186 protein-coding genes, 1 pseudogene, 3 riboswitches and 2 other annotated features (2 of these 192 only partly in view) are annotated in these 230,686 nt (G+C 31.8%); of the genes and pseudogenes, 173 read left to right on the forward strand and 14 right to left on the reverse strand.

Annotated features, from left to right (window positions below):
* From HSACCH_RS03390 to glnA, 4 genes are all read right to left on the reverse strand, one after another.
* Window positions 1-266, reverse strand: the 5' portion of a protein-coding gene (locus HSACCH_RS03390) for a P-II family nitrogen regulator (RefSeq protein ID WP_005487846.1). The gene continues 73 nt to the left of window position 1, outside the view; only the first 266 of its 339 coding nucleotides appear in the window; it begins with the start codon at window positions 264-266; its stop codon lies off the left edge, out of view.
* Between the two features lie 14 nt (window positions 267-280).
* Complete coding sequence (locus HSACCH_RS03395) at window positions 281-1,621, reverse strand: ammonium transporter (protein WP_005487847.1); 1,341 nt, start codon at window positions 1,619-1,621, stop codon at window positions 281-283.
* A 110-nt stretch (window positions 1,622-1,731) separates the two neighbouring features.
* Complete coding sequence (gene nadE, locus HSACCH_RS03400) at window positions 1,732-2,514, reverse strand: NAD(+) synthase (protein ID WP_005487849.1); 783 nt, start codon at window positions 2,512-2,514, stop codon at window positions 1,732-1,734.
* A gap of 184 nt (window positions 2,515-2,698) precedes the next feature.
* Complete coding sequence (glnA, locus tag HSACCH_RS03405; RefSeq protein WP_040477038.1) at window positions 2,699-4,033, reverse strand: type I glutamate--ammonia ligase; 1,335 nt, start codon at window positions 4,031-4,033, stop codon at window positions 2,699-2,701.
* 359 nt (window positions 4,034-4,392) lie between these two features.
* Between glnA and gltB the strand changes: the two genes are divergently transcribed.
* From gltB to HSACCH_RS03470, 13 genes are all read left to right on the forward strand, one after another.
* Window positions 4,393-9,018, forward strand: coding sequence for a glutamate synthase large subunit (gene gltB / locus HSACCH_RS03410; protein WP_005487853.1), 4,626 nt, complete (start codon window positions 4,393-4,395; stop codon window positions 9,016-9,018).
* Window positions 9,019-9,036: 18 nt separating this feature from the next.
* Window positions 9,037-10,509, forward strand: coding sequence for a glutamate synthase subunit beta (locus HSACCH_RS03415; protein WP_005487854.1), 1,473 nt, complete (start codon window positions 9,037-9,039; stop codon window positions 10,507-10,509).
* A 135-nt stretch (window positions 10,510-10,644) separates the two neighbouring features.
* Window positions 10,645-10,971, forward strand: coding sequence for a hypothetical protein (locus HSACCH_RS03420; RefSeq protein ID WP_005487856.1), 327 nt, complete (start codon window positions 10,645-10,647; stop codon window positions 10,969-10,971).
* Between the two features lie 73 nt (window positions 10,972-11,044).
* Window positions 11,045-11,295, forward strand: a binding site (T-box leader).
* Window positions 11,296-11,387: 92 nt separating this feature from the next.
* Window positions 11,388-13,142, forward strand: a complete 1,755-nt coding sequence (gene ilvB / locus HSACCH_RS03425; protein ID WP_005487857.1) for a biosynthetic-type acetolactate synthase large subunit — start codon at window positions 11,388-11,390, stop codon at window positions 13,140-13,142.
* 442 nt (window positions 13,143-13,584) lie between these two features.
* Window positions 13,585-15,159, forward strand: coding sequence for an LTA synthase family protein (locus HSACCH_RS03430; protein WP_235043984.1), 1,575 nt, complete (start codon window positions 13,585-13,587; stop codon window positions 15,157-15,159).
* A 19-nt stretch (window positions 15,160-15,178) separates the two neighbouring features.
* Complete coding sequence (locus HSACCH_RS03435; protein WP_005487861.1) at window positions 15,179-16,465, forward strand: hypothetical protein; 1,287 nt, start codon at window positions 15,179-15,181, stop codon at window positions 16,463-16,465.
* Between the two features lie 107 nt (window positions 16,466-16,572).
* A riboswitch (FMN riboswitch) is annotated at window positions 16,573-16,688 on the forward strand.
* Between the two features lie 179 nt (window positions 16,689-16,867).
* Window positions 16,868-17,995, forward strand: coding sequence for a bifunctional diaminohydroxyphosphoribosylaminopyrimidine deaminase/5-amino-6-(5-phosphoribosylamino)uracil reductase RibD (gene ribD / locus HSACCH_RS03440; protein WP_005487862.1), 1,128 nt, complete (start codon window positions 16,868-16,870; stop codon window positions 17,993-17,995).
* 34 nt (window positions 17,996-18,029) lie between these two features.
* Entirely contained in the window at window positions 18,030-18,692 is a 663-nt protein-coding gene (ribE, locus tag HSACCH_RS03445; RefSeq protein ID WP_235043985.1) for a riboflavin synthase, read from the forward strand.
* A gap of 91 nt (window positions 18,693-18,783) precedes the next feature.
* Window positions 18,784-19,980: a bifunctional 3,4-dihydroxy-2-butanone-4-phosphate synthase/GTP cyclohydrolase II gene (locus HSACCH_RS03450; RefSeq protein ID WP_005487866.1), complete on the forward strand. Its 1,197-nt coding sequence runs from the start codon at window positions 18,784-18,786 to the stop codon at window positions 19,978-19,980.
* 137 nt (window positions 19,981-20,117) lie between these two features.
* The gene (ribH, locus tag HSACCH_RS03455; RefSeq protein WP_005487867.1) at window positions 20,118-20,582 is read left to right on the forward strand and encodes a 6,7-dimethyl-8-ribityllumazine synthase; all 465 of its coding nucleotides are present in this window, start codon (window positions 20,118-20,120) and stop codon (window positions 20,580-20,582) included.
* Window positions 20,583-20,716: 134 nt separating this feature from the next.
* A complete protein-coding gene (locus HSACCH_RS03460; protein ID WP_005487869.1) occupies window positions 20,717-22,444 on the forward strand; it encodes a putative bifunctional diguanylate cyclase/phosphodiesterase in 1,728 nt (575 codons plus the stop codon).
* Window positions 22,445-22,513: 69 nt separating this feature from the next.
* A complete protein-coding gene (locus HSACCH_RS03465; RefSeq protein WP_005487870.1) occupies window positions 22,514-24,040 on the forward strand; it encodes a phosphohexomutase domain-containing protein in 1,527 nt (508 codons plus the stop codon).
* Window positions 24,041-24,124: 84 nt separating this feature from the next.
* On the forward strand, window positions 24,125-25,081 hold the full coding sequence (locus HSACCH_RS03470) for an aldo/keto reductase (protein ID WP_005487871.1): 957 nt from the start codon (window positions 24,125-24,127) through the stop codon (window positions 25,079-25,081).
* A 66-nt stretch (window positions 25,082-25,147) separates the two neighbouring features.
* Here the strand turns inward: HSACCH_RS03470 and HSACCH_RS03475 are convergent, their stop codons facing one another.
* Window positions 25,148-25,534, reverse strand: coding sequence for a GerW family sporulation protein (locus HSACCH_RS03475; RefSeq protein ID WP_005487872.1), 387 nt, complete (start codon window positions 25,532-25,534; stop codon window positions 25,148-25,150).
* Window positions 25,535-25,539: 5 nt separating this feature from the next.
* The gene (locus tag HSACCH_RS03480; RefSeq protein ID WP_005487874.1) at window positions 25,540-26,232 is read right to left on the reverse strand and encodes a hypothetical protein; all 693 of its coding nucleotides are present in this window, start codon (window positions 26,230-26,232) and stop codon (window positions 25,540-25,542) included.
* Between the two features lie 146 nt (window positions 26,233-26,378).
* Between HSACCH_RS03480 and thrC the strand changes: the two genes are divergently transcribed.
* The 15 genes from thrC to HSACCH_RS03555 all read left to right on the forward strand — a co-directional run bounded on the left by thrC (window position 26,379) and on the right by HSACCH_RS03555 (window position 45,592).
* Window positions 26,379-27,875: a threonine synthase gene (thrC, locus tag HSACCH_RS03485; protein ID WP_005487875.1), complete on the forward strand. Its 1,497-nt coding sequence runs from the start codon at window positions 26,379-26,381 to the stop codon at window positions 27,873-27,875.
* 72 nt (window positions 27,876-27,947) lie between these two features.
* The gene (locus tag HSACCH_RS03490; RefSeq protein WP_005487876.1) at window positions 27,948-29,336 is read left to right on the forward strand and encodes an MATE family efflux transporter; all 1,389 of its coding nucleotides are present in this window, start codon (window positions 27,948-27,950) and stop codon (window positions 29,334-29,336) included.
* Window positions 29,337-29,384: 48 nt separating this feature from the next.
* Window positions 29,385-29,888, forward strand: a complete 504-nt coding sequence (locus HSACCH_RS03495; protein WP_005487877.1) for a GNAT family N-acetyltransferase — start codon at window positions 29,385-29,387, stop codon at window positions 29,886-29,888.
* A 54-nt stretch (window positions 29,889-29,942) separates the two neighbouring features.
* Window positions 29,943-31,895, forward strand: a complete 1,953-nt coding sequence (locus HSACCH_RS03500; protein ID WP_005487878.1) for a fructose-bisphosphatase class III — start codon at window positions 29,943-29,945, stop codon at window positions 31,893-31,895.
* Window positions 31,896-32,359: 464 nt separating this feature from the next.
* Window positions 32,360-34,456: a BglG family transcription antiterminator gene (locus tag HSACCH_RS03505; RefSeq protein WP_005487879.1), complete on the forward strand. Its 2,097-nt coding sequence runs from the start codon at window positions 32,360-32,362 to the stop codon at window positions 34,454-34,456.
* 18 nt (window positions 34,457-34,474) lie between these two features.
* Window positions 34,475-36,388, forward strand: a complete 1,914-nt coding sequence (locus tag HSACCH_RS03510) for a PTS mannitol transporter subunit IICBA (protein ID WP_005487880.1) — start codon at window positions 34,475-34,477, stop codon at window positions 36,386-36,388.
* 147 nt (window positions 36,389-36,535) lie between these two features.
* Entirely contained in the window at window positions 36,536-37,468 is a 933-nt protein-coding gene (gene pfkB / locus HSACCH_RS03515) for a 1-phosphofructokinase (RefSeq protein ID WP_235043986.1), read from the forward strand.
* 39 nt (window positions 37,469-37,507) lie between these two features.
* Entirely contained in the window at window positions 37,508-38,767 is a 1,260-nt protein-coding gene (locus HSACCH_RS03520; protein WP_005487883.1) for a zinc-binding dehydrogenase, read from the forward strand.
* 37 nt (window positions 38,768-38,804) lie between these two features.
* Window positions 38,805-39,092 (forward strand): HPr family phosphocarrier protein, encoded by a 288-nt coding sequence (locus HSACCH_RS03525; protein ID WP_407635721.1) that lies wholly within the window; start codon window positions 38,805-38,807, stop codon window positions 39,090-39,092.
* 223 nt (window positions 39,093-39,315) lie between these two features.
* Window positions 39,316-40,146: an ABC transporter permease gene (locus HSACCH_RS03530; RefSeq protein WP_005487888.1), complete on the forward strand. Its 831-nt coding sequence runs from the start codon at window positions 39,316-39,318 to the stop codon at window positions 40,144-40,146.
* Window positions 40,146-40,934: an ABC transporter permease gene (locus tag HSACCH_RS03535; protein WP_005487890.1), complete on the forward strand. Its 789-nt coding sequence runs from the start codon at window positions 40,146-40,148 to the stop codon at window positions 40,932-40,934. Before HSACCH_RS03530 ends, HSACCH_RS03535 begins: the two co-directional genes overlap by 1 nt.
* Window positions 40,935-40,947: 13 nt before the next feature.
* Window positions 40,948-42,000: an ABC transporter ATP-binding protein gene (locus HSACCH_RS03540; protein WP_005487891.1), complete on the forward strand. Its 1,053-nt coding sequence runs from the start codon at window positions 40,948-40,950 to the stop codon at window positions 41,998-42,000.
* A gap of 1 nt (window position 42,001) precedes the next feature.
* Window positions 42,002-43,042 carry an ABC transporter substrate-binding protein gene (locus HSACCH_RS03545; RefSeq protein ID WP_005487893.1) on the forward strand — a complete coding sequence of 347 codons (1,041 nt, stop codon included), beginning with the start codon at window positions 42,002-42,004 and terminating at the stop codon, window positions 43,040-43,042.
* 75 nt (window positions 43,043-43,117) lie between these two features.
* Window positions 43,118-44,845 carry an adenine deaminase gene (locus tag HSACCH_RS03550; protein WP_005487895.1) on the forward strand — a complete coding sequence of 576 codons (1,728 nt, stop codon included), beginning with the start codon at window positions 43,118-43,120 and terminating at the stop codon, window positions 44,843-44,845.
* Between the two features lie 6 nt (window positions 44,846-44,851).
* A complete protein-coding gene (locus HSACCH_RS03555; protein WP_005487896.1) occupies window positions 44,852-45,592 on the forward strand; it encodes a nucleoside phosphorylase in 741 nt (246 codons plus the stop codon).
* A gap of 120 nt (window positions 45,593-45,712) precedes the next feature.
* Here the strand turns inward: HSACCH_RS03555 and HSACCH_RS03560 are convergent, their stop codons facing one another.
* Window positions 45,713-46,384: a DUF3159 domain-containing protein gene (locus tag HSACCH_RS03560; RefSeq protein ID WP_005487897.1), complete on the reverse strand. Its 672-nt coding sequence runs from the start codon at window positions 46,382-46,384 to the stop codon at window positions 45,713-45,715.
* Window positions 46,385-46,577: 193 nt separating this feature from the next.
* Here HSACCH_RS03560 and HSACCH_RS03565 point away from each other — a divergent pair, with 193 nt between their 5' ends.
* The 13 genes and pseudogenes from HSACCH_RS03565 (at window position 46,578) to HSACCH_RS03620 (ending at window position 61,015) form a co-directional block, all read left to right on the forward strand.
* A complete protein-coding gene (locus HSACCH_RS03565) occupies window positions 46,578-47,441 on the forward strand; it encodes a GGDEF domain-containing protein (RefSeq protein WP_005487899.1) in 864 nt (287 codons plus the stop codon).
* Between the two features lie 261 nt (window positions 47,442-47,702).
* Entirely contained in the window at window positions 47,703-48,611 is a 909-nt protein-coding gene (locus HSACCH_RS03570) for an AEC family transporter (protein WP_005487901.1), read from the forward strand.
* 326 nt (window positions 48,612-48,937) lie between these two features.
* Window positions 48,938-49,801, forward strand: a complete 864-nt coding sequence (locus tag HSACCH_RS03575; protein ID WP_005487903.1) for an NAD(P)-dependent oxidoreductase — start codon at window positions 48,938-48,940, stop codon at window positions 49,799-49,801.
* Window positions 49,802-49,878: 77 nt separating this feature from the next.
* A complete protein-coding gene (locus HSACCH_RS03580; protein WP_005487904.1) occupies window positions 49,879-51,195 on the forward strand; it encodes an L-fucose/L-arabinose isomerase family protein in 1,317 nt (438 codons plus the stop codon).
* 181 nt (window positions 51,196-51,376) lie between these two features.
* Window positions 51,377-53,179 (forward strand): solute:sodium symporter family transporter, encoded by a 1,803-nt coding sequence (locus tag HSACCH_RS03585; protein WP_005487905.1) that lies wholly within the window; start codon window positions 51,377-51,379, stop codon window positions 53,177-53,179.
* Window positions 53,179-55,188: an alpha-glucosidase gene (locus HSACCH_RS03590; protein WP_005487906.1), complete on the forward strand. Its 2,010-nt coding sequence runs from the start codon at window positions 53,179-53,181 to the stop codon at window positions 55,186-55,188. Before HSACCH_RS03585 ends, HSACCH_RS03590 begins: the two co-directional genes overlap by 1 nt.
* Window positions 55,188-55,901: a DUF4867 family protein gene (locus HSACCH_RS03595; protein ID WP_005487907.1), complete on the forward strand. Its 714-nt coding sequence runs from the start codon at window positions 55,188-55,190 to the stop codon at window positions 55,899-55,901. The genes HSACCH_RS03590 and HSACCH_RS03595 overlap by 1 nt, the downstream gene beginning before the upstream one ends.
* A 40-nt stretch (window positions 55,902-55,941) precedes the next feature.
* Complete coding sequence (locus HSACCH_RS03600) at window positions 55,942-57,075, forward strand: PfkB family carbohydrate kinase (RefSeq protein ID WP_005487908.1); 1,134 nt, start codon at window positions 55,942-55,944, stop codon at window positions 57,073-57,075.
* 60 nt (window positions 57,076-57,135) lie between these two features.
* A complete protein-coding gene (locus HSACCH_RS03605) occupies window positions 57,136-57,969 on the forward strand; it encodes a class II fructose-bisphosphate aldolase (protein ID WP_005487910.1) in 834 nt (277 codons plus the stop codon).
* A gap of 278 nt (window positions 57,970-58,247) precedes the next feature.
* Window positions 58,248-59,444, forward strand: coding sequence for an ROK family transcriptional regulator (locus HSACCH_RS03610; RefSeq protein ID WP_005487912.1), 1,197 nt, complete (start codon window positions 58,248-58,250; stop codon window positions 59,442-59,444).
* A 33-nt stretch (window positions 59,445-59,477) separates the two neighbouring features.
* Window positions 59,478-59,705 (forward strand): annotated as a pseudogene (locus tag HSACCH_RS14255) (Mut7-C RNAse domain-containing protein); the annotation flags it as partial.
* A gap of 24 nt (window positions 59,706-59,729) precedes the next feature.
* Window positions 59,730-60,227 (forward strand): Mut7-C RNAse domain-containing protein, encoded by a 498-nt coding sequence (locus tag HSACCH_RS03615; protein ID WP_005487913.1) that lies wholly within the window; start codon window positions 59,730-59,732, stop codon window positions 60,225-60,227.
* 137 nt (window positions 60,228-60,364) lie between these two features.
* The gene (locus HSACCH_RS03620; RefSeq protein WP_005487914.1) at window positions 60,365-61,015 is read left to right on the forward strand and encodes a metallophosphoesterase family protein; all 651 of its coding nucleotides are present in this window, start codon (window positions 60,365-60,367) and stop codon (window positions 61,013-61,015) included.
* Between the two features lie 89 nt (window positions 61,016-61,104).
* Here HSACCH_RS03620 and nhaC (HSACCH_RS03625) read toward each other — a convergent pair whose 3' ends face one another.
* Window positions 61,105-62,481: a Na+/H+ antiporter NhaC gene (nhaC, locus tag HSACCH_RS03625; RefSeq protein ID WP_005487915.1), complete on the reverse strand. Its 1,377-nt coding sequence runs from the start codon at window positions 62,479-62,481 to the stop codon at window positions 61,105-61,107.
* Between the two features lie 241 nt (window positions 62,482-62,722).
* On the opposite strand from nhaC (HSACCH_RS03625), the gene HSACCH_RS03630 reads away from it, so the two are divergent.
* From HSACCH_RS03630 to HSACCH_RS03700, 15 genes are all read left to right on the forward strand, one after another.
* Window positions 62,723-62,947, forward strand: a complete 225-nt coding sequence (locus tag HSACCH_RS03630) for a ferredoxin (protein ID WP_005487916.1) — start codon at window positions 62,723-62,725, stop codon at window positions 62,945-62,947.
* 279 nt (window positions 62,948-63,226) lie between these two features.
* The gene (locus HSACCH_RS03635) at window positions 63,227-64,120 is read left to right on the forward strand and encodes an ABC transporter substrate-binding protein (protein WP_084815728.1); all 894 of its coding nucleotides are present in this window, start codon (window positions 63,227-63,229) and stop codon (window positions 64,118-64,120) included.
* Window positions 64,121-64,125: 5 nt separating this feature from the next.
* Window positions 64,126-65,142 (forward strand): FecCD family ABC transporter permease, encoded by a 1,017-nt coding sequence (locus tag HSACCH_RS03640; protein ID WP_005487918.1) that lies wholly within the window; start codon window positions 64,126-64,128, stop codon window positions 65,140-65,142.
* Entirely contained in the window at window positions 65,135-66,142 is a 1,008-nt protein-coding gene (locus tag HSACCH_RS03645; protein WP_051056318.1) for a FecCD family ABC transporter permease, read from the forward strand. Before HSACCH_RS03640 ends, HSACCH_RS03645 begins: the two co-directional genes overlap by 8 nt.
* A gap of 64 nt (window positions 66,143-66,206) precedes the next feature.
* Window positions 66,207-66,965 carry an ABC transporter ATP-binding protein gene (locus HSACCH_RS03650; protein ID WP_407635725.1) on the forward strand — a complete coding sequence of 253 codons (759 nt, stop codon included), beginning with the start codon at window positions 66,207-66,209 and terminating at the stop codon, window positions 66,963-66,965.
* Window positions 66,966-67,082: 117 nt separating this feature from the next.
* Window positions 67,083-67,934: a damage-control phosphatase ARMT1 family protein gene (locus HSACCH_RS03655; RefSeq protein ID WP_005487923.1), complete on the forward strand. Its 852-nt coding sequence runs from the start codon at window positions 67,083-67,085 to the stop codon at window positions 67,932-67,934.
* A 131-nt stretch (window positions 67,935-68,065) separates the two neighbouring features.
* On the forward strand, window positions 68,066-69,268 hold the full coding sequence (msrB, locus tag HSACCH_RS03660; protein WP_005487925.1) for a peptide-methionine (R)-S-oxide reductase MsrB: 1,203 nt from the start codon (window positions 68,066-68,068) through the stop codon (window positions 69,266-69,268).
* A gap of 245 nt (window positions 69,269-69,513) precedes the next feature.
* Window positions 69,514-70,050 carry a macro domain-containing protein gene (locus tag HSACCH_RS03665; RefSeq protein ID WP_005487926.1) on the forward strand — a complete coding sequence of 179 codons (537 nt, stop codon included), beginning with the start codon at window positions 69,514-69,516 and terminating at the stop codon, window positions 70,048-70,050.
* Window positions 70,051-70,071: 21 nt separating this feature from the next.
* The gene (locus HSACCH_RS03670) at window positions 70,072-70,539 is read left to right on the forward strand and encodes an HAD family hydrolase (protein ID WP_005487928.1); all 468 of its coding nucleotides are present in this window, start codon (window positions 70,072-70,074) and stop codon (window positions 70,537-70,539) included.
* Window positions 70,540-70,572: 33 nt separating this feature from the next.
* Window positions 70,573-71,190: a cyclase family protein gene (locus tag HSACCH_RS03675; protein WP_005487930.1), complete on the forward strand. Its 618-nt coding sequence runs from the start codon at window positions 70,573-70,575 to the stop codon at window positions 71,188-71,190.
* Between the two features lie 96 nt (window positions 71,191-71,286).
* A riboswitch (ZMP/ZTP riboswitch) is annotated at window positions 71,287-71,371 on the forward strand.
* 256 nt (window positions 71,372-71,627) lie between these two features.
* Complete coding sequence (gene pflB, locus HSACCH_RS03680; RefSeq protein WP_005487931.1) at window positions 71,628-73,856, forward strand: formate C-acetyltransferase; 2,229 nt, start codon at window positions 71,628-71,630, stop codon at window positions 73,854-73,856.
* Window positions 73,857-73,941: 85 nt separating this feature from the next.
* Window positions 73,942-74,670, forward strand: coding sequence for a pyruvate formate-lyase-activating protein (pflA, locus tag HSACCH_RS03685; RefSeq protein ID WP_005487932.1), 729 nt, complete (start codon window positions 73,942-73,944; stop codon window positions 74,668-74,670).
* Between the two features lie 156 nt (window positions 74,671-74,826).
* Window positions 74,827-75,924 (forward strand): alpha-amylase family glycosyl hydrolase, encoded by a 1,098-nt coding sequence (locus HSACCH_RS03690; RefSeq protein ID WP_005487933.1) that lies wholly within the window; start codon window positions 74,827-74,829, stop codon window positions 75,922-75,924.
* 73 nt (window positions 75,925-75,997) lie between these two features.
* On the forward strand, window positions 75,998-77,773 hold the full coding sequence (gene recQ, locus HSACCH_RS03695; RefSeq protein WP_005487934.1) for a DNA helicase RecQ: 1,776 nt from the start codon (window positions 75,998-76,000) through the stop codon (window positions 77,771-77,773).
* Window positions 77,774-77,867: 94 nt separating this feature from the next.
* Complete coding sequence (locus HSACCH_RS03700; protein WP_040476942.1) at window positions 77,868-78,938, forward strand: SAM-dependent methyltransferase; 1,071 nt, start codon at window positions 77,868-77,870, stop codon at window positions 78,936-78,938.
* A gap of 81 nt (window positions 78,939-79,019) precedes the next feature.
* Here HSACCH_RS03700 and HSACCH_RS03705 read toward each other — a convergent pair whose 3' ends face one another.
* Window positions 79,020-80,036, reverse strand: a complete 1,017-nt coding sequence (locus HSACCH_RS03705; RefSeq protein ID WP_005487936.1) for a mechanosensitive ion channel family protein — start codon at window positions 80,034-80,036, stop codon at window positions 79,020-79,022.
* 198 nt (window positions 80,037-80,234) lie between these two features.
* Here HSACCH_RS03705 and HSACCH_RS03710 point away from each other — a divergent pair, with 198 nt between their 5' ends.
* Window positions 80,235-80,840, forward strand: a complete 606-nt coding sequence (locus HSACCH_RS03710) for a hypothetical protein (RefSeq protein ID WP_005487938.1) — start codon at window positions 80,235-80,237, stop codon at window positions 80,838-80,840.
* Window positions 80,841-80,915: 75 nt separating this feature from the next.
* Here the strand turns inward: HSACCH_RS03710 and glgD are convergent, their stop codons facing one another.
* A complete protein-coding gene (glgD, locus tag HSACCH_RS03715; protein WP_005487939.1) occupies window positions 80,916-82,157 on the reverse strand; it encodes a glucose-1-phosphate adenylyltransferase subunit GlgD in 1,242 nt (413 codons plus the stop codon).
* Window positions 82,158-82,353: 196 nt separating this feature from the next.
* Between glgD and sdaAB the strand changes: the two genes are divergently transcribed.
* The 41 genes from sdaAB (at window position 82,354) to HSACCH_RS03915 (ending at window position 132,830) form a co-directional block, all read left to right on the forward strand.
* Window positions 82,354-83,025, forward strand: coding sequence for an L-serine ammonia-lyase, iron-sulfur-dependent subunit beta (gene sdaAB, locus HSACCH_RS03720; RefSeq protein WP_005487940.1), 672 nt, complete (start codon window positions 82,354-82,356; stop codon window positions 83,023-83,025).
* A gap of 12 nt (window positions 83,026-83,037) precedes the next feature.
* The gene (sdaAA, locus tag HSACCH_RS03725; protein ID WP_005487941.1) at window positions 83,038-83,922 is read left to right on the forward strand and encodes an L-serine ammonia-lyase, iron-sulfur-dependent, subunit alpha; all 885 of its coding nucleotides are present in this window, start codon (window positions 83,038-83,040) and stop codon (window positions 83,920-83,922) included.
* A 232-nt stretch (window positions 83,923-84,154) separates the two neighbouring features.
* Window positions 84,155-85,603 (forward strand): putative bifunctional diguanylate cyclase/phosphodiesterase, encoded by a 1,449-nt coding sequence (locus HSACCH_RS03730; protein ID WP_005487944.1) that lies wholly within the window; start codon window positions 84,155-84,157, stop codon window positions 85,601-85,603.
* A gap of 87 nt (window positions 85,604-85,690) precedes the next feature.
* Window positions 85,691-86,761, forward strand: a complete 1,071-nt coding sequence (locus tag HSACCH_RS03735; RefSeq protein WP_005487946.1) for a glycerol dehydrogenase — start codon at window positions 85,691-85,693, stop codon at window positions 86,759-86,761.
* A gap of 200 nt (window positions 86,762-86,961) precedes the next feature.
* Window positions 86,962-87,489: a hypothetical protein gene (locus tag HSACCH_RS14000; protein ID WP_005487948.1), complete on the forward strand. Its 528-nt coding sequence runs from the start codon at window positions 86,962-86,964 to the stop codon at window positions 87,487-87,489.
* 265 nt (window positions 87,490-87,754) lie between these two features.
* Window positions 87,755-88,255: a hypothetical protein gene (locus tag HSACCH_RS03745; RefSeq protein WP_005487950.1), complete on the forward strand. Its 501-nt coding sequence runs from the start codon at window positions 87,755-87,757 to the stop codon at window positions 88,253-88,255.
* A gap of 90 nt (window positions 88,256-88,345) precedes the next feature.
* Complete coding sequence (locus tag HSACCH_RS03750) at window positions 88,346-89,557, forward strand: Tm-1-like ATP-binding domain-containing protein (protein ID WP_005487951.1); 1,212 nt, start codon at window positions 88,346-88,348, stop codon at window positions 89,555-89,557.
* Window positions 89,558-89,637: 80 nt separating this feature from the next.
* Window positions 89,638-90,471: a phosphoenolpyruvate hydrolase family protein gene (locus tag HSACCH_RS03755; protein WP_005487953.1), complete on the forward strand. Its 834-nt coding sequence runs from the start codon at window positions 89,638-89,640 to the stop codon at window positions 90,469-90,471.
* A 175-nt stretch (window positions 90,472-90,646) separates the two neighbouring features.
* On the forward strand, window positions 90,647-93,850 hold the full coding sequence (gene carB / locus HSACCH_RS03760) for a carbamoyl-phosphate synthase large subunit (protein WP_005487955.1): 3,204 nt from the start codon (window positions 90,647-90,649) through the stop codon (window positions 93,848-93,850).
* A gap of 326 nt (window positions 93,851-94,176) precedes the next feature.
* On the forward strand, window positions 94,177-95,202 hold the full coding sequence (locus tag HSACCH_RS03765) for a branched-chain amino acid aminotransferase (RefSeq protein WP_005487957.1): 1,026 nt from the start codon (window positions 94,177-94,179) through the stop codon (window positions 95,200-95,202).
* Window positions 95,203-95,309: 107 nt separating this feature from the next.
* Window positions 95,310-95,495, forward strand: a binding site (T-box leader).
* 51 nt (window positions 95,496-95,546) lie between these two features.
* Window positions 95,547-96,977 (forward strand): Na+/H+ antiporter NhaC, encoded by a 1,431-nt coding sequence (gene nhaC / locus HSACCH_RS03770; protein ID WP_005487959.1) that lies wholly within the window; start codon window positions 95,547-95,549, stop codon window positions 96,975-96,977.
* Complete coding sequence (locus tag HSACCH_RS03775) at window positions 96,970-97,854, forward strand: MBL fold metallo-hydrolase (RefSeq protein ID WP_005487960.1); 885 nt, start codon at window positions 96,970-96,972, stop codon at window positions 97,852-97,854. The genes nhaC (HSACCH_RS03770) and HSACCH_RS03775 overlap by 8 nt, the downstream gene beginning before the upstream one ends.
* Window positions 97,855-97,978: 124 nt before the next feature.
* Window positions 97,979-98,149 (forward strand): helix-turn-helix domain-containing protein, encoded by a 171-nt coding sequence (locus tag HSACCH_RS13715; protein ID WP_005487961.1) that lies wholly within the window; start codon window positions 97,979-97,981, stop codon window positions 98,147-98,149.
* Window positions 98,150-98,197: 48 nt separating this feature from the next.
* Window positions 98,198-98,704, forward strand: coding sequence for a hypothetical protein (locus tag HSACCH_RS03780; RefSeq protein ID WP_005487963.1), 507 nt, complete (start codon window positions 98,198-98,200; stop codon window positions 98,702-98,704).
* A gap of 103 nt (window positions 98,705-98,807) precedes the next feature.
* Complete coding sequence (locus tag HSACCH_RS03785) at window positions 98,808-99,248, forward strand: deoxycytidylate deaminase (RefSeq protein ID WP_005487964.1); 441 nt, start codon at window positions 98,808-98,810, stop codon at window positions 99,246-99,248.
* Between the two features lie 33 nt (window positions 99,249-99,281).
* Window positions 99,282-100,229: a 1-phosphofructokinase family hexose kinase gene (locus tag HSACCH_RS03790; RefSeq protein WP_005487965.1), complete on the forward strand. Its 948-nt coding sequence runs from the start codon at window positions 99,282-99,284 to the stop codon at window positions 100,227-100,229.
* 194 nt (window positions 100,230-100,423) lie between these two features.
* Entirely contained in the window at window positions 100,424-101,455 is a 1,032-nt protein-coding gene (hflK, locus tag HSACCH_RS03795) for an FtsH protease activity modulator HflK (protein WP_005487966.1), read from the forward strand.
* The gene (gene hflC / locus HSACCH_RS03800) at window positions 101,452-102,315 is read left to right on the forward strand and encodes a protease modulator HflC (protein WP_005487967.1); all 864 of its coding nucleotides are present in this window, start codon (window positions 101,452-101,454) and stop codon (window positions 102,313-102,315) included. Before hflK ends, hflC begins: the two co-directional genes overlap by 4 nt.
* Window positions 102,316-102,758: 443 nt before the next feature.
* Window positions 102,759-103,847, forward strand: coding sequence for an RNA-guided endonuclease InsQ/TnpB family protein (locus HSACCH_RS03805; RefSeq protein ID WP_005487968.1), 1,089 nt, complete (start codon window positions 102,759-102,761; stop codon window positions 103,845-103,847).
* A gap of 279 nt (window positions 103,848-104,126) precedes the next feature.
* Window positions 104,127-104,525, forward strand: coding sequence for a phosphatidylglycerophosphatase A family protein (locus HSACCH_RS03810; protein WP_235043987.1), 399 nt, complete (start codon window positions 104,127-104,129; stop codon window positions 104,523-104,525).
* A gap of 113 nt (window positions 104,526-104,638) precedes the next feature.
* On the forward strand, window positions 104,639-106,111 hold the full coding sequence (locus tag HSACCH_RS13545; protein ID WP_005487970.1) for a diguanylate cyclase: 1,473 nt from the start codon (window positions 104,639-104,641) through the stop codon (window positions 106,109-106,111).
* 111 nt (window positions 106,112-106,222) lie between these two features.
* Window positions 106,223-108,001, forward strand: coding sequence for a hypothetical protein (locus tag HSACCH_RS03820; RefSeq protein ID WP_005487971.1), 1,779 nt, complete (start codon window positions 106,223-106,225; stop codon window positions 107,999-108,001).
* A gap of 27 nt (window positions 108,002-108,028) precedes the next feature.
* Window positions 108,029-108,508 carry a nickel pincer cofactor biosynthesis protein LarC2 gene (gene larC2 / locus HSACCH_RS03825; protein ID WP_005487973.1) on the forward strand — a complete coding sequence of 160 codons (480 nt, stop codon included), beginning with the start codon at window positions 108,029-108,031 and terminating at the stop codon, window positions 108,506-108,508.
* A 232-nt stretch (window positions 108,509-108,740) separates the two neighbouring features.
* Window positions 108,741-110,696, forward strand: a complete 1,956-nt coding sequence (locus HSACCH_RS03830; RefSeq protein ID WP_407635722.1) for a thioredoxin domain-containing protein — start codon at window positions 108,741-108,743, stop codon at window positions 110,694-110,696.
* Between the two features lie 140 nt (window positions 110,697-110,836).
* Entirely contained in the window at window positions 110,837-112,432 is a 1,596-nt protein-coding gene (locus tag HSACCH_RS03835) for an ABC transporter substrate binding protein (protein WP_160162750.1), read from the forward strand.
* 11 nt (window positions 112,433-112,443) lie between these two features.
* Window positions 112,444-113,259 carry an alpha/beta hydrolase gene (locus HSACCH_RS03840; protein ID WP_005487976.1) on the forward strand — a complete coding sequence of 272 codons (816 nt, stop codon included), beginning with the start codon at window positions 112,444-112,446 and terminating at the stop codon, window positions 113,257-113,259.
* 192 nt (window positions 113,260-113,451) lie between these two features.
* Window positions 113,452-113,913 carry an RDD family protein gene (locus tag HSACCH_RS03845; RefSeq protein WP_005487977.1) on the forward strand — a complete coding sequence of 154 codons (462 nt, stop codon included), beginning with the start codon at window positions 113,452-113,454 and terminating at the stop codon, window positions 113,911-113,913.
* Between the two features lie 160 nt (window positions 113,914-114,073).
* The gene (locus tag HSACCH_RS03850) at window positions 114,074-115,033 is read left to right on the forward strand and encodes a carbon-nitrogen hydrolase family protein (RefSeq protein ID WP_005487979.1); all 960 of its coding nucleotides are present in this window, start codon (window positions 114,074-114,076) and stop codon (window positions 115,031-115,033) included.
* Window positions 115,034-115,177: 144 nt separating this feature from the next.
* Complete coding sequence (locus HSACCH_RS03855) at window positions 115,178-117,505, forward strand: ABC transporter permease (RefSeq protein ID WP_005487981.1); 2,328 nt, start codon at window positions 115,178-115,180, stop codon at window positions 117,503-117,505.
* A gap of 42 nt (window positions 117,506-117,547) precedes the next feature.
* A complete protein-coding gene (locus tag HSACCH_RS03860) occupies window positions 117,548-118,309 on the forward strand; it encodes an ABC transporter ATP-binding protein (protein ID WP_005487982.1) in 762 nt (253 codons plus the stop codon).
* Between the two features lie 49 nt (window positions 118,310-118,358).
* Window positions 118,359-119,048, forward strand: coding sequence for a response regulator transcription factor (locus tag HSACCH_RS03865; RefSeq protein WP_005487984.1), 690 nt, complete (start codon window positions 118,359-118,361; stop codon window positions 119,046-119,048).
* Window positions 119,045-120,337, forward strand: a complete 1,293-nt coding sequence (locus tag HSACCH_RS03870) for a sensor histidine kinase (RefSeq protein WP_005487991.1) — start codon at window positions 119,045-119,047, stop codon at window positions 120,335-120,337. The genes HSACCH_RS03865 and HSACCH_RS03870 overlap by 4 nt, the downstream gene beginning before the upstream one ends.
* 80 nt (window positions 120,338-120,417) lie before the next feature.
* Window positions 120,418-121,680 (forward strand): MFS transporter, encoded by a 1,263-nt coding sequence (locus HSACCH_RS03875; protein ID WP_005487992.1) that lies wholly within the window; start codon window positions 120,418-120,420, stop codon window positions 121,678-121,680.
* A gap of 666 nt (window positions 121,681-122,346) precedes the next feature.
* On the forward strand, window positions 122,347-124,767 hold the full coding sequence (locus HSACCH_RS03880) for a glycyl radical protein (protein WP_005487993.1): 2,421 nt from the start codon (window positions 122,347-122,349) through the stop codon (window positions 124,765-124,767).
* A 29-nt stretch (window positions 124,768-124,796) separates the two neighbouring features.
* Window positions 124,797-125,780, forward strand: a complete 984-nt coding sequence (locus tag HSACCH_RS03885; protein ID WP_005487994.1) for a glycyl-radical enzyme activating protein — start codon at window positions 124,797-124,799, stop codon at window positions 125,778-125,780.
* An 88-nt stretch (window positions 125,781-125,868) separates the two neighbouring features.
* On the forward strand, window positions 125,869-126,876 hold the full coding sequence (locus tag HSACCH_RS03890; protein ID WP_005487995.1) for a LacI family DNA-binding transcriptional regulator: 1,008 nt from the start codon (window positions 125,869-125,871) through the stop codon (window positions 126,874-126,876).
* Window positions 126,877-126,879: 3 nt separating this feature from the next.
* On the forward strand, window positions 126,880-128,379 hold the full coding sequence (locus tag HSACCH_RS03895; protein WP_005487997.1) for a sugar ABC transporter ATP-binding protein: 1,500 nt from the start codon (window positions 126,880-126,882) through the stop codon (window positions 128,377-128,379).
* Window positions 128,379-129,362, forward strand: a complete 984-nt coding sequence (locus HSACCH_RS03900) for an ABC transporter permease (RefSeq protein ID WP_005487999.1) — start codon at window positions 128,379-128,381, stop codon at window positions 129,360-129,362. The genes HSACCH_RS03895 and HSACCH_RS03900 overlap by 1 nt, the downstream gene beginning before the upstream one ends.
* Window positions 129,363-129,503: 141 nt before the next feature.
* Window positions 129,504-130,475, forward strand: coding sequence for a sugar ABC transporter substrate-binding protein (locus HSACCH_RS03905; RefSeq protein ID WP_005488001.1), 972 nt, complete (start codon window positions 129,504-129,506; stop codon window positions 130,473-130,475).
* Between the two features lie 178 nt (window positions 130,476-130,653).
* The gene (gene xylB / locus HSACCH_RS03910; protein WP_005488002.1) at window positions 130,654-132,141 is read left to right on the forward strand and encodes a xylulokinase; all 1,488 of its coding nucleotides are present in this window, start codon (window positions 130,654-130,656) and stop codon (window positions 132,139-132,141) included.
* 44 nt (window positions 132,142-132,185) lie between these two features.
* A complete protein-coding gene (locus tag HSACCH_RS03915) occupies window positions 132,186-132,830 on the forward strand; it encodes an L-fuculose-phosphate aldolase (RefSeq protein ID WP_005488004.1) in 645 nt (214 codons plus the stop codon).
* Between the two features lie 72 nt (window positions 132,831-132,902).
* On the opposite strand, the gene HSACCH_RS03920 is transcribed toward HSACCH_RS03915, so the two are convergent.
* A complete protein-coding gene (locus tag HSACCH_RS03920) occupies window positions 132,903-134,696 on the reverse strand; it encodes an alpha-amylase family glycosyl hydrolase (protein WP_005488006.1) in 1,794 nt (597 codons plus the stop codon).
* 244 nt (window positions 134,697-134,940) lie between these two features.
* On the opposite strand from HSACCH_RS03920, the gene HSACCH_RS03925 reads away from it, so the two are divergent.
* The 6 genes from HSACCH_RS03925 to HSACCH_RS03950 all read left to right on the forward strand — a co-directional run bounded on the left by HSACCH_RS03925 (window position 134,941) and on the right by HSACCH_RS03950 (window position 142,302).
* The gene (locus HSACCH_RS03925; protein WP_005488007.1) at window positions 134,941-136,557 is read left to right on the forward strand and encodes a PAS domain S-box protein; all 1,617 of its coding nucleotides are present in this window, start codon (window positions 134,941-134,943) and stop codon (window positions 136,555-136,557) included.
* 11 nt (window positions 136,558-136,568) lie between these two features.
* The gene (locus HSACCH_RS03930) at window positions 136,569-136,946 is read left to right on the forward strand and encodes a hypothetical protein (RefSeq protein WP_005488009.1); all 378 of its coding nucleotides are present in this window, start codon (window positions 136,569-136,571) and stop codon (window positions 136,944-136,946) included.
* A 99-nt stretch (window positions 136,947-137,045) separates the two neighbouring features.
* Complete coding sequence (pepT, locus tag HSACCH_RS03935; protein WP_005488010.1) at window positions 137,046-138,260, forward strand: peptidase T; 1,215 nt, start codon at window positions 137,046-137,048, stop codon at window positions 138,258-138,260.
* 114 nt (window positions 138,261-138,374) lie between these two features.
* Window positions 138,375-139,538 (forward strand): M20 metallopeptidase family protein, encoded by a 1,164-nt coding sequence (locus tag HSACCH_RS03940; protein ID WP_005488012.1) that lies wholly within the window; start codon window positions 138,375-138,377, stop codon window positions 139,536-139,538.
* Window positions 139,539-140,122: 584 nt separating this feature from the next.
* On the forward strand, window positions 140,123-141,445 hold the full coding sequence (locus tag HSACCH_RS03945; RefSeq protein ID WP_005488015.1) for an NAD(P)/FAD-dependent oxidoreductase: 1,323 nt from the start codon (window positions 140,123-140,125) through the stop codon (window positions 141,443-141,445).
* A 149-nt stretch (window positions 141,446-141,594) separates the two neighbouring features.
* Complete coding sequence (locus HSACCH_RS03950; protein ID WP_005488017.1) at window positions 141,595-142,302, forward strand: CBS domain-containing protein; 708 nt, start codon at window positions 141,595-141,597, stop codon at window positions 142,300-142,302.
* 54 nt (window positions 142,303-142,356) lie between these two features.
* On the opposite strand, the gene HSACCH_RS03955 is transcribed toward HSACCH_RS03950, so the two are convergent.
* Window positions 142,357-143,061 carry a hypothetical protein gene (locus HSACCH_RS03955; protein WP_005488019.1) on the reverse strand — a complete coding sequence of 235 codons (705 nt, stop codon included), beginning with the start codon at window positions 143,059-143,061 and terminating at the stop codon, window positions 142,357-142,359.
* Between the two features lie 138 nt (window positions 143,062-143,199).
* Here HSACCH_RS03955 and HSACCH_RS03960 point away from each other — a divergent pair, with 138 nt between their 5' ends.
* The 23 genes from HSACCH_RS03960 (at window position 143,200) to HSACCH_RS04070 (ending at window position 176,345) form a co-directional block, all read left to right on the forward strand.
* Window positions 143,200-143,592, forward strand: coding sequence for a DUF6438 domain-containing protein (locus tag HSACCH_RS03960; RefSeq protein WP_005488021.1), 393 nt, complete (start codon window positions 143,200-143,202; stop codon window positions 143,590-143,592).
* 141 nt (window positions 143,593-143,733) lie between these two features.
* On the forward strand, window positions 143,734-144,111 hold the full coding sequence (locus tag HSACCH_RS03965; RefSeq protein ID WP_040476949.1) for an HIT family protein: 378 nt from the start codon (window positions 143,734-143,736) through the stop codon (window positions 144,109-144,111).
* Between the two features lie 125 nt (window positions 144,112-144,236).
* Complete coding sequence (locus HSACCH_RS03970; protein ID WP_005488025.1) at window positions 144,237-144,560, forward strand: helix-turn-helix domain-containing protein; 324 nt, start codon at window positions 144,237-144,239, stop codon at window positions 144,558-144,560.
* Window positions 144,561-144,619: 59 nt separating this feature from the next.
* A riboswitch (SAM riboswitch) is annotated at window positions 144,620-144,719 on the forward strand.
* An 81-nt stretch (window positions 144,720-144,800) separates the two neighbouring features.
* On the forward strand, window positions 144,801-145,109 hold the full coding sequence (locus HSACCH_RS03975) for a hypothetical protein (protein WP_005488028.1): 309 nt from the start codon (window positions 144,801-144,803) through the stop codon (window positions 145,107-145,109).
* A 56-nt stretch (window positions 145,110-145,165) separates the two neighbouring features.
* Window positions 145,166-145,531 carry a hypothetical protein gene (locus tag HSACCH_RS03980; protein WP_005488030.1) on the forward strand — a complete coding sequence of 122 codons (366 nt, stop codon included), beginning with the start codon at window positions 145,166-145,168 and terminating at the stop codon, window positions 145,529-145,531.
* 110 nt (window positions 145,532-145,641) lie between these two features.
* A complete protein-coding gene (locus tag HSACCH_RS03985) occupies window positions 145,642-146,274 on the forward strand; it encodes an Rpn family recombination-promoting nuclease/putative transposase (protein ID WP_040476950.1) in 633 nt (210 codons plus the stop codon).
* A gap of 95 nt (window positions 146,275-146,369) precedes the next feature.
* Entirely contained in the window at window positions 146,370-146,606 is a 237-nt protein-coding gene (locus HSACCH_RS03990) for a DUF4351 domain-containing protein (protein ID WP_005488033.1), read from the forward strand.
* Between the two features lie 260 nt (window positions 146,607-146,866).
* The gene (locus HSACCH_RS03995) at window positions 146,867-147,766 is read left to right on the forward strand and encodes a hypothetical protein (protein WP_005488034.1); all 900 of its coding nucleotides are present in this window, start codon (window positions 146,867-146,869) and stop codon (window positions 147,764-147,766) included.
* A 5-nt stretch (window positions 147,767-147,771) separates the two neighbouring features.
* A complete protein-coding gene (locus HSACCH_RS04000; protein WP_005488036.1) occupies window positions 147,772-148,566 on the forward strand; it encodes a hypothetical protein in 795 nt (264 codons plus the stop codon).
* 3 nt (window positions 148,567-148,569) lie between these two features.
* Window positions 148,570-152,490, forward strand: a complete 3,921-nt coding sequence (locus tag HSACCH_RS04005) for a DUF6079 family protein (RefSeq protein WP_005488038.1) — start codon at window positions 148,570-148,572, stop codon at window positions 152,488-152,490.
* Window positions 152,491-152,565: 75 nt separating this feature from the next.
* The gene (locus HSACCH_RS04010; RefSeq protein WP_005488039.1) at window positions 152,566-153,510 is read left to right on the forward strand and encodes an omptin family outer membrane protease; all 945 of its coding nucleotides are present in this window, start codon (window positions 152,566-152,568) and stop codon (window positions 153,508-153,510) included.
* 398 nt (window positions 153,511-153,908) lie between these two features.
* Window positions 153,909-155,705 (forward strand): hypothetical protein, encoded by a 1,797-nt coding sequence (locus tag HSACCH_RS04015; RefSeq protein WP_160162751.1) that lies wholly within the window; start codon window positions 153,909-153,911, stop codon window positions 155,703-155,705.
* Window positions 155,705-156,493, forward strand: a complete 789-nt coding sequence (locus tag HSACCH_RS04020; RefSeq protein ID WP_005488043.1) for an OmpA family protein — start codon at window positions 155,705-155,707, stop codon at window positions 156,491-156,493. Before HSACCH_RS04015 ends, HSACCH_RS04020 begins: the two co-directional genes overlap by 1 nt.
* Before the next feature lie 4 nt (window positions 156,494-156,497).
* Window positions 156,498-157,694 (forward strand): EH signature domain-containing protein, encoded by a 1,197-nt coding sequence (locus HSACCH_RS04025; RefSeq protein WP_005488045.1) that lies wholly within the window; start codon window positions 156,498-156,500, stop codon window positions 157,692-157,694.
* Between the two features lie 2 nt (window positions 157,695-157,696).
* Window positions 157,697-160,516, forward strand: a complete 2,820-nt coding sequence (locus HSACCH_RS04030; RefSeq protein WP_005488046.1) for a DEAD/DEAH box helicase — start codon at window positions 157,697-157,699, stop codon at window positions 160,514-160,516.
* A 75-nt stretch (window positions 160,517-160,591) separates the two neighbouring features.
* Window positions 160,592-162,388: an ATP-dependent nuclease gene (locus tag HSACCH_RS04035; protein WP_005488048.1), complete on the forward strand. Its 1,797-nt coding sequence runs from the start codon at window positions 160,592-160,594 to the stop codon at window positions 162,386-162,388.
* On the forward strand, window positions 162,372-164,333 hold the full coding sequence (locus tag HSACCH_RS04040; RefSeq protein ID WP_005488049.1) for a UvrD-helicase domain-containing protein: 1,962 nt from the start codon (window positions 162,372-162,374) through the stop codon (window positions 164,331-164,333). The genes HSACCH_RS04035 and HSACCH_RS04040 overlap by 17 nt, the downstream gene beginning before the upstream one ends.
* A gap of 95 nt (window positions 164,334-164,428) precedes the next feature.
* Window positions 164,429-167,527, forward strand: coding sequence for a DUF499 domain-containing protein (locus HSACCH_RS04045; RefSeq protein ID WP_005488051.1), 3,099 nt, complete (start codon window positions 164,429-164,431; stop codon window positions 167,525-167,527).
* A gap of 12 nt (window positions 167,528-167,539) precedes the next feature.
* Window positions 167,540-168,076: a DUF3780 domain-containing protein gene (locus tag HSACCH_RS04050; protein WP_005488053.1), complete on the forward strand. Its 537-nt coding sequence runs from the start codon at window positions 167,540-167,542 to the stop codon at window positions 168,074-168,076.
* Window positions 168,077-168,109: 33 nt separating this feature from the next.
* Window positions 168,110-171,034 carry an anti-phage-associated DUF1156 domain-containing protein gene (locus HSACCH_RS04055; RefSeq protein WP_005488055.1) on the forward strand — a complete coding sequence of 975 codons (2,925 nt, stop codon included), beginning with the start codon at window positions 168,110-168,112 and terminating at the stop codon, window positions 171,032-171,034.
* A 10-nt stretch (window positions 171,035-171,044) separates the two neighbouring features.
* Entirely contained in the window at window positions 171,045-173,726 is a 2,682-nt protein-coding gene (locus HSACCH_RS04060; protein WP_005488056.1) for a phospholipase D-like domain-containing anti-phage protein, read from the forward strand.
* Between the two features lie 25 nt (window positions 173,727-173,751).
* Window positions 173,752-175,458 carry an ATP-binding protein gene (locus HSACCH_RS04065; RefSeq protein ID WP_005488058.1) on the forward strand — a complete coding sequence of 569 codons (1,707 nt, stop codon included), beginning with the start codon at window positions 173,752-173,754 and terminating at the stop codon, window positions 175,456-175,458.
* 23 nt (window positions 175,459-175,481) lie between these two features.
* Window positions 175,482-176,345: a GIY-YIG nuclease family protein gene (locus tag HSACCH_RS04070; protein ID WP_005488060.1), complete on the forward strand. Its 864-nt coding sequence runs from the start codon at window positions 175,482-175,484 to the stop codon at window positions 176,343-176,345.
* Window positions 176,346-176,474: 129 nt separating this feature from the next.
* On the opposite strand, the gene HSACCH_RS04075 is transcribed toward HSACCH_RS04070, so the two are convergent.
* On the reverse strand, window positions 176,475-177,002 hold the full coding sequence (locus tag HSACCH_RS04075; protein ID WP_005488061.1) for a hypothetical protein: 528 nt from the start codon (window positions 177,000-177,002) through the stop codon (window positions 176,475-176,477).
* Window positions 177,003-177,113: 111 nt separating this feature from the next.
* Here HSACCH_RS04075 and HSACCH_RS04080 point away from each other — a divergent pair, with 111 nt between their 5' ends.
* The 19 genes from HSACCH_RS04080 (at window position 177,114) to HSACCH_RS04160 (ending at window position 199,688) form a co-directional block, all read left to right on the forward strand.
* On the forward strand, window positions 177,114-178,901 hold the full coding sequence (locus HSACCH_RS04080) for an MrcB family domain-containing protein (protein ID WP_005488063.1): 1,788 nt from the start codon (window positions 177,114-177,116) through the stop codon (window positions 178,899-178,901).
* 45 nt (window positions 178,902-178,946) lie between these two features.
* Window positions 178,947-180,545, forward strand: a complete 1,599-nt coding sequence (locus HSACCH_RS04085) for a PucR family transcriptional regulator (RefSeq protein WP_005488065.1) — start codon at window positions 178,947-178,949, stop codon at window positions 180,543-180,545.
* 175 nt (window positions 180,546-180,720) lie between these two features.
* On the forward strand, window positions 180,721-182,070 hold the full coding sequence (locus HSACCH_RS04090) for an amidohydrolase family protein (RefSeq protein ID WP_005488066.1): 1,350 nt from the start codon (window positions 180,721-180,723) through the stop codon (window positions 182,068-182,070).
* Window positions 182,071-182,116: 46 nt separating this feature from the next.
* Window positions 182,117-183,262, forward strand: a complete 1,146-nt coding sequence (locus HSACCH_RS04095; RefSeq protein ID WP_040476952.1) for a M20 family metallopeptidase — start codon at window positions 182,117-182,119, stop codon at window positions 183,260-183,262.
* A 16-nt stretch (window positions 183,263-183,278) separates the two neighbouring features.
* On the forward strand, window positions 183,279-184,460 hold the full coding sequence (locus HSACCH_RS04100) for a hypothetical protein (RefSeq protein WP_005488070.1): 1,182 nt from the start codon (window positions 183,279-183,281) through the stop codon (window positions 184,458-184,460).
* Between the two features lie 284 nt (window positions 184,461-184,744).
* The gene (locus HSACCH_RS04105; protein ID WP_040476954.1) at window positions 184,745-185,344 is read left to right on the forward strand and encodes a hypothetical protein; all 600 of its coding nucleotides are present in this window, start codon (window positions 184,745-184,747) and stop codon (window positions 185,342-185,344) included.
* A gap of 31 nt (window positions 185,345-185,375) precedes the next feature.
* On the forward strand, window positions 185,376-185,834 hold the full coding sequence (locus tag HSACCH_RS04110; RefSeq protein WP_005488073.1) for a hypothetical protein: 459 nt from the start codon (window positions 185,376-185,378) through the stop codon (window positions 185,832-185,834).
* Window positions 185,835-185,844: 10 nt separating this feature from the next.
* The gene (locus HSACCH_RS13910) at window positions 185,845-185,985 is read left to right on the forward strand and encodes a hypothetical protein (RefSeq protein WP_005488074.1); all 141 of its coding nucleotides are present in this window, start codon (window positions 185,845-185,847) and stop codon (window positions 185,983-185,985) included.
* Between the two features lie 28 nt (window positions 185,986-186,013).
* Window positions 186,014-188,653 (forward strand): PD-(D/E)XK nuclease family protein, encoded by a 2,640-nt coding sequence (locus tag HSACCH_RS04115; protein WP_005488079.1) that lies wholly within the window; start codon window positions 186,014-186,016, stop codon window positions 188,651-188,653.
* Window positions 188,646-191,846, forward strand: coding sequence for a UvrD-helicase domain-containing protein (locus HSACCH_RS04120; protein ID WP_005488081.1), 3,201 nt, complete (start codon window positions 188,646-188,648; stop codon window positions 191,844-191,846). The genes HSACCH_RS04115 and HSACCH_RS04120 overlap by 8 nt, the downstream gene beginning before the upstream one ends.
* A 14-nt stretch (window positions 191,847-191,860) precedes the next feature.
* Window positions 191,861-192,193, forward strand: coding sequence for a hypothetical protein (locus HSACCH_RS04125; protein ID WP_005488083.1), 333 nt, complete (start codon window positions 191,861-191,863; stop codon window positions 192,191-192,193).
* Between the two features lie 29 nt (window positions 192,194-192,222).
* On the forward strand, window positions 192,223-193,155 hold the full coding sequence (locus HSACCH_RS04130) for a PD-(D/E)XK nuclease family protein (RefSeq protein WP_005488085.1): 933 nt from the start codon (window positions 192,223-192,225) through the stop codon (window positions 193,153-193,155).
* A gap of 6 nt (window positions 193,156-193,161) precedes the next feature.
* Entirely contained in the window at window positions 193,162-193,689 is a 528-nt protein-coding gene (locus HSACCH_RS04135) for a hypothetical protein (RefSeq protein ID WP_005488086.1), read from the forward strand.
* Window positions 193,690-193,944: 255 nt separating this feature from the next.
* Complete coding sequence (locus HSACCH_RS13550; RefSeq protein ID WP_005488087.1) at window positions 193,945-195,354, forward strand: AAA family ATPase; 1,410 nt, start codon at window positions 193,945-193,947, stop codon at window positions 195,352-195,354.
* The gene (locus HSACCH_RS04145) at window positions 195,347-196,687 is read left to right on the forward strand and encodes a hypothetical protein (protein WP_005488089.1); all 1,341 of its coding nucleotides are present in this window, start codon (window positions 195,347-195,349) and stop codon (window positions 196,685-196,687) included. The genes HSACCH_RS13550 and HSACCH_RS04145 overlap by 8 nt, the downstream gene beginning before the upstream one ends.
* 55 nt (window positions 196,688-196,742) lie before the next feature.
* Entirely contained in the window at window positions 196,743-196,886 is a 144-nt protein-coding gene (locus HSACCH_RS14005; RefSeq protein WP_005488090.1) for a hypothetical protein, read from the forward strand.
* A 126-nt stretch (window positions 196,887-197,012) separates the two neighbouring features.
* Window positions 197,013-197,780, forward strand: coding sequence for a hypothetical protein (locus HSACCH_RS04150; protein WP_005488091.1), 768 nt, complete (start codon window positions 197,013-197,015; stop codon window positions 197,778-197,780).
* Between the two features lie 143 nt (window positions 197,781-197,923).
* On the forward strand, window positions 197,924-198,919 hold the full coding sequence (locus HSACCH_RS04155) for a hypothetical protein (RefSeq protein ID WP_005488092.1): 996 nt from the start codon (window positions 197,924-197,926) through the stop codon (window positions 198,917-198,919).
* A gap of 169 nt (window positions 198,920-199,088) precedes the next feature.
* Window positions 199,089-199,688, forward strand: coding sequence for a hypothetical protein (locus HSACCH_RS04160; protein WP_005488093.1), 600 nt, complete (start codon window positions 199,089-199,091; stop codon window positions 199,686-199,688).
* 60 nt (window positions 199,689-199,748) lie between these two features.
* On the opposite strand, the gene HSACCH_RS04165 is transcribed toward HSACCH_RS04160, so the two are convergent.
* On the reverse strand, window positions 199,749-200,216 hold the full coding sequence (locus HSACCH_RS04165; protein ID WP_005488094.1) for a YbhB/YbcL family Raf kinase inhibitor-like protein: 468 nt from the start codon (window positions 200,214-200,216) through the stop codon (window positions 199,749-199,751).
* Between the two features lie 282 nt (window positions 200,217-200,498).
* On the opposite strand from HSACCH_RS04165, the gene HSACCH_RS04170 reads away from it, so the two are divergent.
* The 27 genes from HSACCH_RS04170 to HSACCH_RS04300 all read left to right on the forward strand — a co-directional run.
* Window positions 200,499-201,230 carry a GntR family transcriptional regulator gene (locus HSACCH_RS04170; protein ID WP_005488095.1) on the forward strand — a complete coding sequence of 244 codons (732 nt, stop codon included), beginning with the start codon at window positions 200,499-200,501 and terminating at the stop codon, window positions 201,228-201,230.
* 38 nt (window positions 201,231-201,268) lie between these two features.
* Window positions 201,269-202,675, forward strand: a complete 1,407-nt coding sequence (locus tag HSACCH_RS04175; protein WP_005488096.1) for an FAD-binding oxidoreductase — start codon at window positions 201,269-201,271, stop codon at window positions 202,673-202,675.
* Window positions 202,672-203,805 carry an HAD family hydrolase gene (locus tag HSACCH_RS04180; protein WP_005488097.1) on the forward strand — a complete coding sequence of 378 codons (1,134 nt, stop codon included), beginning with the start codon at window positions 202,672-202,674 and terminating at the stop codon, window positions 203,803-203,805. Before HSACCH_RS04175 ends, HSACCH_RS04180 begins: the two co-directional genes overlap by 4 nt.
* A gap of 4 nt (window positions 203,806-203,809) precedes the next feature.
* A complete protein-coding gene (locus HSACCH_RS04185; protein ID WP_005488098.1) occupies window positions 203,810-204,613 on the forward strand; it encodes a class I fructose-bisphosphate aldolase in 804 nt (267 codons plus the stop codon).
* A 56-nt stretch (window positions 204,614-204,669) separates the two neighbouring features.
* Window positions 204,670-206,175 (forward strand): FGGY family carbohydrate kinase, encoded by a 1,506-nt coding sequence (locus HSACCH_RS04190; protein WP_005488099.1) that lies wholly within the window; start codon window positions 204,670-204,672, stop codon window positions 206,173-206,175.
* 22 nt (window positions 206,176-206,197) lie between these two features.
* The gene (locus HSACCH_RS04195; protein ID WP_005488100.1) at window positions 206,198-207,928 is read left to right on the forward strand and encodes an NAD(P)/FAD-dependent oxidoreductase; all 1,731 of its coding nucleotides are present in this window, start codon (window positions 206,198-206,200) and stop codon (window positions 207,926-207,928) included.
* 831 nt (window positions 207,929-208,759) lie between these two features.
* Window positions 208,760-209,422, forward strand: a complete 663-nt coding sequence (locus HSACCH_RS04200) for a cyclase family protein (RefSeq protein WP_005488101.1) — start codon at window positions 208,760-208,762, stop codon at window positions 209,420-209,422.
* 43 nt (window positions 209,423-209,465) lie between these two features.
* Complete coding sequence (locus HSACCH_RS04205; protein ID WP_005488102.1) at window positions 209,466-210,245, forward strand: IclR family transcriptional regulator; 780 nt, start codon at window positions 209,466-209,468, stop codon at window positions 210,243-210,245.
* Between the two features lie 98 nt (window positions 210,246-210,343).
* Entirely contained in the window at window positions 210,344-211,330 is a 987-nt protein-coding gene (locus HSACCH_RS04210; RefSeq protein ID WP_005488103.1) for a 2-dehydro-3-deoxygalactonokinase, read from the forward strand.
* 119 nt (window positions 211,331-211,449) lie between these two features.
* Entirely contained in the window at window positions 211,450-212,541 is a 1,092-nt protein-coding gene (locus HSACCH_RS04215) for a sugar ABC transporter substrate-binding protein (RefSeq protein ID WP_005488105.1), read from the forward strand.
* A 57-nt stretch (window positions 212,542-212,598) separates the two neighbouring features.
* Window positions 212,599-214,101 carry a sugar ABC transporter ATP-binding protein gene (locus tag HSACCH_RS04220; RefSeq protein ID WP_005488107.1) on the forward strand — a complete coding sequence of 501 codons (1,503 nt, stop codon included), beginning with the start codon at window positions 212,599-212,601 and terminating at the stop codon, window positions 214,099-214,101.
* Window positions 214,101-215,066 carry an ABC transporter permease gene (locus tag HSACCH_RS04225; protein WP_005488108.1) on the forward strand — a complete coding sequence of 322 codons (966 nt, stop codon included), beginning with the start codon at window positions 214,101-214,103 and terminating at the stop codon, window positions 215,064-215,066. Before HSACCH_RS04220 ends, HSACCH_RS04225 begins: the two co-directional genes overlap by 1 nt.
* A gap of 26 nt (window positions 215,067-215,092) precedes the next feature.
* Entirely contained in the window at window positions 215,093-216,238 is a 1,146-nt protein-coding gene (gene dgoD / locus HSACCH_RS04230) for a galactonate dehydratase (RefSeq protein ID WP_005488109.1), read from the forward strand.
* Between the two features lie 23 nt (window positions 216,239-216,261).
* Window positions 216,262-216,897: a bifunctional 4-hydroxy-2-oxoglutarate aldolase/2-dehydro-3-deoxy-phosphogluconate aldolase gene (locus HSACCH_RS04235; RefSeq protein WP_005488110.1), complete on the forward strand. Its 636-nt coding sequence runs from the start codon at window positions 216,262-216,264 to the stop codon at window positions 216,895-216,897.
* A gap of 555 nt (window positions 216,898-217,452) precedes the next feature.
* Window positions 217,453-217,650, forward strand: coding sequence for a hypothetical protein (locus HSACCH_RS04240; protein WP_005488111.1), 198 nt, complete (start codon window positions 217,453-217,455; stop codon window positions 217,648-217,650).
* Between the two features lie 25 nt (window positions 217,651-217,675).
* Window positions 217,676-218,830, forward strand: coding sequence for a plasmid pRiA4b ORF-3 family protein (locus HSACCH_RS04245; RefSeq protein WP_005488112.1), 1,155 nt, complete (start codon window positions 217,676-217,678; stop codon window positions 218,828-218,830).
* Window positions 218,831-218,901: 71 nt separating this feature from the next.
* Window positions 218,902-219,594: a hypothetical protein gene (locus HSACCH_RS04250; protein ID WP_005488113.1), complete on the forward strand. Its 693-nt coding sequence runs from the start codon at window positions 218,902-218,904 to the stop codon at window positions 219,592-219,594.
* 92 nt (window positions 219,595-219,686) lie between these two features.
* A complete protein-coding gene (locus tag HSACCH_RS04255; protein ID WP_005488114.1) occupies window positions 219,687-219,905 on the forward strand; it encodes a hypothetical protein in 219 nt (72 codons plus the stop codon).
* A gap of 14 nt (window positions 219,906-219,919) precedes the next feature.
* Window positions 219,920-220,201 (forward strand): hypothetical protein, encoded by a 282-nt coding sequence (locus HSACCH_RS04260; protein WP_005488115.1) that lies wholly within the window; start codon window positions 219,920-219,922, stop codon window positions 220,199-220,201.
* 198 nt (window positions 220,202-220,399) lie between these two features.
* Window positions 220,400-222,844 carry a restriction endonuclease-like protein gene (locus tag HSACCH_RS04265; protein ID WP_005488116.1) on the forward strand — a complete coding sequence of 815 codons (2,445 nt, stop codon included), beginning with the start codon at window positions 220,400-220,402 and terminating at the stop codon, window positions 222,842-222,844.
* A 113-nt stretch (window positions 222,845-222,957) separates the two neighbouring features.
* Entirely contained in the window at window positions 222,958-223,854 is an 897-nt protein-coding gene (locus HSACCH_RS04270) for a GGDEF domain-containing protein (protein WP_005488118.1), read from the forward strand.
* Between the two features lie 54 nt (window positions 223,855-223,908).
* Window positions 223,909-224,145, forward strand: coding sequence for a hypothetical protein (locus HSACCH_RS04275; protein WP_005488119.1), 237 nt, complete (start codon window positions 223,909-223,911; stop codon window positions 224,143-224,145).
* Window positions 224,146-224,230: 85 nt separating this feature from the next.
* Complete coding sequence (locus HSACCH_RS04280; RefSeq protein ID WP_005488121.1) at window positions 224,231-224,785, forward strand: RNA 2'-phosphotransferase; 555 nt, start codon at window positions 224,231-224,233, stop codon at window positions 224,783-224,785.
* A 44-nt stretch (window positions 224,786-224,829) separates the two neighbouring features.
* Window positions 224,830-225,744 carry an SMR family transporter gene (locus HSACCH_RS04285; RefSeq protein ID WP_005488122.1) on the forward strand — a complete coding sequence of 305 codons (915 nt, stop codon included), beginning with the start codon at window positions 224,830-224,832 and terminating at the stop codon, window positions 225,742-225,744.
* Between the two features lie 89 nt (window positions 225,745-225,833).
* On the forward strand, window positions 225,834-226,334 hold the full coding sequence (locus tag HSACCH_RS04290; RefSeq protein ID WP_005488124.1) for a nitroreductase family protein: 501 nt from the start codon (window positions 225,834-225,836) through the stop codon (window positions 226,332-226,334).
* 38 nt (window positions 226,335-226,372) lie between these two features.
* Complete coding sequence (locus tag HSACCH_RS04295; RefSeq protein WP_005488125.1) at window positions 226,373-227,209, forward strand: MBL fold metallo-hydrolase; 837 nt, start codon at window positions 226,373-226,375, stop codon at window positions 227,207-227,209.
* 76 nt (window positions 227,210-227,285) lie between these two features.
* Window positions 227,286-230,686 carry the 5' portion of an acyl-CoA dehydratase activase gene (locus HSACCH_RS04300; protein ID WP_005488126.1) on the forward strand. 880 nt of this gene lie beyond the right edge of the window, so only the first 3,401 of its 4,281 coding nucleotides appear in the window; the start codon lies at window positions 227,286-227,288; the stop codon falls past the right edge of the window.

Genomic DNA, 230,686 nt, shown 5'->3' on the forward strand with positions numbered 1-230,686 from the left:
CCATCTCCAACTTCACCAGTTTGAACCGCCTCTTTAATTGCTTCAACAATTTTATCAACTTCAGTATATTCAACAATAATTTCAACTTTTATTTTCTTTCTAAGTCTGATTCTATAAGTTACACCTCTATAAGTTTCTGAATGGCCTTTTTGAGAACCATAACCCTTAATCTCTGTGATATTTAAACCACTAATTCCAATTGACTCGAGTCGGTCGATTAATTTATCAGTTTTTTCAGGTCTGATAATCGCTTCAATTCTTTTCATATGAGTTTCCTCCTTTAATTTTTAGCTTTAATATTTACCATAAAATCAGGATAAGATTCCGCACCGTGTTCTGAGTAATCGAGACCTTCAATTTCATCTTCTTCGGTTACTCTGAGTCCTATTAAAGCATCGATAGCTTTAAAGAGTACAAAACCAAGTCCAAACGCCCAGAAGAAAACAGTTACCACTCCAATTAATTGAGTAATAAACAGACTGATTCCACCACCAAATAAAAGACCTCCATCTGTGGCAAAAATTCCAACCGCTAGAGTTCCAAAAGCTCCACAAACTCCATGGACAGAGACTGCACCAACAGGATCATCAATTTGTAATCTATCAAAAAATTCAACAGAATAAATAACTATCATACCTGCAATTGCACCGATAATTACAGCTGAAAGATTTCCAACATTGGCTGTACCTGCTGTAATACCAACTAAGCCTGCTAGAGCACCATTTAAAGTCATGCTTACATCTGCTTTTCCATATTTAATCCAGCTAACAATCATAGCCATAACTGCACCAGCTGCAGCAGCCAGGTTAGTTGTTACCGCAATAGAAGCAATAGATAAATCTGTACCAGCTACAGTAGAACCAGGGTTAAACCCAAACCAGCCAAACCAAAGAATAAATACACCAAGAGCTGCCATCAATAAATTGTGGCCTGGGAGAGCATTAGCACTGCCATCTTCATTATATTTACCAATTCTAGGTCCTAAAACAATTGCCCCAGCTAAGGCAGCCCAGCCTCCAACAGAGTGGACAACAGTTGATCCAGCAAAGTCTATAATACCCATTTCAGCTAACCAGCCACCACCCCAGATCCAGTGTCCTACAACAGGATAGATAAATGCAGTAATCACAACACTGTAAGCTAAATAACCAGAGAAATTTGTTCTTTCAGCCATTGCACCTGAAACTATAGTAGCTGCTGTTGCCGCGAAAACAGTTTGGAAGATAAAAAATGCTGCTATAGGAATATCAAGGCCTAAATTTGCAAATGAATCCTGCAGAAAATAACCTGTAGTTCCTATAAAGCTGTTACCGGAACCAAACATGAAAGCAAAACCAACAGCCCAGAAAACTAAAGAACCTGAAGCAAAATCCATCATGTTTTTCATAATAATGTTACCTGCATTTTTAGCTCTGGTAAAACCAGCCTCAACCATTGCAAAGCCTGCCTGCATAAAGAAAACCAGAAAAGCTGCAATTAAAGTCCAAACTGTATCAATTGCAACTGCATTAGCTGCAGCCTGATCTTGCTGAGCAAAAGCCATTCCACTAAATAAAATTACCAATAATAAAGTCATAAAAATTACTTTCGAAAATTCACTACTCATTACTCTAATACTCATAATAATTTCCTCCTTGTGTTAGGTATATGTTAACTATGGCTAAATTATATATATAGCTAACATAAAAAGCAAGGATTTTGTAGTTTATATAACTGTATACAGTAATTCAATTAAAAATTAGGAATTGCTGGAAGTTCTAATTTGTGTTGGTTGCTGGCAGCTATTTTCTCTATTTTGGCTGCAGTTTCAGCATCAGCTTTTCCGTCTACAATGTAGTAGTCAATTTCTCTATAACTTAATCCGATTTCATCCTGATCATTTTGTCCATTCCAGAGACCTGCCGAGGGTTTTTTAGTTATAATTTTTTGATCAATTTTCATTTCTCTGGCCAAACCTCTAACTTCAAGTTTAACTAAGTTACCAAGAGGAGCAATGTCTATGCCCCCATCTCCATATTTAGTAAAGTAACCTAATTTCAATTCACTACGATTATCAGTTCCAACTACCAGATAATTATTTAAATTTGCATAATAATAAAGTAGAGTCATTCTCAATCGAGGCTTCATGTTGGCAAGAGCAAGTTTAATCTTATCTTCAGCAGCAGCTAAATTTTTATTATTTATCACCTCTTCTAAATTAATTTCTGGATCACTGCTATCAATTGTCTGCATAAATTTTTGATAAAGATCACTTAAATCAATTTCTTTGTAGTTAATTCCAAATTTCTCTGCGTGTTTAATCGCATCAACTTTATCTTCGGGATTACTTAAACAGGGCATAATAATTCCTAAAGTGTTTTCCGGAAAAGCTTTTTGGCAGAGGAGAGAGGTAACAGAAGAATCAATACCTCCCGATAACCCAATAACTGCTCCCTTGCAGCCGGCATCATTAACTTTTTTTCTTATCCAAGCAATTAAATCTTTTTCTATTTTCTTATAATTTCTATCTAACATTTTTAGCACCTCATCTTATAAGATATCTAAATTATAAAATATCTAAATTATTATCTTAAATTAATTTTACAAATCCAAACTATTATAAAAACATTAACCTCCCAGAGAATATTCAACTGGGAGGCCTTTATTATAGGGGAGGTTTATGCATTTAAGTTCTCAATTATTAATAAGTTCTTAATTATTAAAATGTAGAGAGATATTTGTCTAATTCCCACTGGCTGACTTGGGTTCTGTATTCATCCCATTCTACTTTCTTTGCAGCCACAAAATGTTCTAAAACATGTTCACCTAATACACTTGTAATTACATCATCTTCTAAGAGAAGATTAACAGCTTCATTGATATTTGCTGGTAAACTTTCAATACTTTTTTCGGCTTTTTTAGCTGCTGTCATTTCATAAATATTTTCTAAAACTTCTTCAGGTGGTTCGATTTTATTTTTAATTCCATCCAAACCAGCTTTTAACATTACAGCAATTGCCAGATAAGGGTTAGCAGTAGGATCAGGGTTTCTTAATTCTAATCTTGTACCTGCACCACGAGCAGCTGGAATTCTGATTAAAGCACTTCTATTAGCACTTGACCAGGCCACATAAACCGGTGCTTCATAACCAGGAACCAGACGTTTATATGAGTTAATAGAGGGGTTAGTAATTGCAGTTATTGCTCTAGCATGTTTTAATAAGCCACCAATATAGTAATAACCAGTTTGACTTAAGCCCAAGCGATCATTTTCATCATAAAAAACATTTTTTCCATCTTTAAATAATGACTGATGGACATGCATTCCAGAACCATTTTCACCAAAAATAGGTTTAGGCATAAAGGTTGCATGAAGACCGTGCTCATGAGCAATAGATTTTGTTACAAACTTAAAAGTAGCAATGTTATCTGCAGTTTCTAAGGCAGGAGCATATTTAAAATCAATTTCATGCTGGCCAGGTGCTACCTCATGGTGAGAAGCTTCAACTTCAAATCCCATTTCTTCTAATGCTAAAACAATACTCCGGCGGGCATTAATACCTTTATCAAGTGGTCCTAAATCAAAATAACCACCATTGTCATGAGTTATTGTAGTAGCATCACCTTTTTCATCCAATTGGAAAAGGAAAAATTCTGGCTCAGGTCCAACATTCATTTCATATCCCATTTCTTCAGCTTCTTTTAAAGCTTTCTTTAATACATTACGAGGTCCACCAGAAAAAGGTTCTCCATCTGGCTTATACACATCACAGATCAAACGCGCTACTACTCCACCTTCTTCTGGGCGCCATGGGAAAATAGTAAAAGTATCATAATCTGGTCTTAAATACATATCAGATTCCTGAATCCGGGTGAAACCATCAATGGAAGAACCATCAAACATAATTTTGTTATCCAGTGCATCCTCAAGCTGTTTAACTGTGATTGCAACATTTTTAACTATTCCCAGGATATCAGTAAATTGCATTCTGATAAACCTAACATTCTTTTCTTCGGCCATCTTTAAAATATCTTCTTTACTGTACTTTGACATCATAATCACTCTCCTAATAATTTTTCAATTTCAATTTCTGACTTAAGTATAATCCTTTTTCAAATTAAGGTCAACTACTAAGAAATCTCTTTAAAAACAGCTTTAATCCCTGTCATATCAACATTCAGACTTCAAAATCCAAGATAATCTCTATTTTTTAATCCATGTATACAGATATTATGAATGTCTATTAAGCAGTTTCAATATATCCAAATTAAATATAATATAATCCCTGTATACAAGTATAGAAATTCTTAAAACTATTTACAGCTTGACTTTTTGACTTTATACTAAGTAATACACCTTTAAAACATAGGTACCGGTCACTTTCAAATCTAAAAAAGAAGGAATGATAAATTATGACTTTTACAAAAATGCCTAAAAAGCAGGGATTATACAGTCCAGAATTTGAACATGATGCCTGTGGTATGGGATTTGTAAGCCATATTAAAGGAAAGAAATCTCATCAGATAGTTGAACAAGCTTTAGAAGTACTTGTTAATTTAAGACACAGAGGAGCAAGTGGTAGTGAAGAGAATACTGGTGATGGTGCTGGAATTCTAATTCAGCTTCCTGATAGTTTTTTAAGACATAAAATGGAAACAACGGATATAGTTTTGCCGAATGAAGGTAATTATGGGGTTGGAATGGTTTTTTTGCCCCCCCAAAAAGATAAAAGAGAAAAAGTTAAAAAAATTGTAGAATCTGTTATAGAAAGTGAAGGTCAGCAGCTTTTAGGCTGGCGGGAAGTACCTGTTAATTCAACTGAAATTGGAAAATCAGCTTTAGAGGTTATGCCTCATTTTTCGCAAATTTTTATTGAGAAGTCAAAAGAAGTTGAGCAGGGAATAGATTTTGAACGCAAATTATATTTAATTCGTAAGAAAATAGAAAATAAGATGCGTAATTCTGAGCATCAGGGAGAATTATATTTTGCATCACTTTCCAGTCGCACTTTAGTTTATAAAGGGATGCTTACTCCGGGACAGCTTGAAGGATTTTTTCCTGATTTAACTGAGCCAGATTTAAAGACAGCAATTGCTTTAGTCCATTCTCGATTTAGTACCAACACGTTTCCAAGCTGGGAAAGAGCACATCCAAACCGTTATCTGATTCATAATGGTGAGATTAATACCATGCTGGGTAATCAAAACTGGATGCGGGCTAGAGAAGGGATTTTCGAAAGTGATCTTTTCAGTGATGATTTAAAAGAACTGCTGCCAGTTATAGCTCCTGAAGGCAGTGATTCAGCTCGTTTTGATAATGTGCTTGAATTTTTAGCTTTAACTGGACGCTCATTGGCTCATTCAATAATGATGATGATTCCAGAACCCTGGGAACATAATCAACAGATGGAAAAGAAAAAACGTGATTTTTATCATTATCACAGTACCTTAATGGAAGCCTGGGATGGGCCAGCTGCAATGGCTTTTACTGATGGATCTCAGGTTGGAGCAGTGCTTGACCGGAATGGTTTAAGACCATCAAGATATTATATAACTAAAGATGATTTGCTAATTCTTTCTTCTGAAGTTGGTGTTTTAGAGCTGCCAGAAGCTGAGGTTATTAGCAAACAGCGTTTGGAGCCGGGAAAAATGCTGCTTTTAGATACCGAAAAAGGAAGAATTATTAATGATAAAGAAATAAAAACTGATATTGCAGCAGCAGAGCCCTATGGTGATTGGCTTGATCAGAATCTGATAGAATTAAAAGATTTAAAATCTGATCTGAGTAATAAGCAAGCTGAAGGGGAAAAAGAAAATTTGAAGATAAAGGATTTACAGTCCCCTAAACTTGTTACAATGCAGAAAAGTTTTGGTTACAGTTATGAAAATTTACAGAAAATTTTAATTCCAATGGCCCGAGATGGTGTTGATCCGATTGGTTCAATGGGTAATGATGCCGCATTGGCAGTTTTATCTGACCAACCCCAGCTGTTATATAATTATTTTAAGCAGCGTTTTGCTCAGGTAACCAACCCTCCAATTGATTCTATTAGAGAAAAGTTAATTACAGCAACAAATACTTTTATCGGTTCAGAAGGTAATTTGCTGCAGCCTAATTCAAAAAGCTGCAGACAGTTGGAATTAGAACATCCTCTTTTAAAAAATAAAGAACTGGATCATATTAAAAATATGGATCAACCTGGTTTTAAAACAGCAGTCCTCGATATTGTCTTTAATAAGACTGAAGAAACTGGAACTCTATCTGCAAGAATGGAAGAATTATTTGCTGAAGCAGAAAAATTGATTGCTAATGGAGTCAATATTATTATTCTCTCTGATCGGAGTGTAAACAGCAGCAAAATTGCTATCCCTGCTCTCCTGGCAGTAAGTGGTCTTCATCATTATTTGATTAAAAAGAGTTTAAGAACAAAAGTTAGTTTGATTTTAGAATCAGGTGAGCCAAGAGAAGTTCATCATTTTTCAGCTTTAATTGGTTATGGTCTGGATGCAGTTAATCCTTATCTGGCTTATGCAACTGTTGAGCAGTTAGTAGAAGCAGGCCATTTAAAATCTACTAAAGAGCAGGCAGTTCAAAAATATATTAAGGCAGCAGTCAAAGGTGTTGTCAAAGTTATGGCTAAAATGGGAATTTCTACAGTTCAAAGTTATAGAGGTGCCCAAATTTTTGAGGCTATTGGAATTTCTGAATCAGTAATTGATAAATATTTTTGCCGAACAGCCTCTCGAATTGGTGGGATTGGAATAGATGAAATTGAAAAAGAAAGTATTATGAGACATGACAGTGCTTATAAGGGAATTAAAGTTGAAAAAGAAACACTTGATGCCGGTGGTAATTTTAGTTGGCGCAAAGATGAAGAAGAACATCTTTATGATCCAGAAACTATTTATCTACTGCAGCGGGCAGTAAGAGAAAATAATTATGAGCTATTTAAAGAATATAGTTCAAAACTGAATGATCAGAGTTCTAAAATGCTGACTTTGCGTGGTCTTTTAGAACCAAAATACCAGCAGGAAGCTATTCCATTAGAGGAAGTTGAGCCAGCTGAAAATATTATGAAACGTTTTAAAACAGGAGCTATGTCTTATGGTTCTATCAGTCAGGAAGCCCATGAGGCACTGGCAATTGCTATGAATAGAATAGGTGGTAAAAGTAATACTGGAGAAGGGGGAGAAAATCCAGATCGTTTTACTCCTGATGCAAATGGAGATCTACGCAGCAGCGCAATTAAACAGGTTGCTTCTGGTCGTTTTGGAGTGAATTCTCATTATTTGGTTAATGCAAAAGAAATACAAATTAAAATGGCCCAGGGAGCAAAACCTGGAGAAGGAGGACAACTTCCTGGTAAAAAGGTATATCCCTGGATCGCAGAAACTCGAGGCACAACCCCTGGGGTAGGACTTATTTCACCACCCCCACATCATGATATTTATTCTATTGAAGATTTGGCTCAGCTGATTCATGATTTAAAAAATGCAAATCGTGAGGCCCGAATTAATGTTAAACTTGTATCTGAAGTTGGAGTTGGTACAGTTGCTGCTGGTGTAGCTAAAGGTAAGGCAGATGTTATTTTGATCAGCGGTTATGATGGTGGTACCGGTGCTTCTCCTAGAACAAGTATCCGGCATGCCGGTCTCCCCTGGGAACTTGGACTTTCAGAGACTCATCAGACACTCGTTTTAAATGATTTAAGAGACCGGGTAACATTAGAGACTGACGGTAAGATAATGACCGGAAAAGACTTAGCAGTTGCAGCAATGCTGGGAGCAGAAGAATTTGGTTTTGCAACAACACCCTTAGTTGCTTTAGGCTGTGTGATGATGAGAGTCTGCAGTAAAAATACCTGTCCAGTTGGGGTTGCAACTCAGGACCCTGAACTGCGTAAAAAATTTCAGGGTAAGCCAGAACATGTGGTTAATTTTATGCGTTTTATTGCTGAAGATTTCCGCCGTGAATTAGCAGCTTTAGGATTTAGCTCAGTCAATGAATTAGTTGGTAGGATTGATAAATTGAGACAGGATAAGAGTCGAGAACACTGGAAAGCAAAGGGTCTTGATTATTCTTCTATCTTATATCAGCCAAAAATTGCTCGTAATAAAGCTGTTTACTGTCAGCAAAAACAGGAACACGGACTGGAGAAGAGCCTTGATTTTAGAGAACTCCTTGAACTGACAAAAGAAGCAGTAGAAAATGGAGCTCAGCTGCAAAAAGATCTAAAAATAAAGAATACAGATCGGGTTGTCGGAACTATTTTAGGTAGTGAGATAACTAAACGTTATGGAGCAGAAGGGCTGCCTGAAGATACAATTCAGCTCAATTTTGAAGGATCAGCGGGTCAAAGTTTTGCCGCTTATCTGCCCCAAGGAGTTAGCTTTAGACTTAAAGGGGACAGCAATGATTATCTGGGCAAAGGACTTTCAGGTGCAAAAATTATTGTTGAAAAAGCAGTTGAATCTAAATTTAGGGCTGAAGAAAATATCATTATTGGTAATGTAGCCTTTTTTGGTGCTACAGCTGGAAAAGCATATATAGAAGGAAAAGCAGGTGAGCGCTTTTGTGTTCGTAACAGTGGTGTTGAGGCTGTTGTTGAAGGTTTAGGAGATCACGGCTGCGAATATATGACAGGTGGAAAAGTTGTTGTGCTGGGCCAGGTTGGGCGCAATTTTGCGGCCGGGATGACAGGTGGAACTGCCTATGTATTTGATTTAGAATCTGATTTTAAAGATAGAGTAAATGGCGAGATGGTTGAACTAAATTATTTAACAGAAACAGAAGATGAGATAATGGTTAAAAAAATGATACAAGAACATTTAAAATATACCGGTAGTGATCGAGCTGCAGAAATTTTAAATAACTGGCAGAGCTATAAATCTAAATTTATTCGAGTTATGCCTTGTGATTATCAGCGGATGATTAAAGCTATCAATAATTTTAAAGCTCAAGGATTAAGTAAAAATGATGCTTTAATGAAAGCCTTTGAAGAAAATGCTCAAAATAAAGCTAGAGTTAGCGGTAACTAGGACAGAGGAGGAGACAAAATGGGTAAAGCAACTGGATTTATGGAGTATCAGCGGGAAGTTCCTAAAGAACGTCCGCCTAAAGATAGAATAAATGATTGGAAAGAATTTAAAAATATATTTACGGATAAAGCAGCTAAAATTCAGGGCGCTCGGTGTATGGAATGTGGAATTCCTTTCTGTCACAGTGGTTTGGAGATTGGTGGTATGGTGTCCGGCTGTCCTGTTAATAATCTGATTCCGGAGTGGAATGATTTAATTTATAAAGGAAAGTGGGAAGAAGCAGTTAGAAGACTTTTAAAAACTAATAATTTTCCTGAGTTTACCGGCAGAGTTTGTCCTGCTCCCTGTGAGGGCTCCTGCACTGTAGGCTTAAATGACCCAGCAGTGACAATTAAAGCAAATGAATATCAAATAATTGAGAAAGCCTTTGCAGAAGGCTGGATTCAGCCAGAACCACCAGAGTTTAGAACTGGAAAATCAGCAGCAGTAGTTGGCTCTGGACCGGCTGGATTGGCAGCAGCTGATCAGTTAAATAAACTAGGGCATCAGGTTAAAGTTTATGAGCGTCAGGATAGAATTGGAGGTCTTTTAGTTTATGGAATTCCAAATATGAAGTTAGATAAAGAAAAAGTGCTGCAGCGGCGCTTAGATATTATGGAAGCCGAAGGAGTAGAATTTATAACAGGGACTGAAATAGGAAGTGAGATTAGTTTAGACAATCTAAAAAATGATTTTGATGCAGTTGTAATTGCAGGTGGGGCAACTAAGCCTAGAGATTTAGAGGTTCCAGGCCGAGAAGCAGAGGGTGTTCATTTTGCAGTTGATTATCTTAAAGCTAATACAGAGTATATACTAAGTAATAATAATAAGGACTACATTTCTGCTGAGGATAAAAATGTAATTGTAATCGGTGGTGGAGATACAGGAACTGACTGTGTAGCAACTGCTATCAGACAAGGTGCTAAATCAGTTAATCAGTTTGAGATTATGCCCAAAGCACCGGATGCAAGACAGGCTAATAATCCATGGCCGGAGTGGCCTAAAACACTTAAAGTTGATTATGGTCAGGAAGAAGCAATAGAAGTTTTTGGATCTGATCCAAGAGAGTTTCTAATAATGACCGAAGAAATAATTACTGAAGAAGTTGCGGGTCAAGAAACTGTCTCGGGAGTAAAAACTATTAAAATCAACTGGGAGAAAAATGAAAACAATAGATTTGTACCTATTAAGCAGGCAGATACTCAAAAAATTTGGCCTGCCGACCTAATTTTAATTGCAATGGGATTTTTAGGACCTGAAAATAATCTGATAAAATCTGCAGGGCTTGAACTGGATGGACGCTCAAATGTTAAGGCAGATTATGATGATTTTAAAACAAACATTGAAGGAGTTTTTGCTGCTGGTGACATGAGGCGTGGCCAGAGTTTGGTAGTTAACGCTATTGATGAAGGACGCAAAGCAGCAATTAAAGTTGATGAATATTTAAGTTAAATATCTTTATCTGTTCCATTTACTGTGATATACTAAATATAGTTAATACAATTATAAATATTAATTAAACAAAATAATAACTATAGTATATAAATGCCGCTAGTGGAAATTATTAAGAGATAGGTGGTGTTAAACTTGGATCAGGAGCTTTTAGATGGCATCAGGCAGATAATAAGGGAAGAAATATCTGGGGTTGAAAGTGATGTTTCAACTTTAAAAACTGACGTTTCATCACTAAAAAATGATGTTGCCGAAATGAAGCCACAGCTTAAGGAAAATACAGATATGCTTAGAGTTTTGCTTGCTAATTCTGAGACACACGGAGCGGAAATTAAACAGTTAAATCACCGTGTTGCTAAAATAGAAGGAATTAACAAACGACAGGATAAATTAGAAAGTGGTCTTCTAAATCATCGACATGAAGTAGTTTTCAAAATAGGAGAAGCAGTATTTGAGGATTAGTCAGATTTCAATTCTGATTCTTGACAATTTTCAAAAAATAATATATAATTAAGCAAATTAGAAAACTAAATAATTAAAAGTTATGAGAGGGAGGAAAATAAGATATATTGATTACAGAGAATCGGAATTGCTGAGAACCGATATCTAAAAATTATTTTTGTAGCCCTTGAACTGCAGTGTTGAAAGTAGTAAATGCTGTCGGAATCTTTTTAATGCATCCGTTATCAAATGCAGAAGTATAAATGATTATTCATCAGGCGTACTTAAGAGACTGTATACCAGTAAATTTGGGTGGTACCACGTGAGATAACTCTCGTCCCTATTGATAGTTTAACTATTAGTAGAGATGAGAGTTTTATTTTTTTAAACAGTTTTAAGTTTAGATCATTATTTTATCTTAAAAAGGAGTGAGCAGTATGAGTAATAATGATAAAGAAATGATGAGTGGAGCAGAAATTTTTGTAAAGTCATTAGAAGCAGAAGGTGTAGAGACTATATTCGGCTATATTGGGGCAAAGGTTATAGATATTTATGATAAGTTATACGATTCAAAAATAAGACATATTATGCCTCATCACGAACAGGGTGGAGTACATGCAGCAGATGGATATGCACGTTCTAGTGGTAAAACTGGAGTTTGTATAGCAACCTCTGGCCCTGGTGCAGCAAATATGGTAACAGCTTTAGCAACTGCAAATATGGATTCAGTTCCTTTAGTTGCTTTTACAGGCCAGGTACCCAATAATATGATTGGTACTGATGGTTTTCAGGAAGCAGATATCAAAGGTGTTACTATGCCTATTACTAAAAATAATTATATTGTTAATGATGTTAAAGATTTATCAAGAATAATTAAAGAGGCTTTTCATATTGCTGCTACAGGTCGGCCTGGTCCAGTAGTAGTTGATATTCCATCAAATATTTTAAAAGATAAAGCTAAATTTTGTTATCCCAAAGAAGTTGACCTGCCAGGATATAATCCAACATATGAGGCAAATAAATTACAGTTAAATAGAGCAGCAGAGTTAATAAATAATTCTAATAAACCAATTATATATGCTGGTGGGGGTTCAATAATTTCTGGAGCAGATAAGGAAATAAATGAACTTGCAGCAAAAGCAGAGATACCTGTAACAACAACTTTAAATGGAATAGGTGTTTTTGATGAAAATAATTATCTAGCTTTAGGTATGCTGGGAATGCATGGAACAACAGAGGCTAATCTGGCAATTACAAATTCTGATTTAATTATTGCCCTTGGAGCTCGATTTGATGATCGTGTAACAGGTAAATTAGAGGAGTTTGCAGTTGATGCAGATGTGATTCATATAGACATTGATCCAGCCGAAATAGCAAAAATTGTAGAGACCAAGGTTCCAATTACAGCAGATGTTAAACTGGCTCTGGATAAGTTAATACCTAAAATTAAAGAGGTAAAAAGACCAGCCTGGTTAAAAGAAATAAAAGAATGGAAAAAAATTGACCAAAAAGCAGATCCAGAAAAAAATCAGAAATTACTACCATCAGAAATAATAGAAACTCTTTATGATTTAACTGCTGGTAAAGCAATTATTACAGCTGGTGTAGGACAGCATCAAATGTGGGCTGCTCAGTACTATAAATACTCAAAGCCGAGAACATTTATTAGTTCAGGCGGTTTAGGAACAATGGGTTATGGTTTTCCAGCTGCTATTGGAGCCAAAATTGCTAATCCAGAAAAAGATATTTTCGCTCTTGTAGGAGATGGGAGTTTTCAGATGAATATTCAAGAGTTGGCAACTGCAGCTAAAAATCATATTGCAGTTAAAATAATAATTTTCAACAATCAATATCTAGGGATGGTTCGCCAATGGCAGGAACTATTTTATGATAAAAGATATGCTGCAACATGTCTAAGAAAACAGAGCGGTTGTCCTTCCCAATGTTCTGGCCCCAATAAAAATTGTCCCGAAATAATTCCGGATTTTATTCAGGTGGCAAAAGGTTATGGTATCAAAGGAGAAACTATTACTGAGCGCAAAGATATTAAATCAGCACTTAAAAATGCAATCAAAGCTGATGAACCATATATTCTTAATTTTATGATTGAAGAAGAAGAAAATGTATTTCCAATGGTTTCTGCGGGAGGAAGTTTAAAAGATATGATTTTACGAAAAGATAGAAAAAATTAATAATAAACAGTTTATCTTCAATTTTAGCTTTATCTTATCATTAAAGATCCTAAAATTATTTTAATTTAGCATTGCATCTGAGCTAAAAAAAACATAACATTAAGTTAAGGAGTAAATATTATTTTAGGAGAGTTATAAATTGAGATATTTTAATAGATTGAGTTTTAAAAAGAAAACTATATACTTCTTTTTGATGCTTGGATTTTTAATAAAATATAATTATTTTAACTGGCAGATATTTCAATTAAATTCAATTTATATATTAATAACAAAAAATTTAGTAATAATCTTAATCTCGATAATCAGTATAAATTTCTTTTTAAAAAATACAAAAAGAATATATCTTACATTTTTTATCTATTTGCTGTTTACATTATTTTTCTTTGGGAATCTGTGGTATAATAAATATTTTGCTAATTATTTAAGTTTAGCAGATATCACAATGGGCCAGGGAATAAGACCTTTTAAAGTCATATTCAGACAATTAATTGGTTGGTTAGACCTGCTTTTTGTTTTTGAAATACCAATCTTAAGTTTTTTGATATTTTTTAAATCAGATTTTAAAGTAGAAAAGATATCTATGTCAAAAAACAAAAAATATAGAGAAAACATTTTGATAATTTTGTTGTTAATTTTAGTGATTTTAGGGATTCATATACATCATATAAATAATCTTTATGCAATAAACGGGTTTTTTGAATTATATGAACACAGTACTTCTGCTTTTGTCAGTGTTTATGGAATTGTACCCTTATATATAGCAGAATATTTTAGCATGCAGAATCTGGAGCAAGGAAATGTCGACCAGTTAAGTAATGAAAAAATAGTAGGAGATAAAAATTTAACTCATAAACACAAATTAAAATCTGTTAAAAACATTATAGTTGTGCAGCTTGAATCATTTGATGAAAAAATAATAGATTATCGCTATAAAGGACAGGAAGTTACTCCATTTTTAAATAAAATTAAGCAAAAATCATTGTATTTCGAAAACATTTATGCCCAGCATATTAATGGAAGTTTTGATGCTGAATTTTCTTTTTTGACTTCTCTTTATCCTAAAAATAAAAATTATGCTTTTAAAACTAATGATATGTCAGAGTTTAATTCTATTATTAAAGCCCTAAAAGCTAAAGATTATCAATTTTTAGCTTTTCACGGAAATAAGGGGGATTTCTTTTATCGAGATCAAGCTTATCCGGAAATAGGATTTGATAAATTCTATCATAAAGATTACTTTACAACCCAAGATGCTAAAATAGGCACAGAAAGTTATTTAGGCATTAATGACTATGATTTTTTTGACCAATCTATTGATTATCTGCAAAAAGCTAAAGAACCATTTTTTGCTTTTTATATCACTGTGACCAGCCATACTCCTTTTGATTTTTATCCAAAAGAATACAGTCAAAAAATATTTGATGATTTAAAACCAACTATTGTAAAAGATTATTTTAATTCAGTTTATTTTACTGATCAGGCAATTGAACACTTTTTTGAACGTTTAAAAGCAAAAGGCTTATATCAAGATACTCTCTTTGTTTTTTATTCTGATCACAGTTCTGATATAAAAAAAGAAAGCTATCATTCAGCTGATAATTTTGTAATGGAAGCTAATGTTAAGGAACCAGAAAATATTCCTCTAATGATTTTTCATCCGAAACTTGACTCTGAAAAAATAACTAAAACTGGAACTCATACTGATATTGCACCAACTGTTTTGGATATTTTAGGTTATAAAGAAAAACCAAAAGGCTTTTTAGGGGTTTCATTATTAAAAGAAAAAGAAAATCCAGTTCTTTTTTTACATGAAACCCCCCAAATTTTATATAATAACAATTTATTTTTAAGAATGCCAATGAGTCCAGAAGAAAAAAATGAATTTAAAAGAATAGCATATAAAAATGAAAAAAGCAAAGAAATTTCTTTACCAGAAACGGAAAAAGAGAGGATGTTAAAGATAATAGATTATATGCAAAATATTATGAAAAAAAATATTATAAAAAAAGATTCATAATAAATTAGGGGGAGAAAAAATGAAAAAATTCTTTAAAAAGATATCAACTTATCTTTTGTTGATGTTATTTGTGGCTGCAATTATTTTTGCAATTAATTACTATTATGGACAAAAAATAGCTGAAGATGTAAAATTAGAAATTACAGAAATAGCGGAGACAAATAATTATCAGCTTCGTTTTTTAGAAGTAGAGAGTAATCCATTATTACAAAAAATTAATATCAGAGATTTAAATTTAACTAAAGCTGACGAATTTAATCTAATTATTAATCAGGCAGAAGTTAATTTTAGCTGGCAGCAAATACTAAATTATATTCGCAGTCAAGATCTTGAACTTGATAAAAATTTAGATAGTGATATTGCTCAAATTAATTATTCAAATTTAAATGATAATTATCAAATAAATATTAAAGAAGCTAAGCTTAAATACCAGGGTAATTTACCAGAAGAAAAGCTTTCGGAGATAATAAATGAAGAAAATTTGCAGCTTTTATTAGAAAATGACCATCAATTAGATTTTACTGCAGCTGAATTGAAATATGATTTTCCCTATTATAGACGTTATGGTTTAAATGATGAGGAATGGAATAAATTATCAACTTTTAATAACTTTGTACTGCGGACAAATTATGATCAAGAGACTAGAGCCTATAATGTTGAAGAATTTAATTTGAGTAGTGAAGTTTTAAAAATGATTTATAATTTTGATTCAGTAATTAATTATGAAGATGAGTCTCAACAAATTGTTTTTGAAGAGATAAGTGGAAAATATGATTTTCTTTTAACAGCAGAAGATTTAGATTTTAATGCTAATACACTTTATCAAGATTTAGAATTTAAACAAATTAACTTTAATGGAAATTTTGATCTTTTAAATGAAGAAGAAAGATTGAAGGCTAATCAGCTTGATTTTAATTTAAACTTAAAAGAATTCAAACTGGTATTGACAGAAATTTTAGCTAAAGAGTTAAACAAAAATAGTTTCGGTATCTTGGCTGAAAATAATCAATTTGAGATCTTAATTAACGAGTTTAATTATCAGCAGGAATATAGTTATCCGAATGGAAGCAGTAGTTCGGAATTGGACTCATCTATGCTTAAAGCTGAGTTTAAAGCAGAATATAATTACAGTCAGGAAATACCTTATATTAGTACTGCCGAATTAAGATATAAACCTCAAACTGCTAAGGCAGAACAGCTTAATTCTTTTCTGCAGCTTGCTTTAGGCGAAAAAATAACTAAAGATGAAGCTGGCTATTATCAATTGAAATTCTGGGGCCAAATAGATGATTTGAACTTTGAATAAGCTAAATTAGATATTTTTTGTTGTTTTAAAAAATGAATTATATAATATTTTGTGAAAACACTTTACAAGTTCTATTTAAAATGCTAAAATATAACTAGAAAATTTAATATAACTAACGAGGATGGGTGAGATTCCCTACCGGTGGTAAAAGTCCACAAATCCATTTGGATTGATCTGATGCAATGCAGAACCGACAGTAAAGTCTGGAAGGGAGTTAGGTTATAGGTTTATTAATCTAATTTGTTTATTTACTATTTTATTTATTTAAAATGTTAAATAAACTTAGATAATATACTTATATTATAATATTTGACTATTAAAGTCCTTCCAGTTTTGGAGGGGCTTTTTTTTAATTGTAAAATTAACTTCAAATTTTTAGATTTATTTATAGGGAGGTATATGATGCAGAAATTTTCTGATGCTGATCAAAGATATATGGCAAGAGCTTTAGAATTAGCAAAATTGGGTGAGGGCAGCACATCTCCTAACCCGATGGTTGGAGCAGTAGTTGTCAAAGATGGAAAGATAGTGGGTGAAGGTTATCACCAGAAATATGGTGGCCCTCATGCCGAAGTTTTTGCAATAGAAGAAGCGGGAGAAAAAGCTATAGGAGCAGATATTTATGTAAGTCTTGAACCATGCAGTCATTACGGCAAAACTCCTCCCTGTGCTCAAAAGCTGATTGATACTGGAATAAAAAGAGCAATTATTGCGATGGTTGATCCCAATCCAGATGTTGCCGGCAGAGGGATTGAAATGCTTAGAGAAGCAGGAATTGAAGTAGAGCTTGGACTATTAAAAAAGGAAGCTCAAAATTTAAATGAAATTTTCTTAAAATATATTCAAAGTGATTATCCTTTTGTTTATTTAAAAAAAGCTCAGACTTTGGATGGCTATATTGCAAGTTCAAGTGGGGATTCAAAATGGATTACAAATTCAGCTGCCCGACTGGAAGGGCATAAGTTAAGGCACCGATCAGATGCAATTATGGTAGGGATTGGAACAGTACTAGCAGATGATCCTTCTTTAACAGCAAGATTAGAATCAAAAAAAGGGATTGATCCTATCCGAATAATTCTAGATCCATTATTAGAAATACCACTTACTGCAAAAATTATAAATCAAAAATCAACGGCTAAAACTCTAATTATTACAGCAGATAATTTAAATAACTCAGCTGCTCAAATAAAAAAAGAAAAATTATTAAAAAAGAAAAAGGTAGAAATTCTAGATTTTGAAACAGATAATACAAACTATTTTAATTTAAAAAAACTGTTAATGCAGTTAAGGGAAAGAAAAATCAGCAGTATTTTGGTTGAAGGTGGAGCAAAGTTGAGTCATACGTTTTTAAAAGAAAATCTGGTTGATAAATTTTACTATTTTATTGCACCTAAGATCTATGGTGGCAGTGATGGTATAGCTTCTTTCTGTGGAGAAGGGCCAAAAATGATGTCAGATGCAGTGGAATTAGAAATTTTAGAGCAAAAAAATATTGATAATAATATTTTATTAATAGCCAAAAAAAAATAATATAATTTAAAAATGGAATAGAATCTACAAGGAGGTGGGCCAATTGTTTAGCGGCATCATTCAAGAAAAAGGGAAATTTATCCGCAAATTTAAGGGTAATAATAAATATCAACTTGAAATAAAGGCAAAAAAAGTTTTAGAAAATATAAAAAAAGGAGACAGCATAGCTGTCAATGGAGTCTGTCTGACAGCTGTTGATTATGGCAGCGATTATTTTAGAGCTGATGTAATGCCTGAAACACTTAAAGCAACTAATTTAGGTGATCTACAGCGGGATTCAATTTTAAATTTAGAACAGTCATTAAAAGCTAATGATTTTATCGGCGGTCATTTTGTTACAGGACATGTAGATTCAACAGCAGTAGTAAGATCAATTAAGAGAGAAAACAATGCTCAAATAATAAAAATGGAAGTGGACCAGCAAACAGAAAAATTTATAGTTCATAAGGGTTCAGTTGCTCTCAATGGAGTCAGCCTGACAGTAATGGGGATCAAAAATGGGATTTTAACAATATCCTTGATTCCAGAGAGCTGGTCAGAAACCAATTTATCACTTTTAAGTGCTGGAGATATAGTTAATATCGAGACAGATATGCTGGGGAAATATGTTTATAAGATGCTAAATAATTCAAGTGAACAGGATCAGAAAAAAAGCAAAATATCCGAAAGTTTTTTAGCTGAAAATGGATTTATCTAATCTAGAAAAAATTGAATTTTTTAAAATATTATTATGTAAAAATTATAAAATAATTTCATAAATATATAAATAATCTGAAAGGAGAGTTGAAATGGATAAAATTGAAGCTGCAATAGAAGATATAAAAGCTGGAAAAATGATAGTAGTTGTTGACGATGAAGATCGGGAAAATGAGGGTGATTTATTAATGGCAGCTGAAAAGGTAGATAGAGAGGCCATTAATTTTATGATCACAGAGGCTAGAGGTCTTGTCTGCACCCCCGTAGAAAAAGAGGTAAGTAAAAGACTTGATTTAGAAATGATGGTAGAAAAAAATACAGAATCTCATGGAACAGCTTTTACTGTCTCAGTTGATCATAAAGATGTTACGACTGGAATTTCGGCGCAGGAAAGAGCATTAACTATTCAAAAACTTGTTGATTCTGATTCAAAGGCGGAAGATTTTATGAGACCTGGTCACATCTTTCCTTTAGTTGCAAAAAAAGGGGGAGTTTTGAGAAGAGCAGGTCATACTGAGGCAGCTGTTGATTTAGCTAGATTGGCAGGTCTAAAACCAGCAGGAGTAATTTGTGAAATAATCAAGGAAGATGGAGAAATGGGGAGGCTGCCTTATTTAAAAAAATTCGCTCAAAAATATGATTTAAAGTTAATCTCAATTGAGGATTTAATTAACTACAGAAAGCAAAAAGATAAACTTATAAGTCTAGAGGCAGAGGCAGAACTGCCAACTGATTATGGTGATTTTAAAATTAAAGTATTTACAACAAATATTGATGATAAAGAGCATATAGCTATTATTAAAGGAGATATAAAGGATCAAGAAGATGTTTTAGTTAGAGTTCATTCTCAATGTATTACAGGAGATATTTTTGCTTCCAAAAGATGTGATTGTGGTGAACAGCTGGCAGCTGCTTTACAACTTATTGAAGATGAAGGTAGTGGAGTAGTTTTATATATGCGTCAGGAAGGAAGAGGGATTGGCTTAGCAAATAAAATCAAAGCATATAAGCTTCAAGATCAAGGAATGGATACTGTAGAGGCGAACGTGGCTCTAGGTTTTGATCCAGATTTAAGAGATTATGGTATAGGAGCTCAGATATTGACTGAACTTGGCTTATCAACAATTCGTCTACTGACAAATAATCCCACTAAAATTGTCGGTCTGGAAGGCTATGGTTTAAAAGTAACTGAAAGAATTCCTTTAGAAATAGACCCTAATCAGGAAAATGAATTTTATTTAAAAGTTAAGAAAGATAAAATGGGTCACCTCCTGGATTTTGATCATTAAAGCAGAGTTGATTTAGAAGATAAAAATCAATTTTTTTAAACTTGTTTTGATCTGATAAAAATAAATAATTAAAAATTTAAGCAGCTAAAATATTAACAAACAAAATATTAAAATAATTTAAAAGGAGAATGATAATAATGAGAACTATTGAAGGAAAATTAAATGCAGCGGGAATGAAAACTGCAATTATAGTAGGTCGTTTTAATGAATTTATATCAGGGAAACTACTTGAAGGGGCAGTAGACGCTTTAAAAAGACATGGGATGGATGAGCAGGATATTGATGTAGTCTGGGTTCCTGGAGCTTTTGAAATACCCTTAACAGCCAAGAAATTAGCTGTTAAAGAAGAATATGATGGAGTTATTGCTTTAGGTGCAGTCATTAGAGGTGAAACTCCTCATTTTGATTATGTATCTGCAGAAGTTTCAAAAGGAGTTGCTGGTGTGGGACTTGATACTGAAAAACCAGTTATATTTGGAGTTCTAACAACCGACACGATTGAGCAGGCAATTTCAAGAGCAGGTACTAAATCTGGTAATAAAGGTTATGATGCAGCAGTTTCCATGATTGAAATGGTAAATCTTTTTAAAGAAATTGAATAAATTTAAACTATCCTCTTTAGTGAAGAAATTTTGATTGATCTAAAGAGGATTTTCTGATTTATCTTTATTGAATTAAAGTTGGAAATTATGTATACTAATATACAAATAGAGATAAAATGAAGGTAGGTTAGATAATGCAGAGGAAAAAACATTTTTCATTTTTAAAAAATGAAATTAAAAATATAAATATCAAAGATTTTAAAGACAATAAGTTTTTTATTTTACTAAACAGTTTTTATTTACTAACTGCAGTTCTTTTAATTTTGAGTAATTCGATAAATATTAAGAGCTTTAACTTGTCATTTGATACAATACGAGGATTAATATCTCAAATACAGATTTTAATACTTTTGTATTTAAGTTTAAAATTTAATAAAATTGGTATCGTATCTGCTTTAATTTTAAATGTTTTTTCACAATCTTCAATGATTGCAATTATGATTATGGAAAACACATTTGTATATATGCCTGGTATTATTGCTTATTCAACATTTTTAATTGTTATCTTTTTGATTTATAATTACCAGCAAGAAATAAATCTAAAGGTTGAGGAGTTAGAAAAAGAAAAAGAAAAACTTAAACATTTAGCATATTATGATAGTTTAACTGAGATTGCTAATAGAGAAATGTTGATCAAAGAACTTGACCAGCTATCAGTAATAGCCAAAAATAATTCAGCAAGTTATAAATTAATCATTATTGATTTTAAAAATTTCAAAAGAATAAATGAATCCTGGGGCTTTGAAATCGGAGATTATATTTTAAAAGAAAGTGCCAATCGATTAAAAAATATAGTTACCGGATCTGATTTAATTGGACGCCTGGGTGGAGATGAATTTGCAGTTATAGTTCACAGAGAATTAACTGAAAAAGAGTTAAATAGATATATTAGAAGTATAAAAAGAGAACTTGAAAAACCATATAGATATGATAATCAAGAAGTAGTTTTAAATAGTAATTTTGGTATTTCAAGTTTTCCGCAAGATGGTAAAAACAGTAAGGAAATAATTAGAAGTGCTGATATTGCTATGTATAAGGCAAAAAATAGTATAGAAAAAGAAATAGAGTTCTTTTCCAAGCACATGGAAAAAGAAGTAGTAATGAATGTGCAAATGGAAGATGCTTTAAAAAAAGCTCTCAAAAATCAAGAGTTTTTTCTTATGTTTCAGCCTCAGTATAAAACTGATGGCAAACATTTAAGAGGTTTTGAAGTGCTTTTAAGATGGCATTCATCAGAACTGGGAACTGTTAGCCCGGCAAAGTTTATTCCTGAAGCCGAAAAAACTGGATTGATCAAAGAAATAGGTGAGTGGGTAATCAGAAAAGCTATTAAGAGATTTAATGATTTAGAAAAATATTTTGATAAAAAATTAGTTTTATCTATCAATATTTCAGTAGTTCAGCTGACAGAGCCAGGATTTTTAGAACAAGTAAAGGATATAATAGATTCAGAAGGTTTGAATGGTTTCAGACTTGAATTTGAAATAACAGAATCCCATTTCATTTCAGATCAGGAGCATGTAATAGATGTCTTATATAAGCTTAAAGATTTGGGGATTAATATTGCCTTAGATGATTTTGGCACAGGTTATGCTTCCTTGAGTCATTTACAGCATATACCACTTGATATTTTAAAAATTGATAAATCTTTTATTGATTTAATAGCTAATAATTCAAATAAAGAAAAAATGATGGTGGTGCCTTTAATAGAAATGTCCCATCAATGGGGGATAGAAGTTGTTGCAGAAGGAGTAGAAACAATAGATCAACTTCATTATCTGGAGGATCATAATTGTGATTATTTACAGGGCTTTCTTTTTAATAAACCTTTAACTGAAGCTCAAATCATTGAATCTTTTTAGTGTGGATTTTCAGCATGTTGATAAATAAGATATAAAGTTAAAAATGAAAAAAAGAAGTGGAGTGATTTTATGTCAGGGATCAAATGGAAAAAATTATTAAGTGGTACAGATGTTAGAGGTAAGGCAATTTCAGATCAGAAAAAAAAGGCTAATTTAACAGAAGATGCTGCTGCTGGTATTGGTTTTTCTTTTGTAAAGTGGCTTGCAGTTGAATTAGATAAAGAGGCCAAAGAACTTAAGATAGCAGTTGGGCATGATTCTAGATTAAGTGCTGATAAATTAAAAAAAGCTCTTGCCAAAGGTATGGAAATTGCAGGTGCAGAGTGTTTAAGTGCAGATCTAGCTTCAACTCCTGCCATGTTTATGTCAACAGTTTTAGCAGGACATCAGTATGATGGAGCAATTATGATTACAGCAAGTCATTTACCTTCTGATAAAAATGGATTTAAGTTTTTTACTAAAAAAGGTGGATTGGAAAAGGAAAATGTAATAGAAATTCTTGATATTGCTGCTGCTAATGAAAGTGAATTTTTAAATAAAAGTGACTCAAAAATTGATGATCTTAAAAGTATTAATTTAATTTCTGATTATGCTGAACACATTAAAAGTATCATTCGCCAGAATTTAAATCCTGAGGTTAATCAGCAAAAACCTCTGGCTGGATTCAAAATTATAGTTGATGCAGGAAACGGATCAGGTGGTTTTTTTGCAGATAAAATACTAAAAGATCTGGGAGCAGACACTGAAGGTAGTCAATTTTTAGAACCAGATGGTAACTTCCCAAATCATGCACCAAATCCGGAAAATAAGGAAGCCATGCATTCAACTCAAAAAGCTGTTTTAAATAATAATGCTGATTTAGGAATCATATTTGATACAGATGTTGATCGGGCTGCAGTAGTAGACAGCAGTGGTCAGGAAATTAATAGAAACAAATTGATTGCTCTGGCATCTACAATTGTTTTAGAAAATAATCCAGGAGCAACTATTGTTACTGATTCAGTTACTTCTGTTGGTTTAAAAGATTTTATTGAAAACAAATTAAAAGGAGTACACCATCGTTTTAAAAGAGGCTATAAAAATGTAATCAATGAAGCAAAAAGACTGGAAGCAGAAGGAACTAAGGCTCCACTTGCAATAGAAACTTCTGGTCATGCAGCCTTTAAAGAAAATTATTTTCTTGATGATGGGGCCTATTTAGTTGCAAAAATATTAATTAAAATGGCAAATTTAAATGCAGAATCAGAGAAAAAAATTGGTGAGCTAATTTCAGATTTAGAAGAAGCTGAAATTAAAGAGGAATATAGAATGAATATTGACTTAGATGATTTCAAAGATTATGGCCAAAGTATATTAGATGATTTAAAAGGGTTTGTTGCGCAAAAAGAAGGCTGGCAAATTGCACCAAAAAATTACCAGGGAGTACGAGTAAATTGTGGTGGTAATGATTGGTTTTTACTCAGAATGTCTTTGCATGATCCAGTATTAGTTTTAAATATAGAATGTGATCAACAGCAAAGCTTAAAAAATATTTTGAAAAATATTAGAGGATTTTTAAATAACTATGATAAACTGCAAATTGATATTATAGATTAATTGATATTATAGTTCAAATTTCATATAATTGTTAATGGAAAACTTCTAGAATATAATAAAAATTTATTTTATGGGGGTTTCAAAATGAAGTATAATTATCTAGGAAATTCGAACCTTAAGGTTTCTGCAGTTGGTTTAGGAACTTGGGCTTATGGTAATGATACATTCGGTAAGGTTGAAGACCAGCAGTCAATTAAAGCAATTAGAGCTGCAGTTGATTCTGGTATAAATCTAATTGACACTGCTCCTGCCTATGGTGATGGTCATGCAGAAGAAGTGGTCGGCAGGGCAATTGAAGGAATAAGAGATCAAGTTATTATTGCTTCTAAATGTGGTACTCACCGAGAAGGCGAAAAATATGTTATGGATTTAAGTCCTCAAAGAATTAGAAAAGAAATGGAAAACTCTTTAAGACGATTAAATGTAGAACAGATAGATATTTATCAAATTCATTGGCCAGATCCAGATACTCCTTTAAAAGAAAGTGTAGAAGAATTATTAAAGTTGAAACAAGAAGGTAAATTCAAATATCTTGCAGTGTGTAATTTTGGGGAAGAATTACTGAAGGAAATTTCAGAGATGACTGATATAATTTCATTACAGCCTCAATATTCATTACTCAAAAGAGATATTGAAAATAAAACAATTCCTTATATTTTAGATAACAATTTAGGAATTTTAAGTTATGGAACTCTTGGTGGCGGTATTTTGAGCGGAAAATATGAAGAAAGACCTCAATTTGATGATGAAAAAGACAATAGAGCTGGGTTTTATCCATTCTTTAGAAAAGAAAATTGGGATCAGACACAAAGCTTAATTAAACTAATAAAAGAAATTGCTGATAAGCATAATCAAAGTCCTGCTCAAGTAGCAATCAATTGGGCAATTAATCGTTCTGGTGTTACAACTGCTTTAGTTGGTGCAAAAAGCGAAAAACAGGCGCGCGAAAATGCAGCAGCAGCAGATTTTAAATTAAGTGGAGAAGAAATGATTGCTTTAACTAAAAAATCAGATGAAGTTATTAAAAATTTAAAGGTTTAAACTAGATATTAAAAATAAACCCCCGAGTTAATTTACTCGGGGTTTTTAATTGGTTTGCTCCGTAAATTATTCTGATTTATCTGTTTCAGAGTTTTCCTTCTTTTCAGCTGCTTTATCTTTTTTTTCTTTATTAGCTTCTATTTTATCGATTAATTCAGGTACTTTTTCTATCAATTTATCCAGAGAGCTTTTATTTTTAACGGGCATCATTTCTACATCGCTGCCCCTAATTACTAAAATAGCATCAGAGGAAATTTTGCAGCCGACTCCTCCACCGCCTCCTCCAGAATTATCTTCTTCTCCAATTCCACCGCCGAGGCCAAAAGATGCTGTAATAATAGGAATTAATTTTACATCTCCCACCTCAATTATTTCCCCAATCACTGTTTCAGTTTTTAAAAAATTATCAAGCTTATCATACATAGACTCCAGAACTTTTTCAGTGCTTTGCATTAGAATCATCCTTTCTTATATTTTAATTGATAGAGGCTCCAAAAAAATTTCAAACTTTTAAGTGATAGAATGAATTTAAAAACCTGCCAGATAATTTTAATTGGTATTATTTTGCCACCTGCATAAGCTTCAGCTTCAAAAATCACCTCCTGCCAGTTGATTCTGGCTTTAATATCTGGATAATCAAATAACTCTTTAAAGGTGTAATAATAGGCTAGAAAAAGACCATTGAAATAAGGGTCAGCAAAGGAAAAAACAAAGTTTAATTTTAAATAATCCATTTTTAGATTTTTTATAATTTCTACAATAAATTTAAAAATATGATTTAAAAATTCTTTATTAATGAGTTTAAAATAAAATTTAAATCCAGCCTTTTCTCTTTTTTCTTTTTTATCTACAGTAGTTTTATTTATTATTTTTTCTTTAATTATTTTTTTTGATTTATTTTCAATAAATCCAGCTATTTTATTATTATCATCTAAATTAAATTCTTTTTTTAAGTTAAAGATTTCTAAGTCTATATATTTTTTGTTAGTATCACCTTTAAAAATAACTTTTAAAAAAATTACCGAAACGGAAAAGCTATAAATCAAATTTTCTTTAAATTTGAAGCTTAAAGCATAGTGATAGGGAAAAGTTATCAACAAAACAATTAAGAAAATTAAGAAAATTATAAATAAAAACAAAAACTGCAGCAATTTAATTTCCCCCTTTCCCCATTTATATTATATCTAAAAAAAGAATGTTTGTATAGTTAAATAATTAATAGACATCAACAGTTACTTTCGATATAATAAACTATAGTTACCAGTTTAGAAGTAAAATTTTAGTGGAGGTAGAGAGTATGGAGTATATTAGTACAAGAAATAATTATAAAAAAGTTAATTCAGCTGCAGCAATTAGTTTAGGGATGGTTCCAGAAGGTGGATTATTTGTACCTAAGCAAATTACTGAATTTACTACAGAAAAAATAATGGCAATGAAAAATAAGGATTATCAAGAGCTTGCAGTTTGGATTTTTAAAGAGTTTTTAAGTGATTTTACTGAAGCAGAAATAAAGGAATCAGTTGCTGAAGCTTATAATAGCGATAATTTTCCTGTTGAAGAAAAAACTCCTTTAGTTAAATTGAACGATAATACTTATATTTTAGAATTATGGCATGGTCCAACTGCAGCTTTTAAAGATATGGCACTACAGATTTTACCACAGCTGCTGTTGAAATCAGTTGAAAAATTAGAAATTAAAAATGAAATTGTAATTTTAGTTGCTACTTCTGGTGATACAGGCAAAGCTGCTCTAGAAGGTTTTAAAGATTTAGAGGGAGTTAAAATTATTGTTTTTTATCCCGAAGATGGTGTCAGCAGAGTTCAGGAAGATCAGATGAAAACAACAACTGGTAATAATACAGCAGTGGTTTCTTTAAAAGGAAATTTTGATGATTGCCAAACAGCTGTGAAAGAGATTTTTGCAGATAAAGATTTTAAAGCAAAAATGGAAAATAATAATTATCAATTTTCCTCAGCAAATTCTATCAATTGGGGGCGACTACTGCCGCAGATTGTATATTATTTTAAAGCATATTTTGATACAATTAAGCAAAATGGAATTAAGGCAGGAGAAAAGATTAATATAACTGTTCCAACAGGTAACTTTGGTAATATCCTGGCTGGGTATTATGCTTATAAAATGGGTTTACCTGTTAACAAATTTATCTGTGCTTCAAATGATAATAAAGTGTTAACCGACTTTTTTGAAACTGGAGTTTACGATATTGAAAGAGATTTTATAAAAACAATCAGTCCTTCAATGGATATTTTGATTTCTTCAAATTTGGAACGATTTTTATTTGAAATGACTGATCATGACAGCCAAAAAATATGTAACTGGTATCAAGAGCTTAAGCAAAATAATAAATTTGAAATTGATCAGCAGACAAAAGAAAAAATGCAAAATCTTTTCAGCGGTCATTATTGTACTGAAGCTGAGGCAAAAACTCAAATAAAATCAACTTATGATAAATTTAATTATTTGCTTGATCCACATACAGCTGTAGCTGTGAATTCTACAAAAAAATATCGAAAACAAAATCATGATTTAAAAACAGCTGTAATTACTTCAACTGCAAATCCATATAAATTTAGTCGGGCTGTTTTAGAATCCTTAAAAGAAGAAAAATTATCTAAAGATGAATATAGGATTATCGAGGAGTTAGAAGAATTAACTGCTGTTGAAATTCATAGAGGAATCAAAGATTTAGAAAATAAGCAGAGCCGACATGATCATAGTTCAAATAAAGATTCTCTCAAAGAAAAGATAACTGAGATTCTTGAACTTAACTAATGAAACAGGGGAAATATTTTGCTTTTTTTGATCTAATCTATAACTTAAGAATATGATAATAGGAGACTAAAAATGGTACTGTTCATGTCTTATCTACCACTTTGGAAAGAAGCTTTAACTCTTGCCTGGCCGGTAATGCTAAATCACATATTTACTACAGCAATGAGAACAACAGATATGATATTAATGGGGTATTTTGGTCCGGCTGCAGTTACCGCTGTTGGACTGGGAGATGTCTGGGAAAGTATCATTTTAAGAATTGCACTTGGTTTGGGAACCGGGAGTATTTCCTTAATTTCTCAAGAAAGCGGAACAAATACGGCTGCTGCAGAGGCCAATAAAGATACAATATTGTCTCAGGTAATTTTAATTTCATTTATTATCGGAATTCCTTTTGTTTTTATCGCTTTCTTTTTTGCAGAAAAAATGATTTCGATACTGGGGGCTGCGCCTAGAGTTATAGAGCTTGGAGCTCAGTATCTTTTAATAATTTTTGCAGCCGCTCCTTTTAGAATCATTGCAATTGTTGCTGCTAGGGCCCTGCAGGGAAGTGGAGATACCAGAACGCCAATGGTTGTCGAGATTTTTTCAAACTTGATTAACATTATTTTGTCAGTTGGATTATCTCTGGGAATTGGGATTTTTCCTCAAATTGGTGTGCCTGGGGTAGGTATCGGAACCTTTACTGCTAAAACAATGTCAGCGATTATATATATTTTAATTTTTTTAAGTCCTAAAAGTGAATTTAATTTAAAAAACCCTATCAAAAATTTTAATTTTATTTTAATTAAACAATTATTTAAAGTAAGTTCACCTAAAATTGCTCAAGGGCTTTATCAAAGTTTTATTACTTTTCCTTTTAATTCTATTGTACTTCTTTTTGGAACAGAAGCTGCAGCCGCCTACCACATCGCTCGTAGAGTTTTCCAACAGTTGATAGCGCCAATGCACCGCTCATATTATACGGTAACTGCTATTTTGAGCGGACAAAAAATTGGGGCAGCTAAAATAGAAGAAAGCAAAAAAACAGTTGAGGCGATGTTAATTTTGACAATTGTATCTATTGGAAGTTTTTCACTTTTAATCTATTTTGGATCACCTGATTTAGTTAGATTATTTGGTGATAATCCAGAAACCTTAAAAATTGCTGTTCGATTTTTAAAAGCCTTAAGCCTTGGAGGGCCAGTTATTACTATTTATGGAGTTTTAGCCGGTCATTTAAATGGGGCTGGAAATACTAATTCAGCTTTTTTTGCAAATGTGATCTCCCAAACTTTATTAAAACTTGCTTTGGCTTATTTACTTGCTGTATATTTTGAGCTTGGATTACTTGGTATTTTAATAGCTCTTCCAGCTGATTTTTTTGGTCGAGCAATCTGGGTAGGAAGAAAATATTTAAGTAATGACTGGATAGCCGAAGCTGATATTCTAATTTCTGAAAGAAGAAAATATAGTAATTAATGCAGGTTAAAATGGTTTTAGATAGAATTATATAACGAGGTGAAAATAGTGGATTTTAAGCAGACTGAAATAAAAGATATTCCTCAGATAATGGAGATTATAAAAGCTGCTCAAAATTATTTAAAGAGTAAAGGCATTGATCAGTGGCAGAATAATTATCCAAACTCTGAAACACTAAAAGAAGATATAAAAAATAATAATTCCTATATTATTACAGATGGAGATAAAATTATTGCAGTCGCAGCAATAATTTTTGGTGATGATCCTACTTACGATTATATAGAAGGTGGCAAATGGTTGAGTTCAGGCAATTATGGAGTTATTCATCGAGCAGCAGTTATAAAAGAATATAAGGGGCGAGGTATTGCCTCAGAAATATTTTCACAAACTTTTGAGTTTGCAAAAAAGAGAGGGATTACAAGTATTCGAATTGATACACATCCAGATAATGAAGCGATGAAGCGGGCAATAAAAAAAGAAAAATTTAATTATTGTGGTATTATTTATACAGAATCTGGTGGTAAAAGATTAGCTTATGAAAAAATATTATAATTTTTAAAGAAAAATAAAATATAGTTATTTTATCGTCTTAGAAAGGAGAATTTAATGAAAGATTTAAAGTACCTAAAACTTTTATCAGAACAGTTTCCAAACATTCCTGAAGTTAGTACTGAAATTATTAACTTGAAGGCTATTTTAAACCTACCAAAAAGCACTGAACACTTTTTAACTGACTTACATGGAGAAGCTGAGGCTTTTAAATATATGTTAAAAACAGCTTCTGGTGTTATTGAATATAAGATAGATCAAATTTTTGGCGATGAATTAAAAGATACTGAAAAAAGAGAGCTGGCAACTTTAATTTTTTATCCTAAATCAAAGATGAAAGAACTAGATGAAAGAGGTGGGATACCACCGGAATGGTATAAAGAAGCCTTAGATTATATGGTGCGTATTTCTCAAGAAGTTTCTTCGATCTATACCAGATCAAAGGTTAGAAAAGCTTTACCAGAAAAATTTGCTTATATTATCGAGGAGCTGCTGCATATTAAAGTATGTGATCCCAATAAAAAAGATTATAAAAATCAAATTTTGACAACTATAATTGAGGTTGGACAGGCTAAAGATTTTATTATAGCATTATCAGAGTTAATTCAGAGTTTTGCAGTTGATAAACTCCATATTATCGGTGATATTTATGATCGAGGACCTTCTCCAGATATTATTATGGATGTTTTAAAATCACATCATAATGTTGATATTCAGTGGGGAAATCATGATATTTTATGGATGGGAGCTGCTCTGGGACAAAAATCTTTAGTTGCTACAGCTTTAAGGATTGCTCTACGTTATGGCAATTTAGAATTTTTAGAAGAAAGATATGGAGTTAATATGAGGCCTCTGGCAAGATTTGCGATGAACTATTATCCTGATCCAGATCCAGAATTATTCAATCCTCATCTGATTGATAGAGAATTAGATGAAAATGAAATTAAAATAATGTCTCAAATGCAGAAAGCTATTGCAATAATTCAATTTAAACTGGAAGGACAGCTAATTAAAAAACATCCTGAATTTAAAATGAATGAAGCCCTATATTTAGAAAAAATTGATTATGATAACTATATTTTAAAGTTAAACGGAAAAGAATATGAATTAACTGATCAAGACCTACCAACAATTGTTGCCGAGGATCCTTATTGCTTAAGTGGCTGGGAAGAAGAAGTTATAAATCAGTTAAGTTATTCTTTTAGAAATAATGATAAACTACAGGAAGACATTAGATATTTATTTAATAATGGCAGTATGTATAAAGAATACAATGGTAATCTTTTATATCACGGCTGTATTCCAATGACAGAAGAGGGAGAGTTTTCTACAATTAAGGTTGATGGTGAAACCTATAGTGGCAAAAAATTAATGGACTTTTTTGATGATATTGTGCGGCGCAGCTATTCAAGTCAAAAAGAAGATGCTGACTTTAAAGATTGGCTTTGGTATCTCTGGCGCGGAGAGTATTCACCTTTATTTGGTAAGGATCGGATGACAACGTTTTTAAGATACTTTACAGATGAAGATGAGCCAGCACTTTATCAGGAAAATAAAAATCCATATTATCAGGCTCGCGAAAACGAAGATATTTGCAAAAAAATACTTTCAGAATTTGAACTAGATACTGAACACGGTCATATTATTAACGGCCATACACCTGTAGCTCAGAAAAAAGGCGAAAGTCCTATTAAAGGTAATGGAAGACTGCTTGTTATTGATGGAGGTATATCTGCTGCTTATCACGAAAAAACCGGGATAGCAGGTTACACTTTAACCTACAGTAATACCAAAATGCGTTTAATTTCGCATGAGCCATTTATCAGTAAAAAAGAAGCTCTGCATAAAGACAGCAGAGATACTATTTCTGCAGTAGAAGTATTAAAGTTTGATAAGCCGCAAAAGATAGCTGATACAGATATTGGAGAAAAATTAAGTGAAGATGTTAAATATTTAATGCAGCTGCTGGAAGCCTATCAAGATGGTATTATTAAAGAAAAATATAATTAGAATTTTATTAAATTATTTACAGTAAAAATAAATTTTAGCTGAAGACCAGAGGATACTGCTTTAAAATAGCAGGTAGGAGATTATTTAAAAACTCCTGCAAATCCTCTGGTCTTTTTTATGTATATTCCAGATCAAAGTAAAAAAAATATCAACTTTTAATAATTTAAAGGATTAAAAAATTGGAATGAAATAAATAAAAGCAACATTGATATAAAAGACAAAATTGAAGATTATAAATTCTGTCATTTATTATAGATGACAGAACTATTTTTCTTTTCCTTGTTATTTAAGCAGTTAAGGAATAAAATTAACTTAGAAATTAAGAAGTCGAATAAAATAATTCTGCACATAAGTGACATAATTTAATAAGAGCAGTATAACTTGATAATTTAAACTTTCTTAATTTTGAAAATTAGTAATTATCAGTTTTTAATTAAAACTTTTGGCCAAAAGGAGTATTTACTATGAAAATTAGTTCTAGAACTAAAAAGATTATCAAAATTCTAATTGAAAATGATGATTATATTGTGACTGATCAAATTGCAGAACAACTGGAAGTAAGTACCAGAACAATATTAAGAGAACTGAAAAAAGTAGAAAAATGGCTGCAAAAAAATAATGTTTTACTGGATAAAAAGAAGGGTACAGGTATTAGATTAAACTGCAGTTCAAAAGAAAAAAGAAGAATTAATGAGATTCTAGAATTTCAAAGTGTGGATAAACATTATTCACCAGATGAAAGAAAAATGATTATTTTAGCAGAACTTCTTAAAGATCAAAGGCCAAATAAATTATATGCCTTTACCAGAATCTGCAATGTTTCGGAAGCCACAATCAGCAATGATTTAGATGAGATTGAAAATTGGGTTGAAGATTATCAGTTAAAACTGATCAGAAAACCAGGTTTGGGTGTTTATCTTAAAGGTAGAGAAAGAGATATTCGAAAGGCCAGCATCAATCTTCTCTATCAAAATTTTAATTTAGAAGAAATATTACTGCTGTTACAGGATAAATATTCTGAAAAAGAGCAGTCATTAAGAAAAACTCTTTCTAAAAATAGACTATTAAACTTAATTGGACTTGATACAATAAACCTTTTAGATGATTATATTAAGGAACTAGAAAAAAATATGAACTACAGGCTGGCTGATGACTCATATGCGGCTTTAATGGTTCATCTTGCAATTGCTTTAAAAAGAATTAAAGATGGAGATCAGATTATAATAGATCAAAAACTTTTAGAAAATATTAGATCAAATGATGAATTTTTAATAGCTAGAAATTTAGTCAACTCTATTGCGGCTGCATTTAATGTAGAAATTCCAGAAGCAGAAGTTGCTTATGTGACAATGCATTTAATGGGCAGCAAAGGTAGAGGTGGAATTTATAATGACGAAATTTCAATGACAGAAGATTATCATTTAGTCTATATTACCAGAAAAATGATTGAAGAAGCTGAAATTGAATTAGGAATCTATTTAGAAGATGATGAAGAACTTTTAATTGGATTGGTTCGTCATTTAGAGCCTACAATTAATAGAATAAAATTAAATTTAGATATTCGCAATCCACTTTTAGAAGAAATAAAAGAAAAATACAGCAAATTATTTGAAGTATCAAAAAAATGTGCTGCTATTTTGGCAAAAGAGGAAGGGATTGAAGTGCCAGAATCTGAAGCAGCATATATTGCAATGCATCTTGGATCAGCAGTTGAAAGAAAGAGTAAACCTCAGCAAAAATTTAGGGCCGCTGTTGCCTGTACCAGTGGAATTGGGGCTTCAAGGCTTCTGGCTTCAAGGCTTAACAAGGAATTTAAAAATATTGAAGTGACTTTCTTGATTTCAACTCTGGATTTCAACAATCAAGAAATAGAAGAATTAAATTTAGATTTAATAATATCTACAGTAGCAATTCCCGAAAGTAAGATTCCTGTAATTGTGGTAAATCCACTGCTAAATGAAAAACAACAGCAGGAAATCAATGATTTTCTCTTAAATCACCCGGCAAAAAAAAGAAATAGAAGTGAAAAAATAACTTTAAAAGAAAAACTAGAAATGATTAATAACTATAATCAAGGAATTTTAGAAGTTTTAAATAATTTCCAGCTTAAAAATGATTATCACTATGTAGATAATAATAAATTAATTAAAGATGCTGGTCAAATGCTGGCAGCTTCGGAGCTCAGAAGAAAGGAAATTGAAAAAGACTTAAGTTTAAGAGAAGAAAAAGGAAGTACAATATTAAAACACAATCAGATTATGCTTTTACACTGTCAGAGTAGAGCAGTAAAGGAGTTATACTTTTCGGTAATTAGACCAAAGAATAGTTTTCAAGTTTCGGCTGAAAATGGTGAAATGACAAAAATCAAAATTGTGATTCTAATGGCAGCTCCACTTAAAGGTAGTACCCAAGGAAGAGAAGTTTTGAGTGAAATTAGTCATTTGCTAATTGAAAATCGAAATTTTATTGATGCTGTAAATAGGGGTAGTAGAGAAGATATTTATTATGATCTTGCAGAGCATTTTGATTATTTTTTACAGCAAAAAAGTACTGTTAAATAGCACAAGGAGGAAAATTAAATGCAAAAAAGTAGTTTTCAAAATAAAGTTCAGAGTTTTGGAAGGTTTTTAAGTGGAATGGTAATGCCTAATATTGGTGCTTTTATCGCCTGGGGTTTAATTACAGCTTTCTTTATTCCAACAGGGTGGATACCAAATGAAGGTCTGGCAGGTCTTGTTGGACCAATGATCACCTATTTATTACCTCTTTTAATAGCTTTTTCTGGTGGGCGTCTGGTTGCCGGAATTAGGGGTGGAGTAATTGGTGCAGTAGCTACTATGGGTGTTATTGTTGGTTCTGACATTCCAATGTTTATTGGAGCAATGGTTATGGGGCCATTTGGTGGTTGGACTATTAAAAAAGTTGATCAAATATTTGAAGGTAAAATTAAGTCCGGTTTTGAAATGCTGGTTAATAACTTTTCAGCTGGTATAGTTGGTGGCCTACTGGCAATATTAGCCTATCAGATTATTGGCCCGGTTGTTGGAGGGTTAAATGAAGCTTTAAGATTAGGAGTAAATGCATTTGTAAGTCGCGGTTTGTTACCCTTAGCTTCAATCTTTATTGAACCTGCCAAAATTTTATTTTTAAATAATGCCATAAATCATGGTGTTTTGGGACCTTTAGGAATTCAGGAAGCAGCAGAGACAGGAAAATCAATATTTTTTATGCTGGAAACAAACCCCGGACCTGGACTTGGAATTTTACTAGCATATTGGATTTTTGCTAAAGGAATGGTCAAACAATCTGCACCTGGTGCAATTATAATTCATTTCTTTGGCGGAATTCACGAAATTTATTTCCCTTATGTTTTAATGAAACCTTCTCTTTTATTAGCAGTTATTGGTGGAGGCGCAAGTGGTATCTTTACATTTAGATTATTTAATACAGGTTTAGTCGCAACACCTTCTCCTGGTAGTATTTTTGCTTATCTGGCAATGACACCAAGAGGAAATTATTTGGGAGTATTTGCCGGTATTTTAGTTGCAACAGCAGTATCTTTTTTAATTGCTTCGGCTTTAATTAAAAGATCAGTCGCCAGAGGAGATACCATGGAATTTGAATCTGCTCAGTCTAAGGTGAGAGAACAAAAAGGTAAAGATCTGCACATGGAAAAAGGAGCAAAAAAAGTAACTGCCTCAGAAGTAAATAAAATTGTTTTTGCCTGTGATGCAGGTATGGGTTCCAGTGCTATGGGAGCAGGTAAATTGCGCAAGAAAATTGAAGCAGCGGGCTTAGATATTGAAGTTGTTAATAAAGCAATTAATGAAATACCTGAAGATGCTCAAATTGTGATTACTCATCAGAATTTAACAAGCAGAGCAAAGGAAAAAGCACCTCAGGCCGAGCATATTTCAATTCAGGATTTTCTACAGACACCAGCCTATGATCAATTAGTTGAAAGATTGACTAGAGAAGGAGCCGATTCAAAAAAGGAAAGCAAAAATGAAAGTAAAACATTAGAAGAAAAAGAAACTGAGTCCAGTTCATCTAAGTCGGTTTCCTCTAATCAAGAAATTTTAAAGAAAGAAAATATAAAACTAGGTTTAGATAGTGTTGAAAGAAATGAAGCAATTAAAATGGCAGGAGAACTGCTGGTAGAAAGTGGATATGTTGATCAAGATTATATTGAAGCAATGCTAGATCGCGAACAAGAAATGACCACCTATATCGGCCAGGGAGTAGCAATTCCTCATGGTGTAGGTAGTGCTAAAAAGAAAATTAATAAAACAGGAATTTCAATACTTCAATTTCCGGATGGAGTTGATTTTGAAGGAGAAAAGGCTTATCTTGTAATTGCAATTGCTGGTGTTGGCAATGAACATCTTAAAGTTCTGGCAAATCTTTCTGAATTAATTGAAGAAAATTCCACAGCGGAAAAGCTAAGAACTACAGATGACCTTGATTATTTTTATGAAAAATTTACACTATAATTTATGAAAAATTAACACAATAAAGATAAGCTTAAATTATTATAAAGTAAAAATAAATAATATAGCTTCCCTATTTAAGTCCAGGTCTCAGAAATTAATTTAACCGGGCTATTAAATAGGGGAGCAAAACTTAAATAAGGGTTGATAATGATGATTAAAACAGTGACCTTAAATCCAGCAGTTGATAAGACAATAATAGTTGAGAGCTTTAAAATCAATCATCTCAATAGAATAAAAAAGGTGCATAAGGATGCTGGAGGTAAGGGGATTAATGTTTCTAAAATGTTAAAAAATTTAGGTCAGCAGAGTACAGCAGCAGGATTTTTAGGTGGAGCAGCAGGTAATTATATTCAAAAAGAAGTTGAAAAGCTTGGAATTAAAACTGAATTTATAGAAACTGAAGATGAAACCAGAACAAATACAAAAATGGTGGATCAAATCAATAACACTTTTACTGATTTAAATGAAGCCGGGGCTGATATTTCTGAGAAAAATATTTCAGAGTTAAAGAAAAAAATATTTACTGATTTAAAAACTGGAGACATTTTAATTTTGGCAGGTAGTGTACCAGCTGGAATTAAAAATAATATTTATTCAAAATTGATAACAACTGCTAAAAAAAGAGGTATTAAAACAATATTGGATGCTGATGGAGTTCTTTTTAGAGAAGGAATTAAAGCAGCTCCAACACTAATTAAACCAAATGAACACGAACTGGCTCTGCATTTTAAAGAGGAATTTAAAGATTTGAAGACAATGATCAGAAAAGCTGAGAGTCTTTTGGATACGGGAATAGAGATGATTATGTTGTCTTTGGGAAAAGAAGGAGCCATTTTTATTACAGCAGATGATAAATATAAAATCAAGCCATTAAAATTAAATGTTAAAAGTACAGTTGGAGCTGGTGATGCAATGGTTGCTGGTCTGGCATATGGCTTAGAAAATGAACTAAAATTAGAAAAAATGCTTAAAACTGCAGCTGCCTGCAGCAGTGCTACTCTAATTAAAGTGGGTACAGAGATGGGAAGCAGAGAAGATGTAGAAAAACTTAGAAAAGAGATAAAAGTAATGAAATTTTAATTTTCTCGAAAATTTAAAACTTAAAAAGGATGATTAATAATGAAAACAAGAGCAGTAAGAATATATGGTGAAAATGATCTTAGATTAGAAGAATTTGAATTACCAGAAATTAAAGATGATGAAATTTTAGCTAGAATAGTTTCTAACAGTATCTGTATGTCAACTTATAAAGCAGTTATTCAGGGTGGCCGCCATAAAAGAGTACCAGATGATGTAGCTGAAAAACCAACTATTACCGGCCACGAATTTGCCGGAGAAATTATTAAGGTAGGTAAAAAGTGGCAGGATCAGTTTGAGCCAGGAGAAAAATTTGCAGTTCAGCCGGCTTTAAATTATAAAGGAAGTCCTTATGCACCAGGTTATTCCTATCAATATTTTGGTGGAAATACTGAATATACAATAATTCCACAGGAAGTTATGGAATTGGGATATCTCTTAAAATATGAGGGAGATGGTTTTTATGAGGCTTCACTTTCAGAACCAATGTCCTGTATTGTAGGGGGTTATCATGCAGTTTACCACACAGAAAGCAATAACTATATTCACAAAATGGGTATTGTTGAAGGTGGAAAAGTTGCGCTCTTGGGTGCAGCTGGACCAATGGGCCTGGGTGCAATCGACTATGCTCTGCATGCAGATCGCAAACCTGCAGTAGTTGTAGTAACTGATATTAACCAGGATCGTTTGGATCGAGCAGCTGCCTTATTTACTCCAGAAGAAGCCAAAAAGCAGGGAGTAGAACTTCATTATATAAACACAGCTGAGATGGAAGATGTACCTGCCGAATTGAAAAGCTTAGTTGAGGGAGAGGGCTATGATGATGTATTTGTCTACGCTCCAGTTAGAGCACTGGCTGAACAGGGTGATCAAATTTTAGGAAAAGATGGCTGTATGAACTTTTTTGCAGGTCCAACTGATAAAGAACTTTCCGCAGAATTTAATTTATACAATATTCATTATTCGCCAACTCATATTATGGGTTCTACAGGTGGTAATGATGATGATATGCGCGAATCATTAAAACTCTCTGCGGCAGGAAGATTAAATCCGGCAACAATGATTACTCATGTTGGAGGACTGGACAGTGCAGCAGATACTATTCAAAATTTACCAAAGATTCCAGGTGGTAAAAAACTAATTTATAACGCTGTTGATCTGGAATTAACTGCTTTAGAAGACTTTGCTAAAAAAGGAGAACAAGATCCTAAATATGCTGAGTTGGCAGAAATTATTGCAGATAATAAGGGACTTTGGTCAGCAAAAGCAGAAAAATATTTACTTGACAATTTTTCTAAATAAAATAAGACTTCAAGTTAAAATTATAGCTCTAGAAGGAGTGAATAAATTGAAAAAAGCAGAATTCATATTAGAACATGAAGAAGGATTTCATGCCAGACCAGCCGGAATATTTTCCAAGTTAGCTGGTAAGTTTAAATCAGATATAGTATTATTTAAAAATGGTAATGAAGAAAAAGAATATAACCCTAAAAGCATAATTTCAATTATGACTATGGGAGCAACAAAAAATGATAAAATTACAATTCAGGCAGACGGTAGTGATGAAGAAGAGGCAGTGACTTCACTGCTTGATTTAGTAGCAAATGATTTTAAATTAGCTGAATAAATTCAGTTAATTTAATTATAGAGTTACAGCAATAATATATTGAAAGGCCCATCATTGTGGACAGGTGATGGGTCTTTTTAGATTTATGTTCAGCTTAACTGAAATGTCATATTATGTCGAAAAAACAATAATTTTAGAAAAAATCAATAAAAAAAGCAGGAATCGTGAAATTTATAATGAATAATATATAGTATCGATAAAAATTTAAATAGGGAGGGTTATTGTGAGAGGAAAGTGGAGTTATTTATTATTTTTACCAGCTGTATTATTTATAATATCCTTTTTAGTAGTACCTATCTTACTGACTATGGTCAGCACAGTTCAGGTAGATGGCGGCTGGACATTAAGTGGATACACTAATTTTTTTAAAGATTACTACTTAAGAGATATCTATTTTAGAACACTCAAGATCGCTGGGATAACAACTATTTTAGCGGCTTTTTTAGGTTTTCCTACCTCATATTATATTTCAAGATCTGCTAAGAAATATAGAGGTATTTTTTTAGTTCTAGCAGTTTTTCCACTGCTGACAAGTCCAGTGGTTCGTTCATTTAGCTGGATGATAATTTTAGGAAAAAATGGGATTATTAATGATATTTTAATGACTTTATCATTAGTCGATGAGCCCCTAAATTTGCTTTACACCGAGTTTTCTGTAATCACAGGTCTTTTATATCTATTTCTACCGCTAATGATTTTATCACTGGTAGGAGTTATGGAAAATATTGATGGAGAATTAATTAGAGCAGCCGAAAGTCTGGGAGCCTCAAAATTTAAGGCATTTATGAAAATAGTTTTTCCTTTAAGTTTACCAGGCTTAATCATTGGTACAGCCCTTGTTTTTACAGGCAGTTTTACAGCTTATACTACCCCAATGCTTTTAGGTGGAGATAAGACAAGAGTTTTATCAACTTTGATATATGAAAATGCACTGTCATTATTTAACTGGGAGCAGGCATCAATAATTGCTGCAGTAATGATTATAACTACCTTTACCATAGTTATTTTAATCAATTATTTCTCAGATAAGCTTAATCCAGGAGGTGTAAAATAGTGAATGAAAAAGGTAAAACTTTGAGTATTTTTACTTTATTAGTTTATTTTTTCTTAATTGCACCACTTTTAATAATTGCAGTCACCGCTTTTGGAGAGTCTGAATTTCTAAAATTTCCTCCTGATGCTTTTTCAATCAGGTGGTTTATTAATGTTTTACAGACTGAAATGTTTATTAATACATTTATTATAAGTTTAAAAGTTGCTGTTATTTCTACATTTTTAGCACTTTTAATGGGGATTCCCGCTTCTTATATTATCAGTAGAGGTAATTTTAAACACAAAAGATTAGTAGAATCATTCTTTTTATCACCGGTTTTAATTCCACAGATAGTCTTTGGATTTTCATTATTTAATTTTTTAATAATTAAATTGAAGCTGCCGGTATTTACCAGTCTTTTAATCGGCCACACTATTTTTATAATTCCTTACATAATTAGAGTAATTTCTGCCAACTTAGAGAATTTTGATTATGAAATAGAAGAGGCAGCAGTTATTTTTGGGGCCAGCCCCTTAAAAACATTTTTTATTATAGTATTACCAAATATCAGTTCAGGAGTCATAGCAAGTTTTATCCTGGCTTTTATTAATTCTTTTAATAATGTTCCTATCTCAGTTTTTCTAACCGGTCCGGGAATCAGTACCCTGCCGATTCAGATGATGAGCTATGTCGAATATTATTTTGATCCCACAGTTGCAGCACTTTCTGTTTTACTAATGCTGATGACTACAGTTTTGATGTTTATTATAGAAAGAAGTTTAGGTCTAAATTATTTTGTAGAAAATTAGTAGGAGGTAAGAGATGTCTTTTCTTTCATTAGAGAACTTAAAAGTTGCATATGGTAAAAATACAGTTTTAGAAGATTTTAATCTGAGCATTAATCAGGGAGAATTTGTCTCATTATTAGGTCCCAGCGGCTGTGGTAAAACAACCACTTTAAGATCAATAGCTGGTTTTGTCAAAGCGCAAAAGGGTAAAATAATGTTTAAGGGTCAAGATTTTACAGATGTACCAGTACATAAAAAACACTTTGGTTTTGTCTTTCAAAATTACGCCTTATTTCCCCATTTAAATGTTTTTGACAATGTTGCTTTTGGACTTAAAATGCAGAAAACAGCAGAAAAAGAGATCAAAGAAAGAGTAGAAAAAATGATAGAGCTGGTAGGCTTAAGTGGTTTTTTAAAAAGATATCCAGCAGAATTATCAGGAGGCCAGCAGCAGCGGGTTGCTTTAGCTAGAGCCTTAGTAATTGAGCCAGACTTACTGCTTTTAGATGAGCCTTTAAGTAATCTTGATGCTAAACTGCGGGTGGAAATGAGAGTTGAAATTAGAAATATTCAGCAGAAATTAGGACTGACCACAGTTTATGTAACCCATGACCAGGAAGAATGTTTTTCGATTTCCGACCGAGTAGTAGTTATGAAAGATGGCGAAATAGAGCAGTTAGACAGTCCTGAAAAAATATATAGGAAACCAGAAACAGAATTTGTCGCAGATTTTGTAGGTTTTGAAAACTTCTTTGATCTTTTTCAAGCAGAAGAGGCCTTTAAAACAGCTAAAGGTGAATTATTTAAAGTAAGTTCTGCTGATTTAAATACCAATATAGATAAGTTCCGGGCATCAATTCGCCCTAATGATATAGAAATTACTTTGGCTGGAGGTGAGGAAAAAGAAAATACTATCAGCGGAGAAATTAAAATCAGTACTTTTTTAGGTGAAAAATATCAGTATAATGTTAAAACAGAGTATGGAGAATTTGTTGTCAATGCAGCCACTGAAAAACGAATTGAAAATAATAAAAAAGTTAATTTATATTTTCCAGAAGAAAAAATAATTCTTGTCAGGGAGGAATAAAATGTTTAAAAAATACTTACCGATTTTCTTAATTACTATTTTTGTTCTGTCAATTGTTTTATCGTCAGCAGTAATGGCTAAAGAAACACTCGTAATCTCAACCTGGGGTTATAATGAGGATCTTTTATGGAAGAATCTTTATCAACCATTTGAAGAAAAATATGATTGTGAAATTCAATTAGAAGTAGGAAACAACTCGACTCGTTTAAACAAAGTTAAAATGCGTCAGGGATCAACAGTAGATGTAATTTATTTAGCAGAATCTTATGCACTTGATGCCATCAATTCAGGCATGATTGCTGAGCTAAATAGAGATAACATTCCTAATATCGAAAAATTATATCCAGTTGCAAAAGCTCCACATGGTGAGCAGTATGGACCTGCTTATACATTGGTTAAGCTGGGTATTATTTATGATCAAAATGCTGTAGACGAGCCTATTGAATCCTGGTTTGATCTCTGGAATCAATCTTTTGAAGATAATGTTTCAATTCCAGACTTTAATACTACTGCCGGGCCAGCAATGTTAATCATGGCTGCCGAAAAAGCAGGAGTAGAGCTTGCTGAAAATCCTGATCAAGCTTTTGCTGAATTAGAAAAAATGAAAGAAAATGTTGTTAAAAATTATTCTCGCTCATCTGATGTAGCAAATATGTTTGCTCAAGGAGAAATTGCTGCAGCACCTGCAATGGACTTTGCTTTCTTTAGAGTTAAAGATGCTGTTGATGGAGCAGTCTGGTTAAATCCTGAAGAAGGTTCTTTTGCTAACTTTAATACTTTAAATATTGTTAAAGGCAGTGATAATCAGGAGCTGGCTGAGAAATTCATCAACTATGCCATCAGTGAAGAAGTACAGACTAAAATGGCTATGGATAAGGTTGAATCTCCTTTAAATACAGAAGTTGAATTAACTGCAGCTGAGGCTGAAGGTTTAACTTATGGTGCAGAATTAATTAATAGCTTAAACACAATTGACTGGAATTTAATCAATGAAAACAAAGAAGCCTGGATGCAGCGCTGGAACAGAATGTTTGCTTATTAAAATCAAAAAAATGAAATATTTGAAAAGAAATTTAATAAATTACAAAAATAATCAAATAGCAGTTTAGGGGGATTTATGGTGGAAGAAGTAGATATCTTATTTAAAAATGCAAATATATATAATAGTTATTTCAAAAAGTTCTTTCAGGGACATTTAGCAGTAAAAAATAAAAAGATTGTATATACTGCAGAAAAATATCCAAAAAACATTAAGGCAAAAAAAGAAATAGAGGCGGCAGGGAAGTTTATTATTCCAGGTTTAATTGATATTCACATGCATATAGAAAGTTCAATGGCAGCACCAAAGCAGTTTGCAGCCGAAATTATTAAACACGGTATAACAACTATTGTTTCTGAGCCCCACGAAATAGCAAATGTTTTTGGAATTGAAGGTATTAAAGCAATGATTAAAGCTGGAGAAGAGGCAGCAGTAGATATTTACTATGCTATTCCCAGTTCTGTTCCTTCCACCTCCTCAAAACTGGAAACAACAGGTGCCAAAATCTCCGTTCAAGAAGTTAAAGAACTAATAACAGAAGAAAAAGTTGTCTGTCTGGGTGAGGTAATGAACAATGAAGCTGTTTTAACTGGAGATCAGAGCCTGCCGATTAATAAAATTTTAAGTTTTTTAAATAAAAATCATCCAGATTATATTATTGAGGGACACATTCCATCTTTGCTGGGGGAAGAGCTGGCTCAATTTGCAGCAGCCGGAATTAATTCTGACCATTGTCTGCAGTCAGTCGAAAGACTAAAGGATAGAATCTATAATGGAATTTTTGTAGAAATCCAGGAAAAATCACTGCGCCCTGAAGTCATTAATTATATTATCCAAAATGATTTGTATGAACACCTAGCTTTAGTAACTGATGATGTAATGGCTGATACTTTAGTAAAAAAAGGTCATTTAGATCATATCTTAAGAAAAATTGTTAAAATGGGAGTTAGTATCGAAAATGCTATCTATATGGCAACTTATACTCCAGCAAGGAGAATGAGATTATCTGATCGCGGCAGTTTAGCTCCTAACAAAAGAGCAGATTTTATTATCTTAGATGATTTAGAGTCATTTGAAATTGCAGAGGTTTATACAGAGGGTAAAAAAGTTTATAATCAGGCTCAAGCAAAAACTGAAAATTATGCTAAAGCTTTTCCAGCTAAATTTTATAAGTCAGTTAAGATTGATAAATTGACTAAAGAAAAATTGCAGATAAAACATTTTTCAAATAAAGAAAAAGTTAAGTGCCGAATCATTGAAGTTAAATCCGAAAGTACTTATACAGCAGAAAAAACTGCAGAATTAAAACTAAAAAATGGATTTTTAGACTGGGAGAATAGTGAATATAATTTAGCAGCAGTAATCTCTCGCTATGGTAACCATAATTTTGCTAAAGGCTTAATTACAGGCAGCACTATTAAAAAAGGAGCCATTGCCACTACTTATGCCCATGACCACCATAATTTATATTTAATTGCTGCCAATATGGAGGATGCTTTACTAGCTGCTAACTGGGTAATCGAAAATCAGGGCGGATACTGTGTGGTAGAAAACGGGGAAATTAAAGCCTCACTCCAGCTTGAGGTAGCCGGGATTTTAACAGAAAAACCGCTAGATTTACTGGCAGAAAAAATTTCAAAAATTCGAGAAGCGATGATTGAACTTGGTTATCAACACTATAACCCAATCATGTCCTTAAGCACCAACACCTTACCGGTAAGTCCAGCTTTAAAAATTACTGATAGAGGTTTAATAGATGTAGAAAAAATGGAAATTGTTAATTTAATTATTGATGAGGAGGAATAACTAAAAGTGGACTACGATAAAACATTACAAAAACATATTCGTTGTAAAAAAGGAGATGTAGCTAAATACGTTTTAATTCCGGGTGATCCAGGCCGGGCAGAACGAATTGCAGCTAAATTTGATCAGGCAGAAAAAATAGCTGTTAATAGAGAATATACTGTTTTTACAGGTGAGAAAGATGGAGTAGAATTAACTGTCTGCTCAACTGGTATTGGTGGTCCTTCCGCAGCTATTGCGATGGAAGAGCTGGCTAAACTGGGAGCAGATACCTTTATTCGAGTTGGTTCAGCTGGCGGCAGAAAAGAGGAGATGCCGGTTGGTAGTGTAGCAGTTATTAATTCCGCCTATCGCGGCGAAGGAACTTCTTTTGAATATTTAGCAGCCAATTACCCGGCTGTTGCCGATGATACAATTACTGATGCCCTTAAAAAAGCTGCTGCAGACTTAGGAGAAGATGTCTATATTGGCGGCAGTTATACCAGAGATGCTTATTATATGCAGGATCAGGAATTGAACCAGGAACTTTTAAATACCCAGATGATAGTTTCAGAAATGGAATGTGCCACTTTATTTATAGTAGCTGCCAAAAGAAATTTGAAGGTTGGAGCTATTGTAGGTACTGATTCTAATATTATTAAGAAAAAACAGTTCAGCCTTGAAGAAAAGGATAGACTATTTAAAGAGGCTGAGTCTAAATCAATTGAGATTGCAATTCAGGCATTAGTTGATTTAGCAAAAACAGAATAATAATCTAAAATTATTTTAATTTAAAAGCTCATGTCTGCAGATAATATATCTGCCTGCATGAGCTTTTCTATTTGCTAGTTGAATTTATCTAATTCTATTTAGGATATTTGGCCTGTCCTATTAAAAACCCTTTTTTTGACCGTCCCAGGGAGGCTCTTTTCCTTCTTTAAATTCATCTACTCCAGGACCACCTAAATCATTTAGTCGCCAAATTCCATAGATGTAGCTGATAGTTAAAACAACAATAATAGCTGGCCAGCCTAAAAGAATATTTACCCAGGCTAAGTTTAGTACTGCCTCACTAAAAAATAATCTAAGCTGAATAGTAAGCCTGAGAGCAAAGTAAACTGCCCATAAAATTGTTACCTCTCTGTAAGCAGGTTTAACATCCTGCCGCCAAAACCATTCTAAAGGCCAACCGCGGCTTAAATGACTGGCCCAGGCTGCAAGTGGTTTTCCAATCAGCACTGTTATTACTGAAGCCAACAGAAAAAGAGTAGAAGATGTCAGAGCCGGAATAAAATAATTACTGGCGTTGTTACTCAAATATGCAAAAGAAGAAGCAAAAATTACTCCAATTAATCCTGCTAGAGAATATTTCCAATTTTCTTTTTTAATAATTCTTCTACTAAAATTTATTAAAGCCGTAGTTACTGCCAGAATAACGGCAGTTTGAAGTCCAAAAATAGAATTGCTGACTGCATAAATTAAAGGAGGCAGCAGGGCATCAAAAGTTTTATTTAAAAAGATTGAATGTAATTCTTCTAAAATATCTTCTTTTTTAAATTCCATAGGCTCAGCTCCTTATTAAATTAAAATATTTTTATTATTCTTAAAAACAGTATACATAAATTATTAAAATTTAGCAAAAATATAAAGGAATTATTTAGTTAATAAAGAATAATTAATATATAATGACATTATAATAATATAAGAGAACATTATTATAATTAAAAAAATAAAGATGAGCTGGAGATGAGATAAGATGGAACTGAGATTAGAAAAATTTAAGGTTAAATTTATTTATAGTTTAATTTACATAATTTTCTTTATTTTATTTTTTAGATTTATTTTTATACATATTGATGACACAGCAGATTATCTTTTTGGGCTGGCCTATTTGGGGATATTAATCCTAACAGTTCAATACATATTAAAAAATTATTATAGTCAAAAAGCCTTAATAATTTGGCTAACACAGTTAATTGTTTATATTCCTCTTTTGTTTTTAGAATACTACAATATAATTAAGATTTTCATTATAATTCAAATTTTTATCGGAATTATTTTAAATCATCAGCAGATTAATTTATTAAAAAAGAAAAATGAAGAAATAAAGTATTTAAGCTTTCATGATGAAATGACCGGTTTATATAATAGAAGATATTTTGAAAACAAACTGGGAGAATTAAATGATCCAGCAGAACATAATCTATCTGTAATTATTGCAGATATCAATAATCTTAAAAAAATTAATGATAATCAGGGCCATAAAAAGGGGGATTATTATATAAAAGCAGCAGCGAATTTATTAAAATCTGAGTTAAGAGAAGAAGATATCATTTCTCGAATTGGTGGGGATGAATTTGCAATAATTCTGCCCCATACAGATAAAGCAAAATGCAAAAAAATTGTAAACAGGTTAAAAACTAAAATTGAAAATCACCCTGAAAAACATCTTAGTATTGCTTTTGGATATGTTCATCATAATCAGCAGTATAATAGTTTAGAAGAAATGATAAAAAATGCAGATAAAAATATGTATTATAATAAAAAGAAATTTAAAGAGGAAATTAATAGAAGAAAAAACCATGTTTATCATGTTAGTAACTATAATATCTTTTATTAAAATAAAATATATAACTTGATTTTAGATCCAGGCATTTGTTTAACTACTTTTTCGAATTATTGGTTTTCAACTAATAAATTCAGAAGTGTTAGGCAAATGCTTTTTTTGTATAATTATTAAAAAATCTTTAAATATGCTTGCCTGAATCAGATTATTAAGTTATACTGTAAATAATTAATTAAAGCTTTTAATTAACATCCAATTTTTTATTAATTGATAGATTATTAGATAAATAATTTTATTTACGGGGGAATGTAAAAAATGGGAAATGTCAATCAAATATTTATTATATCACTAGCAGTTATCTTACTTGGTTATTTTTTGAAAAAATTAAAGATTTTAAATAAAAATGATGGGAATTCATTGGTAAAAATAATAATGAATATCACACTGCCAGCTCTAATAATAACAGTTTTTATAGATCTTGATTTAAATGCTAATTTAATAATACTACCGCTAACAAACATTGTTTATGGATTCTTGGCCTATTTTTTAGCTAAGAAACTATTTAAAGATATTAAAATAGAAGATGCTGGTAGTTTAATTATCTCACTTCTTGGTTTTAACATAGGCTTATTTGCTTATCCTTTTATAGAAAATATCTGGGGTAAAACCGGTCTGCAGTATATGGCATTTTTTGATATGGGAAATGCAGTTATAATATTTGGTTTAGCTTATATAACTGCAGCAAGTTATGGTCCTAAAAGAAATGAATTATCTGCGACAGTTATTACAAAAAAGCTGCTGACCTTTATTCCTCTAATGAGTTATTTATTAGCACTTTTACTTAATATCTTTAATTTTGAACTTAATTTTTATTTATTTTCGGTTCTAAAAAAAGTAGCAGGGATTAATGGGGTTTTGGTTTTACTTGTTTTAGGTATTTATTTAGAATTTAAACTTGATAGATCAGAGCTTAAAAAAATATCAAAAGCAGTTATTGTTAAATATAGTTTTGGATTATTAGTGGGAATAGCATTGTATTTAATCTTACCATTTGGGAAACTTTTTAATGGTGTTATTTTGTTAGGAGTTGTTATGCCAACTGGCATGGCAGTAATTCCATATTCAATCGAAAATAAGTTAAACACCAAAATCAGTGGTAGTTTAGTAAATCTAACTAATATTTTAAGCTTTATATTTATGTGGCTTATTTTCAAGTTTATCTAAAATAGTCATTAATTTTTAAATAAAAATAAAATTATTTTGATTTTTTTTAATATTCTTATTGACATCTAAAAATTATTATCCTATAATATAAACAAGTTAATTAAAAGAGTTAATCAATATCAAATATAGTAAAACTTAATTAATAAACTCTTTTATAAAGTTTTAAAGGTTCAAAAAAGATGATGAGTTATTATATTCATAATTTTATTTTTAATTATATTTTTTTTGAGAGTTTGATTAAAGCTTTTAATTAAACCTATTTCAAAAGTTGAATTAGTTTTAGGAAAACAGTTAAATATTTTAATAATTAGTGGGAGGTTCTAAAGATGAATAAGATTGGTTTTATTGGTCTGGGAATTATGGGAGAGTCAATGTGTGCAAATTTGCTAAAAAAAAGAGATGAAGAAATTTTAGTTTATGACCTCAATGAAGAAAAAATTGAAATGATGGTTAAACAGGGTGCTGTCAGAGCAGCTTCTAATCAAGACTTAGCAGCAAAGGCAGATATTATAATTTCTATGGTACCAAAAGGAGAGCATGTAAAGGCAGTTTATAATGAAATTGCTGAAGAATTAAATGAAGATAAAATTTGGATTGATATGAGTACTATAAATCCAGCTATTTCAAAAGATATTGCAGCAGAAGTAAAGAAAAAGGGATCAGTAATGGTTGAGGCTCCAGTAGTTAAAAGTAAATCTGCAGCAGAAGCTGGTACTTTAGGTATATATTTTGGTGGAGATAAAGAAGTTTATAATCAGGTCAAAGATCTCCTATTATGTATGGGAGAAAACATAATTCATCTTGGCGATAACGGTTCTGGTTTAATGATGAAAATTTGCCATAATATGTTGGTTGGAGAGGTTCAAAATGCAGTTAATGAGATGATGACTCTGGCCCAAAAATCAGATATTGAAATTGATGATTTTGCTAAAGCAATTTCATATGGTGGAGGCCAAAACTTTTATTTAGATGCTAAGGCAGAAAGTATTAAAAACAGAGACTTCAGCACAGCTTTTTCTGTAGAAAACATGAATAAAGATGTAAACATTGCAGCTGAAATTAAAGAAGATTTAAATCTTAACTTACCTGGAATTGATCTGGTAAAAGATGTTTATCAGAAGGCAATGGAAGAAAATTATGGGAAAGAAGACTTTTCAGCTTCTATTAAAGCGGTAGAAAAAAGACTTTAATTTAAAATAAATCATTTAATTTTAAAAATTAATAGATATATCTTTTAATTAATATTATAATGTGGAGGAAGACAATTATGAAAAAGGAAATTAAATTAGGAATTGTTTGTTTAGGTAGAAAAACATTTGATTTCGAAGCAGCGAAAGATTTATATGCTGATATTCAAAAAGACATAAAAGAAATCGAGAATATAGAGTATACAATAATTGAAGAATTGGTAATCGAGGTAGAAGATGCTCAGGCAGCAGCAGAAAAATTAAATTCAGCTAATGTTGATGCAGTAGCAGTAATTAGCGGAACTTTTCATTTAGGTCATCTGATCCTTGAGATTGATAAAGTCTTAAGAAAACCAATACTTTTATGGGGATTAAATGAACTACCTTATAATGGTGGTAAAATTAGATTAAATTCAGTCTGTGGAGTTAATTTAAATTCATCCAACCTTTATAAATCAGGTAATAGAAAATACCACGTTAATATTGGGGATAAAATTGATGAAGATTGGATTGATGCAATTAGAATAAATACTGCCTTAAAAAATGCTAAAATTGGTATTTTAGGCTATAGAGCCAAAGGCTTTTTTAATCTTTCAATGGACGAATTAAATAGTTTTGATCAAACAGGACTTTTAATCGACCATTATGAATTAAGTGATTTAATGAATTATCAAGTTAGTGATGATGAAGTTAAAGCGCGAGAAGAACAGCTTAAAGATATTTTTGATATCTCAGGGATTAATGAAACTCAGCTAAACAAAGTTGCAAACTTAAGTGCCAAATTTAAAAACTTTATTGATGATAATAATTTATCTGCACTTGCAGTTAGATGCTGGCCGGAGTTTGCTGATAATTTTGGTATTTCTCCCTGTGCGGCAATGTCACTGCTGCAGTCAGAAGATTATATTATAGCCTGTGAAGGTGATGTAGAAGGCGCAATGTCAATGTTAGCTCATCAGGCCGTTGGTGCAGAAACACCATTTTTGGCAGATTTATCACAAGTTGATCTCGAAGAAGACTATGCTCTTTTATGGCACTGTGGAGTAGCTCCCTGTAATTTATGGGATGGCAAATGTAATATTGCTCTTGATAGTTATTTTGCTGGAGGTAGAGGAGTTACAGCAGACTTTGTAATGAAAAGTGATGATTTTTCTGTACTAAGATTTGATTCTGCTCAGGGAAAATATCGAGTCTTTTTACAAAAAGGTGAAGGTATTGAAATGGAAAAAGAATTAAAAGGTACCTACTTTAAAGGTAGATTTGAAAAGAATATTAATGAAGTCCTGGATATGGTAGTCAAAAAAGGGGTAGCACATCATATTTCTGTAGTTTATGGAGATTACACAGCAGCTTTTGAGATATTTGCAGATCTTAAAAATTGGGAAGTAATTAGATAACTAATATAATTTTATTATAAAACTAAAAAATACATACAATTAATCATGATTAATTGTTATTAGCTTAAGTTGAAAAAATTTAATTGGAAAAAAATAATAATTTAGCCCTCTCTATAATAATAATAAGAATAATACAAGATGAGAGTTCAAAAAATACTCATTATTAACAGGGGGAATAAAAATGGATATAACTTACACATTAGTAACAGCAGCGATTTTTATGGGATTGGTTGCCTGGGTTTCTTATATAAAAACAAAAGGTGAAGTTTCAGATTCAGATGGATATTTTTTAGCTGGTAGAGGTTTAACTGGAATTTTTATTGCAGGTTCATTACTTTTGACAAATTTATCGGCAGAACAATTAATTGGCTTAAATGGCCAGTCATATCGTTTAAACTTATCAAATATGGGCTGGGAAGTTACAGCTGGAGTAGCAATTATTATCTTTGCTCTTTATCTACTTCCTAAATATTTAAGAGGGGCTTTTACAACCTTACCTGGTTTTTTAAGTGATCGTTATGATGAGGGTGTAAGAAGACTTTCGGTATATTTATTTATGATGGGTTATGTTTTTGTAACTATCCCTTCAGTCTTATATTCCGGCTCACTTGCAGTCTTAAGATTATTTGATGTACCAACATTATTCAATATATCTTATGCACAATCAGTCTGGGTAGTAGTCTGGATTGTAGGAATTATCGGATCAATTTATGCAATCTTTGGAGGCCTTAAGGCGGTTGCAGTTTCTGATACAATTAACGGAATGGGACTTTTAATAATTGGTATTTTAATGCCGATCCTTGGCTTTGCCGCGCTTGGTGATGGCAGTGTGATAGAGGGTATGAAATATATTACAATTAATCACGCAGATAAGTTAAATGCAATCGGTGGTCCCAATGATTCAATTCCATTTGGAACCTTATTTACCGGGATGATTTATGCTAACTTATTTTACTGGGGTACCAACCAGTATGTAATTCAGAGAACTTTAGGTGCTAAAGATCTGGCTCAAGGTCAGAAAGGTGTTATCATTACAGGATTCTTTAAAATCTTAGTACCATTTATGATGATGATTCCTGGAGTTATTGCCTTTCACCTTTATGGAGCCGATATGGCCTCAGTTGACTTAGCTTTTCCAACCTTAGTCAGTGATTTATTACCAACTGCCTTATCTGGTTTCTTCCTAGCTGTGCTTTTAGGAGCGGTCTTAAGTTCATTTAACTCACTTTTAAACAGTGCTGCTACAATGTTTGTTTTAGATATTTATAAACCACATTTTAATCCAGATGCAGATGATGCAAAGCAGATAAAAGTAAGTAAGATTTTTGGAATTATTGTTGCTCTGATTTCCTTTGTAGTTTCTCCAATGCTGATGCACGCCCCAGATGGAGTTTGGGATTTAATTAGAAGTTTCACCGGTTTTTTCAATATCCCAATTATAGTTCTTGTAATGGTTGGAGTTTTAACCAGAAAAGTTCCTGCAAAAGCAGCTAAAATCGTTGTCTATTTCCACGTAGTTACATATTATATGCTGGTTTGGGGTCTGGAATCATTATTTGGCTGGTCAGTACCAATTCACTTTGTTCATGTTTACTTTATTCTTTTCTGGACAGAGGTTGCAATGATGCTTGCTATAGGTAAAATGTCACCTAAAAAAGAAGGCTGGAGCTATCAGAGTAAAGCTAGGGTTGATATGAAACCATGGAAATATTCACTATTAACATCAGTTGTTTTAGGATCAGCAATTATCTTTACTTACCTATTATTCTCTAAAATAGGGCTTGCTTACCCACATGCAACAGTTTCTCCAAATTTCTGGAAATCAATAGTCATATTACTTGGTTTTACAGGAGTTGCAGCTTATTTAAGTGTTAATACTTTATATGATAAATATAAAAATTATATCTTAGAACAGCAGCGAAAAGAAGTTATCGATTCCGAATCTGAGGTCTACGAAGATGTTCTTGAGCAGGAGGCATTATAATGAAGATTATAGAAGAAAAAAATTCATTTAAAATTGAATATAATTCCAAAATTTTAATTGAACACAGCCAGCAATCTCCTTTTGCTTTTGCCGGCTCAGGTGATGCTGAATATAAAATGTATAGAGGTAATTTTGAGATAGAAGATTATTTAGAAAGCAGAGTACCACTGAAATATTTTCAAATAGAAGAAGAAGCCAATTATTCTCTAATCACCTTAAAAAGCAGCAGAGAAGGAGGGCTCAGCCTTAAGATTAAGGCTGGGCTTGTAGCTGGCAGGTTAAAACTTGAGTTTTTAGAAAGCTCCAGTGGGATTAATCGACTCTGGTTGAGATTAGCTGCAGATCAAGAAGAAAAAATATATGGTTGTGGTGAACAGCTTTCATATTTTAATCTGAGAGGAAAAAACTTTCCCATCTGGACCTCTGAGCCTGGAGTTGGCAGAAATAAAGAAACATATACAACCTGGCAGGCAGATGTCAAAGATAAAGCGGGTGGTGACTATTATACTACCAATTATCCGCAGCCAACTTTTATTTCTACCAAAAAATATTACTGTCATTTAGAAAGTACAGCTTATCAGGACTTTAACTTTAAAAATGATGATTTTCATGAACTGGAAGTCTGGAACATTCCTGATTATCTGCTTTTTGAAACAGGTGAAAGTTATTTAGAATTAGTAGAAAAACTGACAGCTTATCTAGGCAGACAGCCTGAACTACCAGAATGGGTCTATAATGGACTTATACTGGGTATCCAGGGAGGTACAGATTTTGTATTAGAACAGAAAGAAAAATTAAAAGAAAATGGAGTTGAGTTATCAGCTCTCTGGTGTCAGGACTGGCAGGGTGTAAAGCATACATCTTTTGGTAAAAGATTAAGCTGGAACTGGGAATGGAACCAGGAGCTATATCCTGAACTTGATCAGAAACTAAAAGAATTAAAAGATGAAGATATTCGTTTTATGGGTTATATTAATCCTTATGTCTTAGAAGGTAAAAGCCTTTATCAGGAGGCAGCAGCCAACGATTATCTGGCCTATGACAGTGAGGGTGAGATTTATTTAGTAGACTTCGGTGAATTTTACTGTGGAGTTGTTGATTTCACCAACCAAGATGCTTTTAACTGGTATAAAGAAGTAATTAAGGAAAATTTAATAGATTTTGGTCTTGACGGTTGGATGGCTGACTTTGGAGAATATCTACCAACTGACTGTGTTTTAAGTAATGGTAAGAGTGCAGAAATTATGCATAATGCCTGGCCTGCAATCTGGGCCCAAGTTAATTATGAGGCGGTAAAAGAAGCAGGTAAATTAGAGGAAGTTCTCTACTTTATGAGAGCTGGTTTTACAGGCAATCAAAAATACTGCACCTTAATGTGGGCCGGAGATCAGAGTGTCAATTGGAGTCTTGATGATGGTCTGGCCTCAGTAATTCCTGCAGCTTTATCAATGGGAATGACAGGTTGTGGTCTGCACCATAGTGATATAGGTGGTTATACAAGTCTGCACGGCAATATTAGAACTAAAGAGTTATTTATGCGCTGGGCAGAAATGGGAGCCTTTACTCCAGTTATGAGAACTCATGAGGGTAATAGACCTTCAGAAAACTTCCAGGTCTATAATGATCAAGAAGCAATTAATCATTTAGCTCGAATGACTAAAATCTATAAAAAACTAAGTAAATATATTAAAGCAGCAGTTAAAGAAAATACCGAAAAAGGAATACCAGTTCAGCGACCTCTTTTTATGCATTACGAAGCTGATCAAAAATGCTATGATCTTAAATATCAATATTTGTTGGGAAGAGATCTATTAGTAGCACCCGTTTATCAAAAAGAAAAAGACGAATGGGAAGTATATTTACCCGAAGATAAGTGGATTCATCTCTGGAGCGGCAAAGAATTTAATGGAGGCGAAATTAAAGTTAAAGCTCCCCTGGGCCAACCCCCAGTATTTTATAGAAAAGATTCCGAATCCAGGCAGCTTTTTGAGGAGGTAGCTGAAATCTAATGACAATTACAAAAGAAAATGAATTAAAAGTTAGAGATTTAATCAGCCCTAAAGGCAGTCGCCTGGCGGAATTGAATAAATTGAATCCCGGTCTGAATATCAAAGATGTTAGAGAAAATTCTTTTATTAAATACGGTAGATTAATTGAAAATTATGATCTGTCTGTAATAAGCAATTACCTGAAAGAAAAGACTGAAATTCCTGAAAGAGGAAATACTTATCAGCCAGATTTAGCTGCATTAGCAGGATCTCAAATAAAAAAAGATCTCGAAAATGATTTTTATGGTGAAATGCCGATAGAAATAGGATACTGTAATGGGAAAAACCAACATTTAGGTGCACTAGAATATCATAAAGGTGCAGAAATAAATATTGCAGTTACAGATCTAATTTTACTTTTAGGAAAAGTTCAGGATATTGAAAATGGCAAATATAATTCCGAAAATGTTGAGGCTTTTTATCTTAAAAAAGGTACGATAGTAGAAATTTATGGAACAACACTGCATTTTGCTCCCTGCAAAGTAGAAAAAGCAGGTTTTAAGTGTGCAGTTATTTTACCTGATCAGACTAATTTAGCCCTAGAGAAAAGTAAAAATGATGATTTTTTATTTGCTAAAAACAAATGGCTTTTAGCACATCCTGAAAATAAAAGAATGATTGAAAAAGGGGCTAAAGCAGCAATTTATGGCCCGAATATTAAAATTGAAATTTAAGAAATTATTAATAAGCTTATTTGCTGAGGAGTGATAGTAAATGCCTTTAGAAAAAAATAGAGTAAGTTATACTCAAAAAGCAAAAAATAGATTAGATAAAATTGAAACTAAAAATTTAAATCAGAATGTACTTTTTGGTTTTGATGGATTTATAGATAATATTTGGACTCTTGTATCAGAAAGAAATTCAGTTGAGGATTATAAAGTTATGAATTCAATGCTGACTTTAAATCAAAGGATTAAAGATTCAGCTGGAGGCGGCCTCAGCACAGAAATTTTAAAAAAAGATAAGAGAGCAGGGGGATTTAATGCCAATACTGCCCGAGTTTTAAATTATCTGGGGATTAATACAACCTTACTTTCGCTTTTTGGAGAAAAAGAAAATGATGAGGTTTTTAAAGATCTTGTCAAAGATTCGGAAATAATAAGTTTAGGAGATCCCTGCTCAGCTCAAATCTTTGAGTTTGAAGATGGTAAGCTGATGTTTCCAAATAATGAAAATATACGTAAAATGAACTGGAATCAGCTTAAAAATAAAGTTGGTTTAACTAAATTAATAGAAATTATAGATCAAGCTGATCTCCTTGCTTTTGGCTACTGGTCAAATATGCCTTATTATGACACAATAATTAAGGGAATTATAGAAGAAGTTATTCCAAAAATTAAAGATAAGAAGAGAAAAATGTTTATGGATTTTGGCAATGTAAAAAAAAGAAGTAATTATGATCTGGCAGAATTTTCAAGGAGTCTGGGAGCTTTAGAAAAATATTTTGAACTAACAGTAAGTTTAAATAGAACTGAAACTATTGATACTGCCGCTGCCTTAGGAATTGAAACTGAACTAGAAAAAAATAATTATATTAATATTGCTCAAGAAATCAGAAAAGAAATGGGAATCTCAAACTTTGTGGTTCATACCAATAATTTTGCTTTAAGTGTTAATGATTCAGGTGCTCAAAAGTTAGAACAGCCTTACTGTGAAAATCCTGTTGTGACAACCGGAGCAGGAGATACTTTTAATGGTGGTTATATTTCGGCAATGATTATTTCTGATGACCCAGAAATCAGATTGGCAGCAGCCAGTTCAACAGCAGGCTATTTTATCAGAAATGCTGAGCCACCTACTTTAGAACAGTTAAAGACTTTTTTAAAAGGCTATGAATCATTATTTTAATTTAACATAGAAAGTTATTTAATTTTAGAATTATATTTGATAATAATTAGGAGAGATAAAATGATTACTTTAAAAGAAATTTTAGCAGGAACAGAAAAGGGCTATGCAATCGGCAATTTTAACGTACATAATATGGAATATGTTCAGGGCGTTGTTGAAGCTGCAGAAGCAGCTCAATCACCTGTAATAATTGCAATTACCGAAAGACCACTTAAATATTATGGTATTGATTATTTAATTAATACAGTTAAAGCAGCAGAAAAAAATTGCTCAGTACCACTCTGTCTGCATTTAGATCACGGTGACAATTTGGATATTGTATTTAAGTGTATCGAAGCAGGTTTTTCTTCCGTAATGTATGATGGATCTCATCTGCCAATTGAAGAAAATATAGCCAACACAAAAAAAGTAGTAGAGAAAGCAGCAGAATATGGTATTTATCCAGAAGCAGAATTAGGTAAGCTGCAGGGTATTGAAGATGGAAAAGAATCAACAGAAAGTGCTTTAACTGATCCAGAAGAAGCAAAACGATTTGTTGACGAAACAGGAATTGCAGTTCTGGCAGTTGCAGTAGGAACAGCACATGGCTTTTACGATGGAGAACCCAAATTAGATTTTGAAAGACTTAAAGCAATTAGAGAAAAAGTTGAGGTGCCGCTTGTACTGCACGGAGGGTCTGGAGTACCTGCTAAAAGTGTAAAAAAAGCTATAGATATTGGTATTTCTAAGGTTAATGTTGGTACAGAGTTAAAAGTTGCTTTTAACCAGGGAATCAAGGGAGTCTGGGAGGAAAATCCAGATGAAATAGAATGTACAGCAATCATGGGAGCAGCAAGAGAAGGAATAAAAAATAAAGTTATAGAAAAAATTGATTTATTCCGTTCAAATCTGTAATTAGAAATTTTGCTTACAATTCTTAATTTTTTAAAACACTAAAAATTAAATAATCAAATTCGGGGCTGTTTTATCTGGACAGCCTCTTTTTCTTATTTAAAAAATATCTATATAAATAATTAACATAAAAGAGGATTAAAAACTTTTATGTCTAATATATTATTAACAGTAAAGATTATTAAAAAAACATAAAAACATAAAAAATATAAAATAGGAGAAAGTTTAATTTATAATAAATTAAACTCTTTAATCTAACTGTATTTTCAAGGGGGAGAATAATGTCAGGTATTAATATGTCAAATGTTAAATTAAAAAATCGAAGTTCTATTCTTAAACTATTAAGAAATCAGGGTTCAATGTCCAGAAAAGATATATCTGAGAAAATTGGCCTTACAGCTGCAGCAGTAAGTAATTTAATCAGTGATCTGATTGCAGAAGATTTAGTTAGCGAAATAGGGGAAGTTGATAATGGAGTTAAAAAATCAGGAAGACGAGAAATTCTAATTGATGTAAATTATGATAAATACAGTGTAGTTGCTATTGATATTGGTATAGATTTCACTAAAATTGCAATTGGTAATCTAGCCGGGGAAATAAAGGATTCAACTTTTGTAAAAACTAATAAGGAGATTTCTCCAGCAGAATTTTTAAAAGAGTTGGCCCAAAAAGTTATTACTTTTCTCTGGGAAAATAATCAGGTTAAAGATGATATACTTGGTTTTGGAGTTGGTATGATTGGTCTGGTTGATTCAAAAAAAGGTTTGAGCAAACATGCCTATGGCCTCTGGGATCAAGAAGTTAAAATCAAAGAAAAGCTAGAAGAACTTTTAGAAATGAAAGTTGTAGTAGACAATAATGTGCGAGCGCTAGCTTTAGCAGAAATCAATCGGAATGATCAAGTAACAGGAGATAATATATTATTTATTAAATATGGGCCGGGGATAGGTTCTGCAATTATTTTAAATAATGAAATATATTATGGTAGTAATAATATGGCTGGAGAAATTGGTCATATGATTATTGATAATCAGGGAGAAAAATGCCGCTGTGGGCGCAGAGGTTGTTTGGAGACAAAAATATCGCAGAAGGCAATAATTAAATATATTGCAGATAATTGTTCAATAAAAATCGATAAAAATGGAAAAAATAAAGAGCTTGATTTAGAAAAAGTATTTACAGATTTAAAAAGCAGCTGTCAGCAGGAAATTTTAAATAATATCTCATTCAATTTAGCTTTATCTGTTGCAAATGTAATAGCTCTTTATGATCCCTGTAAAATAATTTTGCACGGTAAGCCTTTTGAATATCCTGACTTTCTAGAATCTTTAAAAACAAACTTTAATAAAATAATTCCTGAGATAGATTTACAAAACTTCATTATTGCAAGTAAGCTTAATGCTGGTTATATTAGTGGAATTTCTTTGGCAGTTGAAAGACTGTTTTATGATTTTGGAGGAAAAGTTATTAAAGAATAGATTAAATTAAAAGAAGGGATTATTATTAAAACTATAAAATTAAGATTTTATGCCTATTTAAATAATTTTTTAGATGCTGATCAGAAGAAGCTGCAGATTGTTGACGATCACTGTTATCTGAGTCATTACCGTGGCAGACAAACTATTAAAGATATAATTGAAAGTATAGGAGTACCTCATCCTGAGGTATCTCTGATTTTAAAAAATTCTGAGCCGGTTGATTTTTCTTATCTTGTCCAGCCGGGTGATTTCTTTTCAGTTTATCCCTATTTATATAATCTTAAATTGCCGGCAGCTAAATCGCTGCGGCCTGAATATCCAGCTAAGCCCAAATTTATTCTTGATGTTCATCTGGGCAAACTGGCCCGCTATCTTCGACGTTTCAGCTTTGATACGGCCTACAGAAATGATTATCAGGACCAGGAAATTGTTGAGCAAGCAGTCAAAGAAAAAAGAATAATTTTAAGTAGAGACTTAGGGCTTTTGATGCGAAAAAAAGTTAAATGGGCTAAATTCATCTGGAATGATGACCCAAAAAAACAGCTCAAAGAAGTTTTTCGGCGCTATCAACTTTCAGAATACTATAAAGGAGAAAGCCGCTGTGTTAACTGCAACAGTAAATTAGTAGATGTAGATAAAGAAGATATTATTGAGCGCCTGGAGCCCAAAACAAAAAAGTATTTTAAAGAATTTAAATACTGCAGGAAGTGTGACAAAATATACTGGCAGGGTTCTCATTATGATAAAACAGAAAAATTACTGGACCAGCTTAAAAATCTTTAAACTTATATTTTAAAAACTGCAGTTAACTCAATCTGACAGCATTAATTAAAGCAGCTTTTAAACTGGCTTCAAACAATTAAAATTTAACTTTATTTATGTTATAATTAGTTAAAGTGAGAAGCTAGGAGGTGGCTGATATGGCTCAATATGTCATTGGTGATATTCATGGAGAAATTGATGAACTTGAGCAGATAATTGAAAAAATAAATTATGACTCCAGTCAGGATAAGCTAATATTTTTAGGAGATTATATTGATCGTGGTGCTGAATCTTATCAGGTTTATAAATACATTAGAGAACTTGATAATGGAAAAAATATTTTTTTAAGAGGTAACCATGAGGAAATGATGATTGATGCTGTTTTAAATGAGAATCAGATAAATCTCTGGTATCAAAATGGAGGCCAAAAAACAGAAGCAAGTTTTCCCAATAATTCAGAACTCGAAAAAGCCGCTAATTTTTTTGATTCACTTCCCTATTATCATACAGACGAGGACTATATATTTGTCCATGCAGGTCTTAATCCTGCTAAAACTTTAGAAGAACAGACAAAACATGATTTAGTCTGGATTAGGTATCAATTTTTAGAAGCAAAAAGTGAAGATTTTAAAGAAAAAAGAACAATAGTGGCTGGCCACACACCTGTTGCAGAAGTTAAATTTGATAATAATAAAATTTTGCTGGATACAGGAGCCGGTAAAGGCGGAATTTTAAGTGCGATAGATTTAGAAACTAAAGAAGTTTACAGCACCAGTAATAATAATCCAATAGCATCCTTTTTGTTTTAAAAAATTTGAATAAAATTTAATAATATATCAATACAAAAAAGCGCTGACCAAAATTTAAAAGGTCAGCGCTTTAAATAATCATTATTATCTTATTTGCTCTTAAAAATAAACTTGCCGCTGAAAGCATAAATTACAGCAATAACTGGAGCTAAGAAAGATAAAAATGTATAAGGAATATAGCTAAAACCAATATCCATTACATTTTGAATATAAACTGAAACAACTCCCCAGGGTAAAATAGAACAGCCTAAAGTAGAAGCGGTTTCTAAAGAACGGGAAAGCACACTAGTATCAATATCCATTTCTTGATAAGCGGGCGCCAGTGTCCGTCCTGGAATCACGATTGAAACAAACATTTCTCCGGTTGCTAAAAGCATAACATAGGCTGAAGTTAGAGAAATTAAAATTAGATCTCTTGGTTTTTTTACTATCGTTAACATCGATTCCAGTATTGCCTCCAGAATTCGTGATTTTTCCAAAATTCCACCCATGGCAGTACCAGCCATAATAATTGCTACGGTACTCATCATATTATTAATTCCACCCTGGGTTAAAAGCCCATCTAAAAGTTCCATTCCTGTATCTGCCTGATAACCATTAGCGGCTGCATTTAAAACTTCAGCAAAAGAAGCTCCTTGAGTTAAAACTGCAAAAATAGAAGCAGTAATAAAGCTGATGGATAGGGAAGCGATTGCAGGCATCTTAAATAAGGAAAGCAGCAGCATTAATGCTGGTGGAATTAAAGTCCATAAAGAAATATTAAAATTATTACTTAAATTATCCATAATAATTGAAATTTGGCTCAGATTAGCTCCACCATCAAGATAAGAAGCTCCCAGAATAGAATAAAGAATCAAACTAATTAAAGCTGCTGGAACCGATATATAAAGCATTGATTTAATATGTTCAAATAAGTCTGTACTGCTCATGGCAGCAGTTAAATTTGTTGAATCCGACATGGGAGATATTTTATCACCCAACATGGCGCCAGAGACTATTGCCCCAACAGTTATTGCTTTGGGAACTCCAAGTCCTTCAGCAACTCCAATTAAAACTATTCCCATTGTAGCAATTGTCCCAAAAGAACTTCCTATTAAAATAGAAGTAATAGCTGCTAAAATGAAAGCTGCTGGCAGGAAAATACTGGGACTTAAAAAATTGAGTCCGTAGTAGATCATTGTCTGAATAGTACCAGATAAAATCCAGCTTCCAATTACCATTCCAATTATGATCAAAATCAAAGAGGCTCCAATGGCATTTTTAATCCCCGAAATCATTCCTTTTTCGATCTGATGCCAGCTTAAGCCCATAAAAAGAGCAAAAACGGCAGCTGTCATGGCCCCTAAAACAAGAGCACTCTCTAAAACTAAAATTGTTCTAATAGAAATTAAAATAACTGCAATAACTGTCAATAAAGCAATTATAGCAATTCTTAGTGTAGGCTTTTTTATTTCTTTTTTCTCCATTTTTTGTCCACCTTTATTATTTATTTATCAAATTAGTTAAAATTTACACTAAATATATGATATCTTTTAAGCAGATTAAAATCAAGGGCTTATTTAATATTATAATTAGCTAAATATTAAGAATTAAGCTGCTTTAAATTCTGAAAAGTATTCTAAAATAGGAGTTATATTTTGACAAATATTCTGAAAAATCCTATAATTAATTTAGACTAAATTTTTAAGATTAAAAGGAGTGGTACTAATGGCAGATGTAGAAAATCGGGTTTCGGAAAATGTTGCTGGTGATTATTATGTTGATGATCAATGTATCGCCTGTGGAATTTGTGTTGGAGAAGCTCCAGATAATTTTGAAATGGGTGCTGACTATGCTTATGTCTATAAACAGCCTGAAAACGAAGCTGAAAAAACAGCGTGTGAGAGTGCTCTAGAAGCTTGTCCAGTCGATGCAATTGGCAGTGACGGTTAAAATAAAAAAGTACTTATTGTGGAGGGTTAAATCCCTCCATTTTTTTATTTGAGCAGATAGAGATAATTATTATTGGTTTACTAAATAGTTATATTTTATCGCTAATCTTGACAAAATAAATATGTTTAGTTATAATTAAAAACGATTGAACTTGATAATTAGTCTCAATCGATAACAATTTTTACTTGTATCAAATTTTTAAATCAGAAAAAATAACTAAAAAGTCTTCAAGGAGGATTTATTTTGTTAAATAAAAAGAATTACATAGCTGTTTTGGTAATGGTTTTATTGTTAATTATAACTTTAAGTATTTCGGTGATGGCAGAGAAAAGGGTTGTAGAGCATGCAATAGGAAAAACTGAAATCGAAGGTACTCCACAGAGAGTTATAACTCTTTATCAGGGTGCAAATGATGCTGCTTATGCTCTTGGAATACCTCTAACTGGTATTGTGGAATCCTGGGTTGAAAAGCCGGTTTATAAGTATTTGCGGAATAGTTTGAGTGATGTTAAACAGGTTGGTCTGGAAACCCAGCCTAATCTGGAGGAAATTAATAAATTAAATCCGGATTTAATTATTGCTTCCAAGATGAGACATGAGGATATTTATAACCTGCTTTCCCAGATTGCTCCAACAGTAATGGAAGAAAATGTGTTCCGCTATCGGGAAACTGTTAAATTAATAGGTAAAGCTGCAGGTAGAGAAGAAAAGGCAGCAGAAGTCTTAAATAATTGGGATCAGCGAGTTGCAGATTTTAGAGAAAAAATTGAAGATAAAATTGGTGGCAAGTGGCCGATTGAAGTTGCTGTTTTAAACTTTAGAGCAGACCATGCCCGTATTTATTACAGTGGTTATGCTGGAAGAATTCTAAATGAACTTGGTTTTGAGAGGCCTGAAGACCATAAAAAAGATACCTGGGGAGTTAAATTAACTTCTAAAGAAAGTATCCCGGAAATGAATGCAGAAGCCTTCTTCATCTTTATGTCAGATGATCAGGCGGTAGAAAACACCTATCAGGAATGGACTAAACATCCACTCTGGAAAAACTTAGATGCTGTTCAAAATGAGCAGGTGTTTAGAGTTGATCAGGTTGCCTGGAATATGGCTGGAGGAATTGAATCAGCCCATATTATGTTAGATCAATTATATGAACATTTTGAATTGGAAGAATAAATTAAATGACTCATCTTTTGCGTAAACCAAAGACAAAATTGAAAATGTTGATGTTCTTAACTTTCTTGTTACTGACAGCAGCAGTTTTTAGTCTAGCTGTTGGTCAGCACTTTGTTTCCTTAACGAGTGTTTACAGGGCACTATTTAGTTTTGATCAGCAGTCAACAAGACATATAATAGTCCGCTCAACCAGATTGAGCAGAACTGTGATTGCTCTAGCAGCAGGGGGAAGTCTTGCTGTTGCTGGGGCTTTAATGCAGGCGCTGACCGGTAATCCGCTTGCTGCTCCCGGAATTTTTGGGCTTAACTCAGGTGCAGTTTTCCTACTGGTAATTGCAGCTACATTATTTGGAGTAACTTCGATGGAGATCAGCATTTGGCTTGCTTTTTTTGGTTCAATGCTGGCCGGGTTGCTGGTTTATTTTATTGCTTCTCTGGGTAGAAGTGGGCTTTCCTCTCTAAAAATGATTCTTGCTGGAGCTGCAGTGACTGCTCTTTTCCATTCTTTTACTCAGGGACTTTTGGTAATTAACCAGGAGAGTTTAGAAAGTGTTCTTTTCTGGCTCTCTGGTTCAACTGCCGGTAGAGATCTGGAAATGATTATGCCGCTGCTTCCTTTTATATTAGGAGCGATAATTCTGGCTTTGTTTTTGGCCAAAGATATTAATGTTTTACTAATTGGAGAAGAAATGGCAGCAGGCTTGGGTCAAAAAACTATAATCATTAAACTTTTACTCGGTTTGAGCATTGTTATTCTGGCCGGTAGCTCAGTGGCTGCAGCAGGCGCAATATCTTTTATTGGTTTAGTAGTTCCTCATATCAGCCGCTTTTTTGTCGGGAATAACTACCACTGGCTGATAATTTATTCTTTTATTATTGGAGCAGGCTTGCTTTTAATTGCAGATATTGTAGCCAGGATTATCATTATGCCTCAGGAAGTACCGATTGGAGTAATGACAGCTTTTATGGGAGCACCACTTTTTGTTTACATTGTCAGGCGGGGGTTTAAAGTTAATGCTTAAAAATTTAAAAATTTCACAGGAGCTTATCTTAATTTTTGGACTCATTCTGCTAGCAGGATTAATTTTTATTCTTTCTTTATCCTTTGGCAGCAGCTATATCTCACCAGTGACTGTGATCAGTCACTTTTTGGGACTGGAAGCTGGATCTTATAATTTCACAATTAATATTTTACGCTTACCCCGTACACTTATGGCTTTTTTAGTTGGGGCAGCTCTCTCAGTTTCAGGACTTATTCTGCAGGCGAATATTAAAAATCCCCTGGCTTCTCCGGATATAATTGGAATCACAGGTGGGGCTTCTGCTGGAGCAGTCATCTACTTAAGTTTTTTTAGTGCTGATTATGGGATTGCCGGTTTGCCTTTTGCTGCCATTTTGGGAGCAGCAGTGGTTTCGACTTTGATCTATTTTCTGGCCTGGCAGAAGGGTGTCAGCTCAATCAGGCTGGTTTTGATTGGAATTGGGATTGCAGCAGCTGTCGATGCTCTGGTAACAATGATTATTGTCTTCAGTCCAATTAGTACTACAGTTCAGTCCTATGTCTGGCTGACAGGGAGTATTTATGGTACAAACTGGGAGGAGCTTTTTCAATTTTTGCCCTGGGTTATAATTTTTATCCCACTGGCTTTTGCTTTTTACAAAAGTTTAAATCTGCTGGCCTTAGGTGATAAGGTGGCTGCAGGTCTTGGTTTGAATATTCAGCTTAATCGCTTTCTCTTAATGGCAATCAGTGTAGCTCTGGCTGGTTCTGCTGTATCCTATGCTGGAGGAGTTGCCTTTATTGGGCTGATTGCACCTCATATAGCCCGAAAAATGGGAGGGAAATCTTATTCAATCTTAATTATTTATTCAGTTTTATCTGGGGGAATGATTTTTATGGCAGCAGATTTACTTGCCAGAACTGCCTTTTTACCACTTGACTTACCTGCAGGAGTCTTTGTTTCCGGAATCGGAGCCCCATTTTTTATTTATTTACTTTACAGAAATCGCAACCAATTCTAAAGGAGGTAGAACTTTGAGTATTTTAGAAACTAAAAATTTATCACTGGCCTATGACAAAGATAAAATAATTGATAACCTTGACTTAAAGATACCAGAAGGCGAAATTACTATTTTTATTGGTGGTAATGGTTCTGGTAAATCAACCCTACTTAATTCTATGGCCCGACTTTTAAAACCCGTGGAGGGTTCTGTAGAACTGAAGGGAGAAGATATTAATCAGCTTTCAACCAAAAAAGTGGCAAAAAAGCTTGCATTTTTACCTCAAAGCTCTACTATTCCAGAGGGAATTACCGTCCGTAAACTTGTTGAACAGGGAAGATATCCCTATCAAAAATGGTATCAAGCCTCAAGCAGTGAGGATCATAAGATAGTTGAAAAGGTTTTAAAAGACACAGGTCTTTTAGAATTTGCCAACCGAGATTTAAGTTCACTCTCTGGTGGGCAGCGTCAGAGGGCCTGGTTGGCAATGGTCCTGGCTCAGGACACAGAAATAATTTTACTAGATGAGCCAACTACCTATCTTGATCTCTCCCATCAGGTTGATCTGCTTGACTTACTCTATGAATTAAACAAGAAAGATCAGCGGACAATTATTATGGTCCTGCATGATTTAAACTTAGCCTGCCGCTATGCCGATCATATAGTGGCTATTAAAGATAAAGGAGTTTTTGCTCAGGGAAAACCGGAAGAAGTTATTGATGAAGAAGTGATTAAAGAAGTTTTTGATTTAAACTGTCAGATTGTTTCTGACCCTGTATTTGGAACACCTCTCTGTATTCCAACTGGAAAGAACAAAAAGAACAAATTGAATCGAGCAATATAAATTTTAGGCTGCTGTTTATAAAAACAGCAGTTTTAATAATTTAAGAAATTTTTGAAAAACATTTATTTATTGACTTATGCTCAAAAACTGCATATAATTTTATTGAGGTGATTTATAGTGAAAATAAAATATGGCTGTTACCCCTGTATCTTAAGACAGAGTATTGAATCAGCTGAAATGATTGAAGTTAATGAGAAGGAAATGAAGCAGATTATTAAACATTTTGGAGAAATATTGACTCCTGCTCTCGAAAATGATTTTACGGCTCCGATGCTTGCTGCTGAAATTCAGAAATATATTAAAAATTTAACTGAGGTGGAAGATCCATATTTTGATTTAAAAGAGAAAAATTTAAAAGAGGCTCAGAGGCTGCTGCCGCTCGTAGAAGCTGAAATTAAGAAAGCTGAAGATTCATTGCTGGCTTCTTTATTGATGTCAGCAATGGGGAATTCAATTGATGCCGGAGTTTCTTTAAATGTTAATATTAAAGAAAATATTGATCAGGCAATTAAAGATTCATTTGCTCACAGTGATTATAAATGCTTTAAAGAAAAAATTAAAAAAGCAGATAGTTTATTAATAATTGCAGACAACACAGGTGAAGCTCTTTTTGATCGTCTACTTCTTAAAGAATTAAAACCATATAACTTAAATATTACATATGCAGTTAGAGAGATTCCTATTTTAAATGATATAACCGCAGAAAAAGCTGCAGAATTAGGAATTGGAGAATATGCAGAAATAATTAAGAGCGGCACTACTGCTCCTGGAATGTTAATGGAAGAGGCTTCTCAAGAATTTTTAGAAGCCTATAAAAATGCTGATTTAGTAATTTCTAAAGGCCAGGGTAATTTAGAAGGTTTGTTGGATATTGAAGAAGATATCTATTTTTTACTTAAGGCAAAATGTGAAATAATTGCTGAAGTCTTGGGTGTAGAATTAAATGATTTTGTATTTCTTTATAGATAATATTTAGTTAAAACTGAAAGGTAAATTCAATCTTGAGTAATCTACTTACTATTATTTATTAGTAATTAATATTATTATATTTATAGCAAGGCAGGATATTATATCTTTTAAATAAATAGGAGGTAGATTTAATGGATTATTTACTTGTATTTTCAATTATATTATTGACAGTTTTTACACTAAATTCTAGTGTATTTGCTCAAACAGAGATTCCCTATGATCAAAAAATGAATGAAGTTGATACTGAAACAGCCACTTTTGCTTTAGGCTGCTTTTGGGGACCCGACGCTTCCTTTGGAGCTTTAGAAGGTGTTGTTAGAACTCGAGTTGGTTATGCTGGTGGCGATAAAAATAACCCAACTTATAAGATGATTGGTGATCACACTGAAACAATAGAAATTGATTATGATCCAGAAGTTATTTCTTACAGTGAATTACTTGAAATCTTTTTTGCCAGTCATGACCCTTACAGACCGGCTTATTCGAGACAGTACGCCTCTTTAATTTTATATAATAATTCTAAGCAGCAGGATTTAGCTCTGGAAATGAAGAGAAAATTAGAAGCTGAAAGTGGTAGAGAAATCAAGACCGAAATTAAAAAACTGGATAAATTCTATTTTGCTGAAGATTATCATCAGAAATTTAGATTACAGCAGGCTCAGGATTTTAAAAATCATTATTTGTCCCAGCTATCTATGGAGGAATTTATTAATTCTCCAGCAGTAACTAAAGCTAATGGCTATTTTACTGGTAATGGTGAGCGTGATAATATTATTCAGAATATCGGTGAACTTGGTTTAAGTACTGAGCTGCAGGAAAGACTTTTAGAAAGAAATAGTATTGATCCGGCTGAATGTGTTACTTTCTGTAAGACTGAAGATGCTGACAGTGTAGTGATTAATGAAGAAGAAAGTGATCAGGAATTGAGAGAGCGTTTAACTGATCTGCAGTACAAGGTAACTCAGCTTGATGCTACAGAACCTGCTTTTAATAATAAATACTGGGATAATAAAGAACCTGGTATCTATGTTGATGTAGTTTCTGGTGAACCACTTTTTTCCTCAACTGATAAATTCGAATCAGGATCAGGCTGGCCCAGTTTTACTAAGCCACTGGTTGAAGAAAATATTGTTGAAGTTGAGGATAAATCACTCTGGATGACCAGAATAGAGATTAGAAGTAAAAATGCTGATTCTCATTTGGGTCATGTATTTGAAGATGGTCCTAAACCAACAGGTTTAAGATACTGCATGAATTCAGCCGCTCTAAGATTTATCCCAGCTGAAGATCTAGCTGAAGAAGGTTATGAGGAATTTGAATATTTATTTGAATAAAATGACTACTAACTGAATATATTAAATACTAAAAGGGCTGGAATCATTCCAGCCCTTTAAATAGTTTAAATCAACCTGACTAATTTTGATAATTTTTTAATATTATTTTGCTTTTTAATCAAATTTGAGATCTTAAAAAAGGTAAATAACACTTCTTATAGAATTATATAATTGATAAGAAAAATTAACTTAATTTTGTTTTCTAAAGTTATTTAATTTGAGAGCGTTACCGAGGAGGGTTTTTAATGAAATTTAAACTAGCTAAGCTTGAACTACAGTTAATTAAAGGAGATATATCAGCTCAAACAGATATTGAAGCTGTGGTTAATGCTGCAAATGCTCAGCTAAAAACTGGCGGTGGAGTTGCTGGAGCAATTCATCGAGCTGCTGGTCCTGAGCTGGAAGAAGCCTGTAGAGATTTGGCACCAATTCAGGTAGGAGAGGCAGTGATTACTTCTGCTTTTAAGCTTCCTAATCAATATGTAATTCACACATTGGGTCCAGTATATGGTGAGGACAAACCTGAGGCTGAGCTGCTTGCTAGATGCTATCAAAATTCACTACATCTGGTTGAAGAATGTCAGTTGAAAAGTGTTGCTTTTCCTGCAATTTCAACTGGTGCTTTTGCTTATCCAATTAAAGAAGCTGCACAAATTTCATTAAAAACCATCAAAGAAATGGCAGCAGATCTAAAAAAGATTAAGCTGATACGCTTTGTATTATACAGTTCTAAAGATTTAGAAGTATATAAAAATGAGGCTAAGAAAATCTTAAAAAAATAACTTAAAGAAGGAGTAACTAGCTTGAATTTGAATATACCAGATTATAAAAAAATTGAAATTGACAAAATAGTTTTTGACCTGAATGGTACCATAGCCTGTGATGGTAGTTTGATTAGAGGAGTTAAAGCAGGAATTAACAGTTTAGCTGCAGATTTTGATATATATATTTTAACTGCAGATACTTTTGGAACAGCGGCTGAATTGTTAAAAGATTTAAAAGCAGAACTGGTTATAATTGACAGCAGTGATGGAAGCAAGTTTAAAGCTGATTTTATAAAAAAATTAGGCTGCAAAAATGTTATTGCAGTTGGTAATGGTAACAATGATGCACTGATGCTTAAAAAAGCAGAATTAGGTATTGCAGTAATTGGGCCTGAAGGAACAGCCGCTGGTGCTCTTAGGGAAGCAGATCTGATTAGTAGAGAGATTAATGATGTTTTAGCAATACTGTCTAAACCAAAAAGGCTAAAAGCTACTTTAAGAAAATAGTTGGGCTTTTTAACTAAATTAGGGAGGTATAAAGTGGCAGATCTAATTGATTTAAGTTACGAAATTTACTCTAAGATGCCTGTTTATCCGGGTGATTTAGAAGTTGAACTCGAAAATGACAAAAAGCTTAGTCGAGATGCCTATGCCAATCATAATCTCAAAATGGGAATGCATGCCGGAACTCATCTTGATCTACCGGCACATATGTTAAATGATCAGCGCCATATTTCCGATATAGATCTAGCATATTTAAACGGCAGAGCCAAACTTTTAAATGCAGTTGGCGAAAAAGTAATAACTGTAAAAGATAAATATAAAAAACTAATTGAAAAAGATGATATTATAATTATTTATACAGGCTTTGCTACAAAATATGGTACAAAAGAATATTATACAGAGCATCCAGTTATTTCAGAGGAGCTGGCAGATTTACTTATTAAAAAAGAAATTAAAATTTTAGGGTTTGATCTTCCATCACCTGACAGAAATCCCTATCAGATTCATCAAAAACTATTTAGGAATAATATTTTTATTTTAGAAAATCTCTGTAATTTAGATCAACTACCAGAATTTAAATCTTTTAAATTTTTTCTGTTTCCGCTAAAAGTTAGAGCTGAAGCGGCTCCCTGCAGAGCAGCAGCAGAAATTTAGCTAGAAATTGACAGTTAAAATTCAGATTCAACTATTTTTAATTTGACAGTTCCAAAACTATTTGCTAGTATATAAAGTGTAATTAAAATTTGAATAAATGGATTATATGACTGGCGGATAAATATGGGTTTAACCATAGGGGAATATAATCTTTAATGAATCGCCCGCCTGGATATTGAATAAAACATATCCGGGGGGCGATTTTTTTGTTTAGTTACATATTTTAGTCTTAAAGACAGCAAATGTAATCTAATTTACAATAAGCAGGTAATTTGAAAACATAGTAAAGCACTCAGGATTTGACGTTGGAAAAATATTCTGCTAAAATTAGAGTAGAATTCAGCTTAACTGATATATTAGTAAAATTAAGTTCTTAACTCACAAAATATATTTTTAAGCAACCAATAAGCTTATAAGACTAAAAGGGAGGATTTTAAATGAAATTCGATACTTTAAAAATGAAGGGTCAAAGATGGAAAGAAGAAGTTGATGTGAGAGATTTTGTTCAGCAAAATTATACTCCTTATACTGGTGGAGCTGATTTTTTAGAAGGTCCCACCAAAAGAACGGAAGCAATCTGGAATCAGAGTTCAGAGCTTCTTAAACAAGAAAGAGAAAATGATGGTGTACTCGCTATAGATACAGAAACAGTTGCAGATATTAATGCTTATGATGCTGGTTATATAGATCAGGATAAAGAAATAATTGTTGGTCTACAGACGGACCAACCTTTAAAAAGAACTTTAAATCCCTATGGTGGGATTAGAATGGCTCGTCAGGCAGCAGAAGCTTATGGCGAAGAAGTAGATCCCGAAATAGATGAGATTTTTACTAAATATAGAAAGACACATAATGATGGTGTTTATGATGCCTATACACCAAAAATTAGAGAAATTAGACGCTCAGGTGTAATTACCGGTCTGCCTGATGCTTACGGCCGCGGCAGAATTATTGGTGATTATAGAAGAGTTGCACTTTATGGTATAGATAGATTAATTGAAGCTAAAAAAGAAGATAAGGCAAATTTAAAGAGTCCAATGACCGAAGAAACTATTCGCTTAAGAGAAGAAGTTAGCGATCAAATCAAAGCTCTTAAAAGGTTGAAGGGACTTGGAGAAACATATGGCTGTGATCTTTCGCGACCTGCTAAAAATGCTGAAGAAGCAGTACAGTGGACTTATCTTGCTTATCTTGGCGCAATTCAGGAAAACAATGGAGCGGCAATGTCCTTTGGTCGAGTTGCAGAGTTCTTTGATATTTATTTTGAAAAAGATATTGAAGCTGGCTTACTAACTGAAAAAGAAGCACAGGAGATAATAGATGATTTTGTAATTAAATTGAGACTTGCCAGACAGCTGAGAACTCCAGCTTATAACGAACTATTCAGTGGAGATCCACTCTGGGTAACAATTGTTTTAGGTGGAATTGGAATTGATACCAGACCACTTGTTACAAAAACTAGTTATAGAATTTTAAATACTTTATATAACTTAGGTCCTGCTCCAGAACCAAATTTAACAGTGCTCTGGTCAGAACAGCTGCCTGAAAGCTTTAAAAACTACTGCACTAAAGTTTCAAAAGACACAAGTTCACTGCAGTATGAAAATGATGATCTAATGCGCCTTAACTTTTCTGATGATTACGGGATCGCCTGCTGTGTTTCAGCAATGACACCCGGTAAAGATATTCAGTACTTTGGTGCTAGATGTAATCTTCCTAAAACACTGCTTTATTCCTTAAATGGTGGTAAAGATGAGGTCAGCGGAACCCAGGTAGGACCGGAGTTTAAAGCTTATGAGGGTGATGTTTTAGAATATGATAAAGTTATGGAGAATTTTGACCGCTTCCTTGACTGGTTAAGCGAAAAATATGTAGATGCTTTAAATATAATTCACTTTATGCACGATAAATATGCTTATGAGGCAGTACAGATGGCCCTGCACGATACTGAAGTTCAGAGGATTATGGGTTTTGGTGTAGCTGGTCTTTCAATTATTGCCGACTCCTTAAGTGCAATAAAATATGCAGAAGTTAAACCAATCAGAAATGAAGAGGGTCTAATTGTTGATTTTGAGATCAATGGAGATTTCCCTAAGTACGGTAATGATGATGATCGTGTAGATAAGTTGGCTGTAGAAGTAGTTAAACTATTTATTAATAAGCTAAAACAGCATCAGCTCTACAGAGATGCGGTTCATTCCATGTCAGTACTGACAATTACTTCGAATGTTGTTTATGGTAAGAAAACAGGTGCTACACCCGATGGACGTAAAGCAGGAGAAGCCTTTGCACCTGGAGCAAATCCAATGCACGGTAGAGATACATCTGGTGCATTAGCTTCACTTAACTCGGTTGCTAAAATACCTTATGAGTACTGCCAGGATGGTATTTCTAATACATTTTCTATTGTGCCAGAAGCTCTTGGTAAAACTGAAACTGCTCAGCAGAATAATTTAACTTCAATATTGGACGGTTATTTTGATCAGGGTGCACATCATTTAAATGTTAATGTTTTAAGACGAGAAACTTTACTTGATGCAGTTGAGCATCCTGAAGAATATCCTCAGCTGACAATCAGAGTTTCCGGTTATGCTGTTAACTTTATTAAATTAACAGCAGAACAGCAGCAGGAAGTTATAGCAAGAACATTCCATAAGTCAATATAAATAAGATGTTGTGTTTTTGTTCACTATAACCTGGTACTAATTATTTTGTTCACTATAACCCGGTACCAATCAAAAGGAGGTCATTATGACTGAAGGATATATTCATTCTACAGAAAGTATGGGGACAGTTGATGGCCCCGGAATTCGCTTTGTTGTTTTTACTCAAGGCTGTCCACTGCGCTGTCAGTATTGTCACAATCCAGACACCTGGAAATTAAAAGAAGGTAAAAAGACTACAACTGAAGAATTGATGAAAAAAATAGTAAAAATTAAACCTTATATAGAGCGTTCAGGTGGTGGAATTACAATTTCAGGTGGAGAACCTACTATGCAGCTTGAATTTACTTTGGATCTCTTAAAAAAAGCTAAGGCTGAAGGTCTGCATACGGCAGTGGATACTTCCGGCTATGTAGATCCAGAAAAGTTTAAAAAGCTGCTTCCGTATTTGGATCTAGTTCTTTTAGATATCAAAACTATGGATAATTTAAAACACCAGGATCTGACTGGAGTCAGCAACGAAAAAACTCTTAATATTGTAGAACTTTTGGAGTTAGAGAAACAGCCTTACTGGGTCAGACAGGTTATTGTTCCTGGAATTACAGATGATCTAGCAGAAATGCAGCAGTTTGCTAATTATCTTAAAGATAAAAAGTATTTAGAAAAGATAGAACTACTTCCATATCACGAATTAGGAAAGCATAAATGGGAGAATTTAGGACTTGAATATAAGCTGGCTGCTGTTGATCCACCTTCTGCAAAAAAAATGGCAGAGTTAAATTCTATTTTCAAAAATTATAAAATAAATATAGCCTAAGTATAGTTGATATTTAACAGGAATCCCAATCAAATTCGTTTTGGTTGGGGCTTTCTGTTTTTATGTCGAAAAATATGGTATAATAAATAATACTGATAATTATTATTAGAAAATAAGAGTATTAAAAATAAATGATTTATTAATAGGAGATATAATATGTTGATACTTCAGGCTTTTTATTGGAACTGTCTTGATAACTGGTGGGAAGAAATAAATTCAATTGCAGATGAAATAGCAGTTAAAGGATTTGATACAGTCTGGCTGCCACCACCATCAAAGGGTATGGACGGAAAAAATTCAATGGGTTATGATATTAAAGAACACTATAATTTAGATTCTAAATTTGGCAACAAAAAAACCTTAAAAAAACTAATTAATAAATTTCATGAAAATAATATAGATGTTATGGCAGATTTAGTTTTAGGACATATGCTCGGTGGTAAAAAAGAATGGAATCCTCATTTTGAAAAGAAAACTTATACTAGATTTAAGGAAAAAAACTTTCCTAAAAATCATATGCATTTTTGTCATGAATGTGGTGGCTGCAGCAGCCGTAACAGTTTTGGTGAAACAATTTGCTATTACTCTGATCAAGAATATATGAAAAATGAATTAATTAAATGGGCGGACTGGCTCAAAAAGGACATTGGTTTTGACAGTTTTCGTCTCGACAATTTAAAAGATATGCGCTGGGATTTTACTAAGGAATTTGTAGATCAATTTAGGGATAATACATTTATGGTTGGTGAATACTGGAATGGCGATGATCGAACATTACAGGAATTTATTGATCACAGTCAAATTAATTTATTCAATTTCCCACTTTATTACAGTATTAAGGAAATGTGTATGGATCCATTTTTTCCGATGCAGAGTATAGAAGGCATCTCTAAAGAAAATAAAGTTAATTTTCTTTCAAATCATGATATAGAAAGAGAAGAACGGGATTTTAATAAAGATGCAATTATCACAAATAAGGAATTAGGTTATGCCTATATCCTTTTTCAGGATAATCCGGCAGTTATCTATTGGAATGATTATTTTAAATATGATCTAAAAGATAAGTTAGATGAATTGATAAATTTAAGGAAAAACTCCAGTCACCAGCCGCTTGAAATAGTGAATTTAAATGATGATATTTATCATGCTAGACGCGGCAGATATAATTTAATCATTAATAATGGTTATGACGAATATTCTTACTCAACTCTAAAAGTTAAGGGAAGAGATTATGAAATATTTATAGAAGATTAAAAAAGAGAAAAATTAAACTGTATAAAAAAAATTAATTAGATAATTAAAATTAAAGCAGCAGAAAGGATTTTTTATGCTTGCAGAAATAGAAAATATTGAAGGAATTTTAAAAAAATATTACGGTTATAATACTTTTAGAAAAGGACAGAAAAAGGTTATAGAAAGTATTTTAGCTGGTAGAGATACAGCTGCAGTAATGCCAACCGGTTCTGGTAAGTCGCTCTGTTACCAGATTCCGGCCCTAATTTTCGAAGGACTGACAATTGTAATTTCACCGCTTATTTCACTGATGAAAGACCAGGTGGATGCACTTACAGAAATGGGAATTAAGGCCAGCTATATTAACAGCTCAATCAGCAGTAAAGAGATGAAAAAAAGATTGGATGCAGCTGCAGCAGGAAAATATAAGCTGCTCTATATAGCTCCAGAACGATTAAATTCATTTCGATTTATTAATTTACTGAGAGAGCTTGATATAGCAATGGTTGCTGTAGATGAGGCCCACTGTGTTTCGCACTGGGGGCATGATTTTAGACCTAGTTATTTAAATATTGCTCAGATTGTAGAAAGATTAAATAAAAAAGTAATCTTAACTGCTTTTACTGCTACGGCAACTCCACAGGTCAAAAGGGATATTAGTATTCAGTTAAAAATGAACAACCCGCTAATTTATACAAGTGGTTTTGATAGACCTAATTTGAGCTTTAGAATTAGAAAGGGTATCGATAAAGATCAGTTTTTAAAAGATTATTTAAAAGTTAATTCGGATCAGCCAGGTATAATTTATGCAGCAACCAGAAAAGAAGTTAACAGAATCTATCAGCTGCTGAATAAATTAGATTATCAGGTAGCCCGCTATCATGCCGGATTATCAGATCAAGAAAGAACAGAGGCTCAGGAAGATTTTATTTATGATAAAATAAAAATAGTTGTAGCTACAAATGCTTTTGGGATGGGAATTGATAAATCAAATGTCCGCTTTGTAATTCATTATAATATGCCTAAAAATATGGAATCATACTATCAAGAAGCCGGTAGAGCTGGGAGAGATGGTGAGCCAGCTGACTGTTTTCTGCTTTATGCACCAGGTGATAAACATATCCAGAAATTTTTAATCGATCAGGTGGGAACTGATGCTGATCGAAAAGAAGAACAGTTAAAGAAACTGCAGCAGATGGTAGATTATTGTCACACCAGCAAATGTCTGCGGGCTTATATCTTAAAATATTTTGGTGAAAAAGATGTTGCTAAAAAATGCGGCAGCTGCAGCAGCTGTAATGATCAACGTCAGCTGCAGGATATAACTGTTGAGGCTCAAAAAATATTATCCTGTGTTTATAGATTAGATGAAGGCTGGGGGATTACAGTAACTGCAAAAGTACTTGCTGGATCTAAGAGTAAGAAAATTTTAGATTCAAAATTTGATCAGCTTTCAACATATGGGATTATGGCTGATTATACAATTAAAGAAATTAAAAATTTAATCAATCTTTTAATAGCAGATGATTATCTCAGTCAGGCGGGAGCTAAATATCCCCTTTTAAAATTAAATAAAAAATCATATCAAATTATGAATGCTGAATTAGATGTTGAAAGAAGAATAGAAAAAGAACAGCAGCGGATTAGTGAAGATAGTGAATTATTTATAATTTTAAAAGAATTGAGGAAAGAAATATCTAAAAAAGAAGGAGTACCACCATACATTATTTTTCACGACAGCAGTCTTAAGGATATGTGCAGAGTTCTGCCCCAGAATAAGACAGAGATGCTCCAGGTAAGTGGAGTTGGGGAAGTTAAGTATTCTCGGTATGGAAAAGATTTCTTGACTGCAGTTAAAAATTATGCTTAAATTAAAGAAAATGTATAAATTAAAAAAGTATAAATTTAGAAAAAGTATCACAATTATAATTAATATCGGAAAAATATAATTATACTATAATGAGGTGAGAACTTTGGATTTAGATAAAATACTTGCAAAAGGAAATCTGCCAGATTTTATACTACGTAGAGGTGTCAAAAGACTTGTCAAAAAAAGGGCAAAGAAACAGAATAAGTTATCAGTTGAAGCAAGATATGACTATCTAAATGATTTTATTCAAGAACTCAAAAAGCAGCCAATTGCAGTTCAAACAGATGCTGCAAACGAACAGCACTATGAATTACCACCTGAATTTTTTGAGAAAATTTTAGGAAGGAATTTAAAATACAGCTGCTGTTATTGGTCAGACGATTTAAGTTATCAGAAATTAAAAAAACAAAATAATCTAGAACAAAGATTAGACCAGGCAGAAGATCAAATGTTAAAGTTAAGTGCAGAACGAGCAGAGATAGAAAATGGTCAAAACATATTGGAATTAGGCTGTGGTTGGGGGTCTTTTTCATTTTATCTTGCCCGTAAATTTCCTGATTCAAGAATAATTTCAATGTCCAACTCCAAAGACCAGATAAATTATATTAACAAACTGGCTGCAGCAAATAAGGTTGATAATTTGAGAGCAGTTAAAGCAGATATTAATAATTTTAAGACAGAGGCCAAATTTGATCGGATTGTTTCTGTTGAAATGTTTGAACATATGCGTAATTATCAAAAGCTAATGCAGAAGATAAGCAGTTTTTTATTAGCTGATGGAAAATTATTTGTGCATATTTTTTCGCATAAATTTTATCCATTTATTTATCAAGATCAGAAAAAAAGTGATTGGATGAGCCGCTACTTTTTTAGTGGAGGTACTATGCCAAGCCAGGATCTGCTTCATTATTTTAGTAATGATTTTAGTCTGGAAAAACAGTGGGCTCTTTCAGGCAGACATTATCAAAAGACTTTAGAAGCCTGGTTAGAGAACATGGATCAGAAAAAGGATGAGATCTATCCAATTTTAGAATCAACTTATGGAGTAGAAGCTGCTGAAAAATGGTGGAATTACTGGCGTTTATTTTTTATTTCTTCAGCGGAATTTTTTGGTTATAATAACGGAAATGATTGGTTTATCAGCCATTATCTCTTTCAAAAATAAAAATGTAAGGTAATAGAAAAAAATAGACCCATACACGATTTAAAAGTGTATGGGTTTAGTGTATTTTTATATATTTTTGCGTTACTGACTTTCTGGAAATTCAACTCTTGTTTTTGGTAAACTTTCGGGATAGTTGTCCTGGATAAATTTAATTAATTTTTCTCTTAAAAAGACTCTTAGTTCCCAGGCAGTTGGAGAATCATCTGCACTAACTAAAATTCTTAACTCCATTGTTTTTTCACTGGCATCAGTCACCTGTACCACTTTAACTTTACCATCCCAGAGTTTATTGTCTTCTAAAAGACGATCTAATTCTTCTCTTATTGCATCAACCGAAATTGTGTAATCTGTATAGAGAAAAACAGTGCCTAAGATAAAAGAAGATTTTCTTGTCCAGTTTTGAAAAATATTATCAATGAAATAGGTTGTAGGAACAACAAGCCGTCTGCGGTCCCAAACTTTTACAACCACATAAGTTAAATTAATTTCTTCGATCCAACCCCATTCTCCATTAACTATTACCACATCCTGAACTCGAATTGGCTGGGCAATTGCTAATTGAATTCCTGCAATAATAGACGCTATAATTTTTTGAGCAGAAAAACCAATAATAATACTTGCCACACCGGCTGAAGCAAAAAGACTGATTCCAACTCTTTTAATTGAATCAAAAGTCATTAAGGCAGCTGCCACTGCTATAAAAATAATTAGAACTTTAATAACTCTCTCTAAAATTCTATATTGAGTATGTATTTTTCTAGCTCTAAGATTATTACTGCTGTCAATCCGATGCGTATCATCAAGATAAAGTCTGATTAAACGCATTAATTTAATAATAAACCAGCTAATTAAAAAGATTAAAGTAATTTTTAAAAAATGATTAAAGAAATTTAAAATGTTATTACTTTTTGTTAAATAGTAGAAAGGAATAAGTAATGAAATATTTAGCATTGTCAGCAGTAGAGGGATCTTAAGATTTTCTCTTATTTGTTTATATCTTTTTTCACTCAGATCTTTTAAGATAAATCTAGTTGAATATAAAAGTATAAAATATATAATAGTAAATGCGGTTACAGAAATAATAAAATCAATGTACATTGATTATCACCTCTTTCAAATATATAAATTAAAAATTTAAATATTTAGTATTATGTAATTAATAGTAACATATAGCTTGAAAATTTCAACTTTAACTGAATTTTTGATATAATTTAAATAATAAATAGAATAAAAATTTACTTGAGGCAGGTTTTTAATTAAAGACAAAGAACTATTACAGATGAGGAGGCTGAAAATATGGATATTACATGTGATCAAAGTTGTGATATGGGATATATTTATTTACAACAGTTTAAACAACACCAAAAAGAAAATTTTGATAAAAGCAAGTTAATTGCATCCGCTCAGCCAATTGAAGTGATTGATAATATTTATCTTAAATTAAATAAGCTTAACTGGCCTAATAAAAAATATATTGATGCTTTAATGGATGGAGATTTCATAGAAGAATTCCAGAATGATCTTGATGATAATGCCTATTTAAAAGGTATTGAGCTAGAGCTAAATCAAAAAAGACTGGAAAGTATAATTGAGAATTATAAGCTTGCAACCTTTGAATTTAATGAAAATCAGTTTTATTATATTGCGTTTGCCAAAGATGAAAAAGTTTTTAATTCTAAAAATTATGTTTATGCATTATCAGATAAAGAGGATGCCTTTGTAATTATCAGCCGCAGTCAGAATAGACGCTATCAAATTACTTTAGGGGAAAATAAAAAATCAGAAAAATCTTTAAGTCCTAAAATAGCTTATATTAGAGCTTTAATGTTTAAAGATGATTCTCCTTATGATATTGATTATCTTAAAAAATTAAAATTATATATCAGCAATGATGATTATTAATTTATATTTTTATATATTAAAGCCGGGCAGTTAAAGCCCGGCTTTAGTTATAATTTATAAATCCATTTAAGTAAACTATTCAACTGTTGTGCCACTTAAAACTTCATTATTTTCAAATTCATCAGCAGTTATATCTCTGTTAATGCGACAATTTCTGTGGACTCTAATATTTTTTGCAATAGTAATATCTTTTGCAATTAAATTCAAACCATTTTCTAGAGTGTTTTCAGCATCTGAATTAATAGTGAAGTCACTGCCGGAGCCTATCTGAACATTTTCTTTAATTTCTACATTTTTATCAATTATAGTTTTATTAACCATGGCGTTTTTTCTAATAATACAATCATTTAAAATAACTGAATTTTTAACAAAAGCACCTTCTTCAATATACACACCTGGAGAGATAACAGAATCCTCAACTCGGCCATTAACAATTGCTCCATTTGCTATTAAAGATTTAGTACTGCAGCTTTTAGCTCCAAATTTAACGGGAGGTTTTTCTTCACTGCGGGTATAAATTGGCCATTGATCATCATAAAGGTTTATTTCAGGTATGTTTTCAGTTGTTTCAATATTTGCTTTCCAGTAGTCCTGAACAGTTCTAATATTTCTCCAATAGCCATCAAATTTAGAAACAAAAATATCTTTATTATCAGCAATTAAATTAGGGATTATTTCTGAATGGAAATCTACTGCTCCCTGACTGCAGTATTTTTTTAAGGCTTTTATTAAAACTTCTTTTTTGAAAACAAAAATTCCCATTGAAACTAGATTTTTAGAAGGCTCATCTTCCTGCTTGATATCTAAAAGTCTATAATTATCATCATAATCTAAAGTCGATAGACCCTGAGCATCAGCATAGGGAATGTTATTAGCAGCAATTGTAAGATCAGCATTATTGTCTCTATGTTCTTTTAGTATTTTTTGATAATCCATCTTATAGACTAAATGTCCTGGTAAAAGTATTATTTCCTCAGGTGCTTTATTTTCAATGTAGCTTATGTTTTTATAAATAGAGTGGGCATCACCAAGATACCAATCTTCTCCCGCCTTTCCTTTATAGGGTTGTAAAATAGTTATTCCACCATTTTCGCGATCTAGATCCCACGGTTTACCTATTCCTAAATGTTCTCGTAATGAATAAGGCATATATTGAGTAACTACTCCGATATTTTCTAAACCAGAATCAATACAGTTACTTAAAGTAAAATCAATCAGCCTAAACTTACCAGCAAAGGGCAGGGCTGCTTTTGAGCGAGTTTCAGATAAAAGGTCAAGTTTTCCACCAGCTTTGATTAATGCAATTGTTTTGTCCATTTGAATCCCCCCAAATATAGAATAATTTCTAATATTATACATATTATTATAACAGAATTGATGTCAAATGTCATATTTAAGAAGGCATTTTTTGAGATATATCTTGACTTTTAAAATTCTATAATCTACAATATTATTGTAAGGCTTAAACAAAAATTTTAAAATATAAAAATTTTTATAACTAGGTGGTGGTTAAATGGATAATTTAAGTGCTTTCGATATTATAGGTCCAGTAATGATTGGACCATCCAGTTCCCATACTGCAGGTGCTTGTAGAATAGGAAATTTAGCTAAAGAAATAGTAGATAATAAGCTAAAGGATGTTAAAATATATTTTCATGGTTCATTTAAAGAAACTTACAGAGGCCATGGTACTGATAAAGCGATTATTGGAGGTCTGCTGGGTCTTAAAACCGATGACAGCAGAATAAAAAAATCTTTTCAGCTGGCAGAAAAAGAGGGGTTCAGCTTTGATTTTTTACCAGTTGATCTGGATGATGTTCATCCAAACACAATGAAGTTAGAAATTATAGATCAAAATGATGTTAAAACAACTATAGTTGCTTCTTCAATCGGCGGCGGAAATATAATTGTGACTGAATTAAATGGAACTGAGGTTAAACTAAAAGGAGAATATTATACTTTAATAACTTTTCATAATGATCAGCCCGGATTAATTGCTAAGATTTCAGAAGTTTTACAGATATATAATTTAAATATAGCTGAAATGGAAGTATTAAGAAAGGAAAAAGGACGTCAGGCAACTGCAATTATTAATTTAGATCAAAAGGTAGAAAAAAATATACTGCAGCTGCTTCGAGATATACCTGGTATTCAAAGTTTAAAACTGGTTAAACCATTAGTCTAAGGAGGTTTTGTAATGGAAGATTTTCATAAGATAGAAGAATTAATTGAAATAGCCGAAAAAAATGAGATTACGCTGGCTCAGGTAGTTATCAATAGAGAAAAAGATTTAACTGAAAAAACTGAAGCAGAAGTTAGAGATCAGATGCGTTATTCACTTCAGGTAATGCGAGAATCTATCGAAAAAGGTTTAAATGAAGATGTTAAGTCGATGAGTGGTTTAACCGGTGGTGATGCCAAAAAAGTTGAAAAGGCCAGAAAAGAAGGTAAAAGTATTACAGGAGATCTTTTTTCTAGAATTCTTTCCCATACTTTAGCTGTTTCGGAATTGAATGCTGCTATGGGTAAAATAGTTGCCTGTCCAACAGCTGGTTCATGTGGCATTTTACCTGGTTCGTTAATCACGATTGCTGATGAAAATAATTTTACAGATGATGAAATTATAGATGCCTTATTTGTGGCATCAGGCTTTGGAGTTGTAATTGCCAAACAGGCTTCAGTTTCTGGTGCTGAAGGTGGCTGTCAGGCTGAATGTGGATCAGCATCAAGTATGACTGCTGCAGCTATTACATATTTAATGGGAGGCACAAAACAGGAAGTTGCAGCTGCTGCAGCTATAGCCCTTAAAAACTTGCTTGGTTTGGTCTGTGATCCTGTAGCTGGATTGGTAGAAGTTCCCTGTATTAAAAGAAATACTATTGGAAGCAGTAATGCTGTAACTGCTGCCGAAATGGCTCTAGCTGGAGTAGAAAGTGTAATTCCGGTTGATGAGGTTATAGTTGCTATGAAAAAAGTTGGTGATGCTCTTCCTGATTCACTTAAAGAGACTTCACTGGGTGGTTTAGCTGCTACTCCAACTGCCTGCAGAATAAAAGAAGAACTGCTTGAGAATTCGTTATAATCTAATTTTTTAACATCTTGCTAATAACTTTGATTCAAGATATAATTAAATAATGACATATGTTCTAAAAACCAGTTGAAGAGTTGTGCTTTGACTGGTTTTTACTTTTTGCTGTAATTTAGGAGGTGTACAGAAAATTAAAAATAATAAAAAAACAAAACCCATTAGAAATATAGTCGTCTCTTACGCTATTTTTGGTATACTTTGGATTTTATTTTCGGATATTTTAGCAGTGTTTTTTACTAGTAATCTGGGTATTTATCAAAAATTTCAATCAGTTAAAGGTATTATCTTTATCTTTGTAACGGGTATATTTTTATTTTTTTTATTAAAGAAAAATTTAAGAAAGCTGGAAGAAGAAGAGGAAAAATTAATTAGACAGGCTCATTTTGACAGTTTAACTTCTCTGCCAAATAAAAGGTCATTGTATGAGGATTTAGAGGTTAAAATTAATTCCTATTCTATTAAAGACCGAGCTGCAGCTTCTTTTTCCGTATTTTATCTGAACTTAAACAACATCGATAATCTAAATGAAATTAAAGGATATAGTCAAGGTAGTGGTTTGATTAAAAAAATTGCTGTACACCTAAAAGCTAATTTCGACAGCCAAAACTGCAATATCTACATCTATAATTATGACCAGTTTATTTTGGTTTTTGATAATAAAATTGATGATCAGTCTTTAAAAGAACAGGCAAATACTATTTTGGCTTCAATTAATGATCTCTGGGAGCAGGGAAAAACTGATTATTATCTGGATTTAGATATAGGAATTTCAAAATTTCCTGGCTCGGGTGGAGATGCAGAAGAACTAATTTCAGCTGCCCAACTGGCGGCTAGTAATATTTTTCTTGATGATCTGAGTTTTCAAATATATAATAAGCAGATGTATCTCGACAAATTAGAATACGAAAACTTAAAAAGAGATTTAAGAAGTGCAGTAAAAAAAGAGGAGTTTAAATTATATTATCAACCTAAAATTAATATTAATGAAAATCAGAATAAAATAAGTGGGGTAGAAGCTCTAATCAGATGGAATCATCCGACTCTTGGACTGGTTTCTCCACAGAAATTTATCAAAATTGCCGAAGAAAGCTTTTTAATTAGAGAAATTGGAGATTGGGTTATTGAAGAAGCATTTAAACAGCTTTCAAGCTGGCAGAATAAATATGATAGAGACCTAGGTATTTCTGTTAATTTATCGCCACTGGAATTATGTGATAAAAATAAAGCTGCTAGAATTAAAAAACTAAGCCAAAAATATCAGATAAGAAGAGAATTAATAGAATTTGAAATAACAGAAAACGCTCTGCTTGATAATCGCAGTGATACTATAAAAATTTTGAAGGAACTTAAAAACTTAGATTTTTCAATTGCTCTTGATGATTTCGGTATTGGTTATTCTTCTTTCAGTTATTTAAGTAGGCTCCCAATTGATACTCTCAAAATAGATAAGTCTTTCATTGGAAAACTTTCTGATTCCAAAAATATGATATTAATTGATTCTTTAATTGAGCTGTCCCATAAAATGAATTTAAAGGTTATTGCTGAAGGAATTGAAAGCTCTGAACAGCTAAAAACAATGAAAAAACTAAAATGTGATGAAATTCAGGGTTATTATTTTTACAAACCACTGCCTGTAGATCAATTTGAAAAAATTATTGAGAAAAATTATTATTAGAATTTCTACTCAAAATATAAGTTGAATATTTTGAGTAAGAGGAGTATAATTAAATTGTGAAAAAAATATTAATGAGGAGTGGTTCTAATGATAAAAGTTTTAACATCACCAGGAAAATATGTTCAGGGCAAGAATGTTATTATGGAAATGGGAGAATATATCAAAGATCTTGGAGATAAGGCTTTAATAATTGCTGATCCTATTGTTGAAGAATTATTCTTAGACGATTTAAAAGCTGGTCTAGAAGAACTTAATTATCAAATTGAATTTTTCAACGGTGAATGCTCTAAAATAGAAATAGAAAGATTAAAGAAAAAAGCCGCTGCAGAAGACGCTGAAATAATTATTGGGATGGGTGGAGGTAAGACTTTAGATACCTCTAAAGCTGTTGCTCATTATTCGGATTTACCTGTAGTTATTGTTCCTACAATTGCAGCTACAGATGCTCCCTGCAGTGCTTTATCTGTTATCTACACTGAAGAAGGAGTTTTTGAAGAATATTTATTCTTACCTAAAAACCCTGATGTAGTAATGATTGATACTGAAATAGTAGCTAATGCTCCTGTTAGATTTTTAGTTTCAGGAATGGGAGATGCTCTGGCAACTTATTTTGAGGCTGCCGCTTCTGCTTTAACCAGAGCCACTGCAATGTCAGGTGGTGCGCCAACAATGACAGCCCAAAATTTAGCTGAACTCTGCTATAATACATTATTAGAATATGGGGTCAGTGCTAAAAAAGCCGCTGAAGCTGGTGTGGTAACTGAAGCTTTAGAAAAAATTGTAGAAGCAAATACACTGTTAAGTGGACTTGGCTTTGAAAGTGGTGGACTGGCTGCCGCTCATGCAATTCATAATGGTTTTACTGTTTTAGAGGAAACACACTCCAAAACTCATGGTGAAAAAGTTGCTTATTCTACCTTAGTGCAGATGGTTCTTGAAGATAGAGATCCAGCTGAAATTGAAATGGTAATGGATTTCTGTAAAGAAGTTGGACTACCTACTACTCTTGCTGACCTAGGAATTACTGATGTCAGCGATGAAAAGATTCTTAAAGTAGCAGAAGCAAGCTGTGCTGAAGGAGAAACTATCCATAATATGCCTTTTGCAGTTGATGCAGAAATGGTCAAAGATGCAATTTTAGCAGTTGATGTGCTTTAATAATAAGAGAAAATTAGAAGAAAAATTAAAAGCTGAGCGACTTTAATTTCTAAAAAACAGCTTTAATTTAAGTCCCTTTGTGAGTTTTATGGCTCATAAAGGGATTTTTTTAATTTAGTTTAATCTGGTCATATGTTAATTAACTACTTTCATTAATAAGAAAATTATGATAATATTAAAAAAATTAAGGAGGAATATTTATGAAAAAATTTTATTCAATATTCTTTGCTTTACTTTTAATTTTGACAGCTGCAGTTCCAGCTTCTTTTGTTGGTGCTCAAAGTAGTTCTCAATTTGATGAAATTATTCAAAAACTATCTAGTTCAGAAACTTTGACTTCTCAGGAAAAAGATGAAATTATGGATGAGGCCATAGCTTTATATTATGATGAAGGAGTAAATTTAGATCAGATCTCTGAAGTATTAGAGCAAAATGATAATTATAATGAAATAGGAAATCAATTTATGAGCTTAGATAGTGACTTCGATGATGACCGAGATGACATGGATGATGAAGATGACTACGACGATGACGAATATGATGATAACGATGACATGGATGATGAAGATGACTACGACGATGACGAATATGATGATGACGATGACTATGATGATGACGATGACTATGATGATGACGATGATGACGATGATGACGATGATAATAATGATGACGATGACGATGATAATGATGACGATGATAATGATGACAATGAAGAAGATGATGATTAAAATTTAAATAAATTATTTTAAAATATATTAATCCCCCTCTTAATTCAGATAAATTATTTACTTAATTTGTTCTGTAAAGGGGGATTTTTTTTATTAAATTTGAACATTAAGAAAATTAAAATAAAATTATTATTGACAAAAATCACCAATAAGAATATCATTAATAATAGAGAGAAAGCGAAATCTTTTAATTTAATCCATTTTTTAGTTTTTGTTCGCGTTTGCTGGCTATATTAAGGCTAAATTTACAAAGGGGCTGCCAGTTATGAAGAAAAAAATTATTTTAGAGATAGCTGTTATTATATTTTTGATTTTGACTTTTACAATTTCGGCAGCAGAGGAAAAGCAGGTCTACAGGGGAATTTATTTTGGAATGTCTGTTCAGGAATTTCACGAAAACTTAAGAAAAGATGAGAAAATGACTTTGAGTGTTGGTCTTCCAGAAATTGAAATTGAAAATACAATCTATAATATTTTTGCTCTCTATAATGATCAAGATCAGCTTTATGAAATATATTTTGAAAGTCCAAATTATATAGCAGATTATTATGTTAAAAAGCGATTAAATGAACTTTCTCAAATTATCGAATCAGAATATGGAGCTGCAGATAATATTAATAATTTTAAACTATCTGAAGTTAAAAAAGAGATACTATGGCAAAAAATATGGGGTTTTGGTGATAAAGTTATAGAACTTGGTGTTGGTAAAATGGATACAGAAAAATATGTTTCACTGCATATGTTTTACTATCCATATGGCCCTTAATTTTTTCTTAAGTTAGAAAAGTTCGACCAAAATAGTCAGAAAATTTACTCAAATTATAAATTTATTAATAATCGAGGGGGAGGGATTATATTGAGTAAAATAGTCATAGTTGGGACCCTGGATACTAAAGGGGCAGAGTTTAAGTATGTCAAAGATATTATTGAGGGAGAAGGATTAGAAACTATTGTCATTGATGCTGGAGTGTTGGGAGAGGCCTATTTTGAACCTGATATTAGTAGAAGCGAGGTTGCTGATGCTGGTGGTCAAAGTATTGAAGAACTGGTCGAGGCCAAAGATAGAGGAGAATCAATGGAAGTTATGTCAGATGGAGCAGCGAAAATAGTTGAAAAACTTTATTCAGAGGGTAAAATTGCTGGCATAATTAGCTTAGGTGGTTCAGCTGGAACAACAATTGGAACTACAGCCATGAAAACATTGCCGGTTGGAATTCCTAAAGTTATGGTGTCTACCCTTGCTTCTGGAGACACCAGGCCATATGTCGGGACAAAAGATATTACAATGATGTACTCAGTTGTTGATATTTTGGGTGTTAATAGTTTATCATCTGAAATTTTATCCAATGCTGCCTTTGCAGTAGCAGGAATGGTAAAAGGTAAAAAACCAGAACCGAAAGAGAAACGGCCTTTAATCGCAGCAACTATGTTTGGTGTCACAACACCCTGTGTAGAAAAAGCAAGAGAATATTTAGAAGAACATGGTTATGAAGTGCTGGTCTTTCATGCCACTGGTACAGGTGGTAAGGCGATGGAAAATTTGGTTGAAGAAGGATTTATTAGTGGTGTGCTTGATATTACAACTACTGAACTCTGTGATGAACTAGTAGGAGGAGTACTTTCTGCAGGACCTGATCGTTTGGAAGCGGCTGGAAAAGAAGGTGTACCACAGGTTGTTTCAACTGGGGCCTTAGATATGGTTAATTTTGGTCCTCTAGATACAGTTCCTAAAGAATTTGAAAATAGAAATCTATATAAGCATAATCCTACAGTGACCTTAATGAGAACAACAGTGGCAGAAAACAAAAAACTGGCTGAAATTATTTCAGAAAAACTTAATAAAGCTGAATCTAAAACAACATTATTCTTGCCGCTTAAAGGTGTTTCAATGATTGATGCAGAGGGACAAGCTTTTTATGGTGCAGAAGAAGATAAAATGCTTTTTGAAACATTAAGAAAAAATATTGATCAAGATAAGGTAGAACTAATCGAAAAAGACCTGCATATTAATGATGAAGAATATGCACTTGCTCTTGCAAAAAAAATGATTGAATTAATTGAAGGTTGAGCTTAAATTAAAGTTCAACATAATTGAATAACGAAGGCTGAATATTAAGGTTAATTTCAAAATATAAAGGGGGACTAAAAATGGCATTTACACGTCAAGAGGTTCGAAAGAAATTAGAACAGGAAATAGCAAAAGGAAAAAGTGTAGTTGGAGCTGGTGCAGGAACTGGTATTTCTGCTAAATTTGCCCAAAAAGGTGGAGTAGATTTAATAATTATCTACAATTCTGGTAGATATAGAATGGCAGGAAGAGGTTCTCTTGCCGGATTGCTGCCCTATGGTGATGCAAATGGGATAGTTGTAGAAATGGCAGATGAAGTGCTGCCGGTAGCCAAAGAAACTCCAGTCCTGGCTGGTGTCTGTGGTACAGACCCATTTAGATTAATGGATAATTTCTTAAAAGATCTTAAGGATATGGGTTTTTCTGGGGTGCAGAATTTTCCTACTGTAGGTTTAATTGATGGTGTTTTCAGACAAAATTTAGAAGAAACAGGAATGGGCTATGATTTAGAAATAGAAATGATCAGAAAAGCTCATCAACTTGATCTGTTTACTGCACCATATGTATTTGATGAAGAAGATGCTAAAGCAATGGCAGAAGCTGGAGCTGACGTTCTGGTAGCACATATGGGTTTAACAACCAGCGGCAGTATTGGTGCAGAAACTGCGCTGACTCTGGAAGAAAGTGCGAAAAAGGTTCAAAGAATTGCAGATGCAGGACATAGTGTAAACAAAGATCTAATGGTGATCTGTCATGGTGGTCCAATTGCAATGCCAGATGATGCGAAATATGTTCTAGAAAATACAGAAAATGTAGTTGGATTCTTTGGTGCTTCCAGTATTGAAAGACTTCCCACTGAAACAGCTATTAAAAAACAAACTGAAGACTTCAAAAAATTAGTAATCAACAAATAAGTAAATTTTTTCAACACATTCTAAGTGTAATTTAAACAATTAGCCGTCCTTTAAAAGGGACGGCTTTAATTTGTTAAAATATTTAATAAATCAAAAATAATATCTTTAAGCAGGAAATTGGCTTTTTATCTAAAATCTATATACAAGGCAAAAGAATTTGAGGAGGAAAGAATTAATGCCAAAAAGAAAAGATTTAAATAAGATTTTGATTATTGGATCTGGCCCGATAGTAATTGGTCAGGCATGTGAATTTGATTATTCTGGAACTCAGGCTTGTAAGGCTTTGATGGAAGAAAATTATGAAATAGTACTTGTTAATTCGAATCCAGCAACAATTATGACAGACCCCGAGATGGCAGATCGAACCTATATTGAACCGCTGACAGCAGAAAGTATTGAGAGGATTATAAAAAAAGAAAAACCTGATGCGCTTTTATCTAACTTAGGTGGTCAGACAGCACTTAACCTGGCTTCAGAACTTTATGAATCAGGAGTTTTAGCAAAAAATGAGGTAGAAATTATAGGAATTCAGCCCGAAGCAATTGAACGGGGAGAAGATAGGATTCTCTTTAAAGAAGAAATGGAAAAATTGGGGGTTCCAATGCCCAAAAGTTTACCGGCCTATAATGTGGAGGAAGCAGTGAAGATTGCAAAGGAAATGGGTTTTCCTGTAGTTGTTAGACCCGCATACACTATGGGAGGTAGCGGTGGTGGTTTGGTCTATAATTTAGAAGAACTTAAAAACATTGCTGAAAATGGAATAGCAGCCAGTATGATTGACCAAATCTTAATTGAAGAAGCTGTATTGGGCTGGCAGGAGCTTGAACTTGAGCTAGTTAGAGATCAGAAAGAAAAGAAAATTTCTATTTGTTTTATCGAAAATGTTGACCCAATGGGAGTGCATACAGGAGATAGTTTCTGTGTTGCACCAATGCTGACAATAGATGAAGATGTACAACAAAGAATTGAAGATTACAGCTACAAAATAGCAGATGCAATTGGAGTAATCGGAGGTGCTAACTTTCAGTTTGCATATAACAGGGAAGAAGATAGACTTGTAATTATAGAGATGAATCCCAGAACTTCTCGTTCATCTGCGCTGGCCTCTAAGGCAACTGGTTTTCCAATAGCCAGAATATCCACTAAATTATCTGTAGGGATTAATTTAGATGAATTACCATATTATAATGGGAAAAATCTAGCTGAGTATAAGCCGGGTGGAGATTATGTAGTAGTTAAATATGCTCGCTGGTCTTTCGAAAAATTTCCTGGAGCCGAAGATAAACTGGGAACTCAGATGAAGGCTGTAGGTGAGGCAATGAGTATCGGTAAAACTTATGCTGAGGCTGCTCAAAAGGCAATTAGGTCACTGGAAATTAAAAGATCCGGATTTGGAAATATAGCAGAATTTAAAAAACTAGAAAAAGCAGAAATTTTAGACCGCTTAAGAACACCTTCTAGTGAAAGGCATTTTTTGATATATGAGGCAATGAAAAAAGGAGCATCAATTTCAGATATTCAGAAAATAACGCATATTTCAAGCTGGTTTTTAGAAGAAATGGAAGCATTAGTAGAACTAGAGAATAGGCTGCTAAAATATAAAGGTAAGCGGCTGCCTTCAGAAATATTAGTAGAAGCAAAGGAAAAAGGGTTTTCAGATAAATATTTATCTGAGCTCTTAAATTATGACGAAAAGAAGTTTAGAAAAGCTCGCAAATATGCGGTTGAAAATGACAACTTTGATTTAGTTAAAGTAAGTGGGGCCGAAGGAGAGTATTATTATTCTTCTTATAATTTAGCTGAGGAGAAGATTCCTACCTCAGACTCTAAAAAAGTTATGATCTTAGGTGGAGGTCCCAATAGAATTGGCCAGGGTATAGAATTTGATTATGCCTGTGTTCATGCATCTTTTACCTTAGATGAATTAGGTTATGATTCGGTTATGGTTAACTGTAATCCAGAGACGGTTTCTACAGACTATGATATTTCTTCAAAACTATATTTTGAACCGCTAACTGCTGAAGATGTTTTGCGAATCTACGAAAAAGAAAAACCAGAAGGTGTCATCGTTCAGTTTGGTGGTCAGACTCCACTTAATATAGCCGAAGAATTGGAAGAGGCAGGAGTTAATATTTTAGGAACCTCACCGGCAAGTATTGATTTTGCTGAAAATAGAGAAGAATTTAGAAGGTTAATGAATGAGTTAGAGATTCCACAGCCGGAAAGTGATATTGCAAGATCAGCTGCCGAAGCTCACAAAATTGCAGAACAGATTGGTTATCCCCTGATGCTCAGACCTTCCTATGTTCTGGGAGGAAGAGGAATGGAAATAGTTTATGATCAAAAAAGTCTGGAAAACTATTTAGAATCACAGGTGGCAGAAGTTTCAGCCGAGCATCCTGTTTTAATAGATAAATTTTTAGAAGATGCATTAGAAGCTGAAGTTGATGCTCTAACAGATGGTGAGGATACTTTTGTGGCTGCAGTAATGGAGCATATAGAAGAAGCAGGAATCCATTCAGGTGATAGTGCCTGTGCCATTCCTTCTTTAGAAATTACTGAGCACCAGCTTGAAACCATTAAAGATTATACTGCAAAAATAGCATCTGCTCTTGATGTTGTAGGTTTAATGAATATTCAATTTGCAATCTATGAAGGAAAAGTCTATATTATTGAGGCCAATCCAAGAGCTTCCAGAACTGTGCCTCTTGTCAGTAAGGTGACCGGAATCAATATGGCAAAACTTGCCACTAGATTGATGCTGGGAGAATCACTTGCATCTTTAAATCTAAAAGAAAAAGACGTTCCATATACTGGAGTTAAAGAGGCTGTTTTTCCTTTTGATAAATTTGAGCATGTGGATGCTGTTTTAGGACCTGAAATGAAAGCAACTGGTGAGGTAATGGGCATTGCCAGCACTTATGCGCAGGCTTTCTATAAAGCTCAGACAGCAGCCGGATTGGAACTTCCTACTTCAGGCAAAGTTTTAATTACAGTTAATGATAAGGATAAAGAGAAAATAGTGGACACAGCTCAGAAATTAAAAGACCTGGATTTCGAAATTCTGACAACTGAGGGTACAGGAGAATTTCTGAATCGGCAGGGGATAGAAAGTGAGCTGATCAACAAATTGGGTCATGGTCGTCCCAATATTGTAGATGCTATAAAAAATGGCGAGATTCAGCTGATAATCAATACCCCCATTGGCAAAGAAGGAATTGAAAATGACAGTTATATTCGTTCAGCAGCTATTAAGTATAAGATACCATATATAACAACAACAAATGCTGCTAGAGCCAGTGCAGCAGGTATTGAAGCTGAAATTAACAGTGATTATGAGCTGAAAGCAATCCAGGATTATCACAAATTATTAAAGTAAATTTCAGTTCCCTGGTTGGCATTTAAGCTCAGCCAGGGATTTTTTAATTGCTTTAAGAGTCTAATTTTTTATCTAGAATTATATAATAGGTTTAAATTAAATTGGTAATTTTAGTGAGCTGGAATTGATCGATGATTTAGTTAAAGAAAAGATAGAGTATGATTACTAAAATTTAAAAGAACAATATTTTGTCTTTTTTTTGCAATAACAGCTAAAAAAATGTTATGATAATAGTAATAAATTTAAAACTGAAGGTGATTAATTTGTCTCATCTGACCAAGTTTTAATTTAGTTTTATAAAATAAGAAGTAGGGAGTAGATAGTAGATGACTAAAAAAAATTTAGATTGGAAAAACATAGGATTTCAGTATCATGAGACTGATAAGAGGTACATAGCAAATTATAAGGACGGCAGCTGGGGTGAGGGGCAGTTGATTTCTGACCCCAATATAGTAATCAATGAGAGTGCAGGAGTTTTACAGTACTGCCAGCAGGTATTTGAAGGTTTAAAAGCTTATACAGCTAAAGATGGCAGTATAGTTACCTTTAGACCGGATTTAAATGCAGAGCGGATGGTCCAGTCTGCAAAAGGTTTAAGAATTCCACCTTTTCCAGAAGAGAGATTTTTAGAAGCTGTAGATCAGGTAGTAGAAGCCAATCAGGACTGGGTACCTCCATATGGAACAGGGGCTTCTTTATATTTAAGACCTTATATCTTTGCATCAACCCCGGTAATTGGGATTAAACCTGCTACTGAATATCAGTTTAGACTTTATTCAACTCCAGTTGGCCCTTATTTTAAGGGAGGAGCAAAACCAATAACTCTAACTGTCAGTGAATACGATCGAGCCGCGCCTAAGGGGACCGGACATTTAAAAGCAGGTCTCAATTATGCCATGAGCTTAAACACGACTGTTAAGGCCCATGAAGATGGTTTTGATGAAAATCTATTTTTAGATGCAGCAACCAGAAGCTATATTGAAGAAAGTGGAGGTGCCAATATTATTCTGATTACAGATGATAATAAATTGGTGACTCCGAAATCTAATTCAATTTTACCTTCAATCACCAAAAGATCAATTATCTATCTAGCTAAAAATTACCTGGATCTAGAAGTAATTGAAAGAAAGGTCAGATTTGAAGAGTTAGAAGACTTTACAGAAGCAGGTCTCTGTGGAACGGCTGCAGTTATTTCACCAATTGGAAAAGTGGTTAATGGTCAAGAAGAAGTAGAATTTTCAAATGGAATGAATAACGTTGGTCCGGTTATTAAAAAGATATATGAAATCCTAACCAAAATGCAGCTGGGAGTTATTGAGGCTCCAGAGGGCTGGATTAGAAAAATTAAATAATCAAAAAGCAGTGTTCATTTTTAGCTATAATTTAAAAATTTGGAAAAATAAATCTTGACAATGTTTAAAATAATGAGATATACTTTTAATAATAAAATTAAATTAAATTAAAAACTTTGATAAGGATCCAGTAAGCCTAAAAGGCTGAATTACACCTTTGAGTTTCGGACTGAATTTTTAGTAAGTCTTGACGTTATCCCACGTTAGAGGGTGAGGAAGTTATTGCTTCCAAGAGAGTGAATCTGTTTTGCAGATTAATTCAGGTGGTACCGCGAAATTAAGTCGTCCTGTTTAAGGGGCGGCTTTTTTATATTTAAAACCAAAAAAATCAAGGAGGAATTATAATGAGTAACGAGGATAAGAGTAAGCAGATTTCTTTTGCAGCAGCATTAATACCGGTATTTGTCCTTTTAACAGCCGGAGCTTTATCAGTATTTATCTGGAAAGTAGGGATGCTAATTCCCCTGCTCAGCGGCACAGCTGCAGCAGCCTTTGTCGGTGCCTATTATGGAAAGAGTTGGAATGAACTAGAAAATGGATTAAAAAAAGGAGTCAGTCAGGCACTACAGCCTGTATTTATTTTAATTATTGTTGGTTCAATAATTGGAACCTGGATTTTAAGTGGAATTATACCTTCACTAATCTATTATGGACTTAAAATTATTAATCCATCTATTTTTCTGCCTTTAGCAGCACTAATTACCGCAGTGGTTTCAACAAGTACTGGAACTTCTTTCACCTCAATTGCAACAGTTGGAATAGCACTAATGGCAGTTGGAAATGGGATGGGTTTTCCCGCAGCAATTTCGGCTGCAGCTGTTATTTCAGGAGCTTTTTTTGGAGATAAAATATCTCCACTCTCTGATACAACAAATATTGCACCAGCAATAGCAGAATGTGATCTTTTTGAACATATAGAGCATATGTTCTGGGATACAATTCCAGCCTTTTTAATTTCTTTAGTACTATATTATTTTTTAGGAATTAATCAGATGGCCTCAAATAGTTCTGGAATTAATGAAATTAACAGTTTAATTAACGGACTGGAGACTATTTTTAATATCTCACCAGTACTCCTGTTAGTTCCCGTATTAACAATCATACTGGCTGTAAAGAAGATTCCGGCAATTCCTGCCTTAATTTCAGTCTCTTTTATCGGGGGATTATTTGCCTTAGTTTTTCAGGGCTCCACAATTAAAGAAGTATTTTCCGCTTTCAGTTTTGGTTATCGGGGCAGTACAGGCCAGCAAATGCTGGATAGTCTTTTAAATCGCGGCGGCATATCATCTATGGGAGGAACTATTATTCTCTTAATTATTGCCACAGCTCTAGGTGGTATAATGCGGGAAGTAGGAATTTTAGATGCAATTTTAAATAAGTTTATCTCATTGATTAAAAATGAAAAGCAATTAGGTTTAACTGCTATTATTTCTACTTTTTTAATTGGTTTCAGTACCGGGGCCCAGATTTTGGCGATAATTATCCCAGCCAGTCTGTTTAAGGAAAGCTACAATAAATTTGGACTACATACTAAAAATTTAAGTAGAACAGTCGAAGCAGCTGGAACTGTTGGAATTACTTTAGTCCCCTGGAGTGTACCTGCTATTTTTGCTGCCAATATGCTGGGAGCTGAAGCAACAGCTTTTATACCTTATTTATTTTTTCCGATCTTAGTTATTTTAATTAATATTATTTACAGCATTACAGGTTTTAGTATTGCCAGAGCAGATAAAAAAACAGATGCTGATTTAGAAAGGAGTACAATGATTGGATAATTCAACTTTAATTAAAGTGCTTGGTACAGCTCAGGATGCAGGTTATCCACAGTTGAACTGCAGCTGTGTTCACTGTAAGGCAGCCAGAAATGACAGGTCTATAAAGCGTCTTCAGAGCTCAATTGCAGTTGTGGATAAAATCGAGAAAAAGACTTTTATGCTTGATGCCACGCCTTCTTTTTCGGAGCAGTTAGATAACTTGAATCTGTTGGCTGAAGCAGATAAATTAGGAACTAAACACCTGAGCGGTATTTTATTGACACATGCTCATCTTGGCCATTATACAGGGCTAATGTATCTGGGGAAAGAAGCTTTAAATATTTCTAATTTTCCTCTTTATTTAAGCCAAAAAATGTATAATTTTCTAAAAAATAATGCCCCCTGGTCCGATTTATTTAAAAATAATAATTTAAAAGCAGTAGTTTTTGAATTTGAAGAAAAATATCAGCTCAGTGAAAATATTTCGTTTACAGCAGTGGAAGTTGAACACCGTAATGAACACGCTGATACAGCAGCCTTTATTGTAACTGCTGGCAGCAAAAGATTTTTGTACCTGCCTGATTTTGACAGCTGGTCAAACTTTGAGCAGAAGTTTAGAAAGATTATTAAAAGGGTTGATTATGCTTTTATTGATGGAACATTTTTTGACAAAGAGGAATTAGGAGAAATTAGAGGTCGAGATCTAGCTCAGGTTCCCCATCCCCCGATCAAAGAGACTATCAAATTGCTGTCAGATTTAGATGAGTCAGAGAAAAATAAGATATATTTCACTCATTTTAACCATACTAATAGAATCTTAGATCAGGATAAAATTAAGGAAAAATTAGTTAGGAAAAATGGTTTTAATATTTTAAATGAGGGAGAAACATTGAAATAAATTTATTTTTAAATAATTTCAAAAAGGTTCAAAACTATGTCAAAGTATATTCAAAACCGTCTAGAAGCTTGAAAAATTAAATTATAAATGTTATAATTTAATTATAGAGAAAGGAGAGGATTAGATGAAGGTTTATACAACAGATGAGGTAGCTAGTATGCTAAAAATCTCCCGGGATTCAGTAGTAAAGTTGATTAATCAAAAAGAATTAAAGGCCAAGAAAATTGCCAGGAAATGGAGAATAACCGAAGGTCATCTTCAGGATTTTTTTCACGAAGAAAATAATAGTAATTAAAAATTATTTTTAAAGCAGTGTTAGAAGCACAGGAAAGGGTTTGATATTATGATTTCCTTGAGTAGTGCTCGACATCTGGTAGAAGAAGTTATTGGGGAAAAAATCCCATTAGTTTATACTGATCTGACTCTGCGTGATTGGGCTAGAGAAGGGGTTATCTCTCGTATTAAAGTTGAAAATGGAAATGCTCTGTATCCAGATATAGTACCTACAGAAATTTTAACCGCTTTAAAACTTAAAGAAAAATATAAGCTTTCCGAAATTGCTGAAGCCAGAAGATGCCTTGAGCTAGAGGGGGATCATCTTAATCAAATTAGTGAAGAAGAAATAGTACATTTTGTTAATTGCAGAAAACTTTTAAGTGATAAAAAACTTGTGACTAAACTTTCCTTGGATAAGATAGAATCTTTAGCTAGAATAAAAGAATTAATAGATGATTTAATTGAAGAATCTAAGCATTTAGAAGTAGTAGGAGACTATTTAAAAGAATTTCTTAATTCCGAAAAAGAGCTAAAAAAAATTGACGATAAAAAAAATAAAGCTTATATTTCATAAATAGATTGAAGGCCAATAGCAATATTGGTCTTTTTTTTTTGCAATTAGATAATAGAAAATGGTATGATTAGAGAAAGATTGACTGAGAGTGGGAGGAATCAGATTGGATAGACCAGATTGGGATGAATATTTTATGAAAATGGCAGAACTGGCTGCTACAAGAGCAAGCTGTTTGAGGCGGGAAGTTGGTGCAGTTTTAGTCAAAAATAAAAAAATTCTGGCAACTGGCTATAATGGGGCACCTAAAGATATTACTCACTGTGAAGTAACAGGCTGTTTGCGAGAAGAAATGGGGGTTGCAAGTGGTCAAAGACATGAAATTTGCAGAGGTGTTCATGCGGAACAGAATTTAGTTGCTCAGGCTGCATTTCATGGTGTTAAAACTGAAGGGGCAGCAGTTTACTGCACTCATCAACCCTGTATAATTTGCACTAAAATTTTGATTAATGCTGGTGTTGATAAAATCTATTATAAAAATGCTTATTCCGATGAATTTGCTGAAAAATTATTGGAAGAATCAAAAATTAAATTAATAAAGTATTAGTTTTTCGGACTCTAGTTAGAGGAAAGGAGAAATATGAATAATATAGTTACTTTTACTTTAAATCCAACCATTGATAAAAATTCGAGTGTTGATCATGTTAAGGCAGAAGATAAATTATATTGTGATAAACCAGTTTTTGAGCCTGGTGGAGGCGGAATAAATGTTTCCAGGGCAATTAAAAAATTGGGTGAAGATTCTCTGTTACTCTATACATCCGGTGGTTTTACAGGCCGAAAATTAGATAAACTGCTGGCAGACGAAAATTTAAACAAAGAGGCTGTAAAAATTGAAGCTGAGACTAGAGAAAATCTAATCATTAGTGAAAAAGCTTCTAATTTACAGTATAGATTTGGGATGCCCGGCCCTGAGATTAGTGATCAGGAATATAAAAAAATATTCAAGATATTAAATCAATTAAAACCTTTTCCAGATTATCTAGTTATCAGCGGCAGTATTCCTGAGGGAGTTAGTGATGACATTTATGCAGAAATGGCAGCTGCTGCTAAAAAAAGAGGGGCAAAAGTAATAGTTGATGTTTCTGGACCACCTTTGAAATTAGCTATAGAAGAAGGGGTATTTTTAATCAAACCAAACCTTGGAGAATTTCAGGATTTAATAGGTAAAGAATTAAAAGATGAAGATCAAATAATTAAAGAAGCACAAAAACTTGTAAATAATAAAGCATGTCAGGCAATTGTAATTTCTATTGGTGCTGGAGGAGCGCTATTGGTCAGTGAACAGCAAACAGAATTTATGCGTCCTCCAACTGTTCCCATCAAAAGCAAAGTTGGTGCTGGAGACAGTATGGTAGCCGGGATAGTTTTAAGTTTGGCTAGAGGCGATAGTTTAAAAGACTCCTTTTATTACGGTCTGGCAGCTGGATCTGCTGCAGTTATGACTCCTGGAACTGAATTATGTACTAAAGAAGATACTGATAGACTATATCAGCAGATGACTGCCAGAAATCTTAGAAATTATTAGCTGGTAAACTTCAAAAAAGAATAAAGCAGATATTTTACAGCCTCTATCTGGGGGCTGTTTTTTTTATCTTAGATTAAGTAAAATGCTAAATATGAGCAATTAGGTTTTAATTATTGTCTATTATGTTATATAATCAATTCGAATTTGTTTAAAAATCGATTAATAGTTTTAATAGTAAGGAGGCAGGTTAAGAAATGAATGAAGATCTAAATAACAAGAACTTAGATAAAAATGATTTAAAAGAGCAGCTAAATAATTTTAAATCATCTATGCAAAAATATCTGGGAGGAATTAACATCTGGATAATTGTATTTGCAATTATAGCTCTCTGGGCTGCACAGGGGTTACACACTATTGATGAACCAGAAGTCGGACTTGTCAAACGATTTGGCAAGCATGTGAGGACTGTTGGACCAGGTCTCCATTATCATATTCCTGCACCAGTAGAAACAGTAATACCAGTTGATGTCAAGTCGGTTCGTAAAATCGAAGTGGGGTATGAAACAATCTCACCTCCACCTAATCCTAGGTACGAATCAAATAAGGAAGAGGCATTGATGCTGACAGCTGATAACAATATAGTCCATATTGAATTTGCTGTACAGTATAAAATTCAGGATGCTGAAAATTATGCCTTTAATGTTATAGACGCCAGGACTCTCTTAAAAGAAATGGCTGAGGCAGTAATGAGAGAAGAAGTAGCAAAAACTAATTTTGAGGATATTATAACTACTTCCAGGGGAGAAATAGCTCAACAGGTTCACTCTGGACTGCAGAAATTGGTAAATATTTATGATACAGGTATGATGGTGGAAAATGTTAAATTGCAGGATGCAAATCCACCCCAGCCCGTAACAGCAGCCTTTGATGATGTAAATAGTGCCAAAGAAAATAAAGAAAATTATATTAATCAGGCCACTGCATATGCTAATGAGGTCATCCCTCAGGCAGAAGGAAAAGCTGCGCATGTGGTAAATAAGGCTGAAGCATATAAAGAGGAAAAAGTTGCTCGAGCCGAAGGTGATGTTGCTAAATTCAAAAACGTTTTAACTGAATATCGGATGGGAAGTAAAGAAGTTACCAGAACCAGACTTTATATTGAAGCATTAGAAGATGTTTTACCAAAAACAGATAAAATTATTTTACCTAAAAGTGAAGATGGTAATTCTGTTTTAAAATTACTTGATTTAAATAAATTAAGAAATACCGGAGGTGAAAGTAAATGAAAAAATTACTAACATTTCTAATGGTGATTTTAGTTATCGTAATGGCTTACAACTTTTTTACTTTTACCGTTGATGAAACCAAAACAGCAGTTGTAAAACAGTTCGGTGAGGTAGTAAAGATTTCTAAGGAACCGGGGCTGCATTTTAAAATGCCCTTTGTTCAAAATGTTATTTATCTTGAAGATAGAATTTTATCTTATGATATAGAGCCGCGAAAGCTGATTACCTCTGATAAAAAACACTTACTGGTTAATAATTATGCACTTTGGAAAATTGATGATCCGCTTAAATTTGTGCAGTCAATGAGTGGACAGCGGACTTTAGCTCAGACCAGGATTGATGATATTGTTTATTCCAACCTCCGTAATAAATTGGCTTCAGAAACTTTTGATAATATTGTTTCTGAAAAAAGAATTACTTATCTTAATTCTATAACTGAAAAAAGTAGAAAACAGCTAAAAGATTATGGAATTCATTTGATAGATGTCAAAATTAAGAGAGCTGATTTACCTGAAGCTAACGAAGAAGCTGTTTATGAGAGAATGTCTTCAGAAAGAAAACAGCGCGCTAAACAAATAAGAGCTCAAGGTCAAAGAGAATCTGAAATAATTAAGGCAGAAGCTGATAAGGAATCTGAAATCATTGGTGCTCAGGCTGAAAAGAAAGCACAGGAACTTCGGGGTCAGGGAGATGCCCAAGCCCTTAAGGTTTATAGTGATGTTTACAGTCAGGACACAGAATTTTATCAATTCTGGCGCAGTCTACAGTCTTATAAGAATTCTCTTAAAGAAAGGACAACTATAATTCTTTCAGAGGATATGAAATATTTAAAATATCTGAATCCTGCCAATGCAAATTAAAAATTAGCTATGATTCATTAATTTCCTTAGTGAGAGATTTTTCTGTCACTAAGGATTTTTTCATATCAGCTTATCTTATAGAATATTTTTTCACAAAAAGGTTTAATAGCTTTGACGAAGAAAATAAACTAATAGGACAAAAAAAGACTGAAAAAATAAATTAATTAGTAAAAACATTTAATTCAAAAAATAAAATTAAATCATTAAAAGAGGTGTAAAAAATGAAAAATAACATGAAAGAATCAATGGAAGAATTACCGAATTTAGCCGAGAAAGCCTCGCTTATGTCAATGGGCGGGGATGAATCGGCTAATTTATAGTTAAAAAGCTTTATATTTGTTGAACGTTTGTTCTTTTAGTGGTATAATATACTTAGTAATAAAGTTTTTTGCATTGTCTTAAAATATCATTGATATTAATAATTAGTGAAAAAGGTGATTAATATGCAAATAACATATGTGCTGGAGTTATTAAAACCAACTAAAAGAAAAGAAAATATATTCTTAAATAATATTGCAGAAGTAGTTAAGAATCGTCAGGCTATCGCTGCCAAACTTAAAGCAGGAGAAACTAAATTGAGTTCTTCTGATTTTAAAGAGATTAGCCTCCCCTCTGCTGTTAAAAATCAGAATATTAGAGAAGTTAAAGCTCTCTATAAACGGTTTTTAAAGTCTAACTCTAAAAAAGAAAATATAGAGTTTAAAGAGAATCAACCTATCTGCTATAATAATCAAAATTATGAAATTGATCACCATATTATTTCAATCCCTCTTTATACTACTAAATGTCAGAGATTTGCCTTCCCTGTTAAGCAGACTGAAAGATTTGAAAAACTGCAGCAGCATATCGAGAGTGGCTGCAAATTGGGTAAAGCCAGTCTCTTCTACAAAAGAGGCAAGTGGTATTTTGCTGTAACAATTAAAATTGCAGCTAAAAAAACCAATAACTCTAATCTAATGGGAATTGACATAGGGCTTCGTCAACTAGCGGTTGCCAGTGTTAAAAATCCCCAAGGCAAAGAAATTAATCGCCAATTCCACAATGGTAAACAAGCAGGTTTTATCCGCAAAAAGTATCGTATGTTAAGAAGAAAACTGGGTCAATCTAAAAAAGTTAAAGCTATTAAAAATATTAATGACAAAGAGCAGAGATGGATGACTGATTTAAACCATAAAATTAGTCGCCAATTAGTCAATCTTGCTGTGCAGGAGAAAGTTGGCACTATAATTATGGAAAATCTAGAGAATATCCGAAATACTGCTAAGAGTCTTAATAGAGCAGACAGAAACCTCCATAGCTGGACTTTCTATCAACTGCAACAGTTTATTGAATATAAGGCTGAATTAGCTGGGATCAAGGTAGAATATATAAATCCTAAATATACCTCCCAGAGTTGTTCTAAATGCAACAAAATTAAAAAATCTAATCGCAAAGCTAATCTATACTCTTGTGAGTGTGGTAATCATATCCACTCTGATTTAAATGCAAGTAGAAACATAGCTAATAAATATTTAGAGCAACAATCTGCTTAGATGGTAATAGTCTAAGTGCCTGAGTGCCTATATTAGCATAATGCTAGGATTATACTATTGAAATGTATAGTCGGCTATCTCAGGAGGGCTGATGGCACAGCCTAAAGTCGAAGTCGAATTGGGCTACTAGAAATAGACTGTCTTCTAATCATTCGACAACCTCGTGACGGCCTCGATGGCCTAATATCGAAACTAGCTTTTCGTAATACAAAAGAGAGTTTCGGTGAAAGTTTCTTTTAGGAATCCTCGTTTGTGAGTGTTAACGAACGGGCGGGGAGGATGTCAAAAAAACCTTATAATCCTGATATAAGTTTGGAAATTTGTCTTGAAAACGTTGATGCTGTTTTAAAAAAGCGTGAGGTGGCCCATGCAATTTTAAAAGGAGTTGCTCTGGATCAGCTGGCCGAGAAAAAGCAGCTGCCAGACCCTATTCAGAGTATCATAGATACTGATGAAGGACTTTATGGGATAGATGAGATTATTCCACTTTCAATTGTAAATCTTTATGGGACTATTGGCTTGACTAGTTATGGATTTTTAGATAAAAAGAAATTTGGAATAATAAAAAAACTTGATACTAAAAAAGATGGAAAAGTTAACACTTTTTTAGATGATCTTGTTGCCGGTATTGCTGCAGCAGCTGCCAGCCGTTATGCTCATGGAGATGGAACAGAATAATCAGCTTAGTTTATTTACTATTTTTAATTTTTGGATCAAAATGATATAATTGATTCAATATTTTATTATACACAAAAAAATTAACTATTATAAAAGTGGTAGGAGGACTGCAGTTGAAGTTAAACAAAAGATTTATTTTTCTTTTTTTATTACTTATTATATTTATTGTTTCCATAAATACAGCAGTTTTAGCAGAGAAAATTATAATTAATGAAATAATGGCCTCAAACCAAGCAACTATTCAAGACAGTGATTCTGATTTTGAAGACTGGATAGAATTAAAAAATATTAGTGATCAACCAGTAAATCTTTCCGGTTATTATTTATCTGATAAAACAGATAATCTAAATCGCTGGCAGTTTAATCCAAATCAAGATTTTATAATAGAACCAGGTGGTCTTTTATTAATTTGGACCGATGACGAAACCGATGAAGGTCAACTGCATACAAATTTTAAACTAAGCAATAATGGAGAAACTATTAGTTTAGTTGCAACTGATGGAACTGAGATTATTGACCAACTTCAATATCCTCAATTAATGACTGATATCTCATATGGCAGAAATATAAATAATCAATCGCAGCTGCTGTATTTTGTTTTTCCAACTCCTGAGCAAGAAAATAGTTTTGGAATATCCAGTTATTATTGGACTGAAAAGGCAAAATTTTTAATTGATAATAAGTTTATAAGTGCTTTCTTTTTTGTTTTTTTGTTGAGTATTTTAATATTATTAGTCAGCTATTATAAGCTGAGCAAGAAATTAAAAACAAGTAAAAGCAAATATGAAAAATTATTTAAAAACAGTCCAGTTGGCTTATTAACCTGTGACATCAAAGGTAATATAATAGATGTAAATCAAGATATGGTTGAGTTGTTAGGAGCTCCAAATAAAGAGGAAGTAAAGAAATTTAACTTAAATAATATTAACAAAGTTAAAGAAATCTGGAATGATGAATTTTTAGCATCTGATTATCAGGAAGTTCTAGAAGGCGAAATTAATTATACTACCCACTGGAATAAAGATGTTTATCTAAAATACAAGGTTGAAATCATTTTAGCGGCTGGAGCTGTTTCAGAGGTAATTATAGCAGCAAATGATATCAGTAAAGAAAAAGAAATAGAAATAGAACTTAAATACCTTTCTTTTCATGATGAATTGACAGGGCTTTATAATCGAAGATATTTCGAGAAAGAATTGGAAAGACTTAATCAATCAAGAAATATACCAATTTCTATAATAATTGGTGACTTAGATGATTTAAAATACATAAATGATAATTTCGGTCATAAAATTGGAGACAAATATATTATCAAAGCGGCTGAAATCATAAAAAATAATTTTCGCGATGAGGATATAGTTGCCAGAATTGGTGGAGATGAATTTGCGATTTTACTTCCAGAAACGCCTAAAGAAATCGCAGCTGAAATTAGTGAAAGAATAAAAGAAAAAGCTAGAGAACAAAAAGAATATAAAAATTTGGGTATTTCGATTGGTTTTGCTGCTAAAGAAAATCATTCTGATAATTTAGAAGAAGTATTTATTAAGGCAGATAAAGAGCTATATAAGGATAAAGAAAACAAATAATTTCTAACTTTAAATAATTATTTTTTTAAAAAAAGGAAAATCTTATATAATCTTGAATTATTAAAATAGTTAGAATATTTGAAATAAAATAATTATGAGGGGGACGTTTTAATGCAAAAAGAATTATTTGCTGTGATGGGTGCAATAAATTCAAATGTTCAAAACACGACTAGTGATAGAATTGAAGCCCTTGCTCATGGACATGGTATGTTAAATATGGCTGCTTTTGCATCTGCTAATGCAATGACAAAAGAAATTTTAGATGGAAGAAATATTAAGTTAAAAGATGCAAATTTATCAGATCTTCCTGTCGATTATATTTTAGAAAAAGGAATCAAAGCAGCAAAAAAAGCCGGTGCCACTCCTGCTAATGCTGCACTAATTTCGGCTGTATTGTTAAATATCGTGGGGACTGATGCACGTGCTGGTGTACCAGCAGGTAACAGAAAGCTTGGTGCAATGGCAAGAATGAAAGCCGGAGCTCAAAGGACAGGTGTTGCTTCTATACCAACTTCAAAACTGACAAATAAAGTGTCAGGATTTGCTGCAGTTCAGGCATTATATACTGCAATGCAAAATGGTGAACTCTGTCGGGTAGACGGCGCTGATGTTCCTGCATTTGTAGCTGGCGGAGCAGTTTATGGACACAGTGTTTTGGGAGAAGATATTACCTATGAGGATATAACTCTAAATGGAACTAAAATTGCTGTTGAAGCTATGCAAAAAACTTATAGAGGTGCTGGAATTTCTCCTTCACCAATAATGTGTGCAATGATTTCTGCAGCGGCTGTATTAGAAATCGTTAATCCTGATGGAATGATAAGTGAAGAGCATGCAGCATTCTTCAAAAAAGGAACAGGTTATTTAGCTGGTAAAGGTGCTGTTAAAGCTGCGGGACTTCCTGAGACACTTCATTTAAGAGGCAGCAGAAAAGAATATGATACTGCAACTTTAATAGGAGATTTAGGAATGATTTTAAAAGATATTGGAGCGCCTACTGTTGTTGGAATGATGACCTTTAATGAAATGCTGGCGGCTTTTGAAGAAGCACCAAATATTGGAGCTGGTTATGGTGGTGGACCAGTAAATCCTCCCTTAGCACATTTAGTATCGGATTGTGTTGTCTCAATGAATGTATTGATTGATAATGAGGGTGATTTAGATAAAACAGTTGAAGTAATTAAAAATATAAAAAATACTCAGTGGTTTGATCCTGAAATTTCTTCAGTATCTGCTAATACTGTTGCTCATAAAGCTGATCATGTTTATCCAGGTCTTGTTAGCAGAGCAATTATAGAGGCAACTGAAGGTGTAAAAACTAATGCGATATATAGAAGAGCTTTAAAAGCATATGAGGAGTTTGATAATGGAAAAGAAATAGAGGATATTTGTTATGAGATGGATCAAGAAAGACTGAAAAAAGTTGAAGAAAGTTCTGCCAAGGTATTTAGTGACATGTTTGGTAAAGATATTAAAATTAAATTTACTAAATTAAAAGGTGGAGCTCATAGAGATAATCCATTTGCAAAGAAATTCTGGGGATTTGATGCTGATATAGATGCTATTATCACTATTGATGGTCAAGAAATAAAATTAGAAGGTTTAGCTCACAAAGTGGTTCCAGATGCTGTACTAAATAAAAAAGAAGAATTATCTGCTCCAATTACTATTGCTTCTGCAGTAGCTCAAGAACTAATGTATATTGGCTGTTGTACGATTAATATAATTGTTCCGGCAGCTGTTGCTGTAGCAATGGGTAAACTTGATGTGGAAGAAGCTGCAGAAAGAGCTGAAAACGGGGCTGAAATAACGGCTGCAATTCCTGGAGCAAAAAAACAGGCAGAAAAAGTTGGAAAAACAGTTGAAAGAATTATAGCAGATATTGAATAAAATATATAATTATATTGGAGGATATATATGCTACTGATGTTCAATGTAGACAATATAACTAATGAACAGGTTCCTTTTGTAATAGAAAAATTGATGAAAAAAGGAGCAAAAAATGTTCATGTAATACCTTCTATTACTAAAAAGGGTAGACAAGAGCATATTTTTCTAGTTGACTTACCAAAAGCTAATGTTGAATCTGTCAGCAATGAAATAGTCAGAGAAACTGGAACCATTGGAATTAGAATTTTAAAAGAAGATCATATATCTTATAATTATGAATTTAAAAAAGTAAAAGTTGAACTTGATTCTAAAAAATATGATCTAAAGGTTAAATTAATATTTAATAAAAATCAAGAATTTCTTGCTCTGAAAGCAGAATATGAAGATATAAGATTAATAGCAAACCAAAGTGATATATATTCTTTTAATGAATTAAAAACAATTGTTGAAAGCGAGGTGACAAAAAAAATAATAAATCAAAATATAAAAGTGAATTTAGAAATTTAAACTACACTCAATTAACTATACTTGTAAAATCTTTCATCTAAGAAATGAGCCAGCAATAAATTAGCCTGGCTCATTTTTTAATTTTTTTGCTAAAACTATCTTGATTAACTATTATAACTTAAAAGGACTTTTTTCATCTTTGTTGAATTTAAGTAGTATAAAATAATTTATATAACTAAGATATTAACATTTTGAAATTGGTTTATTAAAAATATTTTCCAAATATAAGGGAGTGACTAAATTGGCAGCTTTTAATCATCTGAAAAATGAAACTAGTCCTTATTTAAAACAACATGCCGATAATCCAGTTGACTGGTATCCCTGGGGTGAAGAAGCTTTTAATGAAGCTGAAAGACGTGGTGTTCCAATATTTTTATCTATTGGCTATTCGACCTGTCATTGGTGTCATGTAATGGAAAGAGAATCATTCACCGATCAAGAAACAGCAGCTTTGATAAATAAATATTTTGTGGCAGTAAAGGTAGATAGAGAAGAAAGACCGGATATAGACCAGGTTTATATGGATGTTTGTAAAGCGATGACCGGCAGTGGTGGCTGGCCTTTAAGCATTTTTATGACAGCTGATAAAAAACCTTTTTTTGCTGCAACCTATATACCAAGAGAAGATAAATATGGTCGTAAAGGACTTTTAAGTTTGTTACCACAAATTTATGACTTGTGGATGAATGATCGAGGAGAATTATTAAACAGCTCTCAAAATGTTATTAATCATCTTAAAAAAGAACAAAATAATAGTCAGCAAAATTTAGAACTTGATCAGGAAATAATAACTGAGACACTAAATATTTTAAGCAAAATTTATGATGAAGAATATGCTGGTTTTGGCAGTGAACCTAAATTTCCAATGCCTCATTATTTGATTTTTTTATTAGATCAATGGCAAGAAAATTCTGAAAATAAATATTTAGAGATGACGGAAACAAGTTTAGATTCAATGCGAGCTGGAGGAATATTTGATCAGCTTGGGGGTGGCTTTCACCGTTATTCAACCGACCGCGAATGGGATATTCCCCATTTCGAAAAAATGCTTTATGATCAAGCCTTATTAATTTACAGTTATGCTGAAGCCTATCAAATAACAAACAAAAATATTTATCTAGAAACAATAAATAAAACAGCTGCTTATTTAAAAAGAGAGATGAGAGACGAAAATGGTTGTTTTTATTCTGCAGAAGATGCTGATAGTGAAGGAATTGAAGGTGAATTTTATTTTTGGGAAAAAGAAGAAATAGAAAATATCCTTTCGGAAACGGAGTATCAAGAATTTTTAGAAGTATTTAAAGTCCAGAATCAAAAAAGGATTACCCTAAGCCTCAAGCAGGCTCAAGATTTTGCTAAGCTACCAGAAATAAAGGCCAAACTTTTTGAAAAGCGAAAAAAAAGAATAAGGCCGGCTAAAGATAAAAAAATATTGACTGATTGGAATGGCTTAGCTGTCGCCGGCTTAGCAAAGGCAGGTTTTGTAACTAATAATCCCGAATATATTTCGATGGCCGAAAAAAATGCTGATTTTATTTTTGAAAATATGAGAGATCAATCTGGCAATTTAATTCATAGTTATTATCAGGATAGTTTTTCTAAAGTTGATAATCTCAATGATTATGCATATTTATTGTGGGCTTTTGTAGAGTTATATCAGGCAACATTAAAAAATAAGTATTTAATTAGGGCAGAAAAAATAGTCAATAAAATGATTGATAGATTTTGGGATCAAAAATCTGGCGGCTTTTATTTTACTGCAGTTGAAAATGATGAACTGTTTTTGAGACAGAAAAAAAATGAAGATAGTGCCATACCCTCAGCTAATTCAATCGCCTCTTATAATATGCTAAAACTTTCTCACTTATTAGATAATTATGATTTAAGAGAAAAGGTTGATCAGATGCTAAGTTCTTTTGCTTCGGAAATAATGAGATCACCGGTCAGCCATATTTATATGCTGCTATCATTAAAATATTTAGAAAATCCTTTTAAAAAAATTAATATATATGGAAGTTTAGATGATCCTCAAGTTAAGGAATTGTTAGCTTATCTGCGTCATAATTATAATCCTAAAATACTGTTGAATTCTAGTTTAGCGTCTGATAAAAGTGGTTTTTCTTTATGCAGTAATTTTGTCTGTGGTGAAATAACTGATGATTTAAATGATATAATTTCAGATATTTAAGCAGAGTTTAGCAGCTGAAAAAGTAATTTTTTAAAATATTTGAGATTATCATTTTAGATTAAAAGTTACTGAAGCCCGCAAAAATGGGGGTGATTAGAATTAAACCATTGATTATAATTTTAATATTAATTTTTTTATTTATGATCTTAAGCTCAGATGTTTTTGCACAGAAAAAAATTCTTGTACTGCATTCTTATCATCAGGGTTTAGAATGGACAGATCAAATTTCGGAAGGGATAAGATCGGTTTTTCCTTATAATGATAAAGTTAAAATATTTTATGAATATCTAGATGCAAAAAGAAATTATAGTGAAAAATACTATGATAAATTAATCTCTCTCTACAGGGAAAAAGCTAAAATTATTAATTTTGATGTAATAATTGTTTCAGATAATGCAGCTTTTAATTTTATTCTAGAATATGGTGAAGAATTATATCCTAAAACACCGATAGTATTTTGTGGTGTCAATAATTTTAATAGTAATTTTTTAGTAAATAAAGAAGATATCTGCGGAATCGTTGAAAATGCCGACCACAGAAAAATTATTGATTTAATTTTAAAACTGCATCCTAATTTGAATGAGTTGATTATTATTAATGATCAAACTCTGACCGGTAAAAACATTCAGGAAGAACTGAAAGTTGTTTTAAAAGATTATAAAAATAAAATAGAGTATGAAATCTGGGATACTTTTACACTTAATGACCTACAAAATAGATTAATTAGTTTAGATCAAAATGATGTTATTTATTTATTAGTTTTTAATAGAGATAGAGCTGGTAATTTTATTTCGTATAATCAGGGTATAGATATAATTAAATCAGTGAGTAAAAATCCTATTTATGGTGCCTGGGATTTTTATCTGGGCAAAGGGATATTAGGAGGTAAGTTGATTTCTGCTCAAGCTCAGGGTAAAGAAGCTGCATTAATGGCAAAAAAAATTATTAACGGTCAACAAGATTTCCGTGAAAAAATAGTATTTGACAAAGGTAGTAATTTTTATTTCGATTATCTAGAATTAAAAAAATATAATATAACAGAAAATGATCTGCCTGCAGGAAGCAGAATAGTTAATCAACCTGATTCTTTTTTTAAAAAAAATAATAGATATCTACTGTGGGGACTAGCATTTTTGATTTTTATAATTTTAATTCTAATAATTATATATTATTTAAAAAATAAAGAGAAAGAGAAATTGGATAAGTTAAATCTAGAACTTGAACAGAAAGTCAAGCAAAGAACTAGAGAATTAGAAAAGATGACTATCACAGATGAACTAACAGATTTATTTAATAGAAGACATATTTTAGATCTGCTTGAGATTGAAATAAAAAAGGCAAGCAGATACAATAGAAATCTTTCCGTAATAATGATCGATATAGACTTTTTTAAAAAAGTTAATGATAATCATGGACATCAGTTTGGAGATAAAGTATTAAAAATATTAAGTGATATATTACAACAAAATACAAGAAATATAGATTTTGTAGGTAGATATGGTGGAGAAGAATTTTTAATAATTTTACCAGAAACAGATTTAGATCAGGCATATTTAGTAGCGGAAAAATTACGAAAAACAGTAAAAGAAACTCAAATTAGTGGCTTAGAATCAGGTATAACAATAAGCTGTGGAGCAGCTCAATTTGAAGATGATCTAGGTCATCAGCTTATAAAAAGAGCGGATGATTTATTATATAAAGCTAAGGCAAAGGGTAGAGATCGAGTAGAAATCTAGGAGGGTAAAAAATGCATAATAGTGAATATGTTGATACTTTTGATTCCGAAAAAATGTTTTTACGCAGGGATTTAATTGAAAGTCCTAAGGCAGTAATAATTGTTGTTCATGGTTTAGATGAACATCAGGGAAGGTATGATTATGCAGCTGGAAGGTTAAATGGAGAAGGCTTTTCTGTGTACCGATTTGACAATAGAGGTCATGGTAGATCTGATGGTGCTCAGGCCTATATTGACGATTTTAATACTTATCTTGATGATGCTGATACAGTTTATGAAATTGCTAAAAAAGAGAATCCAGAACTTCCAATTTTTATGCTAGGCCACAGCATGGGCGGTTTTATTGCAGCAGGCTATGGTGTTAAATATCCGGCTAAGTTAGATGGACAAATTTTATCCGGTGGGTGGACTAATCAAACTGATGCTTTTAAAGAAATTGAGCAGTTAAGTTTAAAAGAAAATCCCGATATGAAGCTGCCAAATGAATTAGGAGATTTAATTTCGCGTTCAGCATATGTAGTAGAAGATTATGCAGCTGATCCTTATGTATCAGAATATACTACTCTCAAACTGATGAAAATAATGTTGGAGGAGGGAATTCCCTGGTTAGTCGATAATTTAGAAACATATAACTATCCAGTTCTTATTTTACACGGGGGAAATGATCAGATAGTAGATCCCAGTTGTTCTAAAAAGTTAAATCAGCTGATTGCTTCCAAAGATAAAGAGCTTAAAATCTATCCAGAATTATATCACGAAATATTGAATGCGCCAGAAAAAGAAGAGGTTTTTAAAGATATAGTTCATTGGATTGAGGATCGAATTTAAGCAGATAATTGAATCTAAAGTATAGCTGAGTAGCTCTTCTCTTAATTGAGGGGAGCTTTTTTAATTTAATACTAATTTTTACCAATAAGGCTTTATCAGAAAAAATTCGATATTTTTTAGATATCCAATCCAGCAATATTAGAGATTATTTTGATATGCTTAATGTATGAAAGATATTAAGGAGGAGAGTTTATGAATCAAAAAGCAGATCTTTTTCCACGTATATTAGCATTTATGATTGATGGTTTAATTTCCTGGCTGCCTGTATTTATTCCTTTTGTAGGTGCAATTTTTGGTTCTCTCTATTTATTATTTAAAGATGGTCTGATGTATCAGATAACTCAAAAAGATGAATGGAAAAATAAAAGTATTGGCAAAAAAATTATGAATTTAGAAATAGTAACTTTTGATGAGCAGCCAATAGATCTCTCAATTTCAGCAAAAAGAAATCTGCCGTTAACAGTTGGAAATTTCATAGCAATTATCCCTGTAATTGGTTGGGTTATTGGTCCCACTCTTGCTTTGATTTTGGCCTTAGTAGAGCTAATTGTTTTTCTGACAGACGAAGATGGACGCAGATTAGGCGATAAATGGGCTAACACCCAGGTAATTAAGCTTAAATCTACAGAATTAGAGGAAAAAATAATCACTTAAAATTATAATTTCAATATTTTTAGGTAAGAGCGGTTTTAAAAGCAGCCGGAGCAAAATAATTATATAATACAATAAATTCCTATGTTTCATTTTTAAACTATTTTATGATATACTCTAGATATTACAAGATTGATCTTAATATCAAGGGGGATTATAGTAAATGACTAAAGTTAATAATGATCAGGTTCGGGTTGCTGTTATACAGGCAGCACCAGTTATAATGAATAAGGAAGCCACTGTAGAAAAAGTAATTTCCTTAACTAATCAAGCTGCAGCAGATGGTGCAGAAATTGTTGTGTTTCCAGAAGCTTTTATTCCAGCTTATCCTCGCGGACTGAGCTTTAAAACAACAGTTGGCAGTCGTTCCAAAGAGGGAAAAGAAGATTGGTTTCGTTACTGGAAAAATTCAGTTCAGGTACCCGGTAATACAACTGAAAAATTAGCAAAGTTAGCAAAAGAAAATAATATTTATTTAGTAATTGGAGTTATCGAAAAAGAAGATTCCGTTACAAACACATTATATTGTACTGTTTTATATTTTAGCCCGGAAGGGAAATTAATTGGCAAACACCAAAAATTAAAACCTACCGGTTCTGAAAGATATATCTGGGGAGAAGGAGATGGCAGTACTTTAACAGTAGTTGATACTCCTTATGGTAAAATGGGAGGCTTAATCTGCTGGGAAAATTACATGCCGCTGGCAAGAGCTGCTATTTATGCTAAGGGGACCCAAATATATGTTGCTCCTACTGCTGATTCCAGAGAAGAATGGCAGTGTACAATGCGTCATATTGCTTTAGAAGGTAGATGCTTTGTTCTGGCCTGTAATCAATTTGTAACTAAAGATATGTATCCAGAAGATTTAGCATGTTATGACGAATTAGAGTCTTCACCAGAATTAATGTGTAGAGGTGGAAGTGCTATAATATCACCTACTGGAGATTATATAGCTGGACCAGTATATGATAAAGAAGATATTTTATTTGCTGATTTAGATTTAGACTTAATTACAAAAAGTAAATTTGATTTTGATGTTAATGGTCATTATTCCAGACCGGATGTTTTTCAATTAATTGTAAATGAAAAGAAACAGGAAAATGTTAAATGGAAAAATGATTAATTAAATGATTAATTAAATAGCTAATTATTATAAGCTCTTCTCATTAATTTGAGAAGAGTTTTTTTATTTTTTTTAAAAAGTTAAGGATTTCTTAATATTTACAGTGTTATACTTTTGATATCAGGTAAAACAGGGGTGAAATTAATGATCTATAAAATTATTAAAAATGATCTTTTAAAGAAAAAAATGATTATGGGAGCAGTTTTTATATTTATAATGCTTTCAGCACTGCTGATAGCAGGTGGCTCAAGAATGTTAATTGACTTAAATAATTCTATTGTAGCTTTATTTGAAAAATCATCTACAGCTCATTTTATACAGTCGCATTCTGGTAATCTAAAGCAGGAAGAAATATCAAATTGGAGTCAGGAAAATGAAAATGTTAAAAATTATCATATTGCAGAAATGATAAATATCGATGGCTCTGAAATTTTTTTCAATGATGGCCTATCTCAAAGTGATACTGTAATGGATTTAAGTTTTGTTAAACAGAATCAGGATTTTGATTATCTGCTTAATTTAGATAATCAGAAAATAGAAGTGAATGATGGAGAAATTGCAGTTCCAATTTACTATCTGCAGCGCCTTGATCTGAAATTGGGAGACAGCTTAAAAGTAGAAGCGGCTGCAGGGCAGTATAACTTTAAAATAACTGCGTTTGTCAGAGATGTGCAGATGAACCCCTCAATAATCAGTTCTAAACGCTTTGTTGTCAGTGCTAATGATTTCGAAAAATTAAGGTCGCTGGGAGAAAAAGAATATCAGATTGCTTTTCAGCTCAATAATTTAAATCAGCTGGCTCAGTTTAGAGATCAATACAGCCGTTCTGAACTGCCAAAAAAAGGGCCGACAATCGATTATCAGCTTTTAAAAATGGCTAATGCAGTTACTGATGGTCTGGTTGCAGCAGTAATAATTTTGATTAGTTTATTACTTAACTTAATTGCTCTTTTATGTCTGCGCTTTATAATCCTTTTGACACTAGAAGAAGATTATAGAGAAATTGGAGTTATGAAAGCAATAGGAATCAAAAGTAGAATGATTAAGAAAATTTATTTTTATAAATATCTTTTGCTGGCACTAACAGCTTCCATGCTGGGATATATTTTATCTTTAGCTTTCAGCCGAATTTTTGCTAAAAATATTGCTCTTTATAGCGGCAGACCACCACAGAGTTTAAGTCAAATTTTGATTCCTCTGCTGGCAGCTTTTACAGTTGCTCTTTTTGTAATTATATTTTCTCTGATAATTCTCAGGAGATTCAAAAAAATATCAGCAGTAGAGGCAATTAGAATGGGAAGTAGAGGTAATTTAAATTTCAGCCGCAGCAAATTTTCACTATTTAAAAATAAGCATTTAAACAGCAGTGTTTTCTTAGGCTTAAGAGATGTAATTTTAAGATACAGGCTTTATGCAATTTTATTTATAGTCTTTATTCTAAGTACCTTTATAATTATAGTGCCGGTAAATTTTTTGAATACAATTCAGTCAGCAGATTTCATCAGTTATATGGGAGTTGGTAAAAGCGATATTATAATAGATATCAGACAGTCTGAGAATATAGAAAGACGTTTTAGAGAGATTATTAATTATCTGCAAGCTGATGCTGAGGTTGAGAGATTTGCTCCTTATATAACTTCCCAGTACGAAATAATAAATCAGGAAGGTATGGCAGAAAATTTAATGATTGAGACCGGAGATTTTTCAATTTTCGAACTTGATTATTTAGCGGGTGGAGCCCCTCTACTAGAAAACGAAATTGCGCTATCTTATCTGATAGCAGATCAGTTAAATAAAAAAGTTGGAGATAAAATAGGAATAATAATTGATGACAAAGAGCGCCAGATGCTGATTACAGGTGTTTATCAGGATATTACTGATGGTGGTAAAACTGCTAAGGCAAATATCAATGCTGATTTAAGCAGTGCTGCCTGGTATACTATCAATTTAGATATTAGTGGAAATATAAGCGAAAAAATTACAGAATATAAAGCGAATTTTAAAGACGTTAAAATAACAGATCCGGAGGAATATTTTCAGCAGACTTTTAAAAATACAATTGACCAGCTTAAATTGCTGACTTTTAGCTCCCTTTTGATTGTAGTTTTAATAACAGTTTTAATTACCTCACTTTTTATCAAAATGCTGACTGCCAAAGACAAATCACAGATAGCAGTGAAAAAAGCAATAGGAATTTCTTTAAAAAATATTAAATTAGAATATATAACAAAAGCATTATTTGTTTTAAATTTAGCTATAGTTTTGGGAACTATAACTGCAAATACTCTGGGAGAAAAAATAATAAGTGCTGCTTTAACAATTGTTGGTGCTGCTGAAATCAGTTTTAAGATAAATATTTTGCAGGCCTATATTATGATTCCACTGCTTTTGATTGTGATTGTAAGTCTGACTGTGCTTTGGAGCCTAAAATCAACAAAAGATTTAAGTATTGCCGATATTAATCTGGAATAAGACTAAAGTTGAGGGGTTTACTAATTAAGAGGAGGAATAAGAATGGAAAATATACTGGAAGCTAAAAATCTTTCTAAGACCTATCTTTTGGATAGAAGACAGCAGCATGTACTTAAAAACATTAATCTTAAAGTAAAAAAAGGGGAATTTCTAACTGTTATGGGACCTTCAGGTTCTGGAAAAAGTACTCTGCTTTATAATATCAGTGGGATGGATAAAATGACAGCTGGTGAGGTAGTTTTTACAGGGGAAAAATTGAGTCAGCTCAGTCAAGCTCAGCTGGCAGAAATTAGATTAAAAAAAATGGGTTTTGTTTTTCAACAGATAAATCTGCTTAAAAATTTAGGGATAATGGATAATATTATTATCTCCGCTTATATGGCAGGAGACGAAAAAAGAGAAAAGATTAAAGAGAGGGCCTATCAACTAATGAAAAAGACAGGGATTATTGAACTGGCAGAAAATGAAATCACTCAGGTATCTGGGGGACAGCTGCAGCGGGCAGCAATCTGCAGGGCTTTAATTAATCAGCCGCAGATTCTTTTTGCAGATGAACCAACAGGTGCTCTAAACTCCAGTGCAGCTGAAGTTGTAATGTCAGTCCTGCAGAAAATAAATCAGGAAGGAACTACAATTATGATGGTCACTCATGATGTTAAGGTGGCAGCTCAGAGTCAAAGAATACTTTATATGATTGACGGGAATATTGAAGGGGAGTATAATTTAGATAAGTTCAATGAAAATTCTGAGTTAAAGGAAAGAGAAAGCACTTTATCGAAGTGGCTTATAAATATGGGATTTTAAAGCTAATTAAAAAATAAGAAAAAAAGAGATTTTAGCGGGGTGATTATCTGTGGAACAGATACTGATGGTTGAAGATGAAAAGGAGCTGGCCCGAGTAACTAAAGATTATTTTGGCAGTCGTGGTTATTTATTAAAAGTAATTAATGATGGGCAGGAAGCACTAGATTATCTGAGTTTAAATTTAGACTCAGTAAAGCTGCTGATACTGGATATTATGCTGCCTGGAGTTGATGGTCTGACTATCTGTGAAAAAGTAAGGCAGCAGTCGAATATACCGATTATAATACTCAGTGCCCGTACAGGTGAGGAAGTTAGAATTACCGGGATTGAACTTGGAGCAGATGATTATTTAGAAAAACCATATTCAATTAAAGAATTATTTGTCAGGGTTAAATCCCAGTTGAGAAGAGCTTATGAACTGCAGCTTAAATTGAGTAAAATAAGAGCGGCTAATATTGTGCTTGATCTTGGCGGCAGACAGCTCTATCTTGATGATCAACCTGTAAATCTGGCAGTTAAAGAATTTGAATTACTAAAAATTTTGATCCAGAACAAAGGTCGGGTAGTAAATAAAGATAAACTTTTTAATCAAGTCTGGGGAATTGATAGTGATAGCGATTTTTCAACTTTGACAGTTCATATCAATAAATTGAGAGAAAAGATAGAAAAAAATCCTAAAAAACCAGAACTTATCAAAACAGTCTGGGGTATAGGTTACAGATTTGAGGCAGAATCATGAAAAAAATAATTATGATCAGCCTTATATTATGGATACTTTCCTTATTTCTTCTTTATTTTACAGTCAATCAAGCGGAGCTTCAGAGCCAGGATTATCTGGTAAATATCAATAGAATTCAGAACTGGGTTGAGACTCAAGAACTGGAAAATCTAAACCGAGAGCTTGAGCTTTCAGATTTTAGTTCAGAAGAACTTGGAAATATAACTGCAGTAAAAATTATAGATCTAAAAAATTTAAATCAGAATACAGCCCAGGAATTTTTAGCAGTAGAATTAGATGATTATCGTTATCTTTATAGATATTTGGCTGGGAAAGAGCAGCTGGTTAGATATCAGCTTCAGCTAAATGAAAATTCTTCTTTCATTAATTTTATTTATGCTGGCTTACTGCTGACTTTAATTTTTAGCTTTTTTCTAAGTTTTTATTATAAAAATGAAAAAGAAATAATTGTACCACTTAAAAATGCTTCAGAACTGCCGGAAAAAATGGCCTTAGGACAGCTAAAATCACTTAAGATTAAGACTAAAAATAAGTATTTAAAAAAACTTAGCTGGGGTCTCGATATGCTGCAGGAAAAATTAAAAGCAGAAAAAGAAAAAAATTATCAGCTTGAAAAAGACCACAAAACAATGGTGGCTGGTCTGGCACATGATATTAGAACTCCACTCAGTACTATAAAAAACTATGCCATAGCTCTGGAAGAAGAAGTTTACACAGAAGCAGAAGCTATTAAAAGAGCCTTAAAAATTATAATCTCAAGAACTGATGAAATAGAAAGACTGAGCCGGAAATTAATTAAATCCTCAGAAAAAGATTTAGAATTTGATAGTTTTGAAGCTGAAAATCAGGAGCTTTACTTAAACGAGATTCATTCTAAACTGATTAATATTATTTCTGAAAAAACAGAAAGGCTGCCTCTTAAATTTGAGGCGGAAAGTCCACCAGAAAATCTACTTTTAAAGGCAGATCTTAATTTGCTCGATCAGCTCTTTAACAATATTGTAGATAATGCAATTAAATATGGTGATTTAAAAAAATTAAATCTAAGTTATAGTTCGGAAGATTACTATCAGCTTTTAGAACTAGAGAATACAGGAACTCATATTCCTGAAAAAGAGTTAAAACATATATTTAACAGCTATTACCGGGGCTCAAATGCTGAGGCTGAGTCTGGTTTTGGACTGGGGCTCTTTATTTCTAAAAAAATCATGACTTCTTTAAAGGGAGATATTTATGCTCAAAATACTGCTGAAGGTGTTAAAATAGTTCTGGTCTTTAAAATAGCCTAAATTTAATCTAAATTATTGAAAATAAAAATTAAGCCCGGCAGTTGTGTTCAGTAGAAGTTAAATAATATGGAGATGAATTAATGGAAAATAAGAACCTTTTTAATAAAAATTTTGTACTTGTAATTTTGGGACAGTTGATTTCAATCTTTGCCAATTCAGTTTTGCGTTTTGCCCTGCCACTATATATTTTAGATCTAACAGGTTCCACAGCAGTTTTTGGGATTATTCTGGCTGCAGCAGCAGTGCCACCTATAATTTTTTCACCTTTAGGTGGGATTCTGGCAGATAGATGCAACCGCAGAAATATAATGGTTTCACTTGATTTTTTAACAGCGATAATTATAGGTATTTTTGCTTTTTTAATTATGCAGGAGTCAGCAGTAATAGTGATTACAATTTTAATGATTCTCTTTGCTGTAATCCAAGCTTTTTATCAGCCGGCAGTGCAGGCCAGCATTCCGGTTATAGTTTCTAAATCTAATTTAGAAGAAGCAAATGGGATAGTCAGCCTGGTTAATGCCATTTCCAGTCTGATGGGACCGGTGGTGGCTGGAGTTCTTTATTCAATTTTTAGTATTCAGGATTTAATGTTTACAGCTGTCTTATTATTTATGCTGGCTGCAGTAATGGAATTATTTATTTATATTAACTTTGAGCGGGAAAAGAGCAGGCAGGGGATTTTTGAAATTATCAGTTCTGATCTGAGCCTGAGTTTAAAATTTATTCGCGAGGATAATCCAATTATGTTGAAAGTTATGTTTATCACTGCTGCCATGAATTTATTTTTAACCTCAATGATTTTAGTTGGACTGCCGGCTATGATCAAAATTGCTCTGGGTCTAAGCAGTCAGCTTTATGGTTTTGCAGAAGCAACAATGGCAGCTGGCATGATAGCAGGAGCTCTGGCTGCAGGTTCTTTAGGCAAAAAGGTGGGGGCCCCTGATTCATATAAATTTTTAGCTCTGGCAGCTTTTGGACTGCTGCCTATTGCCGCTGTATTTTCTTTTAATTTTACTCCAATGCTGATCTATTATGTAATTTTAATCAGTACTTTTATAATGTCTTCAGCAATAACTGTTTTTACTGTAATTATGATGTCTTTTATCCAGCGGCAGACTCCAGATCATTTAATAGGCAAGGTCATCTCCTATATTCTGGTTATCAGTCAGTGTACACTGCCCTTTGGTCAGGCAATCTATGGTTTTGTATTCGAACACTTTAGCTATTCGATTAATGTAATTGTTTTTCTGACAGCTATTTTTAGTATTTTGACAGCTTTTTATTCCAAAAATATTTTTTCGAAATTTATCGAATCTAAATTTTCAGTTGTTTACCAAAATTAAATTGCAGTTTGATAAATACCCAGAGGCTCTTCTCTTATTGAGAGGGGCTTTATTTTTTTATTAAAGTAATATTTATAAAAATGATGATAAGGATTACTTATACTGCCGGTAGATTTAGTTATAACATTTTATACCAGAGCAAAAATAGTATAAAATGTTAGTATCAGAAAAAGTTTTGAGAAAAAATAAAAATTCAATTTTGATTATGATCACTGTTTTGACAGTAACTGTATCTTTTTTTGCAGGCTAGATAAATTAATTTCCCTAGAATTAATATCTAGACAATAAATATAGCAAAAAATATTTTATGCCCACATCTAAAAAATTAATTATTGGATGTGGGCATAAAGTATAAAATTAAGCAATAATTTATAAAGTTAAAATAATTTAAAAAATTACTTGACAATTAAAAAAATTTAGTTTATAATTTTAAATGTAATCAATTACATGAACTGACAGATAATTTTTAATATTTTATAAATCATAATAAATATCCTATAAATACTTATATTTGGGAATTAAATTCTATTATTCATTTTATTTATAATGTTTACAAAGTATTTGAAAAAATATGAACGGATAAAAAGTTTATTTTTTTAATTTAAAATGTAATCAATTACATTAGTTTAAATTTCAAGATTTTATAAGGTTAAGGAGGAAGAGAAAATGACAAAAAGAACAAAAAGGCTTAGAAATGAATTATTAGATACTACACCAGAAATCTGTACGGAAAGAGCTAGATATTTTACTGAGTCTATGAAAAAAACTGAAGGTAGTCCGATTGTTTTAAGAAGGGCTGAATCTTTCAAAGAAGTTTTGGAAAACATGAGTTTATATATTCGAAAGGGAGAGCTTATAGTTGGTAATCAGGCCAGCAGTCCTAGATCTGCTCCTGTTTTTCCAGAATATTCTGTAGAATGGATTGAAGACGAATTAAATGGTGAGCCCTATTACTTTAATGAACGCCCAAATGATGATTTTAATTACACTCAAAAAACTGAAAATGAATTGAGAGAAATAATTGATTATTGGAAGGGTAAAACTGTGCTCAAAAATTTAAGAAATTTAATTTCTGATGAAGCCAAAAAGGCCTGGGATATGGGAGCAATTGATGAGGGTTGGGTTTCAGAGGGTGGACTTGGTAATATACTTCCTGATTATGAACTTGTACTGGAAAATGGATTAAACGGATATATTAAAAAAGCAGAAAATGAATTATCAAAATTGGATTTAAAAGAACCGGGTGCAGCAAAGAAAAAATGGTTTTTAGATTCAGTTATTAAAACTAATAAAGCTGTAATCAGTTTTGCACATCGATTTGCTGATAAACTTGAAAAATTAAGCAGTGAAGTTAATGATGAGCTTAGAAAATCAGAACTTCTAGAAATGGCTGAAAACTGTAGAGTAGTTCCTGCAGATAAACCTAAGAATTTCTGGCAGGCAGTACAGGCGGTCTGGTTTGTTCATCTTGCAATTCAAATAGAAAGTAATGGTCATGCAATCTCTCTAGGTAGATTTGATCAATATCTTTATCCTTATTACAAGGCTGATCTAAAAGCAGGTAGAATTACTGCAGAAAAAGCTCAGGAAATCATTGAATCATTTTTTATTAAAGCAAATGAAGTAAATAAGCTGAGACCCTGGGGTGGAGCCAAGTTTTTCCCAGGTTATCATATGGCAGAAAATTTAGCTATAGGAGGACAGACTATCGATGGTAAAGATGCAGTCAATGAATTAACATATTTAATCTTAAACGCTACCGAAGAAATGGGCTTACCAAAACCCTCAGTCTCTTTAAAATGGTTTGAAGGTACAGATCAAGAATTTATGCACAGAGCCTTAGAAGTGGTAGATAATCACTCAGGTGGACAGCCTGCACTATATAATGATCCTGGTGTAATGAGAATGCTTAAAAATATGGGCATCGCTAATGATGATCTTTACAATTGGGCACCAGTTGGTTGTATAGAAGCTTCAATACCGGGCAAATGGGATTTTGCTGCAAAAGGAGCCTGGATAAATACTGCAAAAATATTTGAACTAACTATTAATAATGGTAGAGATCCAGAAAGTGGAATCCAAATACTAGCTGGTGATGGAAAACTTAGTGATTTTAAAAATATGAATGAAATTATGAAAGCATTTAAAAAACAGCTGCACTATTATATGGATCTGGCTGTAGCTGTAGAGCATCTAAATGACGAAGTTCATAAACAAAATGATATTAATGCTTTCCGTTCCTCATTAATTGAAGATTGTATTGGTAGAGCTAAGTCACTAATTGAGGGAGGATCAATTTATTCAGCAGATGGCGGCCCAACAGTTGGTGCTATGAGTGCTGGCGATTCGCTGGCAGCAATAGAAACTGCAGTTTTTGATAATAAGTGGATTACTTTAGAAGAACTTGAACATGCTCTAGCAAGTAATTTTGAAGATTTAACAACAACTCCTACCGGACCTGAAATCCAGGAATTATTGAAAAATAAAACACCTAAATTTGGAAATGATAATGATAAGGCAGATAAATGGACAGTAGAAATTAATGATTTTATGGGATCTACCATGCATAATGAGTATAAAAATTCTCGTTATGGAAAGGGACCAGTACCTGGAACTTATGCACTCAGTCAAAGCTCAGTAACAGGAAATGTAGCTTTTGGAAATTTTGTTGGTGCACTGCCAAATGGACGTAAAGCAAAGCAACCAATAAACAATGGTGTCTCACCTTCAACTGGGGCAGAAAGAAATGGTGCAGTAGCAACAATTAATTCAGTTAGTAAACTGCCCAGTATCTGGTTCCAGAAAGGTGCAATATTTAATATAAGGCTGAGCCCAAGCACTTTAAAAACAGCAGAAGGTAAAAAAAGAGTCTATGCACTTGTAAAAACCTTATTCGAAAATAAACAGTATCATGTGCAATTTAATGTGGTTGGAACCGAAACACTGCTCGATGCCCAAAAGAATCCTGAAAACTATAGAGATTTAATGGTAAGAGTAGCAGGATATAGTGCCTTTTTTGCTCCCTTAAACGAAGATCTTCAAGAAGATATAATCCAGAGAACAAAATTTGATGAAGCGACTGCATAGATTATAAATTTAATGTGAGGAGATTGAAGATGACTATTTCAGATCGGAAGCATATTCTACAAAATAATAGTGACAACAAAACAGAAGAAATTAAAAATTTAAAGGGTATGATATTTGATATAAAGAGATTTGCTACAGGAGATGGACCAGGAATTAGAGGTTTAATATTTCTTAAGGGTTGTCCTCTTAGCTGTAAATGGTGTGCAAATCCAGAATCGCAGAAATTCCGATCTGAAATTATTTATTATAAAAACAACTGTGTGGGATGTGGTAAATGTATTAAAAGTTGTCAGTATGATGCAATCAATGAAGATGATAGTTTTGGTTTAGTAACTGATCAAGCAAAATGTGTCAATTGTGGAGATTGTGTAGAAGCCTGTTTACATGATGCAAGAGAAACAGTTGGGGAAGAAAAAAGTATCGAAGATCTGCTAAATTTAATTAGAAAAGATAGAAGTTTTTATGATAATTCTGGAGGCGGAATTACCTTAACTGGGGGAGAGCCACTTTTTCAATGTGAATTTACAGTGGAATTATTAAAGGCTTTTAAAAGAGAAAATATTCATACAGCAATTGAAACAACTGGCTATACATCTCAAGAATGTTTGGCGGCTGCAGTAGATTATCTGGATTTAATATTCTATGATTTTAAACATATTGATGACGATAAACATCAAGAGTACACAGGAGTCAGCAACCAAATCATTAAAGAAAATCTTCTTTGGTTAAATAATAATTTAAAAGAAGAAAAAATTATAATTCGAATTCCATATATACCGGGACACAATTCTGCAGTAGAAACACAAAAAAGAATGTATAAATATTTAAAACAGTTTGATAAGATAAAGCGGATCGAAATAATGCCATATCACCGTTTAGGAGCTGCAAAATATGAGGGTCTGGGTCTTGATTATGAGTTAAAAGAATTAGAGCCTGTGAAAAAAAAGGACCTCAACCATTTTGTTGAGTTAGGGGAAAAAATCGGAGTTAAGGTTCGTATTGACAGTAAATAAATATTTTACAATATCGACTTAAATCCTATATAATCAAAGAGTCGCAAGGAAATAAGAAACCCTAAATTATTATAAAGAGGTGGATAAAATGGCGCTGACAATCAGTGATATAGCTAAATTGAGTGATGTTTCAACGGCTACAGTTTCTAGAGTTATCAATTCTCCCGAAAAAGTTTCTGAATCAACCCGCAAAAAAGTAATGGAGGTAATTAAAAAGCACAATTATCAGCCAAGTGGACTGGCACAGAGTTTTAGGACCAAAAAAAGCAAAACCCTGGCCCTATTTATTTATGATATTGATAACCCTTTTTATGCAAAACTAATAAAAGAACTAAATAAAATGGCCTTTGATAGAGATTATACCCTGATTATTTGTGATACAGAAAATAATAAGGATAGAGAATTGGAGTATATTAATTATATTAATCAAAATAAGATAGAAGGTCTGATAATGACAGAAGGTATTTCTACAGATCATTTTAATAAATTGAATAATAATATGTATTTGGTCTGTATTGATAGAGATCTTGATTGCGAATTACCTTATTTAAGAGTTACAACTAATAACCGAGAAAGTGTTGCCAAAGCTATTGAATATTTAGTGAATTTAAACCATAGAAAGATTGCATTTGTAAGTGGTCCTAAAGATGTTAAGACCTCAATTGAAAGAAAAAAAGGTTATCTTGACATCATAAAAAAATATGAACTTCCTGTAGGTGATGATTATATTTACCAGGGTGATTTCAAAAGAGAAAGCGGTTCAAAAGCACTTGATTATTTTCTTTCATTAAGTGAGCTGCCTTCAGCTATATTTTGCAGTAATGATTTGATGGCCGAAGGATTATTAGCAAGAGCCTTATCTTTAAATATAGATATTCCTAATGAATTATCTCTGATAGGATTTGACGGAGTGTCTAAGGCACTTTATAAACCACTAACCACAATTAAACAGGATATTCATGGAATAGCCGAAACATCCATAAATGGTTTAATATCGATGATTGAAGGAGGGGTAAAAGGAAATACAGTTAAAGAAATTTCAGGAGAATTTTTAATTGGCGAAACTTGTAGAAGACTAAAAAGTGGGGAGGAATAATAAGTGAGCCAACTTTTAGAAATGAAAAATATTACAAAGATTTTTCCTGGTGTAAAAGCTCTTGATAAAGTTAATTTAAACTTAAGATCAGGAAAAACTCATATTTTACTTGGGGAAAATGGAGCAGGCAAATCAACTTTAATCAAAGTTTTATCCGGGGCTCATCAGCCTGAGTCGGGAGAAATATATATAAATGGTGAAAAAGCAGTAATAGCATCACCTTCTGATGCATTTAAGTATGGAATAAGTGTTATATATCAAGAATTTCAACTGGCACCTAATCTAACTATATATGAAAATATTTTTCTGGGTAGAGAATTAACAAATTCTTTTAACTTTATTAATAAACGAAAAAGTATTGTTAAAACTAAAGAAATGATGGATTTTGTCGGATTGGATATTACCCCAGGTACGCTGGTCAAGGACTTAACAATTGCTGAGAAACAGATGGTTGAAATTACTAAAGCTCTTGTTTTTGATTCTGATATTATAGTATTTGATGAACCAACAGCTACCCTGACAGATAAAGAAACTAAAAGATTATTTGAGATTATTCATCAGCTTGAAGAAGAAGGAATTGGAATTATCTACATATCCCATAGACTTGAGGAATTTAAAGAAGTAGGAGAAAAATGTACTATTTTAAGAGATGGCAAATATATTGATACAGTAGAACTAAAAGAAACTTCTAAAGAAGAATTGGTCAACTTGATGACAGGTAGAAAAATAAATAGAGATAAAAAAAGATGTGATATTTGTTCTCCAGATAAAATAGTACTGAAAGTAGAAAATTTAAATTACAAAGACAAAGTTAAAGGAGTATCTTTTCACCTTTGTGAAAAGGAAATTCTCGGAGTATCTGGATTGGTAGGGGCAGGTAGAACAGAGTTAGTGAAAACACTAATAGGTGAATATTCGAAAGATTCTGGAAAAACATACTTAAATAGTCAGGAAATTGAATTTAAATCACCTGCTGATGCAATAAAAAATAATCTGTTTTATCTTAGTGAAGACAGAAAAGATGAAGGTTTATTTTTAGGGCACAGTATAAGAAATAACATAACCATATCTTCTCTGAAAAGAGTGACAAATAAGGGTGTATTAAAAAGAAAACATGAAGAACAGATTTGTGATGACTTAATTAAGAATCTAAACATTAAGACTCCCAACATGCATACAGAAGCTTTGACTTTAAGTGGAGGAAATCAGCAGAAAGTAGTTATTGCAAAGGGTTTATGCAGGCAGGCTCAAATATACATTTTTGATGAACCTACTCGCGGTATTGATGTGGGTGCTAAAGAAGAAATTTACGAGATAATGGATCAGCTAATACAGGATGGATCCTCAATAATAATGATATCTTCAGATTTACCAGAGCTGCTAAGAATTTCGGATAGAATAATGGTTATGGCAGATGGCAGTTTGGTTGATACATTTAAGAATACTAAAAATTTAAGCCAGCAGAAAATATTATCTGCAGCAGTTGGGGGAGGAAAAAAATAATGTCTACGCTAGATAATACTAAAACAATGAACGGTGGTTTTTTAGCTAATGATAAGACTGTTCTGGATTATTTGAGTGATTATGGTATTTACTTAGGTTTTTTGATAATATTTGCAATTTTCTCAGTTGTCAGTTCATCTTTTTTTACAGTTTCAAATGTTTCAAATATTATTATTCAGTCTTCTATTATAGCTATTATAGCAATTGGTCAGACGGTTGTTATCTTAACTGAGGGTATAGATTTAAGTGTTGGTTCTATTGCAGCTTTTATAAGTATTGCTCTTGGTATAATGATGGTTGATCTTGGTATTGCAGTACCTCTTGCTCTATTTTTGAGTATTGTAATGGGAGCAATAATCGGATTAATTAATGGTTTTGTTATTTCATATGGTAAGGTACCGGCATTTATAACAACTCTTGGAATGATGAGTATTGCCAGAGGTGGGGCACTTGCAATTAATGGTGGAAGACCCGTTTCAATGCTGCCAAGATCTTTTGGAGTAATATCTTCGGCATCTGTATTTGGGATACCTATATTTATCATTTATGTAGCTGTATTTTATACTCTAATGTACTTTTTATTAACAAAACATAAACTAGGAAGATATATTTATGCAATTGGCGATAATAGTGAAGCTTCTCGATTATCTGGAATAAAGGTTAAGGCAGTTAAAACTTCAGCTTATATTTTTAGTGGCTTATTTGCTGCTATGGGTGGAATAATGCTGACAGCCAGATTAAATTATGCTTCACCAACTTCGGGCAGTGGATTTGAACTAGACGCGATAGCTGCAGTAGTAATTGGGGGTACTGCATTATCAGGAGGTCAGGGAAGTATCTTAGGTACTTTAGTTGGAGCATTAATTTTAGGAACATTAAGAAATGGTTTATCTATCCTAAATGTTCCGGGCTTTTATCAGCAGATAATTATTGGTGTTGTAATTATTGTTGCAGTCTTTTTTGATAAAATGAAAAGAGATTAAAATTTATTTATAAGTTATGTTTGTTAACTAAAGATAATATATGTATTTAATTATATATTATGTTACTAACTAGATCTAAGGGGATTTAGAGTTAGGTTGAAGGGTGAAACAGTTTTTATATTAAATTAGGGGGTAATATTAATGTTAAAAATGCAAAAATTATTAGTTATTTCTATGGTAGCTTTATTACTTATTAGTTTTTCTTTTGCTGTAGCTGCTCAGGAAATTAATATCGGTTTAATTCCAATGACTTTAAGTAATGAATACTTTATAGCTTTAATCAATGGTGCAGAGCAGAGAGCAGAATTATATGATGTTGAATTAACAGTTCAGGGACCACAGACTCATGCAGATGCTTTAGCACAGCTAGAACAGATGGAGAACATGATTTCAAGAGGAGTAGATGCAATAGTAATTGTTCCAAGTAGTTCTGAAGCACTTGCACCTGCCTTATTAAAAGCAGAAGAAGCTGGTATTCCAGTAATTAACCTGGATACTAAATTCAACCAGGAAACACTCGCTAATGCAGGAGTTTCTCCAATACCTTTTATCGGAACAGATAACTATGTTGGGGCTTTAGATGCAGGTAAATTAGCGCTTGAACTTCTTGATGGAGAAGGTCAGGTAGCAATTTTAGAAGGTATTTCTGGTCAGCAGAATACTTATGATAGAAAAAATGGTTTTATAGATGGTATGGAAAATAAATTAGATGTTGTGGCAACTCAAACTGCTGATTGGGAAGTAGAAAAAGGTTATAATGCTGCCCAAAATATTATGCAGGCAAATCCAGAATTAGATTTAATATTTGGTAGTAATGATGGAATGGCTATAGGTGCTTATAGAGCTATACTTGAAGCCGGTAAAGAAGATGAAATTTTTGTAATTGGTTATGATGCAGTTCCAGCAGCATTGGAAAGTGTTAAAGAAGGCGAATTATATGCAACAATTGCTCAGTTCCCTGCTGAAATGGGTAAACGCGGTATAGATGCTGCAATGCAAATAATTAATGGAGAACAGATTGCTCTAAAAGATTCTGAAAGCACAGTAACAACTCCAATTACTCAAGAGAATGTTGAAGCAATGATGAATTACCTGGATAATTATATAGACTAAACTAGGATAACAAAGTAGTAGAAAAATGTAGTAGAATTTAGAATCAGATTAAAGAAAAATATTTAGTAGTTAATTAAGAACATAAAAAAAGAATGTATCCAATTTAAATCCCCTTATCTAGTCAAAGTTTAATAAGTTGTAAAAAAGGATAAGTATTAATCTGGAGGCAGGATCAAAGATGGATAAAAATATATTTTTAGGAATAGATCTTGGTACAACTGGAACTAAGATAGTTGCTATGAATCACAAAGGAGAATTAATAAGATCTGAGTCGGCTGAGTACCAAATTTTGAACCCTGAGCAGCAGTTTGCAGAACAAAATCCTGATGACTGGTGGAATGCTGTAAAAAATCTAACAAATAAAATGTTTAAAGATAAACCTGAACTTAAAAATAGAATTGCTGCTGTTGGGATTGCCGGCCAGATGCATACCCATGTTTATCTAGACAAAGATAATAATCTTTTAAGAAATGCAATAACCTGGATGGATCAGAGAAGTCAATCAATTGTTGAGAGAATAAACAGTCAAGAAAAAAATAAGGAATTGATTTTTAAAATAACTGCAAATTTTTTGACTCCAACTTATACAGCTCCAAATATAATCTGGGTCAAAGAAAATCAACCTGAAATTTATGCTAAAACTAAAAAAATATTACTGGCAAAAGATTATGTTAAGTTTAAACTTTCTGGAGAAATGGTAACTGATTATTCCGATGCAGCAGGTACATTGTTATTTGACACTAAAAAGCTTGAGTGGTCAGATGAATTATTTGAGCTTTATCAGATTGAAAAATCATTAATGCCTTCCGCAGCACCTTCTGCATCAGTAATTGCTGAAATTAGTGAAAAAGCTGCAGAAATTACAGGTATCCCAGCCGGTACTCCAGTAATTAATGGTTCTGCAGATCATGCAGCAGCTGCTTTAGGAGCTGGAGTTACAGATCCTGGAGAAGTAGCAGCTATACTTGGAACAGCTGGTGTTATTTCTGTAGTCTCTGACAAAAGAATTGGAGATCCAGATGAACGAATATTCTGCTGGAATTATTGTTTAGAAGATAAATGGGTTAATTTAGCACCAATGCAGACAGCGGGAGCAGCCCTTAACTGGTTTAAAAATAATTTTGATAAGGATAATAAAGAAGCATTTGATAATTATAATCAAAATATCATTAAAATTGAAGCTGGCAGTGATGGACTTATTTTTCTTCCTTATTTAATGGGGGAGCGTTCACCTATCTGGGATTCAGATGCCAAAGGAGTATTTTTTGGTCTGCGGATGAATCACACAAAATATCATTTTGTAAAAGCCATTATGGAAGGAGTCAGTTTTGCCTTTAAAAATAATCTTGAAGTAATGGAAGAACTGGGTATTGAAATTAATGAGATGAAGTTTTTAGGTGGCGGCAGTAAAAGCGAAAACTGGATGGAGATTATGGCTGGAGTTCTTAATAAAAAAATTAAGGTGGTTATCGGTTCTGAAACTGGCGCCTTAGGAATTTCAATAATGTGTGGGTTAGCTCTAGGAATTTATGATTCTCCCAAACAGGCAGCAGAAATGCTTGCCTCAGAAAGCAGGGATTATTATAGAGAAAAAATGGATCAAAATTATAAGGAAAACTATGATAAGTTTAAAAAGCTTTATCTTAATTTAAAGCCATTATTTTAAATAGCTATCAATTAAATATTACATAAAAAAAATGGAGGAATATAATGAAATTAGAATTAGAAAGAATGAAAATTATGGAGTTTGGCAAGAAATTAGTAGATACCGGCCTGACTAAGGGGACAGGTGGTAACTTAAGTATTTATAACCCGGAAGAAGAATTAATGGCTATCAGCCCAACGGGAATCCCCTATTATGATATCAGATTAGAGGATATAGTGGTCATGGATCTTGAGGGTAATATAGTTGAAGGTGATAGACAGCCATCCAGTGAATATGAGATGCATAAAGTGTTTTACGAAAAAAGAGATGATATATTTGCTGTAGTTCACTGTCATTCAATTTATTCAACTACAATCTCAATCTTAAGAGAAGATTTACCTGCCTCTCATTACATGATTGCTTTAGCAGGAAAGAATGTTCGCTGTGCTGAATATGCAACATATGGCTCTCCGGAACTGGCAGTAAACGCCTTTGAAGCTATGAAGGATAGATATGCTGTAATCCTGGCCAATCACGGCCTACTGACCGGAGCCGACTGTATAGAAAATGCATTTAATACAGCAGAAGAATTAGAGTATGTAGCAGAAACATATTATAGAGCCAGAGCAATAGGAGAACCTGTAATTTTAGATGATCAGGAAATGGAAAAAATGCAGGAAAAGTTCAAACATTACGGACAGGCTAGATAAATAAAAAAATATAATTTAATAACATATTATTATAAAAACTGCAGGTCAAATCATCCTGCAGTTTTTTAATTTTTAAAGAGACTTATAGATAGCTCTTCCTTTTGCCGGGATTTCTATTTCTAAATAATTTCTACCTTCACCTGCTTCTTTTATTTCAATTTCTTTTCCAATATTTTTCTGATCAGATGAGTAGATACAGCTAAATTTTTCGCCGGGTAGATGAATTTCACTGTCAATTAAAACTTTAGATTTTTGTGCGATTTCTAATTCGCAATTTACTGCTAATATAAATTCTTCCTGGCTGAAGATGCGTGACCAGGCAATAATTTCTGTGCATCTTTTTTCATCCACCTGGGGCAGGTTAAAATCACTGTTTTCTATTTCTGATATTTCCCTTAAGTATTGTCTGCCTAATCTGAGATTGATATACTTGTTTCTGAGTTCGGCCAGTTTTTTGATCTCCTTATAAAGAGGGTTGTTTCTGTCAAAAAAGCTTTTGTTACGGGTTCTAAATGCACCAAAATCTCCTCCAAACATTGATTCTCTAACATATTTGTCATGATCTCCACTGCCGTCAAATCCTTGTTCAGTTCCATAATATATACAGGGGATTCCCGCAGTAAAAAAGTTTAAAAAGACAGCATTTTTAAGAAGTGGAGCTGTTTTTTTATCAGCTGTGAAACGTTCTTTGTGCTGAGGCTTATAGACCATGTCATGGTCGTCAAACATGGTTATAACTCGTTTATGATACCACTGATTTTCTCCTTCGCTTAAAACCTGTGAATTTGTAAAAATTGAAAAATAATTTTCTGCTGCATAATAACCCTTGGCTACATTCTCAAGATTTTCGGGAATTTTGTTGATACCAAGAGCTGCATTAAGACCTGTATTTTCACAAATTGATTTAGCAAATTCCATACCACCTGTTATTTCACCTACTATATAAAAATCTTTTTTGCCCAGAGTCTGGGTAAATTCTTTAATTTCTGTGACAAAAAAGCGGACAGCACCAGGATCTAAATGCTTTACTGTATCCAATCTGAAGCCGTCTAAGTCTGCATAAGCTATCCAGTATTTATAGCATTCTGTTAAAACCTTTAGGGCTTCTGAGGGCTTATAATCATCTACCTCTCCAGAACCAGTATCAATATTTTTTAAAGAGAAAAAATCTCCTTCTCTAAATTCTGGATCACTGTCCCAGTCTCTAATATAACCCTTTTTGCTGAAGGTAGCCAGATTAAAAATTTCTTGAGGCCAGACACCTCCTTCAGGCCAGGTATTACTGTAGTCAGGATTTTCTGGATCAATAACTGCTTTTCCATCTTTATCTCTAAATGCTTTTACAGGATATTCTTCTCCTGTATAGAAAGGATCTTCGTCATCATAAAGAAAGACATCAGCTGTATGGTTAATTATTACATCTAAAATAATATAAATTCCCTTTTTATGTGCCTCATCAACTAGATTTTTGAGGTCATCTTTACTGCCGAAATGAGGTTCAATTTCTAAAAAGTTCTGGGTTCCATAGCCGTGATAATTTTCAGAGTAAATAGGTTGTTTGAGGGTCGGGCTTATCCAGAGAACGCTAACTCCTAATTCTTTTAGATAATCAAGCTTATTTATTATTCCTTTGAGAGTGCCTCCATTCCAGCTTTCCCCACTATCAAGCCATTTCTGTTTAGCTGCTTCAGTTTTTAAGGCATTTTCGTAATCTTTCTTTTCATTATATAGTGGATAATCTTTTTCAGATGCAAATCTATCTATTAGGAGAAAATAAAAAATTTGTTCATCCCATGCTTCCGGAGATTTTTGATATTTTCTTTTTTTAATTATTTTTTTTAAATTAAATTCCTCAAAACTTTTCATAAGCAAAATGCCTCCTTATCTTTTGGTTGCCTATTATTCATATTCGTTAAATTAATCATTTTTCCTGTAAGACAACTAATTTATCTTAGATTATTAAGTTATACACCAGTTCGCGACATAGGGCTGTCACTCCCCTATGTTAAGCTAAAGAAAAGTAAAAATAAAGAAATAAAATACAGGAATGAATAAATTTTTGCAGAATAAATAATATTAGTATTACAAAAATTATAGATGGGGTGAGCTTATGGATTCAAGCTTAAAGCTGAAAAATAATTTAATAAATAATTTATCGATTGGGATTGTAGTAACCAATCAACAGGGAGATATTTTATTTACAAACAAAGCTATTAAGGAAATGACCGGCTATACAGAAGCCGAAGTTAAAACTATGGAAGACTGGTATAAAAAGGCTTATCCCAATCCAAAATACCGAAAAAAAGCAAAAAGGTTTTTTCAATATGATTTAGAAAATAATATTCAAGATAGAACCTATAAAATCACAACAGCTGCTGGAAATTATAAATATTTTAATTTTCGTTACTCAGAATTAGAGGCTGGCAAAACTCTTTTTGAAATTATTGATATTTCTTATAGAATTGAACAAAAACAAAAATTAGAAAATCAAAAGATAATTTTCGAAAATCTATTTACTAATTCACTGGAAGGTATTGCCTTATTAGATCAGGATTATAAGATACTGAATATCAACAAAAAATTTGAAGAAATATTTAATCTTTCTAAAAATAATATTACAGATAAAAATATTTTTGATGTCGTAACTTTATTTGAAAAGAATAAAAATATAAAAAAGGCAATGAAGAAAATAAGAGATAAAGATAATTGGGAAGATCAGGTAAGGTTTAAAGTTGATAATCAAATAAAATACTGCAATGTCCACATCTTTTCTGTAGAAAATGAAGAGCTTGAAAACTTAACTTATGTTGCATTTGATGATATTACAGAAAACAAAGAAAAAGCAAAAGAATTAAAAGAAGTAAAAGAAAGATTGGAGCTGGCTGTTGCTGGTGCTAATATTGGGATCTGGGATTGGAATGTAGAAAACAAATACATCCATTTTAATGAAAACTGGACCGAGATGATTGGCTATCAGGATTCTGAATTAAATAATACTGTTCATACCTGGTTTAATTTAGTTCATCCTGAGGATAAAGCTCGCGTTTTAAAAGACATTAAAGAGCATCTGGATGCTAAAAATGAAAAATATTTTAATGAACATCGCCTTAAAACTAAAGCTGGCAGCTGGAAATGGATCCGAGTTATTGGCAAGGTAACAGAGGTAAATGAAAATGGAAATCCAGTCAGAATGGTAGGAGTCCATATTGATATAGATAAAGAAAAAAGAGCCAAAAAAGAAAACGAATATTTATCAAATCACGATGAACTAACAGATCTTTATAATCGAAGATATTTTAATGAAGAAATCAAGCGGCTTGATGATTCGCGCCAGTATCCAATTAGTATTATTATAGGTGATTTAAATAAATTAAAAAATATTAATGATAACTATGGTCATATTATGGGTGATAGATATCTAAAATTAACAGCAGAAGCGATAAAAGAAAGCCTGAGGACTGAAGATCTGGTTGCAAGAGTTGGTGGAGATGAATTTGCAGTAATTCTGCCTGAAACTGATTCTGATGCAGCCGAGGCTGTAAATCAAAGAATTTTAGAAAATATTGAAAAGAAAAATATTGTGGCAGATCTGCCTGAACCATTAAGTATTGCCCTTGGTTATGAAACAATAGACTTTAATAATCAACAAAACAGCTATCAAAATATTATTGAGTGTTATCATAAAGCTGATAAAAAGATGTATGAGCAGAAATTTGCCCAAAGATAAGGGATGATTATATGGTTGATGAAAAAAATGAAGAAAAAGCTGAAAATAATAAATATAAGAGTGGGCCAATTAGTGATAATATCTTAATAATAGCCCATATAATTTTTATAATATTTTCTTTTGTTTTTGCTTATCTAGCTCCATTTTATTTAGGTTTTTTATTGATAATCCTGCATAAAAGCCATGAATTATATTTTGGAGAGTGCTATTTGACTCTGCTTCAGCAAAAATATAATTACAGTGAGGCTGAGGATGATTTCTTCTACCATTTATTTCAGAGATTAAATCTTAAGACAAATAGAAGTTTTACCAGAAATATTCATCGGGCAATTAAAACTATAATTTTTTTGATTGTGCTTTTTAACATGTATAATTATTTTCTGAACTAAAAGCAACTTTACTTTTAATAGATAATATTAATAATAGAACTTAAAATAATAAAGGAGTTAATGATTAAAAAACAACTAAGATAAAAGGAGATATAATAGATGGATAAAATAATAGAACGATTTAAAAGATATATTGCAGTAGATACAAAATCTGATCCAGATTCAGAAACAGTTCCCAGCACTAAAGGCCAGCTGGAACTTGGAAAACTTCTGCTGGAGGAATTAAATGAATTAGGACTTAAAAATGTAATCCAGGATGAAAACGGATATCTTTACGGAGAACTGCCAGCTAATACAGCTGAAGAGGTTCCAACTATAGGCTTGATAGCTCACCTCGATACCAGTCCAGATTTAGCTGGCCAGGTTTTAAGTCCTCAAATAGTAGATTATCAGGGTGGGGAAATCAAATTAAATGATCAGTACAGTCTGACACCAGATGAGTTTCCAGCCTTAGAAAAATTAAAAGGAAAAAAACTGATTACCACCGATGGAACTACACTTTTGGGTGCTGATGATAAGGCAGGGATTGCAGAAATCATGACGGCTCTCGATTATTTAATTTCAAATCCAGAGATCAAGCATGGAACCATTAAAGTTGGCTTTACTCCAGATGAAGAAATTGGCAGAGGTGCAGATCATTTTGATATAGAAGCTTTTGGGGCTGATTTTGCTTATACTCTGGATGGAGGTCCACTTGGTGAACTGCAGTATGAAAATTTCAATGCGGCCAGTGTTGATCTAAAAATACAGGGAAAAAATGTTCATCCAGGTACAGCAAAAAATATGATGGTCAATTCAATTAAAATCGCAATGGAATTAGATTCAATGCTGCCGGCTGCAGAAGTTCCGGAACATACAGCAGATTATGAAGGCTTTTATCACTTAATTGATATTGAAGGCAGTGTAGATTATACTGAGATGAGTTATATAATTAGAAATTTTTCCAAAGAAGAGTTCACAGAGAAGAAGGCCTTAATGCAGCAGGTGGTAGATTTTTTAAATAATAAATATGGTGAGAGAATAGAAGTGAAAATAGAAGATAGCTATTATAACATGAAAGAAAAAATAGAGCCTCATTTTGAGATCATTAAGCTGGCAGAAAAGTCAATGGAGGATTTAGGAATAAAAGCAGATATCAAACCGATCAGAGGTGGAACAGATGGAGCCAAACTCTCCTACATGGGACTGCCAACTCCAAATATATTTGCAGGAGGCTATAACTTTCACGGCAGATTCGAATTTATACCAGTCGAGAATATGAAAAGAGCTGCTGAATTAATAGTTAAGATTGCAGAAAATGCGGTCCAAAGATAAGAAATTATTTGAAATTATAAAAGATAAATTTTACGAATTCCATCCCACCGGTAATTTAGCCTACCATAAAAAAATTGAACTATAATTAAATTATATTATTTGAGGAGTGTTGATTTGGATCTTAGAAAAAAAATATTAGAGTTAGAAGATGAAATGATATCTATGAGAAGAGATTTTCATGCTCATCCTGAGCTTGGTTTTAAGGAAGAAAGAACATCAGATATAATTTATAATTATTTAAAAGATTTAGATTTAGAAGTCGAAAGAATAGCTAAAACAGGTGTCGTTGCTATTTTAAAGGGTAATAAACCTGGTAAAACAGTTATGTTGCGATCTGATATAGATGCTATTCCAGTTCAAGAAGAAAATGATTTACCTTTTAAATCACAAAATGATGGGATTTCTCATAATTGTGGCCATGATGGTCATATTTCTATGCTATTAATAGCAGCAAAAATCTTATCTGAAATGAAAGATGAAATTAAAGGTAATATAAAATTTGCTTTTCAGCCAAATGAAGAACATGCTGGAGCTTATTTGATGATTGAAGAAGGAGTATTAGAGTCTCCTAAAGTGGATGCAGTTTTTGGTATTCATCTCTGGTCATTAATTAATTCAGGAGAAATTGGTGTAGTTGAAGGTCCAATTATGGCTTCTAGTCACTATTTTAATTTAAAATTAATAGGCAAAGGGGGACATGCTGGTGCACCACATGATTCTATCGATCCTGTAGTATGTGCAAATACTATAATGCAGAGTTCCTATACTATGCAGGCAAGAGAAATTAATGCAGTAGATCCTACAGTAATCTCTTTTTGCAAATTCATAGCCGGATCTTCTCCAACAATTATTCCTCAAGAAGTTGAAATGGAAGGTTCAATTAGATGTCTTCATGAAAAATTTGATCTTGTAAAAGAAAAATTCGAACGAATTACTTCTAATATTGCTAAAGCTAATCGGTGTGAGTATAAGCTTGATATTAGCTTAGGAAATTCATTATTAAAAAATGATGAAAAATTAGTGGATTTAGTTAAAAAATCTGCTTCAGAAATTGTTGGCAAAGAAAATATAGTATCTGATGTGCAAGTTATGTTAGGTGAAGATTTTGCCGAATATGGAAAAGATATTCCTATTGCTTTTTATTTTGTTGGAATTGCAAATGAGAATAAAAATACTGATTATCCACATCATCATCCAAAATTTAATATTGATGAAGATGTACTAAAAACAGGTGTAGAAATGCATATAAAATCTGCTCTTAACTATCTAAACAAGTAAATTTACTTATGGTTTATTTAATTACATAAAACAAAAATATTAGAAAAAAATGGATGGCATTTAGTAAAATATTTGAAAAAGATATAAAAAGAGAAGGTACTTTAACACCATTCCAGGTAGTTTCTTAAGTATTGGCTGGACCTTTAGGTACTGGTAATATTGCTGGTGTAGGTGTTGCAGTTGCTATCATGGTTGGAATAGTTATTATTGGTGGAGATGAGTTTGAAGAAGAGTTAGATGCTTAAATTAATTAAAGTTTTATAGTTAATATTATTTTAGTTATTTAACTACCGCCACTTGTGGGCGGTTTTTTTATTTTTAAGGAACATTATTTGTGTGAGTGGAAAGATTTAACAATGTCAGTTAAGTTCTGAATCTATTGAAGAGTTAAACTAAACTATATAAATATGATTATTTTAATATAAAAGAGCAGCTGGTTAATATGATGACAAGTGATTAACCGAGTTGGATTACGTAAATTAAAATTGATGATAATGATATAGCTGTATTTATTGACATATGTTCATTAATATATTATAATTTATATTGTAAATAATAAATATTAATCTTTTGGAGGGATTTTTTTGAATAAGTACGACATTTTGATTATTGGTGGAGGACCTGCTGGAATTACATTAACTAAAAATATAAAAAATAAAAGAAATATAGGAATAATGAGGCCTGAAGATCATTCGATGATTTATTGTGCAATGCCTTATGTGATAGAAGATCTACTGCCTTATGAAAAAACTTTAAAAACTGATTCGATTGTAACTGAGACAGGTGCGGATTTAATTAGGGATCTAGCAGTGGAAATTGATTTTGAAAATAAGATTGTTAAAACTGAAAAAGATGATAACTACGGCTACAATGATTTAATTATTGCCACTGGAGCTGATCCAATTCTACCTCCAATCAAGGGAGTAGAGCTGGATGGGGTTATGACTTTTAAGAGCGAAAAAGATCTAAAAAAGATATTAAGTATTGTAAACAGTGGAGTTGAAAATGTTTCGGTGGTGGGAGCTGGTGCTATTGGAATTGAACTGGCCCAGGCATTAAACGAAAAAGGGATAAATACCAATTTAATTGATATGATGCCAACTGTGCTGCCCAATATGCTGGATAAAGATATTGCAGAAGAAGCTGAGGCAGAATTAAAAGAGCTTGGTATTAATTTAAATTTAGACAAAAGGGTAGTTGAGTTAAAAGGTGATTCCTCTCTGGAATCAATTGTTTTAGATAATCAAGATGAAATTGAAAGTGAGCTTGTTATTTTTGCTGTGGGAATGAAGGCTAATGTTGATTTTCTCAAAGACAGCAGTTTAGAAATTGCTGCTGATGGAATTTTAGTTAACGAAAAAATGGAAACAAATATTGAAGATGTTTATGCTGTAGGAGACTGTGTACAGTTTGAAAGTGGAATTACAGATGAAGTTATTTCCGGTAAACTGGCAACTAATGCTGTAGCAATGGGGAGAGTGCTGGCAGCAAATTTACTTGGTAAAAAGAGAAAATATCAGGGCTTTTATAATGGTGCCGCTACTAAAGTTGGGGGTCTTTATGTTGGAGGAACAGGACTGACTGAAAAACTTGCTGCAGAAAAATATGATATAATTACTGCTCAAGCAAAATTTAAAACTGCTTTTCCGATTATGCCTTTCGCTAAAGATGTTAAACTAAAATTAATTGTAAATAAAGCTGATCGAAAAGTACTGGGCGGCCAGATTATTAGTGGTGAGCCGGTTACCGATAAAGTTGATAAAATTACCATGGCAGTTCAGTATGGTCTAGATGTTGATCAACTTTTAGATTTCAATTATTCTTCTCAACCTTATCAATCTTTTTATCCTGCTCACAATCTTTTAGTTAAAGCAGCTGAAGAGGCTGTTAAAAAAATTGACAGCTAGAAATCAAAAAGTATAATATTTGTATCTTAAATCCTGTTTCCTTAATTGAAGCAGGATTTTTTTGCTTCTTAAGCTTAAAATTAGTTTCTTTTTAAGCTTTTAATGATATAATTTAATTAAATAGTCTACCAAAATGAGAGGTGCTAATAATGGAAAATAAAAAAGATAAATTTATTGAAATGTTTAATGAACTTTATGAACATCTAAAAGAGGTCAATGACTGGGACACTTCTTTTTACAGCCTGCTGCATGAAGGCCGAAATAATGATTATATAATTAAAAAGTACAGAGAAGAACTTGACACTGTCAGGGAAGTTAGAAACTCGATTGCCCACAACAATGAATATTATTTTTTACCCAGCAGCTCCCTATACAATTTGTTAGAAGAAATTTTAGATAAAGTGATAGATTCTCCTAAGATCAGTGATTTTATTGATGATAATTTGATGGTAATTAAAGAAGATACTTCAATAATTAAAACGATCAAGGATATGAAAAAACATGACTATGATCAAATTCCAGTAGTAGATCAAAATGGGAAGTACATTGAATTACTGACCACAAATACAATTATTAGATGGATGGGAGATTTAAAGTCAGATCAGGGCGGTAAGCTGATTGTTGAAGATGCTCAGATCAAAGAAGTTTTAAAATATGCAGAAGCAGATGAAGTCTGCGAATTCATTTCAAAAGACAGCAAATTGGATATCTTAATTGATAAGCATGAGTCAATAATAAAAGCAGGAAATAAAATTGATGCTTTTTTGATAACTGAAAACGGACATCAAGATGAAGTGCTGCAGGGAATTATTACTGACTGGGAAATACCGGAAATCTATAATAAGTTAAATATTTAATCTTATTTTTATAATTAAAAAAACTGACTAGGAGAATAAAAGTACTGATTATTCTTAAAACATGAATTTATATAAAATAAATGAGCTAAGTGCTATAATCAAAGCTGAAACTAAATAAGTTGAATTCTTTTTTTCTACAAAAATTCTGGTATCCCATACGATTTTTGGCAGTTTAATAATGTCTTTTAAAGCCCAGATTTCTTTGCGGCCAATTGCAAGAGTATATTTACCCTGAGCTTCTTCTCCTGAAAATACTGCCAGATAATAAGTGCCTGTTGCTGGAGCTGCAGTTGAAAATTCCTGTCTTTTCCAGTAAGATGTCCTGGTGAATGGTTCAAAAAAGGTATCGGGGTTATCATTATCATCTCTAACAATAATTATGTTCTCGTCTGCTTCAAGTTTTAAGATGGAATTGATATAATCAGGATCATAGTCAGCATAGTCGTTTTCTAAAGCGGGACCAATCAAAGCAAGATCTGGTTTGAAATCCTGATATCTATCTATTACCGGAATAACCATGCTGAAATAAATATCTTCACCCTGCTCGGCCTTAAAGCTATAATAATCTACATCTCCAGCCTGCTCTAATTGATTGTAGGCAGCCCAGGAAATTTGATGATCTTCAACAAATATGGGCTCTTTTTTAGATGCAGCACCAGAAGTATCCAAAGGTACATGAGCCTGTGCATCTGACTTAAAGCTTAAAATTAAAGTTAGGATAATTAGTATTGTTGAAAATAAATCTACTATAATTTTCATTTTTATTTTCCCCCTTTGTCTTCAATCTCTATATATAATTATACTGCTTCTGAAATTAATATACAACATTGAATCATTTTTAAATAAAAAAATAATAAATTTGTTTTTAAAAAATAATTTTAATAAGGGGATGGCAAAATGTTCAAAAAAATTTCTTTAGAAAGAACAGCTTGTTATGGTCACTGTCCAATATATAAATTAGATATTTTTGCTGATGGCAAAGTCAATTATTTTGGGGAATTATTTGTTCGAATTGAGGGATTTAAAAGCTGGCAGTTAAGTGCTGAATCAATTGAAAAACTAAATGAAGTTATATATAAATATGATTATTTTAATATAAAAGAGCAGATGGTTACGATGATGTCAAGTGATTCGCCGAGCTGTATTACGGAAATTAAAATGGATGACGGAAGAGAAAGAAAAATAAAGAATGACTATGGCTGCAATCAATGGCCGCTAAAGCTTAAGGCTTTTGAAAATAGGATTGATAAGATTGTAAATTCAGAGCAGTATGTTAATGAGGATGAATAATTGAACAGTTAGAAAAAGAATATCAGTAATGGCTTTTATCTGGGTAACTAGGTTTTTGATATAAGATTTATTATTAAAAAAGTCTACTAAAGTTTATACAGAAGAATGTAAAAGCTTAGATTAATAGAAAGAAGGTCAAATATAATGAGCTGTGTATTTTGTGATTATCCAAAAGAAGATTATATTATTGAAAATGAGCTGGCCTTTGTTATTTACGATAAATTTCCAGTTAATGAAGGCCACATGCTGGTGATACCAAAGCGGCATTTTGCCAGTTATTTTAAAGCCACTCAAGCAGAAATAATAGCCATCTTTGAACTGACAAAAGAGTGTAAAAAAATCTTAGAGGCAGAATATAATCCGGACGGCTATAATATTGGTTTTAATGTTAACTATTCCGGCGGTCAGACTGTAATGCATCTGCATCAGCATCTTATTCCCCGCTATGAGGGAGATGTTGATAATCCGAGAGGTGGAATCAGGAGGCTGAAGAAGCAGCTGGTTTATTATGATGGGTGATAATAAAATTAGCTATACTTTCTAATTAAATATATAATGATTCCAATATGGTTATTCTTTATTAATTATAACATCGATGTTATAATTAATTTAAGAGTGTGAAAGTCGATTAGGGGGTTAATATAATGAAAAACTGGGATGAATTTGATCAAATAGTAAAGTCATCTATGTCAGAAGAAGAGTATGAACGTCATATTTTAATAGCTAAAATTTCAGCTGATTTAATAAGATTAAGACTTGATGAAAACATGACTCAAACAGATTTGGCTGAAAAATCAGGATTAAAGCAGTCAGCGATTGCCAGGCTGGAGTCAGAAGAAGTGCTCCCTAAATTAAGTACATTACTTAAATTAGCTAAAGCTTTAGATGCTAATATCAATTTAAATCCTAATCAAGAAAGTATAATAAAAATTAAATCTAATAAAATGATTGATAATAAAGCTGGTTAAAAATATTTTGATATTTATCATTTTCCATGTTACTATATGATCACAATTTAATAATTCTACTCTTATTAAGAGTGGTGGAGGGATCGGACCCGTTGAAACCCAGCAACCCCCGTCAGGGAAGGTGCTAATTTCCGCAGCAGTTGTGCTGAAAGATAAGAAAGAAGCTGATGAATATCTATGGGCTCTTCTCTTATTGAGAAGGGCTTTTATTATTTTAAAACTAAAGTTAGGAGGAATATAATGGCTTATACGTATACTACTGGTCTAACAATTTTTAATAAGAAACCTGGTACAACAAAAGAAATGTCCTGTAATGTTTGTGATAGCAAATGTGAGGTAAAAAGAAATGTTTTGGACTATAAAGATTTTGGCTCAGCCATGGCCAAAAAGAAAACAAGATTTGATCGTTTTAAATGTCCTCATGCAGAAAAAGAGTGGCACCAAAATCTTGAAAAATTGGTTGAACAGAAAAGAGAAAATCACAGCACAAAAATTGATCAAATGCTGCAGGAAGAAATTGAAGCAATTAAGGCTAAGCATCTAGCATAACTTTCAGCCGGGTCCAGCTCTCTAATATTAAAAAAATAATATTGGGAGATGATTAAATGCTTTTAAAACTCAGGAATGATATTGATAAATTGGAAAAGGAATATAAGAAACTGGAGCTATTTGAATTGGAATTAAAATTAATAGAGTTTGAAATGACATTGGTTAAATTATTAAATGGAAAGAAATTTTTAGTTAAGATCCCTGTTGAGGCATTAAAACATGATATGAAAAGTATTAAAGATGAGCTTTATAATTTAAAGGCTGAAGAACTTGATAATTTAATAGAAAAGATTGACATTAAGATTAACAATATTGTTGATGGACAGATTACAGCTGAAATCGGTGGAGCAGCTATCTATTTAAGAAATATGAGAAATGCAACCAAAAAAGAAAAGATGAATAAGAGAATATATTTGCTATAATTTACAATTAATGGTATAATATTTATGTTATCATTGAACTTAAGCTTTAAGTTATGGTAAAATATATTTAGAAGGGAAAATTGCCGTGCCTGAAAAATCAAATACACCTCATGGTGATTTTTTTTAAGCAAACTTTTGGCAGATTAGATATTACAAGAAATTTTCTGCAGAGTTATCTGCCGCAAAATTTGAGAGAATTTGTTGATTTCAGTGAACTTGATCACAGACCAATTTCTTATGTTGGAAAAAGCAGTTATTATTCTGATTTATTGTTTAAATCAAAAATAGAGAATAAAAAATACGGAGTTTATCTACTTTTTGAACACAAAAGTTATAATGACAAATGGTCAGTAATGCAGATTTTTAATTATTTGGCTAGAATATGGATGCGGGAAAAACGAACAAAGGGAATAAAAAATTTATCTTTTATTATTCCAATCTTATTTTACCACGGAGAAAACGGTGGTCTAGTTATAAAAAGTTTTTCAGAATATTTTGATCAAAATATGATTGAGAATTATGATCTAAATAAATATCTCCCAGATTTTGAAACAGTATTTTATGATTTTTCTAATGATTCTAATTTAAAATTATTAGGAGATAGAAGAGTACGGTTGACTTTAAAATTCTTTAAGATTTCAAAGATAAAAGATATTACAGTTGTTTATCAGGAAATAATTTCTTTTTTGCCGGTCATATTTTTACTGGCTCAATTGGTGTTGATAGGGATATTTTTCAATTAGGTATAAATTATATTGCTGATAGTAGAGAGAAATTTGATTATTATCTATTGGGAGAAAAATTAAAATTAAAAGGTATGAAAAAGGAGGGGGATATTGTGGTATCAGCAGCTGATAAGTTAAGACTGGAAGGTTTAAGAATTGGAGAAGAAAAGGGATTAGAAAAAGGTGAACGAGAATTATTCAAGAAATTAATTCGTGGAAATTTTCCCCAAACAAATGAAGAAATAATTCACTTAATAGATAAAGTTGATATAAAAAAAATAGAAGAATTAAGTGAAAGAATTTCTAGGATTAAAAATATTCAGGAGTTAGAATCTTATTTGAAACAATAAAAAAAGAATTTATTTATATTAACCCTTCTCATTTTGAGGAGGGTTTTTGCTTTATACATCCGTTCGCGACATAATGGTGTCAGTTACTGGTGATAGACTAAAGAAAAGCACCTCAAAAGCAGGATATCGCCAATATTTAACGAATATTTAATATTAGGAAATAAAAGTATTTGAAGTAAATATTAGCGACTTTTTTCGACTGAAATCGACAGAAAATTTAGATTAATTAACCAATTCATAAAAGATTAAGGGTGATAAAAATGTATGTAGATACAGCATATTCCGAAAAGTATACAAAAAGAGTTTTAAAAAAGTTATTAAAAAAATATGTATTGGAATGGCTGGGTTCAACTGAATTCAGATCAACTTTTAATTTAAAAGAATCTGTAGACTACTGCGGCCAGCATAAGGTGGAACTAATCACTTATCATGTTGAGTCACTGATGGAAGAAAATAGGAGCTTAGAATATGTTTATGAAAAAATTTTAGAATTCAAAGATTTTAGAGATTTATTAAATTATCTATCTCCTCATCCGTATGATACAGCTGAATCAACATTTTTAGAGTTGTTAAGAAATCATGAAAAAATTACAATAGTAGAACATCGAGAAAATGATACTTTTAAATTTTATTTAACTGATGAAATATCAGAATATAGAGAAGAAACTGAAAGAATCACTAATTTAAGTGTGTTTTTTCGCTCCTATATAGAAATCTTACTGGATATCAAAAAAGAAGCTTTTCATTTTGATGAATTGTATGAATTTCTGCTTGACCAAGAAATAAGCTATGATTCGGCAAAAAATTATCAAGACTTTCTTTATTTTAGAAAAGAAAAAGCTTATTCAGTTTCAGAAATTCTTAAACTACTGGAAGAAGAAAAAATTATGACTCCAAAAAAGATTTTTATTGAGCAGATAAAAAAAGATCACAATCGCTTTTTTAAGATTATAAAAGATTATTATGGTTTGAGATATTGGAATCCAGAAGCTGAATTTAGAGCATATCTTAAACTATTTGATAATTTTTACCAAGAAGGTAATAAAAATTATTTGGAGTTGGGTAAAAATGTGCTTGAACTTTTAGAAAAAGTAGATAAACCAGAAAAGGAAAAAAATAGACTTGAAAAAACAATAAATAGAGTTTTAGAAAGGGGATAATTAATTTGGAGAAATTAAACTCAATTACTAAAAGTACTTACCTTAATGAGGGTTTAAGAGTATTAGAGAGAATAAAGGACGAAAATTATCAAGATTATCATAAATTAATGAAAAATGTTGATTTAAATCAAAACTCTAAACACAGCCGCAGTACCTGTTGGAGTCAGATTAAAAAGAGGTATCTTGATTTTTCAGAAAATAGTAATCTGCTTTACTCACCAACAATTAAACTATTTAACAACAATATTCTTTTAAAAAAAGAGCTGTTGTATTTAAATTATATTTATACAGAACCAACATTTAGAAAGATTATAATGGATTTAATTTACCCGAAGTTAATTCAGAATAATGGTGAAACAAGTCTCAACCGAGAAGAAATTGTTAGTTTTTTAGATCCTGTTTTAGATTACAGTCGGGCAACCATTAATAAAACAGCTCGCTCTTCTGCTAAAGCCTTAATAGATTTTTCATTGGCAGAAGCAGATGGTCAGAAGATCAGGCTCAGATTTTATCAGTCAGAATTAAAGACTGTAGTTTATGCTCTTTATAATGAATACAGTAAAGAAAATTCTAAGTACAATAATTTTAATATCTTAAACCCATCTTTAGATCATCTTACAGAAAAAGCAGAATTTCCTAAGTTTTTATTGATTAATCCGAACTTTATTGATTCATTTTTACAGTCAGCCTGGAAAAATGGCTATTTATCATATGAGCCTCGGGGTGGTTTAAATCAGTATGTGCTAAAACATAAGAATATAACAGGACTTGCAGATTATATAGCAAATGAGGAGGAATAAACTATGAAAGTCTACAATGATCTTTTTCAGTTAAGCGATAAACCACAGGAAGTTATAACCATGGATGAAGCAGTAGTTAACAGTCGTCAGCAGGTAATTAATGATTACGTAATTACTTCAAAAATAAAAAAAGAAATGAAAAATGTCATACATAGCTTAAGTTTAGATAAGGGTCAGGGTTTCTGGGTTCAGGGAGCTTATGGTAGTGGTAAATCTCATTTTATGTCCTATATTACAGTTCTGCTTAAAGACAGCAAATACTGGGGTAATCTGCCTGAAGATATAAAAGATGAGTATCAAGATTATTATGCAGATAAAAACTATTTAACAGTTAATTTCACCTTAAGTGAGGTTAATAATTTGAAAGTAAAATTATTTGATGAAATAGAAAAAGAATTTAAAAATGAAAGAATAAATATTACTATCAAAAAAGATGAAAAGATTGTTAAGCAGTTTTTAGAAAAAGAAATTGACGGTCTTAAAAAAGACTGGTTTTATGATATTTTAGAAAACAAGCTTGATATTTATGTTGAAGACTGGAAAAAAGCCTTAGAATCAAATGACACTTCCAGATTGGCAGAAATAATAATTGCCTATCGTAAAGAACAGGATTCTTTCAGCCAGAAAGAGTATCGAGAAATTATATATCCAAATATTAATGAAGGCCTAGAGCAGATAAGTAAAGCTATAAATGAAAATTTTGATGGTCTGGTAATCTTTGTTGATGAATTATCCGAATTTCTGCAGAAAAAGAAATCTAAAAATCAGGAATCAGAAAGTCTTGAGACTCTGCAGGCTCTGGGTCAGCGAATTAAGGAACTACCGATCTGGCTCTTAGCTGCAGTTCAGAAAAACCCGGCAGAAATAATTGATGAGGACCTCTACATTGGAGATGAAGAAGAAAAAGTCTTTGATCGTTTTAGACCAATTAATTTAAGTGAAGCTGATATAGAAGAAATTATCGATCAGCGAATAATTATAAAAAATAAAAATCAGAAAAAAAGCATTAGGTCTATCTATAAAGACCTCAAAAATAATAAATTTAATTTAGAAAAGAGCATTAGTGAGGATAAATTTGTAAAATTGTATCCTTTCCACCATGAATTTGTAAACTCTTTAGTTCAGCTTTCTACCTATGGATCTCGGCAGCGGGCAGCAGTTAGAGAAAGTTGGGAGATTGTAAGTAACCGCTTAAACACAAAAGCAAAAAAACTAATTACCATTGATGATCTCTATGATATTTTTGAAAATGATGTAATTTATAATAATTTCAAGGAATATTATGACCTTTATAAAAATGTTTATCGTGAAGCTATAATAAAACCCGGATTTAGTGAAGACAGTGAGCTTGCTGATCGAGTTATCAAAGCTTTAATTATTTATGGAATTCGCGACAAAGAAGCTTTAAGTGCTAAAAAGCTTGGAGAATTTCTAATGGCTGATCTAGGAATGGGTATGGGTCTTTCCATGATTAATTTAGAGATTGAAGATATTTTAAAAAGTATATATCAGGATGTTATAGGTAAAGGCCTAAAAATGATCAGCATTGAAGATGAATCTGATAAGTTTCACTGGCAGATCAATCCTGGTACCAGTGGAATTAGTGTGGAAGCAGAATTGTTGGAAGAGCTTAAAATAGTTAATGAAAATGATATTATGCCTGATATTCCAACTTTTATCAATGAAAATCGAAAAAAGTTTCATGATTTTAAAGTTCATCAAAATCAGAACCAGATGGACGAAGAATTTTTGTGGAGAAATACAGCAAGAAAAGGAATCAATTATTATAAAAAAATTAAAGATGATTTAAAACTTAAAAGTTTTGATCCTGCAGAAAGAGGAATAGAATTCAGTTTGATATTGGATACACCACTTTATGATAATTATACTGATAAAATTAAAAGAGCAGAAAAGCTGGCTCAAAAAGATAAAAGAACAATCTTTTGGATTCCAGAAAATTTAGATCCAGAAAACATTAAAACTTTAAAAAAATACAGAGCGTCAAATAATTTAATCAGCAAATACTCTAATCCTCAAAATGAGGAAGAACAACAAAAACTAACTCAATTAAAAACTGAAAGCAGCAATTTAAAAAATAAGATTAAAGACACTGTAATAAAAGCTTATCTTGACGGTAAAATAGTCAATTATTATACGGATGTTGATAATATCAACCATTTTAAAGATGTAAAAAGAATAGTCGAACACTTTTTAATGCATATTCTAGATGAGCTCTACCCCAAACATCCTTACTATACATCTAGTTTTGATAGACTGCAGAGTAACAACTTAATTAGAAAATTTATTATCCCTCACAAAAGCAATTCTGATCTCAGTGGAATAGAAAATATTGCAGAAGCGTTAAACATTGTTGAAGACAAGGGTAATTATTATAATTTAACTGTTGAAAACAAAATTTGTAATGAAATAACTAAAATTTTAAATGATGGTGAATGGCACAGCACTAAAGAAATTTATCAGAAGTTTAGAAAAGCGCCCTGGGGACTTCAGGAATACAGCTATGAGGTTATACTAGCTTCCTTAATCTCTTACGGCAGTATTAGGGCCCGAGATAAAAATAATGATGTAATAAACTCCGAAAAGTTTACCATCAATTATTTCAACAGTGGATCTAATCTAACTAAAAAAATAAAGTCAGTTAGTAAAGGTAAATTGGTCAACAGCACTATCTGGGATGATCTAAAAAAAATATTTAAAATCTTTGATTTAGATTTTAGAGAAGAAAAAGCCATTGCTAGTCAGGATAAAAATTGGTCAATACTCAACAATTATCTTTTTAATTTAAAACTGGAGATCAAAAGAACAAAGAATAATCTGGCTAATTTAGGTGCAGACACTGGACAGTACGAAGAGTTCGCGGCTAAATTTAGCTTATTTAATAAATTTTTGGAATTTATCCAGCAAATTGAAAAGATTAAAGGCAGAGAATCAGACTATGGACTGCAGCGGTTTAGAGAAATTCTTCTGACCAAATACACTGATCTTCAGTTTTTTAAAGAAAAATACTATCAGATTGAAAAAATGATTAAAATGAATGACCAGCGTCTCGATTCTGAGCTTTTAAATTATTATACTTATTTTAACAGTATTAAAACAGAAAATTATAGATTAGAAGAGATCGAAAAGATTAAAGAAAGATATAATAAACTGGCTGATATTATTTTAAAAGTAGATCAGATTAAGGAACTTTTAAAAAGCAGTCAAAAAGTAAAAAAAGATTATCAGGATAAATATATAAAAGCACATAACAAATATCACAGAGCTTATCAAAAGTTTATTAATCAGATATATAATCTACCAGAATATAAGACTCTTTCTGAACTAGAAGAAATAAAAAAGATTGAGATTATTACAACAATTGATCAAAAGATGAAAAATATTAAGGAAAATTATCATGCTCCCTGTGTTATGCTAAATCAAGAAAATATTGAGCGAAAAGCTGTTCACAGCTGTGGATTTGTTCTCGGCAGTAGTTTTAATGAAATTAGTTTAGAAAAGATTAAAAATCAGCTGATGAATGGAATTAAAGAGTATCTTAAAAAATTAAAGGGTGACAGATTTATTGAGCAGATCAATATTTATTTAAATAAACAGCCAGAAAGCAAATTGAAAGAACTCAATAATTTGGAAGTATATCAGCAGGAAAAAATACTGAAGACAATAGATCAGGATTTTGTGCTGGCTGTTAACGAAGCACTAGATTCTGCCTATCCTGTAGAAGTTAATTTAAAAGAAATATCAGATCTTTATCGAGGTACAATTGCCAGTGATCAAATTAATGAGGTAACAGCTGCAGCAAAAGAGCTTTTAGAAAAAAAAATAAAAGATGAACTTAAAAAAAATCAGGAACTTGATTATGAGAGAGTTGTACTTTCAATAAAAGATAATTCTTATTCTAGCTGATTATATTTAGAATATGATTAATTTTTAAAGTTAGTAATTAAAAATCGTTTAAAATAAAAAAAGAAGAGATAAATCATGAAAAAGAAATTACTTATTTCATTAATTTTGGTGGCTTTCTTATTTTTTACTTTCACTTCGAACGTTTTAGCTGAAAAAATAGAACATCAATTTGACATTAGTATTGGTGCTGGAGATGGATATACTGAATTCAAAATTGGAGATGTAGATACAGACACTTTAAAATATGGATTTAAAAGTTTATTAGAATTTCCTCTTGATGTTGAAATGTTGAATTTGAGTTATTCAAATAATTTTAAAATACCATACCTAAATATTGGTGGAATGTCCATTAAACTTGAAAAGAATTTAAGTGATGACGCTGGAACTTTTAAAGATTCAGACTGGTTTAGTACTACTGGTATGAATAATAAAGATGTTATAGGTACTTCACCGACAGAGGTAAAAGATATTACAAGATGGAATTTTAAGGTAAGAAATGACTGGCAAAATGTTGCTGAAAACATAAAATATTCTTTACATGTCGGTTATAAACAGGATAACTATGATTTATTATCTTATGATGTAACTCAAACATATTTGACAAATGCTTATGGCCAAGCTGGAACAACAGATTATTTTTCAGGAGATAATATAACATATGAGGCAACATATGATATACCTTATTTGGGCTTTGGATTAAAAACAGATAATAAAAATATTGAATTTATGTTTAGTGCAAGTTATTCTAATTGGGCTGAAATTGAAGATGAAGATAACCACTTACATCGAGATTTAACTGTCAAAGGTAAAGGTGAAGGAAATTCTATTATGTTAAATGGAAAAGCAAAATATATTTTAAGTGATGTTACAAATCTATTTTTAAATATTAATTATAATAAAACTGAAATGGAAGGTAGCCAGGATCAATATTTACCTGATGGAAGAATACTAAAAAATATATATTATGAAGCAGAACAAGAATATACCGATATAAGTCTGGGCTTGAATTGGAATTTTTAGATTAAAACATCAAAATATATTAGCCCTTCTCATAATGAGGAGGGTTTTTTGCTTTTATACACCCGTTCGCGACATAGTGTTGTCACACGGCTGTGTTAAGTTTAATAATAACACCTCAAAAGCAGGATATCGCCAATATTTAACGAATATTTAATATTAGGAAATAAAAGTTATTATTAGAAATATTTATGACAAAATGCGACTTGAATCGACAGAAAATTTAGAATGAGGTGGTTTTTATTAATTTTAATGAACTGAGTACTAGTGCACATGATCTAATATTTAATTTGAAACCAAATGAAATAATAGTAATTTTATTCGTTATCCTAATATTTTATTTTACAATTTCTCAATGGGTTAAAAATCTATCACCTGCTAAAAATATAGAAAATGAATTAATGAATATCAGAAATGAATTAAATAAAAATTTAAATAATAATTCTTTAAAAAATATATTAAAAATAGAATCGATAATTAAAGAAAAAAAGTACATTATAAATGATTTATTAGAGGATTATATTATTATGATTAAAAATAATAATAATTCTAATGTCATTGATCCAGAATATTATATCAATAAAGAAAGTATTTTTTCTAATTATCTTAATAAAAAAATATCTGATAATATTCCAGGTATATTAATTGCAATAGGAATCTTTGGTACTTTCGTTGGGCTAGTTGTTGGATTACATTCTTTAGATCTTAATAATATTCAAGAAAGTATTACTCCATTAATTACTTCAATGTACATATCTTTTGGTTCATCATTAGCAGCAATAATGAGCTCAATAATTTATAATTATTGGAATAAAAAAATTAATGGCAGTATTGAAAAAGAAATTAATAAGTTGAATAATAGTTTGCGAAAATATCTACCAGTTAGAATTGAAAGTAACTTAATTGATAATATTGTAGAAAATCAAGAAAAGCAGCTGCGTGCAACTCAAGAATTCTATACTGATACTCTTATTCCTGAATTAGTTAATGGTGTAAAAGAAGCAGTAGATCAAAGTTTAAAACCTTCTATGAATAGCATTAATAATAATTTGAATAATTTTGTAGAGACTTCTAAAGAAAATCAAAAAGATATGATTAATGGTGTAGAAAAAATTGTTTCTGAGAATATTGCTCCACAAATTGAGGAAATGCATAATGTTATGGACAATTTAGCTAATTTATCAATTGATAAACAGAGTGAGAGTATAGATAAGATGGTTGATAAATTTATGAAAACATTTAATGAGAGTTTTGATGATCAATTTACAGCCTTAAGAGTTACTTTAGAAGATATGATTCGTTGGCAGAAAGAAAGTAAAAAAGAAATGGAGAGTTTGGTTTATACTTTAGAACAGGGAGCAGTTAAGCAAAATGATATGCTTGATTATACCGAAAAGTTATTAAATAATGTTCATCAATATGTAAAACAGTTTGATGATTTAAATGCTAATTTAAATAATAATATAATACAGTTAAATACACTGGGAGAAAAGCTTAGCGGCTTAGAAGAAAAAACTAATGATAAATTAGAAATATTGATTGAGCAGCAGGAAAAATTTGATCAGAAGAAAAATTCACATATTGATGAGATGGAAATACAGCTAGATAATATAGAACAATACTGGGACAATGTACAGTCAAGCTTTACAAAATTAAATAATAATTTCAATGGGGCTGTAGAACAATTTGCAGATAGTACTCATGATAGTTTAGAAAAAACATTCACAAGTTTTGATAAGAATTTAAGTGAAATTTCTGATAGATTAGCAGTTACAATTAGGGAAGTTAATAATTCATTAGAAGAAATACCTAATTCATTTAAACAATTAAAAAATCTTTTAGATGAATTTAAAATAGATCGACAAGAAATCTTAGAAGTTCTAAATAATCAGGATGCACTTTTAAGTGATAAATTTAAAGATATGTCTGATATTATGCAGGAAGAGAATAAAAGGGTTGAGCAGGTTCTAGAAAGAAATAATAAAAAATTTAAAAAAGATATTAGAAAAGAAGTTAAAAATACTTTAGAAAGAAATATTACACCGATTAATGATGAATTAGAAAAAGAAAGAGAAAAACAAAAAGAAATAATTGATCAACTATATTATATTAAAAATAAAATTGATGAAGATGAAAGTGAAACAAAAGATAAAGAAGATAAATCTAACTTTTTCTCCAGGCTTAGGGGTGATAATTAGTGCTTAATTTTTTTCGTAAGAACAAAACTGATAGTGAGGATGAAAAAACTAACTTCTGGATTTCATATGCAGATGTTTTAGCAGCATTATTACTGATGTTTATACTATTATTATCTGTTGTTATGTTGGATGTTAAAAATACTGAGATTAAAGCTCTAAAAGATCAACAAGAAGCTAAAAATTTAAAAAAACAATTAGATATAAAAGAAGAAAAAATTGAAAAACAAAAAAACGAAATAGAAGCAAAAACGCAAGAGATAGATAAGTTATTAGGGGTCAGAGAAGAAATTATTATTGCCCTACAGCAGAAATTTGCTGACACAGATTTAAGCCTAGAAATTGATTCTCAAACAGGGGCAATTCGCCTGCCGGGAGGAGTATTTTTTGATACAGATAGCACTGAAATAACAGATGAGGGTATTAAATTTTTAGAAAGTTTTATCCCTCAATATGTCGGAATATTATTGGGTCCTGATTTTAAAGAATATGTAGCTCAGATTATTATTGAAGGTCACACTGACGATGTGGGCAGCTATATGTATAATTTAGAATTATCACAAAATAGAGCCTTTGAAGTTGTTACTCAAATTTATGATGGAAGTTTTACTGATTTTGAATATAAAAACAGATTAAGAGATTATTTAACTGCTAATGGTCGTTCATATAGTCAGCCAATTAAAAATCAAAATGGAGAAATTAATAGAGAACGATCTCGCAGGGTAGAATTTAAATTTAGACTTAAAGATACTGAAATGATAAATGATATTAAAAATACATTGGGAGAATGATCGTATGAAATTTAATAGCTTTTTTTTTCAGCCATCTAAATTAATTGCAGTGAAAAATGAAATCAAAAAAACATTTCCTACCAAATCAGATATTTATAAAATTAAATCTCAAAAAGCAAAAGAAGTAGACTTAGAGGAGTTATTAAAGAAAATAAGAGAATTCAGTTTAGATAGAATTATATATCTAGCAGATTCATTAAAAGCTGAAGAAATAATAGCCTTAGCAATTAACTATAGTGAGATTCCTAATGAGTTGTATAAAAAAATAAATAAGATTATATTACATAAAAAAAATAAATTTCTAATTAAAATTTTATGGAATAATTTTGCTGAGGATTATAAAAATGAAGATTTAAACAGATTGCTTGGTAATTTATTAGCTTCATTTTCTAAATTAAATGACCAGGAAAAAGTTTTATATAATATTTTTAAAGACTCTTCACCCCTAATTAATATGAGAAAGCAGATTGAAAATAATAAAATCACTTTATTTGATTTTTTAGAAGAGCTAGATTTGATATTTGAAAATAAGATTTCTAAAAGATTAGCAGCAGATTTATTTAGCAAAAGTTCTAAGCTGTTTTTTATTAGAGAAGAAAAGGATAATTTAATTAAAATTTTCAAAGAATTAGAAATCAATAATTTAAAAGAAGTTGTTGAAAATTATTTATTTGTTTTTAAAGATAAGGAATATCAAGAAGAACTGATGTATAAAATAAAAGATCGTTTAGGTGATCCAAGAGAAGATTACAGTACTGCCTGGAATAATATTGCTCATAAAGCCAAAGAAAAGGCTGCAGCTTGGTTTAACTATAAAAAACTAAAAGAGTTTTTTGACAGCATAACCACTGATCAAGAAGAAGCTCAAAAACGGTTTTCTTATTGGGAAAAGCATGTTGATATAATGGAAAAAGTTGATTATGTTAAAAAATATCTGCAGTTATTTTTAACTTTTGATAATTTTGTTGTAGTTGAATTTGGTGATTTAGGCAATGCAGTTTATTTTTATAAAAAAGATTTCTTCAAAGAAAATTTAGCTCAGTATACAAGCAAATATAATGCTGTAAATAATAAATCACTAAAATATACTTATGAAGCAAGAAATAATAGAAATAAATATGTTTATAAAGTTGATCATAGAAATGATTGGCAGCATAAAGTCAATAGAATGCTTAAAGAGCTTAGATTAGGGAGGAAATAGTTATGTTCAACTTCTTCAAAAATAGCTTCAAAACAAACACATCAGAGCCTGAGATAGAAATAAAGCGGACTCTTATAGAAAATGGAATTGAGTTTGAAATTAATAAAATTGATAATGGTCAAGTAGAACAGTTAAGCTTTCCAATTATTTATGGCAAATATTTTGATTTAAGAAATTTAATCAATAAAGATTTTTATCTTTCTCTTCAAATTCTTGAAGGAGCTTGGCACAGTGAAGAATTAATAGAAAAAGATGATGGAAGTTATTTTCTTCATATTGATACAATATATCAGTATCAAAATTCTGCTGAAGATGAAGAGAGTTTAGGAGAAGGTAACAGAAAATTAAATGAACTGCTCGGACTTAAACCTGATGAGAGCTTAGAAATTACTATTGATAACAGCGGTGTTATCGGTAGCAGCAACTTTAAATTAGAATATATAATTAAAGATGAGCAGGAAGGTTATATAAGTAAGTTTCATCAAAGAGTTGGCCCATTTTTTCCTCTAAATAATAATCAGGCCTATGTTTTAAATAAGAAACTAACCGAAGTCCTTGATTTAATAGATAATTCTCCAAAAGAAAGAAAAGATCAATTTGAATATTTTGCTAAGGTTAAATCTAAAGCAAAAAAATTAGATATTAAATTTAACCCATATTTAGAAGGCGAAGAATATTACTTTCCTGAAGATTTAGATATAGATATTGAATTAGAATCTATTGATCATTTAAAACTTAATCCTAGATTTGATGATTTAGATGATCAGTTAAATCAGGACACTGAAAAAGCAATAAATAATGATGATAATTATACAGTTAATAAAACTGGCGGCAAAAACCAAAGAGTTTTTATTGGGCCTGAAAGTAAAGAAAGTTATAAACAGACATCAGCAAACAGAGAATTAACCGGATCCCAGGTGCCTGACTTTATTGAAAATCCTATGAAGTATCTACCAGATAACATAGATTTAGAAAAGTTTAGTGAAAGAGTAAAAGGACTTAAAGAAAGAGTTTACAGAGCTCAGCCATTTGTTAGTTCTTCCAAAACTGATCAGATTGACTGGTTTGATATCGATGTTGGAGTTAATATTAAAAATGAAAGTGATGAAGCTGAAGAAGAACAAATTGAGCTCAGTGAATTTGAAAGGCTGGTAAACGAAGCTAGAGAAAATGGTGAAGACTATGTTCTCTATAATGATAACTGGGTTAAAGTTCCGAAAGAAAGTGAAGATTTTATAGCAGGAGCAAAAGAAGTAGATAAAATCAAGCAAAACGGCAGGGTTAATAAAGAAAATCTTAATTATATTTTTGATATTTATGAAAATATTGACCTTCTTGAATATAATGAGCAGATGATAGATTTTAGAAGTCAGCTGCAGGAAGATGGTGTTATTTATCAAGCACCAAGCTTATTTAAGGGAGAATTAAGACCTTATCAAAAAAGAGGCTATATATGGTTACATAAATTAAAAGATTCAAAATTAGGTGGTTTATTAGCTGATGACATGGGTTTAGGAAAAACAATACAGGTTATTGCTTTGATGGCCAGTTTAAAAGCAGAAAATAAATTATCTCCCTCCTTGATAGTCGCTCCAAAGTCTCTTTTAGAAAACTGGCAGCATGAAATAAAGAAATTTTCACCAGAAATTAACAAAGTATATATCCATCTAGGTGGTTCACGTAATAAAAACAGCAGAGTTATTAAGCAGTCTGATGTGGTTTTAACTACCTACAGCACTTTAGTTAGTGATCAGGTTCTGTTGGGAGAAATAGATTGGACCATATTAGTCTGTGATGAAGTTCAGGCTATTAGGAATCAAAGCACTTTAAAGGATCATGCTGTTAAAGCTCAAAAGGCAAAGCTGAGGTTGGGGTTATCCGGCACACCTGTTCAAAATACTGTGGCAGATCTCTGGTCTATTTATGATTTTGTCCAGCCTGGACTTTTAGACAGTTTTAAAGAATTTAAGAATAATTTTGTAAAACCCATTGAGAGTTCTAATACTCCAGAAGAGTATGAAAAGTATGAAGGTATGCTGAAAGAAAAAATTCAACCCGTATTTTTGAGAAGGACAAAAGAAGGTGAGCTTAAAGATGAACTGCCTGAGAAAAAAGATATTACCAAAACAATTGAAATGAGTCAGAGACAAAAAGAAAGATATAAAGAAATCATAGAAAAAGAAAAAAATTCTAAAGGTAGAACTCATTTAGGGACACTGCAGTCTTTACTTCAGTTATCTTCTCATCCGGCTCTTTTGGATAAGGATTGGAATCTAAAAAGTGCAGAAGAATTATTAAATGAGGGTCCAAAGCTGAAATCTGTTATTAAAATATTAAGAGAAGTCGAAAAGAATAACGAAAAGGCTCTAATTTTTACTACTTTTAAAATTATGCAGCTGATCTTACAGAGAGTAATTAGGGAAAAATTCGGACTGCAGGAGATTCCAATAATTAATGGTGATTCAAAACAGCGTTTAGCTTCAGTGGATAGGTTTAATGAAAGTGATGGTTTTGGATGCATGATATTATCTCCTAGAGCAGCTGGAACAGGGCTAAATATTACCGGAGCAAATCATGTGATCCATTATACCCGCTGGTGGAATCCAGCTGTAGAACAGCAGGCAACTGATCGTGTCTATAGAATTGGCCAAGAAAGGGAAGTTAATGTATATTATCCGATCATGACTGCAGCTAGAGAAACAGTTGAAGAAAAGCTGCACCGTCTTTTAGAGGAAAAGAAAAGATTAGCTAAAAATATTATTGTACCTAATAATCCTATTCAGGGAGAATTGATGAAAGAAATGGATGAGGAAATGTTTTAAGTAATTAAAAGGTATTGCAATATGATTAGAGAATTATTATAAGTAAGCTATTATAAAAATTAGGAATGATAATCTATGTATTTATCAAAATTGAAACTTTGGAATTTTAGAAAATTTGGCTCAAAAAAATTTGATATTGAATCTCCAGATTTTAATTTAGATTTTAACAAAAATTTAAATGTTCTTATTGGAGAAAATGATTCAGGTAAAACAGCAATAATTGATGCAATTAAGATGGTATTAAAAACTCATAGTTATGAATGGATTAGGGTAACTGAAGATGATTTTTATAATAATTCGGATAGATTTAGAATAGAATTAGAATTTAAAGATTTACAACCTGAAGAAGCAAAATATTTTACAGAATGGTTAAGTTGGGAAGGTGAAAAAGAAGAAGCTGAACCCTTTTTAAAAGTTAATTATGATGTGAGTAAAAATGAAGATAGAATTCTCCCATCAGATATTCGAGCTGGAAGTGATAAAGATGGGTATCCTTTAAATGCTGAAGCAAGGCATTATTTAAAAACAACTTATTTAAAACCATTAAGAGATGCTGAAAGTGAGTTAATTCCTAAACGGTACTCCCGTTTATCTCAGATTCTTAAAGGCCATGATATATTTAAAGATGAGGAAGATAATAAGCTATATCAAGAATTTGAAAAGTTTAATGAAAAAATTTCTAATTATTTTAAAAAAGCTAATAACGAAGAATTCCAAAATGAGGGTTATCAGATTAAAAAAGTAATTGATGAATTTATTAGAGGCTTTTATGATAAAGATAGTAAAAGTGAGTTTAGAACTTCTGAAGCAAATTTAAGAAGTGTTTTGGAAACTTTAGAATTGATGATCTCAGATGTTGATAATCCTGGTTTAGGAACTTTAAATCGTTTATTTATGGCTGTTGAATTATTACATTTAAAAAGAGATAGTTGGCCTGGTTTAAAACTGGGGTTAATAGAGGAATTAGAAGCACATCTTCATCCTCAAGTGCAGATGAAAGTAATAGAAAAATTACAGAATAATAATGATATCCAATTAATTCTAACAACTCACAGTCCAAATTTAGCTTCAAAAATAAAACTTGAAAATTTAATAATTTGTACTAATGATAATGCTTTCCCTATGGGGAGTGATTATACTGAACTAAATGAAAAAGATTACATATTCTTAGAGAAATTTCTTGATGTTACAAAATCAAATTTGTTTTTTGCTAAAGGTGTTATTTTAGTTGAAGGTTGGTCAGAAGAAATAATTATTCCTACCTTAGCTAAGGAAATTGGATATGATTTAACTGAAAACGAAGTTTCAGTTATTAATGTTGGCAATGTAGGTTTTGATCATTATTATAAAATATTTTTGCGAAAAGATAATCCTGATGCCATGAATGTTAGAGTATCGGTTGTAAATGATGTTGACGTTACAGCATATACAAAAGATAATATGGAAAAAAAGGATGAAGAATTTTATCAAATAAAATGTAAAGAAGAAATCACTAAAAAGAAGAATAAAATTAAATATCTTGGAAAAAGCAGTGTAGAAAAACCACAAACAATTGTAAAACCATTCATTTCATCTGGATGGACTTTGGAATGGTGTTTTTATGAATCTGATTTTTTGAACAGAATTTTTGTAAAATCTACAAAGCAAGTTCATCCTCAAATTTTCGATACTGAAGATTATGAAGAGGAATTAGCAATTAGATTGTTAGATTCTAATTTAAGATTTAATAAAACAAAAATTGCTTACCAAATAGAAGAGTCACTTAGAAATGAAAGTGTTTTAAAAGGAATTAATCTAAATGAAGAAGAGACATACCAGGATGATACTATATCATATTTAATTGAGGCGATAAAATATGCCTGCGGAGACTAATATAACTGATAAAGATATCAAATATGCTGAATCAATATTATTAGATGCGGATGAATCTTTCGAGGATGATAAAAATGAGAGAATTGATTTTATAAGAAATCTTGAAACAATAGATTTGCATGCTGTTCCAGGAAGTGGTAAAACAACAGCATTATTGGCTAAATTATTGATTTTAGAAAGAAAATTGCCATTTGAAGATGGTTCAGGGATAATGGTGATTTCTCATACCAATAATGCAATTGATGAGATAAAAAATGAAATAGGAGAATATTGTCCTAAATTATTTTCTTATCCCAATTTTATTGGAACTATTCAAAGTTTTGTTAATCAATATCTGGCTAAACCGTTTTTTAACCAGGTTACTAAAGAGAAAATTTCAAAAATTAATGATGATTTTTATAATGAAAGAGTAGAAAATTATTATAATAATGTTTTAAGAGATAATTTTTGGCTAAATAAAAGAGCAAATACTTTAGGTTTTTTGCAAAACATAAGATTTAATGAAAATAATATGTTGATTTCTGGGATTAATAGTAAAACTGATGATTTTGCATTAAAAAATACTTCTGGAAAAACATATAGAAAACTATCAAAAATGAAAAATATTTTACTCAATCAAGGAATTTTATGTTATGATGATGCTTATTATTTGGCCAATAAATATTTAAAAAAATATCCTGAAATCAAAAACTTACTACAGAAAAGATTTTCCTATGTTTTTGTTGATGAGATGCAAGATATGGATATTCATCAACATAATATATTGGAAAAAATATTTTATAATAATGGTAATAGTAAATCTATTTATCAAAGAATTGGAGATAGAAATCAGGCAATATATAGTGGGGGAACTAACTTTAAGTTAGAAGAAATCTGGAAATCTAGAGAAAATACTCTTAAAATAACTGGAAGTTATAGATTTTCAAAAAATATAGCTACAGTTTTACAAAACTTTGCATTAAATTCTGCAGATATTAAGAGTATAAAATCAGAAAACACTAAACTAAAACCGCACTTGTTAATTTATAATGATTATAATTCTCAGTGTGAAGTAATTCAGAGATTCATTAGATTAATTAATAAATTTAAAACTGAAAATAAAATTCCTGAAGATTACAAATATCCAATTAAAGCAGTGTCTTGGATTACTAAAGAAAAAGAAGGTAATAAAATCACTCTTCCAGATTATTGTCCTAAATTTAATAAGAATAGATCTACTTCCAAAACAGAATATAATTCATTAGAGAGTTACCTAATCAATTCTAAGAATAATTTCAAAGAAATTAACAATGATTTATTGAATATGCTTTTAAAAATACTTAGGATAGAAAAAGTAGTTAATTCAGATAATGATAGATATTACACAAAGAGTAGTCTCTTTTGGTATTTAAAAAAGAATAATAAAGAGCAATATGAAAAATTGAAGTTAAAATTGTATGATTGGAGCACTAAAATAATTAAAGGGAATAATTCTGAGGTTTCTGAAGATATTAAAGATTATTTGGACGGTTTCCTTGGTGTTTTTGGAATTGAGAAAAATAAATCTATTGAATTTATTAATAAGGATCCTAAGAAAATTATTATTGAAGATGAAACTGATTTTGATTGTCATTTGTGCAAGATTAATAATAAAAAAATTGAATTAGGTTCAGTTCATTCGGTTAAAGGAGAAACTCACACTGCTACATTATATTTAGAATCTTTTTATCAAAAAGATGGAAGTGGTGAGAATGCAAAATCTTATGAATCTCAGAGGTTGAATAAGCAATTCAAGAATGAGAAAATTACAGATTCAGATAATAAAAGAACTAAAAAGTCTGCTCGAATAGCTTATGTTGGTTTTAGCCGTCCAACTCATTTATTAGCATTTGCTGTTCATAAAGATAGGTATGATAAATATCTATCCGATATTAATGAAGATGTCTGGGAGGTAATTGAGGTATAAATATTTCAATTAAATCGTACTTAAATTTATAATTTGTTTTGAAAACAGAAAAGAAATTGATATTATATATTATTAAGAGGGGGAACAGATAACTTATGAAAACTCTTGCTAATTCAGTTAAGGTTAGAGAAAGTGTCTTTGATAGAACAATGAAAGATGAGGTCTTGGACCTTTCAGACTTGAAAAATGGTAACATTAATCCAGAAAGATTTTTTAAAGAAACATTCATAACTGACAACATGGAAACAGTTTTTGATACTGCTATGAATAAATTCAGAAACAGATCAGGAAACAGCATTATTAAACTAACTCAGGCCATGGGTGGAGGTAAAACCCACAACATGATTGCTCTGGGATTATTAGCTAAATATCCTGAGTTAAGAAAAAAGACTCTTGACGGCAAATATAATGATGTAGAAGGTGAGATTAGAACAATATCTGTTACAGGTAGAGAATCTGATATGAATTATGGTACCTGGGGAGAGATTGCCAAACAGTTGGGCAAAAAAGAACAGTTTAGTGAATACTATTCTCCACTTCAGGCGCCGGGTCAAACTGCCTGGATTAATTTATTAGAAAGTTCTACACCTACTCTTATATTATTAGATGAGCTGCCTCCATATTTAAATAATGCTAAGACCAGAACTTATGGTCAGGGTACACTATTAGATATTGAAACAACTGCAATAGCAAATTTATTAAATGCTATAAATAAAAAAGAATTATCTAATGTTTGCTTAGTTATCTCTGATCTGGAAGCTACATATGAGGAAGAATCAGAAATAATTCAGGGTATGTTTAAAGAACTCGATGGAGAAATAAATCGTTTTTCTTTAAATCTAGAACCTGTATCAAGCAACAGCAATGATCTTTATGATATTTTAAAGACTAGAATGTTCGAAGGGTTACCAGATGAAGCTGAAATCAACAAAGTAGCTAATGGCTTTAAGAACAGCGTCAAAGAAGCTGTAGAAATGGGATATACAGATGAAGTTCCGAGTGAAATTGCTTCAGCAGTTAGAGATACATATCCTTTCCACCCTTCTTTTAAAGATTTAGTCGAAAGATTTAAGGAAAACCAGGGTTTCCAAAAAACTCGTGGTGTTATCAGGTTGACTAAAAAGATGCTTAAAGGTATTTTTAGAGAGTCAGACAAAGCTGATAATCTATATTTAATTAATCCTTATGATATTGATTTAAATAATGCTGAAATGGCTAATGAAATTAAATCAATTAAACCAGAGTTTACAAATGCCATAAGCCATGATATTGCCAATAATGGCCACTCTGTTGCAGAGAAAATTGATAAATCTACTGACTCTCAAGATGTTCAAGATGTTTCAAAACTAATCTTAATGTCCTCCTTATCAAAAGCTACTGAGGCAATTGTAGGTCTTTCAGTGAGTGAGATCTTTACTTATCTTGTCGCTCCAAATAGAGATATCACTAAAATCAGAAGCGGTATTGAGGAATTACAGGAAAAAGCCTGGTATTTATATAAAAACCATAATAAACTTCTCTTTAGACAAACTAAAAATGTTGTTGCAGAAATGCAGGATGAGATAAAAAGTTTAACCCGCAGTCAGGCTAAATTATATATTAAAGATTTACTTGAAAAAGAATTTGAACCTAATGATAAAGATTGCTATCAAAACTTAATGGTCTTCCCTTCAATTGAAGAAATTGAACTCTCTAAAGAAAAAGTTTCTTTAATAATTTCTGAACCTAGTGAGGGCAGTGATGGCCTAAAAAGTGAATTAAAGCAGTTTTTTGAAGAAGTAGAATATAAAAATAGAGTTATGTTTTTAACTGGTCAAAAGAATGTAATGAATAAGCTTTTAGAAACTGCTAAGAAAGTTAGAGCAATCAATAATATAATTGACAGAATGCAGGCAGATAATGTCAGCGATAGAGATAGTGAAATGCAGCAGGCAATGGAGTTAAAAGACAAAACCGGCAACAGGCTGAATTCAAGTTTAAGAGAAACCTTTACTACTTTATATTATCCTCGGAAGAATGTATTAAAAAGTACTAATTTAATTATGAAGTTTTCTCAAAACAACTTTGATGCTGAAAAAGAAATTAAAAATACTTTAAGCTTCGATAATGAAATGAAGTTTACTACAGATATTGAACCAAATAATTTAAGAAAACGATTTGATAAAATTATCTTCACTAGAGATAGAATGACTTGGAATGAATTAATTGAAAGAACTGCTACTGAAACAAGGTGGCTGTGGCATAAACCAGATGCCCTTGAGGAGCTAAAGGAAGATTCACTGCAGAAAGAAATCTGGTTTAAAGATGGTAATTACATTGATAAAACTCCTCCAAAAAAAGAAACTAATGTTAATATTACTAAAATGAGCACTGTAAGTGAAAATGGTATTTCTACACTGCGCATTACTCCAGTTAATGCAGATGAAGTTTATTATGAAATAGGTCAAGAGCCGACTAAAGCTTCTAAAAAAGTAGAAAACCATAACTCATTTGAAGCAACTGATTTAGTATATTACTTTTTAGCAGTTGACCCAGATGGTGTTAATGAAACTGGGGACCCTGTAAGATGGGAGAATGATATCAATCTGCAGTATAAAGAGTTAACAATTAAAGGAAAAGATGCCCTAAAACTGCAGGCAACCCCAAGTAATTGTGAAATCAGATATACGACAGATGGTGCTTCTCCAAAAGAAAATGGAGGCGTTTATCAGGAACCAATTATTATACCTAAAAATGCAAAATATATACAGGCAGTGGCAGTAAATGAAGAGCATGATATAACATCTGATGTTCTTCAGTATGAGGTTAAAGGAAAAGAAGTTACAGTTGATAGAGATAAGCCTGTCAAATTAACAGAGCCACAAACTCCTAAGGGAACAAAACAAACATATGAAGAACTTGAGTTTTTAAATGAAACCAATGCTACTTTTAAGCAGGCACAGTTTATTATTACCGGCAGAGGCAAGGGAGATTTTTCTATAACTTTTATGATAGATAAAGTAGAAATAGATGATATGAATATGTTAGAAGAACAATTAAAAAATATTAAAGATAATTTTGTTGGAGAAAAGCCACATGATTTAACTGCTAACATAACTGGTATTAAATTTAAAAGTGGCAGAGATTTTTTAAGATGGCTTGAGAAAAATGAATTTAACTTAGAGATGTATAAAAATAGATTTAGTCAACACTAAGGAGATGATCTTTTGAGTCAAGTAAAAACCTATGGATTTGGTTTTAATCCGAAAGAAACCAATCATCATTTCCTCATAGAAATACCAACTGGAAATGCTAAAATAACAGTATATGAGAGATTTAATTGGGATCAAGATGAGCAGGTTAGTGATTTAAATGATAAAGATAAAAAAGTAATTTTAAGTAAGACCAAATGGAATAAAGTTAAAAATGTAATAAAAAAAGAATTTAATAGGCGTTTAAAAGATGAAGGTCTTCCATCAGGAGATTTTGACAGCTATTATGTACCTTTAGAACGTTTATACGGTAAAGAATTAATGCTTTTGCTTTGGGCTATAGAAAATGCTGAGGTTGGAGTTATTGATTTAGCTATCAAAAACTGGTTGGGGTTATCACCTGAAGAGAGATGGTGGCTTTTTACAATGACTAATGCTTCAACAGGCCACTACAGTGACAATCGCGGCTGGAGAATAGCTTTAAGATATGCACTAACAGAAAATCCTGTAGATAATAAATTAGCAGGTAGTTTTGTGCAGAGATTATTTTAAAATATATCAGATAAATGTCAGAGGAGGATTAATTTGTTAGATTACAATAAATCATTTATAGAAGTACAATTTCCTGTATCAAGAATATCTAAAGAAAGTTATAAAGAAAGAAAAGCTAATTTGGGTCAAACTCTTACTGGTTTAGGAAAATGGTGGGGTAGAAAACCTTTAGTTATGGTTAGGGCAGCCTTATTAGGAATATTAATGCCTGTTTCTGATGATTACACTAAAGACAGAGAAATATTCCTTAAAGTTATGACTATGGATGATGAAGGACTATTATTGAGAAAAAGAGATGATAAACCAATTTCTAAAAAAGAGTTATGGCAGTTGACTACTAAAGAAGAGAAGAAAAAATATTTCAGAGAGGGATCAACTGCTAAAAAGCCTAAATATCCTAAAGGAATGTCTAGAGAAAATAAGAAGGCAATGAAGGAAGAACTTCAGAAAATAGCTTTTAATAGATTATCCTATGATGATAAATTAAGTTATTGCAGAAGGCCGGAAGAAGTAGAATTGAATGATAAAAGTGAATGGGAAATTATTAATGAACATTTAAAAACAAATGCTACTAATTTGCAGGAATTAATACAAGAATTAGGAAAAAAAAGATTTGGTCATATCCCCAAAGTAGGAGATTGTTTTTCTGGTGGAGGTTCTATTCCTTTTGAAGCAGCCAGAATGGGGACAAAAGCATTTGCTTCTGACTTAAATCCTATAGCTACACTCTTGTCTTGGGCTTCTTTAAATATTTCTAGTTCTTCAAATGAAAACATTAATAAATTAATTGAATTTCAGGAAAAAGTATATAAAAAAGCAAAATTAATAGTCAACGATTGGGGCATAGAATTAAATGAAAAAGGACATAATGCTGATGCTTATTTATATCTTAATGAAGTCAAATGTCCAGAATGTGGTTATAAAGTTCCTCTTTCTTCCTCTTGGATGATTGGAAAAGGCAGTAAAACAGTTGTATTGTTAAAGAATAATAAGAAGAATAAAAATTTTGACATAGATATTATACAAGATGCTAGTAAAAATAAAATAAAAGAATCAGAAAAATTAATTACTGTAATAGGTGAAAAATTGTTTTGCCCTAATTGTAAAAAGAAGATGCCAATTTCTTCTAGTATAAGAGAAGATAAAAAATCTAAAAATGGTACTGTCTATGGTTTGCAAATTTGGGGGAAAAATAAAATTATTAATAGTTCAGATGATATATTTAGTGAAAGATTATATGCTATACAATATGTTGATAATAATGGAAATAGATATTATAGGGTACCTAATAATAAAGATTATAAAAATGAGCAGAAAGTTTTAAAATTATTAAAAGAAAGATTTTCTGATTGGCAAAATAAGGGCTATTTACCTTCAGATGAAATAAAGGAAGGAAATAAAACTAATGAACTTATAAGGACAAGAGGTTGGAAGTATTGGCATCAATTATACAATCCGAGACAATTACTAATTAATGGTCTTTTAATGAAATTATCTGATGAATTATCAAACAACAAAAAAGAAAAAGTTATAGCTTTGTTAGGTATTAATAAATGTTGTAATTTTAATTCTAAATTAAGTCATTGGGACTCAAGTGCAGCAAATGAAAAGAGTTCAGATTCGTTTTATAATCAAGCTCTAAATCCTTTAATTACTTATAGTTCTAGAAGCTTGAATATGTTAAGTAATAGTTGGTTTTATAACATAAACAATTATGAATTTAATTGCAATAGTATTGTTAAACCAAAAGATGCAAGGAATATATCATCTTCAAATGATATATGGATAACAGATCCCCCTTATGCAGATGCAGTAAATTATCATGAGTTATCAGAATTTTTTTCTGCATGGGATAAAAAAATGTTAAAAAAAGTTTTTCCAGAGTGGTATACAGGTTCAAAAAGAGTATTAGCAGTAAAAGGTACGGGTAAATCATTTAACGAAAGCATGATTGAAGTTTATAAAAATTTAGCTAATAATATGCCAGATAACGGCTACCAAATTGTAATGTTTACCCATCAAGATGTAAAGGTTTGGTCAGAACTTACCATGATTTTATGGTCTGCTGGATTAAAAGTTGCCTCAGCTTGGAATATATCTACTGAAACTAAATCCGGGGGATTAAAAGAAGGTAATTATGTTAAAGGAACTGTATTATTAGTTCTTCAAAAACAAACCTCAGATGACTTTGCTTTTCAGGATGAAGTATATGATAAAATCCAGATTGAAGTTAGAAATATGATTGATTCTATGAAAGGTATTGACTATAAGGATATTCCAGATTTTACTGATGCTGATTATTTGCTTGCGTCTTATGCGGCAGCACTGAAGGTACTTACCGGTTATGGAGAAATTGATGGTATAGATATTGATTATTGGCTTTCTGGTGATAGAAACGAGGAAAGTCCAGTTGAAAAATTAATTAAAAAAGCTCGTGATGTAGCTAACAGCTACCTTATACCAGAAGAATTTGAAAAAAATCACTGGTTTGAGTTATCGAATGCGGAAAGATTCTTTATTAGAGGCTTAGAACTTGAAATGAATAATGAGCATACAATAGGAGCTTATCAGGAGTTAGCTAAAGGATTTGGAGTTAAAGAGTATAAAACAATGTTCCATAATTTTGAAGCTAATAATGTCAGACTTAAAACTCCTTCAGAATATAAAACAAGTTATCTTGATAATGAATTTAATGAAAAAGATTTTAGCGGCTCATTGTTAAGACACTTACTGGTTGCTGTTTTAGAGTCAGCTAAAAATGATTCTACAAACTCAGGCAGAACCTATCTTAAAGGAGTATTTAATCAAAGCCAGAATTACTGGTATAAAAAACCTTTAATGCGCGAAATATTAACCTTTATTTCTAAAATTGAAATGGTAGATCATATGGAACACTGGCATGAAGAAGCTAAATATGCCAAATTATTAAGAGAAGCATTAAAAAATGAAGGTGTATAGGTGAATATATATGATAAAAAGATATTCTTCCAGAAGAGAGTCTATTTCAGATTCTCTTCTGAATAAAAAATTAAAAAAAGCAAAAGCGTACGACAGAATTGCAGGATATTTCAGCAGTTCTATCTTTGAAATTGCAGGTGAAGCTTTAGACAATATTGAAGGAAAAATTAGAATCGTCTGTAATTCTGATCTGCTGCCTGAAGATGTAAAGACTGCTAAAAGAGCACAAAAAGCAATCAGAAAAGAATGGTGTCAAAGTGAACCTGAAAAAATGGATAATAGGAATTTTCGTTTTAAAAAATTATACGAATATTTAGTCTCCGACAAATTAGAAGTCCGGGTATTGCCCAATAAAAAATTTGGGTTAGTTCACGGTAAAGCTGGAGTAATAACTTTTAATGATGGAGGCCAAACATCATTTTTAGGCAGTGTAAATGAATCTAAAAGCGGCTGGAATATAAACTATGAGTTAGTCTGGGAAGATGATTCTAAAGAAGCAGTTGAATGGGTGCAGGAAGAATTTGACGCATTATGGAACAGTTCGGCAGCTATTCCCCTACCCGATTTTATTATCAAAGATATTAAAAGAATAGCAAATAGAGAAGTTGTTGAGGAAGTTGATGATTTTGAGGAAGAAGATAATGTTCCGGCAGCTGCAAACATTGAATCTCCAATTTATAGAGAGAATTTAGGACTGTGGGAGCATCAGAAATATTTCATTGAAAAAGTTTATAATAATCACAAGATATTTGAAGGAGCCAGATATGTTTTGGCTGATCCTGTTGGTTTAGGAAAAACCCTTCAATTAGCTGTAAGTGCTCAGTTAATGGCTCTATATGGAGATAAACCTGTTTTAATAATAGTGCCCAAAACTTTAATGAAGCAGTGGCAAGATGAATTAAATGACATGCTCAATCTGCCTTCAGCAGTCTGGGACGGTACAAATTGGATTGATGAAAATGGCATAAAATATCCCAATAGAGGTAGAGAAGATATTGTTAAATGCCCAAGGAAAATTGGAATTATATCACAGGGCTTAATAACAGCAAAATCTGAATCAGTTGATTATCTTCTTTCAAAAAATTATGAGTGTATAATAGTTGATGAAGCTCACCATGCGAGAAGAAAATCAATTGATCAAAATAATAACTTTTATTCTTTTCAAAAGACAAATTTATATGACTATTTACTGAGAATAGCTACAAGAACAAAGAGCTTGCTGTTAGCAACAGCAACTCCAATCCAGTTACATCCAGTAGAACTATGGGACCTTTTAAATGTACTATCTCAAGGTTCAGATAGAGTCTTAGGGACGAAAAGTTCTTTATGGAGAAAAAAAGGATCTATCAACCAGGGATTAGAGTTAATTAAAAATCGTGGTAAAAATTTATCTGCGACTGAAAAGTGGCGCTGGATTAAAAATCCTTTTCCTCCTTCTGATGAAGGACCTAATTATTCAATATTAAGATCATCAGCAGATATGGCTGAAGAAGCTGTTGTATATCCAAAACAGTATAATGAACTAAAATATCAAAATAAAGCGGCTGCTGGATTTTTAATGAATGATTTTTTTGAACTGCACAATCCTTATATACGTCATGTAGTAAGGAGAGAAAGAGACTATTTAGAAAATAAAATTAATCCTAAAACCGGAGAAGCATATTTAGATACAATTGAAGTGGAGATAATAGATGAACCACCTTTAAAATTAACTGGTTATATGAAAGATGCTTATGATTATGCAGAAGAATTTTGTCAGCTAATTTCTAACCGTGTAAAAGGTGGCGGTTTTCTTAAGACACTGCTGTTAAAAAGAATAGGAAGTTCTATTGAAGCAGGTAAAAAAACTGGATTGAAGCTCAAAAACAATTGGGGCGAAAATTTGAATGAAATTAGTGAAGAGGAAGATGAGGAAGGAAGCAGCGGAATTAAAGATTTAACAGCAGAGGAACAGAAAATGCTTGATAAATATGTTAATGCACTATTATCTAATGAAGCTGAAGACCCTAAATTTGAGAAGTTAGTTAAACTTTTAAAAAGAAAGAATTGGATTAATGAAGGGGTTATCATTTTCTCTCAATATTATGATACTGTTGAATGGATAGCATCTGAGTTATCTGAAATATTTACTGATCAGAAAATAGGTATTTATGCCGGCAGCGGAAAAGCAGGATATTATATTAATAATAAGTTTCATAAAAAAACTAAAGATGATATTAAAGACATGGTAATGAGTTATAAGTTGAAGATCTTATTAGGAACCGATGCAGCTTCAGAGGGCTTAAATCTCCAAGCTTTAAGAAGGTTAGTTAATATTGATATGCCGTGGAATCCAACAAGGCTGGAGCAGAGAAAAGGACGTATTCAAAGAGGTGGGCAGAGATTTGATAGAATTTATTTATATAATATGAAATATAAGAATTCTGTTGAAGATAGAGTGCATGAACTGCTTTCTAAAAGGCTTAAAAATATTACTGCTATCTTCGGCCAGCTGCCAGATGTACTGGAAGACGCCTGGATTAATGTTGCTTTAGATCAGAAAGAAGAAGCTAAAAAGATAATTGATAAAGTTCCTGAGAAACATCCTTTTGAGGTTAAATATAACGAAAAGGTTGAAGCATCTGATTGGGAGAACTGTACTAAAATTTTAAGTGAAGAGAGTAAGCTTAAGAAGCTGAGGAGTTCTTGGTGATAAAATAAAGACAGAGGTGATTAATATGGATCGGCAAAAAAATTTTTTAACTCCTGATTTAAATCAAATAAGACATACTATTAAAGGAATTGATGATAGTTATAATCATGATTGGGATATTTTAGCAGAGTTATGTCAAAATTCAGTAGATGCAATCAGAGAAACTAGTGAAAATAATGGAAGAATTGATTTAGAAATTAATGCTAAAAATAGGTCGGTTAAAATAACTGACAATGGAATTGGAATAAAACCTGATAGACTTCCCAATTTATTAAAGCCTTTTTCAACTGATAAAGCAAAAAATAGTAATTCAATTGGAGAAAAAGGCGTTGGACTTACGTTTGCAATGTTTTCATGTAACAAATTTTATATAAAATCTGGTAATTCAAATGGAGTAAGTGAAGCTAGAGTAAATAATGCGCTAAGTTGGAAAAAGAGCAATGATGATTCCTATCTTAATCTTGAAAATCATACTATTTTAGAAGAAGAATTTTATGGTACAGAAGTTTATTTAGAGGATGTTAAAGAATCTCCCATATTTGAATTGAATTTTGATCAATTAAAATTTGTATTAAGAACAAAAACTTCACTTGGTAATACTAAATCTTTATGGCAAGATGATCAGAATATTGATATATACTTGAACTTTATTGATATTAATGGAAAAAGATTTAATGAAAAAATTGATTTCAAATATAGAACCATATTAGATGAAGTGTCAGAAAGATCAAAAATAGATTTAGAAGAATTTGTAAATTATTTAAAAGAAAAGGATAGGACTAATCAAGAAAAAAGAAATAAGTTAAGAGATAAGATAATTTATAAAAAAGGTTCTTATACCCATAATAATAATCGAGAAATTAATTATATCGCTTGCTTTGTGCCAAATAGAAATGTATGGAAAAAAATTTCGGTTAGCAAAAATTTATGTACTGAAGAACAATTAAAAAATGATAATTGGCTTGATAAGTATGAATATACAATATATCAAAATGGAATTTTTACTTCCGTTAAAGGTATGCCTACAGGAATTAAAATAAATAATCCTTCTACAGGATCTGCTGGTTATTGGTCAAATATATTTATTTTGTTTGAAGATCAACAATTAAAATTTGATGTAGGTAGAAAATCAATACATGGTAGTCAGGCAAGTATACATAGAAAATATGCTAAAATATTATTTAATGAATTTTTAGATTATGTTAGAAAATATGTATCTGGTGATATTAATAGTTCAAGACCTGATTGGGATAAAGATGAAATTTTTGATGAAATAGATCAGATTATTGATTTAGATATTCCTGGAATAAAGTTTGCAAAAAATCCAAGAAATCAAGAAGCTAGCATCTCTGCATTGTTTTTTGAATGTATTGGAAGAGATATTATTAAAGATATAAAACCTCTATATTGTGGTTACAAAAGAAGGTATGATCTCTATGCTTTATGGAATAATAAAAAATTAGTCATAGAATTTAAATCACAATTAAGAAATATATTAAAAGATTTTAATGACGAACAAAAAATGTTTAACGAAATAGATTGTATTGTTTGTTGGAATATTGATGAAGATGATCATCAAGCTATGGTTAATAAAGGTTTAAGTATTGAGGAAGTTAATGGATCTATTTTTTCTAAAAGAAATCGTAAAGTACCACATTCAACTCATAAGTTAATTCTTTCCGGATTAACCTCCCCTATATATTTAATTGATCTAAAAAAAGTGTTAGAATAATTGTTAATTTGGAGTGATAAAATATGAAAGCAATCTTTTCTAAAACAATAAAACTATTCTTATTAGATGGCGATCCAAACAAACGAATGTCTTGTGAATTATCTAATTGGGTTGGGAAAGCTTATAAAATTCCACGTTCTTTAATGAAAGAGTCGTACGATAGGAATGACCTTCAAAATATTGGAGTATATTTTCTCTTTGGCAAAGATCCTAATAATCCTGATGATAATATGGTCTATATAGGTCAAACAGAAAATATTTTCAATCGTTTAAAACAACATCTTGATCAAAAAGAATTTTGGAATGAAGTAGTTACAGTAATTAGTAAAGATGATAATTTAAATAGAGCCCATGTAAGATATTTAGAATATAAGTTATACGAAATTGCAGACCAAGTTGGTAGGTATAAATTAGAAAATAGTACTATTCCAAAAGCACCATCTATATCTGAACCTGATAAAGCTGAAATGGAAGAGTTTATATATAACGTTAAGTTATTAGTAAACTCTTTAGGTTATAAGGTTTTTGAAGAAATAAAAGAGAAACAAAATAAAAATGAAAATTATTTTTATATAGATTCTGTTAGAGGGGCAAAGGGTAAAGGCCAAATTACTAGTGAGGGTTTTGTAGTACTAAAAGGATCTAAAATGGCTAATAATACCGTTGATTCAGCTCAAAATTGGGTAATTAAAAAGAGGGAAAAGTTATTAGAAAAAGAAATTGTAATTGAAAATAATGAAAATTATATTTTCAAAAAAGACTATTTGTTTTCTAGTCCTTCAACTGCAGCTGCAATAGTTATGGGAAGAAATGCTAATGGTTTAAGAGAATGGAAATTAAAAAATGGAATGACTTTAAAAGAATTTGAAAAGCCTGATGAAGAATAAATTTTAACTATGAAAAGGAAAAAACACCTGATAAAATATCAGGTGCCTTCATAATTTTAATTTTGCCCATTTAAGAGCTCTTTGTAATTTTATTTTCTATATTAATAATACTATTTTAATAGTAAATTGTCAAGCACTTTTAAACAGAATTAAACTTATTTTCTGGTTAAGAACTGCTGGGTTTTCTTTAATTTCATATATAGCTTTTTGTTCATTAATTCTCTGAATATCAATTGCTCTCATATCACTTAAATGAAGGCGTGAAATTTTATCATTTTTAAAATCTTTAATTTTAATATCAATTTCCATTTTAGAATTAGGTGGATTGGAATTTTCTTTTACTGATGTAGTAGGAATAACTAAATATTTTGAACCAAAATCTTTTAATATATAACAGTAATGACCACCATGAATTTCTTTTGGATAGCCTCTTCTTAAATTAAAATATGCAATTTGACCTGTGATTGGCCTATTTGCTGGTTTTATTTTATAAAAAGAAGTTGATGGATCATTTGTTTCGTTCGGGACAATTATATTATAAAAAAAGTGTAGTTCTCTAATCCAATATTTTAATTCTCTAGCAAAACCTTTAATATCATAGTTTTTAATTTTTTTGAGTGTTGCTTTAGCTTCTTTCATATCATCAGAAAAGCTCATATTTAGTCCACCTCCATTAAATTATGTTAATTATAACATAATTTCTATAAAAAGGAAATATATTTATCTAAATTTCAAACATTATACTGAAAAATAAAAGAGGTAGATACAATGTCATCAATTAAAGATTATTTAGTCAAAATAGTTTCAGAATATAAAGAAGCAAGATTACACGAAGAATTTGCTGGTCATCAACTTGGAGATCTAATGCGTCATGAGCTACCAGAATTTATTGAAGAAGAACTTTCTTCAAATTTTAGGATAGAAAATTATATAATCAAGGGTTCAATTGGAATGGGGAATTGGGCTAAAGTTCCTTGGCTTGCAATAATGTATAAAGATATAACAACTACAACTCAAGAAGGAATCTATGTTGTCTATCTTTTTTCTCAAGATATGGAGAGAGTTTATTTAACCTTTAACCAGGGAGTAACCCTTAGCACCAAAGAAGAATTTACAAATAAGCGTGACAAATTAAGAGCTGAGATGAATTTAGATGATTTTAGAATTGATAATGAGATTGATCTTGCTGAATCTGGTAAAGGCAAAGCTTATGAGTTATCAAATATTTGTTATCAGAAATATGAAGCTGATCAATTAATTAATAACAAAATTACAGAAAAAGAACTAATAGAAGATTTAATGAAAATGATGGGTATTTACCAGAAATATTATGACCAATATTATTTAGAACTAGATGCAGCTGAAATTGAAACAGGAGAAGGAGTTTCTGAAAAGATGGATAACTTAACAACTAAAGAAAAACTAAACCAAATCAAAACCTACATCAAAGCTCAGGGCTACACTTATCCTGATAATTTAATTGAAAACTTCTATCTTTCTCTAAAAACAAAACCCTTTGTCCTGCTGGCTGGTATCTCAGGTACAGGTAAAACAAAACTGGTAGAACTATTTGCCAGAGCTATTGGCTGCAGTTCAGATAATGATCGCTTTAAGTTGATTTCAGTTAAACCAGACTGGAATGACAGTGCAGATCTCTTAGGTTACAGCAATATCAGAGGAGACTTTCAGCCTGGCCCGATCTTAGAAACTATCAAAAAAGCAGCTGAAGATCCTGCTAATCCATATTTAGTCTGTCTTGATGAAATGAACTTAGCTCGAGTTGAATATTATTTTAGTGACTTTTTATCAAAGATGGAAACCCGTCACTATGAGGGTAATCAGATTAAAACAGATAGATTACTAAATGAAAATGACTTTGATCAAAATGACAGCAATGATTCTCAGGCTAAATATTCTGATCTACATATTCCGGACAACCTATATCTCATTGGAACGGTTAATATGGACGAAACAACCCATCCTTTCAGCAAAAAGGTATTAGATAGAGCAAACACAATTGAGTTTAATCAGATCGATTTAACAGCCTTTTTGGAGGAAGATTATTCTGATCAGGTTAAGAGTTTAAAAGTTAATAATCAATTTCTAAAAACAGAGTATCTAAATTTAAAAGATCTGCTGCCTGTTAAAAAAGATGAGGTTAGAAGAACAACTGAAGAGCTGGAAAGATTAAACCAGATACTTAAAAAGGCAAATCTGCAGGTGGGCTACAGAATCAGAGATGAAATCAACTTTTACATAGTTGAAGCTCTAGATAAAGAGCTGCTTGCTAAAAACACTGCTTTTGATAAGGAGATTCTGCAGAAAGTATTACCCAGGATTCAGGGTAGTTCAGCTATCATTAAAGAGATACTGCTGGAGTTATTTGATTTCTTTAGTGGAAGTAACTTCAGCAAAGAAAACGGTCAGCTGGCTAATAGAGTCTGGAAATATTATCAGGCAAATCAGGAGAGCTTTAAGTATCCGGAGTCAGCAGAAAAAATAGCATATATGCTGCGTAGATTTGAAGAGGATGGTTTTACTTCTTACTGGTTATAAAATATACTGGTTGTATAATTAATATCTTATATGAGGAGGCATGCAGTGAATATAAAAGAAATGATAGAGCTTGAACAAATGGCAGGAATGAAAATCCTTGCTGGTGAAAAGGGCATAAATAGAAAAGTTGTCACAGTTAGTGTTATGGATGCTCCTGATATATATAACTGGATTAAAGGTGGAGAATTTTTAATTACAACTGCTTTTGTCATGAGAAATAACCCTTTAGAATTAAAAGATTTAATTATTAAACTAGAAAAAAGAGGAGCAGCTGGATTTGGAATAAAAATAGGTAGATTCATCGATAAATTGCCAGATGAAGTTTTGGAAACAGCCGATAAATTAAATTTTCCAATTGTTTTTATTCCGAATAGATTTTCTTTTGTAGATGTTATAAATCCAGTTTTATCTAAATTGGTTAATGTACAGGCAGATAGACTTGAAATATCAGAAAAAATACATAATTCTTTTACAGATATAGTCCTAGAGGGCGGAGATACCGAAAAAATTTTAGATACCCTAAAATCGATTATTCATAAAGATACAATTTTTATAGATGAATTTTTCTGTAAACGGTTTTTTAGTAAGATTAAACCTGAAATAAAAGAAGAAATTGAAAACAAAAGAACTGATTATTTTAAAAATAATTTTCTTTATCTGCCTCTAAAAGTTGATAAAAAAACATTTGGGTATTTGATTGTTTTAGATGAGACAATAAGCGGTAATGACATAAATAATAAAATGAAATATGAAAAAATTGCTTTAGAACATGCATTGACCATCTTGAAACTGGATTTGCAAAAAAGAATATCTAAACATGAAGTTGAAGAAAAATATAGAGATAAATTTATTCATGACTTAATTTTTTCTAATATAAAATCTAAACGGGAAGTGCTTCATCAGTCTGAATTATATAATTGGGAATTTGAATCTAAATATTGTGTTGTAGATGTTGACATTGATAATTTTAAAAAACAAATTGTAAGAAAAGATTTCAAAAAAATAAATTCTTGTTTAAAAAAATTAAGAGAAGATATGTATCGTTATATTATTTATAATTTTAAAAAAATATTTAATAAACCTATTTATACTACCTTCAGTGATAATATTATATTTTTAATTTCAAATAGTGAGATTAATAAAAATTTAGAATCAAAGCTCATTTCTCTGCAGAAAAAAGTTAAAGATAAATATGATTATACAGTAACAATTGGTATTGGAAATAGTGTAAAAAATTTATCTGAGGTAGATGTAAGTTACCAGGAAGCAAAAAAAACAGTTTCATTGATCAGAAAAATAAATGGAGATAATTCTATTAAAAAGTATAATAATTTAATTTCTTTTAGACTGCTTGATTCTATTACAGATGCTTCATTTGTAAAGGAATTTTTAAGTATTTTCATTAAAAAAATAAATAAATATGATAATGAACATGATGGAGAACTGCTTTTAACATTAGAAGTTTTAATTAAAAATAATTGGAATTTAAGCAAAACTTCAGAAAAATTGTTTATACATTATAATACAATAAAATATAGATTAAAAAAAATAGAAGAACTACTTTCTTTAGATTTATCTAAACATCAAAACAGATTAAATATTTCTCTAGCATTACATCTTATTCAACTTCAAAAAAATAAATAAACATAAAGATATAGCTCTAAAATAATATAAAGAACTCTACAGGATATTTTTTGTCAAAGATGGCTAAAAAATATCCTGTTTTTTTGTCCTGTTTTGCTATTATATTACCTAAACATTACTGATATAATTTAATTATAATAAAAATTTCAAATAATTAAAAAATGGAGGGAAAAGCATGTATAATACTGATTTTGCTCTGCCAGACATGGTGATGAATGTCACAAAGAATGAAATGAAAAATCCTATTCCAAAAGAATCTGATATTAAAAGACTGATTTTAAAAAATGGTTTTGTTGTTGACCCCAAAAATGGAATTAAATCTGAAAAAGATATTGCTGTGATAGGTGATAAAATAACTGAAGTTTCATCTGAAATTAAAGCAGTAAAAGGGGATATGATTGTTGATTGTAGCGGTCTTCTTGTTGTTCCTGGACTTATAGATATGCATTTACATCTTGGAGATCTTTTTGAAGTGAGCACTGATCCAATTTATGGTTCGGTGAGTGATGGAGTAACAATGGGTCTCTCACCTGGTGCAGGAAATACGTTGATGGCACCATCTTTACTAGGCGCAGAAATAGATAGAGGATTACCTATGAACCTGGGTGTTTATCTTGGAGCTCCTATGGTTTTAGGCACAATGTTAGATCAAGATGAATTAATAAAAATGTTTAGAGGAGAACTGGATTCAGAAGTTGCAAAAAAGAAAATGAGTCGAAATGGTATTACAATTGCAACTGCCCCTTTGACAGTGGGTATAAAAGATCATATGGGTCATTTTATAATGAGTGATGAAAATATAAATAAAATTTATAATATTACTGATAAGGCAGAAATGGTTTTTATGTCTCATACTCAAGATCCTGCACATGCTGAAAGGCTAGTTTCACTTTCTCAGGGAAGATCCATTCATTTAGCTCATGCAACTGCAGCTGGTTGTGGATCCCATGATAGTAAAGTAAGTGGAATGGAGAGAATAAATAATCTTTTGAAGAAGAAAAATGTTAGTGGAGAATTTGTTACTACAATGATGAGACCAGGCCTTGGAAGTAGAGAAGGACTTAGTATGAATAAAAAGTCACAGCAGCTTGCTTATGATGCTTTGGAATCAGGTCTTGTTGATATATTAATTTCTGATGGCCAAAATGATGCAACTATGAAAGGCTTTGGAGATACCAGAGATAATATTCCTTGTATTTTAGAATTAGCTGAGATGGGGGTATTATCATTAGAAGATTCTATTGCTTCTATGACAATCAATCCTGCTAAATTAATATCCGAAAAAACCAAAAATAACTGGTGGACAGAAAAAGTTGGTCATTTAGGAGTAGGAGCCCTTGCTAATATAACTGTAATTAATAGAGATTATAAGAGAATGGCATATACTTTTGTTAATGGAGAAATGGTAGGCTTTGAAGATAGAGCGGTTCGTAAAGGTAATGGCGCTGGGGGTTGGGTTAGCCGTTTTGGTATGGTTAAAAAAACTGGTGTCGGAGATCTTGTTACAAGAATATATCAAAAATAAATAAAATGGGCAGTTTTTGGCTGCCCTTTTTAATGGAGTTGATCCAATGACTATAAAAGACTTACCGCTTAATAAAAGTGAAGAAATTTTACAGAAACTGATCAGAACAAATACAGAAAACCCACCAGGAAATGAAAAAGATGCTGTGGATGTTATTTTAGATTATTTTGAAAAATATGATTTAGAAAAAAACATAATTGACCATGGTGATAATAGGGCCAGTTTATATCTAAAAATTAAAGGGATTAGCGATAAATCTATCGCTTTTATAGGACATATAGATACAGTCCCAGTAGAAAATAAAGATGGCTGGGAATTAGATCCATTTGATGCAAAAATAGTTGGAGATTATATTTATGGAAGAGGATCTGCAGATATGAAGGGAGGAGTTGCAGCAATGATTACTGCTGCACTTCATATACTAGATAATAATATAATACCAAAGAAAACCCTTTATTTTTGTTTTACTGCAGATGAAGAGTCAGGCGGTTTAGGAGCAAAAGCACTTATAAAAGAAAATATATTAAAAAACACTGAATTTATCTTTATACCAGAACCAACTGGATGCCAACTTGGTTTAGCAGAAAAAGGTGCATTATGGTTAAAAATAACTGCTCATGGGAAACCAGCTCATGCATCGATGCCTGACAATGGCGTAAATGCCATAGAAAATATTTTTTCATTTATTAGTAGTTTGAAAAATGAAATTTTAGATGATAAAAAACATTATTTGTTGGGAAAAAGTTCTGCAGAAATAACAACCATTAATGGAGGAATTAAAACAAATATAATTCCGGAATTAGCAGAAGCTACAGTTGATATTAGAACAATACCTGGAGATAAACATGATCTCATCATTGAAAAAGCTAATAAATTAATTGAAAAATTTAAAGAAAAAAGTGGTGTTGAAATAAGAATAAAAATAGAAAATAATAGACCACCATTAAAAGTAAAAGAAAATGATGATAACATTATCAAACTTAAAGAAATTTTTGCAGATTATAAATTTAATCCAAATATAAAAGGGCTTAATTTTTATACTGATGCTTCACAAATAATTCCTGAACTAAACTGTCCTTTTGTAATATTTGGTCCCGGTGAAGATTCCATGGCACATCAAACAAATGAAAAAACAAAATTAAAATCTGTTAAAGAAACAGCTAGAGTTTTTCTGGAATATATTTTAAGATAAAAATAGGAGGTAAATGATGGAAGATATCAAAAATAAAAAAACTGGATCATTTATTGGTTTTGTGACGACCTTAGTTATAGCATTTCTGCTTTATTTTATAATGAAAAGTGCAGGCAGTGTAAATGATATTTTAAACTATAACAATATAATATCGGGAATGGGAAGTAATATTAAATCAGAAATATACTGGTTTCTGATGAACTTTACAGAAGCACAGTTTTATGCAGGTGTTTTTGCTTCTTCAGGTTTGATTATAGGTGGTTTTTTAGCATGGAGACTTGATGAAAGCAAATCAAAATTTGCTGGTTTCAGAATTTCTTACGGTAGTCGTCTATGGCCCTGGGTGATTTCTTCTCAAATTTTATCATTATTTATAGGCAATATTCTACTTAATTATACAGGATTATTTTTAAATTCGGAATATAATTGGCTGCCAACATTTATTACTGTTGTAAGTGTTGCACCATCTTTAATGCTTCTTTATGGTCCTGGATTAAAAAATCTAATTACAGCTTCAATAATTGGTGGAACTATCTGTTTTCCAGTAGGACTCTGGTTTATGGTTAACATCGTTCCAATTTTTGATGTCCATGGTGTTACAGGTAATGTTTTTACAATGGCACTTACAGGTATTATTGCTATGTCAATAGCCCGTGTCATTCCATGGGTAGATAAAAGATCAATGCCTGATTTTGAAAATGATCAACGAGAATCTCTTTCGGAAAAAGGAAATGCTATCTGGTTTATAAGAAGAGTTTTTGCAGATTTTACAGAAGCTCAGTTTTATGGAAACGAGCTTGCTGGTGTATTTATGATAACTGCACTGATAATGGGTTGGTTTATAAATACTGCTCATAGTGGATATGGTAGTGGAGTGGTTCCTGCTATTTTACTTTCCCAATTTATAGCTTCCTCAGTTGGAATCTATTTTTACTATCACAAATACAGAGATGAAGGATTTTATTCTACTTTTGTTCCAGTAGTGAGCGTTGGACCTGCCTGTGTATTGACTTTCGGTGGAACCATACCAGTTGCAATTGCAGCTGGAATTATGGGTGGATTAATAGGTGCTCCAATGGCTGAATTTATTATAAAAAAACTTCCTGAAGATTTTCACCCTTTTATAGGAAATGTTTCTTCTATGGGAATCAGTACAATTGTTGTAACTGTTATTATGCAGGCAATGCCCTGGTTTTAAAATTAAATAAAGTATTTTTCTAACCAGTCAAAAATTAAAATTTGACTGGTTATTTTTTTAAAAAAATAAAATTAATTATAATATATTTAGTAAAAAAACACCAGTTCGCGACATACTGCTGTCACTTCCCCATGTTACTATTTAAATAGAAAGTAGTAATAGATAAAGATAATATTTCATCATTTATTTTTCTAATAAAAGGAAAAGTGTAATTAATCTAGAAATATATAATAATGATGTATATTTTTTAACTAAAGCCCAATATAAGAGGGGAAGTGGTAGCAATGGCCAAAAATAATCCATTCTTACCTGCTAAGACCATAAATAAAACAGAAGATTATCAGCCTTTCTATAATTCCAAAGCATATTTAAAACAAAAAGTAGGTTCTTTAACTTATTTTAAGGATCAAATTCCTGAGCTCAGAAAAATTGCTGAAAAAGTAGGCTATCAAGACTTTAATCAGTTTATAAAACACCGTAAATTATGGCATAACTTTGATAGAAAAATTCCGATTAGTTATCTAACAGCAATAGGTGTGGAACTTGAAGTTTTAGAATTTACTATTGAACTTGACCAAAATGACTATCAAAAAGCTCTAAAAGTCCCACGATATCCTAAATCATACATCATTCAAACTAGACCAATTCCTCTTGCCAGAAGACTTCCAGATAATATTTCAGAAGATAAAGCAATAGAATTAGTAAAAAGAAAGGCAATTATAGAAAATATAAGCTGTGTGATCAATTATCCATCTCTTAAAAAGATTTTTATTGACACTGATGGTTCAGTTTTACCTGCTTATTACCAACCAGAGATCAAAATTAAAGGGAAATACATTGTTCCAAGCAAGATTAATGGTTATGAAAGTAATATAAGCTTATGATTTATAAAACATTAAATCTGGAGGTATAAAAATGGATTTATCCTGGAGAAAAGATTTATACCATTTAGTAAATAATAAAAAGAACAAGATTAGTTATCGGAATAGTTCTGCTGCCAGCCGCAGAATAAGAGGACAGTACGGAAGTGACAGAAGCTTTTTTGGTTATCGAACCATCCTGCTTTATTTTCAGATGAATTCAAATTATTCAATTGAAGGTATAACTTTTAATTTAATACTTGATACATTAAAAAAATTTACTGATCCAGGGAAAACTGATATGCGGAGATTTTTACCGATATATTTTAATAATACAGAAGGTAATTTAGTGCCAAGTAAAAAGTTAGCTAACAATAATTTTTCTGTTATTAATAAATTTGAAGAATACTCCAGCAAAAATGCAGAAAACTTCTTTCAGTATTCACAAAAACTGAATGAGTTAAATCCCAATATATATATTTATTTATGCCAAACAGGAATTTCCAGCTCCTAATGATTTGTGTGTGTTCTTTTTTGAGGAGAATACTTTATCAGTTTCAGATGAAGTTAAAAAGGAATTAGACTGGATGCGGAACAATGCAGTTTGGATTAGTTTTAAAAATGATGAAATCAAAAACATTTCTGATCAGGCTCCAGAAGCTTAATATAATTTAATATTAGAGGAATGATATTATGTCAGAAAATAAAAATTTAGAGCTTAAAGAAATAATCAAAAAATATCCCCAAAAAAGAAAAATGCTGCTTATGCCTTCTTTCAGCTCAGGCAGGCAGCTTTTACATAATTTAAATCAAGAGGGAATAAAAATTTTTAATTGTGACTTAGAAACACCACTGGGACTGCTTAAAAAATCTTTGGAGCTGCAGCTTTTTAATGATAATTTAACTTTAATTGAAAATCAGCAGGCATCATATTTAATTTATCGAGTGCTAATTGAACTTAAAGCTGAAGCTAAACTTAAATATTTTGATCAGCTGCAGTTAAGCAGCGGCAGTATAAATCTCTTAGCTGGAACAATTTTAGAATATAGAATGGCAGGTTATAATACTGAAGATATTGAGGCCAATAAATTTATTAAGGCTGAAAAGACAGAAGATTTGAAATTAATAAATAAAAGCTATCAGGAAAAACTTAAACAGGAAAACTATCTCGATCAGGCAGCAGCCTATCACTTGGCCTTAACAATGGAGAAATTTAATCTGAAAGAGGCTGTAATTATCCAGCCTGAAGATATTGAACTTTCCTCTTTAGAAAGGAAATTTTTAAATAAAATTAAAAGTCAGTCTTCTGCAGCATATAATTTTAAACTGAATAGAAATAATGAAGAGAACTTTGAGGCAGAATTCTTAGCTGCCTATGGCAGTACAAATGAAGTTAACAATATTTTAAGAAAAATAACTGAAGCTGATTTTAAAGCTGATCAAACAACAGTATATTATCTTAGTCAGGAACCCTATAGCCAGCAGTTTTATAATTTAGCTCAAAACTATAATTTAGCTGTCAGCTTTGCCGGCGGTATTTCAATCAATAATACTAAAGCAGCTGCAGTATATTATAACTACCTGGCTGAGCTGAGAGAAAACCCTAATTATGAAAATCAGCTTAGAGCTGCAGATGTTGCTCATACACTTTTAAATATAATTGCTCAGCTAAAAGTGAAAAAAGATATAGATCAGGAAGCAAAAAATATAATTCTAAGGAAATTAAAGCTTTTTATTAAGTACTTTGATTTATTAGAGGCTAAAGAAGTGGTAATCAGGAGGCTGCAGGATTTAATCAAAGATGAAAGAGTAAATATTTCGGGTCCTGAACCGGGGAAAATATATTTAGCGCCCTCTACCGCTGCCCTATATTCAAATAGAAAAAATGAAATTTTTATTGGTTTAGAAGAAAACAATATCTCTGAATCTCAGAGTGAAAATCCGGTTATTCTAGATTTTGAAAGAAATTACTATCCAAATTTAAGCTTGAGCACTGAAAAAAATAAAAAAGCACTGCTGGATTTAGAAACGGTAATATATAAAAATAGTGCCAATAAACTTTTAAGCTACTCTAATTACAGCATCCAGGACAGCAGAGAACAGCTGCCTTCATTTCTGCTCTTAGATGCCTACCGGAAAAGAGAAACTGATCAGACGCTGACATTTAAAGATTTTAAAGCTGATGCAGTTAAAACAACTGCCTTTGCCCCTGATTCAGCTGCTAATTCATTAAATTTAAATGAGTATTTTTTAAGCAATTTTAAAGCTGCTGACAAGATAACTAATAAAAAAGAGCTGCTTTTAAACTTTTATCCTAATTTTGAAAAAGGGCTGGAATTTTTAGATGCTGAATTAGAGCCTGAATTTAATAAATACAGCGGCAGATTAAGCTCCATTTTTAAAAGTGAAGCTCAGCTGCAGGCTGAAGAGCCTGTTTATTCCAGCAGCAGGCTGGAAACAATAGCGAAATGCCCTTATAAATATTTTTTAAATTATGTTTTAGGAATTTCAGCTCCAGAGGAAGCTGAACTTGATCCATTCAGCTGGCTTTCTCCTTTAGAACAGGGTACACTGCTCCATTCTGTTTTTGAACATTTCATTAAAGAGATGATAGAAAGCAGTAAGCAGCTGGATTCTGAAGAAAAAAGAAGGCTGATCAATAAAATTTTAAATGAAGAAGCAGAAAAAATGAGGTTAGAGGTCATCCCACCTTCAGAACTTATCTATCAGTTAAAGCTAAAAGAATTAAGAGAAAGAACTGATCTATTTTTGAGTCTAATCGAAATGGAATTAAAAGATTCGGAACCCGTATTTGTAGAAAGATTTTTTGATAACTATATCTTAAAACTAAATTCTGGCAGAGAAATCAAACTTCGGGGTAAGATTGATAGAATTGATAGGCTTAATGACGGAAGTTACAGAATAATTGACTATAAAACTGGTGGGGATTACAGCTACAGTGAGCAGGAATATTTTAAAGAGGGTACTCAGCTGCAGCCTGCACTTTATTCTGCTGCCTTTGCAGAAGAACTTGAGGCAGAAGTAAGAGAATTTCTCTATCTTTTTGTTAATCAGGGGGCAGTTAAAAAGAAATATATCAGAAAGAATAATAGAAAAGAAAAACTTAAAGAAATATTAGATATTTTATTAAATACAGCTGAAGCAGGTACATTTATAGCAGCAGCTTATGATAAAGATAATAAGGAATGTAAGTACTGTGACTACAATCAGCTGATCTGTGAAAGAGAAAAAGATGATAAATTATCAGAGCTTTTTAAAACTTCTGCAGAAGCTGCTGTAAAAAAGCTGAGGGGGCTTAAAGACTATGAATAAAATATTAGAAGATCAGGCTGCCCGTGATGCCATTGAAAATGACTTAATGAGCAACTTTTTAGTAGAAGCAGGAGCTGGATCAGGCAAAACCTACAGCTTGGTCAAACGCTTTATTTCTCTGGTTAAAAATGGAGAATCTGAGGGCAAAATAGCAATTATAACTTTTACCAGAAAAGCGGCAGCAGAACTTAAATTAAGGATACAGATCAAACTGGAATCTGAATTAAATAATCAAGAATTAGGTTCAGCAGAAGCTGAAAATATTAAAGAAGCTTTAAGTAATTTCAGCAGTTATTATATTGGGACAATCCATGCCTTTGCTGCTCGAATTTTAAGAGAAAGGCCGATAGAAGCAGCTGTAGATCCTGACTTTCAGGAACTTTCAGGCAGAGAAGAAAAAGAACTCAACCGCAGAAGCTATCAGCTGTACTTAAATCAACTCCGCTTAAATCAGCCAGAGAAACTTGAAAAATTAGAAGAAATCGGGATTGATCCCCACAGTTTAAAAGACTATTTTGTGGATTTAACTCAATACCCTGATGTAGAATTTCAAACAGCCTCTAATGATAAGCCTGATTTTGATCTGGCTGTTAATGAAATTAAAGAATTAATTAAGAAAGCTAAAATATTTATGCCGGATCAGGAGCCGGAAAAAGGTTATGATAAAGCTCAAAAAAGGATATTAAAGGCTGAAAATATTATTAAATACAATAACCTTAAAGATAATAAATTAAAAAAGGCAGAACTTCTATCAGTCTTTGATAATAAAACCGATGTTACCCTCAACCGGTGGCAAGATAAAAAACAGGCTAAAATATTTAGAGATCAGATTTTAGTAAAGCTTAGAGAAGAATATATTGAGCCAGCACTGAAGGATTGGAATTTGTACAGGCATCGGATTATCCTATCTTTTCTGCAGCAGGGAATAGATCATTTTAGAAGTCAAAAATTAGCAGAGGGAAAGTTAAGCTTTCATGATCTGCTGCATATTACAGCTAAAACTTTAAAAAATAATCCAGAGCTTAGAAAATATTTTAAAAAGAAATACAGCACCATTATGGTAGATGAATTTCAGGATACCGATCCCCTACAGGCAGAAATAATCTTTTATTTAACTGCTGAAAATATTGAGGAAAGAATTTACCAGAAGCTCCGACCTGAAGCTGGATCACTTTTTGTAGTGGGAGATCCAAAACAGTCGATTTATCGCTTCCGCCGAGCAGATATCAATATCTATAATCAGGTTAAAAAGCAGATTAAAGAAAGTGGAGGTGAAGTACTCAAACTTTACAGTAATTTTAGAACAGTGCCTGAGCTGACAGAGTATTTGAGTGATGTATTTAAGGATATTTTTGTTAATGAGGAGTCTTTAAATCAGGAGATCTATGCTCCCTTAGTCAGTGTTAGAGATCAGAGCAGTTTTCAACTTAAGGGAATCAAAACACTAACTGTTGCTGCAGATTACAGTAAAAAAGATGAGATCAGAGCAAAAGATGCCGCTCATATTGCAGATTTTATTGAAGCTGTAGTTGAAAATAAATTTAAATTGAGCCGGGCAGAAGCCAGTAAAAAAGATGAAAAAGCTGATTACAGTGATTTTATGATTATCCTCCGCTATAAAGAGGGGATACAGGAATATATCAAAGCCCTTAAAGATCGAGGAATTCCTGTGGATGTTACTGGAGGCAGCACATTTGAAAGATCAGCAGTTGAATTAAGAGATCTGCATAAAGTATTAAAGGTTGTTAATCAGCCTGAACCAGCTTATTTAGTAGGCGCTCTAAAAACTATCTATTTTGCTTTTGATGATCAGGAGTTTTTTGAATGCAGAAAAGCTGGAGCAAATTTTGAGCTTTTTAAAGATGAAGAACTTGGAATTAAAAGATATGATCAGAGTTTAGAAAAATTAAAAAAATATTATCACTGGAAAAAAGAATATTCAGCAGCTGTAGTACTTGAAAAAATAATAGAAGATCTAGGCATCTTTCCCTTTGTATTTACGCAGGAGCTGGCAGGAAACAGAGCCAGCAGCATCTTATATTTTTTAGAGGCTGTAAAAGCAGAAGAAGCTGAATCATATTTTAGTTTTAAGCTGCTTCTATCCAGGCTGGAAGAATTCTTTGAAGATGGAATTGAAGAAGAACTTGATTTAGAACCAACTGCTGATGCTGTTAGAATTTTAAATCTGCACCGAGCCAAGGGCTTAGAAGCACCTGTCGTAATTCTAGCTGACCCTGCTAAATCAGGCAGACACAGTCCACAAAAACATATATCCAGAGAAGAGCAGGAAAGCAGAGGTTATTATCTTTTCAAGGAAGGCTATCATCAAACACTGGGTCAGCCACCTGAATGGGAAAAATATCAGGAGCTAGAAAGCTTAGAAAATGATGCTGAAGAGGAAAGATTGCTCTACGTTGCTGCAACCAGAGCCAAGAATATGCTTCTTGTCAGCAGTTCAGCCAAAAAACCTGATAAAAGTCCCTGGCACAGAATACTGAAGCCAGAAACTGCTGAATTAGATCTTGATTTTTACAGAGAAAATTTAAATCAGAAAAATGAAATCAGCAGAGAAATATCAATCGCTGAGCTGGAAACCTTTAAACAAAATAATCAAGACTGGGCTGACAGTCTGGCAGAAAACACCTATCAGCTAAAAACAGCTACAGATTATAATAAAAAAGAATTATATCAGCATTTAAATGCTGAAAATAAAAATGGAATGAATTTTGGTAATGCTGCTCACAAATTAATGGAGTATTTGATTGAAGAGATCAAGAGAAAACCAGAAGCAAGTAAAATTTATTTGAAGAAGTATATTGACCAATATTTAAAATTAATAGTGAATAAGTATGAACTCAAAGAAGATGATCAGCTTTCACTGCAAAAAATGATTAATGATTTTTTAGAGTCAGAACTTTTTCAGAAGCTCCAAACTGCAGAAAAAGCAGAAACTGAGCTTGCTTTTTACTTAAAAATTGATGAATCAACTTATTTAAATGGAATCATTGATTTAGCTTTTAAGCTCGAGAATAAGTGGACTATTATTGATTTTAAAACAGGCAGACCTGAAAACAAAGAAGATAAATTAACAAAGGAAAAGGCATATCAGCCCCAGTTAGATGTCTACAGACGGGCCTGGAAGCAGATACAGGGAAGAAAACCTGATGAGACCAAACTTTACTGGCTGGATTAAGAGAGGAGCTGGATATGGAATATTATAAGTATGTAGACAAAAGTGATGATAATAATAATTTTGATGATTCACATTCAATAAAGAGCGACTATATTGAGCTTGATGACGGCAGAAAAGTTAAAGCTGACTTCTGGGCAGAACATGAATATGCTTTTTTATCCTATTATTTTTCAGTTCAGGGATTAGAAGACTTGAGCAAAGAGAAACTGATCAAATACTTAAGTGACAATGGGATTAAAGATTTAGATGATCCAGATAAGTACCCGCTGGATATTATCAGCATCAGGAAAGCTAAGGATAAAAACAGTAATGATTTTTATGTTTTGACAATTAAAATGGAGGAATAAACTAAGTTTAATATATGGAGTGAGGTAAATTGGATTTTAAAAATAATAGTTTTGATGCAAATAAAAACATAGATAAATTTAAAAATGTTATTAAGAGTATAAAAAAAGCTTCCACCAATAAGGAGTATACAATTCAAAACAAAATAAAGAAAATTAAAGAGTCCTATATTAAAAATTGGGAAGAAGAAAATCAACTTATCCTTAATAAAATTACAAAGCAAATTAATTTTAAATCTGGCATCCCCTTACCTGTTTTATCTATTTGTGGTAAGGGAACGAGAGAAATAAGGTTTACAGAATATTTATCATATTTTCTTAATCCTAAAAATAGTCATGGGATTAGCGATAAACTTTTGAAATCTATATTCTCTCAAGAAGCTAAAAAACATAATTTGAGACCAGACTGGAATCAAGAAGTGGAAGTATTCTCAGAATTTAATCTAGGAGCTATAGAAAAAAATAATAAAAAAATTTATGGTTATGCAGACATTGTAATTTTGTCTGATGATTTTATAATGATAATCGAACATAAAATATTAAGTAATGAAAGCGATCATCCGGATTCAGATTTAAAACAGTTAGAAAGATATAATCAAATTTTAAAAAATAATAAGAAATTTAAAGATAGAAAGCAAATAAAAGTATATTTAGTTCCTGAAGTTTCTAATAATATTAATAATGAGTGGAGTTCTATGACTCATCAAGAATTAGTAAATAAGGGATTAGAATTAATTAATGATAACACTTTATCTGTGACAGCAAAAGAAAATTTAATACGACTATTAATGGATCTCGCAATTGGTCCTTATGAAATATTAGAATCAAATTTAACTAAACTTTTTAATTTAGCTTGTGATTTACAAAATAATGGGTTTAAATTAAATAAAGCATTAAAATTTGAAAATCTTTTAGAAGAAAATGAATTAATAATCGATTTATTAACTATTAGAAAAGGAGAGTAAATTGTTATGGAAAAGCTATCAGAAGCGGGTAAATTATTTCTTAAAGATTATTTAGTCTTAAATGAAGCCAAAAATGATGTAGATAGATATTTAAACACAACTGTGAGGAAAGTTCATGATATTATATTAGAGCAATTAGATGATTTTAACACTGAATACTTGCAGTTAAATGTTTGGGAAAACAAATCAACAAGAGGAAGATTACAAATAAGATTTAAGAGTTTAATTGAACATGAGTTGTTTAGAGAAGATAGATATGATATTTATATTATGTATAGAGATATTAGAAATGCCACCGATTTATTTACAAATAACTCTGTCAAAATCTTTTTGCATTCACCAGCAGCTGTTTCTAATTTAAAAGACTCATTAATAAAATTATCTCAAAAGAAATTAAATTATAATATTTACAATAAAAAAATAATATTATTAGATTTAGATAGCTCTACACAATCTGCAGAAAAAATTGCAGAAGAAATATTTGATATGATTAATATTATAAAAGAATTATTAAAAGATATTTATAAATCTTAAATAGAAAAATTAGTCACTTATCAAAAGAAAATGAAACTTAATTTTTGACAAGCCTTTCATTTATTTAAAAAAGACGATATTTTTCCTGCAAAAATAAGGTTAAATTATTTATGGAATACTTAATTAATATTAAAAATGATGAGGATAAAAATGGTAATAATTTTCATGTTTTATAATTATAATAGAAGACTAAAAAGTAATTATTTAATTTGATTAGTTTCTGAAATCTAGAATAACATAATAGGAGTTGTTATAATGAAAAATAAAAATTATTTTTGGATTACTGCTAACCCTGACATATGGAAAATTGATAAAACGAAGAAAAATGAAAATAGATTTTATCCAGCCTATAATTCAAATAATAATAAACATAGAAAATTTGATAATTTTAAAAAAGCTGAAAAAGGAGATAAGTTAGTTTTTTACCAATCCTCTCCCATAAAAAAAATAAAAGGATTTGGTAAGGTGGTTAAAAGTTTTTATGAAAATCAAAATAATGAAGAAGGAATTGAAATAAAATTAAATTATTTGACAAATAAAACTAGTTGGAAAGATCTTAAAAATGATCCATTACTAAAAAATAGTGAAATTATAAAGACAAATGCTCAAGGTAGTTTATTAGAATTAACCAAAAATGAATATAATAAAATAATGGAACTTTCTGAATTAAATTATGAAGATATTTTAATTAATATTATTGATTTTAATGTTAAATTAAATTTAGATCAAAAATTACATTTCCCTCCAGCGATGAAAGAAAACTTAATCAAACGAATTGAAACTAACCTAAAACAGGGCAAACATATTATTTTAATAGGACCGCCAGGAACTGGAAAATCAAAACTTGCCAAAGAGATTGCAGAGACTTATGTTGATAATAATTATCAGATGGTGACTGCTACATCAGACTGGTCAACATTTGATACTATTGGAGGCTACAGGCCTAATAAAAATGGTAATTTAGAATTTAGTCCAGGAGTTTTTTTAGACTGCTTTAAAAATAATCATGCTCAAAAAAGTAAATGGCTTATTATTGATGAAATTAATAGGGCCGATATTGATAAAGCTTTTGGTCCCTTATTTTCTGCTTTAACTGGTGATGAAATTACTCTTTCTTTTAAAGATGAAGGTGATAATTATATCAAGGTAGTTCCAGAAGTTAAAAATGAAAATATCGATGTCTTAGATAATATTTTTCAAATCAAAGATGACTGGAGAATAATTGCAACAATGAATACTCTTGATAAAACTTCACTTTATGAGATGAGTTATGCTTTTATGCGCCGTTTCGCATTTGTGCCAGTTCCTATTCCAGAAGAAATTGATAAGGAATTATTAGAAAATTATTTTGATAAATGGGGTGAGGATACTAATGATACTAAAAATATAGTTGAATTATGGAGCACCATTAATGATTATAGAAAAATTGGACCAGCAATTGTCAAAGATATTATTAATTATCTAAGTGAAAATGATAATGATTATGTTTCAGCATTAATTTCATATGTACTGCCTCAGTTTGAAGGATTGAGTTATGATAAATTAAATGACTTCTATAAGCAAATATCTAAATTGAATTTAAGTCTAAAAGAAGAACAAAAATATGAACTAAAAGCATTTATGACTGACTATTTTCAATTAAGAGAGGGAGAAGAAATTGGCTAAACACAAGCTTAAACCTGAGGAAATGATTAAGGAAATAGCTGATATGTTAATTATTTATTTAAAACAGGGAAATACTGTTAAACTTGATTCTTATATAAAAAAGCTGAATCTAAATATCAATAATTTTGATCAGCTTCTTAGAATTCATTTTCTATTAAATAAAGATGTAATGAGTTTTATAGAAGAACTTCCTCATTTAATTAGAAATATAAAAACTTCTACTCAGAAAAATAATAGAGAAGTTAATGGTGAAATACGAGGTAGAATTGACTGGCAGGCAACAATAGCTAACAGATGTAAAAATAATTTTAATGACAAGAGCCGATTTGTCTGTCAGCAGGTGGATAAAGATTTTAATATTAAAGAAAATCTTGTTTTGAAGAAGTTTTTAAAGATTATTGATGAAATTTTGATTAATGATTTAAAAAGAAGCTGGTCTGATTATCATTGGCTTTCTAATTGGTTTGAAAATGATGGTTTATTTAATAGTTTTGATCAAATAATAAATAGAAATATATATTTAAAAAGAATAAATTTGGATAATGTAATAGTCACGGATAGGATGATTAATGACAGCAAAAAAAGCAGAAATATTCTCTATAGAAAAGCAGCTGAATTATTAAAATTATATTATAATTATGTTGAAAATAACATCTGGCAGGAAAATGAAGAAAAGATAATCAAATTACTAAATGATAGTTTCATTAAGCCCCAAAAAGACAGTGTACTCTTTGAATTATATTGGGTGATGAAATTAATTGAAACAAATACTAACAAATATAGTCTAGAATTATTAGATAAGAAAAGTAATCTGACTGCAGAATGGAGCAAAGGGAATTATAAATACAGCCTCTATCACGACTCAACTGGATCTGATGAATTAAATTGGAAAGTAAAGTTAAGTGAAGTCGAAAATAGCTGTAATTCTTATTTAAAAAGAAAAGCTTTAAGCTATAAAAATGCTAAAAAAATATCTAGTATTTTTAATTCTGAAATCACCAGTAGTTACTGGAACGGTAGACCTGATATAATAATTGAAATTAGAAATAGATCCGATAATAGTTTAAAAAAGATAATTGTGGCTGAAGTGAAATATACCAGAAATAATGATACTGCTAAGAAAGGTCTTAAAGAACTTCTGGATTATATGTATTTAATTAAAGACAGTAACGAAAAATATCTGGATTTGAGCCAGAATGAGATTGAAATCGAAGGCTTATTATTAGTTGACCAAATTAAAAATAAGGATAATATTTTTAAAGCATTAAAGATTAAAAAAAGTCAAGATGAAATAAATTTTGAAAAATCATACAATAAGAAAATTATATTTTAAATATAGCTAATTTTATAAGATAGCATGTTAAATATTTAAAAAAGGAGTTGAAAATATGGGCAAAAATGATCAAAATGTTCAAGATAATCATGCTGATCAACTAAATTCAAATAATACTGATTTGAGTCATAATAATGATGCATATAAAGCTGCACAGGATAATCGTTCAGAACAATTAAATCCTAATAGCTCTAAATAGAGAAAAAAAATTTAATAACATTAACATGCTATCTTATATTTTCAAAAATAAAGTAAATGATTATTTGATTACTTATTTATATTAAAACTTTTTTAATAATCTAGAAAAAAATGAGGAGTTTTAAAAATGAAAAAGATGACTAAAGCTAAAAAGTTTCAGGCCTGGATTAATCAACTAAAATCTTATCAGAAAAAAGCACCAGATCTTTTTAATGAAAATGTTAAAAAGTCAGATTCAGAATTTAAAATAGACCACTACTTTGATATTCTAGAGAATCTTGAACTAGAACCAGGATGGCTGGTTGATTATCTCTATCTGCAGCAGAGACTGGGTGGGGAGCCAGTAATTATTGCCTATCCTGAGTCTAAAAAAACAGAATACCAAAAAATAATAAATAAAATAAATAATAATGAGCTTAAATCCAATGACTCAGAAAACATTATTAGTACTTTTTTAAACTATGATGATCTAGATAATTATTTGGATCACCTTATATTGGATGGAAGTGAAGAAAGCTATTTTCAATTTGTAATTTTAGCTACACTGGGATCTCAATTTGCTCTTTTCTGGCATGCTGCATATAATGATCTGAAGTTTATCTGCACTCCAGAGGCAGCTGAAAAGCTAATAAAAAAAATTGGAGTAGAAGCTGAAGATATTGGCACTATGGAAAATCAGTTATTTGATCAGGAGAGCGTTGAAAAAATAAGAAAAATTGATTTTGAGCCCAAAATAAAGATTAAAGCAGATAAGGTAGTTGTTAGATTAGTCTTTTTTACCAAATGGGGAGGATTTATCGAAGCAAAATATGTTGTTAAAAAGACATTTCCCCATCAAATAATCGAAAAAGAAACTAAAGTTTTAGTTGGATATGATTGTGGTTATAATTATTGATCTGAAGATAATGAGTTCACACTTTTGAGTTATTCTTTAAATATCTGAAGTCAGAAAAAAGCATATATGCTGCCTGCTTTGAAGAAGATGGCTTTACTTCTTACTGCTTGTAAATTAAATTTATTTAACCTAGGGTGATAATAATGAATATTAATCATAAATCAGCTCAATTTATAAATAAAAAAGCAATTAGATATTTTTCTATAATAACTTTAATTTTTATTTTAGAATTAGTATTACTATCAGGTTCAGTAGAAATAGTAAATGCTCAGGATAATACCTTTATTTCTGGCCAGATTAAAGTAAGAAGAGGGAATGCAGCTTCTAATGTGAAAAATGCTCTTGTTAAAATCGGTGAGAAAAAGGCAATAACAGATGAGAATGGTCATTATAAAATTTCTGATTTAAAAGGTAATAATATAAAAATTAAAATTTATACAGGATCTTCAGTGTTTAAATCCAGCTCAAACTCAGATAATGATAAAATATTTTTATGGCAAAAAACAATTGCAATTAAACCAGGTGAAAATACTTTAAACATTACTTTAAATCCAATAATTTCAATACTAAAATATTATTCAGATTTTCATGAACAAGAGACATGGCAGATAGCGTTTTATGCATATTCTAATACTAATAAAAAGATTGAATCAGGTAAAATAATTACTCCTAACGATAAAGAGTATAAGATGGAGCCTCATTTTAATTCTCAATGGCATAAATGGTGGAATTTAAATGAAAAGATTACTGGCAATTATATTCGTAAAATTAATTTTGAAGATGGAACAAAAGAGAGTTTTAGTTTGATAATTTCAGAAGCAGATTTTAATATGGATTTTCCAGAATTGAAATATCCAACAAGCAATCAAAATATAACTACTAAAAGTCCTATATTCAAATATGATTTTTCTTCTGTAAATCAAGCATATTTGCGAATTGAAGTGAAAAATAAAGATGATAAATGGGAAAGATTAGATAGAATCATTCTAAATAATAATAAAGAATATAAAATCAAAGATAATATATTGGAGTTTGGAAATAAATATCGCTGGACTATCCAAACTGTTATCTCTGCAGGTATAATTCCATGGAAAGAAGCAAAGGCACCATATAAATATTTTCAAATACAAAAAAATTAAAATGTAACTCCCCTATAATATCCTTTGGTTAAACTAAAGTTATTAATAATCTTTGAGTTTATATTATCTGTTTAATAAAGGAAAAAAATCATTAATAAAGAAATATATATATATAGAAAAGTTAATTATAATTTTAACTAAAGTGTCAATATGAAGGGGAGTGTTAGCAGTGGGAAGAACTATTCCATATTTATCTTCCAGGAATATTAATAAAGTTGAAGATTATATACCCTTTTATAACTCAAAGATTTATTTAAAACAGAAATCAGGCAGTCTAAAATATTTTGAAAATCAAATTTCTCAAATTAAAAAGATTGCTGAAAAGGTCGGCTATAAAGATTTTAATCAGTTTATAAAACACCGAAAACTATGGCATGATTTTCAAAAAAAGATACCTATCAGTTATTTGAAAGCAATAGGTGTAAAACTGGATGTTTTAAAATTCACCATTGAACTCGATCAAAATGACTATCAAAAAGCATTAGAAATTCCACTATATTCTAAATCATATATCATTCAAACCAGACCATTTCCTCTTACCAGAAGACTTCCCCAAAGAACATCAGAAGCTAAAGCCATAGAATTGGTCAGAAAAGAAGCTATTTTAAAAAATAAAAGCTGTGTAATTGATTATCCATTACTAAAAAAGATTTTAATAGAAAGTGATGGCTCAGTAAAAACTACTTTTTACCGACCTGATATAAAAATTGAAGGAGAATATGTTATTCCAACTAAGATTAATGATTATACTGGTGATATAAGTTTATGAGCTAAATAAGAAAAAGCACTATCCTGGTTTTGGACAGTGCTTTTATAATAATTTATTAAATTAACGTGTATATTCACCTTTTAAAACAGCTTTCTGTAGAACATGGCCTTCCATTGCGTTTAGAAGGCTTTCTTTGTCTGCTCCAGCTTTTAAATCCAGTTCATCATCAAGAGCATAGACATAGAATCTGTAGGTATGAACTCCACTGGGAGGAGCAGGTCCCATATAACCTAAGTTGTTGAAATCATTTTTACCCTGTAAGGCTCCGTTAAGTCCTTTTGCTTTTTCCTTCTTTTCAATATTTTTTGAAATTTCCTTAACATCTGCTGGAATATTCCAGATCAGCCAGTGGGTAAAAGCACCTCCAGGAGCATCTGGATCATCGACAATAATAGTTAGAGTTTTAGCTTCTGGCAGTACATTTTCAATAATTAGTGGAGGAGAAATATCCCTTCCATCGGCTGTATATTCTTCTGGAATATAGCCACCATCTTCAAAAGCAGATTTAATAACTAAATCTTCTTCCATAAGCTTAAGCCTCCTTTCATATTTTCAAAAATTAATCAAGCCTTTTCAAGCTATATTTAATCAATTTAAAGACCTTTGCTTTCGATTATATAATAACAAAAATCATTCAGAAAATAAAGTCTATTTACTTTGGGTGGTATCAAATTCATTGTAAATTAATAAACTGGTATTTATTTTTTATTAAATTTTCAGAAAATTATTGACAATTAAAGAAAAAGTAATTATAATTAATTTAAATCATTATAACAATATTAAAAATTGTAATATACAGGAGGCGGGCATATGTCTGAAAAAGCATTATACCTACAGGTAAAAGAATCACTTGCCGAAAAAATTAAAGATGATGAGTTTGCAATCGGCAGTTACCTGCCTACAGAAAGAGAACTCTGTGAGGAATATGATGTCAGCAGAATTACTGTCAGAAAAGCCTTAGAAGAACTTGAAGATGAAGGCTTTGTTGTTAAAGAGAGGGCAAAAGGAGTTAAAGTGATCAATCAATCAATTCAGTATATTAAATCTGCTCTAAATCAGTATCAGGGCTTTCACGAAAAAATAAGGAATAAGGGCTTAGAACCGATGTGTTTTTTAAAAGAGCTGGAGATCAGCCAGCTGCCAGAAAAATTCTCCAATAATTTTAGCGGGATAGAAGAATTTTATGATAAGCAGCTGCTGCTTTTAAAAAGATTACTGGGAGTAGAGAACAAACCAATGATCTATTTAAAAACATATTTAACTAAAGAAACAAAGATAAATGTGGAGGATTATCAGGATGGATCACTTTATTCACTAATCAAAAAAAAATCAGGTAAAAGTATTGCTTATAGCAGGGAATGTGTAAGTGCACAAATCAGCAGTTCAAAAATGGAGGAGCTGTTCAGGGTTGACCACAAAATCCCAATCCTGCAGCGAACTCAGATAGGCTATACTAAAGAAGGGAAAATATTATTTTTTACAGAAGCGTTTTACAATAGTGAAATCTATCAGCATAACTTTCTGGCACTAAAATATGACTAATTTTAAATATCTTAATTTAATAGAAGAGGTGTGTTAAATTGAAAAAATCAAATGAAGAATACATAAAGGAATTAAAAAAAGAAATGCCTCAACTTGAAATCTATACTCAAAAAGAAGAAAGACTGATTTATGCCCATGCAACATTTCCGGTTGAGTATAAGTGGATTCTGCAGGAAGATTATAAATATCTGCCTGATGCGATAATCGTTCCGGAGAGCGAAGCAGTTATTGCTGAGCTGTTGGCAAAAGCGAAACAAAAAAAGGTAAGCGTAATTCCCTATGGTGGAGGCTCAGGTATTGTTGGGGGAACTATAGCTGAAGAACAGGAAATAATGATAGACACAAAAAAATTACGGAAATTTGAAATTAATCCCACAAATTGTACAGCGGTGGCTGGTGCAGGTCTGACTGGAGCAGAATTTGAAAATATGCTGAATGAAAAAGGTTATACAAGCGGCCATTATCCTCAGTCATTTCAGAGTGCCGTATTTGGGGGAATGGCAGCAACAGATGCTATAGGTACATTTTCTACTAAATACGGGAAAATGGATGATATGGTAAATTCACTCCGGGTAGTTCTTCCAGATGGTCAGGTTCTTTCTACCCATAAGGCGCCACGTAAATCTTCGGGTCCTGATCTTAAATATTTTTTCATCGGAAGTGAAGGAGTCTACGGGATTATTACAGAGGTTGAGATGAAAATATATCCACTTCCCGAAAAAAGGGTCTTTGAAGCATTTACATTTCCAGATACTCATTCCGGTTTAGAGGCTGTTAGGAATTTTATGAGACAGGGAATTCGGCCACCGGTCGTCAGGCTCTATGATGAGGTAGAATCAGAATCAAAAATAAGGGCTTTAGGCTATGAAAAAGGAATGTGTGTAATTTTTCTTGGTTATGAAGGATTGGCAGAGATGGTTGAGCTTGAGCGCAAAAAAGTAAAAGAAATCTGTCTGGCTCATGGTGCCAATTATAAAGGAGAAGAAGGCGGAAATAAGTGGTTTGAAAATCGTTTTTCTACAAAGGGTATGCTAGAATATGACCGTGAAAAAGGTGGTACAGCTGATGCAATAGAAGTAGCAGCACCTTGGGATAAAATTGAAAATGTCTGGAAAGAGATGAGAAACGTACTTGAGCCTTTCTGTGATTACGTAGACTGCCATTTTTCTCATTTTTACCACACAGGTGCAAGTGTTTATGTGATTTTTCATGCAAAAGCTGATGATGATTATCAGGGAGAAGAATTGTACAGAAAATGTTTAAAACTAGCAGTTGAGGCAAGTCTGAAAAATGGTGGTAATGTTTCTCATCATCATGGTATTGGTAAAGCAAAAGCAAATTGGTTAGAAGAAGAACATGGAGAAGCTGGGATCTATTTAATGAAGGCACTTAAAGAAAAAATTGATCCAGATAAATTACTGAACAGGGGGGTGTTAGGTTTATGATTTCCTATAAATTAGAAAACTATATCGAAGAGCTGAATAAACAGGTTATCAGTATGGATCAGGGGTTGTCTTATAATCCAGAATTTAGGGCGACTCAAAAAATGCACGATTATCCCTCCCGTAAGGCTCAGGTTATCCGCTCACTTTATTTTGGGGAATTAGAAGTTTCTAAATATAATGCTGAAATAATTTATCAGTCAATCTTATCTAGACAGGGAGAGCGCTGGCAGAACTTTGTTGAATCATCAGAAGACTATACGGATATTATGCTCCTTGGCAGAGAAATGATCAGCCGCTCAAATATTATGAAAAGAGAATTAGAAAAAATTATTATGCAGATTGAAGACAACTTTGATCATCTTATAGAAATTGATGAAGATAAGTTTGCTTACTGTTTAGAAGCAGTTCCACAGGTTGACGGTTCTAAAAACTACCTCTTTATAGATGATCAGACAGTAAAATATGTGCCAGGTGCAATTAAAAAAATAGGACGTTTTTTTGCAGCTCAAAACATTCAATTTACTTCAGAACTTGAACACCACTTCCCGGGCTGGGAATATTTTGCCTATGGCTTAATTGAGCAGGGTAAATCTCATTTGTGTGAACTCTTTGCTGAGCTGAAAGAAAAAAATATCAAAAAAATATTTACTATTACCGGTCAGAGTCATTACTTACTTAAACATTTTGCTAAAAAAGTTGGAATAGAACACAACTTCAAGATTATCAACATTATAGATATTTTAGAAGGGATTAAAGCTGAGCAAGATGTTTATCTACATGCAGGTAGCTTTTACAGCAGGTATTTAAAGTATAATAAAAAAATTAACAAACTTTTAACGGCAGAGATTGATAGTAAGCTTTCATCTTCAATTGAGTTTCTGCCGCTATATTCAAAAGGTCCGCGGATTAACCAGGTAAATATCTGGCAGTTTCCACTGACTGCAGAATATGAGCTCTACTTTTTTCCCGAAGAAATTAGAGAAGCAATTTATAAAGATGGGCTGCAACAGATCGAAAAATCTACACACAAGAAATTAATAGTTTTTGACCCCTATGCTTATAATGTTTTAAGTGAGCATAATTATGTTAATGACTATGGTTATTTTACAGATTTAATTGAGGTCTGGTGATTATATGGATGCCCGCACAGGGAAAGCGATTCGCCTCAATAGAATATTTAATCCAGAAGACGGTAAGGCTTTAATCAATGCCTATTCTCATTCAGTTATCTATGGCCCGATTAAAGGTGCTGAAAATCAAGCTCAGATAAGGAAAAATTTAGAGTTAATTACAGCTGAACTGGATGCAGTTATTTTAAATCCTGGTTTGGTTAATCAGCTTGAGGACCTCTTTTATGGTAAAGATAAGGCTTCACTTATCATCCAAATCGATTATCAAAATTACAGCCGCAAAAAAATAATTCCTTATGATGAAGGATCAGCAGTATCACTTTTTACAATTGAAGATGCTCTAAAAGCAGGGGCAGATGCTGTGATGTCATATCTTTATATAGGGGCAGAAGATCCGGAACGGGAAGCGTTAGAGATCAAGCGAAACAGGAATTATGTCAGTCAGTCAAGGAAATATGGACTACCTCTGATTATCGAACCACGTTTTGCCAGAGAGGCGGTTGAGCCGGAGAAAAAATACGATTTAGAATTACTAAAGTTTTATACAAGAATTGCTCAAGATATCGGTGCTGATATGATCAAGATGATTTATCCGGCTAATGATCATAAACTGGCAGAAATTGCAGAGCTAATAGATATTCCAATTTTAATTGCAGGAGGTGAAAACAGAGGAGAAGCAAGGACTATTTCTAATGCCAGACGTTATTTAGAAAATGGAGCTTCAGGTCTAATATTTGGCCGTTCTATTTTTCAATCTGAAAATATGCAGGAATTAATTAAAAAATTGAAAAGAATTGTTCATCCATAAACTTAAATGAGGAATCAATTTATTAAATTAAAGTTCAAAATTGAAGGGAGAAAAAGATGAAAAAATATGTACTGGTTATTGATGAAGGAACTACAGGCACTAGATCACTAATATTTGATCATGATTTCAATATTGTAGGACAGAGCTATCAGGAATTCACTCAGTATACTCCCGAAGAAAATATGGTAGAACATGATGCAGAAGAAATTTATGAAAAAAGTTTAGAAAACTGCCATAAAGCGATGGCAGAAGCTGAAATCAGTGCTGAAGACATTGACTCTATTGGAATTACCAATCAGCGGGCAACCTGTGTACTCTGGGATAAAAACACGGGTAAAACTCTAGATAAGGCCATTGTCTGGCAGGATAGCAGAACAGCTAAAGAATGTGAAGAACTTAAAAATAGTGAGTGGGGAGAAAAGGCAAGGCAGAAAACTGGCTGGGAAGTTGCTCCCGTATATTCTTCAATGATGGTCAAGTGGCTTTTAGAAAACAAACCGGAAATTAAAGCAGAAGTTGAAAAAGGAGATATTTTATTGGGAACAATGGATACCTGGTTGATCTGGAAGCTGACAGGAGGTAAAAAACATGCGGTTAGCTATTCAAATGCTTCAGTAATGGGAAGCTTGAACCTGGAAACAGGTGAGTGGTACCAGGAATTTTTAGATCATCTGGGAGTACCGGTTAGTATTTATCCAGAAATAATCAATGACTCAGGCGATTTTGGAGAAACAGATCCAGAAATATTTGGGACAGCAGTTCCAATTAGAGGCTCAATTGCTGATCAGCATGCAGCATTATTTGCTCAGGAATGCCGCACAGCCGGAACAGCAAAAATCACAAATGGTACAGGCTCATTTGTCGACATCAATATCGGTAATCAGCTTGTTATACCTGGAGCCGGCCTCAATACTGTAATAGCCTGGAAACTAGGAGATACAACAACCTATGCTGTAGAAGGCTATGCAGGAACAACTGGTTCAGCTATTCAGTGGCTCAAAGAAGGAATGGGAATTATTTCAGATGCAGCAGAAACTGAAGCAATGGCAGAATCAGTTGATGACAGCAATGGCGTCTATTTTGTTCCGGCACTGACAGGACTTAATGCACCATTCTGGGATTCATTTGCCAGAGGTACAATTATAGGTATCACCCGCGGCACAAAAAGAGAGCATATTGTCAGAGCAACACTTGAAGCAATAGCTTTTAGGATTAAAGATATTTGTGATGTAGTTGAGAACAAGGCAAATATTGAGATGAAAAAGGTACGTATTGATGGTGGAGTTTCTAAAAACAACTTTCTCGCTCAACGAATTGCAGATATTTTAAATGCACAGGTAGGCAGGCCAGGTTCGATTGAAGCCACAAGTCTGGGAGCTGCTCAAATGGCAGGACTATATACCGGATTTTGGGAAGAAGAGGATTTGGATAAAGCAGTTGAGATTGAAAGAACGTTTATGCCTGATCTTAGTCCTGAACAACGAAAAAAAGAATATTTTATCTGGAAGCGGGCAGTAGATCGAGCAGCTAAATGGCTTGATTTTAACCTGGACGATATCTAATAGTTGTGATGGGAGGTACAAAATGATTGCTCATCTGAAAAAATTAATTAAAGAAAATGAGAAGCTAAATCGATATGATATTAATATAGAAGAGCTTGAGAATAATGTTATCAAATTAAATGGCAAGGTAGACAGTTGGGGTGATGTAGTTGATTTTGGACATCTGGCAGCCAGTCTTGATCAGGTAAAAGGTGTAATTAATGAACTATATACAGCAGAAAGTATAAAAAAGAATATGGAAAAAAAGGTGAAAATAAATTTAGAAAAAGATAAGATTATAAAAAAAACAGATGTCTTAATAGTAGGTGCAGGTATCACAGGTTCAGCAATAGCAAGAGAGCTGGCAAAATATGATCTCGATATTACAGTAATTGAAAAGAATTCTGATATAGCTGAGGGAACCACAAAGGCTAATAATGGTATGGTTCATTCAGGCTATGCAGCGACTCCTGGTAGCCTAAAAGCAGAATTAAATGTAAAAGGAAATGCAAAATATGATAAATGGTCTAAAGAGTTAAAATTTGATTTTGATCGAACAGGATCATTTGTTGTCGGGTTTGATGAAGATGACAGCGCTCATATTCAGGAATATTACGAAAAGGGAGAGAAGAATGGAGTTCCAGGAATCGAGATTCTGACAGGAGACAAAGCAAGAGAAATTGAAGAAAATTTATCAGAGGATGTTAAATCAGCCTTATGGACACCTAGCGCAGGTTATGTAGCACCATATGAAGTAGCAATTGCACTTGCAGAAAATGCAGTCGAAAATGGAGTCGAGATATTATTAGATACAGAACTGATTGCAGTAGATAATGCAGCAGATAAAATCAATATTGCTTATACTAATCAGGGCCGCATAGAATGCAGTTATTTAATCAATGCAGCAGGAGTTTATGCAGATCAGGTAGCAGAAATGGCAGGAGATAGGCAGTTTACAATTCATCCCCGTAGAGGAACCCTGATTATTTTTGATAAAGAAAAAGCAAAGGTTCTCAAAAGTGCAGTCGGGACAACTCCTTCTAAGCATACAAAGGGAGGGGTTGCACAGCGCACACCTGAAGGAAATCCACTTTGGGGACCAACTGCAGTCGAAGTAGCAGATAAAACAAATACAGCAGTCAGCCAAGAAGATCTCGATACAATAATTAATAAATTCACTACTATAGTCGGAGGAATAGATAAAAAAGATATGATAACAAGTTTTAGTGGAGTTAGAGCAGCAAACTATAAAGAGGACTTCGTAATCGAAGCATCAGAAAAAATAAAAGGCTTAATTCAGGCTGCAGCTATCCAGTCACCAGGTTTGGCATCATCCCCTGCTATTGCCGAAAAAATTGTTAATATATTATTAAATGAAGAAAAAAAATTAAAACTGCTGGGCAGAAAAATAAAGAAAAAAAATAATTTTCAAGCAGAAAGAGTGGTAAATAAACCTTTTCATCAGTGCAGCAATCATGAAAAAGAAAAACTATTGGCTGAAGATCCGGCCTATGGCCATGTGATCTGCCGATGCGAAAACGTAACAGAAGCAGAAATAGTAAGTGCGATTCACGGTAAGATTCCAGCCCGTACAGTAGATGCAATAAAGAGAAGGACAAGAGCAGGAATGGGCCGCTGCCAGGCAGGTTTTTGTGGACCAAGAGTTGTAAAAATCCTTGCCAGAGAGCTTGGTATTGATTCTGAAAAGATAACTAAAAAGGGAGAAGGCTCAAATATAGTTAATTACAGAATAAAAGAGCTGCTCTTTGATTAAAATTATAACTATTAATACCAGACAACTTAGTTATGTTGACTGGTATTTTTTTGTTTTATAAGTCGAAAAAAAATAGTTAGAAAGTTTTAAACTTATCTAATTCAGTTTTAAACCTTTTAAAAGCTGTCTCCAAGCCTTAATAAAATATACCAGATTAAAATAATAAATAATAGAATGATTGCACTGTGAAAAGTCTAAAACAATCTGAAACGAACCGAATTTAAGAAAATATTACAAAGACAGAGTATTTAAGCCTGGTCATCTATGCTTGAATATTATATAATAATAAAAATCATTTTGAAAATAAGGAGAATATATTTAGGTTATTTTAACAAAACACTAATTTGCGACATAATACTCTCACACCCCTGTGGTATTTTTTAATTGAAATTGCTTTTATTAAACTAAATTTGGACTGATAAAACAAGAAGCTCCAATACTGCCATATTCTGAATAAAATTATTAATGTAGAAAAAAAGGATTATTTATTAACGAAATAATATTATAAAGTTTTCTGGAGAGATAGAGTGAGATGGTGAATTAAGCATTTAAGAAAAATTAGAGTTAGATATTTAAGACAGCAGTGAATCAAAAAATGTATTGGCAAGTTCAATTTTTAGAAAAAAGGTGGATAAATTTGTAGAAGTTGTAAATAAAGATGATCATATAATTAATAGTTATATAAGGGATACTTTATTTATAAGATAAATTGGATAAATTGTACAATTAGATTTGACAAAATTATCAGAAAATGATAAATTTAAAGTATATTAAAAATATTGAACAAAGTTCACATATGAGAACTCAAAAATGAAGAAGGAGGAAAAATTCATGTATGATATTTCAATGGAAATAAAAGAAGATATGATTGTATATAAAAATATCGAAGATTTGAAACCTAAATTTAAAACTAATTTAACATTTGAAAATGATGATGTTTATGATAGTCAAATTGAAATGAATCTTCATACTGGTACACACATTGATACACCTTTTCATAGATTTAAAAATGGGAAAAAAAGCAATGATTATTTTGAAGAAAATCCTTTTTATGAAGCTAAAGTATTAGATTTAAGTCACAAAAAAGAAAAAATAACAAAAAATGATTTAGAAAAATATGAAATTAAAAAAAATATGTTTATAATTTTAAAAACTAAAAATTCTGAAAAAAATTATTTAAAAAATAATCCGGAAAAATTTATCTATCTTGGTATCTCTGGTGCTGAATATTTAAAAAATATGAATATAAGTGGTGTAGGAATAGATACTAATGGAATCGAAAGAGATCAAGAAGGTGCCCCCACTCATAAAATTCTTTTAAAAAATAATATTATAATTTTAGAGGGATTGAAATTAAATAAAATCCCCGAAAAAGAATATATATTATTGCTTTCTCTTTTAAAAGTGTCTAATAGGGAAGGGATGCCAGGTAGAGCATATCTTTTTGACAAAAAAGAAATTGATGTTTCTAATATAATAAATGATAAATATTAATTATTTTTTATAAATATTATATAAATTATAAAGGAGAATATTTATGGTCAGACTAAATAAATCTGCATTACGAGTTACTGAAATATTATCATTAATTTCTAAATCACAAGAATCGTTAACAATATCTGAAGTAAGTACTACTTTAGATATTCCCAAAAGCAGTACTTTTAATCTTCTATATACTTTAGTAGAAAAGGATTTTTTAGAAATTGATGATGATAAATTAAAAACCTTTAAGTTAGGATTAAAATCATTTGAGGTAGGCACTTCTTATTTGCAGGATAGAAAAGTATCTCAAGTAGCCGTTCCATTAGTTGAAAAATTAATGAGTGAAGTAAAAAATACTGTTTTTTTAGCAGTAGAGGATAAGAATGAACTTGTATATTTGAATAAATCTGAACCTTTAAATGAAGTAAGAACTACTGCTAAACTTGGTTCTAGAATGCCTATGTATTGCACCGGATTGGGAAAAGCAATACTTGCTACTTATTCTAATGAACATATAAAAACAAAATTTTCAAATGAAAATTTAAAAGCTGTCACTAAATATACAATAACAAATATAAACGACTTGATAAAAGATTTAGAAATGATAAGATCTAGAGGTTATTCAATTGATAATAGAGAAAGTGAAGAAAAATTATTTTGCTTGGCAGCACCAATTTATGATTTCAGTGAAAAAGCAATCGCTACAATAAGTATAGCTACACTTTATTCTGAAATAACTGAAGATAAAATTGAAGAATATAGTAGAAAAGTCAGAGAAACTGCTTTAAATATTTCAAGAAAATTAGGATTTATGAAAAAAGATTTATATTTTTAAAAGCAAATTATTTTATCTAAATATTGAACAACTTTCTCATATGTGAACATTGTTTTATATTATAATATTCAGAAAATATAGAAAAAGGAGGAATGATTTTGAAAAATATATTAACTATAGATACTGGAACAACGAATACCCGGGTAAAAATTTTTTTAGATGATAAAATAATTGCTAAAGCTGATAAAAAAATAGGAGTTCGAAATAACACTAATTTAAAAAAGAACCAAAAATTTAAGAAAGAGATAGATAATTTAATTACAAAGGTTTTATCAAAAGCTAATATAAAAAAGAAACAATTAGATTTGACTCTTGGAATTGGTATGCTTTCCTCTGATATTGGCTTGTATGAAGTTCCTCATGTCTTTTTTCCAGCTGGTAAAGTTGAAATTGCTAAAGGAATTAAAAAAAAGAAAATCTTTGATATTCCAATAAATTTTATTCCAGGAGTTAGAACAGCTATTGAAAATGTCACTTTAAATAACTGTGAGGAAGTAGATATGATGAGAGGAGAGGAAGCAGAAGTTTTTGGAATAGTTAAATATTTAAAATTACAGGGTCCATTGTTAATAATTTTACCTGGTTCACATACTAAATTTATTTTTTTAAATGACAAAAATAAAATTAGTAAAAGTATCACTACTTTGGCAGGAGAATTAATAGCAGAATTAACTAATAACTCAATATTATCTAGTTCATTAGAAAGTACATTTGCGAAAAATATAGAAAAAGATTTTTTACTAAAAGGAGCTGAGCTTTCAAATAAAATTGGTTCAAATAGATCCAGTTTTATTACTAGAATCTTAGAACAATTCGGTAGTAATACAGTTAATCAAAGAGCTAATTATTTATTGGGAACTATTTTAAGTAATGATTTATTAGCAGTTAAAAGTTATCAAGAATCAAATATGCATCATAAATTACCTGTAGTTATTGGAGGGAATAATTTAATTAAAGATGCTTTTGGTCTTCTTATAAAGGAAGATGATTATTTTAAAACGGACCCTATAATTATTGAAGACAATATAATAAAAAATATGTCATCAATTGGAGCTATTGAAATTGCTAAAAATTTAAATTTATAAATTTTATTAACTACTAAATTTTTTAATAGGGAGGTGACTGTAAATCATAATTAAATTAAAAGTAGTTTAAAAAGTAAAATTATTAGAAAAAGTCAAAATTTATAAGGGGGATATTAATAATGAGAAAAATATTTTCTTTGGTGTTGGTAACAATTTTTTTGGTAAGTATGATTACTATTTCTGTATCTGCGCAAGAAAGTGATTTTTTTAAAAAGAATATTGAAAATCAAGGAATTAAAGAAAATGGAGAACCTTTACAAGTAGGGATAACTGTAGCAGAAATGGCAAGTGAATTTATAGTTTCATTACAACAATATTCTAAATGGATGTTAGAAGAAGCAGGGGCAGAAGTTACAGTTTCTAATCCAAACTATGATGTAAATAAACAGATGTCTCAAATAGAAGATTTTATTCAAACTGGTAAAGATGTAATTATTATTCAGGCTACTGACAGTGAAGCTATTGCACCTGCAGTAAAAAAAGCAAATGAAGCTAATATACCAGTTATAGCAATTGTTAGACCTATACATGGTGAAGATATTACAGTAAATATGACCACATATGGTGATGATCAATTAATGGGTAAAAAAGCAGCACAGGTTCTTGTAGAAGAATTTGAGGAAAATAATGTTGAAAATGCTAAAATAGCAACTGTTCAGGGAGATTTAGCTACTGCAAACGCAAGAGGAAGATCCGATGGATTTACAAATGAAATAGCAAAATATGATAATATAGAAATAGTAAGTCAGAGAGCAAGTGAATGGAAACCAGAAAAAGCAATGGCCGCTATTACTGATGTTTTAAATGCTCATCCTGATTTAGACGGAGTCTTCAGTCATAATGATGGAATGGTTCCTGGAGTAATTTCTGCATTAAAACAATCTGGAAAACCTATTTCTCAAGAAGCTGACGGACATGTAACCATAGTATCTGTAGATGGTTCCCCATATGCTTTGGAGCAAATTCGCGAAGGAAATTTAAAAGCTTCAGTTGAATATTCTCCTTTAATGATGGCAACTATAGCTGTAAAAGGTTCATTAACCCGAGTAGCAAAAGGGTTACCACTTAATGAGGAAGTAGTTCAATTTGAGCCAATAGTAATAACAAAAGAAAATGTTGATTCTCAGAAATTATGGGGTAATTTTGACGTATCTTCAGAAACAATATGGCCTATGACAGAGGGAATTTGGAACAATTACCTAAATTATTAAAATTAATAAGGGATGCATTAGTAACTAATGCATCCCTTTAAAATAGGGTGATATTATATGGAGAATAAATTATTAAAACTTGAAAAAATTTCGAAAAGTTTTGGTGGAGTTCAGGCATTAGATAAAGTTGATTTTGATGTAAATAAAGGAGAGATACATGGTTTACTGGGGGAGAATGGGGCTGGTAAATCTACTTTAATGAAAATTATAAGTGGAGCACTTAACCAGGATGAAGGCAAGATAAAATTAGAAGATGAGGAAGTAAAATTGAAGTCACCTTTAGATGCAGAAAATAGAGGTATAGCAATGGTTTATCAGGAATTGAATTTGCTTAATGATCTAAGTGTTACAGAAAATATTTTTATTTCTGAATTCAATCAGAAAAATTATGGGAAAATAAATTGGAAAGATCTATATAAAAGAGCGGAAAATGAAATGAAAAAGCTAGAAGTAAATATTGATGTTAGAAAAAAAATAAAAGAAATTAGTGTAGCCGAACAACAAATTGTTGCTATTATAAGAGCTTTAGTTTCTGAAAGTAAAATTTTAATAATGGATGAACCAACTTCTGCTTTATCATTAAAAGATATCGAGTTTTTATTAGAATTTTTACAAAAATTAAAAGAAAAAGGTTATTCTATTATTTTTATAACTCATAAATTAGATGAAGTTCTAGAAATAACAGATAGAATAACTGTTTTAAGAAATGGAAAAAAAATTAAGAATTTAAAAACTGATCAAACCGATGAAAATGAATTATCTAAATTAATTATAGGACGCTCAGTAGAGAATATTTATCCAAAAATAAATCAAAATAGAGGTAAAAAATTATTAGAATTAAATGATATTAGTTTAAAAAATAAATTGAAAAATATTTCTTTTAGTCTGTTTGAGGGTGAAATACTTGGAATAGTTGGATTATTGGGTGCAGGAAAAACTGAGATAGGAAAAACAATATTAGGAGCATATAAAAGAAAAGAGGTTACAGGAGATATTTATTTTAATGAAGAAAAAATATTTAATAAAAATCCTCATCAAGCTATAGAAAGAGGGATTGGTTTTGTACCTGAAGATAGATCTTCTGAGGGTTTACTTACTAAACAGGATGTGAAGTTTAATATTTCTTTAAGTGCTTTAAAAGAAATTTCTGAAAAGAAAATTATTAAAAATAACAAAGAAAAAAAACTAGTAAAAAATTTAGTAAATAAATTACAAATTAAGTGTTCTTCTATTAATCAAAAAGTAACAGATTTAAGTGGTGGTAATCAGCAGAAAGTTGTATTATCAAAATGGCTGGCCAATCAATCAAAAATAATTATTTTTGATGAACCGACTCGCGGTATAGACGTTGGAGCAAAAATTGAAGTTTATAACTTTTTTAAAGAGTTATTAGATATGGGAGTAGGTATTTTACTTTTATCTTCTGAAGTGCCTGAAATTCATGGTATAGCTGATAGAATTTTAGTATTAAATAATGGCCAAATAACAAATGAGCAAAACAAGTCTGAAGTTTCAAAAGATGAGTTGCAAAAATTAGTTATGGCAGGGGGGTTAAAGTAATGAATAATGTTTCAAAAAAATTCAAAGAGGTAGTTCAATCTGAATTTGCTATTTTATTTATTTTAATTGGGATTGGTATTGTTGTTTCTTTTCTTTCTCCACACTTTCTAACTGTAAATAATATTCTAAATATATTACAAAGATCTGCCATTATAGGTGTGGTAGCTTTAGGAATGACATTTGTAATTTTAACAGGTGGGATTGATTTATCTGTTGGAGGCCAGGTAGTTCTTATTGGTATGGTTGGGGCCATGATGATGGTAAATGGCATGAGTATGATACTTGCAGTAATAATGATGATAGGGTTGGGCATCATTTTAGGAGCAATAAATGGTTTTAACGTTTCAGTATTAAAATTACCACCCTTTATTGCTACTTTAGCCATGATGAACATATCAAGGGGTTTGTCTTTATATATAAGTAAAGGTAAAACTATTTTTGGACTTCCTAGTTCATATGAATTTTTTGGTTTAGCAAGAATTTTTAAAATACCAGTGGCTATATATATTTACGGATTACTATTTATAGCAACTTATTATATTTTAAATTATACAACATTTGGGAGAAAAGTTTATGCTTCTGGTAGTAATAAAAAGGCAGCCTGGCTGTCAGGTATAGAAGTGAATAAAATTAAATTTTTTGTATATATAGTTAACGGTATTATGGCTTCTGTTGCAGCCATTATATTAACATCAAAATTAACTGCTGCTCCAGGAACTATGGGAGAAGGTTTAGAACTAGATGCTATAGCTTCTGTTGTTATTGGAGGGACTAGTTTATTTGGTGGCGAAGGTAATATTGCAGGTACAGTAGTAGGTACTTTAATTATTGTTACGATTGGAAATGCTATGAATCTTTTAGCAGTTTCACCATTTTTGCAAAGTGTAATTAAAGGATTAGTAATACTTTTTGCTATTATTCTTGATATGTGGAGAAAAGGATATATAGGTAATAAAAATGTATAATATCTTAATTAAGGTAGGGGAATAAAATGAAAATTACTAAAATAGAGCTATATAAAGTGCCTCCAAGATGGCTTTTTTTAAAAATGATAACTGATAAAGGTATTATTGGGTGGGGGGAGCCTGTTATTGAAGGAAGAGCTGAAACTGTTAAATCAGCTGTATTAGAAATGAGTGATTATTTAATTGGAAAAGATCCTTTAAAAATTGAAGATCACTGGCAAAAACTTTACAGAGGGGGCTTCTATAGAGGTGGACCAATTTTAATGAGCGCTATTTCAGGAATTGATCAGGCATTATGGGATATTAAAGGAAAATATTATGATGCACCAATTTATGAATTTTTGGGTGGAAAAGCCAGAAATAAAATAAAAGTTTATTCCTGGATAGGAGGAGATAGACCTGAAAATGTTGCTGAAGAAGCTGAAAAAAAATTAAAACAGGGTTTTCAAGCCATTAAAATGAATGCTTCAGAAGAAATGCATTATATTGATGATTATGATAAAGTTGAAAATGTTATAAAAAGAGTAGAAGCAGTTAGAAAAAAAACTAATAAAAATTTTGGTATTGCAGTAGATTTTCATGGAAGAGTTCATAGAGCAATGGCAAAAGTCCTTTTTAAAAAATTAGCTGATTATAATCTTATGTTTATTGAAGAACCAATATTATCAGAAAACCTTGAATCTTTAAATCAATTAACTAGTTATGGAATTCCTATTGCATTAGGAGAAAGATTATTTAGTAGATGGGATTTTAAAGATGTAATAAGTAATGGCAATGTGGATATATTACAGCCTGATTTATCTCATGCTGGCGGGATTTCAGAAGTGAAAAAAATTGCAACAATGGCAGAGGCGTATGATATAGCAATAGCTCCTCATTGTCCCTTAGGACCTGTTAGCTTAGCTGCTGCAATTCAAGTTGACACCTGCACTCCTAATGTTTTCATTCAAGAACAAAGTTTAGGAATTCATTATAACAAAGGCAATGACTTGTTAGATTATATTAACAATAAAAAAATTTTTAAATATAATGATGGATATTTAGAAATACCCCAAAAGTCTGGATTGGGTATAAGTATTAATGAAGAAAAAGTTAAACAAATGGCTAGTCAAGGTCATGATTGGAAAAATCCAATTTGGCGAAATAAAGATGGTACTATAGCAGAATGGTAAGTATATTATAGGGGTGAATATATATGAATAAAAAATCAGATATTATAAAATCAATAAAAGATAATAAAATTATAGCTATTATTCGAGGTGTTGATAATAGTAATCAAGCTCTCGAAGTAGTTCAATCTCTTTATGAAGGAGGAATAAAATTAGTAGAAGTAGCCTTTAATACAAATAATGCTGAAAAAATTATAGAAAGTATTGATAAAAAATTTGGTGATTCTATGCATATTGGGGCAGGAACTGTACTTGATAGTGAAACTGCAAAGACAGCAATTCAAGCAGGATCAGACTTTATTCTTAGTCCTATTGTAAATAAAGAAATGATTCATTGTTGTAATCGATATGGAAAAGTATCTATCCCTGGTGCAGCTACGCCAACTGAAGTTATTAATGCAATGAATGAAGGAGCAGACTTAATAAAATTTTTTCCGGCTGAAGCTTCTGGTGTTAAGTATATGAAAAGTTTACAGGGTCCCTTAGATCACGTTGAATTTATAGCAGTAGGAGGCGTTAATTTAAATAATATAAATGAATTTTTAAATAGTGGAGCAGTTGCAGTAGGAATAGGAAGTTCTTTGATTAATAATGAAGATGTAAAAAATAATAATTATGCGACTATTACTGAAAAAGCTAAGAATTTTATTGAAATAATTTAACTAATCATATTATTAACTTCAGCTGCAGGCATTATCATGGCACAGAGACCGAGAAATGGTATTCACAGTCCAGAAAATATCGTAAATAACTATCCAGTATTTGAACTTAGCGAAAAACAAATAGCAGATTTAGAATTCATGTTTTAGGAAGAAAATCTGACCAGAGATTTATATGCTCGCTTAGCTGAAGAATGGAGTCTGCTCGCTTTTGAGAACATCTCCCAATCAGAAGCACAGCAATGGCAGTCTTAGCAGCTTTATTATGATAAATATAAGTTAAAATACTAATAACAGACCAAATCATATTGAAAATAGAAAGTAATATAAGAATAAATTTAAGAGGAGCCTCTAGTTGATAACTGGAAGGCTCTTTTTCTTGTTATTTCAGATAGCTTAGAATTTAGAAATTATTTAATTACCCGATCTTCTGTGATATAATTTAAGTAGTTTAAATTATAGATAAATTAATATTAAAAGATTTTCAAGTATTCTGATCCAGACAACTAAATAAGGTAAGAGATGATTTAAATTTGGATGAACTTAAGGAGGCTAATTGTGACTTGCAAATGGTATCCAGTCTGTCCAATGAAAAGATTTTATGAGGCTGGTGAAATAGATAAAAAGTGGGTTGAAAACTACTGTCATGGTCAAAATAAAAGCTGTCATCGTTATCAAATGGAAGAAAAAGGAGAATATCACCCTGATAATATGCTGCCTGATGGCAGTATTAACCAGAATTTAAGCTGTAAATAAAAATATAAATAAAGGATTGATAATTATGCTGATTCAGGCAACAAATAAATTAAGAGATGAATTAAATTTAAAAGAGCTTAAACCGAAAGAAAGACCTCCCTTATTTTCCTGGCATGCTAATTTTTTTAGATTAAACCGCCGTAAAACAGTAGTTTTGGTTAATGATGCTACTGATTATACAGTGATTTTATATGGATTAAAAAAAGATGATTTTAATAATTTTGAGGATCGAGTCAAAGCAGGAATAAGAAGAGCTTTTGAACGAGAGGGAATTAAAGCAAGTTTAATCGAAAAATATTTAGATCAATTTGAAGATTTTTGCTATCAGAAAGCAAAAGATAGAAGTTACATAGCGAGAATGAATAATTCCTGTAAAATGACGAAGCGATTTGCTGATAGATTAAATGAAAATGAAATTTATCAGTCGCGCGTAGCAAAAAATATAAATAATATGTCGCGCAAAGATGATAAGAAAGATTACTTTTATCCTGATGAAACATTACAGCATGAATTAGCAGAATATTTTGGCGAAAAAGAGGTAATTCAAACTCAGGCTGCAGTTTTAAAAGTTGAACTGGAACTCGGTGAATATCAAGCCTGGAGAAAGATAATAGTGCCTTTAAACTATACATTTCGAGAACTGCACAATATTCTTCAAAAACTATATAACTGGCAGGATTATCACCTGCATGATTTCTTTGTTTACAGTGAAGAAAAAGATAAAACTAAAAATTGGAATCAATCAGAATATCACAGAGATGGATTCAAAGCTGTTTTAAATCTGGCTATGAACCAGGAAAATCTTGATTATAATAGAGATCAGTTAAACTTTGCCGCTGAGGATTTTGAGCAGGCAATAGAAAATGAAGTTAAACTGAAAGACGTTCTACCTGCTAGGATCAAGTATATTTATGATTACGGGGATAACTGGCATCATTATTTAGAAACTGAAGAAATTATAGAAGATTATAATAAGAATACTCCGAGCTTTTTAGAAGGAGAAGGAACTGCCCCCCCAGAAGATGTAGGAGGAGTAGGCGGGTTTAGTGAATTTATGAGCATTATCTCCAATCCAGATCATGAAGAATATGAGTCTATGCTGGAGTGGGCTGAAAGTCAGAGATTTAAAGAGTATGATCCGGAAGATATTAAATCTGATTTAAGACTTTATATTTATTAAACTTTTAGATAATTATGCTTAATCTTGAATTTAAAAATAGCTTGCTTTAAAAGAATAGGAGGATGATAAAAATGGATAGTCTAAAACAATTATTAAATGACTTCCTAGCAGACCAGGATCAAAGGTTAAGCAAGAGAACATATAATGACTACACTAATGTAATATCTCTTTTTGAAGATTATTTAAATAGTTATGCTTATATGTTTTTACCAGAGGAAGAACAGGATAACTTTGAAGAAAAAGCTATCTATGGAGAAGATAATTACTGTGAGATGTATTCGATTGATAAACTCAGCAGTATGCAGATCGATGAATTTATGACTGATTTTATGATTCGGAAAGTAATGGCTGAAAAATATTTAATGAAAAAAACAGCAACTGTAATGCGGCGCTTCACTAAATGGTTGAAAAATAATAATTATATTGATAATAAAAAATTTGATGAGATTTATTCAACAATTAATGAGTTTAAAGATGTTCTACCCAAAGTGGTAGAGTTTTCTGATTTACTTTATGATGAATCAATTAAAAATGAATTTAATAACTATAATTCCTATGAGGAAGGTAATTATGCCATAACTAAAATCAAACAGGGTAAATTATGGGTTAAGGATTATATGGAAGGTAAAGAAGAGATAGGACCAGTTGTAGTTCCTAAAAAAATAACTGATTTAGCAGTAAAAGATTGTTTTGTTTATTTAGAACTCGGCAAAAAGGGAGATAAATATTATATAGTAAATAGCGGTAATGTTTATCCGCTTTAATATTAAATAATCTTTAAGAGCGGATAATGTTAAAGGATTAGAAGAATATAAGAATTAGATAATTTTTCTTGTCATTTCAAAAGGAGTTAAAAATGAATGCTTACAGCAAAAAAACTAAAAAAGAAGTTAGGCGGCTGGCTGCTCTTGCACATGAAAGAGAACTAAAAAAAGCTTTATCTGATCTCAATGTAAAATTTAAGCAGTGGGAAAAGGAAAAAATTGATTCTTTTGAATTGGACAGTGAAATACACAAATTTCATAATAAGATATCAAGAGAAATCTTCAAAAAATATAACAGCTATTATTTTTAATTGGAGGGGTACTAATGTTTGCACCCAAAAGAAATAGATATAACAAAAAACAGAGACTTGCTGCTGCAGAAAAATGGATTACTGAATATGAAGGTAAAAATCTGGTTAAAGGTTATAGCAAATGGTTTGGAGTCGACAAAATCTGTGCGATAAATGAACTGGAACTACTGGGCCATGATATAGATTCAGAATATAAAGAGCAGATTTATAAACATGAAATAGAGAAAGAAGATGCAAAAAAGGCAAATAATATCAGTAGAAATTATGATAAAGATGATTTTGATGTATCTTTTTGATTATTATTATCAAGAATAGAGGTGTTAAAAAATGACACTAAAAGTTGATTTAAAAGATGTTTTAGAAGCATTAGTACTTAGAATCAGAGAGAGTAATTTTCTTAGCTAAAAAGTTCACCCAATTTAAGGTTAAAAATTAAAATTTACCTGTTATTCGGTGAAACTAGCAATAAGTCGAAAGTTATTAAGGATGATAAAATGGCCACTAAAAAAATAGATCTAATCACAATCAAAAATGATAAACTTTCTCTAAATATTAAAGGTAAGCCTCTGCATCCTGATCACGAAAAGGAGTTTCCAGAGGCAAATACGGCTCAGGCTGCCTGCAGTTTCAGTTCAAACTTAGAAGATGACTTTGACTTTAAATACCATGATCCAGAAATGGATCAGCTCAAAAGAAGTCAATTTAATTCTATTAAAAGCTATCCCCTCTTTTTTGAATATCAGAATTATGATTTTTACATAGAAGCCGAGCTGCCAATTGAACTCTACCACCCCAATCGTGAAATTAGAGAATCTCTGTCACATCCCAATGACAATCCGAATGTGCTTTATGGCAGTGTCAATTTCGGCAGTGATATTGGTTATTCGGAATTTGAAATTAGAAGTAATTCTCGAGTGATTTTAACTTTAAAGTTAGAAGTATTTCCCAGTAAGATTGACTATCAAAAAGACTACAACCAGCTTTTAGAAGAGGTAAACAAGGAAGTATATAATTTAGCCTATGACTTTTTAAGAAAAACCTATCAGGAAATGAAAATTTCTGAAAAGCAGAACATAACTGAGGCTGAGTTTTTTGTAATCATAGAAAATATTTTTGAAGATTTATTTAAAGCCTTAAAAAGAGTAGAAGAGTCACCTCACCACCGGATTATTAGAAAAAGAAATGTCAGACCCGCCTCCAGAGTTAAAAAAGTCGGCAGACAGAGCCTCAAATGGTTAAATAAGAACAGCCGCCACTATGACAAAGAGCTTAAACTGCCGGAAAAGATGCTGGCAGTGGAGAAAAAATTGAGTTATGATAATTTTGAAAATAAATTTATCAAGTGGAGTTTTTCTGAACTGATCAAAAGACTCAAACACTTTAAAATTAATTATATTAATTCAAAAAGAAATCCTGATCAGAATTTAGTCACTAAAATTGAGAAGATGATTAGAAAGTTGAAATTAAAGCTTAATCATTCATTTTTGGCTGAAGTTGGTGAGCTGCAGAAAATTGATTCAATTTCATTAGTGCTGCAGATGGCCCCCGGATATAAAGAATTATATAAGTATTATTTAATGCTTTTAAAGGGACTTTCTCTCAATGGAGATATCTTTAGGCTTTCAATTAAACAACTCTGGCAGCTCTATGAATACTGGACCTTTCTCAAATTAAACAGCCTGCTGCAGGATAAATACAAAATGCTCAAAAATAATATTATTGAATTAGATTACAGCGGCATCAATGTTACTTTATCTCAGGGAGCCTCAGCCGAGGTCGAATACCAGAATCCAATTACCGGTGAGAAATTCACTTTAAGCTATAATAGATCAAGTGGAGATAGTATCACTACCAATCAGAAACCGGATAACATTTTATCACTTAGTAAAAATGATTCTGAGCACCAGTATAAATTTATTTTTGATGCTAAATATCGGCTTAATCAGGCAGAAGAGGGAACAGGCTATGGCAGTCGCTATGATTATATTCCTGGCCCTGAAGAATCTGACATCAATACCATGCACCGCTACCGGGATGCAGTAGCAGCAGAAATGGGAGCAGATTACAGAAGAACAATGGTTGGGGCCTATGTGCTTTTTCCCTACCATGATCAAGAAAAATTTAAAGAACACAAATTCTATCAGAGTATAGAACAGGTTAATATTGGAGCCTTTCCATTTTTGCCGGGCAGTACAGAACTTTTAGCTAAATTTTTAGAAAATATTATTGATGAATCAGCTCAGAGTAACTTTGAGCGCAATCTGCTGCCGGCAGCTGCAGAAGAATTTAGACCAGAGTCAGAATTTAAGGTTGACCTGCTGCTTGGATCACTGAAAAGAAAAAAGCAGCTGCAGTATTTGTTAGATAATAATTTATATTATTTACCCTTACAGCAGCAAGTTTTAAATTATAATTTAGAATACATTGCAATTTTTCAGAGTAAAGCAAAGTTTGGTCAGCAGAGTGGAGTCCGCTATTACGGCAGGATAAAAAATAAAAAAATAGTTGAAAGAAAAGAAATTAATTTTCCTTCAAGCAGTAAAAGAACTAATCATAATTATTTGCTCTTTGAAGTTGAAAGCTGGCAGCAGCTTGGTAAAAAGATTAAAGCAGAGGGTTATGGAGTCAGCGGCAGCCACATTTATTCAAATTTGATGCTGCTCAAAAAGGCTGATACCCTGCCTGAACTGAGTATCAGATCATTAAAAGAATGGCGGCTCTGGCTGGAATTAAAACGGCTCAAAGAAGATATCAAGCTTAAGTTGAAAAATAATAATCTGGATCAGATTAATAAAATTGAGGGCTTTAAGGTTGGAGAAATTGAGCTTAAGCTGCAGGCTAATAAACTTCAGGCTGAGTTAAAAAATGAGCTCTTAGAATTTTCTTATTCAAAGTTTATTCAAAATCCAAGGGCTGTTTTAAATAAGATATATAAATAATTAGTCGAATTAAAAAGAATATTATACATAAGTTTTGAACTTCTAGCTTGATTTAAAAAAGCAGCTGCATTTTAAAATAGAATATTAAATTATAATTGAGGAAGTGACACGAGATGAAAATTGATTTAAATGACATTTTAGATAATATATATGGTGGAGTATATTATGTTGATCAAAACAGAAAGATAAGATATTGGAATAAAGAGGCTGCAGAAATTACAGGTTTTTCAAAAGCAGAAGTAATAGGAAAACATTGTTATGACAACATTCTCCAGCATGTAGATGATCAAGGAACTAATTTATGTCATAATGGCTGCCCACTTCATGCTACAATGGAAGATGGCAAAAAAAGAGAGGCAAATGTATATTTACATCATAAAGATGGTCAGCGAATTCCAGTAACAATTAGAACTGTTCCTTTAAAAGATGAAAAGAATGAAATAGTAGGAGCGGTAGAATTATTTTTGAAAAATATAAAAATGAAGTCTTTAGAAGAAAAAATTAATGAATTAAAACAGGAAAATCATAGAGATAAATTAACTGAAATTAATAACCGAAACTATTTAGAAAAGATTTTAGCTGAAATAATTGAGCGAAATGATATAAATAAAGATAATATAGCATTTTGTTTTTTAGATGTTGATGATTTTAAATATATAAATGATAATTATGGTCATTTAGTTGGAGACAGAATTTTAGCGATGATTGCTAATACCCTAAAAAATAATCTGAGAGATGCTGATAAAGCTTTTAGATGGGGCGGAGATGAATTCGCGCTAATACTCTTTGATATAAATAATAACACATATCTTAAAAATTTATTAGAAAGACTTAAATTATTAATTAATGAATCTTTTATCGAACACAAGCAGGAAAAGATAAATGTTACAATGTCTTTTGGTGCTACTAAATTTAGCAAAAATGATACAATTGAATCTCTTACCAAAAGAGCAGATAATAACATGTATGAAAGTAAAAAACAGGGCAAAAATCAGATTACAGTGAACTGATATTCAAATAATTTTAATAATATTATTTCAGATTCTAATCAGAGGATTGATATTATGCTGACTATTAAATGTGCTAAATGTAAAACTAAACTTTTTAAATACAAAAAAATTGGGCAGGGAAAAGTTCTTCGCTGCTGGAAATCTAAAATAACAAGACTCTATGATGGAAAAGTTTCAGGCCGGGACTTTGTCTGTGGACATTGTGGAAATGTCATCGCCGAAATCAAAGATGACCGGCTTGAGATGAATAGTGATGCTTTTACTTATACTGGAACCAAAATTAGGAAATAATTAAATAGCTGAACGCTTTTTAACTTAAAAATTTTTTCTTTAAAAAATCAAAAAATGAGAATAAATAATTATTGGGTGATTCTTAATGAATAAAACAAAACTTTCGAAAACAGTCTCCTATATTCTGAGGCACCATCCGGAAGACTTTGATTTGAAACTGGCAGCAGATGCTTCAGTTAAAACAGATAAGTTACTGGCTGCTCTGCAAAATAGATTTCAGGATATAACTAAAGTAGATTTAATTCAGCTGGTAAAGAATGATTCTAAAGGACGCTTCAGTTTTTTAGATAATAAAGAAAGAATTAGAGCTAATTATGGTCACAGCATTGAAGGAGTTAGCCCTGATTATCAAGCCGTAGAACCTCCAGAGATTCTCTATCACGGAACAAGGCCGGAGGTTAAAACTAAAATTATGGCTGCCGGGCTGAAGCCAATGGCCAGAAATTATGTTCACTTAAGTCTTGGAGTTAAGGAAGCTAAAAAAGTGGCCCGCAGGAGAACCAGGCAGCCGGTAATCTTTAAGGTCAAAGCTCTGAAAGCCCATCATGAGGGACAGGACTTTTATAAAACAGCCAAAGATATTTATCTGACAGATGAAATTTCTGCTATATATTTATCATTATTAACTGAAAACGACTAAACTTAAAGCTTAGATAAAATAAATCAGTAAGGGAAGTGTAGTCTTTGATCTATTTATTTTTAGCAGTCTTATGCAGTTCATCAATTGCTTTAATCTTTAAATTCAGCGAATCAAATAATTTAAATAGATATCTAGTTACTTCGATTAATTATTTTACTGCAGCAGCAATTTCTTTATTTCTCATTTTTAATCAGGGGATTAAGTTTTTTGATTTTAATCACAGTGATTTTAGGGCAAATTTCAACCGCGTTATTTTTGAGGGAGAAGGATTATTTTCGGCTCAATCCAGTCAGCAGTGGGCAACTTTAATTGGCTTGGCTGCCGGTATTTTTTTCTTCACCTCTTTTATCTATTATCAAAAGAGTGTACGCGAAAATGGAGCCAGCCTGGCCGGAACTTTCGGCAAGTTAGGAATTTTAATTCCGATGCTCTTTGCAATAATTATCTGGCGGGAATATCCAGAAGACTTGCAGTGGGTTGGTATTCTGCTGGCTATTAGTTCAATTATTCTGGTTAACTTTCCTTTTAAGAAGGACTTAGGGCAGGCTCTGAGGTTAAATTTAATCTTTCTTTTTCTCTACGGTGGTATTGCAGAATTTAGCAATAAGATATTTCAAAAATATGCTCTGGTTAATTATAAGGTATTATTTTTGTTCTGGGTTTTCTTTTCTGCTTTTTTGATCAGTTCTTTCTATAGTTTTAAAAAGGTAGGCCGCTATCCCAAAAAATCAGAACTATTAACCGGATTTGCAGTTGGGATTCCCAATCTGTTTTCTTCATTTTTTCTGATCAGCGCCTTAAACTATCTTAAAACAGCAGTTGTCTTTCCGATATTCAGTGCAGGAAGTATTGTTTTGATAACGGCTGCAGGCTGTTTGTTTTTTGGCGAAAAACTAAAGACTAAAGAATGGCTTTCGATTTTGATGACAGTAGTGGCCTTAATTTTAATCAATATCTAAAGCCAATAAAAATATTATCTGCTCAAATAAGTTGATCAGAAAGCTTTAAATCCTAAAAATAACTAAAAGATAGGAGTTATGATTATATAATGAAAGAAATTTTTGAAAGAAGAAGTATTAGAAAATATACAGCTGAGAAAGTTGAAAAAGAAAAAATAAAAAAGATTGTTAAAGCTGGCTTTGCAGCACCTTCCTGTGGAAATCAGCGGATAAACCACTTCATAATTATAAAAAACAAAAAAATATTAAATAGTATTGCTGATATACATGGGTATGCAGAGGCCCTTCGAGAAGCTGATACGGCTGTAGCTGTCTGTGCAAATTTAGAAGAAGAGCTTTATCAAGGTTTTTGGGTACAGGATTGTGCTGCTGCAGCTGAAAATATGCTGACAGAAGCAGTTCATTTGGGTTTAGGAGCTGTCTGGCTTGGAGTTTATCCTAAAGAGAGAATTATAGAGCATGTAAATTCTATTTTAGAAATTCCTGAAAAAGTAAAGGTTCTTTCAATAATTTCTCTCGGTTATCCAGCAGAAGAAAAAGAAGCTTCAGATAGATATATAGAAGCTAAAGTTCATTTTGATAAATGGTAGTATGAGTTTCTTCAATATATTCAAAAAAGGTGATAAAAATGAAATTAAAAGTTTTAGTTGAAAATAATACCTTAATTGACCGCTACTTTAGAGGAGAACCTGGTGTTTCCTATTATCTTGAAGCTGATGGCAAAAAGATATTATTTGATACCGGCTATTCTGATCTTTTTATAGAAAATGCTAAAAAAATGGGCATAGATTTATTAGATTTGGATTATCTTGTGCTTTCCCACAGCCATCTTGATCACACTTGGGGCTTACAGCATTTAATTCAATTTTATACTGAAGCCCAAATTGAAAATAGGAAATATAAAAAACCTATACTAGTGACCCATCCTGAAACTTTTGCTTCCAGAAAGGTAGGAGGAATTGATCAGATTGGCTCTTTGATTTCTAAGGAAAGGGCAGGCCATCATTTTGATTTAAATTTGAGCAGAGAATATATTCAGCTGACTGAAAATCTAGTTTTTTTAGGAGAAATTGAGAGAAATAATAATTTTGAAGCTCAAAATCCTATCGGAAAAGTAATAATTAGCGGTAACGAAAAAGATGATTATATAATTGAAGATTCTGCCTTAGCTTATCAGACTTCTGAGGGATTAGTAATTATCACCGGCTGCTCACATGCTGGGATCTGCAATATCATAGAAGAGGCCAAAGATATATTTAAGGATGATAGAATAATTGATGTAATTGGTGGCTTTCATCTGCAGAATCCTTCCAAAAAGCAGCTGGAAGGAACAAAAACTTATTTTGAAAATCTTAAACCTAAAGTTATTCACGCATCGCACTGCACGGATCTGCATTCTAAAATAGAATTAGCTCAAGTAGTAGATCTTAAAAAAGTTGGGGTAGGACTGGAATTAATTTATTAAATTTATCTAAAACCCAACTCAGATAAGATGGAATGTTTTTAATGTCTACAGATAAAAAAATATGGAGGCGATAACCTTGAATTCTATAGGAATTTGTATGGGATCATCTAAAATAAAAGTCCTTAAAACAAAAAGAAATAGTAATGACTTGAAAATTGTAGATTTTAAGGGACTTCCACATGAGGGCAGTGCAGTTAAAACTTTGGAAAAAATACTGGCTGATTTTAACTTAGATGAAGAAATTAATTTTGCAGTTACAGGTCGTAAATCCAAAAAATTTGTTAACCTTCCCTCTCTTTCAGAACCTGAGGCTACAGAGCTTGCATATAACCATATAAAGGACAAATATCCTGCTGTTGAAGCAATTGTAAGTGCAGGTGGAGAAACCTTTATGGCTTATGAACTAGATGAAAGAGGGAGAATAGCGGATGTTCACAGCGGTAATAAATGTGCTTCCGGAACGGGTGAGTTTTTTCTGCAGCAGCTAAAAAGAATGGATATCAAATTGGAAGAGGCGATGGAAATTGCTCAATTAGATAATCCCTATCATCTTTCCGGTAGATGTTCAGTTTTTTGTAAAAGTGACTGTACACATGCTTTAAATAAGGGAGAAGAAAAGGGAAAGATTGTTGCTGGTTTGTGCAGTATGATGGCAGATAAAATTATGGAATTACTTTCTAATTTTAAAGCACAATCAATTATGGTAGTTGGAGGAAGTAGTAAAAATAAGGTAATGATTGATTACCTGAAGCAGAAGTTAACTGCAGTAATTGTGCCTGAAGAAGCGGATTATTTTGAGGCCTTAGGTACTGCTCTCTGGGGAGAAAAGTATGGAGATGATTTAGATTTAACTAATCTTTACAATAAAGATCAGAGTTCTTTTAATTTTCTGCCCGCATTAGAGAACTATAGAGATAAAGTTAGTTTTAAAAATATGGAAACAGGAACAGCTAAGCCTGGAGATAGATGTATTCTTGGGATAGATGTGGGCTCAACGACTACTAAAGCAATAATTTTGAGAGTGGAAGATGATGCACTTTTAGCTTCTGTTTATTTAAGAACAAATGGAGATCCAGTTAAAGCTGCCAGAAAATGTTATACAAAACTGGCAGAGAAAATTGGCGAGACAGAAATTGAAATTATAGGGCTTGGAGTAACCGGTTCTGGGAGACAGATTGTAGGTTTACATGCTCTTAGTAAATCAATTCACAATGAAATTATGGCCCATGCGAAAGCTGCTGTTTTTTTCGATAATGAAGTAGAAACTATCTTTGAGATAGGTGGTCAGGATGCTAAATATACTTACATAGTCAACGAAGTACCAACTGATTATGCAATGAATGAGGCCTGTTCGGCAGGTACGGGTTCATTTTTAGAAGAAGCTGCAGCAGAATCTTTTAATATTGAAGTAGAGGCTATAGAAGAAATTGCTTTAAAGGGAAGAAAACCGCCAAATTTTAATGATCAATGTTCAGCCTTTATTAGCAGTGATATTAAAAGTGCTGTCCAGGAAGGGCTAAAGGTTGAAGATATTTGTGCAGGCTTAGTATATTCTATCTGTTTGAATTATACCAACAGAGTTAAAGGCAACCGAGCAGTTGGAGATAAGGTTTTCATGCAGGGAGGCGTCTGTTACAATAAGGCAGTACCGATTGCTATGGCAGCTCTCACAGAGAAGGAAATTATTGTACCACCAGAACCTGGTCTGATGGGAGCTTATGGAGAAGCACTGCTGGTAAAAAATAATTTAAAACTAGCACTAACTGAAGAGAAAGAATTTAAGCTAAAAGAACTTGCTGAAAGAAAGATAAAATATCATAAGTCTTTTGTCTGTCAGGGAGGTAAAGAAGACTGTGATCGCAGGTGTAAGATTAATGTAATGGAGATTGAAGGCGAAAAGCACCCTTTTGGAGGGGCCTGTAATAAATACGTTAATCTTTCTAATAATCTAGATTATGATGTCAAAAACTTAGACTATGTAAATCAAAGAGAAAAAATGGTTTATGAAAAATATTTTGCTGTGCCCAAAAAGAATAAAGTCAGAGGGAAAATAGGCATTAATCGCTCGCTTACAGTAAACACTCTACTTCCGCTTTATTCTAAGTTCTTTTCTGAGCTGGGCTATGAAGTTATTATTCCTGAAAATCCAGCAGAAGATGGTGTGCAAAAGCAGTCAGCTGCATTTTGTCATCCGGTGGGATTGAGTCACGGTTATATATATGACCTGCTTAAAAATCACAAGTATGATTATATATTTCTGCCTCATGTTAAAGGCTTATATGTGGAAAATGGAGCTGATGAAAGTATGCTCTGCCCCCTGGCTCAAGCTGAGCCATATTATTTAGCTGCTGTTTGGCCTGAGCTAAAAGCAGATAATGTTTTTTCACCAGTAATTAATTTTCAAAAAGGTTTTATAGCTGCAGAAGAAAAATTTGTAGATATTGCTCTTAAATTAGGTTTATCTAAAAACAAAGCCCAGACTGCCTATCAGAAAGCAATTGAACATCAGCAGCAATTTAAAAAAGAGCTGAAATCAAAAGGGAAAGAAGTGCTCAGCTATCTTGAGCAAAATCCTGATCAAAAAGCAGTAGTCATTTTTGGCCGCCCTTATAATGCTTTTGTTTCAGAGGCTAATATGGGGATTTCTCATAAATTTGCTTCCCGTGGAGAAATAGTTTTACCCTATGATATGCTTAATCTTGAAGAAAGTGGAGTTTCTTCAAAAATGTACTGGTCAATGGGCCAGTTAATAATGAAGGGAACTAAAATTGTAAGTGAAAACCCAAATTTGTTTGCAGCCTATATAACAAATTTTAGCTGTGGACCTGATTCATTTCTTTTAAACTATTTCCGCAGAGAAAATGGAAGCAAACCTTCTTTAACCTTAGAGCTGGACAGTCATACAGCTGATGCTGGTTTAAATACCAGGATTGAAGCCTTTTTAGATGTTGTAGAAAGCTACCGAAAGCTCGAGGAAGATGAAGGGATTCCCAAAGCAGAAAGCAATTTTAAAAAAGCAGAAATAAAATATGATAATTCTGTCAGAGTAGTTGACTCAAAAGCTAATAATCATTCACTTGATTCACAAAATGTAAAAGTTTTAATACCTTCAATGGGAGGTAATTCCAGTCGAGCTGTTGTTTCAGGACTAAGATATAGTGGAGTTAATGCTGAAGCTGCTCCTCCACCTGGTGAAGCTGAGCTAAAAAGGGGGAGAGCTAATTCAAGTTCAAAAGAGTGTCTGCCCCTCCAACTGACCTTGGGAACGATGCTTAATTATTTAGATAAAAGAAAAAACAATGGAGAAATACTTGCCTATTTTATGCCCGAAGCTTCCGGACCGTGTCGCTTTGGCCAATACAATGTATTATTGAATAATCTGATTGAAGACAAAAAAATAGAAGATACAGCTGTGCTTACTTTAAGTGCTGACAATGGTTATGCAGGTTTAGGAAGAAAATTTACCATGCGAGCCTG

Origin of the sequence: Halanaerobium saccharolyticum subsp. saccharolyticum DSM 6643, assembly GCF_000350165.1 — a bacterium.
GTDB lineage: Bacteria > Bacillota > Halanaerobiia > Halanaerobiales > Halanaerobiaceae > Halanaerobium > Halanaerobium saccharolyticum.

What these genes read in the sequence shown, in the direction of transcription:
- HSACCH_RS03395 (WP_005487847.1), bottom strand. Translation starts at nt 1,621, where the DNA reads ATGAGTATTAGAGTAATGAGTAGTGAATTTTCGAAAGTAATTTTTATG.
- nadE (WP_005487849.1), bottom strand. Translation starts at nt 2,514, where the DNA reads ATGTTAGATAGAAATTATAAGAAAATAGAAAAAGATTTAATTGCTTGG.
- glnA (WP_040477038.1), bottom strand. Translation starts at nt 4,033, where the DNA reads ATGTCAAAGTACAGTAAAGAAGATATTTTAAAGATGGCCGAAGAAAAG.
- gltB (WP_005487853.1), top strand. Translation starts at nt 4,393, where the DNA reads ATGACTTTTACAAAAATGCCTAAAAAGCAGGGATTATACAGTCCAGAA.
- HSACCH_RS03415 (WP_005487854.1), top strand. Translation starts at nt 9,037, where the DNA reads ATGGGTAAAGCAACTGGATTTATGGAGTATCAGCGGGAAGTTCCTAAA.
- ilvB (WP_005487857.1), top strand. Translation starts at nt 11,388, where the DNA reads ATGAGTAATAATGATAAAGAAATGATGAGTGGAGCAGAAATTTTTGTA.
- HSACCH_RS03430 (WP_235043984.1), top strand. Translation starts at nt 13,585, where the DNA reads ATGGGCCAGGGAATAAGACCTTTTAAAGTCATATTCAGACAATTAATT.
- HSACCH_RS03435 (WP_005487861.1), top strand. Translation starts at nt 15,179, where the DNA reads ATGAAAAAATTCTTTAAAAAGATATCAACTTATCTTTTGTTGATGTTA.
- ribD (WP_005487862.1), top strand. Translation starts at nt 16,868, where the DNA reads ATGCAGAAATTTTCTGATGCTGATCAAAGATATATGGCAAGAGCTTTA.
- HSACCH_RS03450 (WP_005487866.1), top strand. Translation starts at nt 18,784, where the DNA reads ATGGATAAAATTGAAGCTGCAATAGAAGATATAAAAGCTGGAAAAATG.
- ribH (WP_005487867.1), top strand. Translation starts at nt 20,118, where the DNA reads ATGAGAACTATTGAAGGAAAATTAAATGCAGCGGGAATGAAAACTGCA.
- HSACCH_RS03460 (WP_005487869.1), top strand. Translation starts at nt 20,717, where the DNA reads ATGCAGAGGAAAAAACATTTTTCATTTTTAAAAAATGAAATTAAAAAT.
- HSACCH_RS03465 (WP_005487870.1), top strand. Translation starts at nt 22,514, where the DNA reads ATGTCAGGGATCAAATGGAAAAAATTATTAAGTGGTACAGATGTTAGA.
- HSACCH_RS03470 (WP_005487871.1), top strand. Translation starts at nt 24,125, where the DNA reads ATGAAGTATAATTATCTAGGAAATTCGAACCTTAAGGTTTCTGCAGTT.
- HSACCH_RS03475 (WP_005487872.1), bottom strand. Translation starts at nt 25,534, where the DNA reads ATGCAAAGCACTGAAAAAGTTCTGGAGTCTATGTATGATAAGCTTGAT.
- thrC (WP_005487875.1), top strand. Translation starts at nt 26,379, where the DNA reads ATGGAGTATATTAGTACAAGAAATAATTATAAAAAAGTTAATTCAGCT.
- HSACCH_RS03490 (WP_005487876.1), top strand. Translation starts at nt 27,948, where the DNA reads ATGGTACTGTTCATGTCTTATCTACCACTTTGGAAAGAAGCTTTAACT.
- HSACCH_RS03500 (WP_005487878.1), top strand. Translation starts at nt 29,943, where the DNA reads ATGAAAGATTTAAAGTACCTAAAACTTTTATCAGAACAGTTTCCAAAC.
- HSACCH_RS03505 (WP_005487879.1), top strand. Translation starts at nt 32,360, where the DNA reads ATGAAAATTAGTTCTAGAACTAAAAAGATTATCAAAATTCTAATTGAA.
- HSACCH_RS03510 (WP_005487880.1), top strand. Translation starts at nt 34,475, where the DNA reads ATGCAAAAAAGTAGTTTTCAAAATAAAGTTCAGAGTTTTGGAAGGTTT.
- pfkB (WP_235043986.1), top strand. Translation starts at nt 36,536, where the DNA reads ATGATGATTAAAACAGTGACCTTAAATCCAGCAGTTGATAAGACAATA.
- HSACCH_RS03520 (WP_005487883.1), top strand. Translation starts at nt 37,508, where the DNA reads ATGAAAACAAGAGCAGTAAGAATATATGGTGAAAATGATCTTAGATTA.
- HSACCH_RS03540 (WP_005487891.1), top strand. Translation starts at nt 40,948, where the DNA reads ATGTCTTTTCTTTCATTAGAGAACTTAAAAGTTGCATATGGTAAAAAT.
- HSACCH_RS03545 (WP_005487893.1), top strand. Translation starts at nt 42,002, where the DNA reads ATGTTTAAAAAATACTTACCGATTTTCTTAATTACTATTTTTGTTCTG.
- HSACCH_RS03550 (WP_005487895.1), top strand. Translation starts at nt 43,118, where the DNA reads ATGGTGGAAGAAGTAGATATCTTATTTAAAAATGCAAATATATATAAT.
- HSACCH_RS03560 (WP_005487897.1), bottom strand. Translation starts at nt 46,384, where the DNA reads ATGGAATTTAAAAAAGAAGATATTTTAGAAGAATTACATTCAATCTTT.
- HSACCH_RS03565 (WP_005487899.1), top strand. Translation starts at nt 46,578, where the DNA reads ATGGAACTGAGATTAGAAAAATTTAAGGTTAAATTTATTTATAGTTTA.
- HSACCH_RS03570 (WP_005487901.1), top strand. Translation starts at nt 47,703, where the DNA reads ATGGGAAATGTCAATCAAATATTTATTATATCACTAGCAGTTATCTTA.
- HSACCH_RS03575 (WP_005487903.1), top strand. Translation starts at nt 48,938, where the DNA reads ATGAATAAGATTGGTTTTATTGGTCTGGGAATTATGGGAGAGTCAATG.
- HSACCH_RS03580 (WP_005487904.1), top strand. Translation starts at nt 49,879, where the DNA reads ATGAAAAAGGAAATTAAATTAGGAATTGTTTGTTTAGGTAGAAAAACA.
- HSACCH_RS03585 (WP_005487905.1), top strand. Translation starts at nt 51,377, where the DNA reads ATGGATATAACTTACACATTAGTAACAGCAGCGATTTTTATGGGATTG.
- HSACCH_RS03590 (WP_005487906.1), top strand. Translation starts at nt 53,179, where the DNA reads ATGAAGATTATAGAAGAAAAAAATTCATTTAAAATTGAATATAATTCC.
- HSACCH_RS03595 (WP_005487907.1), top strand. Translation starts at nt 55,188, where the DNA reads ATGACAATTACAAAAGAAAATGAATTAAAAGTTAGAGATTTAATCAGC.
- HSACCH_RS03600 (WP_005487908.1), top strand. Translation starts at nt 55,942, where the DNA reads ATGCCTTTAGAAAAAAATAGAGTAAGTTATACTCAAAAAGCAAAAAAT.
- HSACCH_RS03605 (WP_005487910.1), top strand. Translation starts at nt 57,136, where the DNA reads ATGATTACTTTAAAAGAAATTTTAGCAGGAACAGAAAAGGGCTATGCA.
- HSACCH_RS03610 (WP_005487912.1), top strand. Translation starts at nt 58,248, where the DNA reads ATGTCAGGTATTAATATGTCAAATGTTAAATTAAAAAATCGAAGTTCT.
- HSACCH_RS03620 (WP_005487914.1), top strand. Translation starts at nt 60,365, where the DNA reads ATGGCTCAATATGTCATTGGTGATATTCATGGAGAAATTGATGAACTT.
- nhaC (WP_005487915.1), bottom strand. Translation starts at nt 62,481, where the DNA reads ATGGAGAAAAAAGAAATAAAAAAGCCTACACTAAGAATTGCTATAATT.
- HSACCH_RS03630 (WP_005487916.1), top strand. Translation starts at nt 62,723, where the DNA reads ATGGCAGATGTAGAAAATCGGGTTTCGGAAAATGTTGCTGGTGATTAT.
- HSACCH_RS03635 (WP_084815728.1), top strand. Translation starts at nt 63,227, where the DNA reads ATGGTTTTATTGTTAATTATAACTTTAAGTATTTCGGTGATGGCAGAG.
- HSACCH_RS03640 (WP_005487918.1), top strand. Translation starts at nt 64,126, where the DNA reads ATGACTCATCTTTTGCGTAAACCAAAGACAAAATTGAAAATGTTGATG.
- HSACCH_RS03645 (WP_051056318.1), top strand. Translation starts at nt 65,135, where the DNA reads ATGCTTAAAAATTTAAAAATTTCACAGGAGCTTATCTTAATTTTTGGA.
- msrB (WP_005487925.1), top strand. Translation starts at nt 68,066, where the DNA reads ATGGATTATTTACTTGTATTTTCAATTATATTATTGACAGTTTTTACA.
- HSACCH_RS03665 (WP_005487926.1), top strand. Translation starts at nt 69,514, where the DNA reads ATGAAATTTAAACTAGCTAAGCTTGAACTACAGTTAATTAAAGGAGAT.
- pflB (WP_005487931.1), top strand. Translation starts at nt 71,628, where the DNA reads ATGAAATTCGATACTTTAAAAATGAAGGGTCAAAGATGGAAAGAAGAA.
- pflA (WP_005487932.1), top strand. Translation starts at nt 73,942, where the DNA reads ATGACTGAAGGATATATTCATTCTACAGAAAGTATGGGGACAGTTGAT.
- HSACCH_RS03690 (WP_005487933.1), top strand. Translation starts at nt 74,827, where the DNA reads ATGTTGATACTTCAGGCTTTTTATTGGAACTGTCTTGATAACTGGTGG.
- recQ (WP_005487934.1), top strand. Translation starts at nt 75,998, where the DNA reads ATGCTTGCAGAAATAGAAAATATTGAAGGAATTTTAAAAAAATATTAC.
- HSACCH_RS03705 (WP_005487936.1), bottom strand. Translation starts at nt 80,036, where the DNA reads ATGTACATTGATTTTATTATTTCTGTAACCGCATTTACTATTATATAT.
- HSACCH_RS03710 (WP_005487938.1), top strand. Translation starts at nt 80,235, where the DNA reads ATGGATATTACATGTGATCAAAGTTGTGATATGGGATATATTTATTTA.
- glgD (WP_005487939.1), bottom strand. Translation starts at nt 82,157, where the DNA reads ATGGACAAAACAATTGCATTAATCAAAGCTGGTGGAAAACTTGACCTT.
- sdaAB (WP_005487940.1), top strand. Translation starts at nt 82,354, where the DNA reads ATGGATAATTTAAGTGCTTTCGATATTATAGGTCCAGTAATGATTGGA.
- sdaAA (WP_005487941.1), top strand. Translation starts at nt 83,038, where the DNA reads ATGGAAGATTTTCATAAGATAGAAGAATTAATTGAAATAGCCGAAAAA.
- HSACCH_RS03735 (WP_005487946.1), top strand. Translation starts at nt 85,691, where the DNA reads ATGATAAAAGTTTTAACATCACCAGGAAAATATGTTCAGGGCAAGAAT.
- HSACCH_RS14000 (WP_005487948.1), top strand. Translation starts at nt 86,962, where the DNA reads ATGAAAAAATTTTATTCAATATTCTTTGCTTTACTTTTAATTTTGACA.
- HSACCH_RS03745 (WP_005487950.1), top strand. Translation starts at nt 87,755, where the DNA reads ATGAAGAAAAAAATTATTTTAGAGATAGCTGTTATTATATTTTTGATT.
- HSACCH_RS03755 (WP_005487953.1), top strand. Translation starts at nt 89,638, where the DNA reads ATGGCATTTACACGTCAAGAGGTTCGAAAGAAATTAGAACAGGAAATA.
- carB (WP_005487955.1), top strand. Translation starts at nt 90,647, where the DNA reads ATGCCAAAAAGAAAAGATTTAAATAAGATTTTGATTATTGGATCTGGC.
- HSACCH_RS03765 (WP_005487957.1), top strand. Translation starts at nt 94,177, where the DNA reads ATGACTAAAAAAAATTTAGATTGGAAAAACATAGGATTTCAGTATCAT.
- nhaC (WP_005487959.1), top strand. Translation starts at nt 95,547, where the DNA reads ATGAGTAACGAGGATAAGAGTAAGCAGATTTCTTTTGCAGCAGCATTA.
- HSACCH_RS13715 (WP_005487961.1), top strand. Translation starts at nt 97,979, where the DNA reads ATGAAGGTTTATACAACAGATGAGGTAGCTAGTATGCTAAAAATCTCC.
- HSACCH_RS03780 (WP_005487963.1), top strand. Translation starts at nt 98,198, where the DNA reads ATGATTTCCTTGAGTAGTGCTCGACATCTGGTAGAAGAAGTTATTGGG.
- HSACCH_RS03790 (WP_005487965.1), top strand. Translation starts at nt 99,282, where the DNA reads ATGAATAATATAGTTACTTTTACTTTAAATCCAACCATTGATAAAAAT.
- hflK (WP_005487966.1), top strand. Translation starts at nt 100,424, where the DNA reads ATGAATGAAGATCTAAATAACAAGAACTTAGATAAAAATGATTTAAAA.
- hflC (WP_005487967.1), top strand. Translation starts at nt 101,452, where the DNA reads ATGAAAAAATTACTAACATTTCTAATGGTGATTTTAGTTATCGTAATG.
- HSACCH_RS03805 (WP_005487968.1), top strand. Translation starts at nt 102,759, where the DNA reads ATGCAAATAACATATGTGCTGGAGTTATTAAAACCAACTAAAAGAAAA.
- HSACCH_RS03810 (WP_235043987.1), top strand. Translation starts at nt 104,127, where the DNA reads ATGTCAAAAAAACCTTATAATCCTGATATAAGTTTGGAAATTTGTCTT.
- HSACCH_RS03820 (WP_005487971.1), top strand. Translation starts at nt 106,223, where the DNA reads ATGCAAAAAGAATTATTTGCTGTGATGGGTGCAATAAATTCAAATGTT.
- larC2 (WP_005487973.1), top strand. Translation starts at nt 108,029, where the DNA reads ATGCTACTGATGTTCAATGTAGACAATATAACTAATGAACAGGTTCCT.
- HSACCH_RS03835 (WP_160162750.1), top strand. Translation starts at nt 110,837, where the DNA reads ATGATCTTAAGCTCAGATGTTTTTGCACAGAAAAAAATTCTTGTACTG.
- HSACCH_RS03840 (WP_005487976.1), top strand. Translation starts at nt 112,444, where the DNA reads ATGCATAATAGTGAATATGTTGATACTTTTGATTCCGAAAAAATGTTT.
- HSACCH_RS03845 (WP_005487977.1), top strand. Translation starts at nt 113,452, where the DNA reads ATGAATCAAAAAGCAGATCTTTTTCCACGTATATTAGCATTTATGATT.
- HSACCH_RS03850 (WP_005487979.1), top strand. Translation starts at nt 114,074, where the DNA reads ATGACTAAAGTTAATAATGATCAGGTTCGGGTTGCTGTTATACAGGCA.
- HSACCH_RS03855 (WP_005487981.1), top strand. Translation starts at nt 115,178, where the DNA reads ATGATCTATAAAATTATTAAAAATGATCTTTTAAAGAAAAAAATGATT.
- HSACCH_RS03860 (WP_005487982.1), top strand. Translation starts at nt 117,548, where the DNA reads ATGGAAAATATACTGGAAGCTAAAAATCTTTCTAAGACCTATCTTTTG.
- HSACCH_RS03870 (WP_005487991.1), top strand. Translation starts at nt 119,045, where the DNA reads ATGAAAAAAATAATTATGATCAGCCTTATATTATGGATACTTTCCTTA.
- HSACCH_RS03875 (WP_005487992.1), top strand. Translation starts at nt 120,418, where the DNA reads ATGGAAAATAAGAACCTTTTTAATAAAAATTTTGTACTTGTAATTTTG.
- HSACCH_RS03880 (WP_005487993.1), top strand. Translation starts at nt 122,347, where the DNA reads ATGACAAAAAGAACAAAAAGGCTTAGAAATGAATTATTAGATACTACA.
- HSACCH_RS03885 (WP_005487994.1), top strand. Translation starts at nt 124,797, where the DNA reads ATGACTATTTCAGATCGGAAGCATATTCTACAAAATAATAGTGACAAC.
- HSACCH_RS03890 (WP_005487995.1), top strand. Translation starts at nt 125,869, where the DNA reads ATGGCGCTGACAATCAGTGATATAGCTAAATTGAGTGATGTTTCAACG.
- HSACCH_RS03900 (WP_005487999.1), top strand. Translation starts at nt 128,379, where the DNA reads ATGTCTACGCTAGATAATACTAAAACAATGAACGGTGGTTTTTTAGCT.
- HSACCH_RS03905 (WP_005488001.1), top strand. Translation starts at nt 129,504, where the DNA reads ATGTTAAAAATGCAAAAATTATTAGTTATTTCTATGGTAGCTTTATTA.
- xylB (WP_005488002.1), top strand. Translation starts at nt 130,654, where the DNA reads ATGGATAAAAATATATTTTTAGGAATAGATCTTGGTACAACTGGAACT.
- HSACCH_RS03915 (WP_005488004.1), top strand. Translation starts at nt 132,186, where the DNA reads ATGAAATTAGAATTAGAAAGAATGAAAATTATGGAGTTTGGCAAGAAA.
- HSACCH_RS03920 (WP_005488006.1), bottom strand. Translation starts at nt 134,696, where the DNA reads ATGAAAAGTTTTGAGGAATTTAATTTAAAAAAAATAATTAAAAAAAGA.
- HSACCH_RS03925 (WP_005488007.1), top strand. Translation starts at nt 134,941, where the DNA reads ATGGATTCAAGCTTAAAGCTGAAAAATAATTTAATAAATAATTTATCG.
- HSACCH_RS03930 (WP_005488009.1), top strand. Translation starts at nt 136,569, where the DNA reads ATGGTTGATGAAAAAAATGAAGAAAAAGCTGAAAATAATAAATATAAG.
- pepT (WP_005488010.1), top strand. Translation starts at nt 137,046, where the DNA reads ATGGATAAAATAATAGAACGATTTAAAAGATATATTGCAGTAGATACA.
- HSACCH_RS03950 (WP_005488017.1), top strand. Translation starts at nt 141,595, where the DNA reads ATGGAAAATAAAAAAGATAAATTTATTGAAATGTTTAATGAACTTTAT.
- HSACCH_RS03955 (WP_005488019.1), bottom strand. Translation starts at nt 143,061, where the DNA reads ATGAAAATTATAGTAGATTTATTTTCAACAATACTAATTATCCTAACT.
- HSACCH_RS03960 (WP_005488021.1), top strand. Translation starts at nt 143,200, where the DNA reads ATGTTCAAAAAAATTTCTTTAGAAAGAACAGCTTGTTATGGTCACTGT.
- HSACCH_RS03970 (WP_005488025.1), top strand. Translation starts at nt 144,237, where the DNA reads ATGAAAAACTGGGATGAATTTGATCAAATAGTAAAGTCATCTATGTCA.
- HSACCH_RS03975 (WP_005488028.1), top strand. Translation starts at nt 144,801, where the DNA reads ATGGCTTATACGTATACTACTGGTCTAACAATTTTTAATAAGAAACCT.
- HSACCH_RS03980 (WP_005488030.1), top strand. Translation starts at nt 145,166, where the DNA reads ATGCTTTTAAAACTCAGGAATGATATTGATAAATTGGAAAAGGAATAT.
- HSACCH_RS03985 (WP_040476950.1), top strand. Translation starts at nt 145,642, where the DNA reads ATGGTGATTTTTTTTAAGCAAACTTTTGGCAGATTAGATATTACAAGA.
- HSACCH_RS03995 (WP_005488034.1), top strand. Translation starts at nt 146,867, where the DNA reads ATGTATGTAGATACAGCATATTCCGAAAAGTATACAAAAAGAGTTTTA.
- HSACCH_RS04005 (WP_005488038.1), top strand. Translation starts at nt 148,570, where the DNA reads ATGAAAGTCTACAATGATCTTTTTCAGTTAAGCGATAAACCACAGGAA.
- HSACCH_RS04010 (WP_005488039.1), top strand. Translation starts at nt 152,566, where the DNA reads ATGAAAAAGAAATTACTTATTTCATTAATTTTGGTGGCTTTCTTATTT.
- HSACCH_RS04015 (WP_160162751.1), top strand. Translation starts at nt 153,909, where the DNA reads ATGAATATCAGAAATGAATTAAATAAAAATTTAAATAATAATTCTTTA.
- HSACCH_RS04025 (WP_005488045.1), top strand. Translation starts at nt 156,498, where the DNA reads ATGAAATTTAATAGCTTTTTTTTTCAGCCATCTAAATTAATTGCAGTG.
- HSACCH_RS04030 (WP_005488046.1), top strand. Translation starts at nt 157,697, where the DNA reads ATGTTCAACTTCTTCAAAAATAGCTTCAAAACAAACACATCAGAGCCT.
- HSACCH_RS04035 (WP_005488048.1), top strand. Translation starts at nt 160,592, where the DNA reads ATGTATTTATCAAAATTGAAACTTTGGAATTTTAGAAAATTTGGCTCA.
- HSACCH_RS04040 (WP_005488049.1), top strand. Translation starts at nt 162,372, where the DNA reads ATGCCTGCGGAGACTAATATAACTGATAAAGATATCAAATATGCTGAA.
- HSACCH_RS04045 (WP_005488051.1), top strand. Translation starts at nt 164,429, where the DNA reads ATGAAAACTCTTGCTAATTCAGTTAAGGTTAGAGAAAGTGTCTTTGAT.
- HSACCH_RS04060 (WP_005488056.1), top strand. Translation starts at nt 171,045, where the DNA reads ATGATAAAAAGATATTCTTCCAGAAGAGAGTCTATTTCAGATTCTCTT.
- HSACCH_RS04065 (WP_005488058.1), top strand. Translation starts at nt 173,752, where the DNA reads ATGGATCGGCAAAAAAATTTTTTAACTCCTGATTTAAATCAAATAAGA.
- HSACCH_RS04070 (WP_005488060.1), top strand. Translation starts at nt 175,482, where the DNA reads ATGAAAGCAATCTTTTCTAAAACAATAAAACTATTCTTATTAGATGGC.
- HSACCH_RS04075 (WP_005488061.1), bottom strand. Translation starts at nt 177,002, where the DNA reads ATGAGCTTTTCTGATGATATGAAAGAAGCTAAAGCAACACTCAAAAAA.
- HSACCH_RS04080 (WP_005488063.1), top strand. Translation starts at nt 177,114, where the DNA reads ATGTCATCAATTAAAGATTATTTAGTCAAAATAGTTTCAGAATATAAA.
- HSACCH_RS04090 (WP_005488066.1), top strand. Translation starts at nt 180,721, where the DNA reads ATGTATAATACTGATTTTGCTCTGCCAGACATGGTGATGAATGTCACA.
- HSACCH_RS04095 (WP_040476952.1), top strand. Translation starts at nt 182,117, where the DNA reads ATGACTATAAAAGACTTACCGCTTAATAAAAGTGAAGAAATTTTACAG.
- HSACCH_RS04100 (WP_005488070.1), top strand. Translation starts at nt 183,279, where the DNA reads ATGGAAGATATCAAAAATAAAAAAACTGGATCATTTATTGGTTTTGTG.
- HSACCH_RS04105 (WP_040476954.1), top strand. Translation starts at nt 184,745, where the DNA reads ATGGCCAAAAATAATCCATTCTTACCTGCTAAGACCATAAATAAAACA.
- HSACCH_RS04110 (WP_005488073.1), top strand. Translation starts at nt 185,376, where the DNA reads ATGGATTTATCCTGGAGAAAAGATTTATACCATTTAGTAAATAATAAA.
- HSACCH_RS04115 (WP_005488079.1), top strand. Translation starts at nt 186,014, where the DNA reads ATGTCAGAAAATAAAAATTTAGAGCTTAAAGAAATAATCAAAAAATAT.
- HSACCH_RS04120 (WP_005488081.1), top strand. Translation starts at nt 188,646, where the DNA reads ATGAATAAAATATTAGAAGATCAGGCTGCCCGTGATGCCATTGAAAAT.
- HSACCH_RS04125 (WP_005488083.1), top strand. Translation starts at nt 191,861, where the DNA reads ATGGAATATTATAAGTATGTAGACAAAAGTGATGATAATAATAATTTT.
- HSACCH_RS04135 (WP_005488086.1), top strand. Translation starts at nt 193,162, where the DNA reads ATGGAAAAGCTATCAGAAGCGGGTAAATTATTTCTTAAAGATTATTTA.
- HSACCH_RS13550 (WP_005488087.1), top strand. Translation starts at nt 193,945, where the DNA reads ATGAAAAATAAAAATTATTTTTGGATTACTGCTAACCCTGACATATGG.
- HSACCH_RS14005 (WP_005488090.1), top strand. Translation starts at nt 196,743, where the DNA reads ATGGGCAAAAATGATCAAAATGTTCAAGATAATCATGCTGATCAACTA.
- HSACCH_RS04150 (WP_005488091.1), top strand. Translation starts at nt 197,013, where the DNA reads ATGAAAAAGATGACTAAAGCTAAAAAGTTTCAGGCCTGGATTAATCAA.
- HSACCH_RS04155 (WP_005488092.1), top strand. Translation starts at nt 197,924, where the DNA reads ATGAATATTAATCATAAATCAGCTCAATTTATAAATAAAAAAGCAATT.
- HSACCH_RS04165 (WP_005488094.1), bottom strand. Translation starts at nt 200,216, where the DNA reads ATGGAAGAAGATTTAGTTATTAAATCTGCTTTTGAAGATGGTGGCTAT.
- HSACCH_RS04170 (WP_005488095.1), top strand. Translation starts at nt 200,499, where the DNA reads ATGTCTGAAAAAGCATTATACCTACAGGTAAAAGAATCACTTGCCGAA.
- HSACCH_RS04180 (WP_005488097.1), top strand. Translation starts at nt 202,672, where the DNA reads ATGATTTCCTATAAATTAGAAAACTATATCGAAGAGCTGAATAAACAG.
- HSACCH_RS04185 (WP_005488098.1), top strand. Translation starts at nt 203,810, where the DNA reads ATGGATGCCCGCACAGGGAAAGCGATTCGCCTCAATAGAATATTTAAT.
- HSACCH_RS04190 (WP_005488099.1), top strand. Translation starts at nt 204,670, where the DNA reads ATGAAAAAATATGTACTGGTTATTGATGAAGGAACTACAGGCACTAGA.
- HSACCH_RS04195 (WP_005488100.1), top strand. Translation starts at nt 206,198, where the DNA reads ATGATTGCTCATCTGAAAAAATTAATTAAAGAAAATGAGAAGCTAAAT.
- HSACCH_RS04200 (WP_005488101.1), top strand. Translation starts at nt 208,760, where the DNA reads ATGTATGATATTTCAATGGAAATAAAAGAAGATATGATTGTATATAAA.
- HSACCH_RS04205 (WP_005488102.1), top strand. Translation starts at nt 209,466, where the DNA reads ATGGTCAGACTAAATAAATCTGCATTACGAGTTACTGAAATATTATCA.
- HSACCH_RS04215 (WP_005488105.1), top strand. Translation starts at nt 211,450, where the DNA reads ATGAGAAAAATATTTTCTTTGGTGTTGGTAACAATTTTTTTGGTAAGT.
- HSACCH_RS04220 (WP_005488107.1), top strand. Translation starts at nt 212,599, where the DNA reads ATGGAGAATAAATTATTAAAACTTGAAAAAATTTCGAAAAGTTTTGGT.
- HSACCH_RS04225 (WP_005488108.1), top strand. Translation starts at nt 214,101, where the DNA reads ATGAATAATGTTTCAAAAAAATTCAAAGAGGTAGTTCAATCTGAATTT.
- dgoD (WP_005488109.1), top strand. Translation starts at nt 215,093, where the DNA reads ATGAAAATTACTAAAATAGAGCTATATAAAGTGCCTCCAAGATGGCTT.
- HSACCH_RS04235 (WP_005488110.1), top strand. Translation starts at nt 216,262, where the DNA reads ATGAATAAAAAATCAGATATTATAAAATCAATAAAAGATAATAAAATT.
- HSACCH_RS04245 (WP_005488112.1), top strand. Translation starts at nt 217,676, where the DNA reads ATGCTGATTCAGGCAACAAATAAATTAAGAGATGAATTAAATTTAAAA.
- HSACCH_RS04250 (WP_005488113.1), top strand. Translation starts at nt 218,902, where the DNA reads ATGGATAGTCTAAAACAATTATTAAATGACTTCCTAGCAGACCAGGAT.
- HSACCH_RS04255 (WP_005488114.1), top strand. Translation starts at nt 219,687, where the DNA reads ATGAATGCTTACAGCAAAAAAACTAAAAAAGAAGTTAGGCGGCTGGCT.
- HSACCH_RS04260 (WP_005488115.1), top strand. Translation starts at nt 219,920, where the DNA reads ATGTTTGCACCCAAAAGAAATAGATATAACAAAAAACAGAGACTTGCT.
- HSACCH_RS04265 (WP_005488116.1), top strand. Translation starts at nt 220,400, where the DNA reads ATGGCCACTAAAAAAATAGATCTAATCACAATCAAAAATGATAAACTT.
- HSACCH_RS04270 (WP_005488118.1), top strand. Translation starts at nt 222,958, where the DNA reads ATGAAAATTGATTTAAATGACATTTTAGATAATATATATGGTGGAGTA.
- HSACCH_RS04275 (WP_005488119.1), top strand. Translation starts at nt 223,909, where the DNA reads ATGCTGACTATTAAATGTGCTAAATGTAAAACTAAACTTTTTAAATAC.
- HSACCH_RS04280 (WP_005488121.1), top strand. Translation starts at nt 224,231, where the DNA reads ATGAATAAAACAAAACTTTCGAAAACAGTCTCCTATATTCTGAGGCAC.
- HSACCH_RS04290 (WP_005488124.1), top strand. Translation starts at nt 225,834, where the DNA reads ATGAAAGAAATTTTTGAAAGAAGAAGTATTAGAAAATATACAGCTGAG.
- HSACCH_RS04295 (WP_005488125.1), top strand. Translation starts at nt 226,373, where the DNA reads ATGAAATTAAAAGTTTTAGTTGAAAATAATACCTTAATTGACCGCTAC.